Origin of the sequence: Lentzea sp. NPDC051213 (assembly GCF_044455585.1) — a bacterium.
Lineage (GTDB): Bacteria > Actinomycetota > Actinomycetes > Mycobacteriales > Pseudonocardiaceae > Lentzea.
Genome location: NZ_JBITEX010000002.1, coordinates 941,346 through 1,172,031, shown reverse-complemented (window position 1 = coordinate 1,172,031; position 230,686 = coordinate 941,346). Strand labels below are relative to the sequence as shown.

Below are 230,686 nucleotides of genomic sequence, written 5' to 3'. Positions count from 1 at the left end.
AAGTAGTTGTACCGCCCGTCCTCGGGCGCGGGCCCGTCATCGTGCTGATCCAGAACGTCACCCAGGCGTTCGGCGGTCTCCTGGTCGATCTCGACGCGTCTCTGCTCGTCGTCGAAGACGCACCTCTCGCGGCCACCCCACAGGCCATCCACATAGGACTCTTCCTCGACGCCGCCATCCACGTCCCACGCGCGCATCACCGCCAACGGCTGTTCGTCGGCGGTCAACCACGCGAAGTACCGCACTCGTGAGCTGTCCGGGTGCGGCCGCCACCGTGCGACGAGGCGGTCGATCTCGGCCTGATCGGTCAGCGGAATCAGCGTGCCGTGGCGATGCCTGTGCCTCACATAGGGAACGACGCTGGTGGAGACCCAGTCGTCGTCCTGCACGTAGCGTTGCTCTCCATCCCGCCCCACTCGCACGATCGATGCCGGGTGCTCCGCGTCGGGGTAGAACGGGTTGACGACGGCGTAGTGCTGAACCTCCGCACCCCCGAACGCGCGGCGGACCAGGACCTCCTCCAGCCGGTCGAGGTCCTCGCGGCTGACCCGGACCCGCCTACCGGCCACCGGCGCCTTGGCCCACACGAGATCCGGCGTGAACCACCACTCGGACTTGCTCGGGTAGTGCAGCTTCACCAAGGTCAACGGGTCGTCGAGCGGGTGCTCCGCAGTCTCGACGGCGTAGTAGAACGATTGTGTGCCAAAGCCTTCAGCCGCATCACGGCTGAGGGCGTGCGGATACGGGTCCATGTCCTCCCGCAGCTCGGTGGGAGCCAGCGACGAGAGCAACCCAAGCGCGTGCCCGGCCTCGATCGGGACGTTCATGAACCAGTCGCGCCAGCGTGGATCCGCGCTTTCCCAGCCGCGGTCCGGCACGTGGATCTCTTCGACGGAGTCACGGATTCTCAGCACCACGAACGGGTTCTTGCGCCCGTCGAGGAGTGCGACGTAACGAAATTGGTGCCTCATGTAGTCCCCCCAAGAACTATGTGGCCCGAAACGTCACGCTACTGGCTACTTATGCTCGCCACCAAGTTGATAGTGGTGGCCAACACACCGGTTCCGAACAGGTACGACAGCAACGAGTGCTTCAAGACAGTGCGTCGCATCTCCCTGCCGGACAGGCTGGTGTCGGACACCTGGAAGGTCATGCCGATGCTGAAGGCGACGTACGCGAAGTCTCCGTAGTCCGGCGGTTCGGACTGGTTGAACTCGATGCCACCGTCCGCGCCGTAGTAGTACAGCCGGGCGTAGCGCAACGTGAAGATCGTGTGCACGACCGTCCACGACAGCACGACCGACAGCACGCCCAGCCCGACGCGCAGGAGTTCCGACGCACCGGTGGTGTGCGCGGCGCGCGCGAGCACGAAGCCGACGGACACGAGGCTCGCGAGCGCCGCGACGATCAGCAGCACCTCGGCGACGCGGCGGGTGGGGTCGTTGCGGACGGCGTGCTGGGCGGTCTCCTCCGCGTCCATCGGCCAGATGACCATCCACGCCCGCACGAGGTACACGAGCGTGGCGATGTCCCAGCCGGCCAGCGGGGCGAACTCGGTGTGGCCCGTCAGCGCGACGACGAGCCCGGCGACCAGGCCGGCCGCGACCGCGACCACGACCTTGGTGCGGTCGAGGACGAAGCCGCCGGGCATCGGGCGGGACGGAAGATCATCCGGCATGGAGCAGGAAGCTACTCCTGCTCCATCAGCGCCGCTGGAGGACGGGCTCGGTCAACGGCGATAGACACCGAACTCGTACAACGAGTAGCCCCAGCCGGTGCCGCGCTGCGTGGCGTGCACCCGGACGTATCGGCCGCTCGCGTTCACGTCGATCGAGTCGACACCGCCGCTGCCGGTGGTCGTGCCGTAGACCGATCGCCAGTTACCACCGTCATCGGACACCTGGATCTCGTAGGCACGGCCGAACGCGCCCTCCCACACCAGCTGCACGTGCTGGAACGCCGTCACCGCGCCGAGATCGACGCTGATCCACTGCGGATCGGCCCAGTCGCTGGCCCAGCGCGAGCCGTTGTTGCCGTCGACGGCGTTGCCGGGCGGGAACGGCGCTCCGTCGCCGACCTGCTGGTAGGACGAGGCCGTGGCGGGCCTGTCGAGAGCCACGTTCGTGCCGTCCGGACGGGGCGCCACGACGCGGACCGACCTCGTCTCGATGCCGATGTTGCCGCGGCCGTCCTCGGCCATGACGTAGACCTTCCACACGCCGAGTCGGTCCGGCGCGGTGACGGTGAGGCGGTTGCCGTTGACCTGGACGGGGGTTCCCGCGAGGCCGCCGCTGTTGTCGAGGTACTTGCTGTTGACCGCGGCCGACCAGCTGATCGCGTCACCGTCCGGGTCGGACACCGCGACGTCGATCGGCAGCGGAGCACCCGCCGCGACCGTCGCGGGCACAGTCATCGCCGAGATCACCGGCGGGGTGTTGGACGGGGTCGCGCCGCCGAAGGCCCGTTGCACCGAGTAGAACGACAGCCGCTTCTTGCCGGCGGGCGTCAGGTTGAACCACACCGCGCCGAAGTCGTACTCGGTGCCGTAGTGGAACAACGTGCCGCCGAACGAGACACCGGTGTGCCCGGTGATGCAGTTCCACGCCTGGGTGTAGCCGTCGCGCTTCTGCACGTCGGTCGGCTCCGACGGCACACCGTTGGCGTCGTTGGGAACCTCCCACTCACCGGCCGGTCCCGCCTCGGTGAGGATGTACGGCTTGGTGTAACCGCCGTCGAGCCAGTCCTGCCGCACCTTGCAGACGCTGCCGTAGGAGTTGACGGCGTACAGGTCGAGATCGGGTGTGTGGGCCTTGAGGTACACCCACGCGCCGGTCCACGCGTCCGTGTTCGTCACCGGGTGGCCGGTGTCGATGGCGTGGATCGCCCGCGCCGCCTCGTTGAGGTACTTGGCGTACGCGACGCGCTGGTTCTCCAGCTCGGCGCCGGAGTAGCAGTTCTGCAGGCCGAGGATCGACTCGTTGCCGACGTTCCACATCAGCACGCCGGCGTGGTCCTTGTACTCGGTGACCCACTGCCGGATCGCGTTCAGCACGTCCGCCTTGTACTGGGCGTCGGTGACGTAGTTGACGCACCCGCCGGAACCGGGACCTCCACCGGGCTGCAGCCAGAAGCCGTTGATGACGCGCAGCCCGTTCGCGGCCGCCGCGTCGAGCAGCGGCCGGGTCGTGGCGTCCGTGCCCCAGGTGCGCAAGGTGTTGACGCCCATGGACTTCAGCTCCGGCATGTACCGCGCGGCGTCGGCGGCGGGCGGGCCCCAGGTCAGGCCCTTCACGGTCCACGGCTGACCGTCCACCGTGAGCTGCCAGTTGCCCTGCGCACCGGTCACGTGCACACCGGAGCCTGACTCGCCGTAGACCCGGAACTCCCACAACGAGATGCCGTAGCCGTTCGCACGTTGGGTCGCGTGCACGCGGACGTACCGGCCGCTGCCGCTCACGTCGTACACCTGCTTGCCGCCGGTCGCTCCGGTGACCGAACGGACGGGCTGCCACGCGTCGCCGTCAGCGGACACCTGGATCTCGAACGCCGTGGCGTGGGCGGCCTCCCAGTCGAGCTCGACCCGGCTGAGCGCCGAGGTCGCGCCGAGGTCGACGCGCAGCCACTGGGGATCGCTCCACGCGCTGGACCAGCGGGTGTCGCCGTTGCCGTCGACCGCGGCCGAAGCGGGCGTGCCCTCGCCCTCGGCCGACGACGCCACAGCGGGCTTGCCTTGGGACAGCAGAGCGGGCGCCGCACTGGCCGGTCCCGGTACGACTGCAAGTCCTGCGAGCACGGCGAGGACCGTGCAGAGGGAGCGGACGCGAACCATCGCGCCTCCTGCCGAAGTAGGGGTGAGACGTGGAGAGCGCTCTCACAACCCTGCGGCGATTGTGGCGAACAAGCGTCAGCGCTGTCAACGGCACCCTCTTGACACCTCGTGCACGGGAGCGGGAGCCTGGTTCGGAGAGCGCTCTCCAAGCCGGTCCCCACGTCGGCAGGAGGACAAGGATGTCCAGAAAACTCAGCGCACTGGCGGTCGCGGCCGCCCTCGTCACGGCCGTTGTACCGATCTTCGGCACGGTCGCCGGTCAGTCGGCCCTGGCCGATGATCTGGTGACGCACCACGAGTTCCAGGCGAACTGCTCCGTCACCACCCACCTCCCGGACGACCCGATCGTCTTGCCGGGACTGCCGGGCGCGTCGCACCTCCACACGTTCCTCGGCAACGACTCCACCAACGCCCACAGCACCAACGACTCGCTGAAGGCAGGTCAGACCAACTGCAGGACGCCGGACGACAAGTCCGCGTACTGGTTCCCGTCGATCTACAACGGCGACCAGGTCGTGCCGCCGAACTTCCCCCAGGTGATCTACTACAAGTCCGGCATCCTGAAGTACCAGGACGTCGTGCCGTTCCCGCCGGGAATCCGGTTCGTGGTGGGCAGTCCGGCCGCGTCGCAGGACGAGTTCCGCACCGCGCCGGGCGCGATCGAGGGCTGGGAGTGCGGCGACAGCACCCACAACTGGGACATCCCGGCCTGGTGCGTGCCCGGCAGCCAGCTCAACATCCGCTACCAGGCGCCGAGTTGCTGGAACGGCCGTGATCTCGACTCGGCGGATCACCGGTCCCACATGGCCTACCCCGATCGCGCTACGCTGGTGTGCCCGGCGAGTCACCCGGTCGCGGTACCGATGATCGAGTTCAAGATGGCGTTCCCGGTGTCGGGTGACATGTCGCGGGTCCGGCTCTCCAGCGGCCGCGGCTACAGCTGGCACTACGACTTCATGAACGCCTGGGACGCACCCACTCAGGCCGCGCTGGTCCGCCACTGCGTCAACGGCGGCCTCCAGTGCGACCCGCGCGGGTACGACCAGTACAAGCCAGATCGGGGAGCCGCGCTCGGACCGGACTACCGGTTGCCGCGGTGAGGTTCCCGCTTTCATGCACCCCAGGGCGGCGCGTGCCCTGGGGTGTTTTCGCGCGGACGCCGCGACCGAGGAGGTCGCGGCGTCCGTCCGGTCTTCACGCGAGAAGCGGCTCGATCACGGGTAGTTCACGACGTAGCGGACCTGGTTCGCCAGGTTCGCCTCACCACCGGTGCCGTTGATGACGTTCGCGATCGTGCCCACCCCGCCGAGCGACACCGCGACCAGGTGCCGGAACCGCACACCGGGCCGGTTCGGCGCCTCGAAGGCGTTGTCGGTGACGACGCTCGGGTCGGCCTGGTTGAAGCAGTAGACGCCGACACCGAACGCTTCGTGCGTGGTCACCGAGTCGCTGACCTTGTAGCCGGCCCAGCCCCGCTGGGAGCCGTTCATCCACGCGGCCTGGTTCGGCGGGTCGTACGGCAGTTCGTTCTGGTACAGGTAGACGCGGCCGCCGTTGCCGTTCCAGACCAGGTTGTGCTGCTGGTAGTGCTCGACGAACAGCCCGTACGCGATCACGTTGTCGCCGTTGACGATCACGCCGTTCTGGCCGGGGTTCGCGGTCCAGCCGACACCATCACCGTGGTCCGCCCGCCACACCCAGGTGTGGTCGATGATCGTGTTGCGGCTGTTGACCCGCATGCTGACCGTCGCCTTGCCCGCCTGCGACCCGCCGACCCGGAGGTAGACGTCGTGCAGCGAGGTGGGGTTCGCCGCGTGATCCGCGGCGCTCGAGTCACCGATCTCCAGCAGCACCGGCGAGTTCTGCACACCAGCGTCGACCAGGAATCCGGCCAGCCGCACACCGTCCACATCGGACGTGCTCAACGCCGCCTTGCCGGTGGTCGGCGTCAGCGTGGCGAGCCCGAGGCCGAGCACGACAGTGTTCGGCCGGGTGACGCGGATCGTGTCGTCGACCTGGTGGATGCCCGGCGTGAGCAGCAGGTGCTTGCCCTGCGCCAGGGCGGCGTTGATGGTGGCGACCGGCGTGCCGGGCTTCACGATGAAGAAGTCCGCGAGGGACACCGACGTGCCGGGGTTGCCGTTCTCCCAGCTCGTACCACGCGAGTTCGTGCGCACGGCCGGAAGGAAGACGCGGTACTCACCGGAGCCGTCGAAGTACAGGAACGGCTTCTCGCGGGTCACCGGCGAGGTGTCCACGACGGTGTGCGACGGGTCCGGGAAGTGGTCGGCCGGCGCGCCCTGGGTACCGGCGAACACCATGTTCCACACCGAGCCCGCCCAGCCGTTGACGAGGTTGCTGTTGCGGGTCAGGAACTGCTGCTGCGAACCGGAGACGACGACGTCGTCGATCTTGCTGTCGACGATCAGGCCGCCGCTGGCCCAGCCGTCGTGGCCGTTCCACAGGTGCGCCTGGCCGCGCAGGTGCATCCGCCGGTACGCCGTGGCCTGCGACACCGCCCAGCGCTCGATCTGGTTGGCGGGCAGCGTCACCGAAAGGTTCTCCGCGCCGCGCCAGAAGTTCTGCGTCGCGTTGCCGAGGTTGTTCGGGTCGTTGCCCTGCTGCAGCCAGTCGGCCTCCACCCGGATGTGGCCGTTGATGTTCACGTCGTCCGGATTCAGTCCGAGCCCGGCGATCTGCGTGTAGAAGCGCAGGTTCACGTCGGCGTTGTACGTGCCGGGCTTGAACAGCACGGCGTGGCGCTGCGGTCCGAACTGGTTGGTCTTCATCTGCGCGGCGATCGAGTCGAGCCGCGACTGCATCTCGGCCTGCGACGACCCCGGCCCGTAGACGTGCACGTTCGGCCCGAAGTCGGGGTTGCGCGGGTCGGTCGGCGGCACACCGGTCGGGTCGGTCACGGCGTAGACACCCAGTTCCCACAACGAATAGCCCCAGCCGGTGCCGCGCTGGGTGCCCAGCACGCGCACGTACCGGCCGGAACCGGTGACGTCGAGATTCTGGGTGCCGCCGGCACCCGTGGTGGTCGAGTAGACGTCGCGCCACGACGAGGAATCCGCCGCGTTGTCGGTCACCTGGACCTGGAACGCCTTGCCGTACGCGGTCTCCCAGTGCAGGGACACGCGGCAGACCTGCTGGGTGGAGCCGAGATCGACCTGCACCCACTGCGGGTCGGAGAACTGCGACGACCACCGCGTGCCCGCGTTGCCGTCGACGGCCGCGGAGGCAGGCGTGCCACCGTTCTCCGTCGTGGACGCGGTTGCCGGGCGGTTAAGAGCAACGTTCGTGGTACCGCACTCGGCAGCACCGGCCTGGGAGGTGCTGATCGTGGTCGCTAAACACAGGGCGGCTGCTGTCAACGCGGCTGCCCTGGACAGGGAAAAGCCCATGATCCTGCCTGACGCGAAGGGGCCGGAAAGCCCGGGGCGAGTGGCGTCCGGACGCCGTGAGAGCGCTCTCCGAAACGTTAACTCCAGGTATCGGGCAGGTCAATCAGGCAGAGGCTCTGACGACGAGTTCCGGTTCGAAGATGATGGATCTCGGCCGTTGTCCCGGTTTTTCCAGGCTTTCCAGCAGGAGATCCGCCATCGCGGCGGCCATGTCCTCCACCGGTTGGCGCACCGTGGTGAGCTGCGGGCGGCAGGCCAGCGCGGGCGCGCTGTCGTCGAACCCGACGACGGCGACGTCCTCGGGAACGCGTTTCCCGTGTGCCTGCAACACGAACACCGCCGCCTGCGCCATCAGGTCGTTCGCGGCGAACACCGCGTCGATCCCCGGGCACTCGGCGAGCAGCCGTTCCATCGCGGCCGCGCCGCTTTCCGCCGTGAAGCCGCCCTCCGCGGTCGGCACGTACGGGAAACCGTGCCGTGCCATGGCATCGCGGAACCCGGCGAGGCGGTCCTGGCTCGCCGGCACGTCCAGCGGACCGGCGATCGTGCCGATGTTCGCCCGTCCGGCCGCGACCAGGTGGTCGGCGGCGAGCCGGCCGCCCGCCTGGTGGTCCACGTCGACGTAGCTCAGCGGAATCGGCGTGCCGGGCCGTGCGTAGAGCACCGCGGGGACGCCGGCCGCCAGCAGCCGCGCGGGCAGCGGGTCCGCGGAGTGCGTGGACACCAGCAGGGCACCGTCGGCGCTGCCCTGCCGCAGGAACTCGACCACCTCGGACCTGGCCTGGTCGGAGTCGGCCAGCATGAGCACCGGGTGCACGCCGTGCAGGCGCAGGAAGTCGACGACACCGGCCGTGACCCTGCCGAAGAACGGGTCGGTGAAGACGTCCGATCCCCCGCCCGCGCCGGAGATCACCAGCGCCACGGTGCCGGTGCGGCGGGTGACGAGCGAGCGCGCCGCGCGGTTGGGCGAGTACCCGGTCTGCTCGATGGCGTTGCGCACCGTCTCCTGCAGCTGCGGGTCGACGTTGCGGGTGCCGTTGACGACCCGCGAGACCGTCGCGCGGGACACTCCAGCGACCCTCGCGACGTCCTCCAGCGTCGGCGCGCCCTTGCTCATGCACCGGTTGTACCACGTCCGGAGAGCGTTCTCCCAACATCAAGAGCACTCGTTGAAGCGCACGCGGGGAGCTTTCGTGCACTCAGACAGCACGTAAGCGCCCCGCGTGCGCCAGTAAACGGGGGTTAGAGGCGGGCGGCCACCTCGCCGTCGGACAGTGCGCGGCCGACCGCGCTGACGTCGTCGATCGCGCCGCGCCAGAAGTCGGTGTTCTGACCACCGAACTTGGCCCGTCCCACCGCGAACGCGCCGGTGCTGGCGGCCGCCGGTCCGGCCGGTGCCGTCGCCACCCGCACCCCGTCGACGTAGAGCCGGATCTCGTTGCCGGCCCGCACCCCGGTCAGCTGGTACCAGCGGCCGAGCTCCGGCGTGATCGAGGCCCTGGCCCGGTTGCCGCCCGGCGTGCTGAACGCGAACCCGCCCTGCCCGTACTGCAGGTAGAACGGATTCTCCTGCTGGCGGCCGTCCTGGCTGAGCGCGGTGGCGTAGTTGCCGGGCAACTCGTCCAGCCGCACCCGTGCCGACACGGTGTAGTCGCCGGTCGTGTCCACCACCGGCCCGTAGGTCTCCGCGGAACCGCCGGTGAACTCCAGCGCCCCGGACTTCCACGCGACACCGGTCGGGCTCAGCGTCAGCGGGTTACCCCCGCCGCTGGAGTCCTCGGCCACCGTTCCACGGCCCTCGTCCAGCTTCCAGGCACCACGCGCCGCGTACGGGTAGGGCTTGCCCGCGTCCGCACCGGCCGCGATCACCCGCCTGTTGATCTCGCGCACCGGACCCGGATCGACCTTGATGCGCTTGCGGTCGTAGGTCCACAGCCCGTTGAGCTCGTTCTCCAGGTCGGTGACCTGCGTGTAGACCGACGCCGACAGCTCAGCCCGCGCCTGGCCGAGGTAGAACGTGCGGGTGTTGTCGACGTACTTCGCCGTCAGCGCCGCCTTGTCCGCCACACCGCTGTAGATGTTCGTGGGCGCACCCGGCCACTGGTGGCCCGGCGTGCGCAGCGTGAAGCCGCCGTGCTCGCCGTCCATCACGACACGCTTGCCGTCCGGACGTGCCGGATCGTTGTTGTTGTAGTCGTGGTGGTCGATGACGTCGCCCTTGCCCGAGTCACCCTTGGAGTCGCAGCAGTTCACGCCGCTGTGCGCGCTCACGATCCGGCTCGGGTCCGCGGCCTTCACGTCGGTCGTGATCTGGCCGGTGACCTCGCGGTCCCACTCGCCCCAGCCCTCGTTGAACACGATCCAGGCGAAGATCGACGGCGAGTTGTGCAGCTGCTTCATCAGTTCGCGGCTCTCGCTGAGGAACGCCTGCTGCGCCGTGCTGTTGTTGCCGTTCTCGACGGACACGAAGTCCTGCCACACCAGCAATCCCAGCCGGTCCGCGTGGTAGTACCAGCGGGCGGGCTCGGCCTTGATGTGCTTGCGGACGGAGTTGAAGCCGAGATCCTTCTGCGCCTTCAGGTCGAACTCGAGCGCCTCGTCGCTCGGCGCGGTGTTCAGGCCGTCCGGGAAGAAACCCTGGTCCAGCATCATCAACGAGAAGATCGGCTGGCCGTTGAGCGTGAGCTTGGGCGTCCCGCCGACGTTCGCCATGCCGATGGACCGCATGCCGAAGTAGCTCTTGATCCTGTCCTGGCCCAGCGAGACTTCGAGCTGGTAGAGGTACGGGTCGTCCGGCGTCCACAGGTGCGGGTCCGGCACCGGCAACGCCAGCGCGGAGTTCGCCGGCCCGGTGACGGTGCCGACCTGCTTGCCCTGGGCGTCCTTCGCGACCGCCGTGACGGTGGCGCTGGTCTTGGACGCGACGGTCAGCTTCAGCGTGCTGGTGGCGAGGTCCGGCGTCATCTTGATCTCGTCGACCGCGGCGTCCGGGACCGGCTCCATCCACACGGTCTGCCAGATGCCCGACGACGGCGTGTAGAAGATGCCGCTGGGGTTGCGCGACTGCTTGCCCTTCGGCTGGTTCGGGCCGGTCGTGTCGGTGACCGCGACGACGATCTCCTGCGCACCGCCGTTGCGCAGTGCGTCGGTGATGTCCGCGCTGAACGCCGTGTAACCACCGGAGTGCTCGGCGACCAGCTTGCCGTTCACCCACACCCTGGCCTCGTGGTCGACCGCGCCGAAGTGGAGCCGCAACCGTTGCCCGGACCCGACCTTCCAGTCCTGCGGCACGGACACCGTGCGGCGGTAGAACATGTGGTCCTCGTGCCGTTCCAGCCCGGAGAGCTGGGACTCGATCGGGAACGGCACGATCACCTGCTCCGGCAGCCGCTGCCCGAACACCGGCTGCTGGCCGGCCTTCGCGGCCGCGAACTCCCAGGGACCGTTGAGGTTGAGCCACTTGTCGCGTTCGAGCTGCGGCCTCGGGTACTCCGGCAACGGGTTGCGCGGGTCGACCTTCTCGCCCCACGGCGTCTTCAACCGCCGCGTCGAGGAGTTCTGGACCGTGCGGGCCGTCTTCTCCACCTTCCGCCCGTCCACCGCGAGGTCACCGGCGCCGTCGTAGAACAGGCGAACCCGCTGGCTCTTCAGCACCTCCTCGGCCAGCCTGATCGTCAGGCTGGTGCGGCGCGCGGTGACGACCGAGATCGGCATCGGCGTCGAGTCCACCTCGACCCGGAGGTGGTCCTTGAGGCCGGCGGTGTTCGTCACGCGGCCGCCGAACTCCATCGTCAGCGACCGGCCGTCCCCGGACACGACCGCGGTGCGCGGCACGACCTGGAAGTCCGCCGGTGGCGTGAACGCCGACTCCGGCACGATCTGCTTGCCGATCGACCCGTTCGACCAGCGCAGGAACATGTTGGCGCCACCGGTGTCCTGGAACATCTCCAGCCGGAAGTCGTACTGCCGCCCCGCGGTCAGCGCGACCGGCGCGCTGGTCTGCTCGCGGTCCCAGTCGCCGACCCAGTGGTCGATCACCGGTTTGCCGTCGATGTGCAGCCGGAAGCCGTTGTCACCGATCGCGTAGAAGGTGTAGTCGCCGGTCTGCGGCACCGTGATGCGGCCGGTCCAGCGCGCCGTCGTGTGTTCGGTGCGCCCGGCCAGGAACCCGAACACCGATGTCAGGTCCCGGTGGTTCACCTCGGCGTCCAGCACGGTCCCGGCCAGGGTCGCGAAGTCTCTCGCGCCCGGCGCCGACATGGTGAAGTACTCGCCCTTAAGGCCGTGCACTGGCTCGGCGGCACCCGCTGATGGCATGCCCTGCACTATGCCCAACGCCAGCAGCAGCGCGACGAATACGGGGGCGGCTTTCCTCATCGACGAGATCCCCTTCGTTTTTACAACGTTGTAAGAGCGCTCCCATCTATCCAGGCACAGGGGCCGGAGGCCGGTCTACGGCCGATCGGCGGTATCGGCGATGTCAAACCGGACAGATTTCCGCGAGCGATCTGCCCGCCGCGGCGAGCCAGCGGGCGGGTTCTCGCACGGCCGACCGCACGTCACCGGCGAGTTCGGCGAGCGACACGCACGCCATCCCGTCGGGCACCGTCGTGGCGCACGAACCCACCACGAGCGCGACCCGCCGGGCCTGGGCCGCGGCATGGCCGACGACCTTCCCCGACCAGCTCTGCTCGTCCAGCCGGCCTTCGCCGGTGATCAGCAGATCGGCCCGGCCGAGTGCGGCGGGCAGGCCGACGAGGTCCGCGACGAACCGCGCGCCCGGCACGAGCCGCGCGCCCCAGGCGGTGGCGAGCCCGAACGCCGTTCCCCCGGCGGCACCGGCGCCGGGCGCGTCGCGGTCACCGCCGAGCACGTCCGCGTACCGGGCGAGTCCCGCCTCCAGCACCGTGACGCCGGCGGTGTCCGCGCCCTTCTGCGGCGCGAACCTCCTGGCCGCCCCGGTCGGTCCGAGCAACGGTGTGTCGATGTCCACCAGGCACACGACCTCTCCGGACGGCACCAGCCCGGACAGGTCCGCTGCCGCGAGCAGGTGCAGCGCGCCGCCACCGGGAGGAAGTGGTTTCCCTTGAGAGTCCAGGAACGCGGCGCCGAGAGCCGTGAGAGCACCGGCGCCGCCGTCCGTGGTGGCGGAGCCACCCAGAGCCGCGATGATCCGGCGCGTGCCGCGGTGCCTGGCCGCGATCCTCAACAGCTGACCGAAGCCGAACGTGCTCGCGGTCAGCGGGGCCGGCGTCTCCAGCAGCGGCAGGCCGGATGCCTCCGCCAGTTCGACGACAGCCGTTCCGTCCGGCAGCAACGCCCAGTGGGCGTCGCGCTCTCGCCCGACCGGGTCGAACACCCGAGCGGGGATCAGGGACGCACCCGGAGCCAGCGCCGCGAGCGTGCCCTCTCCCCCGTCCGCCAGTGGCAGGCAGCGGACCTCGTCCTGCGGCCGGACGGCACGCCAGCCGGAGGCGATGGCCTCGGCGGCGCCGGCCGCGTCGATGCTGCCCTTGAACGAGTCCGGCGCGATCAGTACCCGCATGTCTCGGCGAACCGCTCCGCGATCAGCGGCACCACGACGTCGGCCGGCTGCCGCCACAGGTCCGCGTTGAAGATCTCCACCTCGACGTCGCCGGTGTAGCCGGCTTTCGCCACCAGCCCGGCGATGTAGGGGAAGTCGATGTGACCGTCGCCCATCACACCGCGCGCCAGCAGGGTGTCCGCGGGCAACGGGGTGATCCAGTCGCACACCTGGAACGACGCGATGCGCCCGGCCGCGCGTTCGATCTGGCGTTCGAGGTCCGGGTCCCACCAGACGTGGAACGTGTCGACCACGACGCCGACCACCTCGGGATCGAACCACTCCGCCAGGTCCAGCGCCTGCCCGAGCGTCGAGACCACGCCGCGGTCCGCGCAGTAGATCGGGTGCATCGGTTCCAGCGCGAGCCGCACCGACCGGTCCGCCGCGTACGGCGCGAGTTCCTCCAGCACGTCGGCCACCGTCGCCCGCGCCGCGATCAGGTCGCGCGACCCGGCGGGCAGTCCGCCGACCACCAGCACCAGGCACCCGGCCGACAACTCGGCCGCCTCGTCGATGGCGCGCCGGTTGTCGTCGAGCACGGCGGCGCGGTCCTGGCCGGTGAAGAACCCTCCTCGGCACAGCGACGACACCCGCAGCCCGGCCTGCGCGATCAGCTCGGCGCCGCGCTGGACGCCCACCTCCTGCAACGGTTCCCGCCACACCCCGATGGAGCCGATGCCCGCCCTCACGCACGCGTCGATCGCCTGCGGCAGGGTGCTGGAGTTGATGGTCTTCTGGTTGAGCGACAGGCGGTTCATCGCGTGACCCCGTGCAGGTCGAGCAGCAGGTTCATCCGATGCACCGCGAGCGCCGGGTCCGGCAGCAGTCCCGCCGCGTCGGCCAGCAGGAACGTCTCCACCAGGTGTGGCACCGAGCGTGCGCTCTGCAGACCACCGACCATCGAGAACCCGGGCTGCAGACCGGCCAGCCAAGCCAGGAACGCGATGCCCGTCTTGTAGTAGTACGTCGGCGCGCCGAACACGTGCCGGGCCAACGCGACGGTGGGCGCGAACACCTCGTCGTAGGTGTGCAGGTCGTTCTCGTCCAACGCCTGCAAAGCACGAGACGCCGCCGGTGCGATCGCGGCGAAGATGCCGAGCAGCGCGTCGCTCGACCCCTTGATCAGCTCGGGGTAGTGGAAGTCGTCACCGGTGTAGAGCCGGACGCCGGCGGGCAGCTGCGCCCGCAGCCTCTTCTCGTGGTCCGCGTCGAGCAGCGACACCTTGACCCCGTCGACGCGATCGGCGTGGTCGTGCACCAGTTCGAGGAACGCGGCGGTCGCCACCTCGACGTCCGCCGAACCCCAGTACCCGGTCAGCGCCGGATCGAACATCGGGCCGAGCCAGTGCAGGATCACCGGGTTCTGGGCCTGCGGCAGCAGTTTGCCGTACACCCGGCGGTAGTCCGCTGGTCCGGTCGCGGCGGCGGCCAGCTGCCGGCTGGCCATGACGATCACCTGCGCCCCGGCGTTCTGCACGACTTCGAGCTGCTCCTCGTACCCACGCAGCACAGCATCCACATCGGACACTTCGGGGCCGAGGTGGTCGGTTCCGGCACCGGCGGCGATCCGGCCGCCCGCGGCACGTGCCTCCTCACCGCTGCGGCGGATCAGTTCCTGCGTGGTGTCCCAGTCGAGGCCCATGCCGCGCTGCGCGGTGTCCATCGCCTCGGCCACGCCCAGGCCGTAGGACCAGAGGTGGCGCCGGAACGCGAGCGTGCTGTCCCAGTCGACGACAGCGGGCGCGCCAGGCCGGTTGTCCCCCAACGGATCCGCCACGACGTGGGCCGCGGCGAACGCCACCCGCGACAGGATCGGCGCGGTGGGCTTGCGCCAGACCGGTGGCTCGCGCAGGACGTGTCTGACTCCAGGCAGGACGATCTCGGTGCTCACAACGCCTCCAGTTCAAGGCGCCGGCCCGTGCGGGACGACTCCAGACCGGCCTCGGCCAGCCGGATGCCGCGCACTCCCGCGAGGAAGTCGTACGGGTGCGGGGTGTCCGCGACGACGTGCCGCACGAACTGCTCCCACTGCGCCTTGAAGCCGTTGTCGAACTCGGCGTTGTCCGGGACCTCCTGCCACTGCCCGCGGAACGACTGCGTCTCGCGCAGGTCCGGGTTCCAGACCGGCCGCGGCGTGGTCTCCCTGGGCTGCACGACGCACTTGTGCAACCCGGCGACCGCGCTGCCGTGGGTGCCGTCCACCTGGAACTCGACGAGTTCGTCGCGATGCACTCGGACGCACCAGGAGGAGTTGAGCTGGGCGACCACCCCGTCCTCCAGCTCGAAGATCGCGTACGCGGCGTCGTCGGCGGTGGCGTCGTAGGGGTTGCCGGCCTCGTCCCACCGCGTCGGGATGTGCGTGGCGGTCCGCGCGGTGACCGCGCGCACCGTCCCGAACAGGTTCTCCAGCACGTAGTTCCAGTGGCAGAACATGTCCACGGTGATGCCGCCGCCGTCCTCGGCGCGGTAGTTCCAGCTCGGCCGCTGCGCCTGCTGCCAGTCGCCCTCGAACACCCAGTAGCCGAACTCGCCGCGCACGCTCAGGATCCGGCCGAAGAACCCGCTGTCCACCAGCCTCTTCAGCTTGAGCAGGCCGGGCAGGTAGAGCTTGTCGTGCACCACGCCGTTCTTCACGCCCGCCGTGGTGGCCCGCCAGGCGAGGTCCAGCGCGCCCTCGACGGACTCGGCGACGGGCTTCTCGGTGTAGATGTGCCGCCCCGCATCGATGGCCTTGAGGATGGACTTCTCGCGCACCGCGGTGAGCTGGGCGTCGAAGTACAGCGGATACGCGTCGTCGCTGAGAGCGGCGTCGAGGTCCGTCGTCCACCTGGTGAGTCCGTGTTGCCGCGCGATCTCGGCGATCTTGTACTCGTTGCGTCCCACCAGAAGCGGCTCGAGCTGCACGAGCGTGCCGTCCGGCAGCTCCACCCCTCCCTGCTCGCGGATCGCGAGGACCGACCGGACCAGGTGCTGCCGGTACCCCATCCGCCCGGTGACGCCGTTCATCACCACACCGAGTGTGCGCACTGTCATATCGTCTCCTTGGAAAGCGCTTTCCACGTTACCGTAGACGAAGTCTCCCGAAAGTTGTCAACCTTGGTAAGCGCTTTCCAGGTACAGTCGGTCCCGCCGGGGGCACGCGGTCGTTCCACTCCGCCCGTGCCCCTGGCCCTGTGCTCAGACCCCGTCGATCAGCCGTACGGCCAGATCGGGGTTGAACGTGCCGGCGGGTGTGCTGGGCGCGATGCCACAGGGACCGTCGGACACACCAGGTGTCTTCACCCACAACAACATCTCGGCGCCGCCGCCCACCTGGGGAGCCACACCGAGCCTGCGACCGGGCGGGTTGCACCACGAACCGTTGTGCCCGTTGCCGTTGCGACTCGTGTCCACCACGAACCTCGTCGTGTAGCCGAGGTAGCCGATGACCGAGTTGGCATAACTGGTCGACTGGCTCGTGGTGTAGAAGTTGGACACGTTCACCGAGAACCCGCGCACGTTCTGCACTCCGGCTTCGTTCAGCCGGAACGCGATGGTGGACGGCGACACCCAGCCGGCGTTGCCGCCGTCGAGGTACGCGTACGTGTTCGGGGCCTTGGCCTTGAACTGCTCGGTGGCGTACTTGAGCAGGCCCGCCATCTCGGTCCGCTGCGCCTGCGTGAGGCAGTCGTAGGCGGCGAGCGCGTCCGGTTCGATGATGACCACCGCCGGTTTGGTCCCGATCCCGGCCGCGAAGCTCGAGACCCAGGTCCGGTAGGCGGCCGCGCTACCCGCGCCACCGCCCGAATGGCCACCGCAGGCATCCCTGTTGGGGATGTTGTAGGCGACCAGCACCGGGAGCTTGTCCTGCCCGTCCGCCGCGCCGGTGTAGTTCGCGACGGTCGATCCGATGTTGCTGTCGTTGCCGAACCAGCGGGCGATCGGCTTGGCGCCGATGGACGACTGGATGCGTGCCGCCCTGGAGTCGCCGGAGTTGTTCCGCGCCCAGGTTGCGGGAGCGGAGTTCGGGTTGACGTAGAAGCCGCTGGTCAGGTCGATCGGACTGGCAGCGACGGCGGATGGGACTGGTAACAGGAGCATTGCCGTGAGGGTCGCCGATAAACGGACAATCCACCGCACTGTGGATCCCCTTTCGTTCGAGCTGTTTTCCTTTCACCCGTCGCGGACACCGCCCGCGCAGCGTTGCGCGGGCGGTGAACGACGGGAGTTTTTCAGCGGGTGTCGGCGAACGCCGCGACCCAAGCGAGGGACGAGTTCCAGTTGATGGCGACCTCGTTCGTGGACCACGACCCGAGCTCGTCGATGTAGCACTTCGCCGGAGCGCAGCCGCGGAGGTTCTGCTGGGCGACCGGGTCCTGCAGACCCGAGTTGGGGCCGCCCGCGAGCGACCCGGCCGGCGGGTTGGGCAGCTTGGCGTCCACCTGGTGCGCCCAGTGCCGGTGGTGCTGGTTCTTGCTCGCGCGCTCGCCGTAGCCGCTGACGAACGACTGGTTCAGGCCGTTGCGGCCCAGCAGGTAGTCCATCGACTCGAGCACGGCGTCGCTGTACTCGCGCTTGTAGCTGAGGTCGTACGCCATCCCCATGATCACCGCGGCGTTCGTGGTGGCACTGGTCGAGCCCCACGCGTAGAGGCCGTCGGCGGGCTTGGACGGGTTGGGGTAGCCCTGCGACTTCAGGTCGTGCACGTGTCCGTCGGCGACCTGGAGCACGCGGGAGCGGGCCGCGAGCACGCGGTCGATCGGGAAGCGGAACGGCAGCCGGACGATGGTCAGGTCCGCCAGCGCACCGGTGTCCTTCCAGGAGAACCCGGCCGAGGTGAGCTTCGTGGTGACCTTGTCGAGGTACTGGCGCTTGCCGGTGGCCGCGTACAGCTCGGCGCCGGCCCAGGAGAACTCGTCGGTGACGTCGGTGTCGTCGTAGGGGCCGCCGCCGACGCTGTCCTCACGCGGGGCGAACTTGGCGGGGTTGGCCAGTGCGGCCTGCCACGCGGTCTCGGCCGCGGTGAGGCAGCGCTGCGCGAACGCGTGGTCCCACAGCTTCCAGATCCGGGCGCACTGCGCACCCGCGGCGGCCAGGTTCAGCGTCGCCGCGGTCGACGGGGCGTGCAGGTAGCGGGGCTGGGCGTCGTTGTGCGGCAGCGTCGGGTGCGCCGTCCAGGCCAGGTCGTGGATCTTGTGGTGAGCCATGCCCGCGAGCGGCTTGCCGGCCGGCACCTGCATCTTCAGCAGGAACTCGACCTCCCAGCGCGCCTCGTCCAGCACGTCCGGCACGTGGTTGCCCTGTTCCGGGATCGCCAGCAGGCCGTCGCGCAGGCCCTCGATGTCGAGCCGGTACAGGGAGCGCTCGTACACGTCCATCAGCTGCCACGCCGCCAGCGCGCCGTTCACCACGTACTTGCCGTGGTCACCGGCGTCGTACCAGCCGCCGCTCACGTCGAGCGTGTAGTCGCACTCGCCGGGCAGGCAGGGCACCGCGGTGTCGCCCTTGTTGGGGGCCACGCCGACGTGCCCGGCCGGTCGCGCGTAGGCGTCACCGACGTATTTCGCGTCGATCGGGGTGCCGCTTCGGTTGTGGTAGAAGTACGCCAGCGCGTCCCGCCGCAGCTTGTCGTAGGGCTTGGTGGCGATGTCGAACGGGTAGCTGACCTGATCGCCGACGGCCACGGTGTAACCGCTTCCAACCTGGCGATAGGACGAGAAGTCGGCGATGTGCACGTGGTCGCGCGTCATCGCGTCATCGCCCTTGACCTGCGTGTTTCCGCTCGCAACCACCGCGCCCGCCGCGTCACGCAACTGCCAGGGCAGCGGGGTCGTGGAGCTGTCGACGACCGAGGCGCGCTTCGCGCCGGACACCGGGTAGGCGTGCTGGTTGGCCCGCACCGGTGAGCCGTAGTCCCAGCCACCGCCCGGCGGGATCGCGCCACCGGTCAGCGAGACGTCGTCGAGGCACAGCGTGTAGGCCTCGGTCGCGCCGCCAGCCTGGATCGAGACCTGGCCGTTGCGGGTGGCCACTGTGGACGTACCGACGAACTCGAACGTCTTGGGAGTGCTGGTGAGCGCGGCCGCCTTGTTCATCGTGCTGGTGCCCGGCGGGGTCGCGAGCTGCACGGTCGCCCGCACGGTGACGTTCTTCGTCGCGGTGGCGGTGAAGCGCAGCGTGTAGGGCTGCCCCGCCTCCAGCGGCACGTCGTTCTGGCCGATCATCGACTGCCAGGGGTTGACGGTGCCGGCGGGGATGTCGGCGCACAACCGACCGGAATCCACTCTGGATGGAGTGTTACCGCTGCTCCACCATGGTGTCTTCACACCGTCGAAGGTGCCGTTGAGCACGCGCTCGTAGCTCTCGGCTGCCGTCGCGGGAGTCACGACGGCGGCGATGAGCACGAGCGGAAGGCCGGCTGCCACCAGCCTGGTTTTCACGGACATACCGGAACCCTCTCGGGGTCGAAGGTCTCCCGGCTCGACCGCAGCGTCAAGGCGAATGCTCACCCACGCGGCCGGATGTGTCAACGACCACACGTCACCGAACCGTGACCTGGGTTACCTCTTCACATCTGAATGGCGACGTGGTTACAGTCCTGTAAGCGCTCACAGTCTCCCCCGATCCTGAGCGCCCCACACCGGCACTCGCCGCAGCGTCGCAGCAGGTGAACGGTGTACAGCGGCCCGTAAAGCGCCCCGAAATCAGTTGTTACCGCTTGCGGACCATCCGCCAACTGGAGGTTCTTGATGACTGCTCGACCGAGGCGGGCACTGCTCGCCACAACTTTGCTCAGCGCACTGGTGGCGACCACCGCGTGCGGCGGCGGCTCCGCCGATTCCGCGTCGTCGGGCGAGACCACGCTCATCGTCAAGACCTTCAGCCAGTTCGGCTACGAGGAGCTGTTCAAGGAGTACGAGGCGAGCCATCCCGGGATCACCATCAAGGAGGAGAACACCGGCAAGCTCGGCGACTACCTGCCGAAGCTGCAGCAGTGGCTCGCCACCGGCAAGGGCGCGGGCGACGTCGTGGCCCTCGAGGAAGGCATCCTCTCGCAGTTCATGGCCAAGCCCGACCAGTTCGTGAACCTGCTCGACCACGGTGCCGCCGAGCTGAAGCCGAACTTCCTCGAGTGGAAGTGGAAGCAGGCGTCCACCGCGGACGGCAGCAAGGTCATCGGCCTCGGCACGGACGTGGGCGCGCAGGGCATGTGCTACCGCACCGACCTGTTCGCCAAGGCCGCCCTGCCCACCGACCGCGAGGAGGTCGGCAAGCTGTGGCCGACCTGGGACGCCTACATCGCGACCGGCAAGAGGTTCAAGGAGTCCAACACCGGTGCCGCCTTCTACGACGCCTCCGGTGGCCTGTACCAGAACATCCTGATGCAGCAAGGCGATCACACGTACTACGACACGTCCAACAAGCTCGTCATCGACAGCAACCCCGGCGTGAAGAAGGCCTGGGACCAGACCATCGAGATGGTCAAGGCCGGCCTCTCGGCGAACATCGCGCAGTGGAGCCCGCAGTGGAACGCCGGGTTCAAGAACGGCACGTTCGCCACGATCCCCTGTCCGTCGTGGATGCTCGGCACGATCGAGAAGCAGTCCGGCCCGGAGAACGCCGGCAAGTGGGACGTCGCCCGCGTGCCCGGTGACGGCGCCGTGCGTGGCGGGTCGTTCCTCGCGGTCCCCACGCAGAGCACGCACCAGAAGGAAGCTGTGGAGCTGGCGAAGTTCCTGACCAGCGCCAAGGGCCAGACCGCGGCGTTCAAGTCGAAGAACAACTTCCCGTCGTCGCCGCAGGCCATCGACGACCCGGCCGTCCAGAGCTTCACCAACGCGTACTTCGGCAACGCGCCGGTCGGCAAGATCTTCGGCGAGAGCGTGAAGGCGCTCAAGCCCGTCTACCTCGGCCCGGACAACCTGCCGATCAGCGACCGCGTCGGCAACGCGCTGCTGGCCGTGGAGCAGGGCAAGCTCCAGCCGGACGAGGCCTGGGCCAAGGCCGTCGACGACGCCAAGCGTCTGGTCAAGTAGCGACTTGGCAGCCGGAGCGTGCCCCCGAACCGCTCCGGCTGCCAACCCCACCCCGCTATGGCGTCTGCAAGTACCACCAACACAACATCAACAGGCAGTTTTCTACCACCAACCGCCCCCAGCCCAGGCACGGCCTCGGCGCGGAGAGTGAGTTGGGTGTAGTTGGCGGCGGTTCGATCATGGGTTGGTGGTACTTGCAGACATCAGCGGCGCGGGCGCCAATCACGCCGATCCACTGAGGACACACGTTGCTGACTGAACTGCGGCCGGAACCGGCCACGAGCAAGAGGACCGCCGGCGACGGCGGCACACCTCCCCCGGCGAAACCGCCGTCCTGGTTCGCCCGGAAAGACGCGTCCTGGTCGCCGTACCTGTTCGTCGCGCCGTTCTTCGTGATCTTCGGGATCTTCGGCCTGTTCCCGCTCGTCTTCACGGCCTGGGTGTCGTTGCACGACTGGGAGATCACCGGCGCGGGCGGGTTCGTCGGGCTGGACAACTACGTGACGTTGTTCGGTGACCCGGACTTCTGGAACGCGGTCGGCAACACCCTCGGCATGCTCGTGCTCTCGACGGTGCCACAGCTGCTGTTCGCGCTGATTCTCGCCAGCCTGCTCAACCAGAAGCTGCGCGGGCTCACGTTCCTGCGGATGGGTGTGCTCCTGCCGATCGTGACCTCGGTGGCCGCGGTGGGCATCGTGTTCAGCCAGATCTTCGACCGCGACGCGGGCATGGTGAACGGCCTGCTCGGCCTGTTCAGCATCGACCCGATCGACTGGCGCGCCGACAAGTGGTCGTCGTGGACGGCGATCTCCGCCATGGTCAACTGGCGGTGGACCGGCTACAACGCCGTCATCTACCTGGCCGCGATGCAGTCGATCCCGCGGGACCTCTACGAGGCCGCGACCGTGGACGGAGCCTCGAAGATCCGGCAGTTCTGGAGCATCACCGTCCCGATGATCAGGCCGGCCATCATCTTCACGGTGATCGTCTCGACGATCGCGGGCATGCAGCTCTTCACCGAACCGCTGATCTTCGGTCAGGGCAGCTTCGCGATCGCCGGCGGCAGCCTGCGGCAGTTCCAGACCGTGTCGATGTACATGTTCGAGAAGGCGTTCCAGGACTTCGACTACGGGTACGGCTCCGCGGTCGCCTGGATGATCTTCCTGCTGATCACGGTCCTCGCGGTGATCAACTTCCTCGTCACGCGAAAGGGGAGGTAGCCGTGCGCAGGACCCAGCCGCTTCTCTACGGCACGCTTCTCGCGGGCATCGCGCTCTCGGCGTTCCCGCTGTACTGGCTCTTCGTCGTCGCCACCCGGTCCAACGACGTCGTCGGTGACTGGCCGCCGCCGCTCGTGCCCGGCCCGAACCTGTGGGACAACCTCGGCCGGCTGTTCGACGCCGAGCAGGCGAACTTCCTGCTGGGCCTGTGGAACTCCGCGCTGTCGTCGGTCGTGGTCACCGTGGCCGTGGTGTTCTTCTCCTCGCTCGCCGGTTTCGCCTTCGCCAAGCTGAAGTTCCGCGGCCGCAACGGCCTGCTGCTGGTGATCCTCGCGACCATGATGATCCCGGTGCAGATGGGCATCATCCCGCTGTACATGATCATGGTGGAACTGGGCTGGCAGAACAGGATGGAAGCGATCATCGTGCCATCGCTGGTGTCCGCGTTCGGCGTGTTCCTCATGCGGCAGTACGCAGAGCGCGCCGTGCCCGACGAGCTAATCGAGGCCGCCAGGGTCGACGGCTGCAGCACGTTCCGCATCTTCTGGACCGTGGTGCTCCCGGCACTGCGTCCCGGTGCCGCGGTGCTCGGCCTGTTCACGTTCATGGGGACGTGGAACGACTTCCTGTGGCCGCTGGCCGTTCTCGAGGCGGACAACCCGACCGTCCAGTTCTCGCTGAGCCAGCTCTCCACCACCTACTACACCGACTACACGCTGATGTTCACCGGAGCGCTGGTCGCCACGGTGCCACTCCTGCTCGTCTTCATCGCGTTCGGTCGCCAGATCATCGGCGGCATCATGGAAGGGGCGGTCAAGGCATGACCACGTTCGCACCCGGCTTCCTCTGGGGGGCAGCCACCTCGAGCTACCAGATCGAGGGCGCGGTCGCCGAGGACGGACGTCTACCGTCCATTTGGGACACCTTCTGCGCCACACCGGGCAAGGTGGACAACGGTGACACCGGCGAGGTGGCCGCCGACCACTACCACCGCTATCCCGACGACGTCGAGATCATGCGAGAGCTGGGACTCGGCGCGTACCGGTTCTCCATAGCGTGGCCGCGCGTGCAGCCACTCGGCTCCGGCGCGGTCGAGCAGCGCGGCCTCGACTTCTACCGGCGGCTCGTGGACACGTTGCTGGAGCAGGGAATCCAGCCGTGGCCGACGCTGTACCACTGGGATCTCCCCCAGCCACTGGAGGACGCGGGCGGCTGGCCGGAACGCGACACCGCGCTGCGCTTCGCCGAGTACGCGGCGATCGTGCACGAGGCTCTCGCCGACCGGGTGACCCACTGGACGACGTTGAACGAACCGTGGTGCTCGGCGTTCCTCGGCTACGCCACCGGCAGGCACGCACCCGGCCGCCGCGAGCCCGCCGCGGCGATCCGCGCCGCGCACCACCTGCTGCTGGGCCACGGCCTCGCGGTCAAGGCGATGCCGGAAGCACGGGCGGGCATCACGCTGAACCTCACGCACGTCACCCCCGTCTCCCACTCGGACGCCGATCTCGACGCGGCACGGCGGATCGACGGGATGCAGAACCGGATCTTCCTCGACCCGCTGCTGCTCGCCGCCTACCCGGAGGACGTCGTCGCGGACCTCGAGCCGGTCACCGGCCTCGACCACGTGCAGGAAGGCGACCTCAAGACCATCGCCGCGCCGATCGACTTCCTGGGCGTGAACTACTACTCCCCCATGCTGGTCGGCCACGGCACGACGCCGAGCCCGTCCGCCTACGTGGGCTCCGAGCACGTCGTCCAGCACGACGGCGGCAGGCAGCGGACGTCCATCGGCTGGGAGATCGACGCGCGCGGCCTGCTCGACCTGTTGCTGCGGCTGGAGCGCGACTACCCCTCGATTCCCTTCTACATCACCGAGAACGGCGCCGCGTTCGACGACGAGGTGCACGACACGGCGCGCGTCGCGTACCTCGACGGGCACCTGCGGGCGTGCGCGGAGGCGGTGTCGCGCGGAGTGCCGTTGCAGGGCTACTTCGCGTGGTCGCTGCTGGACAACTTCGAGTGGTCCTTCGGCTACGCCCAGCGGTTCGGCATCGTGCACGTCGATTACGAGACCCAGCGCCGCACCCTGAAGGACAGTGCGCGGTGGTACGGCGACGTGATCCGGCGTGGTGGCCTGTGAGCGCTTACAGGATTGGTAGGCTCCGGCCATGAACACGCGACCGCCCACCCTCGAAGAGGTGGCGCAGCTGGCCGGCGTCTCCACCGGCACGGTGTCGCGCGTCATCAACAACGCCCGCCACGTGAGCGACAAGTCGCGGCGCGCCGTCCAGCACGCCATCGAGGAGCTGGGCTACGTCCCGAACACCGCGGCCCGCTCGCTGGCCACCCAGCGCCGCGGTGCCATCGTGCTCGCGATCTCCAGTGACGACCCGGCGCTGTTCGCGAACCAGTTCTTCGCCGAGGTGATCACCGGGGTCAACGCGATCATCGAGGAGACCGATCTCCAGCTGATGCTGGTGCTCGCCGCGTCGGAACGGGGCAGGGCCCGGCTCTCCCGCATCCTGCAGTCCCGCAGCGCGGACGGCGTGCTGTTGCTGGCGCTCAAGGAGAACGACCCGCTGTCGAAGATGACGGAGGAGAGCGGCCTGCCCGCCGTGCACGGCGGACGGTCGCTCGACCGGACCCCGCAGTGGTACGTCGACGCGGACAACCGCGGCGGCGCGCGCACGGCGGTCGAGCACCTCATCGCGTCCGGTCGCAGGAACATCGCCACCATCACGGGCGAGCTCGAGACGCACGCCGGCACGGCACGCTTCCTCGGCTTCCGCGAGGCCGTCGTGCTCGCCGGGCTGAGTGACGCACGGGTGGCGCACGGCGACTTCAGCGAGGCCTCCGGGGCCGCGGGCATGAAGCTGCTGCTCGACGATCATCCCGATCTCGACGCGGTGTTCGTCGCGTCGGACGCCATGGCCGCCGGGGCGCTGACCGTGCTGCAGGAACACGGCAAGCGGGTGCCGGAGGATGTCGCCCTGGTCGGGTTCAACGACATCGTCACGGCCAAGCACATGCACCCCGCGCTGACCACGGTCCGGCAGCCGATCGAGGCGCTGGGCCGGGAGATGACGAGGATGCTGGTCCGGCTGCTGGCCGGGGAACAGCCGACGTCGTTGATACTGCCCACCGAGCTGATCATCCGCGACTCGGCCTGAACGCGAAGAACGGGGCGGACGGTCGTGATGACCGGTCCGCCCCGTTCGTTCAAAGCTGGTCAGAGAACGCGCACGGCCAACGCCTGCGGTCCCTTCTGGCCCTGCCCGATCTCGAACTCCACGGGCTGGTTGTCCGGGATGCCCTGGAAGTCGTATCCCTGGACCTCGGTGTGGTGCACGAAGAGGTCCGGTCCGCCGCCCTCAGGAGCGATGAAGCCGAAACCCTTGCTGCCGTTGAACCATTTGACAGTTCCACGAGTCATCCGCGTGCTCCTTCTGCAGACCGGAACACGTCGAGCGCCTCCGGGAAAGTCAGGGCGGGTAGATCGTCACGCGCGACGGCGGGACGGTGCCCTGATGCCGGTGGCAGGTTCACCAGACCGAGCATGGACAGCAGTTCACGGCAGTCACCCACGTCGTGGGAGTGTTCCGCCACTCTCCTGGCGGCCTGACGCTGGTGGACGAGCTCCGCCTTCTGCGCGGAGAGCCGGGCTTCAGCGAAGTCCACGGCCGCACGCCTCGGCCCGCTGGGCGAGCTGGATGACGAAGGCTGGCGATCCGGCTGCAAGCCGGCGCTCCTGTCTCCGGCCGGAAACCACCGGACCGGACGGGATCGGGGACCGCATCGGCCGAATGCCGCAGGCTGGAACCCCAACTCGGCCCACAGTAGCCTACCGGGCACGGACATGCGCGCAGGCAGAGCGCGTACTGTCGGTCCATGCCGGATGAACAAGGTGGCCCCTCGCTCGAACCCACGCTCGCCGAATGGCTCAAGGCCCGTGAGGAGACCGCGCGCCACCTCGCGGCGAGGGCCGTCGGCACCGTGAACGAGACGTGGGTGCAGCGCCTGGCAGACCTGCTCGCCACCGAGCGGTCGTGGCAGGACCAGTACACCGACCTGGTCGCGCTCGGCAGCCGCGACGGCCGGTTCCCCACCTCGAACCGCTGACCGTCCACTGTGGATGATCAGACGTGACTTTAGTTCATAATTGACGAACTGCCACATTTTCTCGCAAATTAGCACCACAGCCGCGGCGCCACCACTATCCTGCCGCCTGCGCCGGTTCCTGTCAGCAGAAACCGCGCGAAGGCCCCGAGGATCGGAGGAGCCATCAGCGGGTTGAGCGTGCGGTTGCTGGGCCCGCTCGAGGTCTGGCGGGACGATCATCAGGAACCCCTCGGCGGGGTGAAGCAGCGGGCCCTGCTCGCCCACCTGGCGTTGCACGCGAACACCGGCGTCTCACTGGACCAGCTGGTAGAGGCGCTGTGGCCGGTGTCGCGGCCGCGGTCGGTGATCGCGAACGTCCGCACTTACGTCTGGCAACTTCGGCAGCTGCTCGACGCGCACCTGCGCACGCACGGCACCGGGTACGTGCTGACGTTGGAGGCGCACGAACTCGACGCGCTGCTGTTCCAGGCCCTGGTGGCCGAAGCACGAAGCCGGCCGGAGACCGCGCTGGACGCGTTGCGGCGGGCCGAGTCGCTGTGGCGCGGCCGGCCGCTGGCGGACCTGCCGGACCACGACGCCTGGGCCCCCGCGATCGCCCGGCTGGACGAGGCACGGCTCGCGGCGACCGAGCAGCGGCTCGCCCTGCAGGTGGAACAGGGTGACAGCGCCGCCATCCCGGAGATGCGGGCGTTGCTGGCCGAGCACCCGTACCGCGAGAGCGTGTGCGGCCGGCTGATGGTCGCGTTGCACCGGGACAACCGGCGGGCCGAGGCCCTGCAGGTCTACGCGGACATGCGCGAACGCCTCGACGGTGAGCTCGGGCTCGAACCGGGGCCGGTGCTGAGGGATGCTCATCTCGCGGTGCTGCGGGACGAACCGGCACCCGTGACCGCGGCCCGCGCCGAGCCGATCAGGCAGCTCCCGCCGGCGGTGTCCGATTTCTGCGGCCGCACAACGGAAACCGCGACCCTCGCCGCCGCACTGATGCGCGGCTCGGTGTCCGCACCGGTGGCGGGCATCACCGGACCGCCGGGCGTCGGCAAGTCGACGCTCGCGATCAGGGTGGCCCACCAGGTCGGCGACCACTTCCCGGACGGGCAGCTGTACGTCGATCTCGGCGGCACCGCCGAACACCCGCGTGAACCGGGGGAAGTGCTCACAGAACTGTTGCACGCCTTGGGAGTCACCGGTGCCGGGCTGCCCTCCGGCGTCACCGCACGCGCGGCGCTCTACCGCTCCCGGCTCGCCGGGCGACGGGTGCTGGTGCTGCTCGACGACGCCGCCTCGGTGAGCCAGGTCGTGCCGTTGCTGCCGGCCGAGGCCGGCTGCGCGGTGCTGGTCACGAGCAGGCGCAGGCTGTCGGAGCTGCCGGGGGCGTGCCAGGTCGAGGTGCCGCCGTTCCACCCGGACGAGGCCGCCGCCCTGCTCGCGGGCATCGCGGGCGAGGACAGGGTCAGCGCCCAGCCCGGCGAGGCGGCGGCGATCGCGCTGGCCTGCGGGCACCTTCCGCTGGCGATCAGGGTCGCCGGCGCGCGGCTGGCCGGGCGCGGCGGGTGGTCGTTGCAGGTGCTGCGGGAACGGCTGGTCGACGAGTCGACGCGGCTGCGTGAGCTGTGTTCCGGTGAGCTGGCGGTGCGGGCGAGCTTCGACCTCAGCGTGCGGCAACTGCCGGAGCCCGAGTCGCGGGCGTTCGTGCGGCTGGCGTTGCTCGGCCCGCACGACTTCCCGGGCTGGGTGGTCGAGACGTTGCTCGACGAGCCGGGGAGCGATCACCTGGTGGACGGGCTGGTCGACGCCAACCTGCTCGAGTCCTGCGGCGCCGACGGCATCGGCCAGCCGCGCTACCGGCTGCACGACCTGTTGCGCTGCCACGCGTTGAGCGACGCACCGCCGGACCGGGCGGCCGCACTGGAACGGACGCTGCGGGCGTGGCTGTGGCTCGCGGTCACGGCAGCGCGCCGATTACCGGTCACGTTCGGCACCACGATCGCCGACGTGGACCGGGTCCGCGCCCCGGAACACCTGCTCGCCGAACCGGTCGCGTGGTTCGAGGCGGAGCGGCGGACGTTGTGCGGTGCGGTCGATCTCGCCGCGGCCGCCGGTCTCGACGAGGTGGCGTGGCAGCTCGCGGCGGCCTGCGTGCCGTTCTTCGACCTGCACAGCCACTACGAGGACTGGGCACGGACGCACCTGCGGGCGTTGCAATGCGTTCGTGCGGCCGGCAACAAGGCGGGTGAGGCGGCACTGTTGCGCGGTGTCGCCCAGGTGCACATCTACCGCGACGAGTTCGCCGATGCCGAACAGGAACTGCTTGCCGCGCAAGACCTCTACCGCTCGATCGGCGACGAGCGCGGTCAGGGCATCGCGGTCGCCGGCGTCGGAGTGGTGTACCGGCTGCGAGCCGAGTACGAACGCTCGATGACCTGCTACACCGAGGCGTTGCGACTGCTGGAATCCGCGGGAGACCTGCACTCCGTCGCCCACGTGCGGGCGTCGATCGGGGCTGTGCACGGTGCTCTCGGTGACCTGGAGGAGGCCCGCACCTGGCTCACCGGCGCCCGGCAGCTGGCCGCCGATCTCGGTGACGCGCACCGGGAGGCGCTCGTCCTGGTCCGGCTGTCCGCCCTGCACCGCACCGCGGGCGAGCACGAGGCCGAACTGGTCAGCGCGCGCCGGGCCGTGACGATCCTGCTGGAGCTGACCGACGAACGGTGCACCGCGTTCGCCCAGGTCGAGCTGGCCGAGGCGCTGATCTCCAACGGCCACCCGCAGGCGGCGCACGATCTGGCCGAACAAGCGCTGGAGACCTACCGCCGGACGGGCAACCGCGAAGGCGAACCCGCCGCGCTGCGCACGTTGGCGCGCGCGGCGGGTGCCCTGGCCGCCCTGAATCAGTTGCTGTTGCCGGGCTTCCAGCCGAGGTAGTTGCGGAAGTAGCCGGTCGACGTGCCGTGGCCGATCTTGCCGCCGACACTGGTCGACCAGAAGCCGCCGTTGCCGTCCGCGATGCCGACGTGGCCCCACTGGCTGGTGTTCCAGAAGACGAACGCGCCCCTGGGCGGCTGCCCCGTCGTGTGCCGGGCGCCGTCGGAGGAACGCCAGTGGTCGATGGCCGAGGCGTGGTGCGTGCTGCGGGCCCACGCGAGGCGGACGGCCCGCTCGCAGTAGCCCTCGTACGCCGTGCTGCCCCGGCGGTCCGACATCCACTTGATGGCGCCGGCCGCCGTCTGCTGGATGCCGATCTCACCGTCGAACGCCGGCGCGGTGGCCGTGTCCTCGAGCCACGGCTGCGCGATCTCGACGTTGGTGCTGAACACTTCCTGGCTCGTCGCACCGGCCGGTGCGGCGGTGCCGATCAGTGCCGCGCCCAGCAGGCCGACGACCGCGGCCGTCACTTTGGTGAACCGCATGAAGATCCCCTTTTCCATGTCTGCTCTGCACGAGCAGCTTGGGGAGGGGTCATCCACGGCGGATACATCGCCGATACACGGTCAGCCGCCGGGGTGCCACAACCTCAGCTGGAGCATCAGCGCGAAGCGCACGTCCGGATCGGTGAGGTCGATCTCGCCCACCTCGGACAGGCGGCGCAACCGGTAGCGGAAGGTGCTCGGGTGCACGAAGACCGCGGCGGACGCGGCGGCGACGTCGCCGAAGGCGTCCAGCCACGCGCCGAGCGTCTGCACCAGGCAGGCGTTGTGCTTGCGGTCGTACGCGACCAGGCGTGCCAGCGGACCGGAGAGCCCGTCCCCGCGTTCGGCGATCCGGTCGGACAGTTCGAGCAACAGCCCTTCGCTGTGCACGTCGGACAGGCGAGCCACCGGGCCTCGCCCCCGGCCGGCCCGCAGCACCCGCAGCACGAGATCGGCACCGGCCTTCGACTTCGCCAGTCCGAGGCCGTCCGCGACCGGGCCGACGCCGATGAGCACCGCGGGCCGATCACCGATGCGGTTGCGGAAGTCGGTCGCCGTGCGGGCGGCCGCGTCGTCCTGGGACACCGGCAGGATCGCGTACGCGACATCGCCGACCAGCGCCGCGGCCGCGCGGGGGTGCACGGCGCTGAGGTGCATCGCGAGTGCGTCGGCGATCTGCTGGCGTTGCGCGAGGTGCTCGGCGTGCCGGGCCGGGTCGTCGCCGTGGGAGTCCTCCAGCGCCAGCGCGAGCACCACCGCGGCCTGATCGGCCAGCCCGAGCCTGCGCAGTGCTTCGGCCGCGCCCGCGCCACCTTCTACCGCGGTGCTGACGAGGTCGGCCCGCAGCCTGCGCTCGACGTCCGCGCCCGCCCGTTGCCGCATCAGGTGCAGCGCCACCAGGTTCGCCGCGTCGCAGAACGCCCTGGCGCGGTCGTCCGGCAGCGGTTCGCGGACCACGGCCCAGATGGAGCCCAGGATCTCGTCACCGGCGCGGACCGCGATCGCCATGCGCGGCAACACCGTCTCGTCGCCCGGCATGCTGTCGATGTACACCGGCCCGCCGCTGCGGTAGAGCCGCCGGAAGACACCGCGCTGTTCCAGGCTTTGCGAGTACTTCCTGGGCACCTGCCTGCCGAGGATCGTCTCGACGCGCGAGGGATCGGTGTCCTCCTGCCGTCCGGAGAACGCCAGCACCCGCGAGCTGCGGTCCTCGATCGTCACCGGCGCGCCGATCAACGCCGCCACGGCGTTGGCCAGCGCGAACAGATCTCCTGACGGCAGTCCGCCAAGGGTTTCACCAGGACCGACGTCGTCCTCGGCCAGCAGCGAGCGCAGCAACGCGGCGAGCTGCGTCCAGGACGCGCCCGGCGCCAGGCCGAGCAGCGCCACCCCCGAGTGCTCAGCCGCCGCGATGATCTCGTCGGTCACCGCGAGCGGAGCACGCACCATCAACGCGGCGGCGTCGTGCGTGCCCAGCTCGGCGAGCCGGGCGCTGATCTCGGCCGGTTCCCGCAGCCCGATGCCGAGCACCAGCGCCTGCCCCGGGAGCACCTGGTCGTCGAGCGGGTCGTCGATCACCACGCCGCCGACGTCGTCCGCCCGGCCGGGGTCGCCGGCGAGGAGGTCGATCAGGGTGGTGCCGAGTTCGTCCAGCACCCTGGCCAGCGTGCTCATCCCACCACCATGCCACGGTCTACAGTGGAATCCATTCCGTCTTCACCGTGACCTCGTCCAGCGCGTCCTGGTCAGGCGCGATCCCGATCCCCGGTCCGGTGGGCACGGTCAGGTGCCCGTCGTCGAGCACGAACGGCGTGGTGATGTCGGTGCGGTAGTAGCGGCCGGACGCCGAGGTGTCACCCGGCAGCGTGCACCCCGGCAACGCGGCGAGAGCCACGTTCACCGCCCGGCCGATGCCGGTCTCCAGCATCCCGCCACACCACACCGCGATGCCGTGCGCCGCGCAGACGTCGTGGATGCGCCGCGACTCGAGGTAGCCGCCGACCCGTCCCGGCTTGATGTTGATCACCTGGCAGGCGCCGAGCCTGATGGCGTCGGCGGCGGCCTGCGCGGAGGTGATCGACTCGTCCAGGCAGATCGGCGTGCGCACCACCTTCGCCAGCTCGGCGTGCGCGAGCAGCTCCTCCTCGTCCAGCGGCTGTTCGATCAGCAGCAGGTCGAACGGGTCGAGCTTGGCCAGGTGCCGGGCGTCGCCGAGTGTGTAGGCGGTGTTCGCGTCGACCTGGAGCAGCACATCGTCGCCGAAGCGTTCGCGCACCGCGCGCACGGGCTCGACGTCCCAGCCCGGCTCGATCTTCAGCTTGATCCGGACGTAGCCCTCGGCGAGGTAGCCGTCGACGGCGTCCAGCAGTTCGGGGATCGAGTCCATGATGCCGACGGACACCCCGCACGGCACCCGGTCGCGGGTGGCGCCGAGCTCGCGCGACAACGGCACGCCACGCGCCCGCAGTTCGGCGTCGAGCACCGCGGTCTCCAGCGCTGCCTTGGCCATCCGGTGCCCGCGGAACTTCCTGAGCGAAGGCGCGACCGCGGTGGCACCGGAGAACTCCCCCGCCAGCGCGGGCACGAGGAACCGGCGCAGCACGTCCGCGCAGCCGTCCACGTACTCCGACGAGTAGACCGGGTCCGGCATCGCGACGCACTCGCCCCAGCCCTCGGCCTCGTCGGTGACGGCACGCAGCAGCAACAACGTCCGCACGGTCTGTGTGCCGAACGAGGTGCGGAACGGTGCCACCAGCGGCATCTCGATGCGCCGGACCTCGACTCCGGAGAGCTTCACGCGTCGTTCCTTTCCACGATGTACCACCCTGCTCGATCGAATCCGGTCACCCGCGCGCCGCCTGCCAGCAGCCCGCCGAGCTCCTCCCGCACGTCCAGCCGCCATCGGCGGGCACGAGCGGGATCGTTGGCGCGCAACGCCTCGATGTCCTCCGGCACCGCGACACGGACAGTGCTGCCACGCTGCGGCACGGGCGCGCTGTCGAGCCGCCAGCGCACCAGCAGCCGGTCGCTCTCGTCGCCGCGGTTGATGGCGTCGTCCATCGGGCCGTAGCAGTCCGGCAGGTACCCGGCGACCTCGGCGCCGAGCTTGACCAGGTTGAAGTAGGCGTTGCGCCGCACCAGCGGGTCGAACGTCCAGGAGATCTCGGTGATCCCGTGTTGCAGGGCCCACGCGCGCTGGTCGAGCTTGAGCGCGTAACCGACGTTGCGCCCGCGCACGCCCGCCGCCACCGCGGTGACGTGGCTGTGCAGCTCACGTGCCGACGGTGGCGAGCAGAACCCGACAGACGCGCCGATCAGGCCTGCGTCGTCGAAGGCGCCCGCGACGTAACCACCGGCCATCGTCAGCGCCCGCAGCAGCTTGGCCGAGACCGGCGAGACCTTCCACGTCTGCTCGTACAGTTCTTCCACCGCAACGAGATCGGCGAGTTCGGTCAACTGCCGCACGGCGGTCATCTCGTCACCAGCTCCCCGATGAGCGCGGCCAGAAGCGCGGTGCGCGGCGCCAACTCCGCCACCAGCACGTGCTCGTGCTCGGCGTGTGCCCCGCCGCCGACCGCACCGAGCCCGTCGAGCGTGGGAGTCCCGACCCCAGCGCTGAAGTTGCCGTCGGACGCACCACCGACCGCGGCCTTCTCCAACGGGCCGATCCCGAGGCCCGCCGCAAGTTTCGCGGCCAGCACGAACAGATCCGCGGACGCCGTGTGCTCCAGCGGCGGCCGGTTGGGCCCGCCGGTCACCTCCACCCGCGCCCCCGCGAGCACCGGTTCGAGCGAGCGGATGGCCTGGTCGACGCGCCGCTGCTCGCCGACATCGCGGCACCGCACGTCGACAGCGAACTCTCCTTGCGCGGCAACGGTGTTCGCCGTGACACCCGCGGACAGCAACGTCGGCGTCACGGTCGTGCCCAGGGAGTGGTCCGCCAGCCCGGACACGGCCAGCACCTGGTGGGCGGCCTCCACCGTCGCACTCACGCCGCGTTCCGGTTCGAGCCCGGCATGAGCCGCGCGCCCCAGCAGCGTCACCTCGTACCGCGACACGCCCTTGCGCTCGGTCTTGAGCGCGCCACCGTCCGCCGACGCCTCCGTCACCAGCGCGGCGGGGTGCTCCCCTGCCTCGGCCTCGATCAGACCCCGCGACGACGGCGAACCCAGCTCCTCGTCACCGGTGATGAGCACGGTGACGCCGTCCAGGCCGGGCAGCGCGGCCACGGCGTGGAAGATCATCGCGACACCGGCCTTCATGTCGAAGCAGCCGGGCCCGCGCAGCACGCCCTCTCGCACCTCGAACGGCAGCCGGTCCAGTGTCCCGATCGGCCACACCGTGTCGTGGTGCCCGAGCAGCAGCACGCGGCGCGGCCCGGTGCCCAGCCGCCAGCGCAGGTGGGTGCGGCCGTCGAGCACGATCTTCTCCGGGGGCGCGCCCAGCAGCGCGCTGCCCACGGCCGCGGTGACGTCGGCGCTGCGCGCGACCGCAGCCAGGTCGTGTGACGGCGACTCGCACCGCACCAGTCGCCCGATGTCTGCCAGCAGCAGCCGGCTCTCGAACAGCTCCACCCTCATGTCAGCCAACGCTAGACACGGTGGCGGGCCCGCACTTCGTCCTGAACGACGAAATCGATGCGCCCGGTTCCTCCGCGGTGACTAACCCCAGTGGTCGGATGGCTTATAGGCACCCTGCGGTCACGGCCGGCGATGCCATCAGGCATGGTGTGCATCACAACGGGATGGGCGCCCCGGTGAATACTTAATTTAGTATTTATTCTTGACGAGGTTGAGCGGCCCACGCATGCTGAGGGCCCCTCAATGACGAGAGGTACCGGGTATGCCGAGAACCTTGCTCACCGCGGCCATCGCCCTCCTGCTGCTGGCACCCCCTGCCGCCGCAGCACCTTCCGTGCTGACCGAGCACGCGGGCGTCGACCAGGGCGCGCCCACCTACTACGACTCAGGCATCGCACGTACTCCGTACATGGGGTGGAACTCCTATTTCGCCGTGGGGGCGGCGTCGGAGGAGAAGGTGCTCGGGGTCGCCGACCACCTCGTCAGCAGCGGACTGGCGAAGGCCGGCTACGACATCGTCTGGATCGACGGCGGGTGGAACGCGAGCCCGCCGCGTGACGGCAGGGGTTCGCTGTTGCCCGATCCGGCGCGGTTCCCGTCCGGGTTCACCAAGCTGGTGGACACGTTGCACGGCAAGGGGTTGCGCGCGGGCATCTACACCGACGCGGGCGCGTCGGACGGCAAGAACTGCGCCGCCGGTAGCGGTGGCGGCTACTACGAGGCGGACGCGAAGCAGTTCGCCGGGTGGAAGTTCGACGCCATCAAGATCGACTTCCTGTGCGGGATCGCGCAGAACATGGACCCGGCGGTCGCCTTCACCCAGTTCTCGGCGGCGGTGCAGAAGGCCGGCCGCAAGATGATCCTCAACCTCTGCAACCCGGTCACCGACGAGTGGAACGTCCCGCACCGGTGGGACCAGACCGCCTACGTCGCCTACACCTACGGACCGCGCGTGGGTGACTCGTGGCGCACGTCGACCGACGTCGCGTTCGGCACGCCGTACGAGGGCATCTGGCGGGACGTGCTGCGGAACATGGACCGCAACCTCTACCGGCCCGCCGCGCAGGGACCCGGTCACTACAACGACCCGGACTACCTGATCCCGATGCGCAAGACCGAGCAGGGCACGTACGAGCTGAACGAGGAGGAGTCGACCTCCCAGCTCGTCATGTGGTCCGTCATGGCCTCGCCGCTGATCATCGGCTCGGACCCGCGCACGCTGCCGCCGTCGATGATCGAGACGCTGAAGAACCCGGAGATCATCGCGGTCGACCAGGACCCGCTGGCGATCCAGGGCGTCCGCGTCGCGGGCGGCAACAACGTCGACGTCTACAGCAAGGTGTTGTCCGGCAAGGGTGAGCGCGCGGTCGCGGTGCTCAACCGCAACGACGCGCCCGCCGAGTTCACGGTGAACTTCGCCGACGCCGGCCTCAAGGGCACCGTCGCGATCCGCGACCTGCGCGCCCGTGCCGACCGGGGCACCGCCACCGGTTCCCACACCGTCACCGTGCCCGCGCACGGCACCGCGTTCCTGAAGCTGCGCGGCGAGTCCGCCGTGCCCGGCACCGACCTGGGCGGCGACACCTCGGCCAGCCCGGCGCTCGTGCGGTGGGACGACCAGAACTCCGCCGTCTTCGCGCGGGACAAGAGCGGCCGGTTGCAGCAGCGGTCGCAGGTCGGCGGCGAATGGCGCGGCTGGGTCACGCTCGGCGGCCCGAAGAACGGCCAGATCCTCGGCCAGCCCTCCGCGTTCGCGAGCGCCGGTGGCCGGATCGACCTCTTCGTCCGCGGCACCGACAACGTTGCCTACCAAAGGACCTACGCCAACAACCGGTGGGGCGGCTGGACCTCGCTCGGCGGCACGCTGACCGACTCCGTGTCGGTGGCGTTCACCGGACCGGACAGCTGGAACCTGTTCGGCCGCGGCGCCGACGGTCGCGTCTGGACGCGGGACAGGACGAGCGGCTGGACCTCGGTCGGCTCGCCAGGCAACCAGCAGATCTACGGCAGGCCCTCGGCGGCGACCGTCGCCTCCGGCACGTTCGTCACGGTCCGCCTGCAGGACGACTCCGCCTGGTACCGGCGGCGCACCGCGAACGGCTGGTCCGCGTGGACCTCGCTGGGCGGCGTGATCAGCGGCAGCCCGACCGCGCTCGCCAACGGTGACAAGGTCAGCGTCTTCGTCCGCGGCAGTGACTACACGTTGTGGCAGCAGGACCTCGTCAACGGCGCGGGCACCTGGTGGTTCAAGCGCGACCAGTTCAGCAGCAACGCACTGACCGGCGCGGTCGGCGCGGCGGCGGGAACCGGCGGTACGGCCTGGGTCGCGGTACGCGGCCCGGACAACGCCGTGCACCTGTCCACCCTGTCCGCTTCCTGACCCGCTGAGGAGCACAACGATGTCTTCCCGTCGCGCCTTCCTGAAGGCTTCCGGGGCGCTGGGGCTGGGCGCACTCGTCCTGCCTGCGTTCACCGCACACGCCGCTCCCGAGCGGCCGTACGGAAACCCGCTCAACACTTCTCCGACGACCCTCTGGTACCCCGCTCCCGCCGACGAGGCGAAGATCATCGAGCAGGGCCTGCCGATCGGCAACGGGCGCCTCGGCGCGCTCGTCGGCGGCGGCGTGGAGAAGGACTTCCTGTACCTGACCGATGTCACGCTGTGGACCGGCGAGCTGAACGACGCGCTCGACGGTGACGGCCAGTTCTCGTACGACCCCACGCACTTCGGCACGTTCTCGTTGCTGGCCAAGCTGTACGTCGACGTGCCGGGCCACGCGGGTGCCACCGGTTACCGCCGCGCGCTCGACCTGAGCAACGGCATCGTCACCACGACGTACACGCACGGCGGCAAGCAGTACCGGCGCGAGATCTTCGCGAGCCACCCGGACGACGTGGTGATCGTGCGCCTCAAGGGCCCGAACCAGACCGGCACGATCAACCTGGCCGGTGCGCACGGCGAACCGGCGGTCGGCGACGCACCGCACACCGCCGCGGTCTTCACCGGCTCGTTCGCGAACAAGCTCGCCTATAGCGGTGTCGTGACCGCGTTCAGTCCTGATGGGACGGTCGCGGTCTCCGGCTCCCAGCTCACCTTCACCGGGTGCTCGGACCTGGTGATCGTCTTCTCCGGCGGCACGAACTACGTGCCGGACGCCGCCGCCGGCTTCCTCGACCCGCTGGTGGAACCCGCCGCCATCGCCCTGGGCAAGGCGGCGGTGCGCGCGAGGGCCGACGCCCTGCTGCACACCCACGTCGCCGACTACCGCAAGCGCTACGACCGCCAGCGCGTCGACCTCGGCCGATCCACCGACGCCCAGCGCGCGATGGACACGTGGACCCGTTTGCAGGCAAGGGCTTCGAGCACGGTTCCCGACCCCGAGCTGGAGGCGAGCTACCTCCAGTTCGGCCGGTACCTCACGATCACCGGCTCGCGCGACAACCTGCCGCTGAACCTGCAGGGCCTGTGGCTGTCGAACAACAACCCCGACTGGTACAGCGACTACCACACGGACATCAACGTCCAGATGAACTACTGGCTCGCCGGCCGGGCCGCGCTGTCCGACAGCTTCGAGGCGTTCTCGGACTACTGCCTCGCGCAGCTGCCCGCGTGGTCGAACCAGACGCAGGCGTTCTTCCAGGACTCGCGCAACAGGTTCCGCAACACCAACAACCGGGTCGCCGGGTGGACGGTCGCCTTCTCCACCAACATCTACGGCGGCAACGGCTGGTGGTGGCACCCGGCGGGCAACGCGTGGCTGTGCCAGTCGCTGTTCGAGCACTACGAGTACACGCTCGACCGCGACTACCTGGCCAAGATCTACCCGTTGCTCAAGGGCGCCTGCGAGTTCTGGGAGGCACGGCTCGTCGAGACGCCGCAGGGCCTGGTCGACGACCACGACTGGTCACCCGAGCACGGCCCGCAGGACGCGCGCGGTATGTCCTACGCGCAGGAGATCGTGCACGACCTGTTCGGCAAGTACCGGATCGCGACCGACGTGCTGCGCCGCGACCAGTCCTACGGCCGTCGCGTGTCGGCGTTGCGCGACCGGCTCTACCTGCCGGTGGTCAGCCCGAAGACCGGCATGCTGCAGGAGTGGATGTCGCCGGACGACCTCGGCGAGACCACGCACCGGCACCTGTCGCCGCTCGTCGGGTTCTTCCCCGGCGACCGCATCGCGCACGACAAGTCACCGGCGGCGTTGCTCGACGGCGTGCGGAAGCTGCTGATCACCCGCGGCATGGAGAGCTACGGCTGGGGTCTCGCCTGGCGGGCGGCGTGCTGGGCGCGCCTGCGTGACGCGGAGAAGGCCTACGAGCTCGTGCTCAAGGTGATCCGGCCGTCGATCAGCTACTCGAACGGCACGGCGCCGAACTTCTTCGACATGTACAGCTTCGGCGACCGGTCGATCTTCCAGATCGACGCGAACCTCGGTGCGCCGACGGCGATGCTGGAGATGCTGCTGTACTCGCGGCCGGGCGTGATCGACCTGCTGCCGGCGCTGCCGTCGGCGTGGAAGACCGGCTCGGTCACCGGGATCGGTGCGCGTGGCGGGTTCAGCGTCGACCTGGAGTGGCGGGACGGCAAGGTCACTCGCGCGGTCGTGCGCAGCGTTGGTGGTACCGAGACCGAGGTGCGGGCCGGGCGCTGGTCGAAGAAGGTCAAGCTCCGGAAGGGGCAGTCGGTGACGCTGCGGCCGTGACGTGAGTCGATCGGTGCCGGGGCGGTCGTGCGCCTCGGCACCGGTCACGTCGCTGAAATCGCCATCCCGCGCCCCGGTTGTGCGGAAGAATGATCATCATGCCGACCGACCGCTCATGGAGCCGCAACGAGTGGGCTCGCAACGAGGCCGAACTCGCTGTCGAGACCGTCGCAACGCTGGACATGGACGCCGCAGAACAGGCGTTCCACGCGGAGCCCGGGGAGTTCGCGGACAAGCTGATCGCGGCCGTCCGCGCCGCCACGCTCGCCGCGCTGGAGTACGAGACCGAGAAACACCTCCGGATCCCGGAGAACCCGGAATCGCTGACCGTCGCCGCCCTCGACGCGATGGTCCGCCCGTTCCGCACCAGGTTCCTGCGCTCTCAGCTGTCCAAGCCGGAACTGATCGCCGAGCTGGCGTCGATCGATCGTCGTCAGCGCAGGCACGCCGAGTGGGCGCCGTTCGAGCTCGTCGACCCGCTGCCACCACCTCCCGGCCCGTCCCGCCATCTCAGGACGCAGGAGGACCGTGACCGCAAGACCGACTACGAACGGTTCCGCGCGAAGTACGTCGAGGAGCTTTAGGCCGTAGAGCCGCGGATCACCAGGGTGGTCGCGAGCTCGATGTGCAACGCCTCGGGCTCGTGACCGTCCAGTACCCGCATGAGCTGGGCAACAGCGATCCGCCCCATCTCCTGCAACGGTTGCCGCACCGTCGTCAGCGGCGGATCGGTCGCCTCGCTGAGCTCGATGTCGTCGAACCCGGCCACGGACAGGTCGTCCGGCACCCGCAGACCACGGTCCCGCGCAGCCTGCATCGTCCCCACGGCCACCTTGTCGTTGAAGCACACGATCGCGGTCGGCCGCGGGACGAGGTCGAGCAGCTCGGCCGCCGCGCGCTTGCCCGCCGCGGTCGTGGGCTCGACGTGCCGCACGCGGTCCGGAGTCAGGAGGACGCCGGCCTGCGCGAGCGCGGTGCGATGGCCGGCCAGCCGCGCGTCGCCCGCCAGCCACTCCTCCGGTCCCGCGATCACGCCGATGTCGCGGTGGCCGAGTGAGATCAGGTGGTCCGCGACCGCCCGTGCCCCCGACGAGTGCGCGGCCGAGACGGCGGCGATGTCCGGTGGCGGGGGCGTGCGGGGATCGACCACGACGAACGGGAAACCGGCCCGCGTCAGCGCGACCAGTTCGTCGCCCTCCTCCGGCGGCAGGATCAGGATCGCCGCGTCCACGTCCTGCTGGCCGGGCAGGCCGCGCAGCGCGTCGCTGTGCTGGCCGGACTCCCCCGCGTCCAGCAGCAGGCGCAGGCCGTGCAGCTTCAGCGCCTCCGCGATCGACGAGACGATCAGGCCGAAGTAGTCGCTGAGCACGTACGGGCAGCGGACGTACACCGTCCTGGTCCGCGTCGGCCTCTCCTGACTGCGGCGTTCGACCGCCTGCAGCACCAGGTCACGGGTCCTCTGCGCCACGTTGACGTGATCGTTCAGGACGCGGGAGACGGTCGCGATCGAGACACCGGTCTCCGCGGCGATGTCCCGGAGGCTGGCGCGCTGTTTCACCTGCTCGATCTTGCGTTGCACCAGGTCAATGTACCGGAACTAGCCCAAAGCATTGACGCTCGAAACACCGGGGTGTTTCATCCTGAAAAGATTGTGTTTCACAGTGATGAACCGCGTTACATCCCGAAGGACGGCGATGAGACGAACTGCGATCGTGGCTCTGACCCTCGGCCTCACCGCCGTGCCGGTGGCGGAGGCCTCCGGTGGACGGGATGTGCAGGCGCGGGTGTGGGTGACCACGCCCGACCGCGCCGAACTGCTCCTCGAGCGCCCGCGCGTCACGTTCGGCACGACCGCCTCGACGCACCCGACGATCGTCGTCGACCCGGATCGCAGGTACCAGACCGTCGACGGGTTCGGCGCGTCCATCACGGACTCGTCGGCCGCCGTACTGGCGGGCCTTGCGCCCGCTGTGCGCGCGGAGACCATGCGCAAGCTGTTCGACCCGGTGCGCGGCATCGGGGTGAGCTTCCTGCGCCAGCCGGTCGGTTCGTCCGACTTCACCGCCGCGGCCGAGCACTACACCTACGACGACGTCCCGGCGGGCCAGACCGACTTCGCGCTCCAGCACTTCACCATCCGGCACGACGAGGCGAAGATCCTGCCGTTGCTGCGCGAGGCCAAGAAACTCAACCCCCGCCTGAAGGTCATGGCCACGCCGTGGAGCCCGCCGGCGTGGATGAAGACGAACGACTCGCTCGTCGGCGGGCGGCTCAAGGACGACCCGGCCGTCTTCGACGCCTACGCGCGCTACCTGGTGAAGTTCGTCCAGGCGTACACGGCCGCGGGTGTGCCGATCGACTTCCTGTCCGTGCAGAACGAGCCGCAGAACCGCAAGCCGGACGCCTACCCCGGCATGGACATGCCCGTCGCGGACCAGCTGAAGGTCATCGAGCGGCTCGGACCGAAGCTGCGGGCCGCCAGCCCGCGCACGAAGATCCTGGGCTACGACCACAACTGGGCCACGCACCCCAACGACGTGCCGCCGCCCGGCCAGAGCCCCGAGAACGACTACCCGTACCAGATCCTGCGCAGCGACGCCGCGAAGTGGATCGCGGGTACCGCCTACCACTGCTACTTCGGCAACCCGAGCGCCCAGACCGCGTTGCACAACGCCTTCCCGGACAAGGGCATCTGGTTCACCGAGTGCTCGGGTTCCAAGGGCGCCACCGATCCGCCCGCCAAGGCCTTCAGCGACACGTTGCGCTGGCACGCCCGCAACGTCGTGCTCGGTACCACCCGCAACTGGGCGCGCAGCGCGGTGAACTGGAACATCGCGCTCGACAGCACCGGCGGCCCGCACAACGGCGGCTGCGGCACGTGCACCGGCCTCGTCACCGTCCAGCCGGACGGCTCGGTGCGCACCGACGCCGAGTACTACACGATCGGCCACCTGTCGAAGTTCGTGAAACCGGGTGCCCGCCGCATCGCCAGCACGTCCTTCGGCACCACCGGGTGGAACGGCCAGATCATGGACGCCGCGTTCCGCAACCCGGACGGCTCCACCGCGCTGGTGGTGCACAACGAGAACGACGATCCGCGCACGTTCGCGGTCAACGTCGGCGAGCGCACCTTCGAGTACACGCTGCCCGGCGGCGCGCTGGCCACGTTCACCTGGCCGGCCAGTGCGAAGCTGCGCGGCAAGCTCGACTTCGTGCCGCTCACCGGTGCCACCGCGACACCGGACGCGGCGCTCGCCGTGGACGACGACGCCTCGACGCGCTGGTCCAGTGGCGCGGCGCAGGCTCCCGGCCAGCACGTGCAGGTCGATCTGGGCCGGCGCACGGAGTTCCGCCGGGTCGCCGTCGACAGCGGCGGCAATCTGGGGGACTACGCCAGGAACTGGGAGCTCTCGGTCAGCGACGACGGCACGCGGTGGCGCACCGTCGCCAGTGGAGCCGGCACCGGCCAGCTGACGAACATCGACCTCCGCCGCACCAAGGCCCGGTTCCTGCGCATCACGTCCACCGGCAGCGCGACCAGCTGGTGGAGCATCGCCGATATCCGTCTCTACGACTAAAAACACATAAACGGGCGCCCAACCCTGCAAGGAGCGCTTATGTCCCCTAGAAAACGCCGTTGGCGCAGCGTTGCGCTCGTGGCGGCCATCGCGGCCGTAGCGGCGGGAACCCAGCTGGCCACCCCGGCCACGGCAGCCACCGCCGCGAACGTGTGGCTGACCACCGCGGACCGCTCGAACCTGTTGCGGCAGCAGTCTGACGTGTCGTTCGGGTCCGGCGGCAGCGGTTCGGTGATCACGGTCAACCCGAACACGACCTACCAGTCCATGGTCGGGTTCGGCGCGTCGTTCACCGACTCCGCCGCGTGGAACATCTTCAACTCGCCGCGCCGTGACGAGATCATGAACGCGCTGTTCAACAAGACCACCGGCGTCGGCATGAGCTTCCTGCGCCAGCCGATCGGCGCGACCGACTTCTCCCGCAGCTTCTACACCTACAACGACGGCGCGGCGGACCCGACGCTGTCGCGGTTCTCCGTGGCGCACGACAACGCCTACATCCTCCCGCTCCTGCGGCAGGCCAAGCAGCTCAACCCGCAGGTGACCGTCATGGGCACCCCGTGGAGCGCCCCGGCGTGGATGAAGACCAGCAACAACCTCATCGGCGGTTCGTTGCAGGACAGCCGGATCGGCGTCTACTCCGACTACCTCGTCAAGTTCACCCAGGCCTACGCCGCGGCGGGCGTGCCCATCGACTACCTCAGCGTGCAGAACGAGCCGAACTTCGAACCGCCGGGCTACCCCGGCATGCGGATGTCGGCGCAGCAGCAGGTGAACGTCATCAACAACCTGGTGCCGAAGCTGCGCGCGGCCGGGCAGAACGCCCGGCTGCTCGGCTACGACCACAACTGGGACGACACGAACTACGCGCAGGTCGTGAACAACGGCGCCGGCGGCAACGTCGCCGGATCGGCGTGGCACTGCTACGGCGGCAACCCGAGTGGACAGTCGGTCGTGCGCAACGCCCAGCCGAGCAAGGAGATCTTCTTCACCGAGTGCTCCGGCACCTCGTCCGGCACCGACGCGGCGACGTTCCGCGACACGTTGCGCTGGCAGGGCATGAACCTCGCGATCGGCACCACCCGCAACTGGGCCCGCAGCGTCGCGATCTGGAACCTGGCCCTGGACAACAACCACGGCCCGGTCATCGGCAGCTGCGGCAACTGCATGGGCGTCGTCACGACCAACGGCAGCAACGTGACGTACAACGCCGAGTACTACGTGCTCGGGCACCTGTCGAAGTTCGTGCAGCCCGGCGCGGTCCGCATCGACTCGACCGGGTTCGGCGACGGCGGCATCCAGAACGTGGCGTTCCGCAACCCGGACGGCCGGATCGTGCTGGTCGCCATCAACACCGGTGGCACGCAGAACTTCCAGGTCTCCTACGGCGGCCAGACGTTCGGCTACAACCTGCCGGGCGGGGCGATGGCGACGTTCACCTGGCCGGGCACGCTCGACCCCGGTCAGCCCGGCCGGACCGGCGCGATCACCGGCCTGGGCGGCAAGTGCCTGGACGTCACGAACGGTTCGACCACGAACGGCAACCAGCCGCAGATGTGGACGTGCACGTCCGGCCCGAACCAGCAGTGGACCCTCGCCGCCGACGGCACGGTCCGCGGCCTGGGCAAGTGCCTCGACGTGACCGGCAACGGCACCGCGGACGGCACAGCGGTCCAGCTGTGGGACTGCTTCGGCGGCGGGAACCAGAGATGGACGGCCGTGAACGGCACGCTGGTGAACGTCGGTAGCAACAAGTGTCTCGACGTGATCGGCAACAACACGGCCAACGGCGCCAGACTGCAGATCTGGTCCTGCTCCGGCGGGGCCAACCAGAGGTGGACCGTCCCCGCGTAGTTGTCAGGCAGGCAGGCCGGTGTCCGCGTCAGCGGCACCGGCCTCGCGTGTCAGATCAGCCCGGCCCGCATCGCGTACACGACGGCGTGCAGCCGGTTGCGCAGGTTCAGCCTGCTCATGACGCCCTGGATCACGTACTTCACCGTGCGTTCCGAGTAGCAGAGCGAGTCGGCGATCTCCCCGACGCCCAGGCCGTCCGCCATCAACCGCAGCACGTCCACCTCGCGCGCCGTCAGACCGGACCGGTTGACCCCGAGCGGCGCGATCGCCTCGCGCTGCAACTGTTTCACGCGCTTGAGCAGCTCACCGACCTGCGCCGGGGACAGCACGCCACCACCGGCCGCGGCGATCCGCACGGTCTGCGCCAGCTGGTCGGTGGTCGCCGCCACCCGCGGCAGAACGGCCACCACGTGGTGCTGCACGGCGACGGCCAGGTCCGGTTCGGCGACCTCGTCGGCCACCAGCACCACCGGCGTGCTGTGCTCGGCCGCGCACCTGCGCAGCGCGGCCAGCACGTGCTGCGAGAGCCGATCGGTCACGACCACCACGACATCGGGCTCGACGGCGTCGTCGAGCACGTCCATGTCGGCGCACTCTTCTAGCTGCCGCATCACACCGGCCTTGCTGATGTGATCTGTGGAACGCACCAGGATTTGCACGAACTCATCGTGGGCAGCCGATCTCAACGAGCACTGGCCCGCGTTCTCCACACGATCTCAAGACTTTCTCAATGCCGAGATCCACGCGCTGGAAAGAAAGTCCAAACAAGACGGACAGCCTTCAGGAAAGTGTCATCGGATCCGGACTGGCAGCGCGACCAGGCCGCGGTGCCGCGGGTTGTCCTGCCACTCCACCTCGCCGGGCGGCACGGCCAGGCGGAGATCCGGGAACCGGGTCAGCAGGGCGCGCAGCGCGATCTCGGCCTCCAGCCGGGCCAGCGGTGCGCCGAGGCACCGGTGGATGCCGTGGCCGAACGCCAGGTGCCCGGCCGCCGGGCGGGTGATGTCGAGCCGGTCGGGTTCGCCGAACGCCAGCGGATCGCGGTTCGCCGCACCCAGGCCGACGTGGACCACCTCCCCCGTGGCGATCTCGGCGCCCTCGATCGTCAGGGGCTCTCCCGCGTAGCGCAGGGTCGCGACGCTGAACGGTGACTCGTACCGCAGGAACTCCTCGATCGCCGCGGGCAGGGCGAAGAGGTCGGCGCGGAGTGCGGCGAGCTGCTCGGGGTGGCAGAGCAACGCGTACACGCTGTTCGCGATCAGGTTGACCATCGTCTGGTGCCCGGAGATCAGCAGCAGGAAGGCCATCGACGTCAGTTCCTCGTCGGACAGGCCGTCATCGTCGTGCGTCCGCACCAGCGCGGACAGCAGGTCAGCGGCCGGGTTCGCGCGCTTGGCCGCGATCAGGTCCCGCAGGTAGTCGACGAGCGCGAACGCCGCCTTCACGGACATCTCCCGGTCTCCGCGCCCCTCGGTCAGCTGGTTGCCCCGCACCTCGAACACCGCGCGGTCCGCCTCGGGCACGCCCAGCAGCTCGCCGATCACCGCGACCGGCAGCGGCAGCGCGAACTCCTCGATGAGGTCGAACTCCTGCGCGGTGGCCAGCCCGTCGAGCAGGGCGGTGGTGATCTCCTCGATCCTGGGCCTGAGATCGGCGATCCGGCGCTGGGTGAACGCGTTCTGCACGAGCCTGCGCAGCCTGGTGTGCTTCGGCGGGTCGGCGTTGAGCATGTGGTCGGTCAACGCGCGTCCTGGTCCCGCGTCGTACCCACCGCGGCGCGCGAGGATCTCGGTCGCGTCGTGCTTGCACAGCCGCGGGTCGGTCAGTGCGGACCGGCACGCGTCGAAGCCGGTGATCAGCCAGCCCTCTGTTGCCATGCCTGGATTTTCCCCCCACCCGGCTGTCCCTGTGGGCAAAGATCCCTTCACCTTGGTTCAGGGCAATTCCGTCGATCGGGCTGGTAGAAAGGAAAACACCCCCGGTTCAATTGCGGACAGCCTGAGGAAGTCGTGATGAAGCCGGCCTGATGGAGGCCGTCGGCGTCAAGCCCGCGCGCCGCACGGCACGATGAACGTCCCAGGTCGCACCGAAGACGCTGTAGGCGGCGACAGCCTCGTCGAGTGCGACCTGGGCGGCTCTTCGGTCGCCCCGCCGCACCTGCAGCACGGCGACGTCTTCGAGCGTGTGGGCGAGCTCGACGGTGCGACCGACCCGGCGGTAGTGGCCGGCGGCGCGCAGAGCGGGCTGCGGATCTCCGGTGACCAGAGCCGTACAGCGCAACGAGGCGGCGAAGGCACGGGCCGGCTGCCGCTCGAGGCGGGCCTCCTCGCCGCACAGGTGCGCGGCGGTCGTGGCCAGCCCGGTGTCACCGACGTCGATGGCGAGCCGGGTGATGTACGGCAACCACTGATGCCGCAGCATCATCGGCGAGTAGTCGCTGGTGACGATCGGGGCGAGCACCTCGAGCGCCCTGCCAGGACACCCGGCCCGCTCCTGCGCGACCGCCTGCGCGTTGAGGAGGAAGTCGTGGTTCGCACGTTCCGCGTGGCTCGAGACCGACAGTTCCTCGGCGGCGTGCAGGTGGGCGCTCGCCGGCTCGTCCTGGCCGCGCCGCAGGCTCATGAGCGCGGCCAAGCCGTGTACCAGGAGCAGGGTCGCGCTGCTTTCCCGCAGCCCGTAGTACGTCATCTCCGGGCTGTCCTCGGCGATGCCGTCCAGCTCGGCGAGCGCGTCGTCCCACTGTCCCAGCCAGAAGTGGTAGAAGGCGGTGGGCAGGTGCAGTTCGGTGGGGACGGCACGGCGCCGGCCGAGTTCGCGCGCCACGAGCAGGGTGTCGTGCGCCTCGTCGAAACGGTCCAGGTTCTGCAGGCTGAAGAGCCGGCGGTCCATCAGGCTCAGCCGCAACGCCTCCAGCTCCGGCACGTCGGCGGTGAGGGCGAGCGCCAGGTCGGCGTCGGCGAGCGCCGCGCGGTGATCACGCCGGATCGAGTGCAGCACCCACAGCTCCTGCAGCCCGTGCGCCCTGGCGTCCGCGTCACCGCAGGCCTGCGCGCGCCACACAGCGCGCCGCGCACTCACTTCGGCGGCAACGAGATCGTGGTTGCCGATGCGTTCCGCCGCCGCGGTGAGCACCTCGTGCCTGGCCTTCCACCGCTCCGGAACGTCCGGGCACTCGATCGACTCGCGCAGCAACTCCACCGCGGCCGCGCCGGTGCCGCGGCGGCAGTGCAGGTGCGCGAGGATCGAGCGCATCGCGGACATCCGTTCGACGTCCTTGGTCCTGTCCAGCACATAGCGTGCTTCCGCGTCAGGAGACCCGCCCAGGCCGAACAACAGGTGGGCCAGTTCCGCGGTCAACGCCTCCCTGGCCTGTGATCCCGGCGACGGATCGGCCAGGACGCGGCGGATGAGATCGACGGCGATCCGGGGTGCGCGCCTGCCCAGAGCGGAACTGTTGTGCTCCAGCCACGTCACCATCCAGCCGTCGACCGCGTCCGGGCCGGCGAGCAGCTGCTGAGAGACCTTTTCCAGTGGTGCGCCCGCTTTCGCCAGCGCTTCTGCCGCATGACTGTGCTGCGCCAGGCGAATCGCCTCCGGCGTGGCCTCGTACAGGGCCTGCCGCACCAGGTCGTGCCGGAAGCGGAGGTACGGCCCGCCGTCGATCAGCACGTGTCCCGCGGTCGCCTCCGTCAGCAACGGCAGCAGGTCCGGCATCGAGCGGCCGCTGATGACGGCGAGGTCCTTGACCGCGAACTCGCTGCCCAGCAGCGTCGCCCACTGCAGGACTTCGCGCGTCTCGGAGGTGAGGAAGCTCAGTCGCCGTGAGAGCGTGGCCACCAGGGAGTCCGGCACGCGGGCCGCGCCCCGGAGCTCCGCGACGCTGTCGTCGACCGTGACCGCGTCGTGCAATGCGTCCAGGAGTTCGCGGACGTACAGCGGATTGCCGGCGGCACGTGCCGTCGCCGCTTTCAGCTCGGGACCCGGCGGTGCGCCGAAGAGCCCGCGCACGAGATCGGCCACGTCCGCGCACACGAGGGGCTCGATGGTGCAGACGAACCCGCCCTGCCCCTCGACGGATCTTCGCAGCTGGTCCAGCAACGGTCTGCGGGGCAGACACCGCGCGCTGCCGACCAGCAACAGCGGCAGGCGCCGGGAGGCGCGGGCGAGCCGGTGCCACACCATGAGGCTGCTCTCGTCGGCCCACTGCAGGTCGTCGACGACGAGCAGCAACGGAGCCCGCTCGCAGAGCTCCTCGGCGAACGCCACCAGCCGGTCGGCCGCGGCCGTCACGGTCTCGGACGCGCGCACGTCGGCGTCCAGGCAGTCGAGCACGGTGCCGAGCGGGAACTGCGGGCCGAGCTCGTCCGCGCAGGCCCAGCCGATCCGGCAGCCCGCCTCCTCCGCACCGGCCAGACCGGCCGCGAGCAACGCGGACTTGCCGATGCCCGGCTCACCCTGGATCCAGGCGACACCGCCCGTCCCGGCGGCGAGATCGGCCACCATCGCGCGCAGGCGCGCCACCTCCGCGACCCGGTTGACGAACACCGGCGGCACCCGGATGTGGCGGCTCGTCCTGGCCGACAACACCGGCTCGGGCCTCGGCGCCGGCGCGTCCGCGAGGATCCGCTGATGCAGCTGTTGCAGCGCCGGGCCCGGTTCGACGCCGAAAGCCTCGACCAGGAGCCGGCGCGTGTCCTGGTAGACGTCCAGCGCCTCGGCCCGCCGTCCGTCTCGAGAGAGCGCGTCCATCAGCAGGCGGCGGATCCGTTCCCGGTGCGGGTGGGCCCGCGCGAGGCCGGTCAGTTCGACGATGACGTCGGCGTGCGCGCCCAGGCCGAGCAGCGCCTCGGCGCGTAGTTCCCTGGCCGCCAGCCTCCGCTCGGCGAGCCCGGTGCGCCGGCCGGCCGCGTAGGGCCCGGGGATGCCGTCGAAAGCCTCGCCGTGCCACAGATCCAGTGCCTCGTCGAGCACGCGCAGCGCGTCCGCGTAAGCCTCTGCGACGAGCAGTCCGGTGGCCCGGTCACGCAGCGACTCGAACCGCGCGACGTCGACGCCGTCGGCGGGAATCCTGAGCAGATAACCGGTTCCGCGTGATTCCAGGAAGCCGCTCGGCGCCCGGCTCTCCCGATTCGGTTCGAGGGCCCGGCGCAGCGCGCTGATGTAGGTGTAAAGGCTGCCGGCGACATTCGCGGGACTTTCCTCCCACAACGCGTCGATCAGCTCGCTGCGCGGCACCACGCGGTTGACCTGGTCCGCGAGGACGGCGAAAACCGCGCGCTGGCGGGGTGGCCCGAGCGGCACTTCCACGCCGCCGGACCACGCCCGGACCTCGCCCAACAATTCGACTTCGAATGACACAGGTACCCCCTGCAACGCGTGCCGCGGTTCATAGAACCACGAACGCCGCCGGGAGTACCTGTGTGTCGGGAAAACGGTTTCCAGGATCTCAATTGGCGTACGGAGCGGCAGCCTTGGCCGCCGCGTAAGCCAGCATCGGCTTGACCTTCGCCCAGTGACCGTCCTGACAGGAGTAAGCAGGCAGGAAGCCGGCGCAGTCGCCCTCCCAGTTGCCGATCTCCCACGTGTAGTGCGGAACGCCGAGCTCGCCGTACACCCAGTCGTCGATCGAGCCACCCGCGGTGTAGAGGAGCTCACCGGGCTGTCCGTACCTCCAGCCACCCGCGAGCCGGGCCATGTCGGCGGCCATCGCCCGCAGCTTCCCGTCGTTGGGCGAGGGCTGCGTGGTGTAGCCCCACGGCAGCAGCACGACGTTCAGGGCGGAGTGCATCGTGACGACCATGCCCTTGGTGTCGGGGGCCGCCGGGTCGGTCACCGCGGGGCCGCGCTTGTCCGGGAAGAGCCCGCGGAAGAGCTTCTCCAGCGCCTTGGTCTCGACCTCGGAGTCGGGCGACGGCCCGCGGTAGACCTGGTGGCACGGGTCGCTCGACGTGCCGTTGTCGCCCCACTGCACGCTGAAGTTGCGGTTCACGTCGATACCGACCTGGGCGTACGGGTCCTGGCCGGTCGGGCACTCCCTGGGACCGTTGGTGTAGTTGGCGTTCTTGCGCTGCAACTTCGGCGAGTCGCCGCCCGACTGGACGATCTGGACGCCGTCGGGGTTCGCGATCGGCACGACCCAGACCTCTGTCGTGTCCAGCAGCTTCGTGACCTCGGCGTCCTTGCCGTAGCCGGTGGTCAGGTGGTCGATCCAGCGCCACGCCATGTCGCCGGTCGTGATCTCACGGGCGTGGATCTGGCCTGACACGAACAGCCGCGGCTTGCGCGAGGCCGGGATCTGCAAGCAGTCGCCGGGGGCCTTCTTGGTGATGCAGATGGCCTTCAGGTCGTAACCGCCCGCACCCTGCGTCTTGCGCCACGAGTCGCCGTAGTCGACGAGCGTGGTGAGCGTGGCGTACTTGAGCGCGACCTGGTCGAGGTGCGCGTAGTGCGCCTTCACCGTGCGATAGCCGCCGTAGTACGTCTCGGTGACACCGTAGCCCTGGGTCTTCGCCTCGAACTGCGGCGGCGCCATGACGGACTCGACGGTGCCGGTGTACCCGGCCTCGGCGAGCTTGCCGTGCACGTCCTTCGTGCCGAGCACGAACAGGTCGTCACCGTCACGCTGCTCCAGCACGTCGAACCCGCGCGCGAGCAGGTCCTGCGCCTTCTGCCCGAGCGGGGCCGGAACGCGGAAGACGTAAGTCGGCCCTTCCTGCGCGGCCGGCGCCGGTGCCGGCCCTGCCGCACCCGCGGACGTTCCGATCAGGAACGCCACACTGGCGGCGGCTGTCAGCACGAAGCTCAGCCGTCGTCGCTGCATCATTGAGACTCCTTGAATGCGATGGCACGCGCCGCTCGGGGACGGTAATCACGGCGACGACTACCAGAAAGCGCTTTCCCCGGACCGTCGGGCAGGGGGCAAGGAGGTTTGCCCCAAGGGGGAAGAACGACTGGTGGATCATGCCGACATGCGCACAACAGGACCGCGATTCGAGACGGTGCAACGACGCCGGGTGCGTTCCGGGCTGGCCGAGGTAGAGCGTGACCGCACCCGTGCCGACGCCTGGTTGGTCAGCGTGGACGGGCTCCCGCAGTCCTATGTGGATCTGACCGATCCCACCGACCTGCCGTGCTGCGCGATGCGCAGGGTCGCGGACGTGATCGACGCGCTACCGCCGGCCCCGCTGAGCGCCCTGCACATCGGCGGCGCCGCGTGCAGCCTCCCGCGCTACATCCAGCACACCCGGCCCGGTTCGGACCAGCTCGTGGTCGACGTCGACGGCGAGCTGGTCGACCTGGTCACCACCCACCTGCCGATCCCTGCCGGCATCGATCTGCAGGTGGAGAACGGCCTGGACACCATCAGGAACGTGCGTGGTTGCGACCTCGTCGTCGTCGATGTCTTCGAGGGCAACGTGATGCCTGCGGAGTTCGCGAGCACGGAGTTCCACGCGGACGTGGCCGCCGCTCTTGCCGGTGACCGCACCTACATCGTCAACGTGTTCGATCGGCCTGGTCTGCGGGCAACCGCGGCGTTGGTCTCCGCTGTCACCGAGTGGTTCGGTGAGCCGTTGGTCATCGCCGAGGTCGGTGTGCTCCGCGGTGAGGGCATCGGCAACGTGGTCATCGTGTCCACCGATGCCGAACTGCCGGTTGAGGAGCTTGATCGGCGAGCCCGCGCGGCGCGGTTTCCCGCGCGGGTGTCGGCGGGCTGGCCGCACCGGTAGTATCAGGGCCACAGGCCGCCGCAGGGTGGCCCCATTCGAAAAGAAGTCGCCTGGATGTCCCAGGATCTCGCACCCGCGGTCGACAACGTCCCGTGGGATCGTCTGCACCACCACTTCGGCACCGCGGAAGACATTCCTGATCTGCTCCTCCGGTGCGCCACCGACTCCCGTGCCTTCGGCGAACTGCACAACAAGATCTATCACCAGGGCGGATGCATCGTCTCCGCAGCACCACCCGTGATGCCCGTCCTGGTTCGCTGGGCCCAGGATCCGGCCGCCAAGCCGAGGCCGGCGGCGATCGCACTCGTCAGCGACCTGGCCGCGGCCGCACGTGAGGCGCGGCCCGAACACGTCCCGCCTGGCTGGCATGCCGCGTGGGATGCCGCGGTCCCCCAGTTGGTCGCTCTGATGAGCGATCCTGATCCGGTCGTGCGCCGGCGAGTTGCCAGCGCACTGGCGCAGGCGTACGAACACACCGATCTGGTTCTGCCGGCTCTGCACGCCCGGTGGCAACAGGAGACCGACGAGCCGGCCCGCCTCTGTCTAGTGTCGGCGGCCTCGCAACTGCTCCGCGACATGGTGGGCGAATGGCCCTCCGCGGTGGTCGACTGGCTCTCCGGACTGTCGCGCCACCCGGATCCAGCCCACAGGTTCGCCGGGGTGCTCGCGCTGCGCCGCTCGGGTCTCGGCGGACGCGACCCCCGGCACATCGACGAAGCGGCGTCCTATCTGGACACCGCCGACCTGTCGGTGTGGAAGGACGTTCTGGGCGCACGACGAACGTCTGCCCGGTTGATCACGACGACGGACGACCTCCTCCGGGCCGATCGTGACGGCCGGACCCGGCTGGCCGCGGCAATGCTGCGCCAGAACGATGCGGACAAGCGCAGCACAGGCCTGAAAACGGCACTCACCGTGATGAGCCGCTGGCGCTCGCCGGTGGCGACTCTGCTGCCGCTCGTCGCGGTCCATCTGTCCGATTCGAACCCCGAGCAGCGCCGCCAGGTCGCCTCGATCCTCGCCACCACCGGCTCGGCCTCGCTGTCGTGGCGAGACGCACTTCTCGAAGCCTGTGCAGACGAAGTGCCCGCCGTGGCACGAACCGCGCTGCACGCGTTGGTCTCGGCCGGCGCGCCCGAAGCGGTCGACGTGGTCGCAGATCTGCTGAGCACACCGGACCACGGGGTGTGCGGCGAAGGCGGATGCAGAGAGCCTTCGATCGCCAAGATCCTCGAACCCCTGCGAACGGCCGCCGCCGAGTTGCTGCCAGTGGTCAGGCAGAGGCTGGGCGCATCGACCACGCTGCACGAGCAACGCGCCTATCTCCAGGTGCTCACCGCGTGGGGAACGGCTGCCGCGGAAGCCGTAGGTGACATCGCCGAACTGCTGGGCACCGAAGCCGAGGAATGGGCTCTCGACGCGCTTGTCGCGCTGGATTCGGTCCAAGCTCGTGACGCCGTGCTCACCGTGATCGACGGGGCACAACACGGGCAGAGCAAGTCCACGGAGATCCGGACTGCCATTCGCCGATGGCAGGTCACCGGCGACGCCACGGCACTGCTGCACCGGCTCCGAACAGCCGATCCCACCTTGCGAAAGCACGTCCACGTACTGGCCGACGTCGGCCCGGCGGCTGCCGACGCGGCGGACCAGTTGCGACGTCTGGCCGAGCGCGAGCGACCAGGCTGGGAGCGGGCACGTATCCAACACGCGTTGTGGACGATCACCGGCGACTCCGTGGATGCCGTTGCGTCAGCAGCGGCAGTACGCCGTGCGCTCCGCTCGGAGGGATACGTGTACGGATACGGGATCGGACTGATCGGGAATCTCGTGCGGATGGGGCCCCTCGCCCAAATAGCGCTCCCCGCGCTCCGGCCACTGCTGAACACGGATGTTCGCCCGGTTCAGTGGGACCGGCGGCACGCCATCCCGGAAGACGACCTTCTGTGCCGATCCATCAGTGAGGTCCTGGCTGCCGCCGAGTGAGAGAACGGGGCGGCTCATCGCGATGAGCCGCCCCACCGGCAGATCAGGCACGCCACCAATCGGCCCTGGTCGGCTCCCGGAACGCATTGGTCCCGCAGTGCACCTCCCCCAGCCCCTTGTGGAGGAAGTCCCAGTCCTCAACCCACTTCACCTTCACGGGAGTACCGGCAAGCACCCGCTCCGCAGCACTCTTGAACAGATCGACGCCGTCAACACGAGGCCCATGCGGATCGGGAGCACCGAACACTCCCCCACCCAGCGAGATCCCGTTGGGAATACCCGCCGTGTGCGCCGCGAACGCCGTTAGTGCCGCCGTGCCCGCCTTCATCCGGTCACGCAGGTCGTCCACCATCTGACGGGTGACCCGGCCGGACGCGACGAGCTCGTCGCCCGCGGCGTCAAGCGTCTCCCAGGTGAACTGCTCGAACAGCACCGGAACCCGGACCAGGTCACGGTCGGTCAGCCCGGTCTCCCTGGTCAGCACGGCGAGTTGGGTGTCGATGTGCCTGGCCGCGGTCTCGTTCTGCTCCAGGAACTTCGGGTCGGCAAGCGCCTCGTCGATCGTCGGCTTCTTCGCCTCGCTGGTGCCCTCGAACAGCACTGCGCTGCCGTGTCCGTCCTTTGTGGCCTTGCGCAGCACGTCGAGTGCGAGGCGCGGGTCCGCGACCATCAACGTCCAGCCGCGCTGGTTGCGGGCGGGGATGACGTGCACCGTCTCGTCGGAGTGGCCCACGACCAGCCAGGACGTGTCGATGATGACCGGGTCCGCGTACTGCGAGCCGATCAGCGTGGTGAACGACGGGTCTGGCTGCCGTTGGGCGGTGCTGCCGTAGAGCGGGCGGCCCAGCGCGTGGCCCTGGTAGGGCGGCAGGCTTTCGTAGTTGCCGGTCGAGTTCAGGCTGTCGTCGACGGCCGGGCCGCGCTGGGCGGTGTACTGCTGCACGACGCCGACGTCCTGGCCGCGCAGCGTGCTGAACGCCACCCGCCCGGCGGCGCGCAGGGCCGGCGGGTAGTAGACGCCTTCCCACTCGCGGCCGGGGAAGTAGTTGGCGCTGCGCAGCAGGACGTGCATCACCTGCGGCTTGCCGCCGGGGCCGGGCATGCTGGCGGTGGTGGGCTCGAAGATGTCCTGGAACCACCGGTCGTTGTTGCTGACCGCGGTCAGCGCGGACTCCGGCAGGTTCGCCGCCGTCATCGCCTTGCGCAGCGTGGCGAGGAAGTCGTCGTACCCCGCACGCAGCTCAGGCGCGGCGGGCTCCGAGGTCACCACGCGGCGCGGCGCCTTCAGGTCGTTCTGCAGGATCAGCGGCGCCACGCGCAGTTGCACCGAGTCCGTGCCGCCCGCCTTCAGGGTCACGGTGACCACGCCGTTCCACGCGGCCTTGTCCCTGATGACGTCCCGGCCCTCGAGCGCCAGCCGGGCGCCCTTGCGCAGCTCGGCCGCGGTGAGCGTGCCTCCAGAGCCGAGCGACGTCCACGCCCCGTTCCGCTCGACCCACAGGCGGGCGTGCTTCTCCTCGCCCTGGCCGAGCGACACCGTGCCGTCCTGGCTCGCGTTGCGCGGCATCGTGCGCAACGGCGCGAAGTCCGCCGCGTCGAGCGGGCCGTTGACGACGTCGTCCTGGGCGTCGTTGCACGCCGCGAGCCGTTCGTCGACCGCGATCGCCCGGTCTTTCAGCTCCTCTTCGCTGACCGTGCAGCGCTTGGCGTCGTCGTCGATGTTCGGCAGGAAGATCGCGCCCCGCTGCTGCGTCCACCTGCCCCTGCCGGCCAGGTCGGACCAGTCGACCGTGCCGTTTCTGTTCGTGTCGGCCAGAAGCGTCGCGCCGCTCGGCGCCGCCGTGGCCGGCACCCCCGTGAAGATCGCACTCGCCAGCACGACCACGCCCGTGGTCGCGGCAACTCGTCCCCGCACAAGCTCCCCCTCTTGATCAAGTGCTTTCCAGGCTAGGGAGCTGCGCCGTACGGCCGCATCAGACTTCAGGTGACTACGCGTCCTCCTCAGGTTGTGGGCCATCCGGGTGACGCAGCAGGTTGAGCGGCCGCGAGGGCAGATCTTTCCCACTTGCGTCTCGATAGGCGATGCCGGCGAAGCTCTCGCCTACCGTTCGCGGCATGGACGCGCTCACACAGACCTCCTTCCGCGGCCGGGACGACGAGATCCGCTGTCTCGACGGGATGATCGACGCCGCGCGGGAAGGCAACGGTGCCGCAGTGGTGCTGCGCGGTGAGGCGGGCATCGGCAAGAGCGCGCTCCTCGAACACCTGCAGGGCAAGGCGTCCGGGTTCCGGGTCGTGCAGGCGTCCGGATCGGAGTTCGAGACCGAACTGCCGTTCGCGGCGCTGCACCAGTTGTGCGTGCCGCTGCTCGACGGACTCGACCAGATGTCCGCCAGGCACCGGGAAGCGCTCGAGGTCGCGTTCGGACTGGCCGGCGGAAAACCGGACGTCCTGCGCATCGGCATGGCCACCCTGGAGCTGCTGGCCGCCGCGGAGACCCCCTTGCTGTGCCTGGTCGACGACGCGCACTGGATGGACGAGGCGTCCGCGCAGGTCTTCGCGTTCCTCGGGCGCAGGCTGACCTCCGAACCGGTGGTGCTGGTGTTCGCCGCGCGCCGGCCGGCAACGCCTAGCAGGCTGGACGAGCTGCCCGGTCTGGAGATCAAGGGCCTCGCCGACGCCGACGCACGCGCGTTGCTCGCGACCGGGCTGGTCGACGACAAGGTGCGCGAACGACTGCTGGCCGAGGCACGCGGCAACCCGTTGGCGCTGCTCGAACTGCCCAAGGCAGGTGGCTACGCGCTGCCGGACGTGTCGTCGGTGCCCAGCCGGATCGAGCGCAGCTTCCAGGACCGGACCGCCCGGCTGTCGGCGGACGCACGGCTGCTGCTGACCGTCGCCGGCGCCGAGCCGACCGGCGAACCGCGGCTGCTGTGGGCCGCTGCCGGGGAGCTCGGCATCGACGTCACGACCGCGGCCGCCGAAGCCGAGGGGTCCGGGCTGGTCGGCATCTCCACGCGGGTGCGGTTCTGCCATCCGCTCGCCCGGTCGGCCGTCTACCTCGCCGCCGAACCCGCCCAGCGCCAGCGGGTGCACCTCGCGCTGGCCGCGGTGACCGATCCCGAGGCCGATCCGGACCGCAGGGTGTGGCACCGCGCGCAGGCCGGCACGGGGCCGGACGACGACGTGGCCGCCGAGCTGGAACGGTCCGCCGAACGTGCGCGGGCCCGCGGCGGGGTGGCTGCCGCGGCGGCGTTCCTCGAACGTGCGGCGGCACTGTCGCTCGAACCGAGGCTGCGCGGCGAACGCACGCTCGCGGCTGCCCAGGCCAAGCTCGACGCGGGCGCGGTCGGGGTGGCGGCCGAACTGCTCACCACGGTCGAGGTGGACGACGCACGGACGGACCTGCTGCGCGGGCGGATCGCCTTCGTGCGGAACAAGGAGAACGACGGGCCGGCGTTCGTGCTGAGCGCGGCACGGCGCATGACCGGGGCCGCGGCACGCGACTGCGTGCTGGACGCGCTGGAGTTCGGGCTCGCCTTCGGGCGGCCCAGCGGCATCGTGGACGCCGTCGTGCGGGAGGCGCGGGAGCTCGAGCCGTCGACGCGGGAACCGGACGTGCTGGACGCCCTGGTGCTCCTCGCCACCGAAGGGCACCGCAGCGCGGTTCCGTTGCTGCGCGAGACGTTCCAGGACGAAAGCATGTCGTGGACCCGGCACCCCGCACTGGCCACGATGCTCGCCGGTGAGCTGTGGGACACCGACGTGCACGCGGCGGTCACCGGCTGGCTGATGAAGACCGGGCAGGAGGCGGGCTCACCGTTCGTGCTCCGGCTCGGCCTGGCCCAGTTGGCGACCGGCGCGGTGCTCACCGGCGAGTTCGGCAAGGCCATGTCCGCCATTGCCGAGGAAGAGGCCGTGGCGGACGCGGTCGGGGTTGCGCCGCTGCGCTATCCGCGGTTGCACCTGGCCGCGCTGCGCGGACACAAGCAGGAGGTGCTGGCCCAGATCGATCACGCGACGCGGGAGGCGGAGCGCCGGGCCGGGCTGCTGGTCGCGAACGCGCACTGGGCGTCCGCCGTGCTGCACAACGGGCTGGCCGACTATCCGACCGCACTGGCCGCCGCCCGGCTGGCCGTCGAACCAGGAGATCTCTACCTCGCCGGGATCGCCCTGCCCGAACTGGTCGAGGCGGCGGTCCGCTGCGGTGACGCCGCGGCCGCCGGTGCCGCGCTGGCGGACCTCACCGAACGGACCGAACCCTGCGACACCCCATGGGCTTTCGGCGTCACGGCCTACTCGCGAGCTCTCGTCACCGGAGAGGAGGAGGGCTACGTCGAGGCGCTGAAACAGCTGGAAACCTGCGCTGTCAGGCCTTATCTGGCGCGAGCCCACCTGCTGTACGGCGAGTGGTTGCGGCGCGCCGGCCGCCGGGTCGATGCCAGGGAGCACCTGCGCACCGCCCACGAACTGTTGTCCCGCATGGGGATGGAGGCATTCGCCCGGCGGGCCGCGGACGAGCTGAAGGCCACCGGTGAGGTCGCCCGCAGCCGCACCGCTGCCGCCGCTGACGACCTCACCATGCAGGAGATGCACATCGCCCGCCTGGTGGCCACCGGGGCGACCTCGAAGGAGGTCGCCGCCCGGTTGTTCCTCAGTCCCCGCACGGTGGACACCCACCTGCGCAACATCTTCCGCAAGCTCGGCATCAACTCGCGCCGGCAGTTGCGGGAACTGCCCGACATCAGCTGAGCGCCGGCACCAGATCGAGCTGCTGGGCCGCCCACAGGCTGTCGGCGTTGGCCCAGTACTCGGCGATCTTGCCGTCGACGACGCGCAGGATGTCCGTGCCGTAAAAGGAGATCCCGTCCGCCGTGGCGTGCCAGCGCAGCACGTGGAACGGTTGCTGCACGATCGGTCCTACCTGGATGGTGAACCGCAGGCCGGGCATGTTCTCGTGGGCACCGCGCACCCACCCGGCCAGAGGAGCGCGTCCGGTGTTGTCCTGTGGCGGGCCGCCGAGCAGCGGGGCCGCGTGCGAGACGAAGTCCTCGTGGACGATGTCCTCGACGAGGTCCAGCTCACCGTTCCACAGGTCGGCCCACATCTCCGCGATGTCGCTCATCACTTGTCTCCGTGCGAGCCGGGCGCGGCACTGCCGGTGTACTCACCGAGGTCGGACACGAGCTGGGTCAGCTCCGGGTCGGAGTCGTAGCGCTTCTGGTGCAGCGCCGCGATCTTCGCGCCCATCTCCGGGTCTTCGTCGTCGGTGATGTCGAACGACATGAACTTGTCGACGAGGGGCAGGCCGACGCGGTCGGTGTTGCGGTGCGCCGGGTGGATCAGGTACTCCCAGTAGCCCTCGAGGTCCTCGATGACGAACGTCGCGCCCCACTCGTACTCGCCGCCGTAGTCGCGGCCGACCACGAAGGACTTGACCGACGGGATCACGCGGCCCTGGTTGCGCAGGCTCTCCAGCGCCTCCTCGACCTGCTCGGGCGTCGCGTCCCTGCGCAGCGTGAAGCGGTTGCCGTGGTAGATCATCAGTTCTTCTCCTTGTATCCCAGGGCGAGGATCGCCCCTCCGACGGTGGTGACGACCCCGGTCCAGACGAAGGCGGCGGCGATGCCGACCGCCGGGACCAGAGGTGCGATGGCGAGCGGTGACAGGAACTGCCCGAGGAAGATCCCGGCGACGAGACCGCTGAGCACGCGGCCGCGTTGCGCCGGCGGGGCGAGATCCGCCAGCCGCAGGTTGAGGTTCGGCACGACCAGCCCGACCCCGAAGCCGCCGACGAGCAGCCCGGCGGTGACCAGCCAGATGCTGTCCGTCGCCCCGATCAGCGCCCAGCCGGCGCCGAGCAACGCGATGCCCGCGCCGGTGATCCGGCCCTGAGGGAGCTTCGGGAACACGAGCGCTCCGGCGACGCTGGTCAGCGTGCTGCCGGCGACGACGAGACCGATGACGGCGGGTCCGGCGCCGAGGTCGCGCAGCAGGAACGGCAGCTGCGTCGGTGCCATGTAGAACGTGAGGGTCGCGATGAGCGCGATCAGGTAGATGCCGATGGCGGCGCGGGGGAACGCGCCTGGCACGGCTTTCTGTGCGCTGCGCGGCTCGTTCGTCAACCCGGCGATGGCACCGAGCGCCACGACCGCTGCCACGGCGTAGAGCCAGAACGGCAGTCGCCAGTCGACCCCCGCGAGCACCCCGGCGAGCGGCAGGAACACGACGCCGCCGAGACTCGCGAAAGCCTGCTGGAACCCGAGGAATCGGCCGCGTTCCGGACCGTCGAACCAGTCCGTGATCAACGCGCTGACCGACGTCATGATCCCGCCGACCGCGAGGCCGAGCACCGTTCTCGTGCCGAGCAGAACCGGCAGGCTGCTCACGAAGAAGCCCGCCGTGCCGCTGAGGGCGTAGAGCACGAGGCTCACGACCAGCAATGGCTTGCGCCCCAGCCGGTCGGCGACCAGGCCCGCGACCGGCGCGCTGATCGCGATGGCGAGCGAGGTGATCGTCAGGGCGAGCCGGACGAGCACGCCCTCGCCGTAGACCTCGCCCATCGCGGGCAGGCTCGGGGCGATGATCGCCGCGGCCATGATCGTCAGGGTGGCTGAGGCGAGGACCACCGCCTGTGCCGTTCGCGTTGGAGCAGTTCGTGTTTGCACACCGGAAGCTTCGCGGCGGGCGGGGATCCTTCGCGTCGGTGAGAGTTACGTAGATACGTAGATGCCTGCGTAATGCATCTACAGATCACCGGATTCCCTGCGACTACGGAATTCGGCGGAGTGACACGGCAGGTAGTGTGATCGACGGTGACCTGGTCGGGGGGAGGTCTCTGTGTTGCGCATCCATTTTTCCGCTGGTGATCTGGAGCGTACGCAGGTGGCGGACGGAGTGGATCCGCTGTGGGAGATGGTGTTCAGCTGGCTTCGACTGACCGAACAGGACAGCGGGCTGATGCTGCAACCATGGCTGCGGGAGGTGCGGCGCACGGCCGACCGGCAGGTCGTCGGTGCCGGCGTGCGGATGCTGTCCGTGCTCACGCCGCTCGGGTCCTACTTCCCGGACTTCATGACACCGCCGGAGGGTGCGGACGGTCTGGCCAGCGGGCTCGACGCGATCCGGTCCACACCGCGCGCCCGGCTGCGTGAGGAGTTCGACCTGCTGACCGCGGTCTGCCCGACGCCGGCCTGGACCCGTCCGATCGCCGCGGGTGACGCCGGTGCGCTCACCGACGTCACCGACAACCTGGCCCGCTACCACGCCGAGGTGATCGAGCCGTACGGCGAGATGATCCACGACGCGGTCGAGACGGACCGCGTGCACCGGACCGCGACGGGCGATGTCGAAGGGCTGCTGCGGGGCATGTGGCCGTTGATGAACTGGCGCCCGCCCGTGCTGGAGGTCCAGTACTCCTACGACCGCGACCTGCACCTCGGCGGGCGCGGCCTGCGCCTGGTTCCGTCGTACTTCTGCCGCCGCACCCCGGTCGCGTTCGCCGATCCGGGGTTACCGCCCACCGTCGTCTACCCCGTGCTCCACGACTGGACGTGGCAGCGGCAGCTCGCGAGCGGGCACCGCCGGGAAGGGGCGCTTGCGGCGCTGCTGGGCACCACGCGGTCGGCCGTGCTGGCCGCGGTCGGCACCGGCGCCACCACCACCGAGCTGGCCGAACGCCTCGGCTTCTCGCTGTCGTCGGTCAGCAGGCACACCACCGTGCTGAGGGAGGCCGGGCTGCTCACCACGTCCAGGCAGGGCCTGTCCGTGCTGCACCGGCGGACCTCACTCGGATCGGCGCTGCTCAGCTCGCACAACTGAGGTCCGTCGGCGCGACCACAAAGCGAACGCGCACGCACCGAAAGCGGCAGCGGTGAAGGCGGTGTGCAGCACGCCGCCCCACCTCGTGGCGATCGTGAGCTCCGAGCGCAACGGCACGGTGCCGACCAGCAGGTCCTCGGTGAACATGCCGGTGGACCGCACGACGCTGCCGTCCGGGCGCACCACCGCGCTGACACCGCTGATCGCCGCGACCACGATCGAACGGCCGTGCTCGATGGCGCGCAGTCGGGCCATCGAGAGTTGCTGGTAGGTCATCTCACCGGGCCCGTACCAGGCGTTGTTCGTCGGGACGACCAGGAGCTGGGCGCCCTGTGCCGTGCTCTCCCGCAGGACGTAGTCGTAGGCGACCTCGTAACAGATGCCGACGCCGACGCTGGTGCCCGCGACGTTCAGCACGCCGGGTTCGCTGCCCGCCTCCAGATCCGGCTGGTCCGCGAACGGGGTCACCAGCCGGGCCAGCGGGCGCAACGGGATGTGTTCGGCGAACGGGACGAGCTCCTGCTTCGCGTAGGACTGTCCCGCACCGGTGCCGGGCTGCCAGGCGATGACCGCGTTCTGGTTGTCGCGCACCGCACCCACCAGGACGGGGACGCCGAGGTCGTCGACGGCGCGGTCGAGCACCGGGTCGCGGTCACGGGTGCTCGTGGAGCTTTCCGGCCACACCACGAGGTCCGGCTTCGGCACCGCGCCGGAGCGGATCGCCGCGTCGAGCTCGGCGGTCTTGCGCAGGTGGTTGTCGCGCAGGGTGTTCCGCGCGGTGAGCAGGCCGAGGCCGATGTCGGGGGCGTTGCCCTGCACCACCGCCACGGTCCGGCTGCCGTTCTGCGCGTCCACCGCGATCAGCGGGCCGAGCGCCAGAGCCGCCGCGAGCGGTACCGCGGCCCAGGCCGCACGCCACCGGGGCAGCCAGGCGGCCAGGCCGAACCCGGTCAGCACCACCGCGAAGGTCACGAGAGGCGCGCCGCCCACCATCGCCAGGCGCGCGAACGGGCCGTCGACCTGCCCGAACGCCACGCGGCCCCAGGGGAAGCCGTTGAAAGGGATCAGCCCGCGCGCGGTCTCCTGCAGCACGAACAGCAACGCCGCCCACACCGGCGCGGCGGGCAGCCGGGCGACCAACGGCATAAGCGCGCACACGGCCGAGATGAACAGGGCCATCAACGCGGACAGCACGAGCCACGGCGCGGGGCCGTACTCCCGGCCGAGAAAGTGCTGGATCCACCACAGGTGCGGCAGGAAGAAGGCCGCGCCGAACACGAAGCCGAGACCGGCCGCCCGGCGGGCGCCCGCGCCGTTCAGCATCAGCCACAGCACGACGAACGCGGGCACCGCGAGCCACCACAGGGTGCGCGGCGGGAAGCTCAGGGCCAGCAGGCCGCCGGCCAGTGCGGCCGCGCCGTACCGGGCCAGGTCAGCTCTGCGCAACGGTCACCCGTGCCCGGCGCAGGAGCAGGTACGCGCCGGCCACCAGCGCGATCCCGAGCGCGTAGCCGGTGACGAGCTCCGGCACGCGACCGGCGAAGTTGCCCGCGAGCGGCGGCACCAGCAGGGCGAACACCGCCACGGCCGCCGCGGTCCTGGTACGCCACAGACCGGCCGCGGCCAGCGGCAGCACCGCCCACAGCAGGTACCACGGCTGCACCACCGGCCCCAGCACCACGATCACGCTCATCATCATCCCCAGCGCCGTCACCTCGCCGATCCCGCCGCGCAGCTGACGGCTCAGCACCACCACGATGCCGCACAGGATCAGGACGAGCCCCGCGACCCGTCCCGCTGAGATCATCGCCTGCCCGCTCTCCGGCCCGAACACCGCACCGGTAAGAAAGCCCGGCCAGTTGGTCGGCGCCATCCAGCTGGCGATCTTCGACGGGGTGCCGAGCGCCTGGACCCAGCCGAAGCCGGACCCACCCGCGAGCGACGTCAAAGCCGAGACCACGCCCGCCACCGCGACCATGCCGAACCCGGCGGCCACGAACCGGGCCAGTCCCCCGCCCAGCCGGCGGGCCAGCGCGGTGCCGACCACCGCCAGCGCCGCCAGTGCGGGCAGCTTGACCTGCGCTCCGAGCGCGATGAGGACGACACCGGCCGTGAACTGCCACCACCGCGCGTCGCGCAGCGCGTGCAACGCGATGACGGTGCCGGCGAGCATGAGGCCGAGCATCAGCGCGTCGTTGTGGACGCCGCCGATGAGATGCCACAGCACCAACGGGTTCAGCACGCCCATCCACAACGCCACGCGCTCGTCCGTCCCGGCGATCGCGGCGAGCCGCGGCACCGCCCACACCACGAGCAGCAGGCCCAGCACCGCGACCAGCCGGTACAGCACGATGCCCACGACCGGGTCGCCGCCGGTGACGTTGGCGATCGCCCGCTCGACGGTGCCGAACAGCGGCCCGTACGGCGAAGGCGTGTCGCGCCAGTAGACGCCGACCCGTTGCAGGACATCGCCGCTGAGAGCCGCGGCGGGGCTGACCACGTTCGGGTCGAGGCCGCGTGCCGCCACCTCGCCCTGCGCGAGGTAGCTGAACACGTCGGCGCTGAACAACGGCGGTGCCACCACCAGCGGCGCGCACCAGTAGGCCAGCGTCCGCCGCAACCACGACACGTCCGGCCTGGTGCGGCCGAGCATCACCCAGGCCACCACGACCAGCCCGACGCCCGCGATCGCCACGCCCATCGGGATCGCGCCCGCTCTCGCGGACATCGCCCACGCCCCCGCGGTGAGCAGCACGGCACCGCCGAAACCGGTCCAGCGCAGCAGGTTCGGTGCCGGGGCCTTGGTGATGACAGGGGCAGGCCAGCGGGTGATCGTCGGGGACGGCAGAGTCACGGAAGAGACAGTGCTTTCCGGACGGCTCGTCCCGCGTCACCCTGCGGTCGCGTTGCCGAGTACGACCAGAGGATGATCTATTTCCGCCTGAAGTAGGTCAACCTCGGGCGATGACGGCAACTCCGGTACGGCCTCCGTGGACGTCGAGCACCGTGCCGTGGACGAACGCCGACTCGTCCGAGGCCAGGTAGACGGCCGCGGCGGCGATCGCGCCGGGATGCCCGGACCGTCCGAACGGCGTGCCGTGCATCATCACCTCGCCGGGGTGGTCGGTCGCGGTGTCCCAGTCCGGCGACACGACGACACCGGGCGAGATCGCGTTGACCCGGACACCCTGCGAACCGAACTCCGCCGCCCACGCCCGTGTGAGCGTTTCCATGGCACCCTTCGTGGAGCTGTAGAGAGCTCCGATGGGGACGGCGAGGCGCGCGATCCACGAGCCGAGGTTGATCACCACACCGCCACCGGCCTCGATCATCGCGGGGACCAGGGCCTGGGTCAGGAAGAACGGCGCCTTCACGTTGACCCCGTAGACGCGGTCGAAGGTCTCCTCGTCGGTCGTCGGCGTCGTCGACGGCGGGTAGATGCCGACGTTGTTCACGAGGACGTCGACCCGGCCGACCAGCTTCGCCGCCACCTCGGCGAGTGCGCGGCTGGCCTTCGCGGTGCCGTCGAGGTCGGCCTGGACGTAGTCGGCTCGGCCGCCCGACTGCCGGATGTGTGAGACGACGGCCGCGCCGCGCAGGTCGTCACGGCCGGAGACGACGACGTGCGCGCCCTCCGCCGCGAGCGCCACGGCGATCGCACGGCCGATGTTGCTGGTGGAACCGGTGACGAGGGCGGTCCTGCCCGCCAGACGAGATGCCATGCCAGCGAAGGTAGGTATCTAATTTTGGACCGGCAAGTCCAGAAAATCGATGAGGGTGTCGAGCGACGCCTCGAGGTGCCCGACGCTGCCGGTCGACCGCAGCACCTGGACACCGCCCTGAATCCCGGCGATGAAGGCCGCAGCGACCCGGTCGGCGTCCACGCCCGCCCGCACCAGCCCGGCTTGCTGCATGTCGATGATTCCGCGCCGCACATGGCTTTGCCACCGCGCGAGCAGCGCACCGACCACCTCGGTCGCCCCCGGCGTGCTGCCCGCCTGGCTCATCAGCGCCCCCAGCGGGCACGACCGGCCCTGCGCGCGATACCGGGCCACCACCGAGTCACGCCACCGGCGCCAGGCCGCCCACGAGGTGAGCGCGCCGAGGTGCGGCTGCTGGTCGTCGAGCACGCGATCGGCCTCGTAGCGCGCCACCGCGAGGAAGAGCTCTTCCTTGCCGTCCGGGAAGTAGTGGAAGATCTGCCCCTTGCTGGTGCCGGTGATCGCCCGGATGTCGTCGAGCGTGACGCCGGCCGGGTCCTCGCTGCGCAGGTGTGCCGCGGCCCCTTCGACGATGCGCCGCCTGGTCGCGCGGCCCTTCGCGGTGAGTGCCATGCCTCGACTGTACGTTTTCTGGACCAGCCGGTCCAACCTGCTACGGTCGGACGATGGACCGGCAAACCCGCGTGCGCCAGGCGTTCGACGAGTTCTTCGAGCCACCACAACGGCAGGAGAGCTGGATACCGGACCTGGTCCGCCGCACCGCCACCACGGTGCCGGCCTACCGGAAGTTCCTCCAGGAGCACGGGATCGAGCCCGACGCGGCCGAGTTCAGCCAGCTCCCTCTGGTCACCAAGGAGACCTACCACCAGAAGTACCCGTTGCCCGAACTGTGCCGCGACGGACGGCTCGCGGGCAACGACATGATCGCCGTCTCGTCCGGGTCGAGCGGCCGGCCGACGATCTGGCCGCGCACGCTCGAGGACGAGCTGCACGTGGCCCGGCGGTTCGAACAGGTCCTGGTGGACGGTTTCCAGGCGGACCGGCGCGACACGCTGGCCGTCGTCTGCTTCCCGCTCGGCACCTGGGTCGGCGGCCTGTTCACGCAGGCGTGCGTCCGCCATCTCGCGGCCAAGGGCTGCCCGATCACGGTGGTCGCGCCGGGCAACAACAAGGCGGAGATCCTCCGCGTGCTGCCCGAACTGGCGCCGCACTTCGAGCAGGTGGTGCTGCTGGGCTACCCGCCGTTCGTGAAGGACGTCATCGACACCGGCGCCGTGGACTGGCCCGCGTACCGGATCAAGCTGGTGCTGGCGGGCGAGGTGTTCAGCGAGCAGTGGCGTGACCTGGTCGCCCAGCGCGCCGCGATCGCCGACCCGATCAGCGACATCGCCTCGCTGTACGGGACCGCCGACTCGGGCGTGCTCGGCACCGAGACCGCGCTCTCCGTGGGGATCCGCCGGTTCTTCGCCCTGCGCCCCGACCTGGCGCGCGAGGTCTTCGGCGACGCCCGCCTGCCCACGCTCGTGCAGTACGACCCGGCGAGCCGGTTCTTCGAGGTGCACGAGGGAACGCTCGTCGTCACGGCCGACGGCGGAATCCCGTTGATCCGCTACCACATCGCCGACGAGGGCGGCCTCTTCTCGCACGCCGCACTGCTGGACTACTGCGCCGGGCACGGCTTCACTCCCCCGCCCGGCCCGGAGCTGCCGTTCGTGTACCTGTTCGGCCGCTCGCTGTTCACGGTGTCGTTCTTCGGCGCGAACATCTACCCCGAGAACGTGACGGTCGGCCTGGAGCAGCCCGGCATCAGCGACGCGGTGACCGGCAAGTTCGTGATCGAGTCGGTCGAGGACGCCGACCGCGACCGATTCCTGCGGATCACCGTGGAGGCTGCGCCGGGCGCGATCCCGGACGCTGCGCGGATAGCCGAATCGGTGCGTACAGAGCTGTTGCGGCTCAACAGCGAGTTCGCGCACTACGTCCCGGAGGAGCGCCAGCTGCCCGAGATCGTGGTGCTGCCGGCGGGCGATCCCCACTATTTCCCTGTCGGGGTAAAGCATCGCTACACGCGGCCCGACCTCCAGCCGTGATCGTGGTTGACTGGCAGCATGCTTCCCTGGGAGGTCGAACTCACCGGCCGGCTCGACCGGCACACCGTCGTTTCCGGGCTGCTGCGCGACAATCCGCTCGGCGACCCACATGAACGTCCACTGTGGGTGTACGTCCCGCCCGGCTACGACGAGAGCGACGAGCGGTACCCGGCGGTCTACGTCATCCAGGGCTACACCGGGCATCTGAGCATGTGGGCCAACCGAATGCCGTTCCGCCAGCCGTTCCTGGAGACGGCCGACGCGGTGTTCGCCGCGGGCACACCGGGTTGCATCGTGGTCTACGTCGACGCCTGGACCACGTACGGCGGTTCGCAGTTCGTCGACTCGCCGGGAACAGGCCGCTATCACTCGTATCTGTGCGACGAGATCGTGCCGTGGGTGGACGCGCGCTATCGCACGATCGCGGACCGCGAGTCACGCGCGATCACGGGCAAGTCGTCGGGCGGGTTCGGCGCGATGATCACGCCGATGCTGCGACCGGACCTGTTCGGCGCGCTGGCCACGCACGCGGGTGACGCGCTGTACGAGCTGTGCTACCTGCCCGAGTTCGGCCAGGCGGCACGTGCCCTGCGCGACTACGACCACGACATCCAGGCGTGGTGGGCGGACTTCCGCGCCCGGCCGTCGTTCACCAGGCCGCACGACGCGACGCTGCTGGGCATGCTCGGCGTTGCCGCGTGCTTCTCGGCCACCCCGGACGGCACGCCGGAGCTGCCGTTCGACGAGGTGACCGGGGCGCCGCGCGAGGACGTCTGGCAGCGCTGGCTCGAGTGGGACCCGGTGCGGATGGTGGCCGGACACGCCGACGCCGTGCGCGGTCTGCGTGCGGTGTGGATCGACGCGGGCACGAGCGACGAGTACTACCTCGACCTTGGCGCACAAGCGTTCCGGGCCGAACTCGCCAAGGCGGGCGTTCCGGATGACCGAGTGCACTTCGAGCTTTTCGACGCCGGGCACGGCGGGATCGACTACCGTTACCCGCTCTCGCTGGCCTGGCTCGCGGAGCGGCTGGCTCGCTGATTCGGGGGACGCGTGGACGAAGTGGTGCTGCGGCACGTCGAGGACGCCGACCTCGACGTGTTGTTCGAGTTCATGCGCGATCCCGAGTCGGTGTGGATGGCCGCGTTCACCGCGGAAGATCCCGACGACCGCGAGGCGTTCAACGCCCACATGAACCGGATTCGCGCCAACCCCGACACCTGGTTCCGGGTCATCCTCGGCGACGAACGGGTCGTCGGCAGCGTCGGAAGCTTCGTCCTCGAAGGCGACCAGGAGATCACCTACTGGGTCGACCGCGCCGTGTGGGGGCAAGGCGTGGCGGGAAGGGCCGTGGCGTTGATGCTCCAAGAGATCACCGTCCGGCCGGTGTTCGGGCGCGCCGCCAGTGACAACGCGGGGTCGATCCGCGTGCTCACCAGGGCGGGTTTCGAGGTCGTCGGCACCGACAGGGGCTACGCGGCGGGACGCAAGGCGGAGATCGAGGAGACGATCCTCAAGCTCGGCTGACGAACGTCTCGGTGCCCAGCACGCCGAGCAGCTGCAGCTTGTCGAACGCCTCGGTGCGCGGCGGCGCGGTGAGCACCAGCAACGCCTGCGACTGGTCCTCGGTGAACAGCGCCTGGCAGTCGACCTCGATCTCACCGAGCTGCGGGTGCACGAGCACCTTGTGGTCCTCGAACCGTTTCGCTACCTCGTGCCGTTCCCACAGCTGCGCGAACTCGGCGCTTTCCCGTGACAGCACGCGCACCAGCTCGCCTGCCCGCGACCGCGGGCCCATGCTGCCGTACGCGGCACGCAGGTTCGCCACCTGCGCCCGGCTCTGGCGCTCGCGGTCGTGCTCCGGATAGATCAGGCGCTCGTCCGGATCGGTGAACCAGCGGTAGATCCCGCTGCGCGCGAGCCCGGTGAACCGCGACGAGTCGCCGTAGAGCGCCTCGGCGAACCGGTTCTGCATCAGCACCTCGCCGAGGTTCGACAGGATCAGCGCGGGCGTGTCCGTGAGCCGGTCGAGCACCCGTTGCAACGCTGGCGCGACGTGCGTGCCCGTCGTCTCCGGGGACGGCGCGTTGCGCCCGGCGACGCGGAACAGGTAGTCGCGCTCGTCGCCGGTCAGCCGCAGCGCGCGGGCCAGCGAGGCCAGCATCTGCTCGCTGGGCTGCGGGCCGCGCTGCTGCTCCAGGCGCGTGTAGTAGTCCGTGGACATCACGGCCAGCGCCGCGACCTCCTCACGCCGCAACCCGTGGGCACGGCGGCGCGCACCCAGCGGCAGCCCGACGTCCTCCGGCCGCAACTCTTCCCTGCGGCGGCGCAGGAACGCCGCCAGCTCCGCACGATCCATGAACCCCAGTATCCGGACTCCTCCGCCGGTAACCAGGGATCGCCGATCCCCCGATGAGTGGTCTCTGCCGCGCGTCGGGCACACCGCAGAAGCTCAGTGCATGAACATCACCGGAAACACCGTCTTCATCCCCGGCGCCACCAGCGGCATCGGCCTGGCGCTGGCCCTCGCCCTGCGGGAGCGCGGCAACACCGTGATCGTCGGCGGCCGGCGCACCGCACTGCTCGAGCAGATCGCCGCCGAACACCCCGGCGTCGAGACCGTGCAGATCGACACCGCCGACGCCGACAGCATCCAGGCCGCCGCCAAGGACGTGCTCGCCCGGTTCCCCGAGCTGAACGTGCTGATCACGATGGCCGGGATCATGCGCGTGGAGGACTGGCACCGCCCCGAATCGTTCCTGGAGTCGGCCGAGGGCATCGTGACGACCAACGTGCTCGGCCCAATCCGCCTCATCGCCGCGTTCGTCGAGCACCTGCAGACCCGGCCGGACGCCACGATCATGACCGTGTCGTCCGGGCTCGCGTTCACCCCGCTCAAGGTGACGCCGAGCTACAACGCCTCCAAGGCCGCGATCCACATGCTCAGCGAGTCGTTGCGGCTGCAGCTGGCCGACACGTCGGTGCGGGTGGTCGAGCTGGAACCGCCGTCGGTGCAGACGGATCTGCTGCCGGGCCAGGCGGAGAACGACCACGCCCTGCCGCTGGCCGACTTCGTCGCCGAGGTCATGTCCATCATCGAGACGCAGCCCGACGCTCGCGAGGTCCAGGTCGAGCGGGTCAAGTTCCTCCGCTACGGCGAGGCTCGCGGCGACTACGACCAGGTGGTGGCCGCGCTGAACAACACCGACCCGCACGGCGACTGAAGTCGTCTGTACCGTGCGCGCGTGGAAATCCCTGACGACCGTACTTTCCCCGCCGCACTCGTCGCGTTGAGCGGCATCGACTTCCCGTGGGACTACGACGAGAAGACCGAGACCCCGGCGCCCGGCAACATCGACTACGAGCCGTACGACGAGTTCGACTCGGCCGAAGAGACCACCGACCGGATCAGAGCCTGGACAGGTGACAAGGAACTCGACGGTGACGCGTTCCGGGTGTTCGGGCAGGACGGCACCGGCGGCCTGGCCACGTGCTGGCTGGTGCGCCCGGGACAGCCGTTGACCGAGCAGCCGGTGGCGTTCTTCGGCTCCGAGGGCGAGTCCGGGATCGTGGCGTCGAGCCTGGGCGAGTTCCTGTGGCTGCTGGCGGGTGGCGTGGGCCCGCAGGAGGCCATCGAGTTCGGGGCGGACAGCGGTGTGCCGCACGACGACCTGCGCGCGGTGGCGGAGCAGCACTCCGGCATCGAGCCGCGCACGCCGGCCGAGGTGCTGGCGGCCGCGCGGGCCGAGTTCCCGGACTTCGCGACGACCGTCGAGTCCTGGTGCCGCTGAGCCCGATCGGGGAACCGGTCCTCGTTCCGGTTCCCCGATGGTCTATACCACTTTGTCAACCAGGGGTTACGCTCGGCAAACCCTGTTGTGCCGCAAGGTAAACAGGACCTCGTCCCCCGGAGGTCTGCTCATGAGAAAGCTCCTCGCGGCCGTGTTGCTGATGAGTGCCGCCGTCGTCCCCACCGGCACCGCCGCCGCGGCCGATCCGATCTACAAGGATCCGACCCAGCCGATCCCGGCGCGGGTCGCCGACCTGCTCGGGCGGATGTCGCTCGACGAAAAGGTCGGGCAGATGACGCAGGCCGAGCGCAATTCCGTCAGCGCCGCAGACCTGACCAACTTCCGGATCGGCTCGCTGCTGTCCGGCGGCGGTTCCGCGCCCTCGCCCAACAACGCCACGTCGTGGGCGAACATGTACGACAACTTCCAGCGCGCGGCGATCGCCACGCCGCTGGCCATTCCGATGATCTACGGCGTGGATGCCGTGCACGGCCACAACAACGTGTCCGGCGCGACGATCTTCCCGCACAACATCGGCCTCGGTGCGACCCGCGACCCCGGCCTGGCGCAACGGATCGGCCGCGCCACCGCCGAAGAGGTGTCCGGCACCGGCATCGACTGGGACTTCGCCCCGTGCCTGTGCGTCGCGCGCAACGACCGGTGGGGCCGAACGTACGAGTCGTTCGGCGAGGCGCCGGAGATCGCGACGTCGATGACCACGATGATCACCGGTCTGCAGGGCACGAAGCTCTCCGACCCCGCCTCGGTCCTCGCCACCGCCAAGCACTACATCGGTGACGGCGGCACGACCGGCGGCGACGACCAGGGCAACACCCAGGTCAGCGAGGCCGACCTGAGGGCGATCCACCTGCCGCCGTTCCGCGAGGCCGTCGCGAAGGGCGTCGGCTCGGTGATGATCACCTACAGCAGCTGGAACGGCGTGAAGACGCACGGCCACCGGTACCTCATCACCGACGTGCTGAAGAACGAGCTGGGCTTCAGCGGCCTCGTGGTGTCGGACTGGAACGGCATCGACCAGATCGACGGCCAGCCGGGCTTCACCGCGGCCGAGGTGCGCACCACGATCAACGCGGGCATGGACATGGTCATGGTGCCCACCGAGTGGCGCTCCTTCATCACGTTGCTCAAGGCGGAGGCGCAGGCCGGCCGGGTGCCGATGTCGCGCATCGACGACGCCAACCGGCGCATCCTGACCAAGAAGTTCGAACTGGGCCTGTTCGAGAAGCCGCTCACCGACCGCTCGTACACGGGCACCGTGGGCAACGCGGCACACCGTCAGCTCGCACGCGAGGCGGTGCGCAAGTCGCAGGTGCTGCTGAAGAACCAGAACGGCGTGCTGCCGTTGCCGAAGACGGCGAGCAAGCTGTTCGTGGCGGGCAAGAGCGCCGACAACATCGGCTACCAGAGCGGTGGCTGGACCATGACCTGGCAGGGCGGCAGCGGTCCGGTCACGCCGGGAACCACTGTCCTGCAAGGCATCCGTTCCGCCGTGTCGCCGTCCAGCACGGTGACCTACAACCGCAACGGCACCGGCATCGACGGCAGCTACCAGGCCGCGATCGCCGTCATCGGTGAGACGCCGTACGCCGAAGGTGCCGGCGACCGCGACGGCAGCCTGGGCCTCGACAGCGAGGACATCGCGACGCTGAACACGCTGCGCGCCGCCGGCGTCCCGGTGGTCGTGGTGCTGGTGTCCGGCCGCCCGCTGGACATCGCGGCCCAGCTGCCGCAATGGCACGCACTTGTAGCCGCCTGGCTCCCCGGCACCGAGGGCAACGGCGTCGCGGACGTCCTGTTCGGCGACTACCGCCCGACCGGCAAGCTGCCGTTCACGTGGATGCAGAACGCCGGCCAGCAGCCGATCAACGTCGGCGACGGCAAAGCACCGCTGTTCGCCTACGGTTTCGGCGCGCAGTTCCCGGCGACGCAGAGCGCCTACGCCCTGATCGGCGCGTCGTACTACGACGAGCAGAGCGGCACGCAGGTCCAGCGCTGCACGGACTCGGGCTGTGGCCAGAACATCGGCTACCTGACGCCGGGCGACTACGTGGCCTACGCGGACGTGGACTTCGGCGCGACCCCGCCGACGTCGGTGACGACCCGGATAGCGTCCGGCTCCACGGCCAACGGCACGCTGCAGTACCGGCTGGACAGCCCGACCGGCCCGGTGGTCGCGACCGTGTCGGCGGCGAGCACCGGCGGCTGGCAGACGTGGACGAGCCGCACGGCCGCTGCTTCCGGGGCGACCGGTGTGCACCGGCTGTACCTGGTGGCGACCGGTGGCACGGGTGGCGACCTGGCGAACGTGAACTGGTTCCAGTTCGCTCGCTAGTGCCGTGACCGCCTGCCTTTGCCCCGTATTTCGGTGGTCAGACGGGTGCATCGTGGTGCCGGCCCCGCGTCCTCGTACTGGTTGTACGGGGGCGCGGGGCCGGTGCCGCGAGGCGCCCTGCTGAGCGCCGAAAGACGCGGCGAAGGCCGGCGGTCACGGCACGAGGTAGTCGGAGTGGGCGGGGCCTACCTGGCACGGCCCCGCCCACTCGTTTCTCGCGCCGCGGACCACGCCCGGATCTGCCTTTCGGCAGCGTCCTCAGTGGACCGCACGAGGTAGGAGCCTCGGCGGACCGCCCAGCGGAACAACCATCCGTTTCCCCGCACGCTTCCCGACCGCCCACGGCTAATGTCCGCCTGTGTCGCGTCGGAACATCAGGGGGAATGGTGCCGCTTGAGAAGCTCGAGCTGGCCACGCTCGACATTCCCGACAACAACCCGCAGGCGCAGGCCCGCATCGCCGAGCTCACCCGTCCCGGCGGCGTCGAACTGCAGCCTGCCGAGAAGTACGAGGCTCAGGACCGGAGCGGATTCGTCATCGTCACCGTCGACCGGGAACAGATGGTGACGAATGTGCGGATCAGGCCGCACTGGAACGACAACCTCTCGCCGGAGGCATTCCCCGGCGCGCTCTACAGCACCTATTTGACCGCGGTTCAGCGCTCTCTCGCCGTGGAGGCCAAGCGCGGACCGGTGAGCCCGCCGAGCGCCCCCAGGCCGGCCACTGCACCGGAGGACCTCACGGGGCTGTCGCCAGAAGAGTGGCTCGCCAGGATGAAGTCCCGGCTCGACACACTCGACGGCGAGCGCGAAGCGGTTGTTCGCCGTGCCCAGCAGACCCCGCGGCCGGTCGACCAGGAGTTCCGCAGCCCGCTCGGCTACCTCACGCTGCGGATGCGCGCCGGTGGGCCGGTCGCGATCACCGCGGACCCGCACGTCCTGCGCAACCCGTCGGAAACCGTGCTGTCCAACGAGATCCTGCAGCTGTTCGTCCAGGCCGGACTCGGCATCGCGGCTCAGGAACGGCCACGCCCCGCCCGGCCTCGTGAGGGCGGCGAGGCGGACGACGACTACTTCTCGGCCGTCAACGTGTTCGACGACAGGGACTGACATGAGCACCAGCAAGCAGAAGTTCAAGGTTGTCACGCGGGACCTGCGGGAGGAGGCGAAGCACTGGCAGAACCGCGCGGACCACGCCTACGTCGCGATCCGGGCGGTGCAGAGCATGACGTTGCGCCCCAGCGCGTTCGCCGTCGCCGACTTCAGCCTGCTCGGAGTGGTCAACGCCGATCTCGAAGCCCGCTTCTACGAGGAATTCCGCCAGTTCATGGAAAAGACCCTGACGGGTGCGTACACGGAGTTCCACCAGGTCGACAAAGCGCTGCGCGACATCGCGGACGAGTACGACCGGACCGAGGACACCAACCGGCTCGACATCGGCAAGTTCTACAAGGCGTAGGCAAGGAAAGATGACCCAAAGCATCAGCACCGAGGACCTGACCTCGATCCTGGACCGGAGCTATGACGGTCTCGAGGAGCAACTCCGGATCTGCACGGACAAGTTCAACGCGGCCATCCACCACGTCAACGAGTGGCGCAACGTGCTCTACCTGAAGATGGACGTCATCCACAGGTTCCTCGAAATGGTCAGGGAGGCCCTGCGCAAGCTGGAGGCACTCGCCCAGACCGCGTGGCGCCACCACATGCCCGTCGCGTCGCTGCTCGTGCAGTCCTTCAACTGGATCCGCGACGTGCACAACCCCGTGGTCGGTTTCCACCACCCGAAGTCCAACCTGGCCCACGAGTGGGAGGGCAAGGCCGCCGACGCCTACTGGGAGAAGGTGACGGCGCAGAACGAGGCGACCAAGGCCGTCGCGCACAAGGCCGACGAGGTCAGCAAGTTCCTCATGGACATCGCCACCGCGAACGTCACCTACATGACCACCCTGGTCAAGATGGCGACGAAGTTCGCGGCGAAGTTCGTCGAGGTCGCGTGCGAAACGGTGGGAGTGCTCACGATCCCGGACGCGATCAAGCAGCTCGCCGCCGGCATCGGTGCCCTCACCGAGGAGTACCTGGGCCTGATGGCGGAGGGCGCCAAGAGGATCGTCGAGACGTGCGCCAAGCTGCGCACGCTCATGACCCTCATGGCCGACACCAGCTTGCCCGGCGGGCAGTGGCCGCAGGCCGTCACCGGCTGAGGCGGCAAGAAGCTAAGCGCCTACGCAGACGAAGCCGTTGGGCTGGTCGAGCTCCTGCTGAGCCTCGGCCAGCGCCTGCGCGGGCGACCGCCCGGCCCGTAACCCCCGGTGCACGGCGATCATCAGGTCCTTGGTCTCCGCGTCCGGCACCGGGACGACCGACGCGATCAGCTGGGACGCACCGCGTTCGAGGAACGTGGCGGCCAGCCCGAGGAGCTCGTTGCCGGACACGACGACCGAGCGGCCGACGTCGCAGGCGGCCATGATCACGGTCTCCGGGACCTGGTCGAGGCGGTGGACGTCGTAGACGACCAACGGGCCGTCGTGCAGGTCCAGGGCCGAGAACAGCGGGTTGTCCGGGTTGAGCCTGCCGTGGGCGGCCAGGTGGACGGTGCTGGCGGTGGCGAGGGATTTCAGGACGTCGTCGACCGTCGCGTGCTGCGGGCTGGTCGTGTCGTGGAGGGCCGCCACAGCCTGCGCTTCCTCGTGCGCACCGGGCAGGCCTGGACCGCTGGCCACGGCATAGGTCCTGGGACGCGCCGGGCGGGTCGCGGCGGTGTGCCACAACGACGCCGAGGGTGCGACGACGACGGGTTTTCCTTGGCACGACGGCAAAGTCGACCACGGGACGTCGTGCAGCACGCCGGTGGGGACGACGACCAGCGGCCGGTCGTGGCGAGGCAGGAGCAGCTCGTCGAGCTTCCCGGTCGTCCTGCGCAGGAACGCCCTGGTCTCCTGACGTGGGCGCCTGGCCAGGTGCCGCAGGGCGAAGGGCACTCGTTCGAGCAGGTCGGCGACCTCACGGACAGGCCCGACCGACCGCAGGGCGAGCTTGCCATCGGCGAGGGTGAGGGCGAGCAGAGAGCCGTCCAGTTCGATGAACTCGACGAGCACCTGGTCGCCGAGGTCGAGGTCGGCTGGCCGGACCGGGTCGGCCGGGCCGCTCGCGGTGGCTCTGAGGCGGCGGCTGCGGGTCTTGATCTGCCGTTCCAGCTCGACCTGGCGGTGCTGGAGCTTGGCGGTGGGCTGGCCGTCCAGGCGGGCGCGTTCGAGCTGGAACGCGGTGGCGCGCAACGCCGGTAACAGTGCGGCGAGTTCGGGGTCGTCCGGCGGGCGGGCCGGGCGGTGCAGCAGGCGGCTCGCGCGGCCGCGTTCGGCCCATTCGAAGACGTCCGCGGGTCTGCCGCCGGTCACTGCGCTGCGCAGGCCCAGTTCGGCCAGGTCGGCGCGGTGCATGGCGGCGTGCGCGCGCAGGTCACCGGCGGCGAGGGCGGCGTGGTTCTCGTCCAGCACGCGGAGGCCTCTTCGTGCCGCGGCGGCTGCGGACCGAGGGTCAACGCGTTGGCGCAGCAGGGCTTCGGCGTACCAGCCGCGGGCTCTGAGCGTCGCAGGGCCTGTCGTCCTGGCCCGGCTGGCGGTGGTCAGGTGTTCCAGCGCGCGGGCGGGCTGTCTTCGGCGCTCGGCCACGCGGGCCAGGTCGAGGTGCGCCTGAACCGCGGCGGCCGGACGGCCGTGCAACGCCGCCACCATGGCGTCGAGGTCGGAGTCGCTGAACCGGCAAGGCTTTCCGGCCATCAGTGCGGCACGCAACACGGTCGATCTGGCGACGGCGGCGTGGTGGTGGCGGCCCTGCCTGACGAACTGGGCGAGGGCGGCGCGCGCGTGGTCACCGGCCGCGGCCCAGTCGGCGGCGTGCAAAGCGACGTCGGCCAGCAGCAGGAGGGCTTCCGGGACCATGAGCTGACGGTCCTCACCGCGATAGGCCGCGACGGCCTGGGACGCGTGCTCCCGCGCCTCGCTCACCAGGCCGACGGACAGCAGCAGCTCCGCGCGATCCTGCAACACGGGCGCGAGCTGGCCGCCGTTGCGCGAGATGATCTCCTCGGCCCGGTCGAGGTGCGCGAGCGCGGACGGCACGTCGCCGCGCTGCCCCTCCACCCAGCCCAGGTTCTCGGCGATGATGCCGACCGCGAGATCGCGGCCCAGTTCGCGCGCCATCCCGTCGGCCTCGAGCAGGTCTCTGGTCGCCGCGCCGAACTGGTGCCGCTCGGCCTGCAGGATGCCGCGGTTCATGAGGACCCGTTGCAACGAAACCCGATCGCCGCCGCGGCGGAGTGCGCGCTCAGCGGACCGGTAGTCGGCGAACGCCTCGTCGAGCCGGCCGAGGTGGTAGAGGATCACGGCCCGCTGGGCCCGAGCACGGGCGCCCAGCGCCGGCAGCGCGAGATCGACCTCCCGCAGCGCGGCCTTGGCCCGCCCCTGGTGCACGAGCGCGTACGCGAGCTTCATCCGGCTCTCGGCCGCCGCCTGGCCGACCCCCAGCCGGACGGCACGCCGAAGGTGCGCGACGGCCGCGTCGATCTGCGCGGTCTGGGTCAGCGCATGCCCCCACGCCTGCTCGGCCAGCGCCTGAGCCGGGGCGTTGCCTTCCTCCTGCGCCTGGTGCACGACGCGCGACACCATCGGGATCGCCTTGGCTGGGTCGACGTCGGCGAGCCGCATCAATTCCCGCGCCGCGTGTAACACCGATCCCGGCAGCATGATGACCAATGTGCACGGCGATGACCTTCTTCGCCAGCGGGTATCAGCGTCGGGCGCGGCGGCATCGGTTCGGCGAACGGCTCACACCGGAGGCTGAGATGACCACAGACCAGGACTACTGCCCCACGACGGCCGAATCCGGCCACCTGATCGTGGACACCACCGAGATCGAGGTCGTGCGGCAGGTGCTCGACGAGCTCGGGATCGTGATCGCGAAGACCGACGACCTGCCGGCCTTCGAGCTCGCGCTGCTCGAGCTCGAACACGCGGCCCCACCGGGCACACCGGTCAGGGACGTCGACCCGGTGCTCACCGAGGTGCGCGCCCGGCTCGCCGGGCGGTGCGGCGGGTGGACACCATTCCTGGGCAAGAACCGGACGATGGTGAGCCAGTTCGGCGCCTACCCGCAGACCAGGGGCATGACCTCGTGGGATCCGGAGGCGTTCGCCGGAGAGACCGGCGCGTTCTTCGACGGCGAGGCCGGTCGCGGCGTCCGCGTCGGGATCCTCGACACCAAGATCTACGACCATCCCGCTCTCGCCGATCGCGACATCGAGACGCCGGACCACTACAAGTTCGGTGAACCGGCGAACGGGGTCCGGTTCACCGTCGAGGAAGGACACGGCGTGTTCGCGGCCGGGCTCGTCCTCCGGCAGGCGCCGCGCGCCACGCTCGTCGCCAGGCACGCGCTCGGCCCCAACGGCAAGTCCACCGCGTGGAAGGTGGTGCAGAAGCTCGCCGAGTTCTACGACGAAAGCCCTCGGGTCGACGTCCTCGTGCTGGCGAACGGCTGCCGCACGTCGGACGGCCAGGCACCGATGATCCTCGACCGGGCGATCGAACGGCTCAGCGCGCACGTCATGGTCGTGGCCGCCGCCGGCAACCACGGGGAGACGATCGGCATCTCGACCGACGTCCAGATCACCAGGAACTCACCGACGTGGCCCGCGGCCCTCCCCCGCGTCGTCGCGGTCGGCGTGGCATCGGCGCCGGTGCCGTACAGCGCCGACGGCCCGTGGATGTTGGCGCGGTACAGCCCCGACCTCCCATGGGTCACCTGCACCGTCGACCCCGTCGACCCCACCACACAGGAAGACCTGTTCGTCAGCACCTACCTCAAAGCGACCGACGTGAAGTTGCACGAGGCCTTCTCACCCGACGACTTCTCCAGCGGCTACGCGAAGTGGGTCGGCACCTCCTGTGCCGCCGCGTACCTGGGCGGAGCCATCGCGGCGAAGATGGCGGAAGACCAGCTGACCGCCCAGCAGGCTCTGGAGGCGCTTTACCTCGGCAAAACCGTGCACAAGTTCGACTGGCAGTACCGTTGAACAGGCCTAACATCGAAAGATGGGCACCAGCACCACCCTTGAGTTGACCGAGGAGGAGCTCGTCCTCCTCCGCCACGCGCTGCGCCACTACCTCTCGGACTTCGGTCACGAGGAGGCAGACATCGTCGGCAAGGCGCGGGCGCTGCTCGGCAAGCTGCCGGAGCCGGTCCGGAAGTAGCCGGCCGGTTCGCCGATCTCGACGGGTCCCAGCTCACCCGCCGGGCGATGGCGGACGGCCTGGATCGCGCACCAGGCGAGGAACGCCAGCGCCAGCCACGCGTAGGCGTTGCCGATGACGTGCTGCCACCACGTCCACGCCAGTTCGCGGTCGCCCGCGGTGGGCAGCAGCCAGTGCGGGCCCACCGCGGCGACCGCGATCCGCACCGGGCCTGAAGTAGAACGCCCGGCCGAAGCCGGCGACCAGCCCCGTCACCGTGAGCACGACCGCACACAAGATCGCCGTCACGAGCAACGGCCGCCGAAGTACCCCCATGACGACGATCGTACGAGCCGTGTTGACAGCCCGGCCTCGACCTTCCGGCCGATGCCCGAGTGGCCACGAGGTCAGCCCGCGGACCCGATCGCCTCGTCGAGAATGCTCAACCCGAGCGCCAACTCCTCCTCCGAAGCCGTCAACGGCGGCGCGATCCGGAACACCCCACCCATCCCAGGGATCTGCACGATGTTCATGTGCAGCCCGAGATCCAGGCACCGCTGGGTGATCGGCGCGCTCAGGCTCTCGTCCGCGATCTCCAGCCCCACCAGCAACCCACGCCCCCGCACGTCCGACACCAGCGAGTGCCGCGCGGCGATGTCGTCCAACCCGTTGCGCAGGAACGACCCCAGCTTGGCGGCCCGCTCGTCCAGCCGTTCCTCGACGAGCACGTCGAGCACGGTGTTGCCGACCGCGGCGACCAGCGGATCGGAGACGTGGGTGGTGAAGAACAGGTAGTTCCGCGCGTGCGCCTCTTCCTCGATCTCGGCGGAGGTGATGACGGCGGCCAACGGCAACCCGGCGCCCAAAGTCTTCGACAACGTCAGGATGTCCGGCACCACACCGTCACGCTCGAACGCGTACCAGTTCCCCGTGCGGCACAGGCCCGTCTGCGCCTCGTCCAGGATCAGCAACATCCCGCGCTCACGGCACTTCGCCGACAACGCGGCGAAGTACCCCACCGGCGGCTCGAGAACCCCGCCCGAGCTCAGGATCGGTTCGACGATGCAGGCGGCCAGCGACCCCACGGACTGCGCGTCGATCAGGTCGAACGCCAGATCCAGCTGCACGGTCCAGTCGGCGGTGGGCGCCGGGATCGCGAAGTTGCCCGGTGTCGCCGGGCCGTAGCCCTTGCGGCCCGCGCTGTAGGTCGCAGCGGCGGCCGCGGCCGTCATGCCGTGCCACGAGCGGGCGAAGGCGACGACCTCGTGCTTGCCGGTCACGAGCTTGGCCATGCGCAGGGCGGCTTCGTTCGACTCCGCGCCGGTGGTCAGCAGCTGCACCTTCGACAGCTGATCGGGCAGGGTCGCTGAGAGCCTCCGCGCCAGGTCGACGACCGGGCGGCTCAGCATGCCGCTGAAGAGGTGGTCGAGGTTCGCGATCTGGCGCTGGACGGTCTCGACGATGCGCGGGTGCGAGTGGCCGAGGATCGCGCTCATCTGACCGGACGTGAAGTCCAGGATGCGGCGGCCGTCCTCGGTGAACAGGAAGCTCCCCGACGCGCTGTCGATGATCTCGTGCGTGAACGTCCCGCCGTAGCGGACGAGGTGGCGGTCTACGTCGTCCCAGAAGGTGTCCATAGGCACGAAACTATGGGCCGCCCAGCATCAGGTCCATCTCACAATGCCACGCTCGCTGTTCGGAAATACTGCACAGCATGACGCTGAACCCGTGGCGCCTGCGCCTGCTCAGCCAGCTCGACGCGCTGGGCACCGTGCGGGCCGTGGCACTGGCCGCGAACCTGAGCGCGTCGAGTGTGTCCCAGCAGCTCGCGGTGCTCGAAAGCGAGACGCGCACGCAGTTGCTCGAACGGACCGGGCGGCGGGTGCGGCTCACCTCGGCCGGGCTGATCCTGGCGCGGCGGGCAAGGTCGATCCTCGACCAGATGGACGCCGTCGAGGCCGAGCTGCGCGGCCTCAGTCAGGAGCCGTCCGGGCTCATCCGGCTCGGGGCGTTCCAGAGCTCGATCCACACGCTGGCCGTGCCCGCGATCGCGCAGCTGGACCACCCGCACCTCGACGTCGAGATCGTCGAGCTGGAGCCGCACGCGAGCATGCCCGCGCTGCTGGCGGGCGACGTCGACGTGATCATCACGACGACCGGCTTCGTCGAGCTGCCCGTGCCGAAGGACATCGAGATGGTGCCGCTCGCGGAGGACCCGATCGTGCTGGTGACCCCGCCCGGACAGCCGAAGGGCGACCTCGCGGCCTGCAAGGACGAGCCCTGGGCGTTCGACATCCCCGGCTCGTACATGGCGAACCTGGCGACGCGGCTGTGCCGGCAGGCCGGCTTCGAGCCGAAGGTCGTGGGCCGGTTCAGCAACTACATGCTGACGCTCAAGCACGTCGAGGCCGGGCTGGCGGTCGCGATGCTGCCCGCGCTGGCCGCGGACCCGCGGTTCGACGTCGTGACGCGGGAGCTGCCGGTGACACGCCGGATCATCGCGGCCGTGCGGCGGGATTCGCGCGCCGCGATCACAGTGGTGCTCGACGCCCTGCATACTCGGTCCCTGCCGGAGGGGAGGTGATCACGTGCCGGATCGAGTGACGATCAACGACGTCGCCAGGACCGCCGGGGTCTCGCGGCAGACGGTGTCGCGGGCGCTCAACGACAAGGGCGAGATCGACGCCACCACCAAGCAGCGCGTCCTCGACGCCGCGCGCGAGCTGGGTTACCGGCCGAGCCGGTTCGCCCGCGGGCTGGTGCGGCAGGACACCACCACGATCGGGCTCGTCGTCCCCGATCTGCTCAACCCGTTCTTCACCGAGGTCGCCGCCGCCGCGCTGGAGGCCGCGCGCGCACGCGGCTGGCACGTCGTCCTCTACGACACCGCCGACAGCGTCGACGAGGAACGCGGCACGCTGAAGGTCATCGGTTCGCAGGTGGACGCCGTCGTCGGCTACTTCAGCCTCGACGAGGAAGAGCTCGACCAGCACCTGAGCGGCATCCCCGTCGTGCTCGTCGGCCGTGACCACCACATGCCCCGGTTCAGCTCCATCCGCATCGACGGCGCGACGGGCATCCGCGAGGCCGTCGACCACCTCGTCCGGGCAGGTCACCGCCGCATCGGCATGCTGGACCACGCGAACCGCGCCGAGCCCAGCGTCCGCCGCGAGTGGTTCGCCGACGCCATGGCCGCGCACGGCCTGCCCGCCGACGTCGTCGGCACCGCGGTGCAGTCGGTCGACGGCGGCGCCGAGGCTCTGACCGCTCTGCTCGGCGCGCACCCCGAACTCACTGCCGTCTTCACGTTCAACGACATCATCGCCGTCGGCGCGCTGCGGGCCGCCAGACGTCTCGGCCGCCGGGTGCCCGCCGACCTGGCCGTGGTCGGGTTCGACGGCCTCCAACTCGGCACCGTCGTCGACCCGGAGCTGACCAGCGTCGGCCTCGACACCCGCCGGCTCGGCGCGCTCGCCGTCGAGCAGGCCGGCCGGTTGCTCCAGGGAGCGAAGCCGCTGTCGGCCGACGAGCTAGTGATCCACGCGGCCTTGGTGGTCCGCGAGTCCGCCTGACCTGCGTCTTTCCCCCTCAGGCCTTGACAGGTTCACCCGCTCTGCGCATGCTTCGCGGCAATCCGTGAACGTTCACGGGAGCGTTCACGGGCTCCGGAGGGTCCCCGATGACGTTGACTCGACGCAGGTTCCTGACCGGTGCGGCCGCCGTGGCCGCCACCGCGATGGGCGCAGGCGCGTGTAGCAGCCCCACCACGGCGAACCCAGGGCGGATCACGCTCTGGCACTCGTCGAACGGCCTGTCCGACAAGGTGCTCGCCGAGGCCGTGACCAGGTTCGCGGACAAGAAGCTGACCACGTCCAAGGTCAGCGGCGAACTGAACCAGCGACTGCTCGCCGCGCTGTCCGGCGAGGCCTACCTGCCGGACATCACGATGATCGGCGACGGCATCTCCACGTACTTCTCCGCCACCGACCGGTTCGCCGACCTGAACAAGCTCGGCGCGGCGCAGGACGAGCCGCGCTACCTGCCGTGGAAGTGGCAGGCCGGCCGCAGCCCGGACGGGTTCCAGCTCGGCTTCCCGATCGACATCGGGCCGGCCGCGCTCTACTACCGGGCCGACCAGTTCGCCGAGGCCGGCTTGCCCAGCGAGCCAGACGCGGTGGCCGACGCACTGTCCACTTGGGACGACTACTTCGAGTTCGCCTTACGGGTCAAGGACAAGCTTCCCGGCCGGTACCTGATCACCGACACGAAGATGGTGTTCACCTACTCGCTGGCCCAGGAGTCTCAGAAGTACCTCGACCGGCAGAACCGCTATCTCGCGGACCAGTCGCAGGCGCGGCGTGCGTGGGACCGCGCGGTCAAGGCGTTCCAGCTCGGCCTGACGGCGGGCTACGCGGGCTCGGCCGGCGGCGAGGGCGTCGACCGGCTCGCGGCGTGGAACACCGGCAAGGAACTCAGCTTCGTCAACGCCTCCTGGATCACCGGCAACCTGAAGCAGTCGGCGCCCGACACGTCCGGCAAGTGGCGGGTGTGCCGCCCGCCCGGCGGTCCCGGCAACCAGGGCGGCTCGTTCCTCGCGATCACCAGGTACTGCCCCGACCCGCAGGGCGCCTACGAGATCGTGAAGTGGGTGCTGTCGCCGGAGAACCAGGCGGCGATGTTCCTGGAGCTCGGCCTGTTCCCGTCGAGCCCCGCCGTCTACACCGACCCTCAGGTGCTCGCGCCAGAGGAGTTCTTCGGCGGGCAGGCGACGATCGAGGTGTTCGGCAAGATCGCGGAGGAGGTCAAGCCCGTCTACTTCTCCCCCTGGGACATCTCGATCTCCGACACCTACACCGACGAGCTGACCAACGTCGAGAGCGCGGGCAAAGATCCTGAACGCGCGTGGGAAGACGCTCGCACCGCGGTCGAGCGGCTGCTGCGCCGGCAGGGGGTGCTCGCGTGAACCGTCGCTGGAAGTTCCTGCCGCAGTACCTGGCGATCGCGCCGTTCTTCGTGCTGTTCGCTGTGTTCGGGGTCTACCCGGTGCTGTACTCGTTGTGGCTCTCGCTCCAGCGGTGGAACGGCGTCAGCCCGATGAAGTTCGTGGGCCTGGAGAACTTCAAGTTCCTGCTCACCGACACCGCGTTCTGGGAGGCGATCGGCAACACCCTGATCATCTGGGTGATGTCGACGATCCCGATGCTGGTGCTGTCGATGCTCGTGGCACTCGGCCTGAACTCCTCGGTGCGCCACCGCGGTTTCCTGCGGGTGGCCTACTTCCTGCCGAACGTCACGTCGATCGTGGCGATGTCGCTGGTGTTCGGTTCCTTCTTCTCCAACGAGTTCGGTGTCCTCAACTGGTTCCTGAGCCTCGTCGGGGTCGATCCGGTGCAGTGGCTCAACGACCCGTGGGCGATCCGCACCGCGATCTCGTTGATGATCATCTGGCGCTGGACCGGGTACAACGCGATCATCCTGCTGGCCGGCCTGCAGGCATTGCCTTCCGATGTCTTCGAAGCAGCCAAACTCGACGGCGCCGGGCCCGTGCAGACGTTCTTCCGCGTCACGCTTCCGTTGCTGCGCCCGGTGATCCTGTTCTCGGTCGTGATGTCGGCGATCGGCGGGCTGCAGATCTTCACCGAGTCGCAGATCCTCCTCGGCAACCGCGGCGGCCCCGAGGGCGCGGGCATGACGATGGTCCTCTACTTCTACAACACCGCGTTCGCGGACAACGACTTCGGCTACGGCGCCGCGATCGCTTGGGGCATCTTCGTGGTCGTCGTCCTCTTCTCGATCCTCAACTGGCGGCTCGTGCAACGCCCGCCCAAGATGACCTCACTGCGCAACGGGGGCGCCAAATGAACCGCGTCTTCACGTACGCAGCACTGATGGCCGGTGCGCTGATCACGCTGTTCCCCTACTACCAGCTCGCGGTGATGGCCTCGAACACCACCGCGGACATCTACTCGTCGCCGCCGACCTTCTGGTTCGGCGGGCACTTCTTCGAGAACATCGGCGAGGTGTTCGCGAAGGTCGACTTCTTCGGCTCGGTGCTGAACACGCTGGTCGTGGCCATCGCGACGACGCTGCTGGTGCTGTTCTTCGACTCGCTCGCGGCCTTCACGTTCGCCAAGTACGACTTCCCCGGCAGCAACGTGCTGTTCGGCGTCCTGCTGGCGACGTTCGTGGTGCCGACCCAGCTGGCCGCGATCCCGCAGTTCGACCTGATGGCCAAGTTCGGCTGGGTCGGCGACCTCAAGGCGCTGATCATCCCTGCCGCCGCCAACGCGTTCGGCATCTTCTGGATGCGCCAGTACGCCCGCGGCGCCATCGCGGACGAGCTGCTGGAGGCCGCACGGGTCGACGGCGCGGGCTTCTTCCGCACCTACCTGTCGGTGGGTTTGCCGGTGTTGCGGCCCGCGCTCGCGTTCCTCGGCATCTTCACCTTCGTCAACGCGTGGAACGACTACCTGTGGCCGCTGGTCGTGCTGATCGACTCGAACCACGTGACGCTGCAGGTGGCGCTGTCGCAGCTCAACTCCCTGTACCTCAAGAACTACGCCGTCGTGATGGCCGGGACCCTCGTGGCGATCGTGCCGCTGGTGATCGTGTTCCTGATCGGGTCGCGCCACTTCATCCGCAACATCGCCGCCGGCGCCCTAAAGGGATGAAGCACTGAAGGGCTGAAGAACTTGTCATACATCGAGGACATGGGTCCCGGCACTGGAGCGCTGCCGCCGCGCGCGTTCTTCACCTCCGACGCACCGTCGCTGTCGCTGGACGGGACCTGGCGCTTCCACCTGTCGCCGTCGGCTCTCGCGGCGCCGGAAGGCGTGCAGCGCGAGGACTTCGACGACAGCGGCTGGGACACGATCACCGTGCCCGGCCACTGGCAGCTGCAGGGCCACGGCTCGCCCGCGTACACGAACGTGCGCTACCCGTTTCCGGTGGAGCCGCCGTTCGTGCCGTCGGAGAACCCGACCGGTGATCACCGGCTGACGTTCGACCTGCCGGCTTCCTGGCCGGACGAACCGGCCGCGCTGCGGTTCGGCGGCATCGACTCGTGCGGCCGGGTGTGGCTCAACGGTGTCGAGCTGGGCGTGACCCGCGGCAGCCGGTTGCCGACCGAGTTCGAGGTCGGGCACCTGCTCCGGCCGCAGGGGAACGTGCTGGTCGTGCGCGTGCACCAGTGGTCGGCCGGCAGTTACCTCGAGGACCAGGACATGTGGTGGCTGTCCGGGATCTTCCGGGCCGTCACGCTGTTGTCCCGCCCGCGCGGCGGTGTCGCGGACTACCACCTGGACGCGTCGTACGACCACACCACCGGGCTTGGCACCCTGTCGCTCACCGCGGCTCCTGGCGTGCTGTTCACCGTGCCGTCGCTGGGTGTCAAGGACGCGCGGTCAGCCGAGGTGCCGGTCGAGCCCTGGAGCGCGGAGAATCCCCGTCTGTACAACGGTTTCGTGCACACCGCCGCCGAATGGGTGCCGGTGCGGATCGGCTTCCGGACGGTCGCGATCTCCGACGGCGTGCTGACGATCAACGGCGCGCGGGTCGTGTTCCGCGGCGTGAACCGCCACGAGCACCACCCCGAGTTCGGGCGTGCGGTGCCGTGGGAGTTCGCGCTCGCCGACGTGCTCCTCATGAAGCAGCACAACGTGAACGCGGTGCGGACCAGTCACTACCCGCCGGATCCGCATTTCCTGGACCTGTGCGACGAGTACGGCCTGTGGGTGATCGACGAGTGCGACCTGGAGACGCACGGGTTCGGTGAGCTGGACTGGGCGGGCAATCCGAGCGACGATCCGCGCTGGGCGGAGTCCTATGTGGACCGCATGCGCCGCATGGTGGAGCGGGACAAGAACCACCCGTCGATCGTGCTGTGGTCGCTGGGCAACGAGTCGCACACCGGCCGCAACCTGGCCTCGATGGCGCAGTGGACCCGCGAGCGCGATCCGTCCCGGCCGGTGCACTACGAGGGCGACTTCGCGTGCGAGTACGTCGACGTGTACAGCCGCATGTACGCCTCGCACGAGGAAGTCGACCAGATCGGGCGCACGCACGCCCACGGACTGCCGTTCGTGCTGTGCGAGTTCGCGCACGCGATGGGCAACGGGCCGGGCGGCATGCTGGAGTACCGCGAGCTGTTCGAGCGCTACCGGCACGTGCAGGGCGGGTTCATCTGGGAGTGGATCGACCACGGGCTCGCCGCGGACGGTCACATCAAAGACGGGCACTTCGCGTACGGCGGCGACTTCGGCGAACCGTTGCACGACGGGAACTTCGTGATCGACGGCCTGGTGTTCCCCGACCGCACTCCCTCGCCCGGCCTGCTGGAGTTCGCGAAGGTCTTCGAACCGGTGCGCATCACCGGCACCGCGCAGAACATCCGGATCGCCAGCCACTACGACCACGTCTCGCTGGACCACCTGCGCTTCGACTGGGTCTACGAGGACGACGGTGTGGAGGTGGCCGCCGGCTCCCTCGAAGTGCCATCACTGCCCGCGGGTGAGCACGCCGAAGTCGCGCTGCCCGCCCTGCCTCCGGTGTCCGGTGAAGGCTGGCTGACCGTCCGCGCCTCGCTCGGCGCGGCCACGAGCTGGGCAGCCGCCGGCCATCTCGTCGCGTGGGGCCAGGTCGCCGTCGTCGAGGCCAAGCCCGTCGCGCCGCTCAGCGCGGTGGAACTCGTCCGCGTGGGCGAGGTGCTGTCGTTGGGGCGCGGCGAGTTCGACCGCGTGACGGGCCTGCTGACCCGGCTCGGCGAGCATCCGGTCCAAGGCCCGCGCCTCGACCTCTGGCGCGCGCCCACCGACAACGACCGGGGCTCCGACCAGCCGGAGGAACGCGCGTGGCGCGAGGCAGGCCTGCACCGCCTGCAGCACCGCGTGGCCGAGGTGGAGGTGCAGGAGCGCGCTCTGGTCGTGCGCACTCGTGTGGCACCACCGAGCTGGGGCTTCGGCATGCTCGCCGACTACCACTGGACCGCTGACGGCGACCGGCTGCGGCTGCGGCTCACCGTGACTCCCGACGGCGAGTGGCCCTGCACCCTCCCCCGGCTCGGCCTGCGTCTGGCACTGCCTGGCTCGGTCGACACCGTCGAGTGGTTCGGCAAGGGCCCCGGTGAGGCGTACGCGGACAGCCGCCAGGCCGCCAGGATCGGCCGCTTCTCGTCCACTGTGGACGAGTTGCAGACGCCGTACGTCTTCCCGCAGGAGAACGGCAACCGCGCGGACGCCCGCCGGCTGCGGCTCGGCGGCATCCAGGTCGAGGGCGAGCCGGTGTTCGACTTCACCGCCCGCCGCTGGACCACCGAGGACCTCGACGCAGCCCGGCACACGACCGACCTCAGGCCGAGCGAGCACGTCCATCTGAACCTCGACCTGGCTCAGCACGGTCTGGGCACCGCGTCGTGCGGTCCGGGTGTGCTGCCGCAGCACCGGCTCCACCCGCAGAAAGCGAGCTTCTCCCTGACCTTCACGGTGTTGTAGCGGCTCAGCCGCCCGGCGTCACGATCCCCTGCTCGTAAGCGAACACGACCGCATGCGTGCGATCCCGCAGCCCGAGCTTCGTGAGCACCCGTGACACGTGCGTCTTGACGGTCGTCTCGCCCAGGAACAGCGTCGCGGCGATCTCCGCGTTCGACGCCCCCTTGGCGAGCTCGACCAGCACCTCGAACTCGCGATCGGTCAGCACCGGCGGCCGGGTGCGCTCCCTGGCACCGGGGCTGAACCGCGCGATCACCCGCCGGGTGACCTCCGGCGACAGCAACGCGTCGCCGCGCGCCACCACCCGCACCGACTCGACGAGGTCCTCCGGCGAGGCGTTCTTCAGCAGGAACCCGCTCGCACCGGCCTGCAGCGCCTCGAACAGGTAGTCCTCGCGGTCGAACGTGGTCAGGATGACCACACGGGTGGCGCCGCCGGAAGACAGGATCCTCCGGGTGGCTTCCAGGCCGTCCATGCGCGGCATCTGCACGTCCATCAGCACGACGTCGGGCTGCAACGCGGTCACCAGGTCCACGGCCTCCGCGCCGTCGCCCGCCTCGCCGACGACCTCGATGCCCGGCTCGGTGCCGAGGATGACGCGGAAACCGGCCCGCACCAGGTCCTGGTCGTCGGCCAGCACGACTCGCAAACTCACGCTCTCTCCTCCGTGGGCAGCGAAGCGCGCACCAGATAGCCCGCGTCACGCCGTGGTCCTGCCTCCAGCGAACCGCCGTGCACCGCCACGCGCTCACGCATCCCCACGAGCCCGAAGCCCGCACCGGTCGCGCCGCGGCCGCGGCCGTCGTCGGCGATCTCCACCTCCAAAGCGCTGTCCAGGAAGCGCATCCGGACGTCGACGTGCTGCGCCTCCGCGTGCTTGACCACGTTCGTCAGCGCCTCCTGCACCACCCGGTACGCCGACAACGCGACCGCCGAGGACACGTCTCGCGGTGCGCCGTACACGCCGTGCGAGACCTCCAGCCCGGCGGCGCGAGCGCTCTCCAGCAGTTCCGGCAGGTCGTCCAGCCCCGGCGCGGATTTGAGATCCTGCTCGGCATCGGCGCGCAGCACGCCCAGGAGGCCGCGCAGTTCGCTGATCGCGGTCCGGGCGGTGTGCTCCACGCTCTGCAACGCGTCACGGGCCAGCGCGGGGTCGGAGTCGAGGACCCGGCGGGCGGCGCCGGCCTGGATGCCCATCACGGACACGTGGTGCGCCACCACGTCGTGCAGGTCGCGGGCGATCCGCATGCGTTCCGCGGCGATGGCGCCTCGCGTGTTCTGCTCCTGCGAGCGCCGCAACTCCTCGGCCTGGAACTCCAGCTGGGCGTTGCGCCGCGCCGCCGTCCACGCCATGTCACCGATGACGTAGGCGAAGATGAAGAAAAAGACGTTGAACTCCAGTCCGTAGAGGACGGAGGCGAGCACCGGGTCCATCGGCCCCGCGGCGTTCTCGAACGGCACCTCCGGGCCGATCAGGAAGCGCACGAGGCCGAAGCCCAGCCACAGGAACATCGCGATGATCACGCCGATGCGGGCCCAGCGCGCGACGACGCGGTTCTGCTCCCAGGCGCCGACGGTGAAGATCGCGAGGAACAGGATCGCGGACGGCGCCAGGTTGTCGCCGACCTGCCGCCACTGCGCGCCGATGAACAACACCGACACCACCAGCATGACCGCCAGCGGGTACCGGCGCCGCACGACGAGCGGCAGCGCCAGGGCCACCACCCACGCGACCTGTTCGCGGAGATCAGGAGCCCGGCCGTGGGTGAACGCGCCCACGCTGTTGACCAGCACGGTGATCTCGAACGCGCACAGCGCGACGAGCAGGGTGATGCCGATGTCGCGCCGCCGCTGGGCGGGCGTGGGTCCGGGCCGCCGCCACTCGTTCCAAAAAAGTTCCGGCACCCGATCAACCTAATCCAGCGGTACGGTGGCCGCGCAGGGCCCCGCCGCTCTTTTACATCGACAATCGAAGCTATTCGTCCGGAGGGTGTTTCGGGCCACAAAGGTGGACCCGTGATCACCTGTTACCCAATACTTCGCGCTACCCACCGGTAACATCCCCTGCGACAAGGCCTGGAATGTCCATTCGCAACGTATTAGTGTCAGCCTCCCTGCTGCTGTCGACGCTCACCGCGTGCGGATCCGGCGAAGTGGTCCAACCAATTCGCACAGGTCCCGGCGTCACCGCCGACACCATCTCGCTCGGCGTGCTGACCGACATGACCGGCCCGTTCAAAGGGTCGTCCATCTTCCGGATCCGCGGTTACGAGCTCTATCTGGACCACGTCAACAAAAACGGTGGTGTGTGTGGCCGGCGCGTCGAACTGAAGCAGAAGGACCACGCTTACGACGTGCAGAAGGCACTCGACGGCTATTTCGACCTCGAACCACAGGTACTCGGATTCATCGACGTGCTAGGTCAGCCGATGACCGCCGCCATCGAACCTGACCTGATGCAGACGCGAGCGCTGACCGTGCCCGCCTCCTGGGCATCGGACCTGCTCGGCAACCCGCACATGATGATCGTCGGCACCACCTACGACCTCGACATCATCAACGGCCTCGACTACTACAAGCGCAAGGGCATCCTCACCGAGGGCGACACGATCGGCCACGTGCACCTGCGCGGCAGCTTCGGCGACGACGCCCTGGAGGGCAGCCGGTTCGTCGCGGCCAACTGGGGCATGAAGGTCGCGGAACAGCCCGTCTCCGAGACGACGGCGAACCTGACCGAGCAGATCACGGCGCTGAAGGCGGCCAACGCCAAGGTGCTGGTGATCAGCCTGACCCCACCCCAGGCCGCCGCCGCGGTCGGCATCGCCGCCCAACTCGGGTGGACGGCGCCGATCCTGGTCAGCGCGGTCAGCTTCGACGCGGCGATCATGCAGTCGCCGGTGGCGCCGGTGTTCGCCAAGCAGGTGCTGATCCCCACGCCACTCGCACCGTGGAGCGGCGACGCCGAGGGCATCAAGGAACTGCGGGACGGCTACCAGCAGCGCTGGCCGGGCGAGCCGGGAACGATCAACACCGTGCACGGCTACACGGTCGCGATGGCGTTCGTCGCGGTGATGGAGAAGGCGTGCAGCAAGAAGGACCTCACCCGTGACGGTGTGCTGCGGGCGTTCCACGACACCAACGGGCTGAGCACCAAGGGGATCAGCGGCGATCTGCGGTTCTCGTTGGTGGGGCGGCCTTCCGCCACGCAGTCGTACATGACCAAGCCGGATGCCGGGGTGCCGGGGACGCTCAAGGTCGTGGAGGGGCTCTACGAGTCGGAGCTGGTGAAGCTCAAGGGCACCCGAGCTCGTTGATCTAGCCTCGGGGCATGGAAGGTGGCCGGGGAATTCGCGGTCAGACAGGCGCATCGTGGTGTGCCGCCCCCACGTCCTCAACCTTGGTGTTGTGGGGCGTGGGGGCGGTGCCGCGAGGCGCCCTGCTGAGCGTGAATTCCCCGCCCACCTTCTGAGTCACGCCACTAGCGTGACGGTCATGGACCAGCTCAGCCTGACCGTGCTCGGGTGCGCGACGCCGTACCCGAGCACGGACAACCCCTGCTCCGGCTACCTGGTGTCGCACAACGACACTCGCGTGTGGATGGACGCGGGCACCGGCACGCTCGGCCCGCTCCAGCGCCACGTGCGGCTCGAGGACCTCGACGCCATCTGGATCTCGCACCTGCACGCCGACCACAGCGCGGACCTGCTCACCACCTACTACGCCCTGCTGTTCGCGAACATCGAGCGCGACCCGGTCCCGTTGTACGGCCCGCCGGGCATCGCCGACCGGCTCGCCGGGTTCCTCACCAACGGTCCGCAGCGCAGCCCGGTCGAGTCCGCGTTCGAGATCACGGAGCTGCACGACGGCCATCAGACGGCGGTCGGATCGCTGAAGCTGACCACGGCCGCGGTCGAGCACGGCATCCCCGCGTTCGCCGTGCGCGTCGAAACCACGACCCGATCACTGACCTACTCCGGTGACACCGCACCGTGCCCCGGCCTGACCGAGCTGGCCCGCGACACCGACCTGCTGTTGTGCGAGTCCGAGAGCGCGGAACCGTCATCGGTCCACCACGCACCGGAGGACACGGGTGAGACCGCGACCCGCGCGAACACGCAAAGGTTGATCGTGACGCACGTGGGCCGCTCCCTGACCCCTCAGGAAGCGGTCACCCATGCCTCGGCCCGCTACGCCGGCGACATCGCGTACGCCGCGCCGGGCAGCACCTTCACAGCTGGTTGACGCGGACCAGGTTGCCGGCCGGATCCCGGAACGCGCAGTCCCGCACCCCCCAAGGCTGGTCCTCGGGCTCCTGCAACACCTCGGCCGCCCCAGAAGCCTCGATCCACGCCTTGGCCCGGTCGAACGTGCCCTGCAGATCCTTGGAGGCGAGCGAGACGGCCGTGTAAACGCCCTTCGCCATCAAAACGGCGATCGTGCGGCGCTCCTCCTCGCTGACGCCGGGGTCGGCGGCGGGCGGGTGCAGCACGATGCCGGTCTGCGGCTGGTCGGGTGGGCCGACGGTGATCCAGCGCATGGTGCCCTGCCCGACGTCCTGGCGGACCTCGAAGCCGAGTGCGTCGCGGAAGAAGCCGAGTGACTTCTCGGGGTCGTCTGCTGGCAGGAACGCGGCGGCGATGATGACTGACATGGCGATCAACCTAATCTGACGGCCCGGCCGCCGCTTCTCGATTCCTGATCGGCCGCATCACGGCCTTGGCCAGGCAGTTCGGGATACCCTGCCCGTCGGTCGCGGCGACCTTCTTGTACTGGCTCGGCGACATGCCGACCAGCTCGGAGAACCGGGTGCTGAACGTGCCGAGCGAGGTGCAGCCGACCTCGAAGCAGACGTCCGTGACGGACATGTCGCCGCGGCGCAGCAGGGTCATCGCCCGCTCGATGCGGCGGGTCATCAGGTAGCTGTACGGCGACTCGCCGAACGCCGCGCGGAAGGCCCGGCTGAGGTGCCCCGCGGACAGGTGCACGCCGCGAGCCAGCGCCGCCACGTCGAGCGGCTGCCGGTACTCGCGGTCGATGCGGTCACGGACCTTGCGGAGCAGGACGAGCTCCTGCAGGCGCGGGTCTTTGGCTGTCACGTCCGACAGCCTAAGTCCCGCGCCTGACAGATCGCTGACTAGCGAGAACCAACGAGAACTAAGCGAGAACTAACAGGCGCCCTGGTCGCGCCAGACGCCCCACTCACCCGTGGTGCCGGGCTCCTCGTTCTGCGTCCACCACTGGGCCTTCCACTTGCGGCCCTTGTGCGCCACCTCGTTGCCGCCGTTGTAGATCTTGCCGGTCTCCCACGCCGGGAGCGAGCAGGCCGGCGGGTTCGTCGTGGTCGTGGTCGTGGTCGTGGTCGACGTGGTGGTCGGCGGGTTGCCGCCACCGATCTTCGGGTAGTCCGCCGAGATCGCGTAGGACTGGCCACCGAACGTGAACACGAAGTTCGACGGCGTCGAGATCGGCAGCTGGTAGCTGACCGTCATCTCGATCGACGCGCCCGGTGCGAGGGACTGCCAGGACGGCAGCGTCAGCTCCGCCTTCTGGAAGTCGCCCTTCAGACCGCCGACGTTCGACCCGCTGTGGCCCTTGCTCACGACCTTCAGCCCGAAGCCGGACTGGTCGGCCATGCCGCCGGGCGCGCTCGTGCCGTAGTCGAACGCGATCTTCGTGCCACCGGGGATGGTGACGGTGGAGCGGTTGGTGAACTTGATCTTCGGCGTGATCGGGTAGTTGTTGTCCCCCAGCGCGAAGCCGTGGACGTCCACGTCGACCGCGAGCGACTGGGACTGCTGCGTCGTGGCCTTCGACGCGCCGTAGGGCGCGGCACCGTTGAGGCCGGTGTTGATGGTCGACAGCAGGGTGTCGCCGATGAAGTACTCCTTCTTGACGGAGTCGTACTTGTAGTCGCCGGCGAGCTCCCAGATCATGATGCCGCCGAGACCCTTGTCCCGGACGTACTTGGCCTTCTCCCCGATCGACTGCTCGGTCTCGGTGGAGAGGAACACCTTCTTGTCGTTGTTCCACAGCCACGGCGACTTCAGCGTCGAGTCGTACTGCGGCGCGTACGTGCCGGTGATCCGGTCGGCCGGGTCGTTGACCGGGTCGAGACCGTACTGCGCGGAGTACGAACCGGTGATCTTGCCTTCGAGGTTCTTGGTGTGCCACAACGGGTTCACGCCGGACGGAACCTCGGCGCCACCGGCCGTGACGTCGTGCCAGATGTTGTCGACACCGGTCGCGCCGTTACCGCACGGCGTGGTCGAGCCGACCGCCGAACCGGTGCCGGGCGGGCACTTGGACTGGTCCGGCAGCGCGGCCTTGCCCCACAACCCGTTCGTGCCACCGGTGACGCCCTGCCAGCCGCGGGAGTAGAACGGCACGCCGAGGTTGATGCGTCCGGCCTGCATGGCGCCGCGGTAGTAGTGGTAGGACCAGTCGGTGTTGAGGTACCCCATGCCCTCGTACTGCGGCGCCGTGTACACACCACCGGCCGCGAGCTCGCCGTCCTTGCCGTCGTCGTAGAGCGCGGCGTTCGGGCCGACGAAGTGGTTCCACGAACCGTGCAGGTCGTAGCTCATGACGTTGAGGTAGTCGAGGTACTTGACGACCTGGTAGGCCTCCTGACCGCGCAGCAGCCAGCCCGACGCGGGCACCGCCGCGGTCAGCAGGTAGTGCTTGTTGTCGGCCGCACCGGCGCGGTCCAGCTTCTCCCGCAGCGTCTTCATGATCGCCTGATAGCCGGTCCACAGCGTGCCGCGGTTGGCGTTGGAGATCCAGAAGTCGTCAGGGTTGCCGGCGTGGTTGTTCGACGTCGCGTACTCGTAGTCGATGTCGGCGCCGTTGAAGCCGTACTGGCGCAGGAACCCGACCACCGAGTCGGCGAACGTGTCGATCGCCGCCTGGCTCTGGCCGAGCTTGTAGAAGCCGCCAGAGGCGTTGCGGCTGCCGTCGGCGTTGAAGAAGCCGCCGGTCTCCGCCCAGCCGCCGATCGAGATCAGCGTCTTGACGTTCGGGTTCTGCTTCTTGAACTTCGTCAGCTGGTTGAAGTGCCCCTTGTAGGACAGCGACGGGTCCATCTCCGCGCCGGGCACGCCTGGCCACTCCATGCCGATGGAGGAGTTGTTGGCGTCGTTGGCACCGACGGAGATCTTGTTCTGCCCGTCGATGTGCGCGAACGCGTAGTTCAGGTGCGTGACCTTGTTCCAGGGGATGTCCTTGGCGAGGTACCCCGGCTGACCGTTCTTGCCGGTCCGCCAGCTGGTGAAGTACCCGATCACACGGCGGGACTTGCCGGGTCCCATGTTCTCGCGACCCGTGGTGTCGTACACGGTGCAGTACGGCGATTCGACGCCAGGCGTCTTGTACAGCCCGTCCGGCCGGCAGTCCTCGTGGGCTGCGGCGGCCGTGGGGGCGTTGGTCACGGCTATCAAGGTCCCCGCTAGCAGGGCTAGCACTGGGACCACTCTGGTGAGCAGGCGCAAGGGAAGGACCTCCTGGCTAGGGCGGCGGCCACTGGTGCAGACCGTAAAATGGTCCAGACCTTTGCGTCAATCCCTTGATCACTGACATTGGTTGACAGGGATAACGCTTTAGCTTCAGCCCATGAGCGCCAGCGACTTCGACTTCCTGCACGGACAGTGGCAGGTGGCCAACACCAAGATCGCCGACATCGTCGGCCACGGCACCGAGTGGACGGAGTTCACCGCGTCCGCCGAGGTCAGACCGATTCTGGGCGGCGCGGCGAACGTCGACAGCTTCCACGCGGACGGCTGGGAGGGCATGACGCTGCGTCAGTACGACCCCTCAGCCGGCATTTGGCGCATCTGGTGGGCCTCCACCCGCGCTCCCGGTCACCTCGACCCGCCGGTCGAGGGCCGGTTCACCGACGGGCACGGCGTTTTCTTCGGCGACGACGTGGTCGGCGGGCACGAGGTGAAGGTCCGGTTCGACTGGACGCCCGGCACGGAGCCCGTGTGGGAGCAGTCGTTCTCCTACGACGACGGAGCGAGTTGGGAGAAGAACTGGACCATGCGGTTCAGCCGCATGGTCCACTAGACGTTCAGTGGTGGTGCTGATGGACCACGGCGTGGCCCTTGCCGCGCGCGATCATCCACCGGTTCACCGGCACCGTCACCACGAACGCTACGGCCAGTGAGAACGCCAGCGCCGCCCAGAACACCCAGTTCGCGAGGCCCGCGTTCATGGCGCCGGGCACGAGCACCATCACGGCGTTGTCGACGATCTCCATGACCGCGATCGAGACCGTGTCCGCCGCCAGCGCCACGCCGAGGGCGGCCTTGAACGCGAGGCCCGACCTGAGCACCGGGCGGATGGTCAGCGCGTAGCCGAACACGAACGCGAGCACCACGGCCAGCACGATCGTGGCGAGGTTGCCCCAGCCCAGCGCCGTGCCGATGACCATGCCGAGCACCTCGCCGATCGCACAGCCGGTGAGGCAGTGCAGCGTCGCGGAGATCGCCTGCCTGGTGAGACTCGCGGGAGCGTGATCCATCTCGTCCTCCTTCAGGGGTCGTGCCGAACATACCCCTAGGGGGTATCCGTATCAAGCCATACCCCGGTACCGTGTGTCACATGACGAGCCGCCGGTTCACCCAGTGGGTGCTGCTGTGCGCGCTCGTCTTCGCCGTCGCAGGCATGCACCATGTCGCAGCGGCGGAAACCCCGCACGCCGAACACTCGGTCAGCCACCAGCAGGAACCCGAACCGCACGAGCACGACCTGCTCCACGTGTGCCTCGCGGTCCTGGCCGCGGTGGCCCTGGCCGTGCTGACCTGGTTGTTCCACAAGACCGCACTCCCCCAGCGCGTGGCGCACCCGAGCGACCCGCCGCTGAGCACACCCCAGCGTCCGCCACCGGGCGGCAGACCTCTCCTCACGACTCTCTGCGTGCTGCGGAACTGAGTTCGTCAGTCCACTCCAGCACTGTCCACAACCGCAGAGAGAAGAAGACCTTGAAGAAGTCCCTCATCGGGGCTGTCGTCGGCATGCTCATTTTGAGCGCCTGCAGCAGCCCGGCCGCCAGCACTGACACCCAGACTGGCACCCGCACCACCGCGGACGTCACGTTCGCGCAGGACATGGTCCCGCACCACGAGCAGGCGCTGGAGATGGCGAAGCTCGTGCCGTCCCGCAGCTCCAACGACAACGTCCGCGGGATCGCCGGACGCGTCGAGAAGGCGCAGGACCCGGAGATCGCGCAGATGAAGGCTTGGCTCGAACAGTGGGGCGCGCCCAAGAAGGAGCACGAGGGCCACGGCACGACCGGGATGATGAACCCGGACGAGATGGCGAACCTGGAGAAGGCCACCGGCGCCGAGTTCGACAGGATGTGGCTCGGCCTGATGATCAAGCACCACGAGGGTGCCGTCGAGATGGCGAAGACCGAGCTCGCCCAGGGCAAGGACGCCGGCGCGAGGAAACTCGCACAGGCGATCATCGACGGTCAGCAGCAGGAGATCACTGAAATGAAGGACCTCCTGCGGACCATCTGACGGTTCGGGGGCCGGGTCGTCCCGGCCCCCGTGCCACGATAGCGATCATGACGCTCGCGTTCGCCGTCATCCCCACCCACGACCGCCCGGCCGAGCTGCGGCAGACCATCGCCACGCTCGGCCTCCCGCCGCACCGCGTGCTCGTCATCGACAACGCGAGCTCGCCGCCCGTCGCGGAGGTGCCGGCGGTGATCGTCCGCGACGAGGAACAGCCGCCGAACCTGAGCCGGTTGTGGAACATCGGCCTGGACTGGGCGCGGGAGCAGGCGGCCGGTGAGCCGTACGCGGTGGCGCTGCTCAACGACGATCTGGTGCTGCCACCGGGGTTCATGGCCGCGATGGTGGCCGCGATGGAGCGAACCGGCGCGGTGATCGCCTACCCGGACCAGTTCGGCCTGGGCGAGGACTGGCACAACACCGTGCAGGGTCCCATCGTGCCGAGGCAGAACCGGTTGAGCGGGTACGCGTTCGTGCTCAACGGGCAGGCCGCCCTGCGCGCCGACGAACGGTTCCGCTGGTGGTACGGCGACGACGACCTGGAGTGGCGGGCCCAGGCGCTGGGCGGCACGGTCCTGGTCGGTGGCGTCACCGTGGAGCACCTGCGCCCCAACGCTTCCACCACCGGGAACCCGGTGCTGCACGAACAGTCCAAGGTGGACGAACAGGCGTTCATCGCGAAGTGGGGCAGGCCCGCCTGGGAGCGCAGGAGCTAGCCGTACCGGGTCAGGTCGGTGGTGGCGGCCAGCTCGCGGACGAGCGCGCGGAGGTTGGCCACGAGTGGGCTGTCCACCAGCCACACCAGATCGGTGTAGGCCTTCTCGCCGGTCAGCGGCACGAACACCACGCCGCCGCGGCGCAGCGTTTGTGCCGACTCGGTCAGCCGCGTGACGCCGACACCGGCGGCGACCAGGCCGAGAAGGTTCTGCACACCGCTGGCCCGTTGCACGACGTTCGGCTCGAAGCCCGCGTCGCGGAAGTCCTGCGCGAAGCGCTCGTGCCACAACGGCCACGAGCTCGGCTCGGTGAGCACCCACGGCTCGTCCGCGAGGTCGGCCAGCGTCAGCTCGGCCCTCGCGGCCAGGCGATGTTCCTGCGGCAGCACCGCACATGCTCGTTCGACGACCACGGTCTGAGCCGCCAGGTCCGGCACGAGCGGTGGCCGGGTGAACGCGGCGTCGTACCGGCCCTCGCGCAGCCCGGCCACCAGCCTGGCGACGTCGGTGTCCTCCGCGATCAGCTCGACCTCGGGATACCGCTCGCGGAAGGCCCTGACCACCGGCGGCAGCAGGAAGTTCGCGGTCGACGACAGGAACGCCACCGCGAGCCGGCCGACCTCTCCCCGCGCGGCCCGCCGGACCGTCGCCACCGCCTCGTCCGCGCGGGCGAGGACCGCGCGGGCCTCCGGCAGGAAGACCTCGCCCACGCCGGTCAGCCGGGTGCCGCGGGTGTCCCGGTCGAACAGCCGCACGCCGAGCATCCGTTCCAGGGCGTTGATCTGCTGCGAGAGCGACTGCTGGGTGATCACCAGCTGCCGGGCGGCCCCGCTGAAGCTCAGCTGGTCGGCGACCGCCACGAAGTACCGCAGATGACGCAGCTCAGGACTCACAGTCTCGAACTGTAACCGCTGCAGGGAGGCTGTGTTGGCGCCACGGCGGTGGTGGCGACGACTGTGGAGATCATGAAACGCAGGATTCTTGGCGGTACCGGAATGTCGGTCAGCGAGTACACCCTCGGCGCGATGATGTTCGGCGCCTTCGGCAACTCCGACCACGACGAGTCCGTGCGGATGATCCACACGGCCCTCGACGCGGGCATCAACCTCATCGACACGGCCGACATCTACTCGGACGGCGAGTCGGAGCGGATCGTCGGCAAGGCGTTGAAGGGCCGGCGCGACGACGTGGTGCTCGCGACCAAGTTCGGCTGGCCGGCGGAACCGGAGGCCGGTGGCTCGCGGCGCTGGATCATCCGCAGGGCCGAGGAGAGCCTGCGGCGCCTGGACACCGACCACATCGACCTCTACCAGATGCACCGCCCCGACCCGGACACGGACGTCGACGAGACGCTGTCCGCGTTGTCCGACCTCGTGCGGGCGGGCAAGGTGCGGGCGATCGGGTCGTCGACCTTCCCCGCGGAGGCGATCGTCGAGGCGCAGTGGGTCGCCGAACGGCGCGGGCACCAGCGGTTCCGGGCCGAGCAGTCGCCGTACTCGATCATGACGAGGGGCATCGAGACCTCGGTGCTGCCGACCGCGCGGCGCTACGGCATGGGTGTGCTGACGTGGAGCCCGCTCAACGGCGGCTGGCTCTCCGGCCGGGCCGACCCCACCGCGGCGTCCGGCAGCCGCGCCACCGCGGGAGCGCCGCAGTTCGACCTGACGATCCCGGAGAACCAGGTCAAGCTGGAGGCCGCCGGGAAGCTGTCCGCGCTCGCGGCCGAGGCCGGTATCGAGTTGCCGCACCTCGCGACCGCGTTCGTCCTGGCGCATCCCGCCGTGACCTCGGTGATCATCGGTCCGCGCACCCCGGAGCAGCTGGCCGGTCTGCTGGCGGGTGCCGGCGTGGAACTGAGCGAGGACGTGCTGGACCGCGTCGACGAGATCGTGCCGCCGGGCAGGAACCTGCGCCAGGAGGACGTCTACACGACCTCGCCGTCCCTTGTGGACAAACGACTCCGCAGGATCAGTTGATCTGGGTCAGCGCGAGACCACCCGCCATCAGCAGCGCGCACGCCAGGCCGTGCACCAACGGGTTGCGGACGAGCAGCGCCACGAACTCCCGCAGGAACGCGCTGGGCACGAAGTACCAGGCCGTCGGCGCACCGATGACCTGCAGCCGCAGCCCCTGCTTGCGGGAGAGCACGGCGGTGCGGAAGACGTGGTAGTTGTTGGTGACCGCGGCGATCCGGCCGGTGAGACCTCGTTCGGCGAGCAACGCCTTGCTGTACTTGAGGTTCTCCTCGGTCGTGGTCGCCTGGTCCTCCAGCACCACGTCGGCGTCCGGCACGTCGCGGTCGAGCAGGTACTCGCGCATGGCCGCGGCCTCGGACACGTCCTCGTCGGCGCCCTGCCCGCCCGACACCACGAGCACGGGTGACCGCCCCGCCGCCTGGTCGCGCCGGTAGAGCCGCAACGCGCGGTCGAGCCGGCTCGCCAGCAGCGGCGGCACCCGCGATCCGACCAGCCCGGCGCCGAGCACCACGATGCCGTCGAACCCGCTGCGCCGGCCGGTGCGGCCGTAGATCATCGCGTACAGCACCAGGCTCACGAACAGGAACGCGATGTACGCCGACACCAGGAACAGCCCGATCGCGATGCCGCGGATCCAGTCGTTGGGCTGGCTGATGCCCCACGCGAAGTAGACCATCTCGCCGAGCAGGGCGAGCCCGGCGAGCAACGACAGCAGGTTGCCCAGCGACCGGCCCTCGCGGCGGACCATCACCAGGCCGTTGGCCAGCAACGCCAGCGGGAGCAGGATCAGGCCCAGCACGGCCAGCATGAACCCGAGCAGCAGCGGGATGCTCAGCACCGGGTTGTCCCTGCCCGCCTCGGCGAGCAGCAACAGCAGCATCACCAGCGAGATGCCGAGCCAGATCGCGTTGCTCAGCCGGCGCCGGTCACGCACCACCCCGTACACGAAGAAGACCGCGGGGATGAGGAACAGCAGGCCGGCCAGCACCGGCCCAGCGTAATACCGAAGATCACTCGTCGCGCTCGGGTTCGGGCGCGGGCTTCGGGCGCGGCCTCAGCTGCACGACCCCCTGCGTGAGGTCGAGCGGCCCGGTCTCCTCGTAGTCCTCGCCGGTACCGGAGTCCGTCGACTCGCTGCGGAGTTTGCGTCCCGGGAACAACTCACCCAACTGCCCCATGCCCGCGACTTTACGCGTTCTCTCAGAACAGCGCGATGAGCAGCACGATCACCGCGACGACCACGAGAACGGGAATCAGCACCCCACCGGACGGCCGGCGGTAGTGGCTGCGGACCGTGGTGGTGCGGAACCAGCTGTACGGCGCGCTGCGGCGGTGTCGTCGTACCCAAGGCATCTTCGACACTCCTTCTGACGGTGGCTTGTCACCGGTGGGATACCCCTATGTTCAGCCGTTCACGTACTCCGTCCAGCCCAACTGCGGCGAGCTGCGGATCACCGATGTCGTTGCCGTACAGCACTTCGTGCCACGGACCCAGTTGATGCCAGGTCAACGCCCGTTCCCGCAGCTCCGCGGTCACGCCGTAGGTCTCGGCGAGCGCGCCCGCGAACTCCGGTGACGTCGAGTGCAACGCCCAGGCCAGGTCGATCGCCGCGTCCCCGAGGTGCAGGTCGCCGAAGTCGATCACCCCGGTCAGCACTCCGGCGCGGTCCAGCACGTGCTCGGGCCCGAGGTCGCCGTGCACGAGCGTGTCCGCGGGCAGGCCGTCGATCCTGGCCAGCAGCTCCTCGCCGCCTGTCACGTGCGGCAGCACCTCTGCCCGGAACCGCTCGACCGGAAGCCGCATTCCACCGGCACCGAGCCGGGCCGCCTCCGCGGTGGGTGCGGCGTGCAGGGCTCGCAGGAACTCCCCGAGCTGCCGGCCCTGCACGGCGTTGAACTCCGTCAGCTCGTCGCCGGGCACCAGTTCGTGCCGCACCACCAGCGGTGAGCCGGACACGACGACCGGCACCGGAACGGGCAACGGCAGCCGCGGCGCGAGCCAGGGCATGATCACCGACTCGCGCACGAGCTGCGGCTCGATCTCCGGGCGGCGCGGGCGCCGTTCCACCCAGCGCCCGCCTACCAGGACCGCGGTGCTGTCCCAGCCTTCGCCGAGGTACGTCACGCGCCCAGTGTCACCCGCGGCTCCCGCGCGTCCGAACGACTTTCGTCTGGCCTGGCGACTCACCGAGGTGCGTCAGCCACGCCTCCGGCACGACTATTCGCCTCACCGAGGTACGTCACGCGCCCAGTCCCACCCGCCGCCCCCACGCCTCCGAAACGACTTTTCGCCTGGCCGGGCGACTCACCGACCCAGCGGCATGATCCGCCCACGGGGCATCATTCGCAGATGGCCGCCACCGTCTCCTCGAAGCTCCTCTCGCTGCTGGGCACCTTCGACACCCGCCACCGCAGCCAGACGCTCAGCGGGATCGCGCGCCGCAGCGGCCTGCCGATCAGCACCACGCACCGGCTGCTCGCGGAACTGCTGGCGTGGGGCGCGGTGCGGCGGCTGGATTCCGGGGAGTACGTGATCGGGCGGCGGATCTGGCGGCTCGGGCTGCTGGCGGCGGGCGAGGTGGACCTGAGCCGGGTCGCGGAGCCGTTCCTGCACGACATCCACGCCGCCACGCGCGCGGTGGTGCACCTGGCCGTGCGGGAGGGCACCGAGGTCCTGTACCTCGACCGGGTGTCGGGGCACGCGTCGGTGCCGATCGTCAGCACGACGGGCAGCAGGTTGCCGTTGCACTCGACCGGGGTCGGCAAGGTGTTGCTCGCGCACGCGCCCGCCGAGCTGCAGGAGGACGTGCTCGCGCACCGCCTGACCCGGCTGACCGCGTACACGGTCACCGAGCCGGGACGGATGCGGGCGCAGCTGCACCGGATCCGGCGGGACGGGTACGCGCAGACGTTCGAGGAGATGACGCTCGGCGCGTGCAGCGTGGCGGTGCCGGTCGAGGTGGACGGGCACGTCGTGGCGGCGCTGGGGATCGTGGTGCCGGACCTGCGCAACGTGCGGGCGCGGCTGGTCGCGGCGTTGCAGGTGGCGGCGCGGGGAATCGGCCGGACGCTGGAGTCTGGTTTCCACCCACCGGAAACCGGGCTTGGTTGACGCTCTTGCCCGGGGCTCTACTCTCCAACCGTGGCAAGCGAAACTCAGCTGCTGTTCATCGGTGGCGAAAGCGTTCCCGCACTGGACGGTCGCACGACCGACGACCTCAACCCGTACACCGGCGGGGTGCACGCCGTGGTCGCCGCGGCAGGACCCGCGGACGTCACGAGAGCGGTCGATGCGGCGCACGAGGCGTTCACGCAGTGGTCCGCGACCTCGCCGTCGGTGCGGCGCGGGATCCTCCTGCGGGCGGCGGACGACCTGGAGGCCAGGACGCCGGAGGCCGTGCAGCTCATGGCCGCCGAGGTCGGCGGTGTCGCCGGGTGGGCCGCGTTCAACGTGATGCTGGCGGCGAACATCCTGCGCGAAGCCGCCGCCGCGGTCACCCAGCCCGTCGGCGAGGTGCTGACGACCGAGACGCCGGGACAACTGTCGCTCGCGGTCCGCGAGCCGCTCGGCGTGGTCGCGGCGTTCGCCCCGTGGAACGCTCCCATCATCCTGAGCGCGCGGGCCGTCGCGGCACCGATCGCGGCCGGGAACACCGTGGTGCTCAAGCCGAGCGAGGACGCGCCGATCGCGGCCGGGCTGTTCGTCGCCGACGTGCTGCACGAGGCGGGGCTGCCTCCCGGCGTGCTCAACGTCGTGACCAACGCGCCGGCGGACGCGGCGGAAGTCGCGCAGGCGCTGATCACCGATCCGCGGGTGCGCGCGGTGAACTTCACCGGCTCCACCGAGGTGGGCCGGATCGTAGGAACCCTTGCCGCGCAGCACCTCAAGCCCGCCGTGCTGGAGCTCGGCGGCAAGAACGCGCTGCTCGTGCTCGACGACGCCGACCTGGACCACGCCGTCGACGCGGCGACGTTCGGCTCGTTCCACAACGCGGGCCAGATCTGCATGTCCACCGACCGGATCCTCGTGCACCAGGCGGTGGCCGAGGAGTTCACCGCGAAGCTCGCCGCGAAGGTGGCGTCGCTGCCGCACGGCGACCCGGCCGACCCCGGCACCGTGATCGGCCCGGTGATCAACCCGCGCGCCGCCGAACGCGTGGCCGCGCTGGTCGCCGAGGCGGTCGGCTCCGGCGCCCGCGTCCGGGCCGGCGGCGACGGGGCCGCGACCGTGCTGGACGGCGTGACCCCGGACATGCGCGTCTTCCGGGAGGAGATCTTCGGCCCGGCCGTGGTCGTCGTGCCGGTCGCCGATGACGACGAGGCCGTGGCCATCGCCAACAACACCGAGCACGGCCTCACCGCGGGCGTGCTCACCGAGGACTCCCGGCGCGGCCTGGCACTGGCCCGCCGCATCCGCACCGGCATCGTGCACGTCGGCAACCAGACCGTGGACGACGAACCGCAGGTGCCGTTCGGTGGCGTGAAGGCCAGCGGGTACGGCAGGTTCGGGGGCCGCTGGGGAATCGAGGCGTTCTCCGCTACCCGCTGGGTCACGATCGCCGGGGAGCACGGCCACTTCCCGTTCTGAGTCACGCCACTAGCAGAGTCCCGCCTCGTGCGCGACGATCGCCGCCTGCACCCGGTTCTGCGCCCCGAGCCGGGTCAGGATGGCGCTCACGTGCCCCTTCACCGTGCCCTCCACGAGGTCCAGCCTGCGCGCGATCTGCGCGTTCGACAGCCCTTCGCCCAGCAGCGCCAGCACATCTCGTTCCCGCGCGGTCAACGACTCCACCCTGGTCCGAGCCTGGCTGAGCCTGCCGCCGCGGAACCGTGTGATCATCCGCGCCGCCACTTTGGGCGCCAGGTAGGCGCCGCCGGATGCCAGCGCGTGCACGCCCGCGATCAGCTCGCGCGGATCACCTGACTTCAGCAGGAACCCTTTAGCGCCGCCGTCCAGAGCCTGCTCGAGGTAGCCGTCGTCGTTGAACGTCGTCAGCATCGCGACGCTGAAATCCAGGCGCGCCAGCTCGACCGCTGCCTGCAGACCGTCGAGGCGGGGCATCCGGATGTCCAGAAGGATCACATCCGGGCGGTGCTTGAGCGCCAGATCGATGGCCTCGCGACCGTCCGACGCCTCCGCCACGACCTCGATCCCGGTGTCCGAACCGAGGATGGCGCGCACCCCGGCACGCACCATCGCCTCGTCGTCAGCGAGCAGAACGCGAATCACGACTCCCCCGAGTGCGGCAACGTCGCAACCAGCTCGAACTTCCCGTCGCCGCGACTGATCCGGAGCGTACCTCCCGCGAGCCGCACCCGTTCGCGCAACGCGACCAGGCCCAACCGGCTGCCCGCACCACGGCGCAGCGCGGCGTCATTGGCGGCCTCCACCACTGTCGTGGCATCCGCCGTCGTGACGCTCAACGACAAGACCGACTTCGGCGCGTGCTTGGCGGCGTTGGTCAACGCCTCCTGCACCACCCGGCGCACGGTCGGCTCCACTGAGGACGGCACCCCACCGTCCACGGACAACTCCACCCGCATCCCTGCCGCCACCGCGCGATCGACCATGTCCCGCAGGCTTTCCACCGCCGGCGGATCGCCGTCACGCAGCAGGAACACCAGGTCCGCCAACCGTTCCGTGGCACCGGAGGCGGTCATCCGGAGCTGAGCGGCGGCCGCCTGGTGCTCGGCGGGCAGGGTCATCTCCAGAGCACCCGCCTGCAGGGCCAGCAGGCTGAGCTCGTGGCCCAGGGTGTCGTGGACCTCGTGCGCGATCCGGGTGCGTTCGCGCAGGTGAGCGGCCTCGACTCCGGCCGCGGCCAAGGCGGCCTGCTGGTGCGCGACACGACCGAGGAACCACGGCAGCGCCACCGCCAGCGCCACGACGACGAGCTGGGTGAGCCCGACGAGGCCCGCTGCGGCGAACAGGATCGCGGGCCAGGCAGGGGCCATCTTGCGGCCGAGCAGGAAGGCGACGACGAACACCGCGGCGCACACCACGACCGTCCAAGGCGGCACGGTCTCGGTCATCAACAACGACATGCCGAAGGCAACGGCGACACAGGCCGCGAGAGCCACGATCCTCATCGCTGCCACCTCACCACGGCCACGCTGATGTTCATCACGCTGGACACGCCCAACCACACCACAAGAGGCAACGAATAGTGCGCCAGTTGGTAGAAGGTGATGTCCCGCCCGCCGTACAACACACCCAGCAGCATCGGCAACGCCAGCAGCACCCCGAGCGGCACCAACCTCAGCACCTGCCACGCCTTGTGGAACCGTCGTGGCCGCCGCAGCGCACGCACGTAAAGCACCAGGGACAGCAGCGTCAGCGCCGCCAGCACCAGATCGGTGAGCAGCCGGTACGACGTGGGCTCCGCGGGTACCTTACCGTCCACGATGTCGGCGAGGCTGTTCTCCAGCGCGTGGGTGCCCTCGTTGCCAAGGGTGATGCCGCTGTTGGCCATCACCGCGATCCCGTACCCGGACGGCGTCAGCAGCTGCCCCGCGGTGGAGGTGAACCAGATCCCGTTGTGCCGCAACCGTCCCTGGTCGTCGGTCTCCCAGCCCATGCCGTCCTGGGGCGCCAGCTTCGGCTGCTGGGCAAGCCATTTCGCCATGTCCGCCGCCGTCGTGATCACCCCGTCGGAACCAGCGACGAACCGGTCCGGCTCGGTCAACGGCATCGAGAACCCGTAGGCGTACCCGAAACCCTTGCGGTAGTCCGGCGGCAGATCGCGCGGCGTCACGTCGATCGCCACCGTGTCCCGCATGCCGAACGGTTCGAAGATGTGCTTCTTCAAGTACTCGTTGAACTTCTCGCCCGAGGCCAGCTCGACCAGCCGCGCGGCCAGGTGGTAGTTGGTGTTCGTGTAACGGAATCCGGTGCCGGGTTCGGCGCTGAGCAGGGCCTGTTGCGCCCGCTCCACCGCCTCCGCCGGCGTGTTCGGCTGCGGCAGGCTCTTCTCCGGCAACGCGCGGTCGCTGAGACCCGACGTGTGGGCGAGCAGGTGGCGCGGGGTGACCCTGGACCCGAAGACCGGGCGGTCCAGGTCGATCTTGCCCGCGTCGGCCAGCTGCCGCACCGCCAGCGCCGTGAACGACTTGCTGACCGACGCGATCGCCATCTTCGAGTTCACGGTCATCGGCGCGCCGGTCGAGTCGTGACCGTACGCCTCGACCGCGATCACCTGATCCCCCTTGGTGATCGCCACCGCGACCCCCGGATAGGAAGCCTCGCCCGAATAGGACATCACCAGCGCCATCACCGCGCCCAAGATGCTGTTCATGACCGGAAACCTAGGGAGCGACCGGCGCGGAAACCCGACCCGAAAGACAGGGCGGACCCCCGACGAAAGTCAGGGGTCCACCCGGAAACGCGAACGATCAGTGGCCCGCGGCCATCTCCGCCGCCAGCCGGTCGTCACCGCTCTGCTCCTTGAGCGGCTTCTCCTTGATGAACGCCACCGCCAGCAGCGCCAGCACCGCGAACGGCGCGCCCACCAGGAAGATCTCCGCGGTCGCCGTCGCGTAGATGTCGGCGATCACGGCCTTGATCTCCGGCGGCAGCACCGAGATGTCCGGCACCGCGTCGCCGCCCGAGGCCACCGGGCCGAACTTCTCGGCCGTCAGCGACGAGACCTTGGTGGCCAGCACCGCGCCGAGCGCCGACACGCCGATCGCGCCACCCAACGAGCGGAAGAACGTCAGTGTGGACGTCGTGGTGCCGAGGTCCTTGGCCGGCACGTCGTTCTGCGCGGCCAGGACCAGGTTCTGCATCAGCAGGCCGACGCCGACGCCGAGCACGAACATGTGCACGGACACCATGAACACCGTGGTCTGGGCGGTGATCGTGGACAGCAGCAGCATGCCGCCGACCATGGTCACGCCACCGGCGACCAGGAAGGCCTTCCACTTGCCGTACTTCGTGATCAGCTGCCCGGCCACGGTGGACGAGATGAGCAGGCCGAAGATCAGCGGCAGGCCGAGCAGGCCGGCCTGGGTCGGCGTCTTGCCCAGCGAGAGCTGGAAGTACTGCGAGAGGAACACCGTGCCGCCGAACATCGCGACACCGACCAGGGCGCTCGCGATCGTGGCCAGCGAGACCGTGCGGTTGCGGAAGATCGACAACGGCACGATCGGGTCGTGCGCGGTGGCCTCGACCCGCACCGCCGCGACCAGCAGCAGAACGCCGACGGTCACCAGCAACGCGGTCCAGCCCGACCACCAGTCGAACTTCTGACCGGCCAGCGACGACCAGATCAGCAGCGTCGAGACACCGGACACGATCAGGAACGCGCCCAGGTAGTCGATCTTCACGTTGTCCTTGCGCACGACCGGCAGGTGCAGGGTGCGCTGGAGCAGCCAGATCGCGGCCAGCGAGAACGGCACGCCGATGAAGAAGCACCACCGCCAGCCCAGCCACGAGGTGTCGACCAGCAGGCCACCGATCAGCGGGCCGGCGACAGTGCCGACGCCGAACACGGCACCGAAGAGTCCCGAGTACCGGCCGAGCTCACGCGGCGGGATCATCGCGGCCATCACGATCGTCGCCAGCGCCGTGACGCCACCGGCGCCCAGGCCCTGCACCACGCGGCTGACGATGAGCATCTCGATGTTCTGCGAGAAGCCCGCGATCAGCGAGCCGGCCACGAACAGGCCCAGCGACGCCTGGATGAGCAGCTTGCGGCTGTAGAGGTCGGCGAGCTTGCCCCACAACGGCACGGTGGCCGTCATCGCGAGCAGCTCGACCGTGACGATCCACGCGAAGATCGACTGCGAGCCCTTCAGCTCGGCGACGATGCGCGGCAACGCGTTCGACACGACGGTGCCGGCGAGGATCGCCACGAACATGCCGAGCATGAGGCCCGACATCGCCTGGACTACGTCGCGTTTGCTGTGGACTGGTGGTGGCGCATCGATTTCGGTGCTCATGATCCCCCCATGCTGTTGTGCGGTTTGTCGTGGTGCGGCGCGTGAGCCAGCCCGGTGCCGAACAGGTCGAACGCCTCGGCGACCAGATCACCCAACGCCGTGGTGTCGTCCTGTGCCCACCGAGTAACCGCACAGCGGAACGCGGCGGTCCCGGCGGCCACGAGCAGCCGCGGGTACACGTGCGACTCGGGCAGCCCTGCCCGGTGCGCCACCGCCTCGGCCAGCAACTGCTCGGACGCCGCGCTGCTGGTGAACGCGCGGACAAGCAGATCCGGTCGCTGCATCAGGACTTCCTTGCGCAGCAACCAGAGGTCACGGGCGTTGTTCAGCTCGTCGTCGATCTCGGCGAGCACGGACGTGCGGAAAGCGTCGAACGGGCTGATCCCGGCGGGTGCGTCGTGGACGCGCGCGGCCATGCGCGGACCCGCTTCGGGGTCCGTGCCGATCAGCGCGTCGTCCTTGCCGGCGAAGTAGTTGAAGAAGGTCCGCACCGAGACGTCGGCCTCGGCGGCGATCTCCTCAACGGTGACGTGGTCGTAGCCCTTCTCGGCGGCCAGGCGCAGCGTCGCCCGCTCGAGCGCGGCACGGGTGCGGCGCTTCTTGCGGTAGCGCAGGCTCTCCCCCGGTTCGTTCACCAGGCAAGCGTACAGGATCGTTTTGCAGAGACTGCAAGTTTGCAGAGTGTGAAGTGCGTCGCTTACGACCAGGGGGTTTTCGGTTTCGGCTGGAGCTCACCGTCGACGTAGAGGTCGACCTTCTCGCTGAAGAAGCAGGCCATCCCGGCGACCTTCTGACTCTCCGGCAGCGGCTCCCGGTAGATCCACACCAGGTCCTCGTGCACCACGCCGCCGACCTCGACCGACCAGTACGCGGCGGTCCCCTTGTACGGGCACTGGGTCCGCGTGTCCGACGGCCTGAGCAGATCGAATCGAACGTCGCTCAACGGCAGGTAGTAGCGCGGGGGAAGGCTCGTCTCGAACAGGATCCGCGGTTGCGACGACGCCGCCAGCGTCACCCCGTTCAGCGCGACGCGGACGTGCCGCGAGCTCCCCAGCACGTCGACCCGCTTGTACGGGTCGCGCGGGTGCACGTAGATCGGCTCGTCCTCCTCGAGCCACTCGTCCATGGCCGCGAACTCGAACCGGACCAGGTCCCGCAGCGCCTCGATCGGCGAGTCGGGGTAGGTCAGCGCCGCGCCCTTGGCCGTGCCACCGGCCGTGACGACGTCGTGCAGCACGCCTTCGCCCCTGCTCGGCGAGTGCTTGGTCTCCCCGGTCGGCTTCAGCTCGACCCGGACGGAGGAAAGAGGCAGGTAGTAGGCCGGGTAGTAGGGGATCTCCCAGACCAGCCGCGGCGAGGTCGAGTCCACGACCAGTTCGCCACCGAAGTACACACGGACCCGCTTCGCCGAGTGCTCGACCCGGACCCGGCCACGCTGCTCGTCACCCATGTCACAGGTCAACGCACAGCGACGCGCTCCTCTTCCGTCAGGCGTTCCCGTCGAACAGGCTCGTGACCGACCCGTCCTCGAAGACCTCCTGGATCGCCCGCGCGAGCAGCGGCGCGATGCTGAGCACGGTGAGCCCTGGGAACCGCTTCTCGTGCGGGATCGGCAGGGTGTCGGTGAGGACGACCTCGCGGGCCTTGCTCTCGATGAGCCGCTCGTACGCGTCACCGGACAGCACGCCGTGCGTGGCGACGAGCACGACGTCCTTCGCGCCCTGTTCGAGCAGCTGCCGCGCCGCCCCCGTGCTCGTCTGCGCCGTGTCGATCATGTCGTCGACCACGACGCAGGTGCGGCCGGCGACGTCACCGACCACCCGGTTGGCCAGGACCTCGTTGGGCCGCAACGGGTCACGGGTCTTGTGGATGAACGCGATCGGGCAGCCGCCGAGCAGGTCGGCCCACTTCTCCGCGAGCCTGGTGCGACCGGCGTCCGGTGAGACGATCGTGAGGTCCTCGCTGCGGTACCTGGCACCGATGTGGTCGGTGAGCAGCCACATCGCGTGCAGGTGGTCCACCGGGCCGTCGAAGAAGCCCTGCGCCTGCGCGGTGTGCAGGTCGACGGTGACGATCCGGTCCGCGCCCGCGGTCTTGAACATGTCGGCGACCAGCCGGGCCGAGATGGGTTCACGGCCGGCGTACTTGCGGTCCTGCCGGGCGTACGGGTACGACGGCATGACGGCCGTGATCCGCTTCGTGGAAGCGCGTTTGAGCGCGTCGACCACGAGCAGCTGCTCCATCAGCCAGTCGTTGATGGGCGCACTGTGGCTCTGCATGACGAACGCGTCGGCGCCGCGCACCGACTCCTCGAATCGGACGAAGATCTCGCCGTTGGCGAAGTTGTAGGCGGCCTGCGGCGTGATGGCGACGCCGAGGTGCTTGGCCACGGCCTCCGCGAGCTCCGGATGTGCCCGGCCGCTGAGCAGGATGAGCTGCCTCTTGGCGACGCCTGGCTTCCCGCTGACCATGGTCACGCTCCAGTTCGTCTCGCGATCAACTACCGATCGTTCAGGATGGCCACGAGATCACGCAACGCACGTGTCCGCACTACGAGATTCCACGTAACCGGGCAAATTCGAGTAGCCCGTCAGGCACACACACGACTGGTCTCAACGTAGGCGTGCAGTCCCACCGTCGGTAGAAAACCGTGACAATGGATTCACCTCATGGGGTACGGCTCGTGTGATTTCTTGATCAGCGTGCTTGAGGGGTCAATGACCATGCCTACGCTCGACGCATGCCTGACCGACAGGACGCACCCGGACCGACACCGCCACCACCACCGCCGAACCCGGTCGTCATGAGCACGCCGATCCACGACCAGATCGCGACTCGATTGGGGATTCGCCACAAGCGCCGCCGTGCTGATTGACAGTCCCCTACTTTCGGCCGTCGACGAACGGCCGCCGACGAGATAGGAATGGCCCCTCTGCGGACAAGAGGGGAGCTTGTCGATGCGTTTCACCGTGCTTGCCGCCGCAGCGGCACTCATGATCACCGGCACACCCGCGGTACAGGCCGACGTGGTGCAGGACTACGGGGCCCCGCGGATCGACTGGGCGGCCTGCGGCCCCGAACACCCCGGCTTCGACTGCGCCTCGGTGAAGGTACCGCTGGACTACGACAACCCGCGTGGCGCCACCACGACGGTGGCGCTGGCACGCAAGCCCGCGACGGACAAGGCGCGCCGGATCGGGACGCTGTTCCTCAACCCCGGCGGGCCGGGCGGTTCCGGCGTGGACTTCGCGTTCGGCTGGGGCGAGCGCCTGGACACCAACCTGCAGGGCCGCTTCGACATCGTGGGCTTCGACCCGCGCGGCGTCGGCAGGTCCGACCCGCTGCACTGCTTCAAGAGCGAGGAAGACCTCAACAAGTTCTTCGAGGGCATTCCCGGCTTCCCGTACCAGAAGGCGCAAGAGAAGCCGTTCTTCGACCGGTACCGCTCGCTCGGGCCGGAGTGCCTGGACGACCAGCCGATCGCGCGGCACATGAGCACCGCGGACGTGGTGCGGGACCTGGACCTGCTGCGCCGCTCCGTGGGTGACCGCAAGCTCACCTACCTGGGCTTCTCGTACGGCTCCTTCCTCGGTGCGACGTACGCGAACATGTTCCCGAACAACATCCGCGCGCTCGTCATCGACGGCGTGCTCAACCCGGAGCTGTGGTCGAGCGGGCGGCAGATCGAGTCCGACCGGATCGCGACCAAGGAGGAGTTCCGCGAGTTCCTCCGCAACTGCGACGAGGCCGCGTGCGTCTTCGGCCCGAACTCGGAGAAGCGCTGGAACGCACTGCTGGCGTCGGTGCGCGCCAAGCCGATCGAGCTCGGCGGCCAGACCTTCACCTACGACGCCGTGGTCAACACCGCGCTCAGCGCGATGTACAACCCGCGGAGCTGGCCGCAGACCGCGGAGCTCTTCGACCAGCTCTCGGACGCGGCAACGACTCTTTCCGTTGCGGCGGAACCGGATTACGACAACGGCTTCGACGCCTACAACGGCAACGCGTGCGCGGACATCGAGTACCCGCGCGACCTCCGCACGTACAGCGCGGTGGCCCGCTACGCCGAAGCAGGCTCGGAGTTCGGTCCGGCCTGGTGGTGGGCCAACGCGGCGTGCGCGAACTGGCCGACCAACCAGGACCGTTATGCAGGGCCGTGGCGCACCCGCACCAACGCACCGGTTCTCGTGGTGGGCAACCACTTCGACGGCGTGACGGACTTCCGGGGCGCGCAGGCCGTGAACAAGCAGCTGGCGGGTAGCCGGTTGCTGGCCTACGCGGGTTGGGGGCACACGGCGTACGGGCTGAGCAAGTGCGCCAGTGACCACACGAACGCCTACCTGCTCAACGGCACGTTGCCCGCGGTCGGGACTGTGTGCCCGGCCAACCCGAACCCGTTCCTGCCGGCGGCAGCGGCGGATTCGGGGCCGATCTTCGAGCCGGCCAAGCGGCGATAGGCGTACGCGGGGCGCTTTCGTACCGTCCAGCGGTACGAAAGCGCCCCCGCACCCACCTCAGCGGGCTGCGAACTGCAGGCTCGTCGCCTGAACCACGTCGGGTTCGATCGGCGGGGAACCGAGGACCAGCCGCTCACCGTAGATGTCGGTGACCGCGACGGGCCCGCCGCAACCGGCACCGTTCTCGGAGAGAAAGTAGTTGTAGTCGGCGCGCCGCAGTTCCCTCCACTGCCCATCGACCTGAATCTCCAAGCGCGCCAGCGGGTTTCGGTGGTCGATCGTCTGGACACCGCACCACCACCGGCTTGACCCGGCCTTGTACCGCAGGGAGATCTTCTTGGTGGGCTCGGGGCTGACCAGCGTCCAGGTCACCGGGATCTCCCCCAGCTTCGGGTCTGCGAGCCGAGCGAACGCCTCCTCGCTGAGGTCCAGCTGACCGGCCCGGCACGGCGCCGGGCAGAGGTTCGTGACGCGCACCGTGACGCTCTTGCCGTTGGCCGCGCGTACCAGGACATGGGCACCGCACGCCTTGGAGTCCTCGTAATCCGACCAGTTCATCGCGACGGTCAGGGGATCCGGGCTCGAGTCGTACAGGCAGAAGCCGCCACCGTCGGAGTCGTAGAAGGTCGCCGGACCGGTGCGGGTGACGCCCGGCTTGATCTTCCCGGCCAGCGGCGCGTCGACCGTGACCGTCACCGGCGCGGTGGTGGCCGCCGTGCTCGGGGCCGCCTCGGCCACCGGACCGACGACGCCGGCAGCGACGGCGCGGCCGGTCACGCCCTCACCGTTGTGCAGCACCACACCCGCCGTCGCCAGCGACACCGCGACGACCGCCACCACCACAAGCCACTGTCTGCGCACAACACTCCGTTCACCCACGTTCGGTAATCAGGCGAGCCTCAGCCCAGCGAGCAGCCGATGGTCATGGCGTCACCACCCCCGTCACGGCGCTGCCCGACTTGGTCACGGAATACATCACCGTGAGGCCACTCCAGTAGTGGAACGTGAGCGTCACCGGCGAGTTGTCCCGGACTGCGGCGAAGAAGTCGGCAGTCAAGGCGGTGGTGCCGTTCGGGTAGTCGGGCTTGAACGTGCGGTCGTACTCCTTGAACGACGTCCAGTCGTGCGGCCCCGCGTTGGTGCCGTCGGCGTACCTGGCCTCCATCGTGGCGAGCAGGTCACCGCGGAACGCCGTCGGGATCGCGAACGATGCCGTTGTGCCGCTTGAGTTCGACAGCACCGGCCGATCGTGGGTGATCACGTGCAACCGCCAGGCGACGCCACGGGAGAACCGGGCCGTCAGCACCGCGTTCGTGCCGTACGGCCGCGATCCGCTCAGCCGGGTCAACGCCTGCGCGGTCAGGGTCAGCCGGTCCCCCGAGACGGTGTAGTCCCTGCCGCGCACCAGAGCGGTGTCGCCATGCCACAGCCCCAGGAACGTCGTTCCGTTGAGGTTCAAGGTGATCGTCTTGGCGGTGATGGCGCTCGACCGCTCGTTGAACACCTGGTCGGTGAACGCCGTGCCGGAGCGGGTCGTCCAGCTCGACCTGATCTGCGCGAAGAGCTCGGGATCGCTCCACCGCAACGATGTCCGGCCTAGGTGCTGACCGTTGTCCCACAGCATCGTGGTGATCTTCTTGGCCCGTGCGTAGTAGCCGAGGTGCTCGAAGAACTTGAGTTTCTCGCCCTGCTCGATGGTCCCGGTGTGGCGGTCGAAGCCGAGCAGGCCGTACTCGCCGAGGATCACCGGGACGCCCTTCGCGACGAAGGCGCTGTGGACGCGGTCGAAGTAGTCGGTGAGGTCCTTCTGCGCGATGGCGTCGAAACGCGTGCCGCCCGCGATGTTCACGCTGAACGGCCAGTAGCCGTAGTAGTGGACCGTTGCCGCCAGGTTCGGGTCGTTGAAGCCGCGCATCTGGTTCGCCAGCGCGTCGACCAGCGGCTGGTTCGCCGAGGTGTGCAGGGTCGGCAGGACCAGCAGGCGACCGGCGTTGTTGCCGCCCGACCGGCGCACGATGTCGCGGAACGACGCGTTCAGCTCGTTGAGCAGCTCGATCTCCTGCGCCTGCCCGGAGCTGCCGGTGAACTGCGGCTCGTTGACGCTCTCCAGCGTCAGCCTCGGCCCGAAGTCCCGGAACGCGGCCGCGAGCTGCCGCCAGACGGCGTTGAAGCGGTTCACCACGCCGGCGCGGTCCGCCGGCATGGTGTTGATCCACTGCCACGAGTCGTGGTGGAGGTTGACCATCACGTACAGGCCGCGCGCCACAGCCCAGCGCACGACCTCCTTGACGCGGTCGAGATACGCCGCCTCGATGGTGTGGTCCGGAGCCGGCCCGAGGTGCGCGCTCCACGTGACGGGGATGCGGATGCTCTTGAAACCCTGCGCTTTCACGTTGTCCAGCAACGCTTCCGTGATGCGCGGGTTGCCCCACGACGTCTCGTCGCCACCGGTCGAGTCCAGCGAGTTGCCGAGGTTCCACCCCGGCTGCATCGCCGCGACCTGGTCCATCGCACTGCGCGCTCGGGCGTCGGCCGCAACGACGACCGGGGTGACACTCCCGGCGATGACCGCTGCCGCGGCCACCACCGCACTGATCCATCGTCGGAACGACTGTGTTTCAACGAATAACCGCGACATGAACCGAAAACTGGCACGGCGCCAGGTACTCGTCAAGACAACCGCCACAAATCGATGCGCTTCGACGAATTCGATGGCGCAGAATCGTCGAACGACGCTCCGAACAATTCACTCCCGGCACTTCTTGCCGGTGTTCACGCAGTTGACGAGCCTGTCCATGATCTGCTGCGACATCACGTTCGCGAAGTCGTCGTGGTCGGAGAACGGGTTGTGCTTCTCCTCGGGAAAGGAGTCGACCGCGTACTGGCCCCGCTGCTGGACGTCACGGGGGATGTTGTAGGTCAACGAGATTCGCAGCTGCGGCACGGCCTTGAAGCCCTTCGCGCACCTGCCCCCGGCGTCCGGGTAGATGATGTGCTCGCGGTGCTTCGCGGAGTCGATGTTCTTGCCGTCCCAGCAACTCGGGAAGTCGTGGATGCGCTTCACCTTCGAACCCTGCGGGCAGATCGGGTACTTGTTGAGCAGCACCTCGTCCTCGAAGCCCGTGCAGGTCCACGAATCCTTGGCGTTCTTCGGTCCGTTGGTGCCGACCTTCGCATCGCCGTAGAGCACACGCAGGAACTTCGGCATCGCGACGACCTTGCCCGCCGGGCTGCCGCGGAACGTCAGCTCCGCGACCTCCGGGCGCTGGATCTCGCCGTCGTTGCCGGGCAGCTCGTTCTCACCGCCACCGTCACCACCGCCCAGCTTGCACGGCGCCAGCTGCTCGAGGCCCTGCGGGCGCTGTGCGTTGCGGCCGATCGCGATGGCGATGCGGTCGATGGTGGCGACCCGCTTGTCCTTCAACGGTCCCACGATCGCGTTCTGGTTGAAGTTGGGATCGCCGGGGTTCTCGTTCTTGGCCAGGCGCTTGTTCGCCTCGTCGATCTGGGTCTTGAGCAGCGCCAGGTTGCGGTCGACCTCCGCCTTCGCCTGGCTCGGAACCGCCGGCAGCTTGCTCGCGACATCCGGGCAGCTCACGACTTTGGCCTCGGCCTCATCGTCGTCGTCGATGCGCACGACGGGCCAGAAGTAGGCCGACTTGTCCCCGTTCTTGCAGGTCGTTCCCGCCCGCTCCAGCGACTCGTTGGTCGAGTCCGCGTTCGTCGAGAGGTTGCCGACGTAGTCGTGCAGGTGCTGGGCACCGTTGCGGACACCGGGCTGCGCGATGAAGTTGTCCGGGTTGAAGTGCTTGTTCTCGTTGCGGCCGCAGTCGACGGTGAACGTGCCGGTCGTCGCGTCGTTCTCCGGTCTGGGCTTCTTGACGTTGGGCTTGACCTTCGTGATGTCGACGAAGGAGCCCTTGTCCGCCCCGTCCGCCAACGCGGGCACTTCGCCGCCGGTCGTCGTCGCCACCGCGAGCGCGGCGACCGCGGTCAGGCCGAGCAGACCCGCGGCGACCTTCAGCACGAGGGGCCGTCCTTTGTAGAGGCTCATGCCACGGGGTACGGACCGGAGACCGGATCGGCTCATTTCGACTGCGTTCGAATCGAATAACTGTCGAACGCCGCCTGCTGCAGCCTGTCCTACAGGCCGGAAAGCGCTTTCCAACGCAGGGCCAGCGGCTTCCTCACCGAGATCGCGAACGCGGGCAGCGCAGATCGCCGGTGTCGTGGCGAGGCACTGCGAGACCAACGCATTCCCGTTTCCAGTCACCTCAAGTGAAGCTGACACGGGTGGTACGGCCGCAACGGCCGAACCACCCGCCGGGTCAGACGTCCTCGATGGTCAGCGTGTCGCCGCCGCCCGCGATCGGCTCCGCGACCGAGGGGAACTCGACCTGCCACGCCGACGGCGGCGACTCGACCTCCACGGCGATCCTGTTGCCGCTGCGACGAGTGTGGAACGTGGAACCGGCCACCTCGGTGGTGACCGAGGCTCCGTCGTCGAGCTGGTGGATCCGCAACGTGACGCCCTCGGCGTAGTCGTAGTCCGGGCGGTCGTCGACGGCGCCGAGCGGGAGCACGGTGTTCGGCCGCACCAGCAACGGCACGGTGAGGAAGTCGCACGACATCGTTGTCCACCGGCCGCCGGGCACTGGTTCACCGGTGAAGAAGTCGGTCCACACGCCGTCCGGCACGTAGAACGACACCTCGCCGCTGTCGGAGAACACCGGCGCCACCAGCAGACTGTCGCCGAGCATGTACTGCCGTTCGAGATGCGTGCACGCGGGATCGTCCGGGAACTCCAGCGCCATCGCCCGCATCATCGGCGTGCCCTCGGTGGCGGCCTGCAGAGCCGCGTGGTGCAGGTACGGCATCAGCCGCGCCTTGAGCTTCGCGAAGACCCGCAGCACGTCGACCGCCTCCTCGTCGAACAGCCACGGCACCCGGTACGACGAGCTGCCGTGCAGGCGGCTGTGCGAGGACAACAGACCGAAAGCGATCCACCGCTTGAACAACGCGGGCTCCGGCGTGCCCTCGAAGCCACCGATGTCGTGGCTCCAGTAGCCGAAGCCGGACAGCCCCAGGGAAAGCCCGCCTCGCAGGCTCTCCGCCATGGCCTCGTAGGTCGACTCGCAGTCCCCGCCCCAGTGCACCGGGAACTGCTGCGATCCCGCGGTGGCGGCACGGGCGAACACCACGGCTTCACCGTCACCGCGCCGCTTGCGCAACACGTCGAAGACCGTCTTGTTGTAGAGGTAGGCGTAGTAGTTGTGCATCCGTTCGGGATCGGAGCCGTCGAAGTACACGACGTCGGTGGGGATCCGCTCGCCGAAGTCGGTCTTGAAGCAGTCCACGCCCTGGTCCAGCAAGGTCTCCAGCTTGGCCGCGTACCACTCGCGGGCGGCGGGGTTGCTGAAGTCGACCAGCGCCATGCCCGGTTGCCAGAGGTCCCACTGCCACACGTCACCGTTCGGCCTGCGCAGCAGGTAGCCGCCCTCGACGCCTTCGGCGAACAGCGGAGACCGTTGCCCCACATAGGGGTTGATCCACACGGAGATCCGCAGGTCCCTCGACTTCAGCCGGTCCAGCATGCCGACCGGATCGGGGAACATGCGCGGATCCCACTCGAAGTCGCACCAGTTGTACTCGCGCATCCAGAAGCAGTCGAAGTGGAACACGCTCAACGGCAGATCGCGCTCGATCATGCCGTCGATGAAGCCGGAGACCGTTTGCTCGTCGTACGACGTCGTGAACGACGTGGACAGCCACAGGCCGAACGACCACATCGGCGGCACCGTCGGCCGGCCGGTCAGCAACGTGTACTTGCGCAGGATCTCCTTGGGGCTGGGGCCGTAGATCACGAAGTACTCCAGCGTCTGCCCCTCGACGCTGAACTGCACGCAGGACACCTTCTCGGCGGCGACCTCGAACGACACGTGCCCCGGATGGTTGACGAAGACGCCGTAACCCGCGTTGGTCAGGTAGAACGGCACGTTCTTGTACGCCTGCTCACTGCTCGTGCCGCCGTCGGCGTTCCAGATGTCCACCACCTGGCCGTTGCGCGCCAACGGTCCGAAGCGCTCGCCGAGGCCGTAAACCACATCACCGACGCCCAGGTCGAGCTGGTCGCGGACGTAGTGCCTGCCGTCCAGGGTCATGAAGCCCATGCCCTTGGTGCGACTCGCCGTCAGCACCTCGCCGTCCGCGACGAACTCGACCTTCCAGTCGCGGCCGACCCTCACCTCCAGCGCACCGGACGTGAGGGACTCATCGGTGAGGTGCACGTAGGGCTCGGCCGTGGCGAGGGCGAACTCCGGGTGCCTGCGTCGTTCGCCCTCGAAGTGCGTCAGGCTCACGCCGATCACGTCCGGCATCGGCGAGGAGAAACGGACCGTCGCCACCGGGCCCTGCAACAGGTCACCGCGATGGCGGATCGGCCGGGTCGGCGCGTGGACCACCAGCTCCCCCGCCGCCTGGGTGATGTCGTAGACCTCGACCGGATGAGCCGCCTGCACGCCGTCGCGCAGGAGCCAGTACCCGTTGCTGAATTTCATTCGACCGCTTTCGCCGTTCGAATTCGAATCGAATCGCTTCGATTACCTTTCCTGCGGCAAACGTTAGCGATAACGTGCCTGGTGAGGAAGCCCTCCAGACTCCCTGAATTCCGTTCCCCGAGGGAGTTTTCGCCTGCACCGTCCGATTAGGACTGCTTCCGGGATTGGGGCTTGCGCGCCAGCAACGTGAACGTGTTCGGCAGCCGCCCCCGCCACGCCGCGGCGTCGACCCCGCCCTGCCGCCAGAACGGTTCCGGGTGCTCCGCCACGTGCCGCAGCTCCAGCCCCGCGCCCAGCACCGCGTTGATGATCTCACCGAGCGTCGCCTGCCACTCCACCGCGCCGTGCGCCGGAAACGAGTCGTTGACGTGGGAACGCTCGAAATAGCCGCGGTCCGGCCGGATCCTCGGCTCGTCGTCGTCCCACGACCACAACGGCACCGCCGGATGTGCCTCGTGGACGAAGAGATGCCCACCCGGTGGCAACAGGCGCGCGATGTCGGCCGCCCACACCCGCAGGTCCGGCAGCCAGATCAGCGCTCCCTTGCCGGTGTAGACGAGGTCGGCGCACCCGTCCCGCAACGGCGCACCGGGGAGCTCGGCGACCACGTATCGGCAGGGCACGCCCAGTTCGTCCGCCCGGCGTTGGGCGGCGGTGGCCGCGACCGCGCTGAAGTCGACGCCCACGACGTGCCGGGCACCTGCGGCGACCAGGGCGATGTCGTCCAACCCGTTGCCGCTCTGCAGATGCACGACAGCGGGCGAGGACGCCAGCAGCGGCCGCAGCAGCTCGAGCTCGCACGCGAACAGCGACGACCCGGCTCTGGCCTGGTCGAGTAGTTCCTGGTGCTCGTGAACGTACTTCTCCGACGCCGATTCCCACGCGATCCGGTTCCGCCTGGTGCTGGGATCCATGCGTCCCACTGTGGTCACGTCGCCGCGATCACGTCCACCGAATTCGAGCGCCAGACCGCTCGGTGTCCGACGTGACGTCTACGCCGCGTGAGTGCACGTAGGACAGGAGCAGTCGGCGCAAGTGCAGTTGGCACACGAGTCCGAGCAGCCCGCGCAGGAACAGGCCGCGTGGTTGCACGTCGGACAGCTGCACTCCGCGCAGTCACACCGGGCACAAGAGTCAGCGCAGTTCGCACACTGACACCGGTCGCACTCGTCGTAGTGCACGCCGCTGTCCGTCACGTGCTCACGGTGCACGTGACCGTCGTGCAGGTAGTCGACGTGGTCCCGGTGCACGACCGCGTCGTGCCCACAACCGGGTCCGTGGGTGTGGCGGTGCACTTCCGCCGGTACGTGCTCAACAGTGGTCATGCCGCGATCCTCATATGCGCAGATGCGCATGACAAACCGAGTCGAGGTTCATCAGCCTTCCAGGTGACCCCGGCTACTCGACCGAGCACTGCGCCCCGTTGAGCGTGAACGCGGCCGGGGCCGGGGTGGCACCGCGCGAGTTGCCGTTGAACCCGATCTGCACCGAACCACCGGGCGCGATCTGCGGGTTGTAGTCGGCGTTCGCGGCGTTGACGGTCGCACCGGACTGCCGCGGCGTGGCGTTCCACATGTCCCTGACGGTCTCGCCGTGGGCGAAGCTCCAGCGCAACGTCCAGCCGTTGGTCGCCACCGCACTGGTGTTGCGCACGGTCACGCTCGCCTGGAAGCCGCCCTGCCACTGCCCGGTGAGCCGGTAGGCGACGGCACAGGCCCGTGCGGGAGGTGGCGGCACGGTCGTGGTCGTCGGCGCCGGACGGGTGGGTGGCGCTGGCGGAGGAGGTGTGGTCGTCGTTGGCTGAACGGGCTTGCTTTGGTCGAGGCCCTCGCAGGGCGGGCCCCACAGTCCGCGCTTCGCCGCGGCGGCCTCGGACTCGGCGCTGAGCAGCGGTCCGCCGTCGACACCCTCCGCACGCAGCACGCCCTGCTGCACGGCGAGCACCGCGTAGTCGGTGCCGTCCTCCAGCGCCAGGTTCACCTCGCCGGGCGTCAACCCGGTGAACCGGACGGATCTGGCCAGCAGCGTCGTCCTGGCGAACGTCAGCGCGGCCCCGGACCAGCAGGCCGCGGGAGGCGCCAGCAGGGCGATGCGGACCTTCGTGCCGTCCGCCAGCTCGACCGTGCGGCCGTCGATCACGTCACGCACGACGGTCAGCACCTCCTGCGGTGGCACCACCTCGTTGATGAGCGAGGGTGGTTTCGGGGAGGTGCGGGTGGACGGTGGCGGCGCCGGCGGCTCAGCCGAGCATGCTCCGACGAGCAGGACCAACATCACCAGCAAGTACTTGCGCGCCACCGTCACTCCCGCTATCTGCCTGAAAGAGAAGCTGTCCAGCGTTGGTTCGCACCGGAAGTCGCGTGGTACAAACCGATTCTCGCGCCGTCCTCACGCGACTCGCCGATGACGTCGAGCAGCGCTCCGGTCGCGGCGTTCACGAACGTCCAGCTGCCGTCGCCCGTGGACGAGAGCACCCACCTCGCAGCAGGGCCATCGGCGGACGTCAGCACCGCGTTGCCGTCCGCAGCGGCGATCCGCTGACCGGTGCCGGCGTTCACCACGGCGAACTGGACGTCGCTGCCGTACCCGCTGCTCTTGCGCTCCAGCCGCCACACCTGGTCCTGCGCGGTGGCGTCGGTCGTGCGCTGAACGAGCGAAGTGCCGGACGGCGCAAGGGACTTGCCGCTCTGCACCCCGGTCAGCCGGTGGTTGCCGCTCAGCGCGTCCGCGCGGTTCAGGCCGCTGACACCGGTCACGTCGAACGTGACGACCGACCTGGCCGGCACCGTGAGCGTGGCCTTGCGGTCCTTCACCCGCACCGCGGCGCCCTTGACCAGCGCGCCGTACTGGTCGGTCACGATCGGCCGCACGGTCGCGTTCGGGCGCACCGATCCGAACGCCGACAGGTCCAGCGTCACGGACCGCGGCCGCTCGGACTGGTTGAGGTGCACCACAGTCTTCAGCTCGGTGTTGCGCACCGCCGCCACGTCGGTCGTGGTGTTCACCTTCACCAGCCGGTCGCCGGGCTTGACGAAGTGGGTGAAGTTCCGCAGCGTGTGGAACTTGGTGTTCACGCGCGCGGGGCAGGTGGCGAGGGTGTCCTGCGGGCCGCAGTTGAACGGGATCTGGACGACGCCCCAGTTCATGCCGTTCGGCGTCTCACCGCCCGGCTTCATGTTGTCGTAGTCCTCGATCGCCTGCCACAGCAACCAGGCCCGCGGCTCGAGCTCCCGCAGGTCGTCGATCACGCGCGCGGCGATGCCCAGTCCGGAGTCCATGGCGGTGAAGCTCTGCCCGGAGCCCCACGACCCGTCGACCTCGCTCATCCACAACGGCTTGGCCGCGGCCTTGGCGATGTCACGGGCGGAGGTGCGGCGGTCCTGGCCGTAGGTGTGCACGTTCAGCTGGCCGACCTGGCCGCGCACCGAGGCCGGGTAGCCGGCCCAGTCGTCGGCGAAGATGCCGGGATTGGTCTCGTCCGGCGCCGACACGACGGCCTTCAACCGCTTGGCGCGCAACGCATCTGCCAGTGCGGGCACGACCTTCGCCTGCAGCGCGGGCCCCATGTGCGCGCCCTCCTGCCGGCCGCCCGTCGGGTTGCCGTCCGGGCCGAGAGTGGTGCGCCAGTACGAGGTGTTGGGCTCGTTGAACGCGTCCACTGTCGCGAACTTGATGTCGTGTGCGCGTTCCAACTCCGCGGTCGCCTGCGTGAGGTACGCGGCGAAGTCCTTGATCCGGTCCTCCCTCAGCTGGTCCGCCGAGGCGTTGAAGCCGCCCGACACGTACCCGCTGACGGTCTGGAACCACGGCGGCGAATTGCTGAACGCCTCCCACCGGTCGACCTGCGACTTGATCCTGTCCACCCACCACCGCTGGCGCGGATCCGCTGCGGCGTCGAAGAACTTCGGGTCGCCCGGCTTCCACCAGTCGGTGTCGGCACGGGTCGTGCCGGCCGGCGCCTTCCACCAACCTGGCACCGCCGCGCCCGCCCGCAGGTACTGCGGCACGTCCGGGGCGTTGCCGCCACCGATGTTGTAGCGGGCGATGTTCAGGTTGAGCCCGTCCTCGCCGAACAGCAGTTCGGCGAGCTGGTTGCGGATCTCGTCCGGGTAGCCCCCGGTGGCGTTCGCGAACCACACCAGGCTCGTGCCCCAGCCCTGGAAAGGCTCCTGCTGATAGGTCGGATCCGGCCTCACGGTCACGGACTCCACCGCGGCCGTGGCAGGGATGCCGGTGGAGAGCAATAACGCCGAAACGGCGAGAAAGGCAGGGAATCTGGTCATCGGTTCTCCGTTGAACGGGCGATGTTCGCGCTAACATCTACCGAGGACCGCTGGATGCGTCAAGGTCCTGCCGAGCGGTGGCGCATCCGCTCGGCAGGACCCCTGGGACGCTCGCCCCCGAGAGAGGCGGGCCCTGGGACGCTCAACCCCGAGGAGGGTTACCTGAGCGTGCAGGTGGCGAAGCGTTCCAGCCCTTGGGGCCGCGCGCCGACGCGGCCGATGGCGATCGCGATCCGGTCGAGCGCGGCGGTCCGCTTGCTCGCCAACGGGCCGAGAATCGCGTTCTGCACGAAGTTCGGCCCACCCTGACCGGCCGACGTGCGCAGGCGCTCGTTCGCCTCGGCCTGCTGCTTGCCGAGGTTCGCGAGTTCGCGGTCGACTTCGGCCTGAGCCTTGGCCGGCACGTCCTGCAGCACGGGCAGCGGGCACTCGATCGTCTTCCCGGAGGCAGCCGCCCCTGAGGACGACGGCTTCGCAGTGGCAGGCGGCGCGGCCACAGCCGGAGCCTGACCGAGCCCGCAGGTCGCGAACCGTTCCAGACCTTCGGGTTTCGCGGCGACGCGGCCGATGGCGGTCTCGATGCGGTTCAGCGCCGCGACCCGCTTGCTCGCCAACGGGCCGAGAATCGCGTTCTGCACGAAGTTCGGCCCACCCTCCCCCGCCGACGTGCGCAACCGGTTGTTCGCCTCGGCGATCTGCTTGTCCAGATTGGCCAGTTCGCGTTGCACCTCGGCCTGCGCCTGGGCGGGGACCGCGGGGACGACCGGCTGCGGGCAGGCGATCGACTGACCGCTGCCTTCCCCTCCAGCGAAGGCGGCGACCGCGGTGACGGCGGTCAGGGTCGCGGCGACGGCGATCCCGGCGACGAGCACCAGCTTGCCGCGCTCTGGTCTTGCATGTGCTCTCGACATTCGAACCCTCACGAATCGGTGGACGAAATCTGCCGGCACATCGGGATACGGACCGGGACCGTCAAGGGTTCAACTACTTGTGAGCGTTCACAGCGAGTGTCATGCTGGCGACCTCATTCCGCAGACCGCACCTGCGACGAACTGGGGACCGCCATGCCATCGGAGAACAGCGTCGGGCACGAACAGCTGCGCCTGCGGGTGCGGGGAGTGAACCTCAAGATCGCCGCGGTGCGCCGGGACGGCACCGGCGAGCCGATCGTGTTCCTGCACGGGTTCGGTACGAGCAAGGAGGACTACACCGACATCACGCAGCGGCACGACTTCGCCGGCCGCGCCTTCGTCGCCTACGACGCGCCGGGGTGCGGCGCCACGGAATGCGCCGATCTCGGTGCCGTCGACGTCCCGTTCCTGGTGGACACGGCGCACGCGGTGCTCGACCGGGCAGGCATCGGCCGCTACCACCTCGTCGGGCACTCCCTCGGCGGGCTCACGGCACTGCTGCTCGCGCACCAAGAACCGGGTCGAGTGCTCAGCTTCGTCAACATCAAGGGCACGCTGGCCCCCGAGGACTGCGCACCGATGAGGCGCCTGCTGTCCCAGCGGGAGCCGGGCGACCTCTTCCCCCGGTTCGTCGACAACGTCCGCCACACGCCGGGGTACTCGAACGGCCTGTACGCGGCGAACCTCCCGTACAAGGTTCACCGCGGGGCCGTGGAGAGCATCTTCCGGTCGATGGTCGAGCTCGCCGACCACGGAGAGCTGCTCAACAGGTTCCTCGCACTCCCCTTCCCGCGGATGTACCTCTACGGCGAAGAGTGCGCGTCATTGCCCTATCTGCCGTTGCTGGACGCGAACGGGGTCGAGCTCGCCGAGATTCCGCACAGCGGGCACCTCCCGATGTACTCCAACCCCGTCGCGACGTGGAAGCGGATCGCCGCGTTCCAGGCTCACTGCCGTCAGCGCATGCCCGCGGCGAGCCGGTGGTAGGCGGAGTTCCAGCGCAGGCGGTCGGTGAACTCGTGCGGTGTGGTCGCCGAGTCGATCAGCACGAGCTCGGTCGCCGCCATCGTCGCGAAGTCCCGCAGGCACTCGGACCCGACGGCCTGGGTCAGCACGGTGTGGTGCGGGCCGCCCGCGGTGAGCCAGCACTCGGCGGACGTCGAGAGCGACGGCGCCGGCCGCCACACCGCCCGCGCGACGGGCAGCCTCGGCAGCGGCTCGTCCGGCCCGACCACGTCGATCTCGTTGGCCACCAACCGGAACCGGTCACCGAGGTCGGCGAGACCGATCACCACGGCCGGGCCGGGTGCCGCGTCGAACACCAGCCGCACCGGGTCCTCCCGGCCGCCGATGCCCAGCGGGTGGATCTCGCACGACGGCACGTCCTGGGCGATCGTCGGGCACACCTCCAGCATGTGCGCGCCCAGCACCTTCGGCTCGCCCGGACCGAAGTGGTAGGTGTAGTCCTCCATGAACGAGGTGCCGCGACCGGTCCCGGCACCCATCGCCTTCACGGCGGTGAGCAGGGCCGAGGTCTTCCAGTCGCCCTCACCGCCGAAGCCGTAACCGTCGGCCATCAGCCTCTGCACGGCGAGACCTGGCAGCTGCCGCAGCCCGCCGAGGTCTTGAAAGTTCGTGGTGAAGGCACCGAAGCCACCATCGTCCAAAAAGGACCGCAGACCGATCTCGAGGCGGGCGGCGTACCGCAGTGCAGCGTGCCGCTCTCCCCCGCGCGCCAGCTCGGGAGCGAGCCGGTACTCCTCGGCGTAGTCGGCGACGAGCAGGTCGATGCCGGCGTCCGGCACGGCGTCCACGACGGCGACGAGGTCGTTGACGCCATAGGTGTTCACCGAGACGCCGAACCGCAGCTCGGCCTCGACCTTGTCCCCCTCTGTCACCGCCACGTCGCGCATGTTGTCGCCGAACCTGGCCAGCCGCAGGCCGCGCAGGTGGGCCAGCCCGGTGGCGGCGCGGGCCCAGCCGTCGACCCGCTCGGCCAGCCGGGGGTCGCTCGCGTGCCCGGCCACGGTCTTGCGCGCCACCCCGATGCGCGTCTGGATGTAGGCGAACTCGCGGTCACCGTGCGCGGCCTGGTTGAGGTTCATGAAGTCCATGTCGATGGTGGCCCACGGCAACGCCTCGTTGAGCTGCGTGTGCAGGTGCAGCAGCGGCTTGCGCAGCAGATCCAGCCCGGTGATCCACATCTTCGCCGGCGAGAACGTGTGCATCCACGCGATCACGCCGACACAGGACGGATCCGCGTTCGCCTCCTGCATGACCGACCGGATGGCGGCGGCATCGGTGAGCACCGGCCTCCACACGATCTCCGCGCTGATCCGGCCTGACTCGCTCAGCATGCGCTGGATCTGCTGGGACTGCCCGGCGACCTGGTCGAGCGTGTCCTGACCGTAGAGGTGCTGGCTGCCCGTCAGGAACCAGATCTGGGGCTTCTCCGGCATTTGCTCTCCTCGTGGGCTCACTGGCCGTAGACGTTCTGGTAGCGCCCGTAGAGCCGGTCGACGTCCTGCTGGCCGATCGCGTCGGTCTGGCCGAGCTGGCGTGCGAAGTGGACGGTGCGTGCGACGTCCTCGAGCATCACGGCCGACTTCACGGCCGACCGTGCCGTCGGCCCGACCGTGAACGGGCCGTGGTTGCGCATCAGGACCGCCGGAGACCTGCTGGCTCGCAGGGTGTCCACGATCCCCTTGCCGATCGAGTCGTCGCCGATCAACGCGAACGGGCCGACCGGGATCTCCCCGCCGAACTCGTCCGCGATCATCGTCAGCACGCACGGGATCGGTTCCCCGCGCGCGGCCCACGCCGTCGCGTAAGGGGAATGCGTGTGCACGACACCACCGACCTCGGGCATGTGCCGGTAAACGTACGCGTGCGCCGCGGTGTCGGAGGACGGCGCGAAGTCACCTTCCACGAGGGTGCCGTGCAGGTCGGTCACGACCATGGCGTCCGGCCCCAGCTCGTCGTACGACACCCCCGACGGTTTGATCACCATCAGGTCGTGGCCGGGTACCCGCGCGGAGACGTTGCCGGCGGTCCAGATCACCAGTTCGTAGCGGGTCAGCTCGCGGTGCAGCTCGGCGACCGTGCGACGCAGCTCTGCCGTGGCGGACATCAGTTCTTCCCCTCGAGTGCCTCGCGGCGGAGCCTCCGCAGCCGGCGCATGACATCGTTGCCACCTCGGCCGAAGTGGTCGTGCAGCTCCTGGTACTCGAGGAACAGCCGTTCGTAGGCCTCGACGTTCCCCGGTATCGGCGTGAAGACGTTGCGGCGCACCGATCCCATGGCGGCCGCGGCCGCACGGATGTCCGCGTGGGCACCGGCGGCCACAGCGGCGTGCATCGCCGAGCCGAGCGCGGGACCCTGGGCGGACCCGATGACCGACAACGGCAGATCGGTGACGTCGGCGTAGATCTGCATCAGCAGCTCGTTCTTGGTCAGCCCGCCCGCGATCACGAGCTCGGTCACCGGCACGCCCGCGTCGGTGAAGGTGTCGATGATGACCCGCGTGCCGAACGCCGTCGCCTCCAGCAGCGCGCGGTAGATGTCCTCGGCGCTCGTCGCCAGCGTCTGACCGACGACGACACCGGACAGCTCGTGGTCGACCAGCACGGACCTGTTGCCGCTGTGCCAGTCCAGCGCGACCAGCCCGTGCTCGCCCACGGCCTGCCCGGCCGCCAGTTCGGTGAGCAGCTCGTGCACGGTGATGCCACGTTCGCGCGCCTGGTCGTGGCACGCGGGCGGCACCAGGTTCCGCACGAACCAGGCGAAGATGTCGCCGACGCCGCTCTGCCCGGCCTCGTAACCCCAGAGCCCCGGCACGATCCCGCCGTCGACCACACCGCACATGCCGGGCACTTCGCGCAGCACGGCGCCGCTCATGACGTGGCACGTCGAGGTGCCCATGATCGCGACCATCTGGCCGGGCTCCACGGCCTGCGCGGCGGGAGCGGTCACGTGCGCGTCGACGTTGCCGACGGCCACGGCGATCCCCGCCGGCAGCCCGGTCCACGCGGCCGCCTCGGCCGTGAGCGATCCGGCCCGGTCCCCGAGTGTGGAAAGCGGATGGTCGAGCTTGTCGGCGACGAACGTCGCGAACGCGGGGTTGAGCTCGGCGAGGAAGTCCTCGCTCGGATACGCACCGTCCTGGTGGATGCCCTTGTAGCCGGCGGTGCAGGCGTTGCGGGTGTACCGCCCGGTCAGCTGCCAGACGATCCAGTCCGCGGCCTCGACCCAGTGCGCCATCGCCTCGTACACCTCGGGCGCTTCCTCCAGGATCTCCAGCCCCTTGGCGAACTCCCACTCCGACGAGATGAGGCCGCCGTAGCGCGGCAACCAGGGTTCCTTGCGGTCGCGGGCCAGCTCGTTGATCCGGTCGGCCTGCGGCTGGGCGGCGTGATGGCGCCACAGCTTCACGTAGGCGTGCGGGTTCTCGGTGAACTCCCGCAGCTCGCACAACGGCGTCCCGTCGTCCGTGACCGGCACCATCGTGCACGCGGTGAAGTCCGTGCCGATCCCGATGACCTGGGTCGGCGAGATCCCGGCCGCCTCGACTGCCTGCGGCACGGCGGCCCGCAGGACGCCGACGTAGTCGGCCGGGATCTGCAACGCCCACTCCGGCGGGAGCGGACGACCGGTGGCCGGCAGGACGCGGTCGACCACGCCGTGGCGGTAGTCGTGCACCGCGGTGCCGAGCTCGGCACCGTCGCGGACGCGGACGACCACCGCGCGACCGGACAGCGTGCCGAAGTCGATGCCCACCGCACAGGCGTCGGAGTCGATCGTCTCGTCAGTCACAGCCAGAGTGTTATCGCTAACATTCGGTCCGTCAAGACATGTTCTGGACCGTCGTGAAACGTATGCGAGAACTGAATGTTCCGGCCGGCGTTAACGCACGACAACGCACCGTCAACGGGCATGCCACAAGGGCATGGCAACAGGCCCGCTGACGCGCGGGCCGAGCAGACCGCGATCAGGCCGGCGGCGCCACGCTCTCCCTGGACACCAGAACCGGGGCGATCGTCCTGCGCGGCAACGACGACTCCCCATCGCCGATCTGCTCGAGGAGCAGCCCGAGCGTCTCCCGCGCCACCGCAGCGAAATCCGGGCGGACGGTCGTGAGCGGCGGGATGAAGTACGCCGCCTCGGGCACGTCGTCGAACCCGACGACGCTGACGTCGTGCGGGACCCGCCGGCCCCGTTCGTACATCGCGCGCAGCACGCCGAGAGCGAGGTGGTCGTTCGAGGCGAAGACGGCGGTGACCTCGGGCATGCGCGCCAGCATCTGGCCGGCGCGGTACCCGGCCGCGGCACTCCAGTCGGCCGCCACCACCGGCGGTACCTCGGCGTTGCGGGCCTCCAGTGCCCGGCGCCAGCCGTGCACGCGACCCGCCGCGTCGAACCAGTCGGCGGGGCCGGACACGTGCCACACCGTCTCGTGCCCGGCTTCGAGCAGGTGGTTCGTGGCCTCGAACGCCCCGGCCGCCTGATCCACGGTCACGAGCGGCGTCGGGCGCTCCGGGTCGCCGTCCACGGTCACCAGGGGCAGCTCGGCGGGGACGTCCGCGAGCGCGTCGGCCGCCGACGAGTTCGGCGCGATCACCACTATCCCGGCCACGCGCTGGTCGCGGTGGCGTTCGACGGCCGCCGCTATCGATTCCCGGTCGAGCACCTTCACCCGGCCGACGCTGACCGCGAACCCGGCCTCGCCCGCCGCCTCCTCGAAGGCGGACAGCAGCGAGGCCGGCCCGTACAAAGTCGAGTTCTGCGCGACCACGCCGATCAGCTGCGTCTTGCCGGTGACCAGCGCGCGAGCCGCCCGGTTGGGCCGGTAGCCGAGCTCCTTGATGGCCGCGCGCACGCGCAGGCGGGTCTGCTCGCGGACGTTCGGGTGGTCGTTGAGCACCCGGGAGACCGTCTGGTGGGACACCCCGGCGAGGCGGGCGACGTCGGTCATCGCGGGGTCGCGGGAGATCTTGTGATCCACGGACGGTCTCCGATCTTTGGTCTAGACCGATATGTTAGCGATAACACCTATCGGTCTCGATGCGGCGCGCCCATTGTCCCCCTCATTCGACCTGGAATGTGGCACTTCGACGCGCGTCGCGGTCGTTGCCCGGCCTGGACACCACCACCCGGCCTGCGTTGTGCATGAGATACGTGTCGACCCCAACACGCAGGGAAACGGCCTCGGCGGACGCGAGCCCCGGTACTCGCACGAGGCTCGCCGCCCGGCCATAGGAGTCAGTGTCCTCGAAGGGGTCGATCCGGACGGCATCCCCGTCCACCCGGACGTACCGATCGGGATAGTTCACCGACTGCAGCGCGACCGTACCCGAGCCGAGAAATCCCGGCACGAACCGGAACTGCGTGTCGCCGACTTCGCGCACATCGCCGTCGACCCGCAGCCGGTACTCGTAATGGCGGACCATCAGCCCGTCGAGCGTCCGCAGCCGCACGATCGGACCACCGCGGCCGACCGGGACGCCGAAGCTCGGAGTGCCGTCGGCATTCCAGTGCAGCCGCTGGACGCGGGTGTGCCGATTCGGGTCGAACAACGGGTCGCCGCTGATGTCGCGGTAGTCGCGGGCGTGGTAGACGAGCACGTCGGCCGTGCCGACCGCGGTGAACGAGTTGTGCCCCGGCCCGTACTGCGAGGTCGGCACGTGGGTCGAGAACACCGGGTTCGGCGACTTGGTCCACGACCGCGCGTCGAGCAGGTTCGCGTGCTCGTCCGCGGTGAGCAGCCCCATGCAGTAGCGGGCGTCGGTGGCGCTCGCGGAGAACGTCACGAACACGCGGCCGTTGCGGATCAGCACCGCCGGCCCCTCGTTCACCCGGAAGCCCTGCACCTCCCAGGGCAGCGTGGGCGTCGCGATCCGCACCGGCGCGCTCTTCAGCGCCAGCGGCGAGGCCATCTCGGCGAGGTAGAGGTTGGTACCGGAGCCGACAGCCGGATCGTGCTGAGCCCACAGGAGGTAGCGCTTGCCGCGGTGCGCGAACGTGGTCGCGTCCAGCGTGAACGTGTCCAGGACCGTGACCATCTGACCGCGCAGCACCCAGCCGCTCTCGCGCGGGTCGGCGTTCGCGGACTCCAGCACGTAGGTGCGGATGCGGAACGGATCATCGGAGTCCCCCGCCGCGAAGTAGACGTACCACTTCCCGTCGATGCGATGCAGTTCCGGCGCCCAGATGTACCCGCCCATCCGTCCCGACGCCGGCCGCCGCCAGATCGTGCGTTCCCGCGCGGCCGGCAGACCGTCCAGAGTGGCCGCGCCGCGCACGACGATCCGGTCGTACTCCGGGACGGAGCCGGTCAGGTAGTACATGCCGTCGGTCGGCGGGGTGATGAACGGGTCGGCGCGCTGTTCGACGAGCGGGTTTCTGGTGGGCAGTTCGGCGACGGGTTCGGCGGCCGCGGCAACCGGTGTGGCAGAGGCGAGCGCTCCGGTCGCGGCGAGCACGCCGCCCGTGCGCAGGAGAGATCGTCGGTCGATCACGAGCGGTTCCTGATGCGCAGGAACGTCGCGGAGTTCGCGTGCATGACTTCCCTTCCCGGCATGAAAGTGAGCGTTAACATAGGCTTCCAACTCGTTACGAGCAAGGTCTTGACGCGAAGGATGTGAGCGCTCACTGTTGTCCACCTGACAGCCGCGGACACGCGGCCGGGCTCCGCGACACCGTCGTCACCTCGGAGGAATCCCTGTGCTGAAGAAGATCACGACAGCCGCCAGCGTGATCGTGCTGAGCGCTCTCACGGCGTGCGGCTCTGGCGGAGGCACCGGCGCGTCCGGTGACACCCTCACGATGGGCTTCGCCCAGGTGGGCGCCGAGAGCGGCTGGCGCACCGCCAACACCAAGTCGGTCCAGGACGAGGCCAAAGCGGCCGGGGTCGACCTGAAGTTCTCCGACGCGCAGCAGAAGCAGGAGAACCAGATCAAGGCGATCCGCTCCTACATCCAGCAGAAGGTCAAGGTCATCGCCTTCAGCCCCGTCGTCGAGACCGGCTGGGACACCGTGCTGCTGGAGGCCAAGCGCGCGAACATCCCGGTGATCCTCACCGACCGGTCGATCGACTCCGACGACACGTCGCTGTACAAGACGTTCCTCGGCTCCGACTTCGTCGAGGAGGGCCGCAAGGCCGGCGACTGGCTCGTGGCCAACGCCTCCGGGCCGACGAACGTCGTGGAACTGCAGGGCACCACGGGTGCCGCACCCGCGATCGACCGCAAGAAGGGCTTCGAGGAGAAGATCGCGGCCAAGCCGGACATCAAGGTCGTCGCCTCGCAGACCGGTGACTTCACGCGCTCCGGCGGCAAGCAGGTGATGGAAGCGTTCCTCAAGTCCCAGCCGGACATCGACGTCGTCTACGCGCACAACGACGACATGGGCCTGGGCGCGATCGAGGCGATCAAGGCCGCCGGCAAGGTGCCCGGCAAGGACATCAGGATCATCACGGTCGACGCCGTCAAGGACGGCATGCAGGCGCTGGCCAACGGCGAGATCAACTTCATCGTCGAGTGCAACCCGTTGCTGGGCAAGCAGTTGATGGACCTGGCGAAGAAGGTCGTCAAGGGCGAGGAGGTGCCGGCGCGGGTCGTGACCGAGGAGGGCACGTTCACCCAGGAGCAGGCCAAGGCCGCGCTCCCCCAGCGCCAGTACTGATCCCCGCCCACTGTCCGAAATGCACACAGACCGCGGGACCCGTCGCTCCGCCCAAGTGGCGGCGGGTCCCGCACCCCAGCGACGAAGGCCTGAGACATGACCGAGTCACCACCGGCGGTCGTCGAGATGCGCGGGATCTCCCTGGCGTTCCCCGGCGTGAAAGCGTTGCAGGAAGTCGGCTTCCGGCTGTTCCCCGGTGAGGTGCACGCGCTGATGGGCGAGAACGGCGCCGGGAAGTCGACGCTCATCAAGACGCTGACCGGCGTGCACACCCCCGACAGCGGCGAGGTCCTGCTGGCCGGGAACGCCGTCGCGTTCTCCTCCCCCGGCGCGGCGCAGCAGGCCGGGATCAGCACGGTGTACCAGGAGGTCAACCTCTGCGCGAACCTCACGGTCGCGGAGAACATCCTGCTGGGCCGCGAACCCCGCCGGTTCGGCGGCGTCGACTTCCCGGCGATGCGCGCACGCGCCGCCGAGGTGCTCGCCCGCATCGGCGTGCACATCGACCCGGCCTCGGTGCTGGACACGCATCCCATCGCGGTGCAGCAACTCGTCGCGATCGCCCGCGCCATCGCCGTCGACTGCCGGGTCCTGGTGCTCGACGAACCCACGTCCAGCCTGGACGCGGGCGAGGTCGCGGAGCTGTTCCGGATCATGCGGGTGCTGCGCGACGAGGGCGTCGCGATCCTGTTCGTGTCGCACTTCCTGGACCAGGTGTACGAGATCTCCGACCGGATGACCGTGCTGCGCAACGGAACCCTCGTCGGCGAGTACCTGGTGGCCGATCTGGACCGCCGTGCGCTGATCGCCGCCATGATCGGCCGTGAGCTGGGTGCCCTGGAGGCGATCGAGGACGCGAGCGAACGCCGCAGCGCGTCCGGCCCGGTCCTGGTGCACGCGGAGGGACTCGGCAGGCGTGGTGCGATCGCGCCGTTCGACCTGGACGTCCGCGCGGGTGAGGTGGTCGGGCTCGCCGGTCTGCTCGGCTCCGGCCGCACGGAACTGGCCCGGCTGTTGTTCGGCGCCGACCGCGCCGACTCCGGCCGGCTGGTCGTGGACGGCGTGCCCATCCCGCTGCGCGGTCCCCGGTCGGCGATCGCCGCCGGGATCGCGTTCTGCTCGGAGGACCGCAAGGGCGAAGGTCTCGTCGCGGATCTGAGCATCCGCGACAACCTGGTGCTGGCCATGCAGGCCGCGCGCGGGTGGAACCGCCCGATCTCGCGCAGGCTCAAGGACCACCTCGTCGAGAAGTACCTGGCAGCGCTGGACATCCGGCCCGCTGACCCGGACGCGCTGGTGCGCACGCTCTCCGGCGGCAACCAGCAGAAGGTGCTGCTCGCCCGCTGGCTCGTGACCGAACCCCGGCTGCTCATCCTCGACGAGCCGACCAGGGGCATCGACATCGGCGCGAAGGCGCAGATCCAGCAGCTCGTCACGACGCTGGCCGCGGAGGGAACGGCGGTGCTGTTCATCTCGGCGGAGCTGGAGGAGGTCGTGCGCATCGCCGACCGGATCGTGGTGCTGCGGGACCGGCGCAAGATCGCCGAGCTGGCCGGAGGGGCGAGCGTGGACGAGGTCGTGGGGCTCATCGCGGGTGACCAGATCCCGGAGAGGACGGCATCGTGAAGAACCGGCTGCTGTGGCCGTTGCTGGCGCTCGTCGCACTCCTGCTGCTCAACCTCGCCGTCACACCGTCGTTCTTCGCGCTGCGCGTGCAGGACGGCCACCTCTACGGCGGCCTGGTCGACGTGCTCAAGAACGGCGCGCCCACCCTGCTCATCGCCCTGGGCATGACCCTGGTCATCGCCACCCGCGGCATCGACCTGTCCGTCGGCGCGGTCGCGGCCATCGCGGGCGCGGTCACGTGCGTCCACATCGGAGCGTCGCCGGACGCCGCGACGGCGTTCACCGGCATGGCGATCGCGCTCGTCCTGTGCGCGTTGCTGGGCCTGTGGAACGGATTCCTCGTCGCGGGTCTCGGCATCCAGCCCATCATCGCCACCCTGGTGCTGATGACCGCGGGGCGCGGGATCGCGATGCTGGTCACCGAGGGCCAGATCATCACCGTCAACAACGACGCGTACCGGCAGGTCGGCGCGGGGTTCGCCGTCTTCCCGATCTCGATCCTGATCAGCCTCGCGGTGCTGGGGCTGGTGGCGCTCACCACCAGGAAGACCTCGCTCGGCATGCTGATCGAGGCGGTCGGCGTGAACCCGGAGGCCTCGCGGCTGGCGGGTGTCCGCTCCCGCACGCTGATCTGGACCGTGTACGTGTTCGCGGCGGTCTGTGCGGGCATCGCCGGCCTGATGATCAGCTCGAACGTCAGTGCCGCGGACGCGAACAACGCCGGGCTGTGGATCGAGATGGACGCGATCCTGGCCGTCGTCATCGGCGGCACGTCGCTGGCAGGCGGGCGTTTCTCGCTCACCGGCACGCTGCTCGGCGCGCTGATCATCCAGACCCTCACCACGACCGTCTACACGATCGGCGTGGCCCCCGAGATCACGTTGGTGTTCAAGGCCGTCGTCGTCATCGCCGTCTGCCTGGTCCAGGCGCCGAAGGCCCGTGCGGCGCTCAGCTTCCGGAAGGTGGCCGTCTCATGACCGCTCTCGCCCAACGGGTGCCGTCGCGGTTCCTCCCGGTCCTCGCGACCGTGGTCCTGTTCGCGCTCACCTTCGGCGCCGGTTCGGTGCGCTACGAGGGTTTCGCGTCCGGGCAGGTGATCGCGAACCTGTTCATCGACAACGCGTTCCTGATCGTGCTGGCCGCTGGCATGACGTTCGTGATCCTCAGCGGTGGCATCGACCTGTCCGTCGGGTCGGTCGTCGCACTGTCCACAATGGTCACCGCGGCCGGTCTCAAGGCCGGCTGGCCGGTCCCTCTCGTCGTGATCGCCGTCCTGCTCATCGGCAGCACTCTGGGTCTGCTGATGGGCCTGGTGGTCCACCGGTTCGACATCCAGCCGTTCATCGTCACGCTCGCCGGCATGTTCCTCGCCCGCGGCCTGTGCTTCCTGATCAGCGTGGAGTCGGTGTCCATCAAGGACAGCACGTTCCGGGCCGTCGCCACCGCCGTCATCGAGCTGCCGGGCGGCGTGACGATCACCTACAACGTGGTCGTCGCCCTGGTCGTCGTCGCCGCGGCGCTCTACGTCCTGCACCGGACCCGGTTCGGCCGGACGGTCTACGCGGTCGGCGGCAACGAGCAGTCCGCGTTGCTGATGGGCCTGCCGACCGCGCGCACCAAGGTGGGCGTGTACGTGATCAGCGGCTTCTGCTCGGCACTGGCCGGCCTGTTGTTCAGCCTCTACATGCTGTCCGGCTACGGCCTGCACGCCGTCGGCATGGAGCTGGACGCCATCGCGGCCGTCGTCATCGGCGGCACCCTGCTCGCGGGCGGGGTCGGCTACGTGCTCGGTTCCCTCGCCGGCGTGCTGGTGCTCGGCACGATCCAGACCCTGATCTCGTTCCAGGGCACGCTCAGCTCGTGGTGGACCAAGATCGTGATCGGCGCGCTGCTGCTCGTCTTCATCGCGGTGCAGCGCGGGATGACGAGGAAGCGGCGGCTGCCCGCCGCCGCCCTCGTCACCTGATCACGCCAACGTGCGGGCGATCGCCCGTCCTGCGGCACGTCCGGAGAAGATGCACCCGCCGAGGAAGGTTCCCTCCAGCGCGTTGTAGCCGTGCACGCCACCGCCACCGAAACCCGCGACCTCGCCCGCGGCGTACAGGCCGGGGAACGGGGTGCCGTCGGTGTGCAGCGCCTGGGAGTCGAGGGTGGTCTGGATGCCGCCCAGCGTCTTGCGGGTCAGGATGTTGAGCCGCACCGCGATCAACGGGCCGTGCTCGGGGTCGAGGATCCGGTGCGGCTTCGCGACTCGCGCCAGCTTGTCGCCCAGCGTGCGGCGGGCGTTGGCGATGGCCATGAGCTGGAGGTCCTTGGAGAAGGCGTTGCCCAGCTCCCGATCACGGGCCACGATCTGGCGCTCGATCTCGGCGGCGTCGAGCTGCGGGCCGCGGGCGATCTTGTTCATGCCCGCGACGAGCTCGGTCACGTTGCCGGCGATGACGAAGTCCACGCCGTGCTGCTTGAACGCCTCCACCGGCCCCGACGCGCCCTTGGCCAGCCGGCTCGAGACGGCGAGGCGGATGTCCTTGCCGGTCATGTCGGGGTTCTGCTCGGAACCCGACAGCATGAACTCCTTGCCGATGATCGACTGGTTCAGCACGAACCACGAGTAGTCGTAGCCAGTCGACAGGATCGCCTTCATCGAGCTGTTGGTGTCGAATCCGGGGAAGTTCGGCGAGGACAGTCGCTTGCCATTGGCGTCGAACCACAGCGACGAGGGACCGGGGATGATCCTGATCGCGTGGTTCGGCCAGATCGGGTCCCAGTTGTGCAGACCCTCGGTGTAGTGCCACATGCGGTCGCGGTTGACCAGGCTGGCGCCGGCCGTCTCGGTGATGCCCAGCATCCGGCCGTCGACGTGCGCGGGCACCCCGGCGATCATCGTCTCCGGGCACGACCCCAGCCGGTCGGTGGGCCAGTTGGCGCGGATGAGGTCGTGGTTGTGCCCGATGCCGCCGGAGGTCACGATCACGGCCTTGGCCCGCAGCTCGAAGCCGTCCACGACCGTCCGCGACGACGCCTTGCCCCGCTCCAGATCGGACGGTTCCAGGACGCTGCCGCGCACACCCACGACGGCGCCGTCCTCGATGACCAGCTCGTCGACCTGGTGGCGGAACTCGAAGCGGACCAGGCCACGGCGTTCGGCCTCGAGCACGGGTTCGGCGAACACGCGCACGACCTCCGGGCCCGTGCCCCAGGTCAGGTGGAAGCGCGGGACCGAGTTGCCGTGGCCGTCGGCGAGGCCACCGCCACGCTCGGCCCAGCCGACGATCGGGGTGAACCGCAGCCCCAGTTCGCGCAGGTACGACCGCTTCTCCGTGGCGGCGAACCGGACGTAGGCCTGGGCCCACTGCCGGGCCCAGTGGTCCTCGTCGTCCCGGTCGAACCCCGCCGAGCCCAGCCAGTCCTGCAGCGCCAGGTCGTAGGAGTCCTTGATGCCGTTGCGCCGCTGTTCCGGGCTGTCGACGAGGAAGAGCCCGCCGAGCGACCAGAACGCCTGACCGCCCAGGTTCGCGCGGTTCTCCTGCTCGACGACGACCACCCGGCGCCCGGCCTTGGTGAGCTCGTAGGTCGCGACCAGGCCCGCGAGCCCGGCTCCGACCACGACGACGTCCGCTTCCCCGGTCATGACTTTTCCCTGCTTTCGTTGCTGTAGGCGGTGACGACGCGGGTGAACAGGTCGGTCCGGCGCTGCCACACCGCGGGGTTGTCCGGTTCGCTGAGGCACTGAAGTGCGGTGCCGTCGTGCACGGCGACGAGTGCCTGGGCCAGGGCGTCGGGTTCGGGCACCGTGCGGCCGATCCTGGCCAGTGCCGCGAGCAGGAACGGCATGCTCGACGCCGCGATCGCCTTCTCCCGATCGACGATCACCTGCCGCAGGTCCGGATTGCGCAGCGCGTGAGCGGTGAACTCGGCACTGACCCGGTACCACTCCTCGTCCACGGGCACCGCCCGCAGAAGATGCGTGGCGACACCGCTGACGTCGTGCACGGCCGCCTGCTCCGACGCTTCGAACGCCTCGCGCATCCGGGCGAGCTGATCGGCGGACCGCTGTTCCCACATGGCGAGGAAGAGCTCGTCCAAGGTCGAGAAGTTCGAGTAGAACGCTCCGCGCGTGTAGCCGGCGCGACTGCACACCTGCTCGACCGTCGAGCGGCCGAACCCTTCCTCGGCGAACACCGCCAGCGCCGCTTCGAGCAGCCGCTGGCGGGTCTCGGCACGCCGCTTGGTCACCCTCGGCTCGCGCCCGGGTGCACCTTCCGCGGTCGTCCGCATGCCCGCCTCCCGTTCGATACGTCAATGTATCGGATGCATCGGTGTATGCAAGCCGGGCGATCAACATGGGAGCGTTCCCAGTATTTGCCGAGGAGCATCCGCTCTCTATCGACCTCACCGCTGGTCACAAGCCGGTCAAGAGTCCTTGACACTCCACAGCGAGCGGGATCACACTTCACCGGCCTGGGAGCGCTCCCAGAATCGCCGCCGAGACCAGAGGAGTTCTCACGTGGGTCCCCATCGCTGGGTCAGCGTGCTGGTGTGCACAGTCGCGTCCGCCGCCGCCCTCACCGCCTGCGGTTCGGGCGGTGCGTCCAACCAGACCGCCGACGGCAAGACCGAGCTGACCGTCGCCACGTTCAACGAGTTCGGCTACGAGGATCTGTTCACGGAGTACGAGGCCGCGCACTCCGACATCAAGATCACGCAGCGCAAGACCGGTCAGGGTGCGCCGCACCACCAGAACCTGTTCACCAAGCTCGGCGCCGGTTCCGGTTTGGCGGACGTCGAGGCCGTCGAGGAGGGATACCTCAGCCAGGTCATGGACAAGGCCGGCCAGTTCAACGACCTCAAGGAGATCGGCCCCGGCGTCGACGGCCGGTGGCTGAGCTGGAAGACCGCGGCCGCCACCTCCAAGGACGGCAAGCTCATCGGCTACGGCACCGACATCGGGCCGCTGGCGATGTGCTACCGCAAGGACCTGCTCGAGAAGGCCGGCCTGCCGTCCGACCCGGCCGCGGTGAAGTCGCTGTTCGCCAGCTGGGACAGCTACTTCGCCACCGGTGACCAGTTCGTCGCGAAGGTTCCCGGCGTCGCGTGGTTCGACAGCGCCGCGCAGATCTTCAACGCCATGCACAACCAGCACGAGGTCGGCTACTTCGACAAGAGCGACACGCTGGTCGTCGAGTCGAACAAGGCCATCTTGGGCGACTGGAACGCCGTGACGGCCGCGGTCGCCAAGGGCCAGTCGGCGAAGCTGGTGGCCTGGAGCAACGAGTGGAACACGGGCTTCAAGCTCGGCACGTTCGCCACCAAGACGTGCCCGTCGTGGATGCTCGGCGTGATCGAGGCGCAGGCAGGGCCGGAGAACAAGGGCAAGTGGGCCGTGACCGAGGCGTTCCCGAACGGTGGCGGCAACTGGGGCGGTTCATACCTGACCGTGCCGAAGCAGGGCAAGAACGCGAAGAAGGCCGCCGAGCTGGCAGCCTGGCTGACCGCGCCCGAGCAGCAGATCAAGGCGTTCAAGGCGAAGGGCACGTTCCCGAGCCAGGTCAAGGCGCTGGAGGACCCCGCGCTGCTCGACTCGGCCAACGCCTACTTCGGTGACGTCAAGGCGGGTGCGCTGTTCGCCGCGCAGGCCAAGAAGGTCGCGGCGGCGCAGTACAAGGGCCCGAAGGACGGCCAGATCCAGGAGAACGTGTTCAGCCCGGCCCTCCAGTCGGTCGAGCAGGGCAAGGCCCCGGACGAGGCGTGGAAGACCGCGGTCGAGGGCGCGCAGAAGGCGGCCAAGTGACCGTCGTTCTCACCAAGGGGGTGGACCGCGAGCGGGTCGAGGAGGCTCGCCCGCGGTCCCCGCTGCGGCACCGGCTGTCCAAACTGGACACCAAGGTGTCGCCCTATCTCTTCGTCGCGCCGTTCTTCGTCCTGTTCGGCGCGATCGGACTGTTCCCGCTTCTCTACACCGCGTACGTGTCGCTGTTCGACTGGGAGCTCGGCGCGGATGAGCACACGTTCGTCGGCCTCGGCAACTACTCGACCCTGTTGAGCGACAACCAGTTCTGGAACGCGCTGTTCAACACGTTCAGCATCTTCGTGCTGTCCAGCGGCCCGCAGATCGTCGTCGCGGTGCTGCTGGCGGCGTTGCTGAACGCCAACCTCCGCGCCCGCACGGCGTGGCGGATGGGTGTGCTGCTCCCCTACGTCGCGAGCCTCGTCGCACTGACGATCATCTTCGGCAACCTGTTCGGGCCGCAGTACGGGCTCGTCAACGAGGTGCTCACCGCGATCGGCGTCCCGGCGATCGACTGGCAGGCCGACACGTTCGGCAGCCACATCGCCATCGCCTCGATGGTCAACTGGCGGTGGACCGGCTACAACGCGCTGATCGTCCTCGCCGCGATGCAGGCGATCCCGCGCGAGGTCGACGAAGCGGCGCGCGTCGACGGCGCCGGTCCGATCCGGCGGTTCGTCAGCATCACGCTGCCGATGCTGCGCCCGACGATCATCTTCGTCGTGGTCACGTCGACCATCGGCGGACTGCAGATCTTCACCGAGCCGAAGCTGTTCGACCAGTCCGGCGGCAGCGGCGGTGGCGCCGAGCACCAGTACCAGACCGTCGTGCTGTACCTGTACCAGTCCGCGTTCCAGGGCCTCGAGCTCGGCTACTCCTCCGCCATCGCCTGGGCGCTGTTCCTGGTCGTCATCGCGATCGCGGGGATCAACTTCCTGCTCACCAGGCGGCTCGCCGGAACGGGGGACGGAAAGTGATGACCCGCAAGAAGGTCAGGGACCGTCCGTCCTTTGTGGTGTACGGGTTGCTGGGCGCGTTCATCCTCGGCTCGGCGTTCCCGTTCTACTGGTCCTACCTCGTCGCCAGCCGCGACAACAGCGTGCTGACCGGTGACTTCACCCTGGTTCCCGGGGGGAACTTCTGGTCGAACGCGCTGCGCGTGTTCGACACCATCCCGTTCTGGAAGGCGCTGGGCAACAGCTTCATCGTCGCGGGCACCGTCACGTTCTCGGTGGTGCTGCTGTCCGCACTGGCCGGCTTCGCGTTCGCCAAACTGCGGTTCCGCGGCCGCGGTGCGCTGTTCCTGTTCGTCGTGGCCACGCTGGCCGTGCCGACGCAGCTCGGCATCATCCCGCTCTACATGGCGATGGCCGAGTTCGGCTGGGCCGGCGACCTCGAGGCCGTGATCGTGCCCAACCTCGTCACCGCGTTCGGGGTGTTCTGGATGCGCCAGTACATCGTCGACGCGGTGCCGGACGAACTGGTCGAGGCGGCGCGGATGGACGGGTGCAGCCTGTGGCGCACCTTCTGGCACGTCGGACTGCCCGCCGTGCGACCGGCCGCCGCGATGCTCGGCGTGTTCACGTTCATGCAGGCCTGGAACGACTTCCTGTGGCCGCTCGTCGTGCTCAACGCCGACAACCCGACGATGCAGGTCGCGCTGGAGAAGCTGCAGAGCGGCTACTACGTCGACTACTCGCTCGTGCTGGCCGGCACCACCCTCGCCACGGTGCCGGTGCTGATCGTTTTCCTCGTGCTCGGGCGGCAGATCGTCGCCGGCATCATGCAAGGCGCGGTGAAGGGATGAAGGTGGAGAAGATCGCATTCCCGCAGAGGTTCCTCTGGGGTGCCGCCACCGCGGCGTTTCAGGTGGAAGGCGCGACCGGGGTCGACGGCCGCACCGACTCGATCTGGGACACGTTCTGCCGGATTCCGGGGGCGGTGGTCGGAGGCGACAACGGCGAGCCGGCCGCCGACCACTACCGGCGGTTCGAGCAGGACGTGCGGATGATGGCCGACCTCGGGCTCGGCGCCTACCGGTTCTCGATCGCGTGGCCGCGGGTGCGACCCGACGGCGGCGCGGTCAACCAGGCCGGGCTCGACTTCTACCAGCGCCTCGTGGACACGTTGCTGGAACACGGAATCGCGCCGTGGCCGACGCTCTACCACTGGGACCTGCCGCAGAAGCTCGAGGACGCGGGTGGCTGGGCGGCGCGCGACACCGCTTTCCGGTTCGCCGACTACGCCGCCACCGCCGTCGAGGCCCTCGGTGACCGCATCACCACGTGGACCACGATGAACGAGCCGTGGTGCTCCGCCTTCCTCGGCTACGCGGCCGGGATTCACGCGCCAGGGCGAGCCGAGCCCGAGGCGGCCGTCGCAGCCGTGCACCACCTGTTGCTCGGCCACGGTCTCGCGGCCGAGGCGATCCGCGCCGCCAACTCCCACACGCGCGTGGGCATCACGCTCAACATGTACCCGATCATCCCCGCCGACCCCGCCGCTCCCGGCGACCAGGACGTCGCACGACGGCTGGACGGGTTGCAACAGCGCATCTTCCTCGACCCCCTGTTCCGCGGCGAGTACCCGGCCGACGTCGTAGAGGACCTCGAGCCCTTCGGTTTCGCCGCGAACGTGCGCGACGGCGACCTCGGCGTCATCTCGGCCCCGATCGACATGCTGGGCGTCAACTACTACACCGAGCACTACGTCAGCGCCTCGCCGAACGGAGCCTCCTCCGCCGCGTCACCGTGGGTGGGTGTCGACCAGCTCTCGTTCCCCCGCAGGGACTTCCCGCTCACCGACATGGGCTGGGAGGTCCGGCCGGACGGGCTGACGTCGGTGCTGCTGCGGCTGCACGAGCAGTACCCGCGGGTGCCGCTCTACATCACGGAGAACGGCGCGGCCTTCCGCGACGAGCTCGACTCCGACAGCGCGATCCTGGACGTGGACCGCACGTCCTACATCGAGTCGCACCTGCGTGCCGCGCACGACGCGATCGAGGCGGGCGTGGACCTGCGCGGGTACTTCTGCTGGTCGTTGCTGGACAACTTCGAGTGGGCGGAGGGGTACGCGAAGCGGTTCGGCATCGTCCACGTCGACTACGAGACCCAGGTCCGGACACCCAAGATGAGTGCCAGGTGGTTCTCCCAGGTGGCGCGCGACAACGCACTCGTCGCCGTGCCATGACCGACGGCACCGGCCGGCGCCCCGGCCCGCGCATCGAGGAGGTCGCGCGCGTGGCCGGGGTGTCGAAGTCCACCGTCTCGCGCGTGATCAACGGCGAGCAGTACGTCAGTGCGCGGGCACGCGACGCCGTGCACCGGGCGGTGGAACTCCTCGGCTACAGCCCCAACCACGCCGCGCGGACACTCGCGGGCAGCAAGGCGAACGCGATCGCGCTGGTGGTGTCCGAACAGGGCAGCCGCGTGCTCGCCGACCCGTTCTTCGCGGGTGTGCTGCGCGGCGTGCACACCGAGCTCACCGGGCGGCGCATCCAGCTGTTGCTCATGATGAGCGCGTCCCACGACCACCACGACCTGGTGGGCTATCTCAGCGGCGGGCACGTCGACGGCGCGCTCGTGGTGAGCCTGCACGGGGCGGATCCCCTGCCGCGAATGCTGCACGACTGCGGGGTGCCGCTGGTGGTGGGGGGACGTCCGCTCGCCGGTAACGGCGACGTGCCGTTCGTGGACTCCGACAACTTCACCGGCGCGATGCTGGCCGCGCGCCACCTCGCCGACCTGGGGCGTCAGCGGATCGCGACGATCGCGGGCCCGAAGGACATGGCGGTGGGCATGGACCGGCTCAGCGGGTGGCGGCGAGCTCTCGGAGAGCGGCGGCTGCCCACCGACCTGGTGGTGCACAGCGACTTCACGCCGGAGAGCGGTGCACGGGCGATGGCCGGGCTGCTGACACGGGCACCGGATCTCGACGCCGTGTTCGTCGCAGCGGACATCATGGCGCTGGGTGCGCTGCAGGTGCTGCACTCGAGCGGCAGGAGGATCCCCGAGGACGTGGCCGTCGTCGGGTTCGACGACTCGGTGATGGCCGCGACGGCGGTACCGCCGCTCACCACCGTGCGGCAGGACGTCGAGCAGCTGGGCCGGACGATGACGTGGCGGCTCCTCGCCGGGCTCGCCGGCGAGGAAGGCCTGCCGCCCTCGGTGTTGCTGCCGACGTCACTGGTGCTGCGCGCGAGTGCCTGACCGTCAGAACTGGTCGTTCTTCGTCAGCTCGTGTTCCAGCGCGTCCGCGCGGCCGACCAGAAGGGTGAGCGGACGCTCGAACTCCTCCCGGACGCTCAGATCCTCGAGCGGAACCGTGTGCTTGAGCAGCGCGAGACCGTCCACCACGGCCGCGCCACCGATCGTCGGCTCCCCCGCCAGTTCGAGCAGCCGACGGAGATCGATCTCGTCGGCCCGGCCGACCGGGGAGGAGATCTCGAGCCAGGCCGCACCCTCCAGGTCCGGCAGGTGGTGCACCGCGACCTGCTGGGTCCGCTCCGCCCCGATGTCCAGGCGGAAACGCAACCAGTCGTCCGTCTCCTCCAGCACCTCGTGCCGCAGTCGCACGTAGTTGACGACTTCGATCCACGACGTCATGTCAGGTTCCCCGCCCTCGCCGCTCCGCCGATCAACACCGTAGTGCCACCGGCCGGGTTCCACGCATGCAAAACGCCGAACGGGGCGCCTCGCCCCGGCACGCCCGCCCGGAAGTAGGTTGGGATCATGACCGCAGAACCCCAGCTGCAGGAGATCGCAGACGGCGTCCACGCCTGGATCCAGCCGGACGGCACGTGGTGGATCAGCAACGCCGGCGCCGTGCACTCGGACGGCGAGGTCGTGCTCATCGACACGTGCGCGACCGCCCGCCGCACCAGGCTGTTCCTCGACGCGGTGGACAAGGCCACCGGCGGTGCCCCGATCCGCCTCGCGGTGAACACGCACCTGCACGGCGACCACGTCTACGGCAACGCGATGCTCCCGGACTCGACGGTGATCGTCGCGCAGGAGCACACCCGGCAGGGCATCCTCCACGACTTCATCCTGACCAACACCCCGCCCGCGTGGTCACCGGCGCCGGACTGGGGCTTCGACGCCGTCCGCGCACCGACGGTCTCGTTCCGCGACGAGATCACGCTGCACGCGGGCAGCAAGTCCGTGGTCGTGCGGCATCCCGGCTACGCGGCCCACACCGTCGGTGACGCGGTGGCCTGGCTGCCGGAAGAGCGCGTCCTGTTCACCGCCGACCTGGTGTTCCACCAGATCACGCCGATGATCGCGATGGGTTCGCTGACCGGCGCCCTGCGCTCGCTCGACTGGCTGGCCTCCTTCGACGCCGCCGTCGTCATTCCCGGTCACGGACCGCTGGTGCCCGGCTCGGAGTTCGCGGAGGTGCTCGCCGCCCACCGCAGGTACTACGAGCTCATCCGCGACGTGGCGGTCGCAGGCCGGGAGAAGGGCTGGACGCCGCTCGAGGCGGCGCGGGACACCGATCTCGGCGAGTTCGCCGATCTGCCCGACGCCGAACGGCTCGTGCTCAACCTGCACCGCGCGTACGCCGACGCCGACGGCACCGACATCAGCATCCCCGCCGCGCTGGGTGACGCCATCGCCTACAACGGCGGGCCGCTCGCCTGCTCGGTGTAGGGCTTGTGTCGAAGTCCCGTTCGATGGGAGTCGAGCTGGGCTTTGATGCAGGCCCAGAACGTCACTGTCGCCGGACCCGCTGCCATAGGCTGGTGAGAAGCACAGGCAGGGGGTTCGGTGGGGTCGGCGGTCGAGATCGTCCTGCTCGGCGAGGTGAGCGCGCGGCTCGGCGGTCGTCCGGTCGAGCTGGGGCCCGCCCGGCAGCGGTGCGTGCTCGCGGCACTGGCGGTCGACGTCAACAAGACCGTGTCGGTGGCGCAGCTGACCGAGCGCGTGTGGGGTGACGAGCCGCCGTCTCAGTCGCGGGCGACGCTGCACAGCTATCTGTCGCGGCTGCGCCAGGTGTTCGCCGGAACCGACGCCCTGACGCTGGACGGCCGGTCGAACGGGTACGCGCTCACCACCGACGAATGCGCGGTGGACCTCGTGCGGTTCCGCAAGTTGCGGGACGAGGCGCGCGGGCAGCGGGACGACCGGACCGTCGTACGCGTCCTCGACGAGGCGGCCGCGCTGTGGCGGGGCGAGCCGCTGACCGGGATCGGCGGCGACTGGGCGGAGCGCACCCGCGACCGGCTCGTGCGGGAACGCGACGACGCCGAGCTCGATCTCCTCGACGCGCGCCTGCGGCTGGGGCAGGGCTCCGAGCTGCTTGCGGCGATCTCCGCGCTCACCACGGCACGCCCCCTCGACGAACGCGTGACGGGGCAGCACATGCTGGCGCTCGCCCAGGCCGGCCGGGTCTCCGAGGCGCTGGAGGTGTTCCGGTCGGTCCGGGCCCGGTTCGTCGCGGAGCTCGGCACCGAACCCGGCGCGGAACTGCGCAGAGTGCACGAGCAGCTGCTGCTGGGCGAAGAAGTGGTGGCGGTCGGGGTGCCCAGGCAGCTGCCGTCGGCGCCCGCGCAGTTCGTCGGGCGCCACCAGGACCTGGCCGAGCTGGACACCGCGATGCGCACGGTCGGGGTCGCCGCCATCGCCGGTGCGGGCGGCATGGGCAAGACGTGGCTCGCGCTGCATTGGGCGCACCGCAACCTGCATCTCTTCCCGGACGGCCAGCTGTTCGTGGACCTGCGCGGGTTCAGCCCCGACGAGAGGCCGATGGAGCCGGACGTCGCGATCCGCGGGTTCCTGCACGCGCTCGGCCTCGACGCGAACCGCATCCCGGCCGATCCGCACGCACGCACAACGTTGTTCCGCGGCCTGACGGCGGGTCGGCGGCTGCTGGTGGTCGTCGACAACGCGGTCGACGCCGCACAGGTCGTGCCGATCCTCCCCGGCGGCGACACCTGCCGGGTGCTGGTCACCAGTCGCAACCGCCTGCACGGGCTGGTCACCGCGCACGGTGCCCGGCCGGTCGGGCTGGAGGTGCTGGCCGACGACGACGCGACCGCGTTGCTGGCCAACAGGATCGGCGCGACCAGGCTGGACGCCGAACCGCTCGCCGTGGCCCGGCTGGTCGACCTGTGCGGCGGGTTGCCGCTGGCGTTGAGCATCGTCAGCGCGCGGGTCCTCACCGAACCGGAGCTGTCGCTGGCCGCCATCGCCCGGCAGCTCGAGGAGCTCGGGCTCGGCGCGCTCGACGCGGACCCGAGCGTGAGCGTCCCGGTCGTGCTCTCCTGGTCGTACCGCGCGCTGTCCGACCGGCAGCGGGAGATGTTCGCCCTGCTCGGGATCGCGCCCGGCGAGGACATCGGCCTGCCGGCCGCGGCGAGCCTCGCCGGAGTGTCCACTGAGGACGCACGGAGCACGTTGCGGTCGCTGGAACAAGCCTCGCTGGTGACGATCGACGCCGGTTCCCGCACCCGGATGCACGACCTGGTGCGGGCCTACGCCGCGGAGAAGGCCAAGCAGGCCGACCACGAAGAGGCGCTGCGCAGGCTCGTCGACCACCACGCGCACACCGCCCACGCGAACGACCGCCTGATCGACCCGCACCGGCCGTTGATCGATCTGCCGGTCGCGGCCCGCGGCACCGTGATGACGCAGGCCGCGGACAGGGCCGGTGCGCTGGCGTGGTTCGACGCGGACCGCGCCGCACGCCTGGCCGTCCAACAGGCCGCTGCCGCGCGCGGCTGGAACGACCGGGTCGTGCTGCTGGCCAGGGTTTCGCACGCCTACCACCAGTTGCGCGGGCACCTCGACGACGAGCTGACCATGTGGCAGACGGCCATCGACGCCGCCGACGATCCCGCGGACCGGGTGGTGGCGCACCGGATCATGGGCAGCAGCCTGGGTCAGGTGCAGCGGTTCGACGAGGCACAGCGCCACCTCGACGAGGCCCTCGCGCTGGCCGAACACGTCGGCGACCCGCTGCAACTCGGTGACACCCACGGCACGCTGGCGTGGCTGTGGGCGAGCCGGTCGCAGTTCCACCGCGCGATCGCACACGCCAAGGCCTCGCTGCCGCACTACCGCCAGGCCGGCAACCTCATGCTGCTCGCCATGGCGCACAACAACATCGGGTACTGCGCCGCGGAGATCGGCGAACTCGGCCAGGCCCGCGAGCACGCCTCGACGGCGCTGGAGATCTTCCTCGCGCTCGACGACCGGTACGGCCGCGCGACCGCGTTCGACACGCTCGGCCGGATCGAGCACCAGAGCGGCAACCACACGGAGTCGATCAAGCTCTACACGGACTCGCTGTCGATCTACCGCGAGGAGGAGGACCCGTACCACACGGCCCGCGCCCTGCGGTGCCTCGGCGATCCGCACCTCGCGCTCGGCGACCACGACGCGGCCGCCGCGGTGTGGCGGGCGGCACTTGAGCTGTTCGAGCAGCAGGGCCGGGACGAGGAGGCCGGGCAGGTGCGCGACCAGCTCGCGGGGCTGCCTCCCGGGGCGCGGTAGACCAGGGTGGTTCACGGGTGCGAAGCGGACCCGTGCCGCAGCAATCTGGCTCCAGTACGCAATGACCTAGGAGCCGAGGACATGACCACCATCACCCTGTCTCAGCACACCACGGCGACGCCGGAGCAGTTCATCGCCGGGCTCACCGACTTCGGGCCCGGCCGCGCCAGGCTCTTCCCCAACAGCACCGACGGCTACCTGAAGGTGCACGACCACGGCGACACGTTCGCCGACGTCACCGAGGGCTCGGGCGGAATCTGGGAGCGGCTGCACTACGACTGGTCGGACCCCGGCCACGTCGTGCTGACCACGGTCGATTCCAACGTGTGGGGCGGACGTTCCGGCCACACCTACACGTTCACCCGGCAGGCCGACGGGACGACGGTCGTGCGTGCCGAGGTGGTGCGCGAGGGCAAGAACCTCAAGGGGCGCCTGCTCGGTTTCGTGTTCCGGTTCGCCGGCCGGAGCGTCCTCGGTGGAGCGCTCGCCAAGACGATGAAGGCCATCGAAGCAACGGTTCCGAACACTTAGGTAAGGGTGCCCTGGGTAGCGACGGGGTGCGGGAGCTAACGTAGCCCGTCGTGAGCATCGTGGTGGAGCAACGCGGGCTGGATCCCGCACCGGCCGGAGAGGTCGCGAGCCCGCGCAGGCGACGACTGATCGGGCTGGCGTGCCTGGTGGTGCTGCTCGCCGGGGCCGCGGTGCTGTCGCTGGTCGTCGGCGCGCGGGCCCTGGCACCGGCCGAGGTGTGGCAGGGGCTCTTCGGCGATCCCGGCACCGACCAGCAGCTCACCGAGATCACCCTGATCGTGCAGACGCTGCGGGTGCCGCGCACGGTCCTCGCGATCGTGGCGGGCGTCGCGCTCGGCGTCGCGGGTGCGTTGATCCAGGGCCACACCCGCAACCCCATCGCGGACACCGGCCTGCTGGGCGTGAACTCCGGAGCCTCGTTCGCGGTGGTGCTCGCGGTCTACCTGTTCGGACTCGGGAATCCGCTGCAGTACCTGTGGTTCGCGTTCCTCGGCGCCGCGGTGGCCGGGGTGCTCGTGTTCGGCCTGTCCAGCCTGGGCCGCGGCGCGGGCAACCCGCTGACGCTCGTGCTGGCCGGGCAGGGCATCACGGTGTTCCTCGCCGCGATGACCGCCGCGGTCGCGTTGTCCGACAAGCAGTCCCTGAGCGTGCTGCGGTTCTGGAACGCGGGTTCGGTGCAGGGCGTCGGGTTCGACGTCATCGGGATCACGGCGATCTTCGTCGGCGCCGGGCTGGTGCTGGCGTTGCTCAACCTGCCGGCGCTCAACCTGCTCAACCTCGGCGACGACGTCGCGCGCGGGCTCGGCGTGAACATCGTGGCGGGCCGGACGATCGGCGTGGTGGCCGTGACGTTGCTCGCCGGTGCGGCGACGGCGGCGTGCGGGCCGATCGCGTTCCTCGGGCTGATGGTGGCGCACGTGGCGCGGTGGCTGACCGGGCCGGACTACCGCTGGCTGGTGCCGTACGCCGGGTTGCTCGGCGCGATCGTGCTGCTGCTCGGCGACATCGTGGGACGGCTGGTCGTGCGACCGGCCGAACTGCAGGCAGGCATCGTCATCGCGGTCGTCGGCGCCCCGTTCTTCGCGGCGCTTGTCTGGCTCGGGAAGTTCAGGCAGGCATGATCAAGACAGCGGAGATCGAACCCGAGATGCACGCCGGCGTCCGCATCGGCGGCTGGTCCTGGGTGTGGCGGCCGTGGATCGTGCTCGTCACGGTCGTGCTGGCGGCGATCACGTTCCTGGTGTTCTGCGTGTCGATCTCGGTCGGCGACTTCACCATCGAACTGCCCGCGGTGTTCAAGACGATCTTCGGTCAGGGCGAGCGGGTCGACGAGTTCGTGATCATGGACCTGCGGATGCCGCGGGCGCTGGTCGGCCTGATCATCGGGGTCGCGCTGGGGATCTCCGGCGCGCTGACCCAGTCGATCGCGCGCAACCCGTTGGCGAGCCCCGATGTTCTCGGCATCACCCACGGCGCCAGCGCCACGGCGGTGTTCCTCGTGACGGCGACCAGCGGCAGCGCGATCACCAGCTCGATCGGGCTGCCGGCAGCGGCGCTCGTAGGTGGGCTGCTGACCGGGTTCCTCGTCTACTTCCTGGCGTGGCGCAAGGGCATCGACGGGTTCCGGCTGATCCTCATCGGTGTCTCGGTCAGCGCGGCGATGCAGGCGGTCACGACGTGGCTGCTGGTGCTGGCGGACATCCGCGACGTCGCGCGGGCGCAGTCGTGGCTGGTCGGATCGCTGGACTCGCGCTCGTGGACCGAGGTGTGGACCGCGCTGTGGCTGGCACTCGCGCTCGTCGTGATCGTGCTGGTCACCGCCTTCCAGCTGCGCCCGATGCACTTCGGTGACGACGTCGCCGCCGGCCTGGGCGTCCGGTACTCGGCCGTCCGCGCGGTGCTCCTGTTGTGCGCGGTGCTGCTGGCCGGCGTGGCGGTCGCCGCCGCGGGCCCGGTGCCGTTCGTCGCGCTGGTCGCGCCGCAGATCACCATGCGCCTGATGCGCACCCCCGTGCCGCCGCTGCTCGCGTCCGGCCTGTTCGGCGCGCTGCTGCTGATCGGCTCGGACCTGATCGCGCGCAGCGTGCTGCCCAACGACCTGCCCGTCGGCATCGTCACGGCGATCATCGGCGGACCGTTCCTCGTCTACCTCCTGGTGCGCGCGAACGTGAAGCGCGCGGCCTGATGGGATGTTTCGTCCGATCGCGCGGCACGGATTGGACGAAACATCCAATGGTCCCGGATCTCGGCGGCTCGTAGCTTCTGTGCACCGGCCACCCCGGCTCACCACGTCATCACTGGTCGGCAGGAGCCCCATGTCCGAGCACTCCCCGCTCACCGAGGTCGAAAGTCACGGCATCGAGCGGATCCCCGACGCGGACCGCACCGCGACGCCGTTCGACCTGTTCCGCCTCGCGTTCGGCGGCGCCAACACCTTCTCCACCTGCGTGCTGGGAGCCTTTCCGATCCTGTTCGGACTGTCCTTCTGGCAGGGCCTGGCCGCCACCGTGCTCGGTGTGGTCGTCGGCGCCCTGATCCTGTGCCCGATGGCGGTCTTCGGACCCATCAACGGCACGAACAACGCGGTGTCGTCGTCAGCCCACCTGGGCGTGCACGGACGCGTGGTGGGCTCGTTCCTGTCCTTGCTCACCGCGGTGGCCTTCTTCTCGATCGCGGTCTGGAGCTCCGGCGACGCACTGGTCGGCGGCGCGCATCGGCTGTTCGGGCTGCCGCGCGACACGCTCTCCTTCGCGGCCGCGTATGCGGTATTCGCCGGCCTCGTGCTCGTCGTGTGTGTATACGGTTTCCGGTTCATGCTCTTCGTCAACAAGATCGCGGTCGTCTCGGCGACGGCGCTCTTCCTGCTCGGCGCCCTGGCCTTCGCCGGCGACTTCGACCCGTCCTACCCCGGCCTGTTCGCCACGACAGCCGATCCGGCGTTCTGGCCGGCGTTCATCGGATCAGCACTGATCGTGCTGTCGAACCCGATCTCGTTCGGCGCGTTCCTGGGCGACTGGTCGCGCTACATCCCCGCGAACACGCCACACCGCCGGGTGGTCGGTGCCGCGTTCGGCTCCCAGCTCGCCACGCTGGTGCCGTTCCTGTTCGGACTGTCGACGGCGAGCATCATCGCCACCACCGCACCGTCCTATGTAGACCCCGCGGCACCGAACTTCGTCGGCGGGCTGCTGGCGATCGCACCGCAGTGGTTCTTCCTGCCGATGTGCCTGCTCGCCCTGATCGGCGGGATGTCCACCGGCACCACCGCCCTCTACGGCACCGGCCTGGACTTCTCCTCGGTGTTCCCCCGCCTGTCCCGCGTCCAGGCGACCGCGCTCGTGGGGGCGCTGTCCATCGTCTTCATCTTCGTCGGCCGCTTCGGTTTCGACCTGGTGCGCAGCATCTCCACGTTCGCCACGATGATCGTCACCTGCACCACCCCGTGGATGATCGTGATGATGATCGGCCTGTTCACCCGGCGCGGCTGGTACGACCCGGAGGCCCTGCAGGTGTTCAACCGGCGCCAGCGCGGGGGCCGGTACTGGTTCACGCACGGCTGGAACTGGCGGGGCATGACCGCCTGGTGGGTCGCGGCGCTCGCCGGGGTGCTGTTCACGAACATCCCGGGGCAGTTCGTCGGGCCGTTCGGTGAGCTGGCGGGCGGCGTCGACATCGGGCTGCCGTTGTCGATCGGCATCGCCGCCGCGCTGTTCCTCGTGCTCCTCGCCCTCTTCCCCGAGCCCCGCGCGGCGTACGGTCCCCGCGGCCCACGTCTCGTTCGCACGACCGACACCCTCATCCTTCCGATCACCGGTTCCGCCGAGGCAGAGCGGTTCACGGTGCAGGTCAGCCGCCGGCGGGAACGATGACGGCACGGCCGGTGATCGTCCCGGCCGCCAGCCGGCGGTAGGCCTCCACGGCCTGGTCGAGCGGGAACGTTGTGGTGACGGCATCGAGCAGCCCACGTGCCGCGAGGTCGAGGACCTCTACCAGTTCGGGTCGAGTGCCCCAGAAGACGGTCTGCACCGACAGTTCTTGAGGCACACCGAAGAACGCCACCGGCAGCGTGCCGCCGGCAACGCCGATGATGGTCAGGTCGCCCATCCTCCGAGCAGCTTCCGCACCTTGTGCCAACGTCGCGTCGCTGCCCACGAAGTCCAGAATCACGTCCGCGCCACGACCATCCGTGGCCGCGCGGACGGCCTCCACCATCCCGTCCCCGGCACGCACCACGAGATCAGCGCCCGATCGCTCGGCCAGTTCGAGGGCGTCGGCACGGGGGTCCACGGCGACGACTCGTGCTGCCGTTGTCGCTTTGATGATCTGCACCGCCAGGTGCCCGAGCCCGCCGATGCCGATCACGACAGCGGTGCTCCCCGGCGCCAGCTTCGGCCAGGAGCGGCGTATCGCGTGGTACGGGGTCAGCGCGGCGTCGGTGAGAGGCGCCGCCGTGACGGGATCCAGGCCCTCGGGCAAAGGCAGGAGATGCCGGGCGTCGGGAACGAGCATGAACTCGGCCATGCCTCCGTCCATCCCCAGACCACCGCCACCGCCGGCCACCGGTGCACCAGCCGGGTTCTCGCAGTAGTTCTCGATCCCCGCACGGCAACGCACACATGCACCGCAGCCCCACGCGCCGTAGACCGCCACGGGCTGCCCGATGGCGAATCCCGCAACTCCGGCGCCGACCGCACGAACCCATCCAGCGTTCTCGTGCCCCAACGTGAACGGCGGCACCCACGGCAACACACCGGCGCCGAAGTCGTGCATCAGGTGGAGATCCGAATGACACGCTCCAGCGCCACCTATGCGAACGACCACCTGCCCAGGAGCCGGTTGCGGCTCTTCCAGCTCGACCAGTTCCGGGTCGGATCTCCACGCCATCAGCCGCAGTGCCTTCATCAGCGTCCTCCGCACCGAGTTGTACCCGCAGGACGGAGTACCACCGCCACGATCAGCGCACACGGCGAAAGCAGCACCTCTGGCAGGTTCCGGTGGATCGTCGCTGGAGATCACGGCGGCGCTCGAACGAACGCGACCTCACCCGCACGGTCGACCGTGGTACTCACGACGCATGGTCTTCGTACTTGTGGGCGGATGGCCCGGTTCCGGAAAGAGCACGCTGGCGGCAGCACTCGGACCCCAGATGGGGTTGCCGGTGCTGGCGAAGGACGAGATCAAGGAAGCGCTCGCCGGTGGGCTCGGACCGCTGTCCACCGTGGCCGAATCAAGGCGGATGGGACGAGCCGCCGTGCTGGTCGCGCTGCGGGTGGCGCTGCGCTGCCCAGGTGCGGTGGTGGACAGCACCTGGTTCGACTACACCCGGCCACTCGTGGCAGCGCTTCCGGGGCCGGTGGTGGAAGTCCGGTGCCTGGTACCACTCGCCGTCGCCAAGTCCCGCTACTACTCACGGGCCGCCGTTCGTGATCCCGGGCATCTCGACCTGGACCGCGACGAGGCCGAACTGTGGGGTGGTCCGGTGTCTCCGCTGGGCGTCGGCCGGCTCGTGGAGGTCGACACCACCGTCCCGACCGACATCCCGGCGGTCGCGGCCGAGATCCTTCGTGCAGCCCACTGATCCGCATACCTCCACCGGCGAGCTCGACCGCGTCGTCGCCGACCTCGAACCGACCTCAAGGCCGACCGGGCGGTCGACGTGTCAGGTTCCGGGCTGCTCGAGCCCTGCTCGACGATTCTGGGTGTCGCGGCGCACCTGGTCGGTCTGCGTGGTGACCGCGGCGATGCGCGCGGCCAGTGCGGGGTCCGTCGTGCGGAGTTGGTCGTGGGCGTCGGCCAGCGGGCTGAGCAACTCCGCAGCGTCGTCCTCGGAGAGCGCCCGGCGAACAGATGCGTCCACCTCGCCGACGTGTCCGGCGAGGCTGCGCAGCGAGGCGGAGTTGTCACGTGCCCACCGCGTCACCGCGCGATCGCCCGCACGCCGGTCGCGTTCCGCCTGCACCCGCTCGTCCCCGGTCGACCCGGCGAGATCGGACGGTCGCAGGCGGAGGTAGCGCCGTTCCGCGGCCTGCCGGCTGGCCACCCCCAGCGCGGGCGCCAAGTCCGCCCAGCTCGTACCGAGCTCACGTGCCGCGGCGATCAGCTGAGGCTCCCAGTCCGTCAGCTCGGCCCGCAGTTCGCGCAGCAGGACCAGCGCGGCCAGGACCTGGGTAGTGCTGAGGTCTTCGTTCGCGCACGCGGCGGCGCGGACCACCTCGTAGTCACCCACCGGCATCTTGTCATCCTTTCGACGACAATCAGGGTTGTCATCGTTCCGACGACATGTTACAACAGAGGTGCGCGTTGACAGCAGACAGAACATCGAGGAGGTGCCGGATGTTGATGCGCACTGACCCGTTCCGGGAGCTGGACCGCTTGGCGCAGCAGGTGTTCAACGGACCGGGCACGTGGACACGGCCTACGGCGATGCCGATGGACGCCTACCGCTCGGGCGACGAGTTCGTGGTGGCGTTCGACCTGCCGGGCGTGTCCGCGGAGGCGATCGAGCTGGACGTCGAGCGCAACGTGCTGACCGTGAAGGCGGAACGGCGCCCGACGATCACCGGCGACAACGTCGAGATGCAGGTCGCGGAACGACCGCTGGGCGTGTTCTCCCGCCAGCTGTTCCTCGGCGACACCCTCGACACCGAACACATCCAGGCCGCCTACGACGCAGGTGTGCTGACCCTGCGCATCCCGGTGCTGGAGAAGGCCAAGCCGCGCAAGATCGCCATCACGAACACCGAGCAGGACGTGAAGCAGATCAACGCCTGACCAGGAGTGGTCGTGGTCGCGCAGACACTGGACGAGGAGTTCCTCGCGCTGCTGTGCGAGGACGAGGAACTACTGCGCGCCGAGTTCGACGAGATCATCGAAGCGAACTGGGGGGAGCCACCGCTTCCCCCCGCACCACGCCCGCCGGTCCCGTCGACGCCGTATCGGGACGTACTCCACCAGCACTGGCGGAACCACGTCCCGATCGGCAGGCCGGCGCGGCAACGCTCCCCTCCGCAACGGAAGGCAGGTGATGCGTGGAAACGATGAGCAACAGGAGCACGTCCGGTCGACCGCTCGCACCGTCAGACCGACCCCGCGGTGGCCAGCCCAGCTGACGCCACCTGAGCGCACGGGCGCAGCGATCCGCGAGCCGCCCGGACTCCTCCACCCCCGGTGGCCCCGTACCGTCAGATCGCGGTGCGGGGCCACCTCACGTTGAACCACCGCACGGTCGGCAACTGAGGCAAACCTCAGTTAAGTAAGGTTGCCCTATGACCGCGCTGCGCAACGATGCCCCCCGACTGGGTGCCGAGGGCGTCACGGTCGGGTACGCCGACCGGGTCGTGCTCGACAACCTCGACGTCGCCATCCCGACCGGGGTGATCACCACGGTCATCGGACCCAACGGCTGCGGCAAGTCGACCCTGCTGCGCACGCTGAGCAGGCTGCTCAAGCCGCGCAAGGGCACCGTGCTGCTGGACGGGCACGACATCGCGCGGCTGCGGACCAAGGACGTCGCGAAGAAGATGGGCCTGCTCCCGCAGACCCCGATCGCGCCGGAGGGACTCACCGTCGCCGACCTGGTGGCCCGCGGCCGGCACCCGCACCAGAGCTGGGTGCGCCAGTGGTCGAGCGACGATGCGGATGTCGTCCTCAAGGCGCTGCACATGACCGGCGTGGCCGATCTCGCGCACCGGCCGGTCGACTCGCTTTCGGGCGGGCAGCGGCAGCGGGTGTGGATCTCCATGACGCTCGCCCAGGGCACCGATCTGCTGCTGCTCGACGAGCCGACCACCTACCTGGACCTCGCGCACGCGATCGACGTGATCGACCTCGTCGACGACCTGCACGAGGGCGGCTGCACGATCGTGATGGTCCTCCATGATCTGAACTTGGCCGTTCGATACAGCGACAACCTGATCGTGATGAAGTCGGGATCGATTGTCGCGCAGGGACATCCGAGCGAAGTGATCACGAGCGACCTGTTGCTGGACACGTTCGGCCTGGCGGCAAAAGTCATCGACGACCCCGTCAGCGAACGCCCGTTGATCGTGCCTATCGGTCGGACTCACGTGGTATCGAAGAGTGACCAAGCACTAGGTTAGCCTGCCCTAACCGGGTGATAAGGTTCGCCTGTCCTAATCTCCCCCCGCCGCGTGGGCAGAAGAACGAGGTGTGCCGAATGGGCGTCAACCGTGCGAGAACAGCCATGACCTGGAAGCGATTGACCGCGGTGGCAGCCGCCGTGGTCGTCGGGGCGAGCGTGCTCGCCGGGTGCGGCAACTCGCAGCCAGCCGCGGCGCCTGACGCGAACGGCTCCGGTGGGGGCACCTTCCCGGCCAAGGTCGAGCACTTCTTCGGCACGACCGAGATCAAGGAGGCGCCCAAGCGCGTCGTCTCCCTCGGTTACACCGACGACCAGACGATGCTCGCGCTGGGCACCGTGCCGGTCGGCATGGTCGACCAGTACCCGAACCCAGAGGGCAAGAGCCCCGACATCAACACCCAGTGGGCCTGGGTGAAGGACAAGTGGGGTTCGGCCAAGCCCGAGGTCGTCATGAAGAACGGCGACACCGAGCCGAACTACGAGAAGATCGCCCAGCTGCGCCCCGACCTGATCGTCGCGGTCTACTCCGAGGCCGACCAGGCCTGGTACGACAAGCTGAGCAAGATCGCTCCGACGGTCGGCCGCACCAAGGAGGAGAAGGAGCCGTTCTCCGCCAAGTGGCAGGACAACGCGCTGCAGATCGCCAAGGCGCTCGGCAAGGGTGACGAGGGCTCGAAGCTGATCAAGGGCGTCGACGACAAGATGGCCGAGGCCAAGAAGGCGAACCCGGAGTTCGCGTCCCAGACCGCCGTCGCCACCTCCTGGTACAAGGACGCCGTCGCGCCGTTCACCACGACCGACGTGCGGGGTCAGCTGCTGAGCGGGATCGGCTTCAAGGGCAACACCAAGATCGACGAGCTCGCGGGCGGCAAGTTCTACACGACGCTGTCCCCCGAGCGCATCGACCTGATCAACGTCGACCGCATCTTCGTGATCGCGGACGAGGCGGACCAGAAGTCGCTCAAGGCCTTCGAGCTGTTCGCGAACCTGCCCGCCGTCAAGGCCGGCAAGGTCTCGTGGCTGCTCGACAGCGAGGGACCGGCCATCGGTGCCGCGATGTCGCAGGCGACGCTGGCGTCTCTGCCCTACGCGATCGACGAGCTGGTGAAGTCGGCCAAGTCGGCCGGCTGACCCAGCGCTCCACCTCCACCGAAAGGTCTCCCCTCGTGACCACGAGTGTGTCCGCCGTGTCGACGAAGATCCTGCGCACGGCGACCGGGCGGGAGGCCCTTCGCTGGGTGCTCGACCACTGCCGCTCCGCTCCCGGACTGCCGATCGCCACCGTGCTGGCGACGGTGGCCGGGGCGGTGCTGCAGATCATCCCGGTGTTCCTGCTGGGCACCGTGGTGGACGGGATCGTGGCGGGGCGCGACTCGTCCCTGCTCTGGTCGGTCGGCATCGCCACGGTCGTGGCCGCGCTCGGTGGCGCGGTCATGACCTCGGTGTCGACCTACCTCATCGGCCGGGTCGGCGCGGAGATGCTGGCGCGGCTGCGGGAAGGCGCGGTTCGCGCGGTGCTCGGGATGCCGAGCGCGCGGATCGAACAGGTGGGCCGCGGTGACGTGCTGTCGCGGGTCGGCGACGACGTCGCCGTCATCTCCAAGGGATTCCGCACGGCGATCCCGACGATCTTCTCGGCCACCGTGCTGGTCGTCATCGCCACCGCCGGCATGTTCGGGCTCGACTGGCGGCTCGGCATCGCGGGCGCCTGCGCGCTGCCCGCCTACGCGCTGGCTCTGCGCTGGTACCTGCCCCGTTCGGCGCCCCTGTACCGGGCGCGGTCCGAGGCGCAGGCCGACCGCGCGCAGGCGTTGATCAGCGGACTGGACGGCATCGCGACCGTGCGCGCCTACCGCCTGGAGAACGCGTTCCGGGACCGGGTGACCGCCGAGTCGTGGCGGGTGCGCAACATCGGTATCGACGTCTTCCACTTCTTCGGCCGGTTCATCGGCAGGGAGAACCGCGCCGAGTTCATCGGTCTCGGCCTCATCATCGTCGTCGGCTATTTCCTGGTGACCAACGGGCAGTCCACGCTGGGCCAGGTTTCCGTGGCGGCGTTGTTGTTCCACCGGTTGTTCAACCCGCTCGGTCTCATCATGGCGTTCTTCGACGAGGCGCAGAAATCAGGTGCCGGGCTGACGCGTCTGGTCGGCGTGCTCAGTGAATCCGACGGTGACAAACTCGTGCGCAGCGCGGTGGCGGTCGACCCTGACGCACAACCGCTTCCGGTGTCGGTGCGCGGGCTTTCCTTCCGGTATCCCGAATCCGAGCACGACGTGCTGCAGGACATCGATCTGGAAATCCCCGCGGGCACCTCGCTCGCCCTGGTCGGCGCGACCGGTGCGGGCAAGACGACGCTGGCCGCGCTGGTGGCGGGAACCGGCACCCCGCAGACCGGCTCCGTTCACATCGGGACGGCCGATCTCGCGGAGCTCGACGAGGCAGGTGCCCGCGCGCTGGTCAGCATCCTTACCCAGGAGGCGCACGTCTTCGCCGGCCCGCTCGCCGAGGATCTCCGACTGGCCGCTCCGGAGGCCACGGACGAAGAGTTGTTGGCAGCTCTGCAGGTTGTCGGTGCGGACACGTGGGTTGAAGCGTTGCCGAACGGCGTGCGAACGGACGTCGGCGAGGGTGGTGAACGCCTCGACGTGACCAAGATCGCGCAGATCGCGCTGGCCCGGCTGGTGCTCGGCCGCTCCCCCGTCGTGGTGCTCGACGAGTCGACCGCCGAGGCGGGGAGCCAGGGCGCCGCCGCGCTCGAACGGGCCGCGTTGGCAGCATGCCGTGGCCGCACAACGCTTCTGGTCGCCCACCGGCTCACCCAGGCCATCGCGGCGGACCGCATCGCGGTCCTCGACGCGGGCCGGGTCGTGGAGCACGGCTCACACGAAGAACTTGTCGCGCGTGACGGGCGTTACGCGGCACTTTGGGCCGCATGGCGATTCGGATCCGCAAATACTTAGGTTAGGCTCACCTTCACCGAAGATGAAGGGATGGCTGAGTCGTCGATGGAACTGATGGCCGAGCGTGACGTACTTCTTTCGACCGCCCGGATCGCCTCCGTTCGGCGCCGTGCCGGTGAGTACCCGCAGCGGACCATCGCCGTCGCGAGTGCCGTGGCGCTGCACCACTGGGCGAACCCCGATCTTCAGGTTGAGGGACTCGAGCTCTCTCCCGCACTGCTTTTCGGAGATCTGCTCGTCTGGGCGGACAAGGGCCAGCAGTGGGACGTGGCCGAACTGCCCGGCGGGTGGCGCATCCCGCTCCCGGAAGGCGTCGATCCCGCCGAGGCCCAACGGGCGTTGGACGATCTCGCCGAGTTCCCCAACCGCGCCATCGGCACGCTGACCTCCCAGCCGATCGAGGACCGGCTGGCCGAGCTCGCCCGGTGGAACGACAACGAGCATGCCCGCGCACGGCCGAGCATCGTCGAGTTGTTCCGCGCACAGGCAGCTGAACGCCCGGACGCCGTCGCGATCAACGACGGTGAGCGCGCTCTCACCTACGGCGAGGCGCTGGCGCGGTCCAACCAGCTGGCCCGCCACCTGCTCGACCGCGGCCTGACCGCCGAGCAGGTCGTCGGCATCTCACTGGACCGGTCGGCCGAGATGGTCGTCAGCCTGCTCGCGGTGCTGCAGGCCGGTGGCGCGTTCGTGCCGCTGGACCCGCAGTGGCCGGCCGCCCGCCGCGAGTCCGTGATCACCGACGCCCAGGTCGTCCTGCTGCTCGGCACCGGCCTGGACAGCGAGCCGGATGCCGTCGGTGTGGATCTCGCCGACTGGGGTTTCGCGGAGTACCCGGCCGAGCCCACCGACGTCACGGTCTCCGGCGCCCAGCTGGCCTACGTGATGTTCACGTCCGGCTCGACCGGCCGCCCCAAGGGCGCGATGATCCGACACGAGGCGATCAGCGAGCGCCTGCTGTGGCAGGTGCACCAGATCCTCCACTTCGGACACTCCGACGCGTCGCTGTTCAAGGCGCCGCTGTCGTTCGACATCTCCATCAACGAGATCTTCCTGCCGCTGGTGTGCGGCGGCCGCGTGGTCGTCGTGCGGTCCGGTGGCGAGCGCGACCCGCACCACCTGCTCGGCACGATCGCCCGGCACCGCGTCACGTTCGTGTACCTGGTGTCGTCGATGCTGGACGTGTTGCTGAACATCGCCGACGGCGGTGAGCTGGACAGCCTGCGGCACGTGTGGTGCGGCGGCGAGGTGCTGACACCCGAGCTGTACGAGCGGTTCCGAACGCAGCTCGACATCCCGATGTACCACGGCTACGGTCCGGCCGAGGCCACGATCGGTGTCTCGCACGTCATCTATCGCGGCGAGGCGGAGCGGCTGTCGACGTCGATCGGCAAGGCGAACCCGAACACCGACCTGTACGTGCTCGACGACCGGCTGCGGCCGTGCCCGGTGGGTGTCGGCGGCGAGCTGTACATCGGCGGTTTCCTGCTGGGCCGCGGTTATGTGAACGCGCCGGGCATGACCGCCTCGCGGTTCGTGGCGAACCCGTTCGCGACCGACGGCTCGCGGCTGTACCGGACCGGTGACCTGGCTCGGTTCGCGCCGGACGGGTCGCTGGACTTCCTCGGCCGGGTCGACAACCAGATCAAGATCCGCGGCATGCGGCTGGAGCTCGAGGACGTCGAGTCCGGGCTCGCCGAGCACCCGCAGGTCCGGCACACCTGTGTGGTGGCCAAGAAGAACTCCGCGGGCGGCAACTACCTCGTCGGGTACGTCATCCCCGCCGCGGACGGGCTGACGGCGGACGCGGTCAAGCAGTGGGCGACCGAGCACATGGTCGAGTACATGGTGCCCACCCACATCGTCGTGATGAGCGAGTTCCCGTTGACGCCCAACGGAAAGCTCGACCGCCGCGCGCTGCCGGAGCCGACCGTCGAGACCGGGCCGGTGACCGCCGCGGCCAACGACGTCGAGGCCGCGATCTGCGCCGCCGTCGCGTCGGTGCTGCGGGTCGAGCAGGCCGGTGCGGACCAGGACTTCTTCGAGCTGGGCGGCGACAGCATCCTGGCGATCTCGCTGCTGTCCGCGTTGCGGGCCGACGGCATCTTCGTCACGGCCACCCAGATCTTCGTCAACCGCACGCCGCGCGCGCTGGCCGCCGTCGCCTCGCTCGACGGCGCCGCCACCGTCGACCACGACGACGTGCCGACCGGTCCGGTGGCCGGTCTGCCGATCGTGCAGTGGCTCGGCGAGACGACGGACGCGGTCGACGGGTTCGTGCAGTCGGTCGTGGTCAACACCCCGGCCGCACTGACCGCCCCGGCGCTCATGCAGATCCTCGACGCCGTGGTCGAACGGCACGACATGCTGCGCGCCAGGCTGGTGCGGGGCGAGCGGTGGTCGTTCGACATCCCTTCCGACGGCCACGCGTTGTGGGAGGAGAACAACGCGCCGCTGGAGGAGTGTGTGGCGGCCGCGACCGAGGGGCTGAACCCGGACGCGGGCGTGATGCTGCGGGCGGTGTGGCGGTCCGAGGCTCAGCAGCTCGTGATCGTGATCCACCACGTGGTGATCGACGGTGTCTCGTGGCGCATCCTGTTCGACGATCTGGCGCAGGCGTGGCAGCAGGTGTCGTCCGGTGCCTCTGTCGAACTGCGGCCGGTCGGGACGTCGTTCCGGCGCTGGACGCAGTTGCTGGAGAAGGCCGGGTTCGAGGCGGACCGGGCCTACTACGAGCGCGCGTTGCCCGGTGTGGATCAGCTGCTCGGCCGGCGTGAGCTGACCGAGGCGGACGTCGTCGCGGGCGAGCAGGTCCGCACGGTCACCGTGGGATCCGCCGCCACGGCCGCGTTGCTGGGTGATGTGCCGGCGTTGTTCCACGCCAAGGTCAACGACGTGCTGCTCACGGGTCTCGCGGTCGCGCTGGCCCGGTGGCGCCGCGACAACGGCCAGGACCAGACGTTCGCGCACATCGAGCTCGAAGGTCACGGCCGTGAGGGCCGGTTCGTGCCGATGGACCCGGATCTGTCGCGCACGGTCGGCTGGTTCACCACTCTGTTCCCGGTGACGGTGGATCCGGGCGGCATCGACGATCTGCCGGCGGCGTTGAAGCGGGTCAAGGAAGACCTCGCGCGGGTGCCGAGCAACGGTGTCTCGTACGGCGCGCTGAAGTACCTGGGGCGCACCGAGTTCCCCGCTGCGCAGCCGCAGGTGCTGTTCAACTACCTAGGCCGGTTCGGTGGCGGCACGACCGGTGACTGGCAGCTCGCGGAGAACGCCGGTCAGCTCGGCGAGAAGCGCGACCCGGCGATGCGGCTGCCGCGGGCGCTGGAGTTCAACGCCAGCGCGGAGCCCGGCGCGGACGGCGAGCTGGAGCTCGTCACGGTCATCTCGTGGCCCGGCGGTGTCTTCACCGACGAGGACACGGCGAAGATCGGCTCGTACTTCGTCGCGGCGTTGGAGGGTCTTGCCGCACTTACTCGCGGCGGGCACTCCCCCAGCGACTTCGACCTGCTGCCGTTGACGCAGCACGATGTCGACTCGCTGGACAGCCTGGCGTTGCGGGACATCCTGCCGATGACGCCGTTGCAGGAGGGCCTCTACTTCCACTCGATCTTCGACGACGAGTCGTCGCACCGGTACGTCGAGCAGCAGCTGCTGACGTTGACCGGCTCGATCGACGCCCAGCGGCTGGAAGCGGCCGCGGCGCGGGTGCTGGAGCTGTTCCCGAACCTCGCGGCCCGGTTCGTCGGCCTGCCGGACGGCAGGGTCGTCTCGGTGCTGGAGTCCGGGGTCCGGCCGGAGTTCTCCACTGTGGACGGTCAGGGCATGACCGCCGAGGAGATCCGGGCGTACGCCGAGCAGGACCGCGTGGCCGGGTTCGACCTGGCTCGCGGGCCGTTGATGCGCTTCACGCTGATCCGGACGGCTCCCGGCAGATATGTGCTGGTGCAGACCGTGCACCACATCATCGCGGACGGCTGGTCGGTGCCGCCGATGCTGCGCGCGCTGCTGGCCGAGTACGAGGCGCCGGGCTCTGTGCACGTGCGGGGCAGCTACGCCGACTATGTGCGGTGGCTCGTGACCGGCGACGCGGACGAGAGCGACCGCGTGTGGTCTCAGGAACTGGCCGGGCTGGCCGCGCCGTCGCTGGTGTCCGAGGGGCACACCCCGTCCGAGCACTTCGCCGACGTGGTGATCGACGCTGCCGCTGACCTGGACGAGACGACGCGGGCGGCCGGTGTGTCGCTGAGCGTTGCCGTGCACAGCGCGTGGGGCGTGACGCTGGGCGGCATCCTGGGCAGCTCCGACGTCGTGTTCGGCTCGACGGTGTCCGGCCGTGACGCGGACGTGCCCGGCATCGCCGAGATGGTCGGCCTGTTCATCAACACGATTCCGGTGCGCGCCAGGTGGTCCCGGGAGACCTCGGCGCGGGCGCTGCTGGCCTCGGTGCGCGAGCACCAGACCAACGTCCTGCCGCACCAGCACGTCTCGCTCACCCGGATCGGACGGCAGTCTCCGCACGGTTCGGCGTTCGACACGCTCGTCGTCTTCGACGTCGCGACCGACGTGACCTCGCTGAGCGGCCCGTTCACGATCGCCGAGGTCGTCAACGAGGGTGCGCCGCACTACCCGTTGACACTCGTGGTCGAGCGGGACACCGCCGGCGCTCTGCGGTTCAACCTCATCTACGACACCACGGTCGTGCGCAAGGCCGGCGCCCGGACGATCCTGCAGGCGTTCGCCGACACCCTGAACTCGTTGCTGCGCGGGGAAAGCATTCCCGCGCCGGAGCTCGCGGAGTCGCGGGCGGCGGCAACGATCGAACCGGTCACGCTGGCGCAGCTGTTCGACACGGCCGCCCAGCGCGACCCCTCGGCGCGCGCCGTCACGATGTGCCACCTCGACGGCGGTGCTGAAGGCCTGACGTACAGGATGCTGACCGCCGCCAAGAACCGGCTGGCGAAGTCGCTCGTCAACGCCGGTGTCGGGCCGGACCAGCGGGTCGCGGTCGCGATTCCCCGGTCGCTGCAGCAGGTGACCGCGCTGGTCGCAATCGTGTCGGCCGGTGGCGCGTACGTGCCGCTGGACCTGGCCTACCCGGACGAGCGGCTGGAGTACATCCTCGCCGACTCCACACCCCAGGTCGTGCTGGTCGAGCGGGAGCATCGGGAGCGGTTCGAGCGGCTGCTCGCCAGTGCCGGTGTCTCCGCCCGCGTGCTGGTCTACGGCGACGAGGTGCCGGGCGACGCCGAGCTTCCGGCGTTCGACTGGCGCAACCCGGCGTACGTGATCTACACGTCCGGCTCGACCGGCAAGCCCAAGGGCGTCGTCGTGTCGCACGCCAGCGTGGTGTCGCTGCTGGCGAACACCCAGCCGGACATGGACTTCGGACCGGACGACGTGTGGACGCAGTTCCACTCGTACTCGTTCGACTTCGCGGTGTGGGAACTGTGGGGCGCGCTGGCCTACGGTGGCGAACTGGTGGTGCCCGACCACGGCCTGACCCGCTCGCCGGTCGACTTCCACCGGCTCGTCCGGTCGCGCGGCGTCACCGTGCTGAACCAGACGCCGTCGGCGTTCTACCAGTTCATCGAGGCGGACCGGCTCAGCGAGCCGCTGCCCGCGTTGCGCCGCATCATCTTCGGCGGCGAGGCGCTGGAACTGTCGCGGATGCGCGGCTGGGTCGAGCGGTACGGCACCGAGCGGCCCCAGCTGGTCAACATGTACGGCATCACCGAGACCACGGTCCACGTCACGCACCGGGTGCTGGACAGCGCTGATTTCGATCTTGGCACGGACTTCGCCTCCGGCCGTGAGGTCAGCCCGATCGGCGGCCCGATCCCGGGTCTGCGCACCTATCTGCTGGACTCCTCGTTGCGGCCAGTCGCTCCGGGCCAGGTCGGTGCGATCTACGTGGCCGGCTCGCAGTTGGCGCTCGGCTACCACAACAGGCCGGGGCTGACCTCCGGTCGTTTCGTCGCCGACCCGTTCGCCGGTGACGGCTCGCGGATGTACAACTCCGGCGACCTGGCGCGGCGCAACCTCGACGGTGAGCTGGAGTTCGTCGGGCGGGCCGACAACCAGGTGCAGCTCAAGGGTTTCCGGATCGAGCTGGGTGAGGTGGAGTCGGCGATCCGGGAGATCTCCGGTGTCGTCGACGTTGCTGTGACGGTGGCCGACACCGCGGATCACCTGATCGCGCACGTCGTGGGTACGCCTGCTTCGGACATCGCTGGTGTCTTGTCTGCGAAGTTGCCGGTGCACATGGTGCCGCAGCGGGTTCTGTCGATCGATGCGTTGCCGCTGACGGTCAACGGCAAGCTCGATCGCAAGGCTCTGGAGGAGCGGGCTCGTTCCTTCGTAGACGTGCCGGTTGCCGTTGGTGGATCACCTGCTTTGGACTCGTTGGTGAGCATCTTCGCGGACGTGCTGCCGGGGTCCACTGTGGACGCCGACACGGACTTCTTCGTGGCCGGTGGTGACAGCATCATCGCGATCGGCGTGGTGAACCGGGCCAGGGCGTTGGGGCTGCAGATCGCGCCACGTGACCTGTTCCTGCACAAGACGCCACGGGCTCTGGCCGAGCGGTTCGCCGTCGCGGCGCCCGCACCGGTCGCGGTGGTCGAGCAGGACGGGCCGGTCGTGCCGACGCCGATCATGCTGCGGCAGCGCGAACTGGGCGGGGACCTGAAGCGGTTCGTGCAGGCACGGCAGGTGCGGGTGCCGGAAGGTGTCGAGCTGGAGGACATCGGCAGGGCGGCGAAGGCGTTGATCGACGCCCACCCCGCGCTGCGAATGCGGTTGCAGGTGGACCACGGCGTCTGGTCGATTCTCACCGAAGCCGAACGGGACGCCCACCTCGTGCTGGCCGACGAGGACGACCCGGCTGCGGCAGTCGAGCTCACGCTGTACTACACCGACCCCGAGACCGAGAACATGATCGCCTTCGCGTGGACCGAGTCCACGCGGAACCTGGTCATCACCGTGCACCACTTCGCCGTCGACGCCGTGTCGTGGCTGATCCTGCTCGACGACTTCAACGCGGCCCTGCGTGGCGAGGAGCTCGCACCCGCGACCACCCCGTTCTCGGCCTACACCAACGCCCTCACCATCGCCGCGCAGTCCGGCGGCGACCTGCGGCGCTGGGTCGAGGTCCTGGACACGCCGGTCCTCACCTCGCAGGTCAGCGACCAGCGCGAGATCACCGTCAACCTGTCCGCCGAGATCACCGACCGGGTCGTGTCGACCGCCCCGACCGCGCTCGGCGTCGGCCTGACCGAACTGCTGGCCGGTGCCCTGCGCACCGCACTGACCGAGATCCAGGGCACGCCAACGGATCTGGTGATCGAGCTCGAACGCCACGGCCGCGTGCCGGCACTCGACCACCACGACTACACCCGCACGGTCGGCTGGTTCACCTCCATCGCGCCGGTGAAGCTCAGCCCGCACACCAACCCCGTCGACGCCGCCCGCGAGCTGGTCGAGCGGCAGCCGGACGAGGTCGCGCACGTAGGGTACGGCCAGCTGCGCTACCTCAACCCGCAGACCGCGCCCGTGCTCGCCGCACTCCCCCGCCCGCAGGTGCTGTTCAACTATCTGGGCCGGGGCAGCGAGTCGCAGGCACTCCACGTGGACGCGGGCCCGCAGCCCAGCCCGTACGCGGTCGAGGTCAACTGCTGGGTCGACACCACGACGGGCAGCCTGCGGGCGACGTTCGCGCTGACCGAGGACGTGTCGGACGAGATCGCGGCACGGTGGCTGCTCGCGCTCGAACGGATCGCGGACGCCTCGAGCAACTCGCGCCGCACCGCGCCGGTCTCGCCGCTGCAGCGGGGTCTGTATTTCCAGGCCGAGCTGGCCGGCCCGGCCGGTCACTACGTCGCGCAGAGCTACTTCACGTTCGACCGCCGCCTCGACGCCGGTGCGCTGGCCAGGGCGATGGCGCACGTGATCGCCAAGCACCCGGTCGTGGGCGCGGGCTTCGAGGACGAGGACGGCTCGCCGGTCCAGGTCCTGACGCCCGGCGGTCAGGTCGAGGTCCGCACGGTCGACGTGCTGAACCAGGACGCCGTGGACGCGCTGCGCGTCGAGGACCGCGGCACCGGGTTCGACCTGAGCGCGCCGCCGCTGGTGCGGCTGACCGTGCTGCGGCTGCCGGACGGCCGCGACGCGTTGCTGTTCAGCTACCACCTGCTGCTGTGGGACGGCTGGTCGCGCGAGATCGTGCTGCGCGACCTGTTCGACGCGTACCGGGCGATCCTCGCGGGCGAGGCGGTCGACTCCTCCCCCGCGACGCCGAGCTTCGAGAGCTACACCCGTGCGCTGGCGGCCAAGGACTTCGCGGCCGCGGAACGGTTCTGGGCGCAGTACCTCGCGGACCTGCCCGGCCCGACGCTGCTCGGCGACGCGTCCACTTCGGACGCTCTGCCGACGAAGATCGTGCGGACGCTGGACGTCGAGACGTCCGACCGCGTCAAGGAGGCCGCGCGCCGGCACGGCGTGACGCTGAACTCGGTCGTCACCGGCGCGCTCGGCCTGATGCTCGGTAGCGAGACCGGCCGCGGCGACGCCGTGTTCGGTGTGACCGTCTCCGGGCGTGAGGAAGAAGGCACGGACGGGATCGTCGGCGTGCTGCTGAACACCGTGCCGATGCGGGTGTCCGCGCGGCCTGGTGACACCGCGGCCCAGTTCCTCGCCGCGGTGCAGGCCTCGCGGGTCGACGCGATGCAGTACGAGCACGTCGGGCTCGGCGAGATCCAGCGGGCCAGCGGGCACGACCAGCTGTTCGACAACCTGTTCGTGCTGCAGAACTTCCTGGACGACAGCACGTTCCTCGCGTTCAACACCGCGAACGGGATCATCGAGCACGAGTCGGAGGACTCGACGCACTACCCGTTCACCTGGGTCGTGACGCCGGGCCAGCAGCTCACGGTCAAGCTGGAGTACCGGCCGGAGGTCACCGATCCCGCGCTGGCGCAACGGTTGTTCGACGACTACCTGCGGGTGCTCGGCGATCTCGCCGCGGCCGACGGCCTGGTCGGCGCCATCCCCGGCACCGGCCCCGCGCCGGAGCTCAACGCTCCCAACGACTTCGGCAACCAGACCGTGGTCGACCTGTTCGACGTCGCGGCCGACCGCAACCCGGACCGGATCGCGTTGGTCGCGCACTGCAAGACGATGACGTTCGCGGAGCTCAGGGACCGCAGCCGGCAGCTCGCCGGCGTGCTCGCGGATCGGGGAATCGGCGTGGAGACGTCGGTCGCCATCGCGGTGCCGCGCTCGCTGGACTGGGTCGTGGCGCTGTTCGGAATCCTGCGGTGTGGCGCGGCCTACGTGCCGGTGGAGCTGGACCACCCGGACGAGCGGATCGCGGCGATCCTCGAGGACGCCCACCCGGCGTTGATCATCACGACCAGCGCGGTGGCCCCGAGGATCAACGGCAACGTGTTCGAGCTGGACAAGCCCTGGCCGGACGCCGACCCCGTCGTCACCTTCGAACCGGACAACCCGGACCGGCTCAAGCACGCGGCGTACACGATCTACACCTCCGGTTCGACCGGCAAGCCCAAGGGCGTGGTGACGGAGTACGCCGGGCTGACCAACATGCTGGTCAACCACCAGCGGCGGATCTTCGAGCCGGTGCTGGCCGAGCACGGGCACCGGATGTTCCGGATCGCGCACACCGTGTCGTTCGCGTTCGACATGTCGTGGGAGGAGCTGCTCTGGCTCGCCGACGGCCACGAGGTGCACATCTGCGACGAGGAGCTGCGCCGCGACGCGACCGGGCTGGTCGAGTACTGCCTGGAGCACGAGATCGACGTCATCAACGTGACGCCGACCTACGCACAGCAGCTCGTCGCCGAGGGCCTCCTGAACGACCCGGAGCACAAGCCCGCGCTGGTGCTGCTGGGCGGTGAGGCCGTGACGCCGACGCTGTGGCAGCTGCTCGCGGACACGCCCGGCACAGTGGGCTACAACCTTTACGGGCCAACGGAGTACACGATCAACACGCTGGGCGTCGGCACGTTCGACTGCGTCGACCCGGTAGTCGGCGTGGCGATCGACAACACCGACGTCTACGTGCTCGACGCGTGGCTGCGGCACGTGCCGGACGGTGTGCCGGGTGAGCTTTACGTGTCGGGTGTCGGAATCGCGCGCGGCTACCTGGGCCAGCCCGGGCAGTCGTCCGAGCGGTTCGTCGCGTGCCCGTGGGTTCCGGGTGAGCGGATGTACCGCACCGGCGACCTGGTGATCCGGCGCCCCGACGGCAACCTGCTCTACCTGGGCCGCACGGACAAGCAGGTCAAGATCCGCGGTCACCGCGTGGAGCTGGGCGAGGTCGAGGCGAAGTTCGCCGCGCATCCGGGCGTCAAGTTCGTCGCCGCCGTCGCGCAGTCCGACCCCCAGGTCGACGGCGCATACCGGCTCGCGGCGTACCTCGTGCTCGCAGAAGGTGCCGACATTCCGTCCGTCGCCGCCGCCGTGGGCGCCGGCATGCCGGACTACCTGCGGCCCTCGCACTACGCGCAGGTGGACGCGATCCCGTTGACGGTCAACGGCAAGGCCGACACCTCGGCATTGCCCGAGGCCCGCCCGCTCGGCACCCTGGTGACCACGCACGATGATCGGGAACTGACCGAGACCGAGACAGTGGTCCGCGAGATGTTCGCCGAGGCGCTCGACCTCGACGAGGACGAGGTGGGCATGACGAGCGGCTTCACCGACCTGGGCGGGCACTCGATGCTGGCGGTACGGCTCATCGGTCTGCTCCGCCGCGAGTTCGGCCCCGTGGTCACGATCCGCGACCTGCTGTCCCTCTCCACCCCCGAAGCGATTGCGCAGCACATTGACGAACACTGAAGTCCGGTCCGGCCGGGACATCCTCCGGATCGCGTTGCGCCGCAACCGGGGCGCAATGGCGTCCGGCACCCTGCTGATGGGCTCCTACCAGGGCGCCGAGACCGCCGTGCCGATCCTGCTCGGCGCGATCGTCGAGTTCGCGCTGCGCGGCGGTGAGCTGAGTTCGCTGGGCCTGGCGCTGCTGGCGCTCGGCCTGGTGATGGCCACGGTGTCGTACTCGTGGCGGTTCGGCATGCGCGTCCTGCAGAAGGCGAACACGACCGAGGCGCACCGGTGGCGCGTCGCGGTCGCGGACCGCGGCCTGCAGCCGGTCGCGCGCGACGTGGACCTGAAGTCCGGCGAGGTCCTGACGATCGCCACCGAGGACGCGGACCAGACCGCGGACATCATCGAGGTGGTGCCGCTGCTGGTGAGCTCCACGGTGTCGGTGGTGATCACGGGTGTCGTGCTGGCGGTGATCAGCGTGCCGCTAGGCGTGCTGGTGTTCGCCGGCACGGCCACGATCCTCGTCGTGCTGAGCGTGCTCTCCCGCCGCATCGGCGCGAGCACGCAGACCCAGCAGGCGAAGGTAGCGCGCGCCGGCGCCAAGGTGTCCGACCTCATCGCCGGTCTGCGGCCGCTGCACGGCTTCGGCGGCAGCTACGCGGCGTTCCAGGCATATCGTCGAGTGAGCACCGAGGCCAAGAAGCAGTCGATCGTCGTGGCACGCGTCAACGGCGTCTACGCCGGCGCCGCACTGGCGCTGAACTCGTTGCTGGCCGCGGCGGTCACGCTGTGGGCGGGCCTGCTGACGTTCCAGGGCCAGATCTCCATCGGACAGCTCGTGATGGCCGTCGGCCTCGCACAGTTCCTGATCGAACCGCTGAAGATGTTCGCGGAGATGCCGAAGTACGTCATGATCGCGCGCGCCTCGGCCGAACGAATGGCGCTCGTCCTCGCCGCGCCACCGCTGATGACGCCCGGCGTCGAGGAACCCGGCCCGGACAGCGAGCTCGAATTCTCCTCGGTGACACACGGATCGTTGCAGGACCTCACTTTCTCGGTGCACCCCGGCGAGTTCGTGGCGATCGCGGCCTACCAACCTCAGGCCGCCGCCGAGCTGGCCTCGGTGCTGTCGGTCGAGGTACCACCGGCGTCGTACCAAGGCGTTGTCCGGGTGGGCAAGCGGGAACTGGCGTCGCTGACGATCGAAAGCGTGCGGACGCACCTGCTCGTGAACCCGTCGCACCACGAGGTGTTCGCGGGAACGTTGCGCGACAACGTCGACCCGTCGGGCACCAGCAAGTTGGTCGACGCGGCGGTCGACGCGGCGATGCTGACCGACCTCGTAGCGCTGCACTCCGACGGCCTCGACTACGCCGTCCGCGACCGCGGCGCGAACCTCTCCGGCGGCCAGCGCCAGCGCCTGTCCCTGGCCCGCGCCCTAGCCGCGAACCCGGAGATCCTGGTGCTGCACGACCCGACCACGGCCGTCGACGCGGTGACCGAACAACTCATCGCCCGCAACATCACGTCGTTGCGCCGCGGCCGCACCACGATCGTGATCACCAGCAGCCCGGCACTCCTCGACGTGGCCGACCGCGTGATCGTGCTGGACTCCGGCACGGTGACGGGGTCGGGTACCCATCGCGAACTGCTCTCCCGCGACTCCGACTACCAGCTGGCGGTGGCCCGATGAACCTCAGTTCCTTCGGCCTCACCGACTTCGACTCGTGGACCGGCCCGGTGGCGACCCCTTCGCCGGACGGCTACCGGACGCTGTTCCTGTGGCGCGGCGGTCCGGCGTCCGTCCGCTTCGAGAGCTGGTCCCCACCGATCGAGCTGGAACGCTGGCAGGACACCGACTTCTGGTACGCCGAGGTGGAGATGCCGCGGCGCCTTCGCGTGACGTACCACTTCTTCGACGGCGACGAGCACGCCGACCCGTTCAACCCGGCAGGCGCGGGCCCGAACCGGTCGATCTTCGCCACCCCGGACCTGGACCCGCAGCCACACTGGCCGACAGTCGGCCCGGACGAGGTGCTGGACGTGCCGCCGTTGCGCATCCGCTGGACCGGCGCGCTGGGCCGCAAGACCGTCCGCGTGCACCAGGGCGGCGACCCCGTCGTGCTGCTGCTCGACGGCGACGACTGGATGTACGTGCACCCAGCCGTGACCGCCTTCGAGTCGGCGGTGAAGAACGGCGAAATGCCCGCGGCGACCCTCGTATTCCTGCCCACGCCACGTGATCGCGACGCCGAGTACAGCGATCCCGCACTGTGGCAAGCGATCCGGGACGAGCTGCTGCCGTTGCTCGCTTCTCACGGCGTTTCCGTGGACCTGTCCAAGTTCGTGGTCGCGGGGCAGAGCCTCGGTGGGCTCAGCGCCTTCCAGGCCGCGCTGGACTTCCCGGATCTGGTGTCCCGAGTCGCGTGCCAGTCGGGATCGTTCTGGTGGGCGCGCGATCTGCCTGAGCACGGGCTCTCGCTCGACGGCCCTGCCGGTGGCGACACCGCGACACGGCTGCGGGATCGTCCTGATCTGTCCGGTCTGCGCGTGGCATTCGACGTGGGTGAGCACGAGCCGCGGATGCATCGGCATTGCGAGGCCGTGGAGAAGCTGGCCGAGGAGGCGGGTGCTGCCGTGCGGGTGAACCGGTCCCCTGCCGGGCACGATCGGGTCGGCTGGCGGCACGCGCTGGTCCGTGACGTGGCCTGGTTGCTGTCCGACCTAGCCAGGGCATCCTGAGGTCTGCGACAAAAGGCCGTACGATGCGCTCAGCGTGCGTCAAGCAGTCGGCGCCGTGGACTCCGACTGATCCCGAAGGAGCGCCGCGGCATGACCCCCGACCCGCTAGCACGCATCGACGAGACCACTGAGGCACTCGCCGCCCTCCGCGACGCCTTCACCGGCGAAGAGCCGCTCGACGACGCCCTGCAAAGGCTGGCGGACACGGCGGCCAGGGTCATGCCCGATGCCGACGCCGTGACCGTCTCCGTGGTGACGGCGGACCAGCCCCGCACGGCGGCGGCCACGGATCCGCGGCTGATCGACGTCGACGAGAAGCAGTACAGCGCCGACCGCGGGCCGTGCCTCGAGTCCGCTCGGTCGATGAAGACCGTGCGCGCGGTCGTCGGCGAGCACCTCGACCTGTGGCCGGAGTTCGAGGCCGCGGCCGATCGGACCGGTGTTCGCGCGTACCTGTCGGTTCCCGTCGTCCTGCCGGCGTCGGACGACGGCGAAGCGCAGCACATCGCGACGCTCAACATCTACAGCTACACGGCGGCGGCGTTCGACCCGTTCGACGAGAAGCTCATGCGGCTGTTCACCACGGCCGCGTCCGCCACGATCAACAGCGCCCAGCGGTGGCAGCGCTCGCGCAACCAGGTTCTGCACCTGGAGCGCGCGCTCGAGTCGCGCGCCGAGATCGAACAGGCGAAGGGAGTGCTGATGGCGGTGCACGCGTGCACGGCCGATGAGGCGTTCACGATGTTGGTGGAGCGGTCGCAGCACGAGAACACCAAGCTCCGTGGCGTGGCGAGGAGCCTGCTCGAGTCGGTCAAAGGCTCCTGAGGCTTGCGGCCGTGACCAGCACAAAGCGGTGACGGAGACCTCGGCGGAGTGGGCGGCTCACGTCGTGCAGCATCGCCGCCCGTCCTGCCTGGCCTGCGACACGACAGCGACGGGCTTGGTGGCCCGGACGATCGCGGAGTGCATGCCTTCCGCCGCCTCGAAAGTCGGCGTGATCTCGACGTCGGTGAAGCCGGCGGCGCGCAGTCCCTCGCGGTACTCGGCGAAGGTGAGAGCGCCCGCGATGCAGCCGACGTAGGAGCCGCGCTCGGCTCGTTCGGCTGGCGTGAGGTGGTCGTCGGCGACGACGTCGGAGATGCCGATCCGGCCGCCGGGGCGCAGCACGCGGAACGTCTCGGCGAACACGGCCGGCTTGTCGACGGAGAGGTTGATGACGCAGTTGGAGATCACGACGTCGATGGTGTTGCCGGGCAACGGGATGGCCTCGATGTCGCCCTTGAGGAACTCGACGTTGGTGGCACCGGCCTTGTCCGCGTTGGACAGGGCGAGCGCGAGCATCTCGTCGGTCATGTCCAGACCGTATGCCTTGCCGGTGGGGCCGACGCGACTGGCGGAGAGCAGGACGTCGATTCCACCGCCCGATCCCAGGTCCAGCACCCTCTCCCCTTCACGGAGCTCGGCGACCGCGACGGGATTGCCGCAGCCGAGCGAGGCGGCGACCGCTTCGGCAGGCAGTTCCTCGCGCTGGGCAGCCGGGTAGAGCGTGGACTCCGGACCACAGCACCCGCCTCCCCCTGCGGCAACGGCGGCTGCGGCGTAGTGGGCACGGACGGTCTCACGCATCTCACTCATCGAGGCCTCCAGGCTGTATCGAAGTTTGTCTATGCAGTGTTGCGCGGAACCCCCAGAGCCGTCAATATTGAAAGATGTCGAAGCAAGAGGCGTGCTGCGAGCCGTTGTCCGAGGTTCCGCTCGCCGACGAGCAGGCCGTCGAGCTCGCCACGATGTTCAAGGCGCTCGGCGACCCGGTGCGCCTGCGACTGCTGGCGATGATCGCCTCGGGTGCGGACGGCGAGATCTGCGTCTGCGAGCTCACCCCGGCGTTCGACCTGTCCCAGCCGACGATCTCGCATCACCTCAAGCTGCTGCGGCAGGCCGGCCTGGTCGATTCCGAACGCCGTGGCACCTGGGTCTACTACCGGGTGCGGCCGGAGACGACGGACCGGATGGCCGCGGCGCTGCGCAACGTGAGTAGCGCGATCACCATGACCACCGCCGCCGCAACCACAGGCTGACGTAGACGAGAGCGACGAGCACCGGCACCTCGATCAGCGGTCCGACCACGCCGGCGAGCGCCTGACCGGAGGTCACGCCGAACACCCCGATCGCGACGGCGATGGCGAGCTCGAAGTTGTTGCCCGCGGCGGTGAACGCCAGCGTCGTGGTCCGTTCGTACGAGAGGCCGGAAAGCCTTCCCAGCGCGTAGGACCCAGCCCACATGATCGCGAAGTAGGCCAGCAACGGCACTGCGATGCGGACGACGTCGAGCGGGCGGCCGGTGATGGTCCCGCCCTGCAGCGCGAACAGGATGACGATCGTGAACAGCAGGCCGTACAACGCGATCGGGCCGATGCGCGGCAGGAACCTCGACTCGTACCACTCGCGGCCGCGCGACCGCTCCCCCAGCTTGCGGCTCAGGTACCCGGCCAGCAGCGGGATGCCGAGGAAGACGAGCACGGACTTGGCGATCTGCCACGCGGAGAAGTCGGCGCCGGTCGTGGAGAGGCCGAGCCAGCCGGGCAGCAGGTCGAGGTAGAACCAGCCGAGCACGCCGAACATGACCACCTGGAACACGGAGTTCAACGCCACCAGCACCGCGGCGGCTTCGCGGTCACCGCAGGCGAGGTCGTTCCAGATGATGACCATGGCGATGCAGCGGGCGAGGCCGACGATGATCAGGCCCGTGCGGTACTCGGGCAGGTCGGCCAGGAAGATCCACGCCAGCGCGAACATCAACGCGGGACCGAGGGCCCAGTTCAGCACCAGGGAAAGCAGCATGGTGCGGCGATCACGGGTGACGGTGCCGAGCCTGTCGTAACGGACCTTCGCGAGGACCGGGTACATCATCAGCAGCAGTCCAAGTGCGATCGGCAACGAGACCCCGTCGATCTTCACCGCGTCCAGCACACCCCGCAGGCCGGGGACGAACCGGCCGAGCAGCAGCCCGGCGGCCATGGCCACGGCGATCCACACCGGCAGGAATCTGTCCAGAAAGGACAGTCGGTGCAGCACGTCAGGCGCCGCGGTTTCCATCGTGCTCACCAGGTTCTCCAGGGGTTCAGTCGCAACAGGCACTGGCGTCGCGCAGCGGCCCGCCCGGTGCCAGCACCGCCGCGAGGGTGTCGATGGCGGCGTTGTCGATGCGGTACCAGCTCCAGGTACCGCGGCGTTCACGGCTCAGCACGCCCGCCTTGACGAGGATCTTGAGGTGATGGCTCAGCGAGGACTGCGGCATGTCGAACTGATCCGCGAGGTCGCAGAAGCACGCCTCCTGTCCCTCGGTCCGGCGCACCAGGCTGACGAGGTCGACTCGGATCGGGTCGCCGAGCGCCTTGAACAGGCGCGCTGCCGTCGTCGAGTCGAGCAGCGTCTGCTCCGGGCCCGTCATGACGACGACCATAGCGAGCTGGATTGACAAAAGTCGATACAGGAGGTGTGATCTGCAACGAAAAACTTCGGCCCGAGGAGAACAGCCGTGTCCGCCACCCCCGAGGTGCTGTTCGTCTGCGTGCACAACGCCGGCCGCTCCCAGATGGCCGCGGCACTGCTGCAGCACTACGGCATGGGCCGGATCGCCGTGCGTTCGGCCGGTTCCGAGCCTGCGGAGAAGGTCAACCCCGCAGCAGCCTCGGCGCTCGCGGAGTGGGGGCTCGACATCACCGCCGAGGTGCCGTCGAAGCTCACGACCGAGGACGTCGAGGCCTCCGACGTGGTGATCACGATGGGCTGCGGCGACACCTGCCCGGTGTTCCCCGGCAAGCGCTACCTCGACTGGCAGCTCGAAGACCCGGCCGGACAAGGCATCGACGCGGTGCGGCCGATCCGCGACGACATCGACCGCCGGGTCCGCGGGCTGGTCGCCGAACTGCTGGACTAACGCGGCACGCTGGCGGTCGACAACAGGGCGGCCAGCACGCCGATCGCGCCCAGCACCACGAACACCGCCGGATAGCCGCCCAGCCACGCCGCCAGCGCGCTGCCTGCCCACGGCGCGATCGCCGCCGTGAGCATGACCGGCGCGGTGAGCAGGCCGTTGAGCTGTCCGTAGTGGACGGCTCCCCACCGGTCGGTGATCGCCGTCGCCTGCACCAGCGTGAAGATCCCGCGCACGACACCGGCGAGCACCGAACCCGCGATCAGCAGGAGGGCCGGACCGGGCACCACGCCCAGCAGAGCGGTCACGACCGCGCTGACCAGGAGGATCAGCAGGGTGCGGGTGCGCACCGACGTCCTCGCGGCCAGCCTGGCGTAGCCGAGCCTGCCGAGCACCTGGCCGACCCCGCCCAGGCCGAGCGCGATCGCGGCGACCGAGGTCGTCATGCCTCGTTCGGTCAGCAACGGGACGAGGTTGATCACGACGGCGTACACGCTGAACGCGGCCAGGCTCATCGCGACCACCAGCACCAGGAACGGTCTGCTGCGCGCCACCGCGGACGGGGTGTGGACCGTCTCGTGCTCGATCGCCGGCCACGGCAACCGCAAACCCCACAGGTGCAGGGGAATCGTGGTGACGGCGAGGAATCCGGCGAGCATGAGGTAGGTGCCGCGCCAGTCCACGTGGTCGTTCAGCACCGCGGTCAGCGGCGCGAACACGGTGCTGGACAGCCCGGCGACGAGGGTCAGCGCGGTCAGCGCGGACACCCGGCGCGGCCCGTACCAGCGGGTCAGCGCGGCGAACGCGGGCGCGTAGAAGACCCCCGCCATCGAGACACCGGCCAGCAACCAGGCCGCCGTGAACCACGCCAACGAGTCCGCGGTCGCCAGCGCGACAACCGCGAGCACGGCGAGCACCGAGCCAGTGGTCATGATGGCGCGCGGGCCGTGCCGGTCGAGCAGCTTGCCGACCGGGATCCCCACCAGGCCCGCGACGATCTGGCTCGCGGAGAACCCGGCGGTGATCGCGACCAGCGACCATCCCGTGCGCGAGCTGATGGTCGGCAGCAGTACCGGGAAGGCGTAGTAGAGCACTCCCCAGCTGATGATCTCGGTGGTGCACAACACGATGAGCACGCGGCGCAGCCCGGCGTCGATGCCGGGCCGCGCCGCCGTGTCAGCATGCACTGGGCGCGAGACCAATCGTCACCGGCGCAGCACAGCACCCGCCCTGGTCTTCTGAGGGAGCGTCGAACACACCTGCGCCACCGCACACCCCGGTCTCGGGCAGCACGAGCTCCACGCGGCCGGCCGCCTCGTGATCACCGGCGATCGCGGCCACGACGGACCGGGCCTGCTCGTAGCCCGTCAGCGAGAGGAACGTCGGTGCACGGCCGTAGCTCTTCATGCCGACCAGGTAAACATCTGACTCGGGGTGGCGCAGCTCGTTTTCACCATGTGGGTAGACGGTGCCGCACGAGTGGACGTTCGGATCGATCAACGGCGCGAGCTTCGCCGGTGCCTGCAACACCGGGTCCAGGTCGAGCCGGATCTCCGACAACCACGACAGGTCAGGCCGGAATCCCGTCAGCACCACCACTTCGTCGATCCCCTCGACCCGGTGACCGTCGAACGACTCCAGCGCCAGGCGACCGTCGCCGGCGCGCTCGACGGCGGCGGTGCGGAACCCCGTGACGGTCTCGACGTGCCCTGCCTCGGCCGCTTTCCTGGCGCGCGAACCCAACGCGCCGCGCGCGGGCAGCTGATCGGCTTCGCCGCCACCGAAGACGTTGCCGACAGACCCGCGGCGCAGCAGCCACACGATCTTCGTGCCGGGCAGATCCGCGAGCGCGATCAGCGCGGTCAACGCCGAGTGCCCGCTGCCCGCCACCGCGACCCGCTTGCCCGCGTAGCGTTCCCGTTGCACAGCAAGATCAGGCACGCGATAACTGATCTGCGCGGCAACGGCCTTCTCCCCCACGGCCGGCAGACCGTCCCCGCCCAGCGGGTTGGGCGAACCCCAGGTGCCGGACGCGTCGATCACCGCGCGGGCGGTGATGCGCTCCTCGCCATCGACCGTCTGCACGTGCACGGTCAACGGCTCGTCCGAGCGACCGGCGTCCACGACCCGATCCCGCCCACGACGCGCGACGCCGACAACGCGCGCACCGAACCGCACCCGGTCGCCCAGGGCTTCGGCCAGCGGCGCGAGGTACCGGCCGGCCCACTCCGCGCCGGTAGGGTAGGTGTCACCGGCCGGGCGCACCCACCCCGTCGGCGTCAGCAGTCTCTCGGCCGCCGGGTCGACCAGTTCGCTCCACGGCGAGAACAACCGGACGTGGTTCCACTGTGACACCGCGGCACCGGCGCGATCGCCCGCTTCCAGCACCACGACCCGTTCACCGCGTTCGGCCAGATGTGCCGCAGCGGTCAAACCCGCAGGTCCAGCACCCACCACCACGACCGGAAGCTCACTCACGACGCACCTCTTGTATCGAAGACTTTCGAATCAGTGAGCCTGACTGTATCGACCGACATCGATGGATGCAACCGGCATGAGCCGTGACGGGGATCGGTGACACCGGGCCAGTGAGATGACCGGCCCGGCGTAGACCCGTCCACTGGTCGGGCGCCGCTCCCAGGAAGTTCCCGGGTTCACCCGGAAGGACGGAACTGAACGGCCTGGATCTCCGACTAGATGCTCGTGGAGACGACAGGTCTGCCGGTGAGGCTGGCGGGGGTGAGCTGCGCGCACGGCAGACGGACCGTGGTGCGCGAGGTCGACCTCACCCTCGATCCGGGGCAACGGGTGGCGCTGACCGGCACGAACGGGTCCGGCAAGACGACGTTGCTGCGCGCGCTCCTGGGATTGCATACAACTGTGCGCGGGGTCGTCGAGGTCGGTGGCGAGCAGGCGCGGACGTCGAAGGACTGGGCGCGCCGGCGTCGTGAGACGGCGTGGATCCCGCAACGCCAGGCCGCGGGGCGGTTTCCGTTGCTGGTCGACGAGTTGCTGGTCAGCAGCGGAGCCGCGGACGATGCCCGCCGAGCCGCGCAGGACCTGGGGGTGGGCGAGCTTCGCGGCCGCCCGCTGCACACGTTGTCGGGCGGCCAGTTGCAGCGCACGTACCTGGCGCGGGCGATCGGGTGCATCGCCGCCGGTGCCGGCCTGCTGATCGCCGACGAACCCACTGCGGCACTGGACTTCGAGGGTCAGGCCGCGGCGGCGGAGCTGATCACGTCGTTGCCGGTGACGGTGCTGGTGGTCACGCACGACCGGGCCGTCGTCGAACGGTGCGAGCGCGTCTTCGAGATGGCCGCGGGCACGCTGCGGGAGATCACGTGATCGAGCTGCTGGAGCTGGCGGCGGTGCAACGGGCCGGGTTCGCGTTGCTGCTGGGCGCCGTCGCGTTGCCGATCATCGGCGTGGTGATCATCGGGCTCGACATCATGCCGGTGCGGTTCGCGATGATGCACATCGCGTTGCTGGGCATCGCCGTCGGCCTGCTGACCGGGCTGGATCCGTTGCTGTGCGCGGTGGTCGCGTGTGGACTGTCCGGCGCCGGCCTCACTCCCCTGGCCCGCAGTTCGACCGGGTTGTCCGGGGCGATGGGGCTGTTGATGAGCCTGGCGATCGCCGCTGCGCTGCTGGTGCTGTCGATCTCCGGGGTGAACGCCTCCACCGCGTTCGAGCTGTTGTGGGGCTCGATCCTCGCGACCCGCACCGGCGACGTGATCCTGCTCGGCGTGCTCGCCGTCGTCGTGCCCGGGCTCTTCCTGTGGCGGCGCAGGCAACTCGCGCTGCTGTTGCACGACCGCGAGCTCGCCGCCTGCTCCGGCGTGCGGGTCGATCGGCTGACGCTCGTGTTGCTGGTGCTGGTGGCCGTCGCGATCGCCGGCGCGATCAGGCTCACCGGCGCGTTGCTCGTCGACGCCCTCACGCTGCTGCCCGCGCTCGCCGCACGCCGTCTCGCGCAGTCGCTGACCGCGATGGCGTTGTGGGCGGTCGGCATCGGCGTGGTCGTGAACCTGGCCGGGTTCGCCCTGGCTCTGGCGCTGGACCAGCCACCGGGGCCGGTCCTCGTACTCCTGGCGGGCGCGTTCGCTCTCGCCGTCCACCTCATTCCTGAACGGAGAACCACCGCATGGCAGTCCGCCTCCTCACACTGACGGCAGCGGCGTTGTTGCTGGCCGGATGTGGCTCGACGAGCCCGCAAGCCCAGCCGGACTCGGGGCCGAAGGTCGTCGCGACCACGAGCTGGGAGGCCGGGTTCGCCAAGGCCGCCGGAGCGAAGAACGTGACGGTGATCGTGCCGAAGTCCGTGCTGCACGCCCCCGACTACGACCCGAAGCCGTCGGACCTCAAGGCCGTCGCGGACGCCGACTTCGTGCTGTACGCGCCGTTCGAGTCCTTCGCGCCGAAGATCACCGAAGCGGCCGGGTCGAAGGCGAAGAAGGTCGAGGTCGCGCTCGACAACTCGCGCGACAAGGTCAAGACCGAGGTCACGCGGCTCGCCGAGTTGTTCGGCACGCAGGACGCCGCCAAGAAGTGGAACGCGGACTTCGACACCGAGTACACCAAGCTCGCGGGTGACGTGAAGGCGAAATGGCCGGCCGGGCAACAACCCAAGGTCGTGGCGCAGGCGTTCGTCGGGTACGCGGCAGACCTCGCCGGTGCGGAACTGCTCGCCGTCTACGGGCCGGAGCCGGTGACGGCGTCGAAGGTCGCCGAGCTGGCGGGGAAGTCACCGCAGTTCGTGTTCGAGAACTCGCACATGAGCACCGGCACGGTGCTGCCGGACGCGAAGGCCGAGCAGGTCATGCTCGTCAACTACCCCGGTGACGACAACGACCTGCTCGGCGTCTACCGCGCCAACGCGAAGGCGATCACGGACGCGCTCGCCTAGCCAGGATCCGCAACGCCTCCTTGTCGACCTTGCCGGCGGGGCTGAGGGGGAACTCGTCCAGACCGAGCACTCGTTCCGGGTGCTTGAACCGGGCGATCCCCTTCTCCCCCAGGAACTTCCCGAGCTCGTCAACGGTCACCGGCGACGACGTCACGAGGCACGCGCACAGCCGCTCGCCCATCAGTTCGTCGGGAACACCGACGCACGCGACGTCACGGACGGCGGGGTGGGCGGCCAGAACCTGCTCCACCTCGGCGGGGCTGATGTTGGCGCCGCCGCGGATCACGACGTCCTTGCGCCGTCCCACGACGGTCAGGTAGCCCGCGTCGTCGAACACGCCGAGATCACCCGTGCGGACCCAGCCGTCCGGGGTGCGGTAGCGGGCGTTGAGGTCGTCGTCGCCGACGTAACGCATCGGGCTCATCGGGCCGCGCGCGATGATTTCCCCAACACTCCCAACGGGAACAGGACGCAACTCGTCGTCGACGAGCCTGATCTCGGCGACCGCCGGGTTGGGCCTGCCCGCGCCCGTGCCGCGGTGCGCGGGGTCGTCGAGCGCGGTGTGGCAGTTCACGCCGTCCGCCGAGCCGTAGACGTTGACCACGGTGGCACCGAACCCCTCGCGGCACGCCTGCGCGGTCGCCGCGTCGAGCTGGGCGCCACCGGGGGCGATGACGCGGATCGACGAGGTGTCGGCCGTGGACGGGTGGTCCAGCAGCATCTTGAACATCGTCGGCACGCCGAACAGGTGGGTCGGCCTGGCCCGTTCGATGAGCGCCATCGTGGACTCGGGGCTGAACTTGCGTTGCAGCACCAAGGTTCCACCGTGACGTGCGAGCGTGACGGTCGTGCCGTTGCTGCCGAACGAAGACGCCAGCGGCACGAGGAACAGCGCCCGCAGATCCTCTCCCGGCGGGATCAACCTGCCGACGAACGTCCCACGCCCGCCGAGCAACGCGTTGTGCGAGTACAGCACCATCTTCGGCTCGGCCTCGGAGCCGGACGACACGAGAATCCGCGCCGGCCCGTTGGGATCCGACCGCACGGGTTCCGCCACGCCGGCCGGTTCGAGCAGTTCCCGTGGCGAGAACACCGTGCAGTCGACCGCGTCACGCAGGTCGTCGTCAGCGATCACCGCGACCGCGCGGCTGCGGCTGACCAGCGAACGGGCCTCCCCGCTGCCCCTGCCGACAGGGAACGGCAGCACGACACCGCCCAGCGCGCCGACGGCGAGGTCGGCGGCGACCGCGTGCCTGCCGTTCGCCAGCTGGGTGGCCACCACATCACCCGCTCCCACGCCACGACATCGCAGGTTCGCGGCCATCCGCAGCGCGAGTTCGTTCAGCTCCGCGTAGGTCAGCTCGCCGTCGTCGTCGATCACGGCTGTTCGTAACGGATGCAGGTACACGCGGACTGCATACAGGTCGTAGATGTCGCGGTCCGGGTAGTAGCCGACCTCGGCCCAGCGGTGCCGCAGCTCGGCGGGCACGAGGTCGCGTACTGTCGTTGTCGTCATCTGAACCCCCACGGTGTCAGCACTTCCGGGCATCGGTCGGCGTCGAGCGCCACCGCGTCGGCGAACCGCGGGTCGGTGACGATCGAGGCGAGGTCGTCGGTGACGGGCACCCGGCCGAGGTGCCAGCCGCCGTCGCCGAGGACGGGCCTGCGGAATCCGGGCTCCGGCCGGCCCTTCGCCCGCAGCCCGAGCAGTTCCGCGGCCGCCAGCAGCGACGACTCGCAGCGGATCGCGCGGCCGGTGCGCTCCCGCTGGAGCAGGGCCGCGACGGTCGAGAACGCGCCGAGCAGGCCGCCCAGCACGTCGAGCAGGGTCATCAACGACGGCGCGGGTGGCTCGTCGGCGGGGCGCAGCAGCTCGCCGAGCCCGGTGCGGGCCTGGGCCATGAAGTCGGTGCCCAGTGGGGCGTCCGCGAGCCGGCCGGCCCAGCCGGAGGTGTACACGAACACCAGGGCCGGGTTCACGGCCACCAGGTCGTGGGCTCCAAGCCCGAGCCGTTCGGCGGTCCCGGGTGCCCAATTGTGCAGGAACACGTCCGCGGTGCGGATCAGGTCGCGCAGCCGGTCGCGGTCGCCGGTGTCCTTGATGTCGATCTCGACGGCGGACTTGCCGCGGTTGAGCGCGAGCCAGCGCGCCGAGATGCCACCGCACATGGGTGGCATGCCCCGCAACGGGTCGCCGCCCGGTGGCTCGATCCTGACGACGTCGGCGCCGAGCAGGCGCAGCAGGTGTGCGGCGAGCGGTGCCTGCACGCGGCGCCCTGCCTCCAACACCGTCAGCCCGTTGAGCGGCAGTGCGCCTCTCACCCGGTCCACGGGCCGATGGCTGTCCAATGTATACAGTTCGAAGGCTGGCGCGCCGGACTCTGCCCGGCGATGTGCATACAGTTCGCAGATGCTCATCCCGGACCTCTGGGCCAGCGTCGTGAGCTCGGCGAACGTGCGCTCCGCGGTGGCGGCCTGCAGCTCGGGTGGCAGCGGGGCGGACGCGGTGGCGTAACGGAACTGGAAGGGCCGCCAGCCGGCGCCGATGGCCCGGCCGGGTACGCCGAGCGCGTGCCAGAACGCCTGCCACACCGCGGGATCCAGGGCCTCGACCTCGAACAACACGCCGTCCGAGCTGCGAAACGGCGGCCCGCCCGGCCCGGTCTCGGCGGGTTCGGCCTCCGGTGCGCCCGCCGCGGCGAGGTACTGCGACACGGTGAGCAGGGCGGCCTGCGCGACGCTGGTCGACACGCTCTTCCTGCCGTCCAGCACCGCCGCGAGCAGTCCGGTCCCGCCGATCACGCCCGCGGCCGTGCCGCAGTAGTCGAGGCCGAGCCCCCGCGGGGAACCGGAACTCCGGCCGTGGACGTGCATCGGCCCGCAGATCGCCTGCGCGCTCGCCTCGTCCACCACCTCGCGCACCGGCCCGGCCCAGCCGATCGCCAGTTCGGTGCCACCGATGTCGGCGTGGGCGGGTTCACCGCCCGCGTCCGGGAACCGGGAGACCGTCGCACCCGACTGGTGCAGGAGCGCGCCGAGCACGTCGGCCGCGGCCGAGTCGCCGCGGATGGTGATCCCGGTCGCGTGCAACGGCGGGTCGGTCGACGTCCGGTCGAGGTGCAGGGTCACACACGCCTCCTCCATGTCGGCCTTCGTCGTCCACCAGTCGGGTGACACACCCGTTCAGTTCCCGTGAGGAGGAAATGCCGGTGCTGACCGAGGTTTCCGCGTTCGTGCGCACCCGCGTCGAGCCTGTTGAGACGGTTCTCGACGCGGGCGGGGACGACGCGCGCGCCGAGCTGGCCAGACTGCGCGAGGAGGCGAAGTCGTTGGGGCTGTGGGCTTTGCCGCTGCCTCGCGAGCTCGGCGGAGGCGGGCTCGGCCTCACCGAGTACTTCGCGCACGCCGAAGCCGAGGGCAGCAGCGACCACGGACCCGCCGCGCTCGGTTCGGCCTGCCTGCTCGACGTGACGATGTTCCAGCGGCACGCCACCGCGACCGTGCGGGACCGTTACCTGAAACGCCTGGTGGCCGGGGACATCACCGGCAGCTACGCGATGACCGAACCCGGCGTCGCGGGTTCCGACCCGGCCGCGTCCCGCACCAGCGCCACCTGGGTCGGCGAAGGCTGGCTGCTCAACGGCCGCAAGTGGTTCACCACCGGCGCCGGATCCGCCGAGTACGTCACGGTGCTGGCGAGCGGCTCGTTGTTCGTCGTACCGGTGCGGACACCCGGTTTCCGGGTGATCAGGGAGATCCCGGTGCTCGGCGCGGCCGGCCAGTTCGAGATCGCGCTGGACGACGTGGTGGTGCCGGCCGATCATCTGCTCGGCGAGGGTGGCGACGGGCTGGCGATCGCGGGTACGCGGCTCGCGCTCGGCCGCACGTTGCGCTGCCTGCGGTGGATCGGGCAGGCCGAGCGGGCCTTCGCGCTGATGTGCCCGCGTGCCAACGAACGGCAGATCGGCGGAAGCGCCCTGGCCGACCGGCAACTGGTGCAGCAGCACGTGTTCGAGTCACTGCTGGCCATCCGGTCCGCCAGGGCGCTCACTCATCAGGCCGCCGAACTGGTCGCTCTGGAACAGGACGCACGCACCGAGATCGGACTCGCCAAGGTCGCCGCGGCCCGCGCGTTGAGCCAGGCCACCGATTCGGCGATCCAGGTGTTCGGTGCCGAAGGGCTCGGGCCGGACACCCCGCTGCCGATGCTCGCGCGCATCGCCCGTACCGCGCGGATTCTCGACGGCGCCGACGAACTGCACATCTCCGCCACCGCACGCCGGGTGCTCACTAGTAGGCGTGCGGACTGACCTCCTCGGCGGCGATGGCGAGTGCGAGAGCGTAGAAGAACGTGCCCCACACCAGTTCGTGATTGCGGAGTTCTTCATAGGTGCCACCGAGAAGCCTTCCGTCCGCGACGTGTCCGGCCAACCGGTCCAGCAACGGCGTCGCGTCGTGGCCGAGCTTGAGCAAAGCCACCGCGGCGATCGCGTCGGCCGCCGTGTCGCCAGGATCGCACCAGGCGGCCGCTCTCGCGTCGGCGTGCGCCCGGTAGTCGTCGCCGAGCCAGTGCACCGCGTCCGCCGCCGCGAGTAACAACCACGCCCGACCACGCGGCCAGGACTCGTCGATCGCGAGATGAGCGTCCACATGGGAACGGGCGAGTTCGGGGTATCCCGCTGACGCCAGCACCGGGACGACACCGGCGGCTCCGTCGGCGCGGAGACCCTCGTGCTCGCCGAACGCGGTACCCCACGGCACGATCCCGTCGATCGCCATGGCCGCGAGCGACTTGGCGGTCCGTTCGGTGTCGCCCCGGCCGTACCAGAAGATCAGCGCCTGCAGCACGGTGTCGGCATCGGCCCAGCAGTCCAGCCTTGCCGTCCACAGCGGAGCCTCAGGCCTGCCGAGCAGCCACAGCAGACCGGCCCAGCAACCACCGGCCCACGAACCACGCGCCGTGGTGTGCCACCGTCCGGTGTCCGGGTCGGCGTGGAGCGGGAACCTGTCGCCGACCTCGGCCAGCGTCGCCTCGACCCGGTCGCGCATCATCGTGCCCGCCACGCCACCGCGGCCGCCGCGACGAACTCGGCGGCCACGAGCACCCAGGCGGCCTGATACCCGGCCAGTTCCACGACGAGGCCGAACACCGGCGGGCCGACGGCGAATCCGGCGAAGAACCCGGCGGACACCAGCGCCGAGTTGCGCCCGAGTTCCGGCCCAGCCGAGGCGGCCACGACCGAGAGCATCGAGATGGCGTTCGCGGCGACCGCACACGCGCCGACGACGATCATGCCCGCCCAGGCCAGTGGTGCGGCGACTCCCGCCGCCAGCAAGAGGATCGGTGACACGGCGGCCGCACCGGAGAGCCCGACCAGCAGGTCGCGAGCGGGCGTGCCGCCGGACGCCACCCGCGCCCAGAAGATCCGGCCAGCGATGCCGACCACGCCGAGCACCGCGACGAGACCTGCCGCGACGGGTGCGGTGAAGCGCAGTTCCTCCGTCGCGTAGAGGGTCACGTAGGTGTTGACCGCCGCGATTCCAGCGCCCAGCAACACCGAGAAGCCGGTGAGCTGCCAAATCAGGGGACTCGCGGTGAGGGAGATCCGTATTCCGGCCGGGACTCGGCGACCATCCGCGGACGGTGCGACCCGAAGCCGAGGCCCGGCAACCGCATTCACGTCGGCCGGGAGCGCCAGCCCCGCCACCGCGACCAACCCTGCGGCGACACCCACCGCGAGCCGCCAGTCCACTCCTTCCGCCAACCACGCCAACGGCAACCCGGCAATGAACGCCCCCAACTGCACACCGGATTGCTTGATTCCCAGCAACACCGGCCGCCGCGACGGGGCCACGGAGGTCGCGATCAACTTGTTGGTGGAGGGGTTCGCCAGAGCTTGCGGAACACCACCGAGCGCCACCGCCACCACGAGCACCGAGTAGTGCGGCGCCACCGCGAACACGGTCAACGCGACCGCACTCGTCGCGAACAGCGCCACCACCGATCGGCGCGGACCCACGGCGTCCACCACCGGCCCGATCACGAGCGACAGCACCACCGCGACGCCGAACCCCGCGGTGACCAGTGCACCCAGCAACGGCCGGCCGATGCCGAACTCGGCCACCAGCGCGGGCGCGAGCGCTCCCAGCAGGAACAACGGCAGCATCGACGCCGTCATCGCCGCGGTCGTCAGCACCGGCACCGCGGCGCGCCCACGCAGGTGAACCATCTCCACGGCCACTAGTCGCGCGCGCAAGCCGATCAGTTCCCCGGAACCGAACGCGATTTCCGGCCGAACCGCGCTAGACGACGTCCTCCTGGGCCTGACCGCTGATCAGGTCCTCCCGCGCACGCGCGACCCGGGACCGGACCGTCCCAATAGGACAGCCCGCTACCTCGGCTGCCTCGGCGTAGGACAGGCCCAGCACCTGGGTGAGCAGCAGGGCTTCCCTGCGCTCAGGTGACAGGCAGGCGAGCATGACGTTGAGCTCGACGACGTCCTCGAACCCGGCCGACCGCGCGTGCTCCGCGGCCCGGTCGGCGTCCGAGGCCAGCTGGTAGTCAGCCGACCAGGCGATGGAGGGACGGGCGACGGCGGCCCGGATGTGGTCCACCACGGTCCGGCGTGCGATCGACAGCAGCCAGGTGCGGGCCGACGACCGGCCCTCGAACCCCGGCAGGCTGCGCAACGACCTCAGGTAGACCTCCTGGGTGAGGTCGTCCGCGACCCCGACACCGGCGAGGTGGGCGACCAGACGCCAGACATCACGCTGCGTCGAACGGATGAACCGCTCCAGCGCGGCGCGGTCGCCCGCACCGGCGGCCAGCGCGCACGCCGTCACCGCCTCGTCGTCACCCCTCGAAGTCGACACGGTCCAGGAGAGTAACCCACCCCGAACCACGTACCACCTAGTTGTAAATCGCCTGGAACTTTTTCGGCCCGCTGGACGACACTCTGACCGTGGAGTGCAACACCTGCCGCGAAGCCCTGTCCGCCCGCCTCGACGGGGAAGACGAAGGCGTGCCCGCCGACCAGGTCGACGCGCACCTCGAGACCTGCGCGTCCTGCCAGAGCTGGCACGACGGTGCCGCGGCGCTCACCCGCACGCTCCGCCTCCGACCGGCGACCCCGGTGCCCGACCTGACGGAGTCGATCCTCGACGCCGCACCCCCGATCACCCCTCCCGCACCACGCGGCTGGCTGCCCCGCGGCCTCCTCACCGGCGTCGCCGTCGCCCAGCTGACCCTCGGCCTGGCCCAGGTGCTCGGCGTCGGCACCGAGCACGGCGGCCACACCACGGGCGTGGACAGCAGCCACCTGTTCAACGAGAGCACCGCCTGGAACCTCGCGCTCGGCCTGGGCATGCTGTGGACCGCGCTGCGCCCGGCCGCGACCGCCGGCATGCTGCCCGTCACAGCCGCGTTCGTCGCCGTGCTGATCCCCTACTCGACCAGCGACCTGGTCAACGGCACCGCCACCGCGGGCCGCGTCCTGTCGCACTCACTGCTGCTCGCCGGTCTCGCACTGCTCGCCCTGGTGCACTTCAGCCACCGCGATCCCGGCGGCCGCACACCGGTGCGGGACAGCGACTCCGACGACGCCGCGGACACCTCGGCCGCGTCCGAGCGGGCTGAGGGGACCCAGGCCAGGCGACGCGTGCGGCTGCGCCCGGTGAGCAGGCGCGACGCAGCCTGAGTCCACAGTGGACTTCACTGCAACGGCCACACCTCGACGACTCCGTGGGCGACCGCGCAAGGGGTCTTGGCCACGAGCTCGACGGCCTCTTCCACCGACGCGGCCTCGATGATCGCGAAGCCCGCGATCGGCAACGCGGCCGACAGAAAAGCTCCATTCACCACCGATGTACCGGCGCCGTCGTGGTTTCGCACCTGAACGGGTGCGCCGGCGATCCCCGCCCCCGCCGCACGCAGACGCGCGTCGTGCGCGTGGGCGTCGTCGCGCACGACCGCCGCGGTGCGGTCATAGCCCTCGCGGTCTCCATAGCCGATCGGTCACCGCCGAGCCCGTTCACCCAGTGTTCATCTCACGATTGAGACGACTGCCCCTGCCCAGGCGTCGAAGTGACGAAAGATCTGTTCCCCGAACAGGGTTCGCAGCAGAGGTGGACAGTGAAGAGAACGCTCGGCATCGGTCTGGCGGTCGTGTTGCTGGTGGGAGTGGTGATCGCGATCGTGCAGGGGCAGGGCGGCGAGAAGCCGCCCTCGCTCGAGACGGTCCGCGGCGTCATCGGCTCGGAGAAGCTCGCCTTCTTCGCCGACCAGCGGGTCAAGGACGTGTTCGCGCGGCACGGGCTGAAGGTCGAGGTGGATCCGGCCGGGTCACGGCAGATCGCGACGGCGACCGATCTGAACTCCTACGACTTCGCGTTCCCGTCGAGCGCGCCCGCCGCAGAGAAGATCCAGCGCGACCACAAGGCGGCGCGCACGTACGCGCCGTTCTCGTCGCCGATGGTGGTCGCGACGTTCGACCCGATCGTCGAGCTGCTCACCAAGGCCGGCGTCGTCAAGGCGGGGCCGGGCTACCAGACGTTCGACGTGCAGGCCTACCTGGAGCTCGCGGCCAAGGGCACGCGATGGGACCAGTTGCCGGGCAACACCTCTTACCCCGCGCGCAAGAACCTGCTCGTCACGACGACGGATCCGCGTGACTCGAACTCGGCGGCGATGTACCTGGCGATCACGTCGTTCGTGGCGAACGGCGGGGTGGTGAGCTCCCCTGAAGGAGAAGGCAAGGTGCTGCCCGCGGTGTCGCGGCTGTTCCTGGACCAGGGGTACACGCAGAGCAGCTCCGAGGGACCGTTCGAGGACTACCTGTCCGCGGGGATGGGCAAGACGCCGCTGGTGCTGGCCTACGAGGCGCAGTTCGTGGACCGGGTGGTGCGGGGCGACTCGACGGTCCGGCCGGACATGAAGCTGCTGTACCCGGCGCCGACCGTGCTGTCCAAGCACACGCTGGTGCCGTTGCGCGAGTCCGGGGACCGGGTCGGGCAGCTGCTCACGGGTGACGCCGAGCTGGGCAGGCTCGCGGCGACGTTCGGGTTCCGCACTGCCGACCCCAAGCACTTCAACGACATCGTCAAGGAGAAGAACCTGACCGTGCCGCAGACGATCGTGGACGTCGTCGAACCGCCCGCGCACGAAACCCTGGAGCGGATGCTCGAAGCGATCGCGAAGCAGTACTGACGTGTCCGACTTCGTCCTCACCCCGCCGGAGCCCGTCGAGCCCGTGCCGGTGGACCGCGCCGCCGGGCTGATCCCGATCCCCGACAACACCAGGACCGAGCTGTCCGAGCACGCGCGGAACTTCATCGACGCACTGGCCGCCGTCGACCCGCAGTCGCCGGACTTCAGCCGGATCGTCGACGAGGCACTGGTCCTCGGCGAGTCCGAGATGCGGGTCGCTGCGCAGATCGCGGGCCGGATGCTGGACCGCACGCTCGCGTCGGTGAGCTCACCGACCACCACCCAGGTCTCGACGAGCCTGACCGACCTGCGGCGCTCGGTGCGCGAGCTCGACCCGCAGGACCTCACGAGGCTGACCGGCCGCAAGATCCTCGGGTTCATCCCCGGCGGCAACGCGGCGAAGGGGCTGCTGGCCCGGCTGCGCGCGGCGGACGAGCCCATCAACCGGATCGTGCTCAACCTGCGGTCCGGGCAGGACTCGCTCAAACGCGACAACGCGGCCATCAAGGGCGAGCGACAGCGGTTGTGGGACCTGATGACCAAGCTGTCGCAGGACACCGCGCTCGCCGCCCAGATGGACGAGGCGGTCGAGCGGCAGGTCGCGATCTTCGACCTGTCCGATCCAGCCCGCGCCACCGCGTTGCGCGCCGACGTGCTCTTCGGCCTGCGGCAACGGCATCAGGACCTGCTCACCCAGCTCGCCGTCTGCGCGCAGGGGTACCTGGCGCTGGACGTGGTGCGCCGCAACAACGACGAGCTGATCAAGGGCATCGAACGGGCGGTCAGCACGACCGTCACGGCATTGCGGATCGGCGTGGCGGTGGCGGCGGCACTGGCCGGGCAGCGCGAGGTGATCGACCAGGTCGACGCCGTGCGCGGGCTCACCGACTCGATCCTGCGCTCGAACGCGGCACTGGTGTCGTTGCAGGGCCACGACATCCAGCGCATCGCGGCGACGCCGGCGGTCGGCGTCGAAGCGGTGCGGACCTCGTTCGACCAGATCTACGCGGCGATCGACGCGATCGACACCTTCAAGGCCCGCGCGGCCGACTCCCTGTCCTCCACGGTGTCCGCGCTGGACACGGAGATCAGGCGCGCCCACGACCACCTGAGCCGCGTGCGCGGCGCTGAGGAGCAAGTATGATCCGCCGTTTCATCCCCGCGGTCGCCGCCATGGCACTGCTGGCGGGATGTGCCGACGAACCCGACCCGTCCAGACCGCTCGGCGAGGCGGCACCCGGCGTCCTGCGGGTGCTGGCCGGCAGCGAACTGGCCGACCTGCAGCCGATCCTGGACGAGGCAGCGAAAGCCACCGGCATCACCGTGAAGCTCAGCTTCACCGGCACCATCGAGGGCGCCGAGAAGGTCGCGAGCGACGCTGTGCAGGCCTTCGACGCGGTCTGGTTCTCCTCCAACCGCTACCTCGAACTCGTGCCGGAGGCCCAGAAACACCTCGGGACCGCGACCAAGGTCATGTCCTCCCCCGTCGTCCTCGGGCTGCCGGCGGCGAAGGTCAGGGAGCTGGGCTGGGACAGCAAGCGCGTCGGCTGGGCCGAGATCGCCGCGGCGGCCGGCGCTCAGAAGTTCACCTACGGCATGACCGATCCGTCGGCGTCCAACTCGGGCTTCTCCGCACTGGTGGGTGTCGCGGCCGCGCTGTCCGGCTCGGGTTCGGCACTCGACGCGGCCCGGATCAACGCGGTCGCACCGCAGCTCAAGCAGTTCTTCTCGGCCCAGACGCTGTCCGCGGGCTCGTCCGGCTGGCTGTCCGAGGCCTACCAGCGCCGCGCCGGTGGTGGGGACCCCGGCGCCAAAGTGGACGGCCTGATCAACTACGAGTCGGTGTTGTTGTCGCTCAACGCGACCCTGCCCGAACCGCTGACGCTGGTCTACCCGAGCGATGGTGTGGTGACCGCGGACTACCCGCTCACGCTGCTCTCGTCCGCCACCCTGGGATCCCGTGAGGAGCACCAGAAGCTCTCCGACTACCTGCGCACCCCCGACGTCCAGCGCAAGATCATGGACGCCACGCATCGCCGCCCCGCCGTGCCACAGGTGCAGCCGGACGCGAAGTTCGCGGTGAAGGAGCTGGTGGAGCTGCCGTTCCCCGGCAGTCAGTCCGCTGTGGACGGTCTGATCGTCACGTACTTCGACCAGCTGCGCCGCCCGTCCCGCACGCTCTACGTGCTCGACACGTCCGGTTCGATGGAGGGTGACCGCATCGAGAGCCTGCGGCAGGCGCTGGTGGGACTCACGGGTGCGGACGAGTCGCTCACGGGCAAGTTCAACCGGTTCCACGGCCGCGAGCAGGTGACGTTGCTGCCGTTCAACAGCACCGCGCAGCCGGCGTTGAAGTACGAGGTGCCCGCCAACGATCCGCGGCCGATCCTCGACCAGATCCGCACCACCGCGACCTCGCTCAACGCCTCCGGCGGCACGGCCATCTACAGCAGCCTGCGCGGCGGTTACGACGTGCTGCGGCAGCAGATCGACGCCGACCCGGACCGGTTCACGTCGATCGTGCTGATGACCGACGGCGAGAACACCGGCAGCGAGGGCGTCGACGAGTTCACCGCGTTCCACAGCGGACTGCCGCAGAACCTCAAGGGCATCCCGATCTTCCCGGTGCTGTTCGGCGAGAGCGCGGCCTCCGAGATGGACCGGGTGGCGAAGATGAGCGGCGGCAAGGTGTTCGACGCCCGCAGCCGCTCGCTGGACGCGGCCTTCAAGGAGATCCGTGGCTACCAGTAACCCGGTGCCGCGCTACCTGGCGTCCTGGAAGAACCTGGCGGGCTGCGCCGGCGGGCTGGCCGGCCTCGGGCTGCACTTCGCCGGGGTCGCGGGCTCCTACTGGGTGCTCGTGGTCATCGGCCTCTACGGTGTCGGCGCCCTCGCCGCACCGCCCGAGCGGGTCACGCTCGTGACCGACTCGGAGCAGGAGGCGGGCCGGCTGCGCGCCGAACTGGACACGCTGGTGGAACGGGTGCGCGGCTTCGGCGGCCGCGTGCCCGGTGAGGTGGCGCCGAAGTTCGCGGAGATCGCCGAGGTGCTGCGCGGCATGCTGGACCGGCCGCGCGAGCTGCGTGGCGACCCGGACGCCCTGCACGCCGTGACCCGGCTCGTCGGAACCGATCTGCCGCTGTCGGTGCAGACCTACCTGAACCTGCCGTGGTGGTACGCCGCCGCTCGCGGTTCCGGCGCGGAGTTGGTGCGGCAGCTGGATCTCCTGCACAAGGACGCCGTCCGGGTCGCCGAGCGGTTCCACGCGGCCGATGCGCAACGGCAGGCCGATCACACGCGGTACCTCGAAGATCGCGAGTAGCCTCGCGATCATGCGTTATGTGCGGGTTTTCGCGGACGACAACGGCAAATCGGTCTTCGAGGACGTCGAGGTCGAAGGCACGCCAACGGTCACGGTCGTGGGCGTGCCGCCGCTGCTGGTCTCCGGACCGTTCCAGGCCACCTCGATGACGGTGGTCGAGCAACCGTCCGGTGGCACGCCGGATTGGGAGCTGCACGTGGCGCCGCGCAAGCAGTGGCTGATCGTGCTGGCCGGTCGCGCCGCGGTCACCGTGTCGAGCGGCGAGAAGCGGGAGTTCGGGCCGGGCTCGATGCTGTCCTTTGAGGACACCGAGGGCGAGGGGCACCTCTCCACCCCGCTCACCGATGACCTGTCGTTCGCGATGTTCCCGCATCAGGCGGGATAGCCCAGCGCCGCCGACAGTTCACGGGCAGCCCCGGCCACGATCCGGCCCAGCTTGTCCAGCTGCGCGCCGATCCGTTCCTTGGGCGCGGACACGTTCAGCGCGGCGACGATCCGTGAGGTGTAGTCGTACACCGGTGCGGACGCCGCGACCACGCCCCGCTCCAGTTCCTCGTCCGAGGTGGCGTAACCGCGTTCGCGCACGCGCCCGAGCTCGGCGGCCAGCGACTCCACGTCGGTGATCGAGTTCGGCCGCGGTGACGGCCGCTCCAGCACCGCGAACACCGAGTCGGCCCGCTCCCCCGCCTCCAGCACCGCCTCGTCGTGGCCGTGCTCGGCGTACCAGACGGCGAGTGACTCGGTGTCCCAGTCGCTGATCAGCGCGCGACCGGACGGTGTGCGCCACGCCGCTGTCGTCACGCCCTCCCAGCCCGTGGTGTGGAATCGGTTCGGGCTCAGCTCGCTCATCAGCGTCAGGACGTTGCCGCCCCGCAACACGCACAGGTGCGCGGTCTCGCGGGTCACCTGCGCGAGGTGCTTGAGGTGCCCGCGCGCGTTCCACGCCAGCGCGCCCTCAGCGGTCCGCGCCGCCAGCGCGTAGAGCCGCGAGCCGAGCCGATAGGCCTGCGTCTCCGGGTCGCGGTCGACGAGCCCGCTCTCGCCCAGCGTCGCGAGGGTCCGCGACACCACCGTCTTGTCCCGGCCGACGAGCGTCGCGATCCGGACGACACCGAGACCGCCCGCCTGCACCGCTTCCGGCCGGCCGAGCACCTCCAGCACCTCGATGTCGCGTGCCAGCCCGGCGGAGTTGCGTCGAGATCCCTGCATGAACCGGCACCCTACGAGGCGCGTTGCCATATTGCCAACACCTGTTGTGCATAAGACCACGGCAAATTTACCGTTCCCGGCCATCGGCACCGTCGCCGAAAGGAAGGCGAATCCCCGTGACCGGAACGCTCGACGAGTTCCTGGCCCGCCGCTGGGAAGATCTCGTCACGCTCACGCTGCAACACCTCGCCGTCGTGGCGCTGTCACTGGCCCTGGCCACCGTGCTCGGCGTCCTGCTCGGACTGCTGGTCTGGAACCGGGCCGTGCCGCGGTCCGTCGCGCTGACGGCGGCGGGCATCGCGATCACGATCCCGTCGCTCGCCCTGCTCGCCCTGCTCAGCCCGGTGCTCGGGCTCGGCTGGGCACCCACGGTGGTGTCACTGGTCTTCTACTCGTTGCTGCCGATCGTGCGGAACACCGTCGTCGGCCTGCGGGAGGTGCCGGCGCACCTGATCGAGTCGGCGCGGGGCATGGGCATGACACCGGCCGGCGTCCTTCTCAGGATCCAGCTTCCGCTGGCGTGGCCGGTGATCGTGACCGGGATCCGGGTGGCCGCGCAGCTCACCGTCGGCATCGCGGCGATCGCGGCGTACGTCGCGGGGCCTGGTCTCGGCTTCTACATCTTCAAGGGCCTGTCGTCGCTCGGTTCGGTCAACGCCCTCAACTTCGCGCTCACCGGCACGCTCTGCGTGGTGCTGCTGGCGTTGCTCATCGACGGCGCCTTCGTCCTGATCGCCCGCTACAGCACCTCGAGGGGTCTCCGTGTCTGAGCCTGGAGTCGGCATCGAGCTGAGCCACGTCACCAAGCGGTACGCGGGCCAGCAGCAGGCCGCCGTCGAGGACTTCTCGCTGACCGTGCACCCCGGCGAGCTGGTCATGTTCGTCGGGCCGTCCGGCTGCGGCAAGACCACGACGATGAAGATGATCAACCGGATCATCGAGCCTAGCAGCGGGTCGATCACGATCGACGGCACCGACGTGCTGTCGCTGGATCCCAACGAGCTCCGCCGCCACATCGGCTACGTCATCCAGCAGATCGGCCTGTTCCCGCACATGACGATCGCGGAGAACATCGCCACGGTCCCGCGCCTGCTCGGCTGGTCCAAGGAGCGCACGAACGACCGCGTCGAAGAATTGCTGCTGACCGTCCAGCTCGACCCCGGGACGTTCGCGCACCGCTACCCCAAGCAGCTCTCCGGCGGGCAGCAGCAACGCGTCGGTGTCGCCAGGGCGCTGGCCGCCGACCCGCCGGTGATGCTGATGGACGAGCCGTTCGGTGCCACCGACCCGATCACCCGGCAGAAGCTGCAGGCCGAGTTCCTCAAGCTGCAGGCCGCGATCGGCAAGACGATCATCTTCGTCACGCACGACTTCGACGAGGCGGTGCGGCTCGGGGACCGGATCGCGGTGCTGAGCGAACGCAGCCAGATCGAGCAGTTCGACACGCCCGCGAACATCCTGGCCACCCCCGCCAACGACTACGTGTCGAGCTTCATCGGCCACGGCGCGGGCATCATGCGCCTGGCGCTGATCCCGATCACCGACGTGGAACTGGACGCACCCGACGCGACCGCTCCCGCCGTCGACGCGGACGCCTCGTTGCGCGACGCGCTGGACCTGCTGATGGTCACCGGCGCCGACCGCGTGAACGTCTCGGGTGCGAACGGATCGCTGACTCACGCCCGAATCTCGGCCGCGCTCACCAGGCAACCGGTGGAGGCGTCATGACCGTCCACACCGGACAGACGCTCGGGCTGCGCCGGTTCGCCACGCCGTTGGCCGTGGCGGCCGTGGTGGCTCTGTTGTTCGTCTGGGTCGGCACCCTCACCCTCGACTCGATCGAACAACGCACCCTCAACACCGGCTATCTCCTCGATCGCACGCAGGAGCACGTCGTCCTCACCGTCGTCTCGTCGGCGCTGGTGGCGCTGCTGGCGATCCCGGCCGGTATCGCCGCCTACCGGGTGCGGTCGAAGGCCGTCCGCGCGGCCGTGATCGCGCTGGGCAACATCGGCCAGGCGACCCCGGCGGTCGGTGTGGTGATCCTGCTGGCGATCGTGTGGCAGACCGGGTTCTACACGGCCCTGATCTCCCTGGTCGCGTACTGCTTCCTGCCCGTGCTGCGCAACACCCTGACCGGCCTGGAACAGGTCGACCACGCCACCCGCGAGGCGGCCAGGGGCATGGGCATGACCCCGCGCCAGGTCCTGTGGCGCATCGAGCTTCCGCTGGCCTCACCGGTGATCCTGGCCGGCCTGCGGACCGCACTCGTGTTCTCCGTCGGCGTCGCCACCATCGCGACGTTCATCAACGCCGGCGGGCTCGGCGACATGATCGTCAACGGCCTCAAGCTCCAGCGCTACCCCGTGATCGTCGTCGGCGCCGTGCTCGTCGCCGCGATCGCCGTCCTCATCGACTGGGCAGCCGGCCTCGTCGAGGACCTCGTCCGCCCCCGCGGTCTCTGACCAATCCCCCACCGCCGTAAGGAACCTTCCATGTACAAGCGCGCCCTGGTCGGTGTGCTGGCCCTCGGGCTGGCCGCCTGTTCCAGCTCCCCGAACGCCGCCACCGCCGCGAAGAGCAGTGATCTCGCGGGCCTGTCCGGTCAGATCGGCTCGAAGGACTTCGCCGAGCAGTACATCCTCGCCCACCTGACGACGAAGCTGCTCAACGCCCACGGCGCGACGCTGGAGGCCAACACCAAGCTGGTCGGCTCGGCGAACGTGCGGCAGGCGCTGGAGAACAAGCAGTTCGTCGGCTACTGGGAGTACACCGGCACGTCCTGGATCACCTACAACAAGCAGACCCAGCCGCTCAAGTCCGAGAAGGAGCAGTTCGACGCGGTCAAGAAGGCCGACGCCGCCAAGAACATCGACTGGGTCGCACCCGCGCCGTTCAACAACACCTACACCTTCGCGATCCGCAACGAGAATGCGAAGGAACTGGGCGTCTCGAAGATGAGCGACATCGCCAAGTTGCCGGCGAACGAGCGCACGTTCTGCATCGAGAGCGAGTTCTCCACCCGCGACGACGGCTGGCCGGGCGTCTCCAAGACGTACTCCTTCGACGCGGCCAAGGACGACGTGAAGCTGCTCGACACCGGCGTCATCTACACCGCCACCAAGGACGGCAAGGACTGCAACTTCGGCGAGGTGTTCGCCACCGACGGCCGGATCGCCGCGCTCGGGCTGACCGTGCTGCAGGACGACAAGGCGTTCTTCCCGATCTACCAGGGCGGGTTCACGCTCCAGGCGGACGTGCTCAAGAGCCACCCGAAGATCGCGGACGTGCTGGCCCCGATGGCGGCGAAGCTGACCACCGCGGAGATGCAGAAGCTCAACGCCAAGGTCGACGTGGACGGCGCCGAGCCGGACGAGGTCGCGCAGGAGTGGCTGACCGCGCAGGGGTTGATCTGACGATGCAGATCGGAGAGAGCTTCGTCGGTGAGGGCGTCAACGCCGCCCACATCAACACCGTGCTCGGGCACCGCGAGGGCCCGGCGGGCACCGCGTGGGCGACCGCACTGGCCACACCTTCGGCGGGCCACGTGCCGTTCGTCGCGGTGCTGCGGCCCTCGCTGCCCGTCAAGCCGATGACCTTGTTCGTCACGAAAGCGGCTCCTGCCAACGACGATCACGGTCTGCTGATCTGGGGTCCCGCCCAGGCAGGCGTCGCCGCGGGAGTGGCCGACGCGGTGGCCGAGGGCAGCATCTCGGAGCCGGACGCCTCGACGCACGTGGTGATCGCGGCGGTCTGGGTGAACCCCGGCGCCGACGACGCGGATGTCGTGTACCGCAACAACCGCGAGGCCACCCGGACCGCGCTGGCCAACGGCGCCAAGGACCTGCCGTCCATCAAGGCCGTGCTCGCCGCGTCCCCGAGCAACCCCTTCTACACGCCACCGGAGGACAGAGCGTGAGCCACACCGCAGTAGATGTGACCGTTGGTTTCATCGGACTCGGCAGCATGGGTTCCGGCATGACCCGCAACCTGCAGAAGGCCGGGTTCTCGCTGGTGGTCAACGACATCCGCCGCGACCAGGCCGCCGAGCTGCTCGCAGGCGGCGCCAGATGGGCCTCCAGCCCGGCAGAGGTCGCGGCCGGGAGCGACCTGGTGATCACCATGCTGCCGACGCCGAAGCACGTCGGCGAGGCGGCCAAGGGCATCGTCGACGGCATCGCGCCGGACGGCACGTGGATCGACATGTCCACGTCGGTGCCCGAGGTGGCCGACGAGATCCGCAAGGCGAACCCCGGCCTGCACGTGCTCGACGCCCCGGTCAGCGGGATGTCGGTGGGTGCGGCGGCGGGTCTGCTGCAGATCTTCATCGGCGGCGACGAGGCCGACGTGACGCGGCTGCGGCCGGTGTTCGAGGCCATGGGCGACAAGGACCGCATCCTGCACGTCGGCGCGCACGGCGCCGGGTACACGGTGAAGCTGATGCTGAACCAGTTGTGGTTCACGCACCTGGTCGCCACGGCCGAGGTGCTCGCGATCGGCGTCAAGGCCGGTGTCGACCTCGGCGTGCTGCGCAACGCGCTCGTGAACAGCCCGGCCACCAGCAACTTCGTGGAACGGGACGTGCTTTCCGTGCTGGAGCAGGGCGACTACGACGAGGGCTTCGCGATCGCGCTGGCGTGCAAAGACCTCGGACTGTCGCTGGACCTCGCGGGCACGGTCGGGGTGCCGGCCGAGCTGTCCGCGCTGGTCGAGCAGATCTACCGCCGGGCCCGCGCCGCGTACGGCGACCGGGCCGGCGAGATGACGCCGATGAGGCTCTACGAGGACCTCATCGGGGTCGACCTGAGGCTGTGAGGGGACACGCCATGTTGACCAAGTTGTACATCGACGGCAAGTGGACGGAAGCGGTGGACGGCCGCACGTTCGAGGTGCTGGATCCGTCCACCGAGGAGGTGCTGGCCGATGTGGCCGATGCGGGGCCGCAGGATGGACTGCACGCGCTCGACGCCGCCTGTGCCGCCCAGGCCGCGTGGGGCAGAACAGCCCCGCGTGAGCGTTCGGAGATTCTGCGGCGCGCGTTCGAACTGGTGATCAGCCGGACCGAGCACTTCGCCACGCTGATCACCGCGGAGATGGGCAAGCCGCTGGCCGAGTCGCGGGCCGAGGTCGCGTACGGCGCCGAATTCCTGCGGTGGTTCGCGGAGGAGGCGCCGCGGATCTCCGGCCGGTTCACGACCGCGCCGGACGGCCGCAACCGGCTGATGACGGTGAAGCGGCCGGTCGGGCCGTGCCTGTTCGTGACGCCGTGGAACTTCCCCCTCGCCATGGCCACCCGCAAGATCGCCCCGGCCATCGCCGCGGGCTGCACGATGGTGTTGAAGCCGGCCGAACTCACCCCGTTGACGGCACTGCTGTTCGCCGAGGTGCTGACGGAGGCCGGACTCCCCGACGGCGTGCTCAACGTGATCACCACGGCCGATCCTGGCGCGGTCACGGGCCCGCTGCTGGCCGATCCCCGGCTGCGCAAGCTGTCGTTCACCGGATCCACCGCGGTCGGCAAGAAGCTGATCGCGGCGGCGGCCGACCAGGTGCTGCGGGTGTCGATGGAACTGGGCGGCAACGCACCGTTCCTGGTCTTCGAGGACGCCGACATCGACGCGGCGGCGGACGGAGCGGTGCTGGCGAAGCTGCGCAACGGCGGTGAGGCGTGCGTGGCGGCGAACAGGTTCCTGGTCCACGCCGATGTCGCGGAGGAGTTCACAGCCAAGCTGGCCGCGCGCATGCAGACCTACCCGCTCGGCCCGCTGATCGACGGCAGGACGCGGGCCAAGGTCTCCGCACTCGTCGACGACGCCGTGGACGCGGGCGCTCAGGTCGTGATCGGCGGAAAGGCACCGGAGGGCAAGGGTTTCTTCTACGACGCGACGGTGCTCGTGGACGTCCCGCTGACCGCGAAGCTGCTGAGCGAGGAGATCTTCGGGCCGGTCGCGCCGATCATCACGTTCACCGACGAGCAGGAAGCCGTCTGGCTCGCCAACGCCACCGAGTACGGCCTGGTCTGCTTCGCCTACACCCGTGACCTCAACCGGGGTCTGCGGCTCGCGGAGTCCCTCGAGACCGGAATGCTCGGCCTCAACACGGGAATCGTGTCGAACCCGGCGGCGCCGTTCGGGGGCGTGAAGCACTCCGGCATCGGCCGTGAAGGCGGTGCCGAGGGCATCGAGGAGTACCTCGAAACCACCTATGTCGCGGTGAGCGACCCATTCGGGGGAATGTGATGGACTTCGGGCTGGACCTCTTCTCGCTCAAGGGGAAGAACGCCATCGTGACCGGCGGCAACACGGGGCTGGGCCAGGCGTTCGCGCTCGGCCTGGCCGCCGCCGGGGCCGACGTGTTCGTCCCGAGCCTGGTCGCCGACGACGGCGAGACCCAGCGCCTCGTCGAGTCCCACGGCCAGCGGTTCGCGGGGATGACCGCGGACATCACGGCATCCGGCGCGTGCGCCTCGGTCGTCGACACGTGCGTCGAGCAGCTCGGATCCGTCGACATCGTCGTCAACTCGGCCGGTATCAGCCTGCTCGACGATGTGGAGACGTTCGACCGGTCGAAGTGGGACCCGATGATCGCGGTCAACCTGACCGCCGCTTTCGAACTCGCGCACGAGGCGACCAGGTTCATGATCCCCCAGCGGTCCGGGAAGATCATCAACATCGCGTCGCTGTTCTCGTTCCTCGGCGGCCGCCAGTCCCCTGCCTACGCGGCGACCAAGCACGGCATCGCCGGGTTCACCAAGGCCTACTGCGACGAGCTGGCGCAGCACAACATCCAGGTCAACGCGCTGGCACCGGGCTACTTCGCCACGAAGATCACCGAGGCCACCCGCGCCGACCCGGCCACGAACCAGCGCGTGCTCGACCACATCCCGGCCGGCCGGTGGGGCGAGGCGAGCGACCTCATGGGCGCCGTCGTGTTCCTCGCCTGCCGCGCTTCCGACTACGTCAACGGCCACACGCTGGTCGTCGACGGCGGTTATCTCGTCCGCTGACTCTCTCTTTGAAGGCAGAGCCATGTTTCCTGCACCGCCGCACTCCGTGCCCTCCGCTTCCGACCTGAGCCGTCCCGAGATCGTCGCAGGCCTAGTCGACCTGCTCGGCCCTGCCGCCGTCGACACCGACGAGCAGGAACTGCGGGACGCCAGCGTCGACAGGTTCCGCAAGTACACGTCCGTGCACGGCATCTTCACCGGCCCGATCCCGGCCGCGATCGTCCGTCCCGCGACCACCGAGGACGTCAGCGCCGTGCTCAGGTTCGCCAACGACCACTGGATCAACGTCGTCCCGCGCACCGGCCGGACCGCCACCGAGGGCGGGCTGGAGACGCTGGTGGAGAACACCATCGTGCTCGACGGGTCCACAATGGACGAGATCCTGGAGATCGACCCGGTCAACATGATGGTCACCGCGCAGTGCGGCGTCCCGTTGCAGCGCCTGGAGGACACGCTGCGCGAACAGGGTCTGACGACCGGCCACTCGCCGCAGTCCAAGCCGCTCGCGCAGATGGGCGGACTCGTCGCGACGCGGTCGATCGGGCAGTTCTCCACGCTGTACGGCGGCATCGAGGACATGGTCGTGGGCCTCGAGGCGGTGTTCCCGGACGGCACGGTCAGCCGGATCAAGAACGTCCCGCGCCGCGCGGCCGGCCCCGACATCCGGCACGTCGTGATCGGCAACGAGGGCGCGCTGTGCGTGATCACCGAGGTCACCGTGAAGCTGTTCCGGTACCAGCCGGAGCACAACCACTACTTCGGTTTCCTCGTCGACGACTTCGGTGATGCCGTCGAACGCCTGCGCACGCTGATCACCGACGGCTACCGCCCGTCGGTGTGCCGGGTCTACTCCCCCGAGGACGCGAACCAGCACTTCGCCCACTTCTCCCAGAACAAGAACGTGGTCGTGCTCGTCGCGGAAGGCCCGGAAGGCATCGCGCGGGCCACGGCCGAGGCGATCGAGAAGACGTTCGCGGGCACGGCGGCCGTCGAACGGCAGCTGATCGTCGACTGGTTCGACAACCTCAACTGGGGTCAGGACAAGATCGACGCCGAGAAGCGGGCGATGCTGGAGACCCGGCACCTGGGCTACACCACTGAGGTCTCGGTCGACTGGTCCAACGTGCAGCCCCTGTACGAGGCCGTCATGAACCGCGTCCGCACGGAGTTCCCCCGTTTTCAGGACCTCACGATGCTGGGCGCGCACTCGTCGCACAGCTACCAGACCGGCACGAACCTGTATTTCGTGTACGACTACCGGATCAGCTGCGAGCCTGAGGAGGAGATCACCGAGTACCACATCCCGCTCAACGCGATCATCGTCGAGGAGTCGCTGCGGCTGGGCGGCTCGATGGTGCACCACCACGGCATCGGCAAGTACCGCACGCCGTGGACCCGTGAGGAACACGGCAGCGCCTACCACCTGCTGGAGGTGCTCAAGCGTGGCCTCGACCCGAACGGGATCATGAACGCGGGCACGATCTACCCGGTGGAGCCGTGAGTTACCTGGTGGCGATCGACAACGGCTCGCAGAGCACGAAGGTGTCGATCGTCGACGAGGCCGGCCGGGTGCACGCCTGGGCCCAGCGACCGCTGCGACCGTATGCACATCCGGCGCCCGGCCAGGTCGTGCATCCAGAAGACGACGTGTGGGACTCGATCGCGGAGGCCTGCACCGAGGCGTTGCGCGGGTTCACCGGCTCGCTCGGCGAGATCGCGGGCGTGGGGCTGTGCACGATCCGGTTCTGCCGGGCGTTGCTGGGCGCGGACGGGAGGCTCGCGGAGCCGTTGCTGAGCTGGATGGACGACCGGCTCGGCCGGCCGCAGTGGGACGATCCCGCGGTCCGGTACGTCACGACCTCCTCCGGGTACGTGACACACCGGCTCACCGGGCAGTTCCGCGACACGGCCGGCAACTACGAGGGCATGTGGCCGATCGACCACGAATCGTGGCGCTGGCCGGATTCCTCACCGTCCTATGAGGACACCGGGATGCGGCGCGAGCAGTTGTTCGAGCTGGTGGATCCCGGCGCGCTGCTGGGGCACGTGACGAGCGGGGCCGCCAGAGCGACCGGCCTGCCCGCCGGGGTGCCGGTGTACGCGACCTCGAACGACAAGGCCGTCGAGGCGCTGGGCAGCGGGCTCGGCGAGGAGTTGCTGGTGTCGCTGGGCACCTACATCGCCGCGATGACCACCGGTGCACGGCACGTCGTCGACCCCGCTGGCCGCTTCTGGTCCAATTTCGGCTCTGTGCCGGGAAAGTACCTGTACGAGAGCAACGGCATCAGGCGCGGCATGTGGACGGTGAGCTGGTACCGCCAGTTGCTGGACACGGACCTGGGCGAACTGGAGTCCGGTGCCGCGGCGGTCGCACCGGGCTGCGACGGGCTGATGACCGTGCTGGACTGGCTGGCGCCCGCGGACCACCCGCACCGGCGCGGCGCGTTGCTCGGGTTCGACGGCTCCCAGGGCCGCTACCACGTGCACCGCTCGATCCTGGAGGGCATCGCGCTGACCATGCACCGGCACAGCACGTCAATGGCCGGTGCCCTGGGCCGCGAGTTCCCCGAGCTGATCGTCTCCGGTGGCGGGTCGCGGTCGGACCTGATGATGCAGATCTTCGCGGACGTGTTCGGCAAGCCCGTGCGGCGCACCAGGATGAGCGACGCGGCCGGGCTGGGTGCGGCCATCTGCGCGGCGGTCGGCAGCGGCGTGCACCCGGACTGGGACACCGCGGTCAAGGCGATGGTCACGACGGCCGACGTCTTCACGCCCTCACCGGCGGCCGGGGCGTACGCCTCGATCTCGCGCGACCACGCGCGGATCACCGAGTTCACCGATCCTCTGTTCGCATCTATGAACCGGACGTAAGTCCTTCACCGCTAAATGCGTGTTGACCGCGTACATACCGCGTTTCGATCTCCGCTAGGTTTTGCCGGTCCTTGCTGAGGAAGTGCATTCGAGGGTGAAGCGGTGCTGCCGGATTCGGCGTTCAAACGGGCGAGACAGGGTTCAGGTCAGCTCTTCGCGGTCAACAGGCCGCCGGGGGCCGAACGGACGCAGTACCTCGTCCGGGCAGTGGAACTCGCGCGGTCGCACGGGTTCGGTATCGCGTGGGCGAGCTGCCGCGCGGACACACCCGCGTTCTGGCCGTGGCACGCGGTCCTGGCCATGTTGTGCGGCAACACCTCCGCGCTCGACGAGGACGCCGAACCCGAGGCGTGCGCCCGAGCGGTCCTCGCCGCGCTTGCGGGCACACCCGCGTTGATCGTGATCGACGACATCGACCTGGCCGGTGAGCAGGCGTTCCAGCTCACCCAGTTCGTCGTGGGAAGCCTTCACCAGCTCCCAGTGGTCATCGTTGTCACCTCGACCGGTGCGACGGCGCTGAACGACGCGGTGGGGCTGGTCGAACGGGCCCAGACCGCGCTGGCGGCGGGAAGGATCACCGAGGCACGCGACCTGCTCGACAAGGCGGCCAAGGAGGGCGATCCGGAGGCGGCGCTCGGCCTGCCTGGCATGTGGGTCAACAAGTTCCGCAGCCGGGCGGATCGGGCGCTGGCGATCGGCCGCATCCGCGACGCGCTGGCGAACGGTCCCGACGCACCCCTGCGCACGCGGCTGATCGTGCGGCTGGCGGCCGAGCACGCCTACGACCGGCGCGAGACGGAGTGCGTGCTGGAGGCGTTGACACAGGCCAGGAACACCGGTGACCAATTGACCCTGGCCGAGGGTTTGTCGTTGGCACATCACGCCTTGTGGTCTCCGGAGCACACCACGGCCCGGCTCGCGCTGGCTGACGAGCTGATCGCGGTGGCGTCGGCGGCGGGGCTGGACCTGCTGGCGCTCAGCGGCGTGTGCCGGCGGACGATGGACCTGTTCTGCCTGGGCGACCCGCACGCGGAACGGTCGCTGGTCGAGCTGGCCAGGCGCGCGACCGGGAACCCGGCCGTGCTCGTCTTCCACGCCGCGATGGACGTCATGCGGACGATCCGGGCCGGCCGTTTCGCCGAGGCCGAGCAGAAGTCGGTGGCCTGCATGCAGCTGGGCATCGAGGTCGGCGACGTGGACGCGTTCACGTTCCACAGCACGCACCTGTTCGCGATCAGGTGGCTGCAGGGCCGCGGCGGCGAGCTGGTCGACCTGGCCGAGCAGGTCACGCACTCCCCCACGTTGCCGGACCTGGAGTTCAGCTTCGAGGCCGCGCTCGCGCTGCTGGCGCTGGAGGCAGGGCAACCGGACCGGGCGCGTTCGGCGTTGCACCGGCTGACGATCAACGGCCTGGCGGCGGTGCCGTTGTCCAGCACCTGGATCACCTGCATGTTCTGCGTGGTGCACGTGGCCGCCGCCCTCGGCGACACCGGGATCGCCCGCGAGGCCTACCGGTTGCTCGAACCGTTCGCGGACCTGCCGATCGTGCCGGCCACCGCCATCGTCTGCTTCGGCTCCACCGAACTCCTGCTGGGCATCGCCGCCACGACGTTCGGTGACGACGACCTCGCCTCCGCGCACCTGGAACGCGCGATCGTCACCAACATCCGGCTGGGCAACCGGCCGATGACCGCGTACGCCCGCGGGACCCTGGCACAGACCGTCGGCGGTGAGCGGGCGATGGCGTTGTTCGACAGCGCCATCGCCGACGCGACCGAGATGGGCATGACCGAGCGCGCCGCCCAGTGGGCCCGCGACCGGAGTTCGTTGTCCGGCACGGTGTCCATCCGCCGCGAGAGCGGTTGGTGGGTCGTGACGCACAACGGCGGGGAGGTCCGGGTCGAGGACCTGGTCGGCATGCGGTACCTGGCGGAGCTCGTGGCGAGGCCCGGCACCGAGATCCCGGCGCTGGACCTCGTCGGCGGTGAGGACAGCGGCAACCAGTCGGTGCTCGACGAGTCCGCGCGCATCGCGTACCTCGCCCGCATCCGCGACCTCCGCGCACAGATCGAGGAGAACCCGCTGCCGAGGCTCGAGGCCGAGCTGGAGGCGTTGCTCAGCCACCTGGAGCGCGAGACCGGGCTCGGTGGCCGCACCAGGAACTTCGCCGGGCCGGCCGAACGCGCCAGAACCGCAGTGCGCAAGGCGATCCGGCGGGCCATCGACACGATCGCGGCGAACGCACCGTCGACGGCGGACGCGTTGCGGGAGGCCGTGACCACGGGCTACCGCTGTTCCTACCGGCCCAGCTGACCTCGGCCACCGATCGGCAGTCGTGAGCACGGCGGCTCGCCACCCCTCCTGGGCGAGCCGCCGTGCAGCTCATCCGGCCAGCACCGCGGCTTCGCGGCGGCGCAACGCGTCACCGGGTTCCATGCCGAACTCCTCCACCAGCAGCGCCCGCACCCGCCGGTAGGTCCGCAGCGCGTCACCCGGCCGTCCCGCGCGGTGCTGGGCCTGCATCAGCAACTCCCACAACGACTCCCGCAGCGGGTACAGCGCGACCAGCCGTTCCAGCGGCCCGATCGCCTCCGCGTACCGGCCGTCCCGGCACAGCGCCGCCACGTGGTTCTCCTCCGCGAGCGCCAGGGCCTCCCGCAGCCGGACGATCTCCGCGCCCGCCCAGCCCTCGACCGGGCAGTCCGCGAGCGGTTCACCGCGGTAGAGCCGCAACGCGGCCTCGGGTCTGCCGCATCTCATGTGTTCGTCGAACACTTCGACGTCGACCTCGACCTGCGTGATGTCGAGCAGGTAGCCGGGTTCCCTGGTCTGCAGGACACCGTCCGCACCTGCCTGCGCGAGCGCCTTGCGGACCTTCGCGATGTGCCCCTGCAACGTCTTCGTCGCCGTGAACGGCGCATCCTCGCCCCACAGGCCGTCGACCAGAGCCGACCGCGACACCATCCGGCCGGTTCGCAACGCCAGCAACGCGAACACCGCCCGCCGCCGTGCACCCGTGAAGTGCACAGGGCCGTCCGGACCGTGAACTTCGAGTGGCCCGAGCAGCCGTACCGAGAGCTTCATCGTGATTCCCCTCCCCTTGGACATGAGAAGAGGCGTGCCGCGGGTGTGCCACGCCGTGGCACATCTGATCAGGTAACCGCGAGATAACCAGCGGATAACAGACTGATATACCGACCGACCACTCGGTCGGGAGTTCTGGTGTGCTCGTCGCATGGACATCGAGAAGGCGATCGCGCAGCTCACCCTCGCGCGGAAGGTGCGGCTGCTGACCGGGTCCGCCCTGTTCGCGCTGTGGCCGGAGCCGGAGATCGGGCTGGCGAGGCTGAAGATGTCCGACGGCCCCACCGGGGTGCGCGGCGACGAGCTCAGGGGCGGCCGGATCGCCTGTGTGCTCCCGAACGCCACGCTGCTCGCCCAGCACTGGGATCTCGCGCTGGCCCGCGAGGTCGGTGACGTGCTCGCCGACGAGGCCGCCGCCCAGCAGGTGCACGTCCTGCTCGGCCCGACCATCAACCTGCACCGCTCGCCGCTCGGCGGCCGGCTGTTCGAGGCCTACAGCGAGGACCCGCTGCTCACCGGCGCGCTGGCCGCCGCCTATGTCCAGGCCCTGCAGGACAAGGGCATCGCGGCGACGCCCAAGCACTACGTGGCCAACGAGTCCGAGACCGAGCGGCGCACCGCGAGCATGGCGGTGGACGCGAAGGCCTTGCGCGAGCTGTACCTGCTGCCGTTCGAGATCGTCGTCGAGGACGCCGCGCCGTGGGCGATCATGGCCGCCTACAACAACGTCAACGGCGTCCCCGCGACCGAGCACGCCGAACTGCTCGAGGGCGTGCTGAAGGGCGAGTGGGGCTTCGACGGCCTGGTGATGTCCGACTGGTTCGCCACCTCCTCCACCGCCGCGAGCGCGAACGGCGGGCTCGACCTGGCCATGCCCGGCCCCGGCGGGCCGTGGGAGGACAAGCTCGTCGCCGCCGTCGAGGCGGGCGAGGTCGCCGAGTCCACCATCGACGACCACGTGCGCCGGCTGCTACGCCTCGCGGAACGGGTCGACGCGTTCGGCGAACGCTCCTGGCCGACCGGCCTGCCCGCCCCGGACAGCTCTGAGCGCCGCGGCCAGCTGCGCCGGTTCGCCGCGGGTGGCATGACCGTGCTGACGAACTCCGGCGTGCTGCCGCTGAACGCCGGCCGGGTCACCCTGATCGGCAGGCACGCCGTCGACACCGTCGCCCAGGGCGGTGGTTCGGCCGGACTGCGCCCGCCGCACGTCATCAGCATCGCCGACGGCCTGACCGCGGCACTGGGCGACCGGGTGTCCGTTGTGGACGGTGTGGAGGTCAGGCTGCGGCACACGGCGCCTGGTGCCGGGGTGCTGCGCGACATCCGTGCCACGACCTTCGACGCCTCGGGTGCCGTGCTGGCCACCCGGCAGCTCGACGTCGCCGAGCTCGCGGCGTACGGCGGGTGGGCCCAGGGCGCGGCCGCGATCGAGGTGTCCGCCGAGGTCGTGCTGGACGAGCCGGCGCGCCTGCTGGTCGGTGTGCGCGGCTTCGGCCGCTGGACGCTCGACGTCGCGGGCGAGGAGCACAACACGCGACTGGCCTGGGCGGACGGCATCGTGGAGGAGGCGCTGCTCAAGCCGCCGTTCTGGACGACGGAAGCCACGTTGGCACCCGGCGACCGCATCACGGCCCGCGTGCGCGAGGCCGCGGCACTGGTCGGCCTGATCACCCAGCCAGTCCCCCGGCCTCCCGCCGACGCGATCGGCGCGGCCGTGCGGGCCGCTCGCGAGGCGGACGTCGCGGTCGTGGTCGTGGGCCTCACCGACGAACAGGAGACCGAGGGCTTCGACAAGACGACCCTGGCGCTGCCGGGCGAGCAGGACGCGCTGGTCGCCGCGGTGGCGGCAGCCGCCCCGCGCACGGTCGTCGTGGTCAACGCCGCGACCCCGGTGCTGATGCCGTGGCTCTCGCAGGTCGACGCGGTGCTGTGGGCCGGCTTGCCCGGCCAGGAGGCCGGTGACGCCGTCGCGGCGGCGTTGCTGGGCCACATCGAACCCGCCGGCCGGCTGGTGACCACGTTCCCGCGCAACGACGACGTGTTGCCGGTGGTGCCCGCGGACGGAGAACTCCCCTATTCCGAGGGAACCGCGATCGGGTACCGCGGCGCGACCGACCCGTTGTTCTGGTTCGGCCACGGCCTCGGCTACACGACCTGGAGCTACGGCTCAGCGCATCTGTCCACTGTGGACGGCGCCATCGGCTTCGTGTCGGTGGCACTGACCAACACCGGTGAGCGGCCGGGGCGCGAGGTCGTGCAGATCTATCTGCGCCCGTCGGACGAACCGGTGCGACTGATCGGCTGGGCCGTCGCCGACCTGGCAGCGGGCGAGAGCACGCTCGTCGAGGTCGCGTGTTCGCCACGGGTGCAGCGGGTCTGGCAGGACGGCTGGCAGCCCCTGACCGGCGGCGAGGTGCTGATCGCCCGCGGGCTCGGCGACGTTCGCGTTACCCTGCCGGCTGATCAGGAGTGAGGTGAGCCGTGTCGTTCCCACCGAAGTACCGGGCCAGGTCGCGGGTGGACCTCTCCGGCGAGGAGTCCAGGGCGAAGGCGGTCGCCGTCGCCACGGAGCTGTTCGCCACGTCCGGATTCCGCGGCACGTCGGTGGCGGCCGTGGCGGCGAAGACCGGGCTGTCCCAGTCCGGTCTGCTGCACCACTTCCCCAGCAAGGCCGCACTGCTCGCCGCGGTGCTCGAGGAACGCGACCGGCAGGACGGCGAGTTCCTGTACGGCGACACCGACCCGCCGCTGGGCTGGGCGGCGTTCGACGCGCTGACCGCACTGGTGGCCCGCAACTCGACCCGCCCGCAGCTGGTGGGCCTGTTCGTGCGGCTGGCCGCGGAGGCCACCGAACCCGCGCACCCCGCACACGCGTGGGTGCGGGAACACTACGCGGGCACGCGGAACTGGCTCACCGACGCCGTCCACATCGGACAGGAACGCGGCGAGATCGCCGCCGCGGCACCGGTCGGCACCATCGTGCGCACGACGATCGCGGTGATCGACGGGTTGCAGCAGCAGTGGCTGCTCGACCCTGAGGTGCGCATGGCGGCGGAGTTCGAGGCGTTCGTGGCGACATTGCGTGCCCGCTGGGGTTCCTAGGTGGGCTGACGCACTCGGCCGGTGTGGTTGAACAGCAGGTTGAGCACGAACGCGGTCAGCGCCGCGCTGGTGATGGCGCTACCACCGATCACCTGTGCCCACGTGGGGAACGACTGGTAGATCTTCGGTGCCACGACCGGCAGCAACCCCACGCCGATGGTGACCGCGATGATCAGCAGGTTCGCGGTGTTCTCGAAGTCGACCCGGCTCAGGATCCCGATGCCGACGGCCGCCACCGTGGCGAACATGACCAGCCCGGCCGCGCCGACCACCGGCCCCGGCAATGCCGCGACGATCTCCCCGAGCTTGGGCACCAGGCCCAGCAACACGAGGATTCCGCCGGCGACCGCGGCGACGTAGCGGCTGCGGACCTTCGTGATGCCGACGAGGCCGACGTTCTGGCCGAACACCGTGTCCATGAACCCGTTCATGATCCCGCCCAGCATCCCGGACACGCCTTCTGCCGCGAGGCCGCGGGCCAGGTCGCGGGAGGTGACCGGGCGGCCGACCATCTCGCCGACCGCGAGCATGTCGGCGGTCGACTCGGTGAAGGTCACCAGCATCACCACGCACATCGAGATGACCGCGGCGAGCGGGAACTCCGGCGCCCCGAAGTGGAACGGCGTCGCGATGCCGAGCCAGGCGGCGTCGCCGACCGACGAGAAGTTCGTCATGCCCAGGAAGATCGCCGCGATCGTGCCGCCGACGAGGCCGATCAGCACGCCGAGCTGGCCGAGCAGGCCGCGCGCGAACCTGCCGACGAGCACGATGATCAGCACGATCCCGCCGGCCAGCACGAGCTTCGCCGGTGAGGCGTAGTCGGCGGCCGCCGGATCCAGGCCGGTGATCAGCCCGGCCGCGACGCCGATGAGCGACAGGCCGATCACCGTGATCACCGAGCCGGTGACGACGGGCGGGAAGAACCGGACGGCCTTGGCGAACGGCACGGCGATGAGCAGCCCGAACACCCCGGCCGCGAGCATCGAGCCGTACACGGCCTGCACGCCGTACTGGCCCGCGATCAGGATCATCGGGGTGACCGCGGTGAACGTCGCGCCGGCCACGACCGGCAGCCGGATGCCCAGCACGTTGCCGATGCCGAGCGCCTGCAGCAGCGTGATCAGGCCCGCGACCAGCAGGTCCGCGTTGACGAGCAGGCCGATGGTGCGGACGTCGAGGCCCGCGGCGGCGCCGAAGACGAGCGGCACCGTGACGCAGCCCGTGTACATGGCGAGCACGTGCTGCAAACCGAGCAACCCGAGCCGGGCAGGCGGCAGCACCTGGTCGACCGGATGTTTGAGTGCGGTCTCCATGCACATCTTCTAGTGCCTGATCATTGCGGCGTCGTCACGGCGGGGAGAACTCGCCCGCTCAGCGGTACTTTGGACTCATGATCGAGCCGGTCACGCCGCTGACGCCGCGCCCGGTGCGGTTCGCGCCGGTCGGCCAGTGGTGGCGCGACGTGACGTTCGTGCACTGGGCGGTGCCACCGGAGGCGGTCGCCGGCTTCCTGCCGGACGGCACCCGGCCGGACGTGCACGACGGGCTCACCTACATCGGACTGGTGCCGTTCCGGATGCATCCGATCGGCGGTCGGGTCGGGCCGCGGCTGCCGTACATCGGCACGTTCTGCGAGACCAACGTCCGGCTGTATGCAGTAGACAAGGCGGGCCGGCGCGGGGTGGTGTTCCTGTCGCTCGACGCGAGCCGCCTCGTCCCCGTGCTGGGCGCCCAGATCAGTTCCCGGCTGCCGTACAAGTGGTCGTCGATGCGGCTGGAGCGGACCGGCGACGTGCTCACCTACACCAGCCGGCGCATCTGGCCGGGCCCTCGGGGCGCGTCGAGCCGGGTGGTCGTGCGGGTGGGGCCCGCCGCGGAGACGAGCGAGCTGAGCCGGTTCCTGACCGCACGCTGGGGTCTGCACGTGTCGTGGCACGGCAGAACGATCTACCTGCCCAACGACCACCCGGAATGGCGGCTGCACGAGGCCGAACTGCTGGAACTCGACGACTCGCTGGTCGCGGCCGCCGGTCTGGCGGTCCCGGCGGGACCGCCGGTCAGCGTGCTGCACTCCCCTGGCGTACCGGTGCGGTTCGGCCTGCCCTCCCCCTGAGGGTGGTGGCCCGGTTCAGTCTGGGGGACCCGCCCGGGCCACCGGCCTTGCCAGGTGGCCGACGTGTGCGGTGACTTTCACACGTCGGCCGGGTTCTTGGGGGAACCGGACCCGGTAACTGCACCAACCCCCAACTGCCCGGGCTTTTCAGGGCCCGGCGGCGCAGGTACCGGATCTGGGGACCACTCTGCCAGGCGGTGCGCACAGATTTCGCCCAGACCGGCAACGTCGTGGTCCGTGCGATCAAGCAGGGCGCGATCGGTGCCGGATCGCGCTTTGTCAACCTGCCCGGACGGCCCCCTGGCCCGTTCGGAAGGGACAACTGAATGAAGGACCTGAACTTCGAGATCGATGATCTCGACCTCGGTGAACTCGCCGTGACCTCGATGAGAGATTCGGTGGCACTGCCCGAGTCCGGCGCCTCCGGCGGAGGCTCGTGCAACTCCTGCTCGTGCGGCAGCTCTTCCTGTTGTTGCTGCCAGCCACCTGTCTCTGAACTTCCTCAAACCTGAGAGGCACGGCATGAAAGACCTTTGTTTTGACGTCGATGACCTCGAGATCGGCGAACTCGCGGTCACCTCGATGAGAGACTCCGTCGCGCTGCCCGAGTCCGGCGCGTCCGGCGGTAGCTCCTCCTGTTCCTGTGGCAGCTCGTCGTGCTGCTGCTGTCAACCGCACCAGCCGAACCTGCCCGCATGACCGATCGCGTGCAGGGAGAACTCGCGCCATACGCACTCGTGCGCCTGGCGGCCCTGCCGCACCCGGACGGCGCTGCCGAGGCAGCGCCGTTCCGGCGGGCGGTGGAGGCGCTGGCCGGCGTCGAGTCGTCGTTGCTGGCGCTGGCAGGTCCGGTGTCCGATCTGCTGCACGACAGCGCGGGCACGCACCCCGACGAGTTCCACCGCCGCGTGGTGTTGCCGTTGCGCCGTGACGTCCACAACGGACGGACACCCCGCCCCTCTTTGCTTGCTGCCACAGACTCTTTGGTGTCGCGGTTTCCGCAGCTGGGCGACTGGCTGTCGTTGATGTCCGAGCGGTCCGCGCTGGTCGACGAGGTCGAGCGCACGCTCCCTTCGGCACTGGCCGCGGAACGCGAGGTGCTGGCCACGTTGTGCGGCTCGGAGGCGTTGCGCAAAGCGGCTGTCCTCAGTGGACGCGACCTCTGGCAGGGCCTCGCCCGTGCCGGCGCCGACGACCGCCGCGCCCGCAAAGCCGAGCCGACCGTGCTGCGCTACGCCCTGCGCGCGACCGCGAAGACCAGCCCGCTGTCCTGGTACGCCTCGGTCGGCTGGGGCACCTGGTCCCCCGACGCCCCGGCACCGGACTGGGGTTCCCCCGTCGCCGTCACCCAGGTCAACGGCGTCCTGCTCACCCGGCTGATCGCCGCACTGGTCGCCGACCGCACCCGCCTCTTCGACCACCCGCACCGCCTCGCCCCCGACGTCCACGAGCACGACGGCACCCTCCGGTTCCGGCGCGACATCCCCGCGGCCGGCGCCGTCCGCGCCTACGTCGGCATCGAGGAAAGCGTTGAGGTCGCGGCAAGTCCGCCACTGCGGTTCCTCGTCGGCCTGACCGGCGCGAACCCCAAGGGCATCAGCCCGGCCGAGCTGACCACCGCGCTCGCCACCCGCCTGCCCGACGGCGAGACCGAGCGCGCCCAGCACTACGTCGCGTTGCTCCTCACGATCAAGCTCCTCGTCCCGGTGTGGCCGGTCGACCCGCAGGACCCCATGGCCTGCGCCTCACTCGCGTCCTGGCTGCGCGACCGCGACCGGTCCGACCTAGCGGACCTGCTGAGCTCCCTGCACCGCGACACCGCGGCGTTCGGCTCGCTCGACGCGCAGGACCGCCCCGCCGCGCTGGCAGCGTTGACCGCGGGATGGCAGGAACTGGGTGAGCTCGCCGGTGCCGACCTGACCGGCGTGTCCCCGTTGAGCGAGGACGTCGTGCTGCCCCAGCCGGTCCGCCTCGGCCGCGCCCACGGCTACACCTCGATGCGCTCGCTCGCCGACCTGACACCCCTGCTCATGCTGTTCGACCGCCAGCTCGCCGTCCGCCGCTTCGCCCGCGACCGCTTCGTCGTCGAGTTCGGCCACGGCGGCGTCGCCCGCCCCGCCGCCTGCGCTCCCCTGCTGCAGTCGGCCCTGGTCGACGCGCTGACCGGCGGCCTGAGCGCCCTTCGTGCCCAGGTGGCCGACCTGGTGAGCGACGGCGAGATCACCGACGACGCGGTGTCCGCCGCCGCGGACCTGCTGCCCGCGTGGATGAAGACCCGCCCTGTCTCGTACTCGTTCTTCGCCCAGCCGATGCCCGACGGTCTGGTGGTCAACCACATCTACGACGGCTTCGGCCGCTTCCCCGGCCGGTTCCTCGACCTGCTGCCACCCGAGGCCTACGTGAACGTCCGGGCCGTGTTGGACGGCATCTTCCCGCAGGGCTTCACCGAATACCGGCCGGTCCAGGGCTTCAACCCGAACCTGCACCCCCTGCTGGGCCGAGCGGAAGCCGGCGAGGACCCGCGCTGGGCCGACTACACGCCCGACTCGCTCGAGGTCTTCCACGACCCCCAGCGCGACGAACTGCGGTTGCGCCGCCGCGACACCGGCGCCGTCGTCGACGTCCTCTACCTCGGCTACCTCATGCCGATGTCACTCCCCGACCGCGCCGCCGCCCTGCACGCCGACCTCGCCTGCGGCTGGGCCGACCTCACCCCGTTGCAGTCCACTGTGGAGCGTGACGGCGTCCGCGTCGGTTCCCGGTTGTGCTACCGCGACATCGTGCTGCTCCGCCGCTCCTGGGAGTTCGACTCGCTGACGGTCTCCGACGCCGCCTCCGTCCCTTCGTTGCGCGCCCGGCACGGCCTGCCGTCCACCGTGTTCGTGGGCACCGGCGGCTCCATCACCTCACGCGAAGACTTCGAACAACGCCTGCACGCCCCGAAACCGCAGTACGTCGACCTGACCAACGCCCTGCACCTGCACTGCCTGCCTCGCCTGCTCACCCGCTACCAAGGCCGCGTCCAGCTCACCGAGGCCCTCCCCGTGCCGTCCGGCCAGGTGCTCGAGGTGATCGCGGAAACCTACCGGAGGGCCGGATGACCGACGTCGTCTGCTACTACCACGACCCGATCAAGGCCCCACTCCTGCGCGACGGCGTCCTGCCCGCCCTGGCCGCCGCCGAGTCCGCGTTCCCGGACACCGTCGGCCACGTCGAACGCCACTGGCTGCACGGCCCCCACGTCCGCGTCCGCCTCCTCGGCCCCTCCGCTTCCACCGCGGCACTTCTCGTGGCGACCCTGCTCCGCTCCTACCTCGCCGCCTCACCGTCCACAGTGGAGCTCTCTGAGGCCGAGCAGCTCGCGCACGCCCGTTCCGCCGCCGTGGCCGAACTCCTGCTGCCACCCTTCACGCCGTTGCACGCCAACAACTCCGTCCGGATCGAGCCGACGGACGTGGGACGGCCCCGAAGCCTGCTGGGCTCCGACGAACTGATCGAGCTGCGCTTCCTCGGCCTGCGCCTGGGCATCCCGGCACTGCGGGAGTCGCTGTCCGGCTCACGCGTGGGGCTGGCGCTCACCGCGATGGCCGTGCACGCCAGCCGCTTCCCACCCGGCCTGGAGTACGGCTACCACTCGTTCCTCTCACACGTCGAGGACTTCCTGCTCGCCAGCGACCCCGCCGGCGACGTCCGCGCGAAACTCGACGCCGTCTGGGCCACCAACGCCGAGTCGGCCCGCACCCTGGTCTCGCGGGTCGCAAGTGGACACCCCACCAACCACACCGAGGCGGCCTGGCAGACGTGGACCATCGCCATGCGCCTGGCCACCGAACAACGCTACGACGCCGGCCACCTCGACTCCGCCCTCAACCCGCGCTACGGCGAACGCGCGTACGAGATCGGCGACCCCGCCGCGATCCGCCGCTACAACTACGGCGAACGCGAGAAGTTCAGCGACTACCACAACGCACTCTGGACGGTCGACGTAGAACAGCCCGCCATCAAACGCCCGCTGACCGTCTACCGCTTCGGCACCAACGTTCTGTACCAACTCCTGGCGATCTGCGACGTGACCCCGATGGAACGCTATGCGGCGGCCCACATGCTGGCCAACGCCGCCCAAGAGGTGACCGGCGTCCGCTGGGCCGACCAGTTCGCCGCGATGTCGAAGGCCGGGTGACGTCCGTTGCTGGTACGCCTGCGTCCCGTCGTGCACGCGACGCCGACCCCGAACGGCCTGCACCTGCGCGGCTGGGCCTCGAGCTGCACCCTCACCGGTGGCGCTGGATTGTGGAAGGTGTGGCAGCGGCTCGCTCCCCAGCTCGCCGCCGGCATACCGGCTTCCGAGCTGGGAGTGCCTGACGGCACTTCGCCTGCGGTGCGGGCGGCGGTCGAGTTGATCCTGGAGCAGTTGCGGGAGCACGACATGCTGGTCTCGGTGCCGGAGGACTGGGGCGCGGACGCGCCGACGCCGGAGATCGCGGCCTGGCTGGAGTCGGTGGCCGCGGACCCGGCCGAGGCTTGGCGGCGGCTGCGCGGCGTGACGATCACGGTGTGCGGGAGTGGGGTGCTGGCGGGTGCGGCGGTGCGGGCGGCGACGGCTGCCGGGCTCGCGGTCCAGCAGGAAACCGCGGTCCGGCCACCAAACCAGACAACCAACACCGACCCCTCGACCCGGCAGCCGGGATCCGGTGAACTCACCGTGCACACCGACGACCTGTTCGTCGAGGCAGGTTGCGGGGCAGAAACCGGTTATGTCTTGCCGCCCACCACAAGAGGCCTGTCTTCAGTCAACACTGAAGTTACTAAGCTAGCCGAACATCTAGGCCCCGGCGAACCCACCGAAGTCCTGGCCGCCCTGATCGCATCCGCCGCGATCCACAGACTGGTCTGCGCGGCAGCCGGCCTCCCCGACCCCTCAACAGAATTCGTCGTCCACCCAGGCGAATCCCAGCAAGAGCCCATCTACCCGATGGCACTGGTAGCCCACCTGGACCCCCTCCGCGCCACCTACCACCCGCTGCTCACCGGCCCAGCACCCGAAGATCCCTGGCGAGCACTAGACGCCCTGACCGACCCCGAACTGGGCCCCGTAGACACCCCGCAGTTCGGCGACCTCCCCCAGGTCCCGGCAAACCTGGCCACCTCAGGAAACGCCCTGGGCATCGGCACCACCGCCGACTCCGCCCGCCTGGACGCGGCACTCAACGCGGTCAAGGCCGACGGCGTCATCGGCCTAGGCCAGACCCATGCCCGCGGCACCGCCCTGCGCCTCGCCGCCCGGTTCAAAAAGGGAGAACCGGTGCACGACTGGGCCACCAGCCCCACCGCCCGCCGCTGGTGGAAGGCGCTGACCCTCAGGTTCGCCATCCCCGCCGAGGCCCAGGTCGAACGCCTAGCCCCCGGCGTCTTCAAAGCCGAGATCCGCCACGGCAACCGGATTCTGGCCTGGGCGGTCGAGGCAACGGCCGGAGACGCCGCGGCGTTCGCCGCCCTCGCCGCCACCGGGTACGCGCAAGCCGAACGCGACGGCACCGCCCACCTCAACGGCGCGGCACCCCAGCGAACAGCCGAAGAACAGCCCGACTGGGTCACCCCGGAATGGCTGTGGCCCGCCGACGTACGCACCCGCGAAGAGGCGCTCCAGCAAGCCCTGGCCGCCTTGCCCGGCATCGAGATCCACCAAATGCCCCTCGCTCCCGAACTCCAGTCGGCAGGCCTGATTGCATACACAGTGGACGGTGCACGATGACTCTCCGGGTCGACGGCGGCCTGGCGCTGGTCGGACCGACCAGCGGCACCTGCGTGGCGTGCGCGGAAGAGGCGCGGCTGGCCGTCCTCGGGCCAGAGACACCCCGCGACGCGCGACTCGGCGGAATGATCGCGCCGATGTTCAGGCCGCTGATCGAAGCGCTCGGCAACCAGGACCTGCCCGACACCGTGATCGCCGTCCGCACGGACCTCGGCGTGGTGTCCACCCACCGCGTCCACCCGCGTGAGCACTGCGCACCTCGGTCCGCGGACTCCACCGCGGTCCCGAACAGCCCGGTGCCCGTCCAGAAAGGCGCACTGCGGCAGCCGAACGATCTGACCACTGTGGACGGTCTGAAGGCAGCACTGGTCGACCTGAAGCACGGCCCGGTGATCGGCACCTTCCGGACCGGCCACCTGCCCCTCGCGATGGTGGGTGCCGAACTCGTCCGCGACTTCGTCATCCCGGAAGCCGGCTACGGCCGCACAGCAGACTTCGAAGAGGCCGAACGAGTCGCATTGTTCGAAGCGGTCGAGCGACACAACGGCATGCGCCCACGCAAAACCACCATCGCCGCGGAAGCCTCGTTCGCCGAACTGGGGCATGACAAGGCACTCGACCCGGAACGTCTCGGCCTCCCGGACGCCGGCCACAGCTACACGCCGGACCTCAGGATGCGCTGGGTGCACGGCTGGTCGTACACCCGGAACAAGCCGCTCCTGGTGCCCGAACAGGTCGCGTACTGGGCCGTGCAAACGCCGCACGAGCAGCGCTTCCTCTACGAGACGTCCAACGGGTGCGGGCTCGGCAACAGTCTCACCGAGGCCGTGCTGCACGGCCTGTTCGAGATCGCGGAACGGGACGCGTTCCTGATGGCCTGGTACGCCCGGACGCCGCTCACGAGAATCCGCGTGCCCGACGACCCGGTGCTGCCCCACCTCGTCGACCGGCTCGAAGAGCTCGGCTACGAACTGCTGTTCCTCGACGCCACCAACGACATCGGCATCCCGGCCGTCCTCACCCTCGCCCGCACCAGCCGGCCCGGCCTGCCACAGGCGTTCTTCGCGGCGGGTGCCAATCCGAACCCGACCGCCGCGATGCGCTCGGCAGCGGCCGAGGTCGTCGTCGACGTCGAGTCGATGGTCGACCGTATACGCGCCAAGCCCGAGGACTACCGCGACGAACGGCTACGAGGACTCCTGAACGCCCCCGAGCGAATCTGGACGATGGACGACCACGTCGCGGTCAACGCCCTGCCCGAAGCGCAGGCCAGGCACGCGTTCTTCGTCAACGACCACGCCCCGATCGACCTGACCGCCGAGCCGCAGCACACGGACCTGCGCGAGCTGCTCGACGTATACAGAATGCACCTGGAGCAACTGGACCTGGAGCTGATCGCGGTCGACCAGTCCGACCCGGTGATCGCGCGGAAGCTGGGATTGTATTCAGCCAAGGTGATCGTGCCCGGCACGCTGCCGATGACGTTCGGCCACCTCAACCGGCGCACCACCGGCATCCCCCGCCTCAGGGCCGAGCAGCCCCTGCACCCCCACCCGTTCCCATGAGCCGCCGACTCGCCTACGCGCACGGCCCCGGCAGACGCATCGAGGCCGGCCCGACACCTCACACCACGCCTCACCCAGGTCCGCGGATCCCACTCGCCACGATGAACGGTTTCGGCAAAGCCATCGCCCAGCTGCTGATCGACGTGATGACGCCCCAGCGCTGGGAGCCGTGGAACCAGTACAACGACCACCGCGCCTACCCATCACCCCGCGCCGCCTACCTCGTCGACGTGGAGATCGTCCAAGGCAACGATCGCTGGCTGCTCGACCCGGTGAGGCGCGCGCTGATCGGCACCCACCTGCCCGATCTGACCGAAGCAAGGCTCGAACCGGTCACGCACCCCGAACGTCTCTCCGAAGGCTACGGCGACTTCCGTGACGCCCTGGCCGAGCTGGAGGCGGGCCACGTCCTGGCCGCGCTGACCAACCACGCCAAACGCATGGGCCTCAACGCAAAATCCGACCCCGACGGTCTCACCATCACACCCGGCAACACCACACCTGCCACAACGAAGCCAAGAAGCTCCGGCCTCGGCCCACGCGGACTGTCCGCCGACCCAAGACCGTTGCCGCACAAAGCCTTTCAATCCTTCGTAGCGGCGATCGACGACCGCCTCTGGCATCGGCTCGCTGTACACAACGTGGAAGGCGTCGAAGACGGCTGGTACCAAGGCCAACCCTGCGACGCGATGGACGCGATCCAGTCGACATACGGCCACCCACGCACCAACACCGACGTGACGAGCATGAACCTCGCCCTAGTCCTGACCGCAGACGTCACCGAGGCCGACTACAGAACCTTGTTGCGCCAGGCCGGTTCCACAGCCCAGAACGTGTGCGAGGCGGCGGCCGAAGCCGGGATGTTCTGCCGCCCGGTCCGCAGCGTCGACGATCCCAGCCTCGAAGCGATCGCCGGTGCCCCGCCGAACCACACCCTGCTCTACGTCCTGCTCGCCGGACGGCAGCGGATCTCCTGCTTCCCGTACGACCTCACCCCGTTGGAGCAGCTGTGACCTGGACCGGCCTGCACTGCAGGGTCTCCTGGAAGCGAGCGGACGTCGACACGTTCATCGCCGACGTCCTCGCCCCCGTCATGGCACCCCACGAGTGGTATTTCCTGCGGTACTGGGAAACCGGCCCGCACCTGCGCATCCGCGTCAAAGGCCCGGCCGACCTCCAGGCCGTGCTGCGCGACCTCATCGCGGCCCAGGACTTCCCCGTCGAGGACGACGAACCCGGCTGGCTCCCGCACGGCGACGTCCGCGAGGTCGAGTACGTCCCGGAGACCGCCCGCTACGGCGGCCCCCAGGCACTCCCCGTCGCCGAGGAGATCTTCTGCCGCAGCACGGAAGTCGCGGTGGCGGTCCTCAGAGCCGCCCGCACCGAGAGCGCCCGCCTGACCGCCGCCATCGGCTTGACCATCGAGACCGCCAAGGCACTCGACCTCGGCCTGCCGCAAGCCGCGGCCTGGTTGCGCAGCCTCGGCACCGGCTGGCGCGACGTGCAGGAACAGGCTCCGGCCCCGACACTCGCTTCCCACACCGCCGCGCACCAGCTGCTCGCCCAACGCGGCCAGGCCCTCGCCGACCGGTGGCACCGCGAGCCGACCGGCGCCGTCACCCACTGGGCCGCGTCGATCCGTGAGGCCCAGCAGAAGCTCGGCAGGTGGCTCCCCTACGTCTGGGCCTCCCAGCTCCACATGCTGCTCAACCGCCTGGGCATCAGCCCCAACGAAGAGCGCATGATCTGCTGGACCACCGCGGCCGCCGCCCTCTCGCCCACCGGCCTCACCGACTTCCACGACGACGGCGCCACCGCCCCGGACCGCCGCTACCTGGAGGCGAGCAAGTTCCTCCCCGGCTTCACCGAACAACTCCCCCGCAAGGTCACCCCCAGCCCGCAATGGATCGCCCCCTGGCTTCCCACCGAACCACTACCATCCACAGTGGACAGTAGAACCTTCCGCGCCCGCATGACCAGCCGCGACCTGACCGGCAAGTTGAACGCAGAACAGCTGGGCACCCTGCTGTGGAACTCGATGTCGCCCGAGGACGGCAGGTGGCCGTACCCGAGCGCCGGTGCCCAGTACTGCGCCCGCCTCAGGCTCATCGCGCTCAACGTCGACGGCCTCGCCTCCGGCCGCTACGAGGTCTGCGAGGTGAATCGAACCGTCACCAGACTCGGTGACGCGCCGTCGATCGAGGACCTCGAAGCCACCTCGATGTGGTTCGGCAAGGGAGCCACCGAACTCGCCGAAACCCCGGCCGTGCTGGCGCTCTACGTGAGAATCGGCTCTCTCCGGCAGACCTACGGCCTGCGAGCGATCAGGTTCGCGTTCACCGAGGCCGGGCATCTCGCGCAGAACCTCACCGTGACCGCGGCCAACCAGGGCATCCGGACCGGTCTGGTCGGCGGCTTCTACGACGACATCGCCCACGACGTCATCGGACTCGACGGCGTGGACGACGCACTCGTCTACTTCCTGCCGCTGGCCTCGTAGATCTCCACCGAATCCAGCAGCGCGTCCACCGTCGGCTCGATCGCCGCAGCCGCCCGCGCGTCCCGGAACCGCCGCTCGATGCCCAGATCCCGCCGGAACGCCGCATCCCCGCACACCTTCATCGCCAGATCGGTCACCGCGACAGCGGCCTCGGTCGCCGTGACCGCCAGCAACCGAACCCGATCACCGGACCGCTCTGGATGCCACGTCACCGCGGACAGGGTGTCGTTGTACAGCACCCGGACCGCGTCGGTCCGCAACCGCATCCGCGCCAGATCGGCCCGCGTCCGCGGATCACCACCACCGAGATGCCCCAACGCCTCCGCCAGCGCACCCTCCATCAACCCCAGCGACACGGCGGCCCCCAGCACCAGGAACCACGGGAACGCCGGCTCCTCGGACCACAGCCGGTTGGACGCCGGCACCCGCACGGGATCCGCCTCGACACACGTGGCGACGGTGCCCCGCAACCCCATCCCGGCGTGGTCGGCCGGCACCAGCAACCCCGGTGCCTGAGCAGGCACCAGCCACAACGCCGAGCCGCACGACCAGACGTAGCTGTCGGCTTCCCCGGCCGCGATCACCCAACTCTTGCGCGCCCGCACCTGCACCACGTCGCCGTGCGCGGACACTTCACCGGACTTGCCGAAGGCCGCCAGCGTCGACAGGTGCCGGCCGGCCGCGATCTCCGCACGCAACCAGTGCGGGCCGGAGCGGTCCAGCACCGCGGCCGCGGAGTAGTGCGAGCGCAGGACGGAAGCCGTTGCGCCGCACACACGGGCGACGTGCTCGACCACGCGACCGGCCGCCCGCAGGTCCTGCCCTCCCCCGCCGACCGTGCGCGAGATCGTCATGCCCAGAATCCCCCGCGCGCCAAGGGCGTTCAGGGCGGCGCGCGGGAACCGGGCGTGCTGGTCGACATCGGCGGCGTTCGGTACCACCACGGTCTGCACGACGCGGATCAGGTCCGCCCGGTACGTCACGTGGGCGGGTAGAGCGAGTAGGACGGGAAGTTGCCGTAGGGACGTTCACTTGGCGGACCTTCCGTGACGGCGTGGACCAGCAACGATCCGCCCACGAACGCACCGCGCCAGGACGCTCCCCTGCCGCCGAACACCTCGTCCCGGTCACCGCGCGACCGCGGCTTGTTGATGCCCACCTTGAAGGCCTGGATGTCGGGGATCAGCCGCCGTGCCGCCGCCTCGTCGTCGCACGCCAGCGACGCGACCAGCGCACCGTTGGACGCGTTCATCGCGGCCAGCAGCTCGGCCTCGGTGTCGACCAGCACGATCGTGTCGACCGGCCCGAACGGCTCGGCGTGGTGCAGCACGGAAGACCGTGGCGGGTCCAGGATCGCGACCGGCGCCAGGTAGGCGGAGGTCTGCTGCCCCGGCAGGAAGCGGCCGCCGTCGAGCGATCCTCGGTACAGCGGCACGCCGCCGTTGCGGATCGCCTCGTCCACGACGTCACCGAGCTCCTTGGTCTTCGCGTCGTTGATCAACGGCCCGAAGTCCAAGGAGGGCAACTCGTCGCCGGGCGAAGCGACGGCGAGCGGGTGCCCGAACGTCACGTCCCGCACCGCGGGCAGGTAGACGTCCAGGAACTTGTCGAACAACGACCGCTGCACGACGTAGCGCGGGTACGCGGTGCAGCGCTGCTTGCCGTAGTCGAACGCCTTGCGGATCTGCGGGCCGAGCACGTCCCAGGAGTCGAACTCCCAGACGCCCCAGCAGTTCAGGCCCTCCTGCTCCAGCACGTGCCGGCGCTGCGAGTCGACCAGCCGGGCGGCGATGGCGCTGCCGACGTCGCGACCGCCCACAAAGGACACACAGCCCAGGAACGACGACCCGACCAGCACCGGCGCCAGCTCGGCCCCGCTGCCGGAGACCAGCGTCAACGGCAGTCCGGACCGCACGGCGAGCGCGGTGGCCAGCGTCAGGCAGCTCACGCCGCCGTCGGTCGGCGCCTTGGCGATGACGGCGTTGCCCGCCAACGCCTGCACGAGCATCGCGTGCATCAGCACGCTCATCGGGTAGTTCCACGAGGCGATGTTGCTCACCGGGCCCGACAACGGCCCCCGGCCCGCGAGCATCCCGTCGATCTCCTCGATGTACCAGCGCACGCCCTCGATGCAGCGGTCGACGTCCGCGGTCGCGAGCCGCCACGGCTTGCCGATCTCCCACACGAGCAGCAACGCCAGCAGGTCGCGATGCTCGGTCAGGCCGTCCAACGCCTCCGAGACGCGGGCTTTGCGTTCCGCGAGCGAGACGTTGCGCCACTCGATGTGCTGGTCGACGGCGGCGACCACCGCGCGGCCCGCGACGTCGAAGTCGAGGAACGGCGGGCCCGCGATGGTGGAGCCGTCAACGGGGGTGGTGGCGGGCATCGGTTCGCCGGCACGACTCCAGCTGCCGCCGAAGTGGTTGAGCAGCCGATCGTCGTGGAACGCTTCGGGTGCCACCTTCAGGCACTGCGAGTACACGTCGTTCCACGACGTACCTGGCTTGAGGATCAACGACATCGGAGCGCCCTCCCTGCCGAGAAAGTTCAGCGGTTCTGCACGTGCTGCCAGCCGAATCGGCCCTTGATGCACAGGTTTCCGTGCGTGACAGAGCTGTCGTGCGGGGACGTGACCTTGACGATCTCGTTCTCCTGCACGTGCAGGGTGAGGTTGCACCCGACACCGCAGAACGTGCAGATGGTCGTGGTCTGCGTCTGGGCCTCTTCGTCCCAGGTACCGTCTTCCCGCTTGTCGTGCTCGCGTTTGAAGCTCAGCGCGCCGGTCGGGCACACCTCGATGCAGTTGCCGCAGTAGACGCACGCGCTGTCAGGCAACGGCGTGGAGAACTCCGTGGAGATCCGCGCGTCGAACCCGCGGCCGGCCACCGCGATCGCGAAGCTGTTCTGCCACTGGTCACCGCACGCGTCGACGCACTTGTAGCAAAGGATGCACTTGCCGTAGTCGCGCACGTACAGCGGATTGTCCACTTTGGCCGGTTGCCGCACGGTCGCGGCCACCGAACCGTCGATCTCCTCGTGCTCACCCGGATGGCGATCGTCCCGGTCCGCCGAAGGCGGCGCGGACGGCCCGAACCGGGAGGGGTCGGCACCGCACGCGGACATCCACTCGTCCACGTGCGGCGTGGTGGACAGGTCCGTGGCGGACCCCAGAAGTTCCAGCACCAGCTTGCGGCTGTGGTTCGTGCGGTCGGAGTCGGTGCGCACCACCATGCCCGGCTCGACCTTGCGCGAGCACGACGGCACCAGCGTGCGCGACCCCTCGACCTCGACCATGCACACGCGGCAGGCGTTGGCGGGCTTGAGAGTGTCGCCGTAGCAGAGCGTCGGGATCGACTTCCCGGCCGCCGTGCAGGCGTCCAGGATCGTGGCACCCTCCGGTACCCGCACCGGCTCGCCGTCCAGCGAGAACTCGACCAGCCGCTTCGGCAGCCCGATTTCGACGATCGTCATGACGGCGCCTCC

General features: G+C 69.7%; 194 protein-coding genes and 1 pseudogene (2 of these 195 only partly in view). 105 read left to right on the top strand and 90 right to left on the bottom strand.

Annotation, left to right across the window (positions count from 1 at the left end):
• The 3 genes in view from ACIA8G_RS12110 to ACIA8G_RS12100 are tightly spaced (at most 51 nt apart) and all read right to left on the bottom strand, a layout consistent with a single transcriptional unit that may run on beyond the window.
• A protein-coding gene (locus ACIA8G_RS12110) for an oxygenase MpaB family protein (RefSeq protein ID WP_396418408.1) crosses the window boundary here: on the bottom strand, positions 1–971 show its 5' end (the start). Its footprint begins 1,327 nt before the window's first position; only the first 971 of its 2,298 coding nucleotides appear in the window; the start codon lies at positions 969–971; its stop codon lies off the left edge, out of view.
• Between the two features lie 38 nt (positions 972–1,009).
• On the bottom strand, positions 1,010–1,678 hold the full coding sequence (locus ACIA8G_RS12105) for a DUF1345 domain-containing protein (RefSeq protein WP_396418407.1): 669 nt from the start codon (positions 1,676–1,678) through the stop codon (positions 1,010–1,012).
• Positions 1,679–1,729: 51 nt separating this feature from the next.
• Positions 1,730–3,829, bottom strand: a complete 2,100-nt coding sequence (locus ACIA8G_RS12100) for a discoidin domain-containing protein (RefSeq protein WP_396418406.1) — start codon at positions 3,827–3,829, stop codon at positions 1,730–1,732.
• A gap of 179 nt (positions 3,830–4,008) precedes the next feature.
• Between ACIA8G_RS12100 and ACIA8G_RS12095 the strand changes: the two genes are divergently transcribed.
• On the top strand, positions 4,009–4,929 hold the full coding sequence (locus ACIA8G_RS12095) for a DUF1996 domain-containing protein (RefSeq protein WP_396418405.1): 921 nt from the start codon (positions 4,009–4,011) through the stop codon (positions 4,927–4,929).
• A gap of 114 nt (positions 4,930–5,043) precedes the next feature.
• On the opposite strand, the gene ACIA8G_RS12090 is transcribed toward ACIA8G_RS12095, so the two are convergent.
• From ACIA8G_RS12090 to ACIA8G_RS12050, 9 genes are all read right to left on the bottom strand, one after another.
• A complete protein-coding gene (locus ACIA8G_RS12090; RefSeq protein WP_396418404.1) occupies positions 5,044–7,236 on the bottom strand; it encodes a discoidin domain-containing protein in 2,193 nt (730 codons plus the stop codon).
• Between the two features lie 103 nt (positions 7,237–7,339).
• On the bottom strand, positions 7,340–8,353 hold the full coding sequence (locus ACIA8G_RS12085; protein WP_396418403.1) for a LacI family DNA-binding transcriptional regulator: 1,014 nt from the start codon (positions 8,351–8,353) through the stop codon (positions 7,340–7,342).
• Positions 8,354–8,478: 125 nt separating this feature from the next.
• Positions 8,479–11,613, bottom strand: coding sequence for a LamG-like jellyroll fold domain-containing protein (locus ACIA8G_RS12080; protein WP_396418402.1), 3,135 nt, complete (start codon positions 11,611–11,613; stop codon positions 8,479–8,481).
• A 103-nt stretch (positions 11,614–11,716) separates the two neighbouring features.
• Complete coding sequence (locus ACIA8G_RS12075; protein WP_396418401.1) at positions 11,717–12,781, bottom strand: glycerate kinase; 1,065 nt, start codon at positions 12,779–12,781, stop codon at positions 11,717–11,719.
• On the bottom strand, positions 12,769–13,578 hold the full coding sequence (locus ACIA8G_RS12070) for a sugar phosphate isomerase/epimerase family protein (RefSeq protein ID WP_396418400.1): 810 nt from the start codon (positions 13,576–13,578) through the stop codon (positions 12,769–12,771). The genes ACIA8G_RS12075 and ACIA8G_RS12070 overlap by 13 nt, the downstream gene beginning before the upstream one ends.
• Positions 13,575–14,711, bottom strand: a complete 1,137-nt coding sequence (locus tag ACIA8G_RS12065) for a dihydrodipicolinate synthase family protein (RefSeq protein ID WP_396418399.1) — start codon at positions 14,709–14,711, stop codon at positions 13,575–13,577. Before ACIA8G_RS12065 ends, ACIA8G_RS12070 begins: the two co-directional genes overlap by 4 nt.
• Positions 14,708–15,853, bottom strand: coding sequence for a Gfo/Idh/MocA family protein (locus ACIA8G_RS12060; protein ID WP_396418398.1), 1,146 nt, complete (start codon positions 15,851–15,853; stop codon positions 14,708–14,710). Before ACIA8G_RS12060 ends, ACIA8G_RS12065 begins: the two co-directional genes overlap by 4 nt.
• Positions 15,854–15,997: 144 nt before the next feature.
• On the bottom strand, positions 15,998–16,900 hold the full coding sequence (locus ACIA8G_RS12055) for a glycoside hydrolase family 6 protein (RefSeq protein WP_396418397.1): 903 nt from the start codon (positions 16,898–16,900) through the stop codon (positions 15,998–16,000).
• Positions 16,901–17,031: 131 nt separating this feature from the next.
• A complete protein-coding gene (locus tag ACIA8G_RS12050) occupies positions 17,032–19,245 on the bottom strand; it encodes a glycoside hydrolase family 9 protein (protein WP_396418396.1) in 2,214 nt (737 codons plus the stop codon).
• Between the two features lie 303 nt (positions 19,246–19,548).
• On the opposite strand from ACIA8G_RS12050, the gene ACIA8G_RS12045 reads away from it, so the two are divergent.
• The 5 genes from ACIA8G_RS12045 (at position 19,549) to ACIA8G_RS12025 (ending at position 25,228) form a co-directional block, all read left to right on the top strand.
• Positions 19,549–20,835, top strand: coding sequence for an ABC transporter substrate-binding protein (locus tag ACIA8G_RS12045; RefSeq protein WP_396418394.1), 1,287 nt, complete (start codon positions 19,549–19,551; stop codon positions 20,833–20,835).
• Positions 20,836–21,083: 248 nt separating this feature from the next.
• Complete coding sequence (locus tag ACIA8G_RS12040) at positions 21,084–22,055, top strand: carbohydrate ABC transporter permease (protein WP_396418393.1); 972 nt, start codon at positions 21,084–21,086, stop codon at positions 22,053–22,055.
• A 2-nt stretch (positions 22,056–22,057) separates the two neighbouring features.
• Positions 22,058–22,879, top strand: coding sequence for a carbohydrate ABC transporter permease (locus ACIA8G_RS12035; protein ID WP_396418392.1), 822 nt, complete (start codon positions 22,058–22,060; stop codon positions 22,877–22,879).
• Entirely contained in the window at positions 22,876–24,198 is a 1,323-nt protein-coding gene (locus ACIA8G_RS12030; protein WP_396418391.1) for a GH1 family beta-glucosidase, read from the top strand. The genes ACIA8G_RS12035 and ACIA8G_RS12030 overlap by 4 nt, the downstream gene beginning before the upstream one ends.
• A gap of 28 nt (positions 24,199–24,226) precedes the next feature.
• Positions 24,227–25,228 carry a LacI family DNA-binding transcriptional regulator gene (locus ACIA8G_RS12025; protein ID WP_396418390.1) on the top strand — a complete coding sequence of 334 codons (1,002 nt, stop codon included), beginning with the start codon at positions 24,227–24,229 and terminating at the stop codon, positions 25,226–25,228.
• 59 nt (positions 25,229–25,287) lie between these two features.
• On the opposite strand, the gene ACIA8G_RS12020 is transcribed toward ACIA8G_RS12025, so the two are convergent.
• Together ACIA8G_RS12020 and ACIA8G_RS12015 are read right to left on the bottom strand one after the other, a co-directional pair.
• A complete protein-coding gene (locus ACIA8G_RS12020; protein ID WP_396418389.1) occupies positions 25,288–25,491 on the bottom strand; it encodes a cold-shock protein in 204 nt (67 codons plus the stop codon).
• Entirely contained in the window at positions 25,488–25,736 is a 249-nt protein-coding gene (locus tag ACIA8G_RS12015; protein WP_396418388.1) for a hypothetical protein, read from the bottom strand. The genes ACIA8G_RS12020 and ACIA8G_RS12015 overlap by 4 nt, the downstream gene beginning before the upstream one ends.
• A 210-nt stretch (positions 25,737–25,946) precedes the next feature.
• Here ACIA8G_RS12015 and ACIA8G_RS12010 point away from each other — a divergent pair, with 210 nt between their 5' ends.
• Together ACIA8G_RS12010 and ACIA8G_RS12005 are read left to right on the top strand one after the other, a co-directional pair.
• On the top strand, positions 25,947–26,177 hold the full coding sequence (locus ACIA8G_RS12010; RefSeq protein ID WP_396418387.1) for a hypothetical protein: 231 nt from the start codon (positions 25,947–25,949) through the stop codon (positions 26,175–26,177).
• 177 nt (positions 26,178–26,354) lie between these two features.
• Positions 26,355–29,102, top strand: coding sequence for a BTAD domain-containing putative transcriptional regulator (locus ACIA8G_RS12005; RefSeq protein WP_396418696.1), 2,748 nt, complete (start codon positions 26,355–26,357; stop codon positions 29,100–29,102).
• Here ACIA8G_RS12005 and ACIA8G_RS12000 read toward each other — a convergent pair.
• From ACIA8G_RS12000 to ACIA8G_RS11980, 5 genes are all read right to left on the bottom strand, one after another.
• Entirely contained in the window at positions 29,069–29,587 is a 519-nt protein-coding gene (locus ACIA8G_RS12000) for a hypothetical protein (protein ID WP_396418386.1), read from the bottom strand. The genes ACIA8G_RS12005 and ACIA8G_RS12000 overlap by 34 nt on opposite strands.
• A gap of 81 nt (positions 29,588–29,668) precedes the next feature.
• Positions 29,669–31,261 (bottom strand): PucR family transcriptional regulator, encoded by a 1,593-nt coding sequence (locus ACIA8G_RS11995; protein ID WP_396418385.1) that lies wholly within the window; start codon positions 31,259–31,261, stop codon positions 29,669–29,671.
• 19 nt (positions 31,262–31,280) lie between these two features.
• Positions 31,281–32,384: an o-succinylbenzoate synthase gene (menC, locus tag ACIA8G_RS11990; protein ID WP_396418384.1), complete on the bottom strand. Its 1,104-nt coding sequence runs from the start codon at positions 32,382–32,384 to the stop codon at positions 31,281–31,283.
• Positions 32,381–33,061, bottom strand: coding sequence for a GNAT family N-acetyltransferase (locus tag ACIA8G_RS11985; RefSeq protein ID WP_396418383.1), 681 nt, complete (start codon positions 33,059–33,061; stop codon positions 32,381–32,383). The genes menC and ACIA8G_RS11985 overlap by 4 nt, the downstream gene beginning before the upstream one ends.
• On the bottom strand, positions 33,058–34,167 hold the full coding sequence (locus ACIA8G_RS11980; protein WP_396418382.1) for a M20 family metallopeptidase: 1,110 nt from the start codon (positions 34,165–34,167) through the stop codon (positions 33,058–33,060). The genes ACIA8G_RS11985 and ACIA8G_RS11980 overlap by 4 nt, the downstream gene beginning before the upstream one ends.
• A 262-nt stretch (positions 34,168–34,429) precedes the next feature.
• On the opposite strand from ACIA8G_RS11980, the gene ACIA8G_RS11975 reads away from it, so the two are divergent.
• The 3 genes from ACIA8G_RS11975 to ACIA8G_RS11965 all read left to right on the top strand — a co-directional run bounded on the left by ACIA8G_RS11975 (position 34,430) and on the right by ACIA8G_RS11965 (position 39,454).
• Positions 34,430–36,547: a hypothetical protein gene (locus ACIA8G_RS11975; protein WP_396418381.1), complete on the top strand. Its 2,118-nt coding sequence runs from the start codon at positions 34,430–34,432 to the stop codon at positions 36,545–36,547.
• Positions 36,548–36,566: 19 nt separating this feature from the next.
• Positions 36,567–38,870 carry a glycosyl hydrolase family 95 catalytic domain-containing protein gene (locus ACIA8G_RS11970; protein WP_396418380.1) on the top strand — a complete coding sequence of 768 codons (2,304 nt, stop codon included), beginning with the start codon at positions 36,567–36,569 and terminating at the stop codon, positions 38,868–38,870.
• 98 nt (positions 38,871–38,968) lie between these two features.
• Positions 38,969–39,454 (top strand): hypothetical protein, encoded by a 486-nt coding sequence (locus ACIA8G_RS11965; RefSeq protein WP_396418379.1) that lies wholly within the window; start codon positions 38,969–38,971, stop codon positions 39,452–39,454.
• On the opposite strand, the gene ACIA8G_RS11960 is transcribed toward ACIA8G_RS11965, so the two are convergent.
• Positions 39,451–40,449 (bottom strand): LacI family DNA-binding transcriptional regulator, encoded by a 999-nt coding sequence (locus ACIA8G_RS11960; protein ID WP_396418378.1) that lies wholly within the window; start codon positions 40,447–40,449, stop codon positions 39,451–39,453. The genes ACIA8G_RS11965 and ACIA8G_RS11960 overlap by 4 nt on opposite strands.
• A gap of 115 nt (positions 40,450–40,564) precedes the next feature.
• Here ACIA8G_RS11960 and ACIA8G_RS11955 point away from each other — a divergent pair, with 115 nt between their 5' ends.
• Both ACIA8G_RS11955 and ACIA8G_RS11950 read left to right on the top strand, forming a co-directional pair.
• Positions 40,565–42,448, top strand: coding sequence for a discoidin domain-containing protein (locus ACIA8G_RS11955; RefSeq protein WP_396418377.1), 1,884 nt, complete (start codon positions 40,565–40,567; stop codon positions 42,446–42,448).
• Positions 42,449–42,526: 78 nt separating this feature from the next.
• Complete coding sequence (locus ACIA8G_RS11950) at positions 42,527–44,302, top strand: ricin-type beta-trefoil lectin domain protein (protein ID WP_396418376.1); 1,776 nt, start codon at positions 42,527–42,529, stop codon at positions 44,300–44,302.
• 50 nt (positions 44,303–44,352) lie between these two features.
• Here ACIA8G_RS11950 and ACIA8G_RS11945 read toward each other — a convergent pair whose 3' ends face one another.
• From ACIA8G_RS11945 to ACIA8G_RS11930, 4 genes are all read right to left on the bottom strand, one after another.
• Positions 44,353–44,961 carry a response regulator transcription factor gene (locus ACIA8G_RS11945; RefSeq protein ID WP_396418375.1) on the bottom strand — a complete coding sequence of 203 codons (609 nt, stop codon included), beginning with the start codon at positions 44,959–44,961 and terminating at the stop codon, positions 44,353–44,355.
• 132 nt (positions 44,962–45,093) lie between these two features.
• Positions 45,094–46,179: a cytochrome P450 gene (locus ACIA8G_RS11940; RefSeq protein ID WP_396418374.1), complete on the bottom strand. Its 1,086-nt coding sequence runs from the start codon at positions 46,177–46,179 to the stop codon at positions 45,094–45,096.
• A 106-nt stretch (positions 46,180–46,285) separates the two neighbouring features.
• Positions 46,286–49,660 (bottom strand): BTAD domain-containing putative transcriptional regulator, encoded by a 3,375-nt coding sequence (locus ACIA8G_RS11935; RefSeq protein ID WP_396418373.1) that lies wholly within the window; start codon positions 49,658–49,660, stop codon positions 46,286–46,288.
• A gap of 88 nt (positions 49,661–49,748) precedes the next feature.
• Positions 49,749–51,125, bottom strand: a complete 1,377-nt coding sequence (locus ACIA8G_RS11930) for a M14 family zinc carboxypeptidase (RefSeq protein ID WP_396418372.1) — start codon at positions 51,123–51,125, stop codon at positions 49,749–49,751.
• A 145-nt stretch (positions 51,126–51,270) separates the two neighbouring features.
• Between ACIA8G_RS11930 and ACIA8G_RS11925 the strand changes: the two genes are divergently transcribed.
• Together ACIA8G_RS11925 and ACIA8G_RS11920 are read left to right on the top strand one after the other, a co-directional pair.
• Complete coding sequence (locus ACIA8G_RS11925; protein WP_396418371.1) at positions 51,271–52,029, top strand: spermidine synthase; 759 nt, start codon at positions 51,271–51,273, stop codon at positions 52,027–52,029.
• Between the two features lie 54 nt (positions 52,030–52,083).
• Positions 52,084–54,015, top strand: coding sequence for a HEAT repeat domain-containing protein (locus tag ACIA8G_RS11920; protein WP_396418370.1), 1,932 nt, complete (start codon positions 52,084–52,086; stop codon positions 54,013–54,015).
• Between the two features lie 43 nt (positions 54,016–54,058).
• On the opposite strand, the gene ACIA8G_RS11915 is transcribed toward ACIA8G_RS11920, so the two are convergent.
• Complete coding sequence (locus tag ACIA8G_RS11915) at positions 54,059–55,930, bottom strand: protein-arginine deiminase family protein (protein WP_396418369.1); 1,872 nt, start codon at positions 55,928–55,930, stop codon at positions 54,059–54,061.
• A gap of 200 nt (positions 55,931–56,130) precedes the next feature.
• Between ACIA8G_RS11915 and ACIA8G_RS11910 the strand changes: the two genes are divergently transcribed.
• The gene (locus ACIA8G_RS11910; protein WP_396418368.1) at positions 56,131–58,767 is read left to right on the top strand and encodes an AAA family ATPase; all 2,637 of its coding nucleotides are present in this window, start codon (positions 56,131–56,133) and stop codon (positions 58,765–58,767) included.
• Here ACIA8G_RS11910 and ACIA8G_RS11905 read toward each other — a convergent pair.
• The 3 genes from ACIA8G_RS11905 to ACIA8G_RS11895 are packed head-to-tail and all read right to left on the bottom strand — an operon-like array spanning position 58,760 to position 60,644.
• Positions 58,760–59,140, bottom strand: coding sequence for an ester cyclase (locus ACIA8G_RS11905; RefSeq protein WP_396418367.1), 381 nt, complete (start codon positions 59,138–59,140; stop codon positions 58,760–58,762). The two genes, ACIA8G_RS11910 and ACIA8G_RS11905, sit on opposite strands and share 8 nt — an antisense overlap.
• Entirely contained in the window at positions 59,140–59,559 is a 420-nt protein-coding gene (locus tag ACIA8G_RS11900; RefSeq protein ID WP_396418366.1) for a Dabb family protein, read from the bottom strand. Before ACIA8G_RS11900 ends, ACIA8G_RS11905 begins: the two co-directional genes overlap by 1 nt.
• Positions 59,559–60,644, bottom strand: coding sequence for an MFS transporter (locus tag ACIA8G_RS11895; protein ID WP_396418365.1), 1,086 nt, complete (start codon positions 60,642–60,644; stop codon positions 59,559–59,561). The genes ACIA8G_RS11900 and ACIA8G_RS11895 overlap by 1 nt, the downstream gene beginning before the upstream one ends.
• Before the next feature lie 256 nt (positions 60,645–60,900).
• Between ACIA8G_RS11895 and ACIA8G_RS11890 the strand changes: the two genes are divergently transcribed.
• Positions 60,901–61,836, top strand: a complete 936-nt coding sequence (locus tag ACIA8G_RS11890) for an ArsR/SmtB family transcription factor (RefSeq protein WP_396418364.1) — start codon at positions 60,901–60,903, stop codon at positions 61,834–61,836.
• On the opposite strand, the gene lnt is transcribed toward ACIA8G_RS11890, so the two are convergent.
• The 4 genes from lnt to ACIA8G_RS11870 form a co-directional block, all read right to left on the bottom strand.
• Entirely contained in the window at positions 61,801–63,282 is a 1,482-nt protein-coding gene (gene lnt, locus ACIA8G_RS11885) for an apolipoprotein N-acyltransferase (RefSeq protein WP_396418363.1), read from the bottom strand. The two genes, ACIA8G_RS11890 and lnt, sit on opposite strands and share 36 nt — an antisense overlap.
• Positions 63,269–64,690 (bottom strand): polyprenol phosphomannose-dependent alpha 1,6 mannosyltransferase MptB, encoded by a 1,422-nt coding sequence (mptB, locus tag ACIA8G_RS11880; protein ID WP_396418362.1) that lies wholly within the window; start codon positions 64,688–64,690, stop codon positions 63,269–63,271. Before mptB ends, lnt begins: the two co-directional genes overlap by 14 nt.
• 97 nt (positions 64,691–64,787) lie before the next feature.
• The gene (locus tag ACIA8G_RS11875; RefSeq protein WP_396418361.1) at positions 64,788–65,558 is read right to left on the bottom strand and encodes an SDR family NAD(P)-dependent oxidoreductase; all 771 of its coding nucleotides are present in this window, start codon (positions 65,556–65,558) and stop codon (positions 64,788–64,790) included.
• Positions 65,559–65,576: 18 nt separating this feature from the next.
• Positions 65,577–66,170, bottom strand: a complete 594-nt coding sequence (locus tag ACIA8G_RS11870) for a TetR/AcrR family transcriptional regulator (protein WP_396418360.1) — start codon at positions 66,168–66,170, stop codon at positions 65,577–65,579.
• A 53-nt stretch (positions 66,171–66,223) separates the two neighbouring features.
• Between ACIA8G_RS11870 and ACIA8G_RS11865 the strand changes: the two genes are divergently transcribed.
• The 3 genes from ACIA8G_RS11865 to ACIA8G_RS11855 are packed head-to-tail and all read left to right on the top strand — an operon-like array spanning position 66,224 to position 69,175.
• Positions 66,224–67,648 (top strand): phenylacetate--CoA ligase family protein, encoded by a 1,425-nt coding sequence (locus ACIA8G_RS11865; protein WP_396418359.1) that lies wholly within the window; start codon positions 66,224–66,226, stop codon positions 67,646–67,648.
• Between the two features lie 18 nt (positions 67,649–67,666).
• Positions 67,667–68,689 (top strand): alpha/beta hydrolase, encoded by a 1,023-nt coding sequence (locus tag ACIA8G_RS11860; RefSeq protein WP_396418358.1) that lies wholly within the window; start codon positions 67,667–67,669, stop codon positions 68,687–68,689.
• A 12-nt stretch (positions 68,690–68,701) separates the two neighbouring features.
• Positions 68,702–69,175 carry a GNAT family N-acetyltransferase gene (locus tag ACIA8G_RS11855; RefSeq protein ID WP_396418357.1) on the top strand — a complete coding sequence of 158 codons (474 nt, stop codon included), beginning with the start codon at positions 68,702–68,704 and terminating at the stop codon, positions 69,173–69,175.
• Here the strand turns inward: ACIA8G_RS11855 and ACIA8G_RS11850 are convergent.
• The gene (locus ACIA8G_RS11850) at positions 69,162–70,007 is read right to left on the bottom strand and encodes a helix-turn-helix transcriptional regulator (RefSeq protein WP_396418356.1); all 846 of its coding nucleotides are present in this window, start codon (positions 70,005–70,007) and stop codon (positions 69,162–69,164) included. The genes ACIA8G_RS11855 and ACIA8G_RS11850 overlap by 14 nt on opposite strands.
• A 100-nt stretch (positions 70,008–70,107) precedes the next feature.
• Here ACIA8G_RS11850 and ACIA8G_RS11845 point away from each other — a divergent pair, with 100 nt between their 5' ends.
• The 7 genes and pseudogenes from ACIA8G_RS11845 (at position 70,108) to ACIA8G_RS11815 (ending at position 75,992) form a co-directional block, all read left to right on the top strand.
• Positions 70,108–70,872: an SDR family oxidoreductase gene (locus ACIA8G_RS11845; protein WP_396418355.1), complete on the top strand. Its 765-nt coding sequence runs from the start codon at positions 70,108–70,110 to the stop codon at positions 70,870–70,872.
• Positions 70,873–70,893: 21 nt separating this feature from the next.
• The gene (locus ACIA8G_RS11840) at positions 70,894–71,439 is read left to right on the top strand and encodes an SMI1/KNR4 family protein (RefSeq protein WP_396418354.1); all 546 of its coding nucleotides are present in this window, start codon (positions 70,894–70,896) and stop codon (positions 71,437–71,439) included.
• A gap of 130 nt (positions 71,440–71,569) precedes the next feature.
• Positions 71,570–73,378: pseudogene (locus ACIA8G_RS11835) on the top strand (glycoside hydrolase family 3 protein); the annotation flags it as partial.
• A 24-nt stretch (positions 73,379–73,402) separates the two neighbouring features.
• Entirely contained in the window at positions 73,403–73,792 is a 390-nt protein-coding gene (locus tag ACIA8G_RS11830) for a carbohydrate-binding protein (RefSeq protein ID WP_396418695.1), read from the top strand.
• Between the two features lie 383 nt (positions 73,793–74,175).
• Positions 74,176–74,901, top strand: coding sequence for a hypothetical protein (locus tag ACIA8G_RS11825; protein WP_396418353.1), 726 nt, complete (start codon positions 74,176–74,178; stop codon positions 74,899–74,901).
• A gap of 1 nt (position 74,902) precedes the next feature.
• Positions 74,903–75,250 (top strand): hypothetical protein, encoded by a 348-nt coding sequence (locus ACIA8G_RS11820; RefSeq protein ID WP_396418352.1) that lies wholly within the window; start codon positions 74,903–74,905, stop codon positions 75,248–75,250.
• 10 nt (positions 75,251–75,260) lie between these two features.
• On the top strand, positions 75,261–75,992 hold the full coding sequence (locus ACIA8G_RS11815) for a hypothetical protein (protein ID WP_396418351.1): 732 nt from the start codon (positions 75,261–75,263) through the stop codon (positions 75,990–75,992).
• Between the two features lie 12 nt (positions 75,993–76,004).
• Here ACIA8G_RS11815 and ACIA8G_RS11810 read toward each other — a convergent pair whose 3' ends face one another.
• The gene (locus ACIA8G_RS11810; RefSeq protein WP_396418350.1) at positions 76,005–78,533 is read right to left on the bottom strand and encodes a CHAT domain-containing protein; all 2,529 of its coding nucleotides are present in this window, start codon (positions 78,531–78,533) and stop codon (positions 76,005–76,007) included.
• Between the two features lie 98 nt (positions 78,534–78,631).
• Here ACIA8G_RS11810 and ACIA8G_RS11805 point away from each other — a divergent pair, with 98 nt between their 5' ends.
• On the top strand, positions 78,632–79,861 hold the full coding sequence (locus ACIA8G_RS11805) for a S8 family serine peptidase (protein ID WP_396418349.1): 1,230 nt from the start codon (positions 78,632–78,634) through the stop codon (positions 79,859–79,861).
• 105 nt (positions 79,862–79,966) lie between these two features.
• On the opposite strand, the gene ACIA8G_RS11800 is transcribed toward ACIA8G_RS11805, so the two are convergent.
• A complete protein-coding gene (locus tag ACIA8G_RS11800) occupies positions 79,967–80,245 on the bottom strand; it encodes a hypothetical protein (RefSeq protein WP_396418348.1) in 279 nt (92 codons plus the stop codon).
• Between the two features lie 180 nt (positions 80,246–80,425).
• Positions 80,426–81,655, bottom strand: a complete 1,230-nt coding sequence (locus ACIA8G_RS11795) for an aspartate aminotransferase family protein (protein WP_396418347.1) — start codon at positions 81,653–81,655, stop codon at positions 80,426–80,428.
• A gap of 77 nt (positions 81,656–81,732) precedes the next feature.
• On the opposite strand from ACIA8G_RS11795, the gene ACIA8G_RS11790 reads away from it, so the two are divergent.
• The 6 genes from ACIA8G_RS11790 to ACIA8G_RS11765 all read left to right on the top strand — a co-directional run bounded on the left by ACIA8G_RS11790 (position 81,733) and on the right by ACIA8G_RS11765 (position 89,506).
• Positions 81,733–82,602 (top strand): LysR substrate-binding domain-containing protein, encoded by an 870-nt coding sequence (locus ACIA8G_RS11790; RefSeq protein WP_396418346.1) that lies wholly within the window; start codon positions 81,733–81,735, stop codon positions 82,600–82,602.
• Between the two features lie 4 nt (positions 82,603–82,606).
• Entirely contained in the window at positions 82,607–83,590 is a 984-nt protein-coding gene (locus tag ACIA8G_RS11785; RefSeq protein WP_396418345.1) for a LacI family DNA-binding transcriptional regulator, read from the top strand.
• 107 nt (positions 83,591–83,697) lie between these two features.
• Positions 83,698–84,981, top strand: a complete 1,284-nt coding sequence (locus ACIA8G_RS11780; RefSeq protein WP_396418344.1) for an ABC transporter substrate-binding protein — start codon at positions 83,698–83,700, stop codon at positions 84,979–84,981.
• Entirely contained in the window at positions 84,978–85,880 is a 903-nt protein-coding gene (locus tag ACIA8G_RS11775) for a carbohydrate ABC transporter permease (RefSeq protein WP_396418343.1), read from the top strand. The genes ACIA8G_RS11780 and ACIA8G_RS11775 overlap by 4 nt, the downstream gene beginning before the upstream one ends.
• Positions 85,877–86,689 carry a carbohydrate ABC transporter permease gene (locus tag ACIA8G_RS11770; protein WP_396418342.1) on the top strand — a complete coding sequence of 271 codons (813 nt, stop codon included), beginning with the start codon at positions 85,877–85,879 and terminating at the stop codon, positions 86,687–86,689. Before ACIA8G_RS11775 ends, ACIA8G_RS11770 begins: the two co-directional genes overlap by 4 nt.
• 21 nt (positions 86,690–86,710) lie before the next feature.
• Positions 86,711–89,506: a glycoside hydrolase family 2 TIM barrel-domain containing protein gene (locus ACIA8G_RS11765; protein WP_396418341.1), complete on the top strand. Its 2,796-nt coding sequence runs from the start codon at positions 86,711–86,713 to the stop codon at positions 89,504–89,506.
• 4 nt (positions 89,507–89,510) lie between these two features.
• Here ACIA8G_RS11765 and ACIA8G_RS11760 read toward each other — a convergent pair whose 3' ends face one another.
• Positions 89,511–90,158: a response regulator gene (locus tag ACIA8G_RS11760; RefSeq protein WP_396418340.1), complete on the bottom strand. Its 648-nt coding sequence runs from the start codon at positions 90,156–90,158 to the stop codon at positions 89,511–89,513.
• The gene (locus tag ACIA8G_RS11755) at positions 90,155–91,408 is read right to left on the bottom strand and encodes a sensor histidine kinase (protein ID WP_396418338.1); all 1,254 of its coding nucleotides are present in this window, start codon (positions 91,406–91,408) and stop codon (positions 90,155–90,157) included. Before ACIA8G_RS11755 ends, ACIA8G_RS11760 begins: the two co-directional genes overlap by 4 nt.
• Positions 91,409–91,656: 248 nt before the next feature.
• Here ACIA8G_RS11755 and ACIA8G_RS11750 point away from each other — a divergent pair, with 248 nt between their 5' ends.
• Together ACIA8G_RS11750 and ACIA8G_RS11745 are read left to right on the top strand one after the other, a co-directional pair.
• Positions 91,657–92,817, top strand: a complete 1,161-nt coding sequence (locus tag ACIA8G_RS11750; RefSeq protein WP_396418337.1) for an ABC transporter substrate-binding protein — start codon at positions 91,657–91,659, stop codon at positions 92,815–92,817.
• Between the two features lie 178 nt (positions 92,818–92,995).
• Positions 92,996–93,745 carry an MBL fold metallo-hydrolase gene (locus ACIA8G_RS11745; protein ID WP_396418336.1) on the top strand — a complete coding sequence of 250 codons (750 nt, stop codon included), beginning with the start codon at positions 92,996–92,998 and terminating at the stop codon, positions 93,743–93,745.
• Here the strand turns inward: ACIA8G_RS11745 and ACIA8G_RS11740 are convergent.
• The 3 genes from ACIA8G_RS11740 to ACIA8G_RS11730 form a co-directional block, all read right to left on the bottom strand.
• A complete protein-coding gene (locus tag ACIA8G_RS11740; protein ID WP_396418335.1) occupies positions 93,732–94,154 on the bottom strand; it encodes a VOC family protein in 423 nt (140 codons plus the stop codon). The two genes, ACIA8G_RS11745 and ACIA8G_RS11740, sit on opposite strands and share 14 nt — an antisense overlap.
• 10 nt (positions 94,155–94,164) lie before the next feature.
• Complete coding sequence (locus ACIA8G_RS11735) at positions 94,165–94,599, bottom strand: helix-turn-helix transcriptional regulator (protein WP_396418334.1); 435 nt, start codon at positions 94,597–94,599, stop codon at positions 94,165–94,167.
• A gap of 69 nt (positions 94,600–94,668) precedes the next feature.
• Complete coding sequence (locus ACIA8G_RS11730; protein WP_396418333.1) at positions 94,669–96,930, bottom strand: glycosyl hydrolase family 18 protein; 2,262 nt, start codon at positions 96,928–96,930, stop codon at positions 94,669–94,671.
• Between the two features lie 181 nt (positions 96,931–97,111).
• Here ACIA8G_RS11730 and ACIA8G_RS11725 point away from each other — a divergent pair, with 181 nt between their 5' ends.
• Complete coding sequence (locus ACIA8G_RS11725; protein ID WP_396418332.1) at positions 97,112–97,564, top strand: hypothetical protein; 453 nt, start codon at positions 97,112–97,114, stop codon at positions 97,562–97,564.
• A gap of 4 nt (positions 97,565–97,568) precedes the next feature.
• Here the strand turns inward: ACIA8G_RS11725 and ACIA8G_RS11720 are convergent, their stop codons facing one another.
• The gene (locus ACIA8G_RS11720) at positions 97,569–98,021 is read right to left on the bottom strand and encodes a DUF4396 domain-containing protein (protein WP_396418331.1); all 453 of its coding nucleotides are present in this window, start codon (positions 98,019–98,021) and stop codon (positions 97,569–97,571) included.
• An 80-nt stretch (positions 98,022–98,101) separates the two neighbouring features.
• On the opposite strand from ACIA8G_RS11720, the gene ACIA8G_RS11715 reads away from it, so the two are divergent.
• Genes ACIA8G_RS11715 through ACIA8G_RS11705 form a run of 3 tightly spaced genes read left to right on the top strand, consistent with a single transcriptional unit; the run spans position 98,102 to position 99,734 of the window.
• A complete protein-coding gene (locus tag ACIA8G_RS11715) occupies positions 98,102–98,431 on the top strand; it encodes a hypothetical protein (protein WP_396418330.1) in 330 nt (109 codons plus the stop codon).
• 50 nt (positions 98,432–98,481) lie between these two features.
• Positions 98,482–99,021: a DUF305 domain-containing protein gene (locus ACIA8G_RS11710; RefSeq protein ID WP_396418329.1), complete on the top strand. Its 540-nt coding sequence runs from the start codon at positions 98,482–98,484 to the stop codon at positions 99,019–99,021.
• A 47-nt stretch (positions 99,022–99,068) separates the two neighbouring features.
• Complete coding sequence (locus ACIA8G_RS11705) at positions 99,069–99,734, top strand: glycosyltransferase family 2 protein (protein WP_396418328.1); 666 nt, start codon at positions 99,069–99,071, stop codon at positions 99,732–99,734.
• On the opposite strand, the gene ACIA8G_RS11700 is transcribed toward ACIA8G_RS11705, so the two are convergent.
• The gene (locus ACIA8G_RS11700; protein ID WP_396418327.1) at positions 99,731–100,627 is read right to left on the bottom strand and encodes a LysR family transcriptional regulator; all 897 of its coding nucleotides are present in this window, start codon (positions 100,625–100,627) and stop codon (positions 99,731–99,733) included. The two genes, ACIA8G_RS11705 and ACIA8G_RS11700, sit on opposite strands and share 4 nt — an antisense overlap.
• Positions 100,628–100,699: 72 nt before the next feature.
• Here ACIA8G_RS11700 and ACIA8G_RS11695 point away from each other — a divergent pair, with 72 nt between their 5' ends.
• Entirely contained in the window at positions 100,700–101,710 is a 1,011-nt protein-coding gene (locus ACIA8G_RS11695) for an aldo/keto reductase (RefSeq protein WP_396418326.1), read from the top strand.
• Here ACIA8G_RS11695 and ACIA8G_RS11690 read toward each other — a convergent pair.
• From ACIA8G_RS11690 to ACIA8G_RS11675, 4 genes are read right to left on the bottom strand one after another with little or no spacing between them, the layout of a single operon-like run.
• A complete protein-coding gene (locus ACIA8G_RS11690; protein ID WP_396418325.1) occupies positions 101,703–102,698 on the bottom strand; it encodes a YdcF family protein in 996 nt (331 codons plus the stop codon). The genes ACIA8G_RS11695 and ACIA8G_RS11690 overlap by 8 nt on opposite strands.
• 22 nt (positions 102,699–102,720) lie before the next feature.
• Complete coding sequence (locus ACIA8G_RS11685) at positions 102,721–102,888, bottom strand: hypothetical protein (RefSeq protein WP_396418324.1); 168 nt, start codon at positions 102,886–102,888, stop codon at positions 102,721–102,723.
• Positions 102,889–102,910: 22 nt separating this feature from the next.
• A complete protein-coding gene (locus ACIA8G_RS11680) occupies positions 102,911–103,063 on the bottom strand; it encodes a hypothetical protein (RefSeq protein ID WP_396418323.1) in 153 nt (50 codons plus the stop codon).
• A gap of 28 nt (positions 103,064–103,091) precedes the next feature.
• Positions 103,092–103,835, bottom strand: coding sequence for a phosphotransferase (locus ACIA8G_RS11675; RefSeq protein WP_396418322.1), 744 nt, complete (start codon positions 103,833–103,835; stop codon positions 103,092–103,094).
• Positions 103,836–104,060: 225 nt separating this feature from the next.
• On the opposite strand from ACIA8G_RS11675, the gene ACIA8G_RS11670 reads away from it, so the two are divergent.
• Together ACIA8G_RS11670 and ACIA8G_RS11665 are read left to right on the top strand one after the other, a co-directional pair.
• Complete coding sequence (locus ACIA8G_RS11670; RefSeq protein WP_396418321.1) at positions 104,061–104,822, top strand: IclR family transcriptional regulator; 762 nt, start codon at positions 104,061–104,063, stop codon at positions 104,820–104,822.
• A gap of 30 nt (positions 104,823–104,852) precedes the next feature.
• Positions 104,853–106,298, top strand: coding sequence for an aldehyde dehydrogenase family protein (locus ACIA8G_RS11665; protein ID WP_396418320.1), 1,446 nt, complete (start codon positions 104,853–104,855; stop codon positions 106,296–106,298).
• A gap of 9 nt (positions 106,299–106,307) precedes the next feature.
• Here the strand turns inward: ACIA8G_RS11665 and ACIA8G_RS11660 are convergent, their stop codons facing one another.
• From ACIA8G_RS11660 to ACIA8G_RS11630, 7 genes are all read right to left on the bottom strand, one after another.
• Positions 106,308–106,940, bottom strand: coding sequence for a response regulator (locus tag ACIA8G_RS11660; RefSeq protein ID WP_396418319.1), 633 nt, complete (start codon positions 106,938–106,940; stop codon positions 106,308–106,310).
• Entirely contained in the window at positions 106,937–107,800 is an 864-nt protein-coding gene (locus ACIA8G_RS11655; RefSeq protein ID WP_396418318.1) for a sensor histidine kinase, read from the bottom strand. Before ACIA8G_RS11655 ends, ACIA8G_RS11660 begins: the two co-directional genes overlap by 4 nt.
• A complete protein-coding gene (locus tag ACIA8G_RS11650) occupies positions 107,797–109,005 on the bottom strand; it encodes a serine hydrolase domain-containing protein (RefSeq protein ID WP_396418317.1) in 1,209 nt (402 codons plus the stop codon). The genes ACIA8G_RS11655 and ACIA8G_RS11650 overlap by 4 nt, the downstream gene beginning before the upstream one ends.
• 97 nt (positions 109,006–109,102) lie before the next feature.
• Complete coding sequence (locus ACIA8G_RS11645) at positions 109,103–110,650, bottom strand: MDR family MFS transporter (RefSeq protein ID WP_396418316.1); 1,548 nt, start codon at positions 110,648–110,650, stop codon at positions 109,103–109,105.
• Positions 110,647–111,285 (bottom strand): TetR/AcrR family transcriptional regulator, encoded by a 639-nt coding sequence (locus tag ACIA8G_RS11640; protein ID WP_396418315.1) that lies wholly within the window; start codon positions 111,283–111,285, stop codon positions 110,647–110,649. Before ACIA8G_RS11640 ends, ACIA8G_RS11645 begins: the two co-directional genes overlap by 4 nt.
• A 62-nt stretch (positions 111,286–111,347) precedes the next feature.
• Positions 111,348–112,100, bottom strand: coding sequence for a DUF427 domain-containing protein (locus ACIA8G_RS11635; RefSeq protein WP_396418314.1), 753 nt, complete (start codon positions 112,098–112,100; stop codon positions 111,348–111,350).
• Between the two features lie 37 nt (positions 112,101–112,137).
• Positions 112,138–113,121 carry a ribose-phosphate diphosphokinase gene (locus tag ACIA8G_RS11630; protein ID WP_396418313.1) on the bottom strand — a complete coding sequence of 328 codons (984 nt, stop codon included), beginning with the start codon at positions 113,119–113,121 and terminating at the stop codon, positions 112,138–112,140.
• Positions 113,122–113,390: 269 nt separating this feature from the next.
• Between ACIA8G_RS11630 and ACIA8G_RS11625 the strand changes: the two genes are divergently transcribed.
• Entirely contained in the window at positions 113,391–113,525 is a 135-nt protein-coding gene (locus tag ACIA8G_RS11625) for a hypothetical protein (RefSeq protein WP_396418312.1), read from the top strand.
• Positions 113,526–113,607: 82 nt separating this feature from the next.
• Complete coding sequence (locus tag ACIA8G_RS11620) at positions 113,608–115,107, top strand: alpha/beta fold hydrolase (RefSeq protein WP_396418311.1); 1,500 nt, start codon at positions 113,608–113,610, stop codon at positions 115,105–115,107.
• Between the two features lie 57 nt (positions 115,108–115,164).
• On the opposite strand, the gene ACIA8G_RS11615 is transcribed toward ACIA8G_RS11620, so the two are convergent.
• The 8 genes from ACIA8G_RS11615 to ACIA8G_RS11580 form a co-directional block, all read right to left on the bottom strand.
• On the bottom strand, positions 115,165–115,968 hold the full coding sequence (locus tag ACIA8G_RS11615; RefSeq protein WP_396418310.1) for an expansin EXLX1 family cellulose-binding protein: 804 nt from the start codon (positions 115,966–115,968) through the stop codon (positions 115,165–115,167).
• 61 nt (positions 115,969–116,029) lie between these two features.
• Positions 116,030–117,694, bottom strand: coding sequence for a cellulase family glycosylhydrolase (locus tag ACIA8G_RS11610; RefSeq protein WP_396418309.1), 1,665 nt, complete (start codon positions 117,692–117,694; stop codon positions 116,030–116,032).
• Positions 117,695–117,853: 159 nt separating this feature from the next.
• Complete coding sequence (locus ACIA8G_RS11605) at positions 117,854–119,161, bottom strand: DUF1996 domain-containing protein (RefSeq protein WP_396418308.1); 1,308 nt, start codon at positions 119,159–119,161, stop codon at positions 117,854–117,856.
• 274 nt (positions 119,162–119,435) lie between these two features.
• On the bottom strand, positions 119,436–121,664 hold the full coding sequence (gene yicI / locus ACIA8G_RS11600) for an alpha-xylosidase (protein WP_396418307.1): 2,229 nt from the start codon (positions 121,662–121,664) through the stop codon (positions 119,436–119,438).
• A 146-nt stretch (positions 121,665–121,810) separates the two neighbouring features.
• Positions 121,811–122,578 carry a class I SAM-dependent methyltransferase gene (locus tag ACIA8G_RS11595; RefSeq protein WP_396418306.1) on the bottom strand — a complete coding sequence of 256 codons (768 nt, stop codon included), beginning with the start codon at positions 122,576–122,578 and terminating at the stop codon, positions 121,811–121,813.
• A gap of 484 nt (positions 122,579–123,062) precedes the next feature.
• Positions 123,063–123,962: a cellulose-binding domain-containing protein gene (locus tag ACIA8G_RS11590; RefSeq protein ID WP_396418305.1), complete on the bottom strand. Its 900-nt coding sequence runs from the start codon at positions 123,960–123,962 to the stop codon at positions 123,063–123,065.
• 11 nt (positions 123,963–123,973) lie between these two features.
• The gene (locus ACIA8G_RS11585; RefSeq protein WP_396418304.1) at positions 123,974–125,947 is read right to left on the bottom strand and encodes an RICIN domain-containing protein; all 1,974 of its coding nucleotides are present in this window, start codon (positions 125,945–125,947) and stop codon (positions 123,974–123,976) included.
• A 158-nt stretch (positions 125,948–126,105) separates the two neighbouring features.
• Positions 126,106–126,858, bottom strand: coding sequence for a hypothetical protein (locus ACIA8G_RS11580; protein WP_396418303.1), 753 nt, complete (start codon positions 126,856–126,858; stop codon positions 126,106–126,108).
• A 153-nt stretch (positions 126,859–127,011) separates the two neighbouring features.
• Here ACIA8G_RS11580 and ACIA8G_RS11575 point away from each other — a divergent pair, with 153 nt between their 5' ends.
• The gene (locus tag ACIA8G_RS11575) at positions 127,012–127,845 is read left to right on the top strand and encodes an alpha/beta fold hydrolase (RefSeq protein ID WP_396418302.1); all 834 of its coding nucleotides are present in this window, start codon (positions 127,012–127,014) and stop codon (positions 127,843–127,845) included.
• Here the strand turns inward: ACIA8G_RS11575 and araA are convergent.
• From araA to ACIA8G_RS11550, 5 genes are all read right to left on the bottom strand, one after another.
• Entirely contained in the window at positions 127,815–129,317 is a 1,503-nt protein-coding gene (araA, locus tag ACIA8G_RS11570; RefSeq protein WP_396418301.1) for an L-arabinose isomerase, read from the bottom strand. The genes ACIA8G_RS11575 and araA overlap by 31 nt on opposite strands.
• A 17-nt stretch (positions 129,318–129,334) precedes the next feature.
• Entirely contained in the window at positions 129,335–129,988 is a 654-nt protein-coding gene (locus ACIA8G_RS11565; protein WP_396418300.1) for an L-ribulose-5-phosphate 4-epimerase, read from the bottom strand.
• Positions 129,988–131,670, bottom strand: a complete 1,683-nt coding sequence (gene araB / locus ACIA8G_RS11560; RefSeq protein ID WP_396418299.1) for a ribulokinase — start codon at positions 131,668–131,670, stop codon at positions 129,988–129,990. Before araB ends, ACIA8G_RS11565 begins: the two co-directional genes overlap by 1 nt.
• Positions 131,671–131,845: 175 nt before the next feature.
• The gene (locus tag ACIA8G_RS11555) at positions 131,846–132,829 is read right to left on the bottom strand and encodes a LacI family DNA-binding transcriptional regulator (RefSeq protein WP_396418694.1); all 984 of its coding nucleotides are present in this window, start codon (positions 132,827–132,829) and stop codon (positions 131,846–131,848) included.
• A gap of 112 nt (positions 132,830–132,941) precedes the next feature.
• Positions 132,942–134,372: a family 43 glycosylhydrolase gene (locus tag ACIA8G_RS11550; RefSeq protein WP_396418298.1), complete on the bottom strand. Its 1,431-nt coding sequence runs from the start codon at positions 134,370–134,372 to the stop codon at positions 132,942–132,944.
• Between the two features lie 205 nt (positions 134,373–134,577).
• On the opposite strand from ACIA8G_RS11550, the gene ACIA8G_RS11545 reads away from it, so the two are divergent.
• The 4 genes from ACIA8G_RS11545 (at position 134,578) to yjfF (ending at position 139,129) form a co-directional block, all read left to right on the top strand.
• Positions 134,578–135,537 carry an ABC transporter substrate-binding protein gene (locus ACIA8G_RS11545; protein ID WP_396418297.1) on the top strand — a complete coding sequence of 320 codons (960 nt, stop codon included), beginning with the start codon at positions 134,578–134,580 and terminating at the stop codon, positions 135,535–135,537.
• 96 nt (positions 135,538–135,633) lie between these two features.
• Positions 135,634–137,163 carry a sugar ABC transporter ATP-binding protein gene (locus ACIA8G_RS11540; protein ID WP_396418296.1) on the top strand — a complete coding sequence of 510 codons (1,530 nt, stop codon included), beginning with the start codon at positions 135,634–135,636 and terminating at the stop codon, positions 137,161–137,163.
• The gene (locus ACIA8G_RS11535; RefSeq protein ID WP_396418693.1) at positions 137,157–138,140 is read left to right on the top strand and encodes an ABC transporter permease; all 984 of its coding nucleotides are present in this window, start codon (positions 137,157–137,159) and stop codon (positions 138,138–138,140) included. The genes ACIA8G_RS11540 and ACIA8G_RS11535 overlap by 7 nt, the downstream gene beginning before the upstream one ends.
• Positions 138,137–139,129 carry a galactofuranose ABC transporter, permease protein YjfF gene (gene yjfF / locus ACIA8G_RS11530; protein WP_396418294.1) on the top strand — a complete coding sequence of 331 codons (993 nt, stop codon included), beginning with the start codon at positions 138,137–138,139 and terminating at the stop codon, positions 139,127–139,129. Before ACIA8G_RS11535 ends, yjfF begins: the two co-directional genes overlap by 4 nt.
• Here the strand turns inward: yjfF and ACIA8G_RS11525 are convergent, their stop codons facing one another.
• Positions 139,130–140,794 (bottom strand): FAD-binding dehydrogenase, encoded by a 1,665-nt coding sequence (locus ACIA8G_RS11525; protein ID WP_396418293.1) that lies wholly within the window; start codon positions 140,792–140,794, stop codon positions 139,130–139,132.
• The gene (locus ACIA8G_RS11520) at positions 140,791–141,441 is read right to left on the bottom strand and encodes a TetR/AcrR family transcriptional regulator (RefSeq protein WP_396418292.1); all 651 of its coding nucleotides are present in this window, start codon (positions 141,439–141,441) and stop codon (positions 140,791–140,793) included. Before ACIA8G_RS11520 ends, ACIA8G_RS11525 begins: the two co-directional genes overlap by 4 nt.
• Positions 141,442–141,670: 229 nt before the next feature.
• Here ACIA8G_RS11520 and ACIA8G_RS11515 point away from each other — a divergent pair, with 229 nt between their 5' ends.
• From ACIA8G_RS11515 to ACIA8G_RS11495, 5 genes are read left to right on the top strand one after another with little or no spacing between them, the layout of a single operon-like run.
• Positions 141,671–142,954 (top strand): extracellular solute-binding protein, encoded by a 1,284-nt coding sequence (locus tag ACIA8G_RS11515; protein ID WP_396418291.1) that lies wholly within the window; start codon positions 141,671–141,673, stop codon positions 142,952–142,954.
• Entirely contained in the window at positions 142,951–143,928 is a 978-nt protein-coding gene (locus ACIA8G_RS11510) for a carbohydrate ABC transporter permease (RefSeq protein WP_396418290.1), read from the top strand. The genes ACIA8G_RS11515 and ACIA8G_RS11510 overlap by 4 nt, the downstream gene beginning before the upstream one ends.
• Entirely contained in the window at positions 143,928–144,758 is an 831-nt protein-coding gene (locus ACIA8G_RS11505; protein ID WP_396418289.1) for a carbohydrate ABC transporter permease, read from the top strand. The genes ACIA8G_RS11510 and ACIA8G_RS11505 overlap by 1 nt, the downstream gene beginning before the upstream one ends.
• Positions 144,755–146,140, top strand: coding sequence for a GH1 family beta-glucosidase (locus ACIA8G_RS11500; protein ID WP_396418288.1), 1,386 nt, complete (start codon positions 144,755–144,757; stop codon positions 146,138–146,140). Before ACIA8G_RS11505 ends, ACIA8G_RS11500 begins: the two co-directional genes overlap by 4 nt.
• The gene (locus ACIA8G_RS11495) at positions 146,137–147,159 is read left to right on the top strand and encodes a LacI family DNA-binding transcriptional regulator (protein WP_396418287.1); all 1,023 of its coding nucleotides are present in this window, start codon (positions 146,137–146,139) and stop codon (positions 147,157–147,159) included. Before ACIA8G_RS11500 ends, ACIA8G_RS11495 begins: the two co-directional genes overlap by 4 nt.
• Positions 147,160–147,162: 3 nt before the next feature.
• On the opposite strand, the gene ACIA8G_RS11490 is transcribed toward ACIA8G_RS11495, so the two are convergent.
• Complete coding sequence (locus ACIA8G_RS11490) at positions 147,163–147,555, bottom strand: hypothetical protein (RefSeq protein WP_396418286.1); 393 nt, start codon at positions 147,553–147,555, stop codon at positions 147,163–147,165.
• A gap of 126 nt (positions 147,556–147,681) precedes the next feature.
• Between ACIA8G_RS11490 and ACIA8G_RS11485 the strand changes: the two genes are divergently transcribed.
• The 6 genes from ACIA8G_RS11485 (at position 147,682) to ACIA8G_RS11460 (ending at position 155,846) form a co-directional block, all read left to right on the top strand.
• On the top strand, positions 147,682–148,602 hold the full coding sequence (locus tag ACIA8G_RS11485; protein WP_396418285.1) for an MBL fold metallo-hydrolase: 921 nt from the start codon (positions 147,682–147,684) through the stop codon (positions 148,600–148,602).
• Between the two features lie 117 nt (positions 148,603–148,719).
• Positions 148,720–151,446: a BTAD domain-containing putative transcriptional regulator gene (locus tag ACIA8G_RS11480; protein WP_396418284.1), complete on the top strand. Its 2,727-nt coding sequence runs from the start codon at positions 148,720–148,722 to the stop codon at positions 151,444–151,446.
• An 81-nt stretch (positions 151,447–151,527) separates the two neighbouring features.
• Positions 151,528–151,977 (top strand): hypothetical protein, encoded by a 450-nt coding sequence (locus tag ACIA8G_RS11475; protein ID WP_396418283.1) that lies wholly within the window; start codon positions 151,528–151,530, stop codon positions 151,975–151,977.
• 50 nt (positions 151,978–152,027) lie between these two features.
• Positions 152,028–153,098, top strand: coding sequence for a FecCD family ABC transporter permease (locus ACIA8G_RS11470; protein ID WP_396418282.1), 1,071 nt, complete (start codon positions 152,028–152,030; stop codon positions 153,096–153,098).
• Positions 153,095–154,162 (top strand): FecCD family ABC transporter permease, encoded by a 1,068-nt coding sequence (locus ACIA8G_RS11465; RefSeq protein ID WP_396418281.1) that lies wholly within the window; start codon positions 153,095–153,097, stop codon positions 154,160–154,162. Before ACIA8G_RS11470 ends, ACIA8G_RS11465 begins: the two co-directional genes overlap by 4 nt.
• Before the next feature lie 130 nt (positions 154,163–154,292).
• Positions 154,293–155,846 (top strand): purine-cytosine permease family protein, encoded by a 1,554-nt coding sequence (locus tag ACIA8G_RS11460; protein ID WP_396418280.1) that lies wholly within the window; start codon positions 154,293–154,295, stop codon positions 155,844–155,846.
• On the opposite strand, the gene ACIA8G_RS11455 is transcribed toward ACIA8G_RS11460, so the two are convergent.
• Positions 155,824–156,879 carry an NAD(P)-dependent alcohol dehydrogenase gene (locus ACIA8G_RS11455; RefSeq protein WP_396418279.1) on the bottom strand — a complete coding sequence of 352 codons (1,056 nt, stop codon included), beginning with the start codon at positions 156,877–156,879 and terminating at the stop codon, positions 155,824–155,826. The two genes, ACIA8G_RS11460 and ACIA8G_RS11455, sit on opposite strands and share 23 nt — an antisense overlap.
• Before the next feature lie 172 nt (positions 156,880–157,051).
• Here ACIA8G_RS11455 and ACIA8G_RS11450 point away from each other — a divergent pair, with 172 nt between their 5' ends.
• Positions 157,052–157,555 carry an AAA family ATPase gene (locus ACIA8G_RS11450; RefSeq protein WP_396418278.1) on the top strand — a complete coding sequence of 168 codons (504 nt, stop codon included), beginning with the start codon at positions 157,052–157,054 and terminating at the stop codon, positions 157,553–157,555.
• Between the two features lie 81 nt (positions 157,556–157,636).
• Here ACIA8G_RS11450 and ACIA8G_RS11445 read toward each other — a convergent pair whose 3' ends face one another.
• Positions 157,637–158,209 carry a hypothetical protein gene (locus ACIA8G_RS11445; RefSeq protein WP_396418277.1) on the bottom strand — a complete coding sequence of 191 codons (573 nt, stop codon included), beginning with the start codon at positions 158,207–158,209 and terminating at the stop codon, positions 157,637–157,639.
• A gap of 101 nt (positions 158,210–158,310) precedes the next feature.
• Between ACIA8G_RS11445 and ACIA8G_RS11440 the strand changes: the two genes are divergently transcribed.
• From ACIA8G_RS11440 to ACIA8G_RS11400, 9 genes are all read left to right on the top strand, one after another.
• The gene (locus ACIA8G_RS11440; protein WP_396418276.1) at positions 158,311–158,748 is read left to right on the top strand and encodes an Hsp20/alpha crystallin family protein; all 438 of its coding nucleotides are present in this window, start codon (positions 158,311–158,313) and stop codon (positions 158,746–158,748) included.
• Positions 158,749–158,760: 12 nt separating this feature from the next.
• Positions 158,761–159,018 (top strand): hypothetical protein, encoded by a 258-nt coding sequence (locus tag ACIA8G_RS11435; protein WP_396418275.1) that lies wholly within the window; start codon positions 158,761–158,763, stop codon positions 159,016–159,018.
• A gap of 224 nt (positions 159,019–159,242) precedes the next feature.
• Entirely contained in the window at positions 159,243–160,076 is an 834-nt protein-coding gene (locus tag ACIA8G_RS11430; protein ID WP_396418274.1) for an ABC transporter ATP-binding protein, read from the top strand.
• A 104-nt stretch (positions 160,077–160,180) separates the two neighbouring features.
• On the top strand, positions 160,181–161,209 hold the full coding sequence (locus ACIA8G_RS11425; RefSeq protein ID WP_396418273.1) for an iron-siderophore ABC transporter substrate-binding protein: 1,029 nt from the start codon (positions 160,181–160,183) through the stop codon (positions 161,207–161,209).
• Between the two features lie 35 nt (positions 161,210–161,244).
• The gene (locus ACIA8G_RS11420) at positions 161,245–163,041 is read left to right on the top strand and encodes an ABC transporter ATP-binding protein (RefSeq protein ID WP_396418272.1); all 1,797 of its coding nucleotides are present in this window, start codon (positions 161,245–161,247) and stop codon (positions 163,039–163,041) included.
• A 30-nt stretch (positions 163,042–163,071) separates the two neighbouring features.
• Positions 163,072–173,904: an amino acid adenylation domain-containing protein gene (locus tag ACIA8G_RS11415; protein WP_396418271.1), complete on the top strand. Its 10,833-nt coding sequence runs from the start codon at positions 163,072–163,074 to the stop codon at positions 173,902–173,904.
• Positions 173,891–175,582 (top strand): ABC transporter ATP-binding protein, encoded by a 1,692-nt coding sequence (locus ACIA8G_RS11410; protein ID WP_396418270.1) that lies wholly within the window; start codon positions 173,891–173,893, stop codon positions 175,580–175,582. The genes ACIA8G_RS11415 and ACIA8G_RS11410 overlap by 14 nt, the downstream gene beginning before the upstream one ends.
• The gene (locus ACIA8G_RS11405; RefSeq protein ID WP_396418269.1) at positions 175,579–176,631 is read left to right on the top strand and encodes an alpha/beta hydrolase-fold protein; all 1,053 of its coding nucleotides are present in this window, start codon (positions 175,579–175,581) and stop codon (positions 176,629–176,631) included. Before ACIA8G_RS11410 ends, ACIA8G_RS11405 begins: the two co-directional genes overlap by 4 nt.
• A 90-nt stretch (positions 176,632–176,721) precedes the next feature.
• The gene (locus tag ACIA8G_RS11400; RefSeq protein ID WP_396418268.1) at positions 176,722–177,456 is read left to right on the top strand and encodes an ANTAR domain-containing protein; all 735 of its coding nucleotides are present in this window, start codon (positions 176,722–176,724) and stop codon (positions 177,454–177,456) included.
• Positions 177,457–177,513: 57 nt separating this feature from the next.
• On the opposite strand, the gene arsM is transcribed toward ACIA8G_RS11400, so the two are convergent.
• Positions 177,514–178,266, bottom strand: coding sequence for an arsenite methyltransferase (gene arsM, locus ACIA8G_RS11395; RefSeq protein ID WP_396418267.1), 753 nt, complete (start codon positions 178,264–178,266; stop codon positions 177,514–177,516).
• 74 nt (positions 178,267–178,340) lie between these two features.
• On the opposite strand from arsM, the gene ACIA8G_RS11390 reads away from it, so the two are divergent.
• Positions 178,341–178,709, top strand: a complete 369-nt coding sequence (locus tag ACIA8G_RS11390; RefSeq protein ID WP_396418266.1) for an ArsR/SmtB family transcription factor — start codon at positions 178,341–178,343, stop codon at positions 178,707–178,709.
• Here the strand turns inward: ACIA8G_RS11390 and arsB are convergent.
• Together arsB and ACIA8G_RS11380 are read right to left on the bottom strand one after the other, a co-directional pair.
• Positions 178,675–179,727 carry an ACR3 family arsenite efflux transporter gene (arsB, locus tag ACIA8G_RS11385; RefSeq protein ID WP_396418692.1) on the bottom strand — a complete coding sequence of 351 codons (1,053 nt, stop codon included), beginning with the start codon at positions 179,725–179,727 and terminating at the stop codon, positions 178,675–178,677. The genes ACIA8G_RS11390 and arsB overlap by 35 nt on opposite strands.
• A 25-nt stretch (positions 179,728–179,752) precedes the next feature.
• Positions 179,753–180,082 (bottom strand): ArsR/SmtB family transcription factor, encoded by a 330-nt coding sequence (locus tag ACIA8G_RS11380; RefSeq protein WP_396418265.1) that lies wholly within the window; start codon positions 180,080–180,082, stop codon positions 179,753–179,755.
• Between the two features lie 87 nt (positions 180,083–180,169).
• Here ACIA8G_RS11380 and ACIA8G_RS11375 point away from each other — a divergent pair, with 87 nt between their 5' ends.
• Positions 180,170–180,571, top strand: coding sequence for an arsenate reductase ArsC (locus ACIA8G_RS11375; RefSeq protein WP_396418264.1), 402 nt, complete (start codon positions 180,170–180,172; stop codon positions 180,569–180,571).
• On the opposite strand, the gene ACIA8G_RS11370 is transcribed toward ACIA8G_RS11375, so the two are convergent.
• On the bottom strand, positions 180,568–181,755 hold the full coding sequence (locus ACIA8G_RS11370) for an MFS transporter (protein WP_396418263.1): 1,188 nt from the start codon (positions 181,753–181,755) through the stop codon (positions 180,568–180,570). The two genes, ACIA8G_RS11375 and ACIA8G_RS11370, sit on opposite strands and share 4 nt — an antisense overlap.
• On the bottom strand, positions 181,745–183,046 hold the full coding sequence (locus tag ACIA8G_RS11365) for an FAD-dependent oxidoreductase (protein WP_396418262.1): 1,302 nt from the start codon (positions 183,044–183,046) through the stop codon (positions 181,745–181,747). The genes ACIA8G_RS11370 and ACIA8G_RS11365 overlap by 11 nt, the downstream gene beginning before the upstream one ends.
• Positions 183,047–183,265: 219 nt before the next feature.
• On the opposite strand from ACIA8G_RS11365, the gene ACIA8G_RS11360 reads away from it, so the two are divergent.
• From ACIA8G_RS11360 to ACIA8G_RS11350, 3 genes are read left to right on the top strand one after another with little or no spacing between them, the layout of a single operon-like run.
• Complete coding sequence (locus tag ACIA8G_RS11360) at positions 183,266–183,913, top strand: metal ABC transporter ATP-binding protein (protein ID WP_396418261.1); 648 nt, start codon at positions 183,266–183,268, stop codon at positions 183,911–183,913.
• Entirely contained in the window at positions 183,910–184,737 is an 828-nt protein-coding gene (locus tag ACIA8G_RS11355) for a metal ABC transporter permease (protein WP_396418260.1), read from the top strand. Before ACIA8G_RS11360 ends, ACIA8G_RS11355 begins: the two co-directional genes overlap by 4 nt.
• Positions 184,713–185,474, top strand: coding sequence for a metal ABC transporter solute-binding protein, Zn/Mn family (locus ACIA8G_RS11350; RefSeq protein ID WP_396418259.1), 762 nt, complete (start codon positions 184,713–184,715; stop codon positions 185,472–185,474). The genes ACIA8G_RS11355 and ACIA8G_RS11350 overlap by 25 nt, the downstream gene beginning before the upstream one ends.
• On the opposite strand, the gene ACIA8G_RS11345 is transcribed toward ACIA8G_RS11350, so the two are convergent.
• Positions 185,455–186,990 (bottom strand): class I adenylate-forming enzyme family protein, encoded by a 1,536-nt coding sequence (locus ACIA8G_RS11345; protein WP_396418258.1) that lies wholly within the window; start codon positions 186,988–186,990, stop codon positions 185,455–185,457. The two genes, ACIA8G_RS11350 and ACIA8G_RS11345, sit on opposite strands and share 20 nt — an antisense overlap.
• The gene (locus ACIA8G_RS11340; protein ID WP_396418257.1) at positions 186,987–188,603 is read right to left on the bottom strand and encodes a CoA transferase; all 1,617 of its coding nucleotides are present in this window, start codon (positions 188,601–188,603) and stop codon (positions 186,987–186,989) included. The genes ACIA8G_RS11345 and ACIA8G_RS11340 overlap by 4 nt, the downstream gene beginning before the upstream one ends.
• A gap of 74 nt (positions 188,604–188,677) precedes the next feature.
• On the opposite strand from ACIA8G_RS11340, the gene ACIA8G_RS11335 reads away from it, so the two are divergent.
• Positions 188,678–189,784, top strand: a complete 1,107-nt coding sequence (locus ACIA8G_RS11335; protein ID WP_396418256.1) for an acyl-CoA dehydrogenase family protein — start codon at positions 188,678–188,680, stop codon at positions 189,782–189,784.
• Here ACIA8G_RS11335 and ACIA8G_RS11330 read toward each other — a convergent pair.
• The 3 genes from ACIA8G_RS11330 to sigC all read right to left on the bottom strand — a co-directional run bounded on the left by ACIA8G_RS11330 (position 189,765) and on the right by sigC (position 192,347).
• Positions 189,765–190,538, bottom strand: a complete 774-nt coding sequence (locus tag ACIA8G_RS11330) for a hypothetical protein (protein ID WP_396418255.1) — start codon at positions 190,536–190,538, stop codon at positions 189,765–189,767. The two genes, ACIA8G_RS11335 and ACIA8G_RS11330, sit on opposite strands and share 20 nt — an antisense overlap.
• Positions 190,523–191,704, bottom strand: coding sequence for an MFS transporter (locus ACIA8G_RS11325; protein ID WP_396418254.1), 1,182 nt, complete (start codon positions 191,702–191,704; stop codon positions 190,523–190,525). The genes ACIA8G_RS11330 and ACIA8G_RS11325 overlap by 16 nt, the downstream gene beginning before the upstream one ends.
• Before the next feature lie 73 nt (positions 191,705–191,777).
• A complete protein-coding gene (sigC, locus tag ACIA8G_RS11320) occupies positions 191,778–192,347 on the bottom strand; it encodes an RNA polymerase sigma factor SigC (RefSeq protein ID WP_396418253.1) in 570 nt (189 codons plus the stop codon).
• Between the two features lie 89 nt (positions 192,348–192,436).
• Here sigC and ACIA8G_RS11315 point away from each other — a divergent pair, with 89 nt between their 5' ends.
• Positions 192,437–193,171 carry a zf-HC2 domain-containing protein gene (locus tag ACIA8G_RS11315; RefSeq protein WP_396418252.1) on the top strand — a complete coding sequence of 245 codons (735 nt, stop codon included), beginning with the start codon at positions 192,437–192,439 and terminating at the stop codon, positions 193,169–193,171.
• Positions 193,172–193,185: 14 nt separating this feature from the next.
• On the opposite strand, the gene ACIA8G_RS11310 is transcribed toward ACIA8G_RS11315, so the two are convergent.
• Positions 193,186–193,440, bottom strand: a complete 255-nt coding sequence (locus ACIA8G_RS11310; RefSeq protein ID WP_396418251.1) for a YciI family protein — start codon at positions 193,438–193,440, stop codon at positions 193,186–193,188.
• 165 nt (positions 193,441–193,605) lie between these two features.
• Here ACIA8G_RS11310 and ACIA8G_RS11305 point away from each other — a divergent pair, with 165 nt between their 5' ends.
• Genes ACIA8G_RS11305 through ACIA8G_RS11285 form a run of 5 tightly spaced genes read left to right on the top strand, consistent with a single transcriptional unit; the run spans position 193,606 to position 198,386 of the window.
• Positions 193,606–194,679, top strand: a complete 1,074-nt coding sequence (locus ACIA8G_RS11305) for a hypothetical protein (protein WP_396418250.1) — start codon at positions 193,606–193,608, stop codon at positions 194,677–194,679.
• Between the two features lies 1 nt (position 194,680).
• Positions 194,681–195,823, top strand: coding sequence for a toxic anion resistance protein (locus ACIA8G_RS11300; protein WP_396418249.1), 1,143 nt, complete (start codon positions 194,681–194,683; stop codon positions 195,821–195,823).
• Positions 195,820–197,430, top strand: coding sequence for a substrate-binding domain-containing protein (locus tag ACIA8G_RS11295; RefSeq protein ID WP_396418248.1), 1,611 nt, complete (start codon positions 195,820–195,822; stop codon positions 197,428–197,430). The genes ACIA8G_RS11300 and ACIA8G_RS11295 overlap by 4 nt, the downstream gene beginning before the upstream one ends.
• Positions 197,417–198,001 (top strand): hypothetical protein, encoded by a 585-nt coding sequence (locus ACIA8G_RS11290; RefSeq protein ID WP_396418247.1) that lies wholly within the window; start codon positions 197,417–197,419, stop codon positions 197,999–198,001. Before ACIA8G_RS11295 ends, ACIA8G_RS11290 begins: the two co-directional genes overlap by 14 nt.
• Before the next feature lie 10 nt (positions 198,002–198,011).
• Positions 198,012–198,386, top strand: a complete 375-nt coding sequence (locus ACIA8G_RS11285) for a hypothetical protein (RefSeq protein ID WP_396418246.1) — start codon at positions 198,012–198,014, stop codon at positions 198,384–198,386.
• Here ACIA8G_RS11285 and ACIA8G_RS11280 read toward each other — a convergent pair.
• On the bottom strand, positions 198,374–199,210 hold the full coding sequence (locus ACIA8G_RS11280; RefSeq protein ID WP_396418245.1) for an IclR family transcriptional regulator: 837 nt from the start codon (positions 199,208–199,210) through the stop codon (positions 198,374–198,376). The two genes, ACIA8G_RS11285 and ACIA8G_RS11280, sit on opposite strands and share 13 nt — an antisense overlap.
• A gap of 116 nt (positions 199,211–199,326) precedes the next feature.
• Here ACIA8G_RS11280 and ACIA8G_RS11275 point away from each other — a divergent pair, with 116 nt between their 5' ends.
• From ACIA8G_RS11275 to ACIA8G_RS11225, 11 genes are all read left to right on the top strand, one after another.
• Complete coding sequence (locus ACIA8G_RS11275; protein ID WP_396418244.1) at positions 199,327–199,980, top strand: ABC transporter permease; 654 nt, start codon at positions 199,327–199,329, stop codon at positions 199,978–199,980.
• Positions 199,973–200,938 carry an ABC transporter ATP-binding protein gene (locus ACIA8G_RS11270; RefSeq protein ID WP_396418243.1) on the top strand — a complete coding sequence of 322 codons (966 nt, stop codon included), beginning with the start codon at positions 199,973–199,975 and terminating at the stop codon, positions 200,936–200,938. The genes ACIA8G_RS11275 and ACIA8G_RS11270 overlap by 8 nt, the downstream gene beginning before the upstream one ends.
• Entirely contained in the window at positions 200,935–201,675 is a 741-nt protein-coding gene (locus ACIA8G_RS11265; protein WP_396418242.1) for an ABC transporter permease, read from the top strand. The genes ACIA8G_RS11270 and ACIA8G_RS11265 overlap by 4 nt, the downstream gene beginning before the upstream one ends.
• A gap of 30 nt (positions 201,676–201,705) precedes the next feature.
• Positions 201,706–202,626 carry a glycine betaine ABC transporter substrate-binding protein gene (locus tag ACIA8G_RS11260; RefSeq protein ID WP_396418241.1) on the top strand — a complete coding sequence of 307 codons (921 nt, stop codon included), beginning with the start codon at positions 201,706–201,708 and terminating at the stop codon, positions 202,624–202,626.
• Between the two features lie 2 nt (positions 202,627–202,628).
• A complete protein-coding gene (fae, locus tag ACIA8G_RS11255) occupies positions 202,629–203,129 on the top strand; it encodes a formaldehyde-activating enzyme (RefSeq protein WP_396418240.1) in 501 nt (166 codons plus the stop codon).
• A complete protein-coding gene (locus tag ACIA8G_RS11250) occupies positions 203,126–204,025 on the top strand; it encodes an NAD(P)-dependent oxidoreductase (protein WP_396418239.1) in 900 nt (299 codons plus the stop codon). Before fae ends, ACIA8G_RS11250 begins: the two co-directional genes overlap by 4 nt.
• Positions 204,026–204,036: 11 nt before the next feature.
• Positions 204,037–205,449, top strand: coding sequence for an NAD-dependent succinate-semialdehyde dehydrogenase (locus tag ACIA8G_RS11245; protein ID WP_396418238.1), 1,413 nt, complete (start codon positions 204,037–204,039; stop codon positions 205,447–205,449).
• The gene (locus tag ACIA8G_RS11240) at positions 205,449–206,216 is read left to right on the top strand and encodes an SDR family oxidoreductase (protein ID WP_396418237.1); all 768 of its coding nucleotides are present in this window, start codon (positions 205,449–205,451) and stop codon (positions 206,214–206,216) included. The genes ACIA8G_RS11245 and ACIA8G_RS11240 overlap by 1 nt, the downstream gene beginning before the upstream one ends.
• Positions 206,217–206,238: 22 nt before the next feature.
• The gene (locus ACIA8G_RS11235) at positions 206,239–207,717 is read left to right on the top strand and encodes an FAD-binding oxidoreductase (protein ID WP_396418236.1); all 1,479 of its coding nucleotides are present in this window, start codon (positions 206,239–206,241) and stop codon (positions 207,715–207,717) included.
• Positions 207,714–209,087, top strand: a complete 1,374-nt coding sequence (locus ACIA8G_RS11230; RefSeq protein ID WP_396418234.1) for an FGGY-family carbohydrate kinase — start codon at positions 207,714–207,716, stop codon at positions 209,085–209,087. Before ACIA8G_RS11235 ends, ACIA8G_RS11230 begins: the two co-directional genes overlap by 4 nt.
• Before the next feature lie 102 nt (positions 209,088–209,189).
• Positions 209,190–211,400, top strand: a complete 2,211-nt coding sequence (locus ACIA8G_RS11225) for a hypothetical protein (RefSeq protein WP_396418233.1) — start codon at positions 209,190–209,192, stop codon at positions 211,398–211,400.
• Positions 211,401–211,469: 69 nt separating this feature from the next.
• Here ACIA8G_RS11225 and ACIA8G_RS11220 read toward each other — a convergent pair whose 3' ends face one another.
• Positions 211,470–212,171: a BTAD domain-containing putative transcriptional regulator gene (locus ACIA8G_RS11220; protein WP_396418231.1), complete on the bottom strand. Its 702-nt coding sequence runs from the start codon at positions 212,169–212,171 to the stop codon at positions 211,470–211,472.
• A gap of 151 nt (positions 212,172–212,322) precedes the next feature.
• On the opposite strand from ACIA8G_RS11220, the gene ACIA8G_RS11215 reads away from it, so the two are divergent.
• On the top strand, positions 212,323–214,644 hold the full coding sequence (locus tag ACIA8G_RS11215) for a glycoside hydrolase family 3 C-terminal domain-containing protein (RefSeq protein ID WP_396418230.1): 2,322 nt from the start codon (positions 212,323–212,325) through the stop codon (positions 214,642–214,644).
• Positions 214,645–214,652: 8 nt separating this feature from the next.
• Positions 214,653–215,273: a TetR/AcrR family transcriptional regulator gene (locus ACIA8G_RS11210; protein ID WP_396418229.1), complete on the top strand. Its 621-nt coding sequence runs from the start codon at positions 214,653–214,655 to the stop codon at positions 215,271–215,273.
• Here the strand turns inward: ACIA8G_RS11210 and ACIA8G_RS11205 are convergent.
• Positions 215,270–216,586 carry a nucleobase:cation symporter-2 family protein gene (locus ACIA8G_RS11205; RefSeq protein WP_396418228.1) on the bottom strand — a complete coding sequence of 439 codons (1,317 nt, stop codon included), beginning with the start codon at positions 216,584–216,586 and terminating at the stop codon, positions 215,270–215,272. The genes ACIA8G_RS11210 and ACIA8G_RS11205 overlap by 4 nt on opposite strands.
• 77 nt (positions 216,587–216,663) lie before the next feature.
• On the opposite strand from ACIA8G_RS11205, the gene ACIA8G_RS11200 reads away from it, so the two are divergent.
• The 9 genes from ACIA8G_RS11200 (at position 216,664) to ACIA8G_RS11160 (ending at position 227,203) form a co-directional block, all read left to right on the top strand.
• A complete protein-coding gene (locus ACIA8G_RS11200) occupies positions 216,664–217,386 on the top strand; it encodes a YqjF family protein (protein ID WP_396418227.1) in 723 nt (240 codons plus the stop codon).
• A gap of 326 nt (positions 217,387–217,712) precedes the next feature.
• Positions 217,713–217,898, top strand: a complete 186-nt coding sequence (locus ACIA8G_RS11195) for a thiazolylpeptide-type bacteriocin (RefSeq protein ID WP_396418226.1) — start codon at positions 217,713–217,715, stop codon at positions 217,896–217,898.
• A gap of 10 nt (positions 217,899–217,908) precedes the next feature.
• Complete coding sequence (locus ACIA8G_RS11190) at positions 217,909–218,085, top strand: thiazolylpeptide-type bacteriocin (protein ID WP_396418225.1); 177 nt, start codon at positions 217,909–217,911, stop codon at positions 218,083–218,085.
• The gene (locus tag ACIA8G_RS11185) at positions 218,082–220,487 is read left to right on the top strand and encodes a lantibiotic dehydratase (RefSeq protein WP_396418224.1); all 2,406 of its coding nucleotides are present in this window, start codon (positions 218,082–218,084) and stop codon (positions 220,485–220,487) included. Before ACIA8G_RS11190 ends, ACIA8G_RS11185 begins: the two co-directional genes overlap by 4 nt.
• A complete protein-coding gene (locus tag ACIA8G_RS11180; protein WP_396418223.1) occupies positions 220,484–221,566 on the top strand; it encodes a hypothetical protein in 1,083 nt (360 codons plus the stop codon). Before ACIA8G_RS11185 ends, ACIA8G_RS11180 begins: the two co-directional genes overlap by 4 nt.
• A 6-nt stretch (positions 221,567–221,572) precedes the next feature.
• Positions 221,573–223,138: a hypothetical protein gene (locus ACIA8G_RS11175; RefSeq protein WP_396418222.1), complete on the top strand. Its 1,566-nt coding sequence runs from the start codon at positions 221,573–221,575 to the stop codon at positions 223,136–223,138.
• On the top strand, positions 223,135–224,703 hold the full coding sequence (locus tag ACIA8G_RS11170) for a YcaO-like family protein (protein ID WP_396418221.1): 1,569 nt from the start codon (positions 223,135–223,137) through the stop codon (positions 224,701–224,703). Before ACIA8G_RS11175 ends, ACIA8G_RS11170 begins: the two co-directional genes overlap by 4 nt.
• A gap of 101 nt (positions 224,704–224,804) precedes the next feature.
• Positions 224,805–225,716 carry a hypothetical protein gene (locus ACIA8G_RS11165; protein ID WP_396418220.1) on the top strand — a complete coding sequence of 304 codons (912 nt, stop codon included), beginning with the start codon at positions 224,805–224,807 and terminating at the stop codon, positions 225,714–225,716.
• Complete coding sequence (locus tag ACIA8G_RS11160) at positions 225,713–227,203, top strand: thiopeptide-type bacteriocin biosynthesis protein (RefSeq protein WP_396418219.1); 1,491 nt, start codon at positions 225,713–225,715, stop codon at positions 227,201–227,203. The genes ACIA8G_RS11165 and ACIA8G_RS11160 overlap by 4 nt, the downstream gene beginning before the upstream one ends.
• Here ACIA8G_RS11160 and ACIA8G_RS11155 read toward each other — a convergent pair.
• The 4 genes in view from ACIA8G_RS11155 to ACIA8G_RS11140 are tightly spaced (at most 26 nt apart) and all read right to left on the bottom strand, a layout consistent with a single transcriptional unit that may run on beyond the window.
• Positions 227,179–228,186, bottom strand: a complete 1,008-nt coding sequence (locus ACIA8G_RS11155; RefSeq protein ID WP_396418218.1) for an acyl-CoA dehydrogenase family protein — start codon at positions 228,184–228,186, stop codon at positions 227,179–227,181. The two genes, ACIA8G_RS11160 and ACIA8G_RS11155, sit on opposite strands and share 25 nt — an antisense overlap.
• Positions 228,183–229,724: an aldehyde dehydrogenase family protein gene (locus ACIA8G_RS11150; protein ID WP_396418217.1), complete on the bottom strand. Its 1,542-nt coding sequence runs from the start codon at positions 229,722–229,724 to the stop codon at positions 228,183–228,185. The genes ACIA8G_RS11155 and ACIA8G_RS11150 overlap by 4 nt, the downstream gene beginning before the upstream one ends.
• Positions 229,725–229,750: 26 nt before the next feature.
• Positions 229,751–230,674, bottom strand: coding sequence for a 2Fe-2S iron-sulfur cluster-binding protein (locus ACIA8G_RS11145; RefSeq protein ID WP_396418216.1), 924 nt, complete (start codon positions 230,672–230,674; stop codon positions 229,751–229,753).
• On the bottom strand, positions 230,671–230,686 hold the final stretch of the coding sequence (locus tag ACIA8G_RS11140) for an NAD(P)H-dependent oxidoreductase subunit E (RefSeq protein WP_396418215.1). Its footprint extends 1,754 nt past the window's final position; 16 of the gene's 1,770 nt are visible here — the last part of the coding sequence; its start codon lies beyond the right edge, outside the window; the stop codon is at positions 230,671–230,673. Before ACIA8G_RS11140 ends, ACIA8G_RS11145 begins: the two co-directional genes overlap by 4 nt.

Excerpts from the sequence above, each read along its gene's own strand:
- ACIA8G_RS11405 (WP_396418269.1), top strand. The coding sequence starts at position 175,579 with ATGAACCTCAGTTCCTTCGGCCTCACCGACTTCGACTCGTGGACCGGC.
- ACIA8G_RS11555 (WP_396418694.1), bottom strand. The coding sequence starts at position 132,829 with ATGACCGACGTCGCCCGCCTCGCCGGGGTGTCCCACCAGACGGTCTCC.
- ACIA8G_RS11220 (WP_396418231.1), bottom strand. The coding sequence starts at position 212,171 with ATGAAGCTCTCGGTACGGCTGCTCGGGCCACTCGAAGTTCACGGTCCG.
- ACIA8G_RS11575 (WP_396418302.1), top strand. The coding sequence starts at position 127,012 with ATGCCATCGGAGAACAGCGTCGGGCACGAACAGCTGCGCCTGCGGGTG.
- ACIA8G_RS11240 (WP_396418237.1), top strand. The coding sequence starts at position 205,449 with ATGGACTTCGGGCTGGACCTCTTCTCGCTCAAGGGGAAGAACGCCATC.
- ACIA8G_RS11525 (WP_396418293.1), bottom strand. The coding sequence starts at position 140,794 with ATGACCGGGGAAGCGGACGTCGTCGTGGTCGGAGCCGGGCTCGCGGGC.
- ACIA8G_RS11795 (WP_396418347.1), bottom strand. The coding sequence starts at position 81,655 with ATGGACACCTTCTGGGACGACGTAGACCGCCACCTCGTCCGCTACGGC.
- ACIA8G_RS11770 (WP_396418342.1), top strand. The coding sequence starts at position 85,877 with ATGAACCGCGTCTTCACGTACGCAGCACTGATGGCCGGTGCGCTGATC.
- ACIA8G_RS11865 (WP_396418359.1), top strand. The coding sequence starts at position 66,224 with ATGGACCGGCAAACCCGCGTGCGCCAGGCGTTCGACGAGTTCTTCGAG.
- ACIA8G_RS11965 (WP_396418379.1), top strand. The coding sequence starts at position 38,969 with ATGCCGACCGACCGCTCATGGAGCCGCAACGAGTGGGCTCGCAACGAG.
- ACIA8G_RS11335 (WP_396418256.1), top strand. The coding sequence starts at position 188,678 with ATGCCGGTGCTGACCGAGGTTTCCGCGTTCGTGCGCACCCGCGTCGAG.
- ACIA8G_RS11165 (WP_396418220.1), top strand. The coding sequence starts at position 224,805 with ATGAACGGTTTCGGCAAAGCCATCGCCCAGCTGCTGATCGACGTGATG.
- ACIA8G_RS11540 (WP_396418296.1), top strand. The coding sequence starts at position 135,634 with ATGACCGAGTCACCACCGGCGGTCGTCGAGATGCGCGGGATCTCCCTG.
- ACIA8G_RS11625 (WP_396418312.1), top strand. The coding sequence starts at position 113,391 with ATGCCTGACCGACAGGACGCACCCGGACCGACACCGCCACCACCACCG.
- ACIA8G_RS11685 (WP_396418324.1), bottom strand. The coding sequence starts at position 102,888 with ATGGGGCAGTTGGGTGAGTTGTTCCCGGGACGCAAACTCCGCAGCGAG.
- ACIA8G_RS11970 (WP_396418380.1), top strand. The coding sequence starts at position 36,567 with ATGTCTTCCCGTCGCGCCTTCCTGAAGGCTTCCGGGGCGCTGGGGCTG.
- ACIA8G_RS11580 (WP_396418303.1), bottom strand. The coding sequence starts at position 126,858 with ATGTCGAGAGCACATGCAAGACCAGAGCGCGGCAAGCTGGTGCTCGTC.
- ACIA8G_RS11460 (WP_396418280.1), top strand. The coding sequence starts at position 154,293 with ATGTCCGAGCACTCCCCGCTCACCGAGGTCGAAAGTCACGGCATCGAG.
- ACIA8G_RS12060 (WP_396418398.1), bottom strand. The coding sequence starts at position 15,853 with ATGACAGTGCGCACACTCGGTGTGGTGATGAACGGCGTCACCGGGCGG.
- ACIA8G_RS11670 (WP_396418321.1), top strand. The coding sequence starts at position 104,061 with ATGGCCGCCACCGTCTCCTCGAAGCTCCTCTCGCTGCTGGGCACCTTC.
- ACIA8G_RS11860 (WP_396418358.1), top strand. The coding sequence starts at position 67,667 with ATGCTTCCCTGGGAGGTCGAACTCACCGGCCGGCTCGACCGGCACACC.
- ACIA8G_RS11680 (WP_396418323.1), bottom strand. The coding sequence starts at position 103,063 with ATGCCTTGGGTACGACGACACCGCCGCAGCGCGCCGTACAGCTGGTTC.
- ACIA8G_RS12095 (WP_396418405.1), top strand. The coding sequence starts at position 4,009 with ATGTCCAGAAAACTCAGCGCACTGGCGGTCGCGGCCGCCCTCGTCACG.
- ACIA8G_RS11695 (WP_396418326.1), top strand. The coding sequence starts at position 100,700 with ATGAAACGCAGGATTCTTGGCGGTACCGGAATGTCGGTCAGCGAGTAC.
- arsM (WP_396418267.1), bottom strand. The coding sequence starts at position 178,266 with ATGAGTGAGATGCGTGAGACCGTCCGTGCCCACTACGCCGCAGCCGCC.
- ACIA8G_RS11285 (WP_396418246.1), top strand. The coding sequence starts at position 198,012 with ATGCGTTATGTGCGGGTTTTCGCGGACGACAACGGCAAATCGGTCTTC.
- ACIA8G_RS11440 (WP_396418276.1), top strand. The coding sequence starts at position 158,311 with ATGTTGATGCGCACTGACCCGTTCCGGGAGCTGGACCGCTTGGCGCAG.
- ACIA8G_RS11200 (WP_396418227.1), top strand. The coding sequence starts at position 216,664 with ATGATCGAGCCGGTCACGCCGCTGACGCCGCGCCCGGTGCGGTTCGCG.
- ACIA8G_RS11500 (WP_396418288.1), top strand. The coding sequence starts at position 144,755 with ATGAAGGTGGAGAAGATCGCATTCCCGCAGAGGTTCCTCTGGGGTGCC.
- ACIA8G_RS11150 (WP_396418217.1), bottom strand. The coding sequence starts at position 229,724 with ATGTCGTTGATCCTCAAGCCAGGTACGTCGTGGAACGACGTGTACTCG.
- ACIA8G_RS11260 (WP_396418241.1), top strand. The coding sequence starts at position 201,706 with ATGTACAAGCGCGCCCTGGTCGGTGTGCTGGCCCTCGGGCTGGCCGCC.
- ACIA8G_RS11495 (WP_396418287.1), top strand. The coding sequence starts at position 146,137 with ATGACCGACGGCACCGGCCGGCGCCCCGGCCCGCGCATCGAGGAGGTC.
- ACIA8G_RS11955 (WP_396418377.1), top strand. The coding sequence starts at position 40,565 with ATGAGACGAACTGCGATCGTGGCTCTGACCCTCGGCCTCACCGCCGTG.
- ACIA8G_RS12090 (WP_396418404.1), bottom strand. The coding sequence starts at position 7,236 with ATGGGCTTTTCCCTGTCCAGGGCAGCCGCGTTGACAGCAGCCGCCCTG.
- ACIA8G_RS11850 (WP_396418356.1), bottom strand. The coding sequence starts at position 70,007 with ATGGATCGTGCGGAGCTGGCGGCGTTCCTGCGCCGCCGCAGGGAAGAG.
- ACIA8G_RS11445 (WP_396418277.1), bottom strand. The coding sequence starts at position 158,209 with ATGCCGGTGGGTGACTACGAGGTGGTCCGCGCCGCCGCGTGCGCGAAC.
- ACIA8G_RS11430 (WP_396418274.1), top strand. The coding sequence starts at position 159,243 with ATGACCGCGCTGCGCAACGATGCCCCCCGACTGGGTGCCGAGGGCGTC.
- ACIA8G_RS11655 (WP_396418318.1), bottom strand. The coding sequence starts at position 107,800 with ATGAGGATCGTGGCTCTCGCGGCCTGTGTCGCCGTTGCCTTCGGCATG.
- ACIA8G_RS11235 (WP_396418236.1), top strand. The coding sequence starts at position 206,239 with ATGTTTCCTGCACCGCCGCACTCCGTGCCCTCCGCTTCCGACCTGAGC.
- ACIA8G_RS12105 (WP_396418407.1), bottom strand. The coding sequence starts at position 1,678 with ATGCCGGATGATCTTCCGTCCCGCCCGATGCCCGGCGGCTTCGTCCTC.
- ACIA8G_RS11345 (WP_396418258.1), bottom strand. The coding sequence starts at position 186,990 with ATGACGACAACGACAGTACGCGACCTCGTGCCCGCCGAGCTGCGGCAC.
- ACIA8G_RS11650 (WP_396418317.1), bottom strand. The coding sequence starts at position 109,005 with ATGAACAGCATCTTGGGCGCGGTGATGGCGCTGGTGATGTCCTATTCG.
- ACIA8G_RS11740 (WP_396418335.1), bottom strand. The coding sequence starts at position 94,154 with ATGTCAGTCATCATCGCCGCCGCGTTCCTGCCAGCAGACGACCCCGAG.
- ACIA8G_RS11360 (WP_396418261.1), top strand. The coding sequence starts at position 183,266 with ATGCTCGTGGAGACGACAGGTCTGCCGGTGAGGCTGGCGGGGGTGAGC.
- ACIA8G_RS11190 (WP_396418225.1), top strand. The coding sequence starts at position 217,909 with ATGAAAGACCTTTGTTTTGACGTCGATGACCTCGAGATCGGCGAACTC.
- ACIA8G_RS11875 (WP_396418361.1), bottom strand. The coding sequence starts at position 65,558 with ATGGCATCTCGTCTGGCGGGCAGGACCGCCCTCGTCACCGGTTCCACC.
- ACIA8G_RS11325 (WP_396418254.1), bottom strand. The coding sequence starts at position 191,704 with ATGGTTCACCTGCGTGGGCGCGCCGCGGTGCCGGTGCTGACGACCGCG.
- ACIA8G_RS11815 (WP_396418351.1), top strand. The coding sequence starts at position 75,261 with ATGACCCAAAGCATCAGCACCGAGGACCTGACCTCGATCCTGGACCGG.
- ACIA8G_RS12055 (WP_396418397.1), bottom strand. The coding sequence starts at position 16,900 with ATGCTCCTGTTACCAGTCCCATCCGCCGTCGCTGCCAGTCCGATCGAC.
- ACIA8G_RS11170 (WP_396418221.1), top strand. The coding sequence starts at position 223,135 with ATGACTCTCCGGGTCGACGGCGGCCTGGCGCTGGTCGGACCGACCAGC.
- ACIA8G_RS11790 (WP_396418346.1), top strand. The coding sequence starts at position 81,733 with ATGACGCTGAACCCGTGGCGCCTGCGCCTGCTCAGCCAGCTCGACGCG.
- ACIA8G_RS11870 (WP_396418360.1), bottom strand. The coding sequence starts at position 66,170 with ATGGCACTCACCGCGAAGGGCCGCGCGACCAGGCGGCGCATCGTCGAA.
- ACIA8G_RS11780 (WP_396418344.1), top strand. The coding sequence starts at position 83,698 with ATGACGTTGACTCGACGCAGGTTCCTGACCGGTGCGGCCGCCGTGGCC.
- ACIA8G_RS11195 (WP_396418226.1), top strand. The coding sequence starts at position 217,713 with ATGAAGGACCTGAACTTCGAGATCGATGATCTCGACCTCGGTGAACTC.
- ACIA8G_RS11380 (WP_396418265.1), bottom strand. The coding sequence starts at position 180,082 with ATGACGGGCCCGGAGCAGACGCTGCTCGACTCGACGACGGCAGCGCGC.
- araA (WP_396418301.1), bottom strand. The coding sequence starts at position 129,317 with ATGCCGGAGAAGCCCCAGATCTGGTTCCTGACGGGCAGCCAGCACCTC.
- ACIA8G_RS11425 (WP_396418273.1), top strand. The coding sequence starts at position 160,181 with ATGACCTGGAAGCGATTGACCGCGGTGGCAGCCGCCGTGGTCGTCGGG.
- ACIA8G_RS11995 (WP_396418385.1), bottom strand. The coding sequence starts at position 31,261 with ATGAGCACGCTGGCCAGGGTGCTGGACGAACTCGGCACCACCCTGATC.
- ACIA8G_RS11715 (WP_396418330.1), top strand. The coding sequence starts at position 98,102 with ATGACGAGCCGCCGGTTCACCCAGTGGGTGCTGCTGTGCGCGCTCGTC.
- yjfF (WP_396418294.1), top strand. The coding sequence starts at position 138,137 with ATGACCGCTCTCGCCCAACGGGTGCCGTCGCGGTTCCTCCCGGTCCTC.
- ACIA8G_RS12045 (WP_396418394.1), top strand. The coding sequence starts at position 19,549 with ATGACTGCTCGACCGAGGCGGGCACTGCTCGCCACAACTTTGCTCAGC.
- ACIA8G_RS11180 (WP_396418223.1), top strand. The coding sequence starts at position 220,484 with ATGACCGACGTCGTCTGCTACTACCACGACCCGATCAAGGCCCCACTC.
- ACIA8G_RS11215 (WP_396418230.1), top strand. The coding sequence starts at position 212,323 with ATGGACATCGAGAAGGCGATCGCGCAGCTCACCCTCGCGCGGAAGGTG.
- ACIA8G_RS11720 (WP_396418331.1), bottom strand. The coding sequence starts at position 98,021 with ATGGATCACGCTCCCGCGAGTCTCACCAGGCAGGCGATCTCCGCGACG.
- ACIA8G_RS11605 (WP_396418308.1), bottom strand. The coding sequence starts at position 119,161 with ATGAGCCTCTACAAAGGACGGCCCCTCGTGCTGAAGGTCGCCGCGGGT.
- ACIA8G_RS11620 (WP_396418311.1), top strand. The coding sequence starts at position 113,608 with ATGCGTTTCACCGTGCTTGCCGCCGCAGCGGCACTCATGATCACCGGC.
- ACIA8G_RS11825 (WP_396418353.1), top strand. The coding sequence starts at position 74,176 with ATGGTGCCGCTTGAGAAGCTCGAGCTGGCCACGCTCGACATTCCCGAC.
- arsB (WP_396418692.1), bottom strand. The coding sequence starts at position 179,727 with ATGGAAACCGCGGCGCCTGACGTGCTGCACCGACTGTCCTTTCTGGAC.
- ACIA8G_RS11980 (WP_396418382.1), bottom strand. The coding sequence starts at position 34,167 with ATGAGGGTGGAGCTGTTCGAGAGCCGGCTGCTGCTGGCAGACATCGGG.
- ACIA8G_RS12080 (WP_396418402.1), bottom strand. The coding sequence starts at position 11,613 with ATGAGGAAAGCCGCCCCCGTATTCGTCGCGCTGCTGCTGGCGTTGGGC.
- ACIA8G_RS11845 (WP_396418355.1), top strand. The coding sequence starts at position 70,108 with ATGAACATCACCGGAAACACCGTCTTCATCCCCGGCGCCACCAGCGGC.
- ACIA8G_RS11920 (WP_396418370.1), top strand. The coding sequence starts at position 52,084 with ATGTCCCAGGATCTCGCACCCGCGGTCGACAACGTCCCGTGGGATCGT.
- ACIA8G_RS11900 (WP_396418366.1), bottom strand. The coding sequence starts at position 59,559 with ATGATCTACCACGGCAACCGCTTCACGCTGCGCAGGGACGCGACGCCC.
- ACIA8G_RS11725 (WP_396418332.1), top strand. The coding sequence starts at position 97,112 with ATGAGCGCCAGCGACTTCGACTTCCTGCACGGACAGTGGCAGGTGGCC.
- ACIA8G_RS11985 (WP_396418383.1), bottom strand. The coding sequence starts at position 33,061 with ATGACCGCCGTGCGGCAGTTGACCGAACTCGCCGATCTCGTTGCGGTG.
- ACIA8G_RS11485 (WP_396418285.1), top strand. The coding sequence starts at position 147,682 with ATGACCGCAGAACCCCAGCTGCAGGAGATCGCAGACGGCGTCCACGCC.
- ACIA8G_RS12085 (WP_396418403.1), bottom strand. The coding sequence starts at position 8,353 with ATGAGCAAGGGCGCGCCGACGCTGGAGGACGTCGCGAGGGTCGCTGGA.
- ACIA8G_RS11490 (WP_396418286.1), bottom strand. The coding sequence starts at position 147,555 with ATGACGTCGTGGATCGAAGTCGTCAACTACGTGCGACTGCGGCACGAG.
- ACIA8G_RS11805 (WP_396418349.1), top strand. The coding sequence starts at position 78,632 with ATGACCACAGACCAGGACTACTGCCCCACGACGGCCGAATCCGGCCAC.
- ACIA8G_RS11280 (WP_396418245.1), bottom strand. The coding sequence starts at position 199,210 with ATGCAGGGATCTCGACGCAACTCCGCCGGGCTGGCACGCGACATCGAG.
- ACIA8G_RS11295 (WP_396418248.1), top strand. The coding sequence starts at position 195,820 with ATGATCCGCCGTTTCATCCCCGCGGTCGCCGCCATGGCACTGCTGGCG.
- ACIA8G_RS11705 (WP_396418328.1), top strand. The coding sequence starts at position 99,069 with ATGACGCTCGCGTTCGCCGTCATCCCCACCCACGACCGCCCGGCCGAG.
- ACIA8G_RS12025 (WP_396418390.1), top strand. The coding sequence starts at position 24,227 with ATGAACACGCGACCGCCCACCCTCGAAGAGGTGGCGCAGCTGGCCGGC.
- ACIA8G_RS11745 (WP_396418336.1), top strand. The coding sequence starts at position 92,996 with ATGGACCAGCTCAGCCTGACCGTGCTCGGGTGCGCGACGCCGTACCCG.
- ACIA8G_RS12020 (WP_396418389.1), bottom strand. The coding sequence starts at position 25,491 with ATGACTCGTGGAACTGTCAAATGGTTCAACGGCAGCAAGGGTTTCGGC.
- ACIA8G_RS11810 (WP_396418350.1), bottom strand. The coding sequence starts at position 78,533 with ATGCTGCCGGGATCGGTGTTACACGCGGCGCGGGAATTGATGCGGCTC.
- ACIA8G_RS11565 (WP_396418300.1), bottom strand. The coding sequence starts at position 129,988 with ATGTCCGCCACGGCAGAGCTGCGTCGCACGGTCGCCGAGCTGCACCGC.
- ACIA8G_RS11930 (WP_396418372.1), bottom strand. The coding sequence starts at position 51,125 with ATGATGCAGCGACGACGGCTGAGCTTCGTGCTGACAGCCGCCGCCAGT.
- ACIA8G_RS11940 (WP_396418374.1), bottom strand. The coding sequence starts at position 46,179 with ATGGCAACAGAGGGCTGGCTGATCACCGGCTTCGACGCGTGCCGGTCC.
- ACIA8G_RS11635 (WP_396418314.1), bottom strand. The coding sequence starts at position 112,100 with ATGGGTGACGAGCAGCGTGGCCGGGTCCGGGTCGAGCACTCGGCGAAG.
- ACIA8G_RS11475 (WP_396418283.1), top strand. The coding sequence starts at position 151,528 with ATGACCACCATCACCCTGTCTCAGCACACCACGGCGACGCCGGAGCAG.
- ACIA8G_RS11925 (WP_396418371.1), top strand. The coding sequence starts at position 51,271 with ATGCGCACAACAGGACCGCGATTCGAGACGGTGCAACGACGCCGGGTG.
- ACIA8G_RS12070 (WP_396418400.1), bottom strand. The coding sequence starts at position 13,578 with ATGAACCGCCTGTCGCTCAACCAGAAGACCATCAACTCCAGCACCCTG.
- fae (WP_396418240.1), top strand. The coding sequence starts at position 202,629 with ATGCAGATCGGAGAGAGCTTCGTCGGTGAGGGCGTCAACGCCGCCCAC.
- ACIA8G_RS11910 (WP_396418368.1), top strand. The coding sequence starts at position 56,131 with ATGGACGCGCTCACACAGACCTCCTTCCGCGGCCGGGACGACGAGATC.
- ACIA8G_RS11465 (WP_396418281.1), top strand. The coding sequence starts at position 153,095 with ATGATCAAGACAGCGGAGATCGAACCCGAGATGCACGCCGGCGTCCGC.
- ACIA8G_RS11390 (WP_396418266.1), top strand. The coding sequence starts at position 178,341 with ATGTCGAAGCAAGAGGCGTGCTGCGAGCCGTTGTCCGAGGTTCCGCTC.
- ACIA8G_RS11400 (WP_396418268.1), top strand. The coding sequence starts at position 176,722 with ATGACCCCCGACCCGCTAGCACGCATCGACGAGACCACTGAGGCACTC.
- ACIA8G_RS11205 (WP_396418228.1), bottom strand. The coding sequence starts at position 216,586 with ATGGAGACCGCACTCAAACATCCGGTCGACCAGGTGCTGCCGCCTGCC.
- ACIA8G_RS12010 (WP_396418387.1), top strand. The coding sequence starts at position 25,947 with ATGCCGGATGAACAAGGTGGCCCCTCGCTCGAACCCACGCTCGCCGAA.
- ACIA8G_RS11245 (WP_396418238.1), top strand. The coding sequence starts at position 204,037 with ATGTTGACCAAGTTGTACATCGACGGCAAGTGGACGGAAGCGGTGGAC.
- ACIA8G_RS11645 (WP_396418316.1), bottom strand. The coding sequence starts at position 110,650 with ATGAGCACCGAAATCGATGCGCCACCACCAGTCCACAGCAAACGCGAC.
- ACIA8G_RS11520 (WP_396418292.1), bottom strand. The coding sequence starts at position 141,441 with ATGCGGACGACCGCGGAAGGTGCACCCGGGCGCGAGCCGAGGGTGACC.
- ACIA8G_RS11505 (WP_396418289.1), top strand. The coding sequence starts at position 143,928 with ATGACCCGCAAGAAGGTCAGGGACCGTCCGTCCTTTGTGGTGTACGGG.
- ACIA8G_RS12030 (WP_396418391.1), top strand. The coding sequence starts at position 22,876 with ATGACCACGTTCGCACCCGGCTTCCTCTGGGGGGCAGCCACCTCGAGC.
- ACIA8G_RS11585 (WP_396418304.1), bottom strand. The coding sequence starts at position 125,947 with ATGACCAGATTCCCTGCCTTTCTCGCCGTTTCGGCGTTATTGCTCTCC.
- ACIA8G_RS11265 (WP_396418242.1), top strand. The coding sequence starts at position 200,935 with ATGACCGTCCACACCGGACAGACGCTCGGGCTGCGCCGGTTCGCCACG.
- yicI (WP_396418307.1), bottom strand. The coding sequence starts at position 121,664 with ATGAAATTCAGCAACGGGTACTGGCTCCTGCGCGACGGCGTGCAGGCG.
- ACIA8G_RS11595 (WP_396418306.1), bottom strand. The coding sequence starts at position 122,578 with ATGGATCCCAGCACCAGGCGGAACCGGATCGCGTGGGAATCGGCGTCG.
- ACIA8G_RS12100 (WP_396418406.1), bottom strand. The coding sequence starts at position 3,829 with ATGGTTCGCGTCCGCTCCCTCTGCACGGTCCTCGCCGTGCTCGCAGGA.
- ACIA8G_RS11415 (WP_396418271.1), top strand. The coding sequence starts at position 163,072 with ATGGCTGAGTCGTCGATGGAACTGATGGCCGAGCGTGACGTACTTCTT.
- ACIA8G_RS11185 (WP_396418224.1), top strand. The coding sequence starts at position 218,082 with ATGACCGATCGCGTGCAGGGAGAACTCGCGCCATACGCACTCGTGCGC.
- ACIA8G_RS11350 (WP_396418259.1), top strand. The coding sequence starts at position 184,713 with ATGGCAGTCCGCCTCCTCACACTGACGGCAGCGGCGTTGTTGCTGGCC.
- ACIA8G_RS11145 (WP_396418216.1), bottom strand. The coding sequence starts at position 230,674 with ATGACGATCGTCGAAATCGGGCTGCCGAAGCGGCTGGTCGAGTTCTCG.
- ACIA8G_RS12075 (WP_396418401.1), bottom strand. The coding sequence starts at position 12,781 with ATGCGGGTACTGATCGCGCCGGACTCGTTCAAGGGCAGCATCGACGCG.
- ACIA8G_RS11905 (WP_396418367.1), bottom strand. The coding sequence starts at position 59,140 with ATGAGCGACATCGCGGAGATGTGGGCCGACCTGTGGAACGGTGAGCTG.
- ACIA8G_RS11455 (WP_396418279.1), bottom strand. The coding sequence starts at position 156,879 with ATGAAGGCACTGCGGCTGATGGCGTGGAGATCCGACCCGGAACTGGTC.
- ACIA8G_RS11630 (WP_396418313.1), bottom strand. The coding sequence starts at position 113,121 with ATGGTCAGCGGGAAGCCAGGCGTCGCCAAGAGGCAGCTCATCCTGCTC.
- ACIA8G_RS12050 (WP_396418396.1), bottom strand. The coding sequence starts at position 19,245 with ATGTCCGTGAAAACCAGGCTGGTGGCAGCCGGCCTTCCGCTCGTGCTC.
- ACIA8G_RS11975 (WP_396418381.1), top strand. The coding sequence starts at position 34,430 with ATGCCGAGAACCTTGCTCACCGCGGCCATCGCCCTCCTGCTGCTGGCA.
- ACIA8G_RS11820 (WP_396418352.1), top strand. The coding sequence starts at position 74,903 with ATGAGCACCAGCAAGCAGAAGTTCAAGGTTGTCACGCGGGACCTGCGG.
- ACIA8G_RS12000 (WP_396418386.1), bottom strand. The coding sequence starts at position 29,587 with ATGCGGTTCACCAAAGTGACGGCCGCGGTCGTCGGCCTGCTGGGCGCG.
- ACIA8G_RS11450 (WP_396418278.1), top strand. The coding sequence starts at position 157,052 with ATGGTCTTCGTACTTGTGGGCGGATGGCCCGGTTCCGGAAAGAGCACG.